We start from the raw sequence: 230686 nt of genomic DNA on the forward strand, positions 1-230686 counted from the left end.
TGGGTTGTTCTGACAGCCGCAGTTGTTGGCCTGGCGATCGCAGCCTACGGCGCAATCGAAACCGGCGCAGGCAGCATGACAGCCAACACATCCACCTTCCTTGGCGCACAGGTTATCGGTGAAGTTGGCGCGCCAGCCGCCCCATAAGCTCTAGCGGGTAGGTTAGCTTCTGCTCACACCAGATCAGGGGGGCTGCGTTCTGCATAGAATGCAGCCCCCTTTTCCGTTGCACAGGTTGCGCACAGCCGTAACAGAAATTGAGAGTTTACCGATGATCAACCGCATCAAGACGTTCGGCAAAGACGAAGGCGGTGCAGTAACCGTGGATTGGGTCGTGCTGACCGCAGCTGTTGTCGGCCTGGCAATTGCTTCGTTCGCATCAATCCAGCAAGGCAGCCGGAGTGTTGGAAACAACGTCGGTGATTATCTCACACAGACCCCTGTAGAAGATTTAATGAACTCAGGTGGGTAAGGTGCCGCACTCTGCGGTGCCTTCGGTTTTTGCGGATTAAGACGCAAAATCACCATAATCTACTGGCACATAGCCAGATCAAGAAACGCGTCCGGCATTGCCGGACCATGAGATTAAGAGGAACACAACATGCGTATGATTTTTGGACTCGTGTTACTGATCGGAATCGCTTTGGCCGGCGGCGCAGTGTATCTCGCGAAAGGCCAGATCGGCCAATATAAGACCGCAATTGCACGCGCAGAGGCCGCAAAAGCACAAATCGTTCCGACGCAGCCTGTTTTTGTTGTGACCCGCGCCTTGAAATACGGTGAAAAACTTTCAAAAGAAGATGTACGCGCCGTCGACTTCCCTGTGGCCGCCACACCCGAAGGCTACTTCGCCGACCTAGCCACCATCTTCCCCGAAAATACCGACGCACAACGGGTTGTTCTGCGTCCGATCGAAAAAGACGAGGTCCTGCTTGCCGTCAAGGTAACAAAGCCCGGCGAGGATGCCGGTCTTACCTCCCGCCTTGAAAAAGGCATGCGTGCTTTTGCGATCAAGGTTGATGTGTCCTCCGGTGTGTCCGGCTTCCTGCGTCCCGGTGACCGTGTCGATATCTACTGGACCGGAAGTGTCGGCAATGGCGGCATGGCCCGTATCGAAGTGACGAAACTGATCGAGTCGAGCATCCCGCTGATCGCGGTTGACCAACGTTCGGGCGAGCTTGAGGGCGCACAGATTGCGCGGACCGTCACCGTTGCCGTTGACCCCACGCAGGTCGCAGCCTTGGCTCAGGCGCAGTCTACAGGACGCCTTGCCCTGTCACTGGTGGGTGTCGGTGATGACGTGACGGTTGCCAGCAACATCGAGGTGAACCAACAGGATCTTCTGGGCATCGAGGCCGCAGTTCAGGCGCCCGAAGTCGCTCAGGAACGGGTATGTACCATCCGCACACGCCGTGGTGCCGAAGTTGTAAGCATCCCGATCCCCTGCACAAATTGACAGAAAAACAGTTATTTTACGGTTATTTTTTCAGAATTAGTTGCGCCGCCCTCCTACAGGGGCGGCGTTGCGCATTTGACGCTGTTGCTATTTATCCACAGCAAGATTGCAACCGAACGCATTGATTCTTGCAATAAAAACAGAATTGCACCAAGGTCATTGAAACGACGGGCACTAAGACCCTACCTTGAGGCGTGATCAAAAAGGCAGGTCACATGAAAATTGACAGATTTCTTAAAGCAGCCCTTCTAGGGTTGTCACTGAGCGCATCCACCCTCCTGATGACCGCCCCCACGGCAGTCATGGCGGATAATCTGCGCATTGTGAAAAGCGGCACCAGTTCCAAACTGAACGTCCCCCTCAACCGTGCGATTGTAGTCGAAAGCGACACACCCTTCGCCGAGCTGAGCATTGCCAACCCTGGAATTGCGGATCTCTCCTCCCTATCGGACCGGACCATTTACGTTCTTGGTAAATCGCCAGGCACGACGACACTCACGCTGTTTGATGCGGCGGGACGTTTAATCACGAACGTTGATGTAGTTGTGACGCCGGACCTGTCGGAGTTCAAAGAACGGCTACGCCAGATCCTTCCGGGCGAAAAAATCGAAGTGCGCTCTGCCAATGACGGCATTGTTCTGTCAGGTGTTGTGACATCTATCCAGAAACTCGACCGCGCACTTGAGCTGGCCGAGCGTTACGCGCCAGAGCGTGTTTCAAACCTCATGAGCGTGGGCGGCATCCAGCAGGTTATGCTGAAGGTCCGTTTCGCCGAAATGCAGCGTTCCGTCTCAAAATCCCTCAGTTCTTCGCTTTCGTTAAGTGGCGGCATCGGCGGCGATATTGGCGTGCGCGGTGGTACAGGTACTTTGACAACAAATGCCGGCAGCACCGGTGCTATCGCAGGCACCCTGCCCGCGACAAACACAAACAACGGCGCCATTTTATTCGGCTTTAACGCGGGATCGACCCAGGTGGGTATCCTGCTCGAAGCGCTCGAGCAAAAAGGGGTTGTGCGTTTCCTTGCGGAACCAAATCTTGTGGCGCTATCGGGACAGGAAGCAAAGTTCCTGGCGGGCGGCGAGTACCCCATTCCAGTGGCACAGGATCGTGGCACAACATCCATTGAATTCAAACCATTCGGCGTCGAGTTGTCCTTTATTCCACGGGTTGTTGATAAAGATCTGATCAACCTCGAGCTGAAAGCGGCCGTATCCGCGATTGATCCGTCCAATGGCATCACACTTGACGGTGGCTTCTCCATCGCCGCCTTCTCGCGGCGAGAAACCTCAACTACGGTCGAAATGCGCGATGGCGAGAGCTTTGCAATCGCGGGTCTGTTGCAGGACGATTTCAGCGACAGCTCCTCACAGCTGCCATGGATCGGTGATGTACCGGTTCTGGGTGCCCTCTTCCGCTCAGCAAATTATCAGCGGAGCCAGACAGAGCTGGTCATTATTATCAGCGCGCATCTTGTCACACCGACCCGCGGTGAAGCGCTTGCTCTGCCGACCGACCGGATCAAGCCACCGACAGAGCAGGACCTGTTCTTGTTTGGCCGAACTGCCGCTGGCACACGCACTCCGCAAAAGGGTGCAGCCGGAGAAGTTGCCAAGCAGGACTTTACCGGATCATATGGTTATGTACTGGATTAATACGATGAACCGCATGTCCCATCGCAAGCTTCTTACCGGCAGCCTCTTGTCAGCCGCAATCGGCCTAACAGCCTGTTCCAGTCAAGATCAGGTATACACACAATTCTATTCCGAAGCGGGATCGCTGGTGGATGCCGGAGATTTCGGGAATGCCACCCTCAACAACCGCCTCGTTATGACCGGCGAGCGGCAGTATACCTTTGACTTGGCACAGCGGTTCGCCACAGAGATCGATAGTACGGTGAATTTCGAGTTCAACTCGGCGCAGCTAGACGGCCAGGCACAAGCGATTTTGCGCCAGCAGGCCGGATGGATCCGTCAGTTCCCTGAAATCCGCTTTCGCGTCTATGGCCATACCGATGCAGTGGGCTCTAACCGGTCAAACAAGGGCCTCGGATTGCGCCGTGCAAATGCGGTCGTGAGTTATCTCGCAACTTTGGGCATCAGTACCAGCCGTCTCGAAGCGGTCGTATCTTTCGGTGAAACACAACCTCTCGTCGTGACGCAGGGCCGCGAGCGTCGTAACCGCCGTACCGTGACAGAAGTGAGCGGATTTGTAGATCGCCATCCAACCGTAATGGACGGCAAATACGCCCAGATCATATACCGCGACTATGTTGCGAGTGCCGTTGCACCAACAACACTGTCCACAACCGAAGTCGGTTCACTGGCAACAAACTAAGTTATTGATAAATTTGATGGATGGCGCTCTTTTAGGGCGCCTTTTGTCTTTCTGGAGACCCGTTCCGCCACGGGTCAATCCTCCCTGATCACTGTGATCGTTTCAAGATACCCAACAATCGCAGCTTTTCGGCCCCAATCTCGCCCAACTTGGCTGCGATACCTCTATCAACGAGAAAACTCTGTCCGGAAAAACACCGGCGGAGGGCAGATCCAATCCGGTAGCGGTGCATTTGCACCAAATCCGCGGATCGTGATGCCCTTTGATAGAAGGAACGAAGGCAATGAGCAGCGTAATGCCACAACCCGATCAGGACGCGATCCTTGCATGCACGGTTTGTCGTGATGTGCAGAATTTTGATCTATTGATCGAGGATATGGAAGCCACGATGGGAGAGGCCTGGGGAGATCTGGGCTTTGCCGAAGCCCTTTCCTTCTTCGGTCAGCCCGAGGCAAAAGGCATGGAGTTTATCGCTTTGGCGATAGATGAGGAGGATGAAGACAATTTACCTCTCATGGGCGAAATAATTGCCCAGGCCAAAGCCCGCAACATCAGGGTGATCCTGATTGCTGAGGATGTAACCCCCGCCGCCCTTCATTCGCTGCTGCGACAGGGTGCTGATGAATTCGTACCCTATCCCCTTCCCGAAGGTGAACTTGCGCAGGCGATCGAGCGACTTCGCACCCCTGCGGCCGCTGCTGTGACAGCAGACAACGGAGCCAAACTAAGGGCTGGTGCACAAAAAGACGGAGCGATCATTGTGGTTCACGGTCTGGCAGGTGGCACAGGCTCTACAACGCTGGCTGTTAACCTCGCATATGAACTGGCAAACATCGGCAAAACCGCCAATCCTTCGGTTTGCCTGATTGATCTGGACCTCCAGTATGGCTCGGTTTCGACCTTCCTTGATCTGCCGCGTCGCGAGATTGTATATGAGATGCTCTCGGACACCGAGGCAATGGACGAGCAAATCTTTGGTCAGGCACTGCTGAAATACGAAGATAAACTTCAGGTTCTGACTGCGCCCTCAGATATGTTGCCCCTCGATCTGGTGACATCCGAAGATATCGGCCGCGTCCTCGATATTGCGCGTAACCAGTTTGACTATGTTGTTATCGACATGCCTTCGACGCTCGTTCAATGGTCCGAAACAGTCCTGACCTCTGCGCATATCTACTTTGCGATGCTCGAGCTCGACATGCGGTCCGCCCAGAACACGCTGCGCTTCAAACGGGCTTTGCAGTCCGAGGAACTGCCGGTGGAAAAACTGCGTTATGTTCTGAACCGTGCACCCAAATTTACCGATATCAACGCAAAGAGCCGTGTAAAGCGCATGGCCGAAAGCCTCGACATCAGCATCGACCTGCAACTTCCCGATGGGGGAAAGCCGATTACGCAGGCGAATGATCACGGGATGCCCCTGGCCTCCTCCGCCCCTAAAAGCCCGCTTCGCAAGGAAATCTCTAAGCTTGCAGCGTCGATCCACAATCTGCGAGCCAGCGAATCCGCTGCGGCATAGGTCCTGAACAGAAAGCACAACGCGATGTTCTCAAAATATAAAAAATCCGATGCTGGCCCTGCAAAGCAGGCAAGTGTAACCAAAATCGAAGCCGCAAAGCCAAAAGAAGAAGTAGCCACAGCGTCCATGCGCCGCGCGTCCCAGCCCGCTGCTGCTATTCCGGTCGATAAAGAGGTTAAGCGAAAGCAGCGCATGGGCGAGATCAAGCTCGATCTGCACCGTGTTCTACTCGACAATCTCAATCTTGCCGCACTCGAGCATGCGACAGAGGCGGACCTGCGCGCGGAGATTAATGCGATTTCGAACGAACATCTGAACGACAAATCCATCGTTCTGGGCCGTGAAGACCGCATGACACTCAACTCGGAGCTTTATGACGAAGTTACGGGCCTTGGCCCTCTAGAGACATTGCTCAAAGACGAGACCGTGAACGATATTTTGGTAAATGGCCCGCAACAGATTTTTGTCGAACGCGCAGGTAAACTTGAGCTGACGGACGTCACTTTCAAGGATGAACGTCACCTGCTGCGCATCATCGACAAGATCGTAAGTGCAGTTGGCCGTCGCGTTGACGAAAGTAACCCTTATGTCGATGCGCGTCTCAAGGACGGTTCGCGCTTTAACGCGATGGTCCCGCCCGTTGCGGTCGACGGCAGCTTGGTTTCCATCCGTAAGTTTAAAAAAGATAAGCTTGGCATTGACGATCTGGTACAATTCGGCGCTTTCACCGAGGAAATGGCTGCATATCTACAAGCAGCTGTTGCGACACGCCTCAACATTATCGTGTCGGGCGGTACCGGTTCAGGTAAGACAACTACGCTCAACGCGCTTAGCTCCTTTATCGACAACGCAGAGCGCATCCTGACAATCGAGGATACAGCCGAACTGCAGCTGCAACAGACACATGTTGGCCGGATGGAAAGTCGCCCGCCAAACGTCGAGGGCAAAGGCGAGGTATCCCCTCGCGACTGTCTGAAAAACGCCCTGCGCATGCGGCCCGACCGCATCATCGTGGGTGAAACCCGTGGCGAAGAAGTCATCGACATGCTTCAGGCCATGAACACCGGACATGACGGCTCCATGACCACGATCCACGCAAACTCCGCTCGGGACGGTGTATCGCGTCTGGAAAATATGATCGCCATGGCCGGCATCGAAATGCCTCTGAAAGCGGTGCGTAGCCAGATTTCATCGGCTGTAAACCTGATTGTTCAGGCCTCCCGCTTGCAGGACGGCTCGCGCCGCATGACCTCCATCACGGAGATCACGGGCATGGAAGGTGACGTCATCTCGATGCAAGAAATCTTCCGCTACCAGCGTGTCGGCCTGACCCCGGATAACAAGATCATCGGCCACTTCACCGCGACCGGCGTGCGTAGCCATTACGCGGAGCGCTTCCGCATGTGGGGCTACGATCTGCCGTCTTCCATCTACGAACCAATCGCGGCGCAATAATCACCGCCTCCCGAACGCCAATCTAAAATGACGCCCGCCTTAGGGCAAAAGGACCAAGATAATGAGTGCAGAACCAATCATTTACGGACTGATCTTCATCGGCGTGCTGGTGTTCGTAGAGGGCCTGTATCTGGTGGCCTTCGGAAAATCTATTTCGTTGAACTCCCGCGTGAACCGCCGCCTCGAGATGCTCGAAAAGGGCGACCGCCGCGAAGAGGTCCTTGAAAAGCTGCGCAAGGAAATGCAGCAGCACATGAAATCCAAAGGCATTCCCCTCTATTCTTTGTTGTCCGAAAAGGCCCAGAAGGCCGCGATTGCCTTTACACCGCAGCAATTGCTTATGGTGATGGCCGGCCTGTCGGTTGCGGTCTTTCTCGGCCTGACCATTGGCACCGACACTGAAACGCCCGTCCGGCTTGTTTTGTCTGGAGGCATGGGGATCGGCGCCGTCTTTTTGTGGATCTCGATGAAGGCAAACAAGCGTATGAGCATGATCGAGGAGCAACTGCCGGACGCGGTCGAGCTTATGGTCCGCTCGCTACGGGTAGGCCACCCGTTCACCAATGCCATTTCGATTGTGGCAAAGGAAATCCAGGATCCTCTCGCCTCGGAATTCGGGGTAATCTCGGATGAGGCAGCTTACGGTCGTGATATTGGCGAAGCGCTCAAGGATATGGCTGAGCGGCTTGATATGCAGGATCTGCGCTTTCTCGCCGTTGCCGTGACAATCCAGCAGCAATCGGGCGGTAACCTCGCTGAAATCCTTGCCGGTCTGGCAAAGGTCATCCGTGCCCGCTTCCGTCTGTTCCGCCGCGTGCAGGCCATCACAGCCGAAGCGAAATGGTCGGGCAAGTTCCTATCGGGCTTTCCCATTATGGCGCTTATCGTAATCAACATCGGCGATCCGCAGTATTACGACGAAGTGAAAGAAACACCCTACTTCATTCCGGCCTGTTTCTTTGTCGGCATCTTCCTCGGGGTGAACCTCCTTGTGATGCGCGTGCTCACAAATATCAAAGTTTAGGGGGCAGTTATGCTCAGCAATATCAACACCTCAATCAGCGACGTAATGGGCCCATTCGGTCTAATCATCATCCTCGGCGCACTCGGGATTATCCTTGTTTTGATCACTGTTGTCATGATGGTGAACCAGCCCGAAGATCCCCTCGACAAGCTCAAGCGTGACCGCACTGCACCCCGCAAGGGAGACGGCCAGATTGCGACCCTCCGGCAGAAGGAAGGCAACGCCCAACTCCAGAAATACGCAACCTTTCTTGAGCCGAAAGACGAAGGCGAACTGAGCCAGAAACAGCTTGAGCTGCGTCAAGCCGGCTATCAGTCACGCGATGCAGTACGAATGTTCTATTTCGCCCAGATGTCCCTCGGCCTGATTGGTCTGTTCATCGGAGTTGTCTACACCAACCTCATCGTCGAAGTCGAAATGACGACACAAAAGACAGTCATGTGGACATTAGGCCCCGGCGCGATCGGCTATTGGCTACCCAAATATTGGATCACCCGCCGCGTGGCCGCCCGCAAGGAGCAAATCGAGCAAGGCTTTCCCGATGCACTAGATATGATGCTGGTCTGCGTCGAGGCAGGTCAGTCACTGGACCAGTGTATCGTGCGGGTGGGCAACGAACTCAAAGCATCCTATGCCGCCCTAGCCGATGAATTCGAGGTAGTTGCACAGGAAATGAAGGCCGGTAAGGATAAGGTAAACGTACTTAATGACATGGGAACGCGCTGCGGAGTGCAAGACATCTCCTCGTTTGTGACAGTGCTGGTGCAGTCTGCCGCTTTCGGTACCTCCATCGCAGATGCCTTGCGTGTCTATGCTGCCGAAATGCGTGACAAACGCGTTATGAAAGCCGAAGAAGCGGCAAACAAGTTGCCAACCAAGATGACACTTGCCACTATGATGTTCACAGTGCCGCCCCTTCTGATCATCCTTGTCGGACCATCTGTGATGGGCATCACGAAAATGAGTGAAATGGGTGGACCCGGACAATAATGAGATCACGGTTACGGCGTATTGCCTGCCTCTCCCCGCTGCTTATAGCTTTAGCCGCCTGTTCTCAGGGCGGCTTTGGCGCGTCTGTATTCGGATCTAAAGCGCCTGAGCGCCTCGATGCGCCCGGCGTCGATTTGCGCGCGGACGGGGCCGACAATCTCGAAACCGGTCACCGTTTGGTTGCCTCGGGCGAATACGAACTCGCGATACGGTCATTCAACAGGGCCGCCATCGATCGCGGCACCGTCGACGCCGAAATCCTGTCCGGTCTGGGAACTGCAAATCTGGGTCTGGGTCGCTTGGGACAGGCCGAACAATTATTGCGCCGCGCTGTTGAGCGGGATGCAACAAGTCCGGAGATCTGGAACAACCTGGGCGTTGTGCTCATGGAACGTGGCAAAAATGCCGATGCAACCCAGATATTTCGCAAGGCTTTTGCCCTCGACAATGGCGAAAGTGTCTCAATTCGTGACAATCTTCGTTTAGCGCTCGAAAAATCAAAAAATTCTGGTACGTCTTATGTTAACGTCGAGGAATACAAACTGGTGCGCCGTGGATCATCCGATTACGTGATCCGCTCGGGGCTGTGACCTAAAAATAGGCACGGCATACAACCCACCCTGGGGCACCTCGTGAGGCACGAGAGCAGTAGAGGACGCAAATATGCGCCACAATTCCGTTTTGATCGCCCTTTTTATGGGCGCTACATTGTTATCCGCCTGCTCTGAAAAGAGCGGCGAAGAAACCGTCGAGCGGGCATTTCAGGATGTGAACGTCATCGATGACGCCAATCTGAACGATGTCATGCTGACAGTGGGAGATCCCAACGAGGCGGTTACATATTTCCAGCGCATCGTGAAGGAGCAGCCCGATAACATCGAGTTCCATCGCGGCCTTTCGCAATCTCTGATCCGCGGCAAACGCTTTGACGAGGGCGCCGTTGCATGGCAGCGCACCGTCGAGTTGAAAGGCGCGAACGACGATGACCGCGTCGAACTGGCCGATGCGTTGATCCGCTCCGGCGACTGGGCCCGCGCCGAAAAGACCCTTACGGCCATTCCTCCTACGCACGAGACATTCAAACGCTACCGTCTTGAGGCAATTATTGCCGACAGCAAGCAACAATGGACAAAGGCAGATAGTTTCTACGAGATCGCAGTGGGCCTCACAACCGAGCCCGCGCCGGTTCTCAACAACTGGGGTTACTCGAAGCTTACACGCGGTGACTATAAAGATGCCGAGCGACTGTTCACAGGTGCGGTAACGCAGGATCCTGCACTCTATACAGCCAAAAATAACCTCGTTCTGGCCCGTGGCGCCCAGCGCAACTACAATCTGCCCGTCGTCCCCATGGACCAGACAGAGCGCGCACAACTTTTGCATACCATGGCACTTTCCGCGATCAAACAGGGCGATGTCGAGACTGGAAAAGGTCTGTTGCGCGAAGCCATCGAGACCCATCCACAGCACTTCGAGGCGGCATCGCGCTCTCTCGCAGCACTCGAAGCCTGATAGAATGACGATTACGACCTACGCAGCCGCGTGGTTCCTGCCATTTGTTGTGCCCGTCTGTCTGTATGTGATGTACACTGATCTTTCGCGCATGAAGATTACAAATACTGCCAACCTGACACTGGCAGGAATTTTTGTTTTGATCGGTCTGATCGCCCTCCCCTTTGAGGAATACCTTTGGCGTTTGGCAGGCCTGGTTATTGTCCTTTTTGTCGGCATTGTGCTGAATGCCGCAGGCGTCATGGGCGCAGGCGACAGCAAATTCATCGCAGCCGCCGCGCCGTTTGTCGCTCCTGCTGATCTGGCCCAACTTACGTTTGTATTTGTTGCGGCCCTTCTCGCAGCCGTCGTCACCCACAAATTGGTAAAATTGACTCGCCTGCGCGCGTTGGCTCCCCATTGGACCAGCTGGGAACAGGGCAAGAAATTTCCGATGGGTTTGGCGCTCGGGCCAACGTTGATGATCTATCTTGCTCTCGGTTTCCTTTATGGTGCCTGAAAAGGGCCATCTTTCCCCCCTAAGGGTCGTAAAACACCCGACATGAGTACAGGGACATTTAAATGAACGCCCCCACATCCGCCGTCATGGCACCGCCACCACCCAAAACACTGGCTGACATGCGTCTGCCCATTGTGATGATGCGCGACATACTGATCAAAACGATCTTCCGCAAAAACCTTGATCTGGTCAGCGATTTGTCCAAGGCTGTATCGCTTCCCATTCCTGTCGTACAAGAGCTCGTCGATATGTGCCGCACCCAGCGCCTGATCGAAGCGACAGGCACACTCAACGCTCAGAACGGCAATGAGATGGGGTACCAGCTCACGGATGCAGGCAAGGCGCGCGCTCTCGATGCGCTTGCACAGTCTGAATATTTTGGCCCCATGCCTGTCCCTCTCGAAGTGTACAAGGAACAGGTCAAGCGCCAGTCGGTGCGAAATATGCAGATCACCCGCGCTCAGCTATCCAATGCAATGGGTCATCTCATTATCCCGGACGAGCTGTTGGGAAATCTCGGGCCCGCCGTCTCCGCGGGTCGGTCAATTTTGATGTACGGGCCACCGGGCAATGGTAAATCCTCGATTTCCAACGGCATCCGCGATGCGCTCGGTGATCACGTGTATGTTCCGCGCGCGATTGAATACGCGTCTCAGGTCATCACTGTGTTTGATCCGATCGTCCATAACGAGGTCGAAGAGGCGGGCCAAGACCCAACATCGTTGCGCCGCATCACCCGTTTTGACGCGCGCTATGTCTGCTGCGAACGGCCTTCGGTGATTACTGGCGGGGAGCTAACCCTCGATATGCTCGATCTGGTGTATAACCCCACAGCCAAAACATATCAGGCCCCGCTTCAGCTTAAATCGACCGGCGGTATTTTTATCGTCGACGACCTTGGTCGCCAGAAAGAACCCCCGCAGAGCATCGTCAACCGCTGGATCGTTCCGTTGGAAGAAAGCAAGGATATCCTCGCCCTGCAATCGGGCGAGAAATTCGAGGTCCCCTTCGACACGCTGGTAATCTTCTCGACCAACTTTCACCCGAACGAAATTTTCGACACCGCCGCCTTGCGCCGGATCTTCTTCAAAATCAAAATCGATGGTCCCAATCAGGCCAACTTCCTCAAGATCTTTGCCATGATGGCCAAAAAGCGTAAAATGCCACTGGATGAGGCAACCCTGATCCATCTGCTGAAAAACAAATATCCAACCATCGACAACATCTATGCCAACTATCAACCGATTTTTCTTATCGACCAGATCATCGCGATTTGCGACTTCGAAGGCATTCCCTACCAGATGTCCCCCGAGTTGATGGACCGCGCATGGGCAAACATGTTCGTCAAAGACGAACATATTGTGAGGTAGCGCAATGCGCTCACGCACAGGGATCGCGGGCTGTGGTCGTATGGGAGCGCCAATGCTGGCCGCCCTACGTGCCGCTGGCGTACCCGCACGCGGCTATGACGTGGTGCCGATGGACAGCCCGCACATCACCGATGACATTGCGGTCTTCTCCGAAGAGCTCGACACCCTTGTGATTGTCGTGCGCGACATCGAGCAAACCGAGGCGGTGCTCTTTGGAGAACAAAATTTTGCGGCTATTCCCAGCCTCATCCGCATCATAATCTGCTCTACCCTGTCACCGAAATACGTGATCGGCTTGCGCGATCGCATCCCCTCCTACATCGCTCTCATTGATGCCCCCATGTCCGGTGCCCAAATCGCGGCACAGGAGGCACGGCTGAGCTTTATGCTTGGCGGCGAGCAGTCTGATATCGACACAGCCATGCCGCTTTTTCATGCGATGGGTAAACACTTTCACCGGATGGGTGATTTCGGCTCCGGCATGCAAGCAAAAGTCCTGAACAACCTGCTGGCTGCATCCAACACCGCTATGACGCGCCTCGTGCTCGACTGGGCCGATAATGCCGGCCTCGACATCAGCGCACTTCTGGACCTCATTCATACGTCATCGGGCCAAAACTGGTTCGCTTCCTGCTTTAACAGCATCGAATTTTCCCGCGATGGTTATGCGGAAGGGAATACCATCGCCATACTGGTCAAAGATATCGAAAGCGCGCTGGATGCATCCCCAGAGGGCGCAGATACAGTACTTCCAGAACTGATCCAGCGCCAGATCCTGGCCCTTAAACCCCGCACACCGAAAACCTAGGCTCAAGTTCACAGCCTAGATTTTGCCAACAGTCATAATCCGGACAGTAGATTCCGCAAGGTCCGCACGTTCCTCATGGCACACCCGTTTCAAAGCGCTATCTTAAAGCGATGAACACGTTGCCCAAAACTTTTAAAGACTGGTTCAAAACCAAAGGCTGGTCCATTCACCCGCACCAGCAGGCGATGCTGGACCGTGCAGATGCGCCCGCCCTTTTGCTTATTGCCCCGACAGGGGGCGGCAAAACACTGTCGGGCTTTCTGCCCACGCTCATTGATCTCGCGCAAACCCCACACAAAGGTATGCACACGCTCTATATCTCCCCGCTCAAGGCGCTTGCGGCAGATATAAAACGTAACCTGACCACTCCTGTGCAGGAAATGAACCTTGATATCCGCATCGAGGAGCGCACGGGCGACACCACAGCGACCCTGCGCAAACGCCAGCGCGCTGATCCGCCCCACATCTTTCTTACCACACCCGAAAGCCTTGCCCTGTTGGTAAGCTATGAGGATGCGCCACGCATGTTTGCCGGTCTCAAGCGGGTGGTGATTGACGAAATCCACGCGCTGGCCGAAAGCAAGCGAGGCGACCAGATGATGCTGGCGCTTGCCCGTCTACAGACCATCTGCCCCGATCTCAAACGTGTAGGCCTTTCAGCCACGGTCGAGGATCCCGGCGCCATCGCGCATCTCATGGCGCGTCACCCCGACCCTTGCGAAATACTCAATGCTGATCCCGGCCCTTCGCCGGACATCAAAATGCTGCTCACACAAGAAGCCCCCCCTTGGTCGGGCGGCGGTGCGGCCTATGCTATTCCGGCAGTGCTTGAGCAGGTAAAAGCCCACAACACCACGCTCATTTTCCACAACACACGGGCACAGGCAGAGATCTTCTTTCACAAGCTATGGCTTGCCAACGACGAAAGTTTACCCATCGGTATCCACCATGGCTCTCTTGACCGCGAGCAGCGGCAGAGGGTCGAGGCAGCAATGGTTAGGGGCGATCTGCGAGCGATTGTATGCACCGGAAGCCTTGATCTGGGTATCGACTGGGGCGATGTGGATCTGGTTATCCAGATTGGCGCGCCCAAGGGTGTCAAACGTCTGGTCCAGCGCATCGGCCGCGCCAACCACCGCTATAACGCACCATCAAAGGCGTTGCTCGTCCCTGCCAACCGCTTTGAAGTTGTCGAGTGCGTTGCTGCCCTTGAGGCCGTATTGGAAGGTGAACTGGACGGTGATCCGCGCGGTGCTGGCCCTCGCGATGTGCTGTGCCAACATATCCTGATTACCGCCTGCGCTGGTCCGTTCAACGAGAATGACCTCTTCGCCGAGGTAAAGTCGGCCGGGGCCTATACCACTCTTACGCGTGCTGGGTTTGATGCCTGTCTCGATTTCTGCGCCACCGGCGGCTATGCACTGCGGGCCTATGATCGTTGGCAAAGACTGGTCCGGCGTCCCGACGGTCTATGGCAATTGCGTGACCCGCGCGCCACGCGCGCAATCCGCATGAATATCGGCACCATTCAGGACACTGACACTCTCAAAGTCAGAATGCGGCGTAATCGCGGTGGCAAACCGTTAGGCGAGATCGAAGAAGGCTTTGCCGCGACCCTGACCCCCGGCGATACATTTCTGATCGGCGGGCAGATCGTAAAATACGAGGGCCTGCGCGAATTGGTCGTCGAAGTCTCACGCGACAGTTCCAAAAAGCCGAAAGTAGCCACCTTCATGGGGACAAAATTCGCGACCTCTACCCAGCTCTCTGCACGCGTGCAGCGCATGTTCACCCAAGACAGCTGGCCTGAACTGCCCGATCATACCGCTCAATGGCTCGATCTTCAGCGCACGCGCAGCCAGTTGCCGCAACCGGGCCGCCTGCTGATCGAATCCTTCCCACATGATGGCCGTGCCCAAACGGTGATTTATGGCTTTGCAGGTCGCAACGCCCAGCAAACACTGGGTCTTTTGCTCACCAACCGGATGGAGGAGTTGGGCCTCGGCCCTCTTGGATTTGTGGCCAACGATTACGCGACCCTGATCTGGAGCATTGACCCTGTCACCCAGGCTGACACCCTGCTTGATGCCCACGCCTTGCATAACGGGATGGAGACGTGGCTGGAGGGAAATGCGGTCATGAAGCGGACATTTCGCGCCTCGGCCACAATCGCAGGCCTGATAGAGCGCAATTCGCCGCAATCGCGCAAATCAGGGCGGCAGGCGACGTTCAGCTCGGATATCCTTTACGACACGCTCACGAAATATGATCCCGACCATCTGATGCTCGAAATCACCCGCGAAGAAGCAATGCGTGGACTGGTGGACTTTGGCCGGATCGAAGAAATGCTGGCGCGTACCCGTGGGCGTATTGATCATCTGACACTGCCGCGCGTTACGCCCCTTTCTGCGCCGATGTTCATGGAAATGGGGCGCGTGCCAGTAAAGGGCGACGCTGAGGAGCGCCTGTTGGCCGAAGAGGCGAAGCGGCTCATGGAAAGCTCCGGTCTGGCCCAAATCACACCAGCCCCCTCGAACAAGCCGCGGTGGCGTGTGGGCTATTAGGCCCCCTTGCAGCGCACCCTATAATCTTACAGTTTGCGCGCATGACCGGATATAATTTCAATTTCTCGGGCGCGGATCTGACTGCACTTGGTTCTGGGGCGCTCTGGTGGCCCGCGCAAGAACTGCTGGTGGTCTCTGACCTGCACTTCGGTAAATCGGAGCGTATCGCGCGGCGCGGTGGCACAAGTCTGCCCCCTTATGAAACACGCGATACTCTCACCCGCCTTGCCGCCGATCTCGCCTTGTATGACGCTCGCACGGTCATATGTCTCGGCGACAGCTTTGATGATCTTGCCGCCTCGCAGGCGCTGCCCGAAGCCGAGCGCCGTTGGATTTTCCAACTGCAGGCCGGTCGCCAGTGGATCTGGATTGAGGGCAACCATGACCCTGGTCCGGTTGAATTTGGCGGTGCGCATCTGGCTGAATTAACACTTGCGCCGGTGACCTTCCGCCACATCGCACAGTCGGGTGCCGCGGGCGAGGTTTCTGGCCATTATCACCCCAAGGCATCGCTGTCCCTGCGAGGAAGGACGATTACGCGCGCCGCATTCCTCATTGACAGGGATCGCGTTATACTGCCCGCTTATGGCACTTATACGGGCGGTTTGCCCACCCGTACGGCTGTACTGGGTAATCTAATGGGCACAGACGCGATTGCTGTGCTCACTGGCCCAACCCCGACCGCCGTACCCATGCCGAGGTAGCAAATGGACCACACAATAACAGACCGAATTCATACCAGTTTCGCCGCGCAGAGCATGATGGTAACGCTTGGCGCAGAGCTTTTGGAGGTCGAAGCAGGTCTCGTGCGGATCACCGCGCCAATCCTGCCGCACACACAGCAGCAACAAGGGTTCGGGCATGCGGGCCTGACATTTTCCATCGGAGACAGTGCGGCGGGTTATGCTGCGCTGACACTTATACCGTTGGACATGGAGGTCGTCACCGCAGAGATCAAAATCAACCTTCTTGCGCCCGCACGCGGCGACCGTCTCATCGCAACAGGCCGCGTGATTAAAGGAGGCAAACGCCTGAGTGTGGTGACTGCAGAAGTTCATGCAGAGGAAAACGGCAGCCAGACCCTTATTGCCATCTTGCAAGGTACGATGGTGCCTGTCCCGCGCTAACCCCTGATAAAAAGTTTCGTGGCCTACCCTACATTCCGGCACGTTCACCCGCCACGCTGGAGGGTGAACGCAAATCTATCAGGCGGTAAGGCCTTCCGGCTCATCCAGACCATTTGCGCGGCAACACGCCGTCACCGTATTGGCAAGCAGGCAGGCAATCGTCATTGGCCCGACACCGCCCGGCACAGGCGTAATCGCCCCTGCCACATCCGCACAACTCTCGTAATCTACATCGCCGACTAATCTGGTCTTGCCCTCACCCTTTTCCGGCGCATCCAGACGGTTAATGCCGACGTCAATCACGGTCGCACCTGGCTTGATCCAATCGCCCGGCACCATTTCAGGGCGGCCAACAGCCGCAACCACAATATCCGCACGGAGGACAACATCCGCCAGATCCTTGGTCCGGCTGTGGGCGATTGTCACCGTAGCGCTGTCATTCAACAAAAGTTGCGCCATCGGTTTACCCACAATATTCGAGCGCCCAATCACAACTGCATTCATCCCCGACAGAGAACCGTGATAGTCCCGCAACATCATCAAACAGCCAAGCGGCGTACAAGGCACCATGCTTTTCTGCCCTGTCCCCAACAAGCCAACATTCGAGATGTGAAACCCGTCAACATCTTTTGCCGGCGAAATCGCGTTGATAATCAGATCTTCATCGAGATGCTTGGGCAGTGGCAGCTGGCACAAAATACCGTGGATTTCGGGATCATTGTTGAGCTGCTCAATTACGGCCAACAGGTCAGCCTGCGATGTGTTCGCATCCAGTCTATGCTCGACCGACTTCATCCCGACCTCAAGAGTCATCTTCCCCTTAGAGCGGACATAAACCTCGCTTGCAGGGTCCTCTCCGACCAGAACGACAGCCAAACCGGGCGTAATCCCGTGATCCGCCTTTAAACGCGCCACATGCACGCCAACCTGTGCGCGCACCCGTGCTGCAAATTCCTTACCGTCAATAATCGCCGCTGTCATCTACCCGAACCTTTCCCAATTTTTCCGCTAACCCATAACACCAAAGTCAAAACGGGACACAAGGTTTCCCCGTGTCCCGTCTTCGGCTTCGGTAAAAAAACGGTTAGAACAACCCTTCAACATCACCATCTGCGTTCAGCCTAATATTCTCGGCAGAGGGCACGCGTGGCAAGCCCGGCATGGTCATGATTTCTCCACAGATCGCGACGACAAATCCGGCCCCCGCAGACAGACGCACTTCACGCACAGGGATCGTGAATCCTGTTGGCGCGCCGCGCATTTCTGGATCTGTCGTAAAGCTGTATTGCGTTTTCGCCATACAGACCGGCAGATTTCCATATCCCTGCTCTTCCCAATCAGCGAGTTGCTTGAGGATCTTGTTGTCCATCACGGCCGCATCAGCGCGGTAGATTTTGGTCGCAATCGTATTTATCTTGTCCGACAGGCTCATTTCATCGGGATAGATCGGCGCGAAATTGGCCTCGCCTTTCTCAATAATATCAACCACTTTGGTGGCAAGATCTGCAGACCCTTCGGATCCCAGTTCCCAGTGACGCGACAGAACAGCCTCTGATCCTTGGGTCGCAACATAGTCTTTTACAGCCTGAACTTCGGCGTCCGTGTCGGTGACAAAATGGTTTATGGCCACAACCACAGGTACACCGAATGATTTCAGGTTTTCGATATGACGGCCAAGGTTGGCACAGCCGCTGTTGACGGCTGCAACATCCTCGCGGCCCAGATCGGCTTTGGCTACGCCACCGTTCATTTTCATTGCGCGCACCGTAGCCACAAGCACGACAGCAGAGGGGGCAATACCCGCTTTGCGGCACTTGATGTTAAGGAACTTCTCAGCCCCCAAATCTGCACCAAAGCCGGCTTCGGTCACCACATAATCCGCCAGTTTGAGCGCTGTTGTCGTTGCGATCACCGAGTTACAGCCATGCGCAATGTTCGCAAACGGGCCACCGTGCACGAATGCAGGGTTATTCTCGAGGGTCTGCACGATATTGGGCTGCATCGCATCCTTCAGCAGAACAGTCATCGCGCCATCCGCCTTGATGTCACGGCAGAACACGGGTGTGCGGTCGCGGCGGTAGGCCACGATCATCTGGCCCAGACGCTCCTGCAAATCGTCAAGGTCTTTGGCAAGGCACAGGATCGCCATCACTTCGGAGGCAACCGTGATGTCAAAACCGGCCTCGCGCGGGAAGCCGTTGGACACACCGCCCAGCGACGCGGTGATCTGGCGCAGGGCGCGGTCGTTCATATCCAGCGCACGGCGCCACACAACGCGGCGTGTGTCGATATCAAGCTCGTTGCCCCAATAGATGTGGTTATCAATCATCGCCGACAGCAGATTATGCGCCGAGGTAATCGCGTGGAAGTCGCCTGTGAAGTGAAGGTTCATTTCTTCCATTGGTACAATCTGGGAGTAACCGCCACCAGCGGCCCCGCCCTTCATACCAAAGTTCGGACCAAGGGAGGCCTCACGGATACAAACAACTGCATTCTTGCCGATGCGGTTCAGACCGTCACCCAGACCAACAGTCGTTGTCGTCTTGCCCTCGCCCGCAGGAGTCGGATTGATCGCGGTCACAAGGATCAGCTTACCGTCCTCGCGATCCTGAACCGAGTTGATGAACGATTGGCTTACCTTCGCTTTGTCATGGCCGTAGGGCAGCAGGTCATCACTGGAAATGCCCAGCTTTGCGCCGATCTCCTGAATCGGTTTCTTTTTCGCTTCGCGTGCGATTTGAATGTCGGTTTTGAAAGCCATGGTATCCCCCAATGAGTTGCCGCCTGAACACGTTCTAATGGATGCATACAAGGGTGTGCCAGCATGCCGCGTCTGGATTACGACATATCCAATGCGCGTTGCGGCGCGAAGAGCTGTCAGCGTTTCGTTTGGGAAACAGGCAAGTCTCCGGGCCGCGGATCAGTCTGGTGAGAGTGGGCACTACTCCCGCCACAGTTCGCTTGCGCAAAGTCGGACGACTTGAAAACATCCCTCCGGCGTGTCGCACTCACTGCCTTATTGGGCTTGCGCCTCGTCACGCCGAGGTCAGTCCGCGCTCGGAGGTTTTGAAAGAAAGATCAAGGATTTCCAATCAATACTCTCGTAGTGTTACCGGTGAACCCGCACACCTCTTGGTCAATAGGAGGTGAGCGGTCAGCAGAGCGCGAAATTGTGCAAGGTCGCTACGGCGAGAGCAAGCAAACGGTCAGAGCATGCCGGGTGCCCATGGCCGCTGGTCAGGAATGTGCAATCGCATCCGCTCCCCCAATACCAATTCACCTTCCCGCTCAACCCACGCCGTAACCCCGCGCCGGTCCTTTCCAGCGCCTTTGAACGCAGTCCCACGTCCCGGCATATCCTCCTCGATACCGCGTGCAGGTAGGGCGCAGGGTCGGTTTTCCATATCGATCACGATCGTGGCCCCTGACGCCGCTTGCAGGCGCGATGACGGGGGGAGATGGGTTAAATCAGCGATCCCCTCGATGACCAACGTCGCCCCCAAATAGCTGGGGTCGAGGCGATCAACCCCCATTTTTGCAGCAATCGCACCAATTTCTTCTACGCTCATGACACAAAGCTGGCGGGTATTCCTGATCTGGGTTCCTTTAGGATATTGCGACACAACTCGGCTGCACGAAGGCCGTGTGAGTCCCCCATGATCCTCCCCCTCTGGGCCTTCAAAACCGAGCGTCAGTACATCGCGCGATTGTGCCATCAATCCCGCTGCGCGGTCAGGCACCACGCCCAGCCATGTGATGGTGCCATAGTGTTCAGTCGGGATAAGTGCCGGCATAAAGGTTCTCCTGTTCCGAGTGATCGTGCAATCACCAAAGGCAAAAGAAAAGGCCCCGCAAACCGCGGGGCCTAAGTTCTTTTATACGACTGGCTCACATAAGTGATCAGGTCGAGGGTTCAGGCTCCATCCCACCAGAAGGAGGTGTCTTTTTACCCTTGGCTTTCGGGATCGCCGTGATGCTTGGCGCTGACCCTGAGTCCGGTTTGTCGTCATCTTCAGGCTCGGTGGGCAGGTTACCCGCCATCACCCGCTTTATTTCATCGCCCGTCAGGGTCTCGTATTCCAGCAAGCCCTGCGCCAAACGCTCGAACTCATCCGCATGATCTTCGATGAGCTTATAAGCCCGGGAATAACCGGTATCGATGATCGCCTTCACTTCGGATTCGATCAACTCCTTGGTAGCGGCAGAAACACTAAAGCCTCCCGCACCGCCATTGGCCTGATACCCTGCCGCTGCTTCCTGATAGTCGATGTTTCCAACCTTGTCGGACATACCGTAACGCATCACCATCGCACGGGCCAACGCGCTGGCCTGCATGATGTCGCCCACCGGGCCGGAAGACACGGATTCAGCGCCGTACTTGAAGATTTCAGCAGCTTTGCCCGCCATAGTCATGGCAATGCGCTCTTCGGCTTCGTCCTTGAACATCTGTAGCTTGTCCATCTCTGGCAGGCTCATCACCATGCCCAATGCACCACCACGCGGAATGATCGTTGCCTTGTACACAGGATCACATTTTGGGAGCTTGATGCCCACAATCGCGTGTCCTGCCTCGTGGTAGGCCGTCTTTTCCTTCTGATCCTGCGTAAGGACCATAGACCGGCGCTCGGCACCCATCATGATCTTATCCTTGGCGGACTCAAAATCCATCATCGCGACAAAGCGTCTCCCAACGCGGGCTGCTGTCAGCGCGGCCTCGTTTACAAGGTTCGCCAGATCGGCACCCGAAAATCCGGGGGTACCGCGTGCAATGATCCGCAAGTCCACATCGGGGCCCAGCGGTGTCTTGCGTGCGTGGACACCAAGAATTTTCTCGCGGCCTTTAATATCGGGATTGCCTACAGTCACCTGACGGTCAAAACGGCCAGGACGCAGCAATGCAGGGTCCAGAACGTCCTTACGGTTGGTCGCCGCGATGATGATAACACCTTCGTTGGCCTCAAAACCGTCCATCTCCACCAGCAACTGGTTGAGAGTTTGCTCACGCTCGTCATTACCGCCGCCGTAGCCCGCGCCGCGGGAACGGCCCACCGCGTCGATTTCATCGATAAACACAATGCAAGGCGCATTCTTTTTCGCTTGCTCGAACATATCACGGACACGGCTTGCACCGACACCAACAAACATTTCGACAAAGTCGGAGCCCGATATCGTGAAGAAAGGAACGCCCGCTTCGCCCGCAATAGCACGTGCAAGCAATGTCTTACCCGTACCTGGAGGTCCCTCAAGCAGCGCGCCTTTAGGTATTTTGCCACCCAAGCGACTAAATTTTTGCGGATTGCGAAGGAACTCTACGATCTCTTCAAGTTCTTCTTTGGCCTCGTCAATGCCTGCAACGTCGTCAAACGTCACGCGACCATGCTTTTCGGTCAGCATCTTGGCTTTTGACTTACCAAAGCCCATTGCGCCACCTTTGCCGCCGCCCTGCATGCGGTTCATAAAGTAGATCCACACACCAATCAGCAAAAGTATCGGAAGCAGCGAGACGAGGAATGTCTGCAAACCGCTTTCCTGCTGGCTTTCGGCGCGGAACGGTACGTTATTGTCTGTCAACAACTTGGTTACCTCGGCGTCGATTGGTTTGATTGTGACATAATCACCGTCTGTCTGGCGGAAGCGAACCTGCTCACCGTCGAGGGTCACATTGCTCACGCTGCCGCTCTCGACAGAAGTTACAAAATCAGAATAGCTGATCTCGCGGTTTTGCATGCCACCACTGTTCCCGCCACCGTTGAACAGATTGAACAGCGAAAATACGAGAACGAGCAGCACTGCCCAGAATGCCAGATTGCGAAAGTTGCCCAAGGAAATACTCCTGAATTCGGTCCTGCGCGGGGATACTCCTCGCGCCACTACCCTAAGATAGAGACTGGCGCGGTTTGTTCAATGCGAAAGCAGAAATGAGGCGAAATCTGCGACGATCTGCGCGGTCCAATCGCTATTGTATCCAGCAAGCGGGGCCGCAACGAGGGTTTCATCCCGCCAGATGGCGGGAGACGACATAAGGGTGGGTCGGGGGAGACCTGTTTTACGCCAATCCGGCAGAATGCTGACAGATTCGCCCAATGCCCGAACTTCCAAATCAGGCGCATGTGGCCCAACAAGTCGCCAGCGATTGTCCCACACTGCATCCGTGGGGCCGCGCAAATCCTTTACCGCGTTATATTCCCGCGTGATCCTGAATCGCCCTTTGCGCCGCATCACAAGACACCCAAAAACAGTTTTACGCTGTTGGTCCAGCATCTCGTTCGCCAACACTCCTGACCTCATTTTTCGCGGCGGATATGGGGCCGAGCTGATCCACTGCAACGCCCCCATAAGCATCCGCCGCTCAATATCCGCAGGGATTGGCGGTGTGATTACTTCGGCAAAAACAAGGTCACCCCCCTCTTGGCACACATGGGTTTCTGCCTCGCGTCGGGTATAGTGAGACAATGCCTTTTGCGCCTGCCTCAAGGCATGGGCAGAATGGTTGATGCTGTCTGCCGTGATGCCCAGATCGGCCAGGTCCGGCAAAATTTGCCTTGCTTTTGTCCGACGGTATCGCGGGTCATCATTGCTCGGATCTTCGACCCAAGCGACCCCCTGCCGGTGCAGGTAGCGGCGCAGATCCGCGCGGCTTTGCTGCCAAAGAGGGCGCAACCAGCTTACGCCGTTGCGCGTGAACAGGCTCTCCATCTGCGCCAGCCCGTCGACGCCCGCAGCACGGCCCAGCCGGATCAAAAAATTCTCGGCGCTATCATCAATAGTATGGCCCAGAACGATGCCACCAATCCCGCGCTCCTTGGCCCAGTCGGCCATCAACGCATAACGTCCGTCCCGCGCGGCCGCAGGCAGGTTGCCGCTCCCCTCTGGGGCATCCCAATCCAGCACGTCATGCTCTATGTCAAGGTTTCTACATAAGCGCGCAACGCCATCCGCCTCTGAACGGCTCTCGGGGCGCAGGCCATGATCCACAGTCACCGCCACCACAGGATGCCCTGTCTGAACGCACCAGCGCGCAACAAGGTGCAGGAGTGCAACGCTATCGCCGCCGCCCGAGACAGCAACGCCGATACGTTCGGGAAGCAAAGTTTGGAAGGCAGTATCAACAGCCCGCAAAAGCACGGCATCCTTACCCTGCTGCATCAGCCATTCGTGGTTTAGCTGCATCCCAGCTTGGCACGCTCTGCCTCCGCGAGCCCCGCAGCTGCACTGCCGGGGAACCGTGTTGGAACTTCGCCCAGCGTGACGCAAGCCTCGGAGCTTTGCCCAAGCGTACCGAGTGCCGCACCAAGTTTAAACAGGGCATCCGGTGCAACCGTACCCGTAGGTGCCGCCCCGAAACTCGCTAAATATGCGCGGGCCGCCTCACGGGTGTCGCCCATGCCCTGCAGCGCGTCTCCGCGCAGCAAGTCCACTTCGGCGGCTATTGGAGAGCCCGGGTAGGTCTGATTAAAGGTCTCAAGCTGTTCTGCGGCGGTGCGAAAGTCACCGGATGCGAGCGCCTCCTGCGCCCGCTTGAAGTCATCCTGTTCACCTACGGCGAGTTGGCTTGAATTGGTAGGCGGCGCGACAGCGGGCGGCGGCGCTGTTGCCTGATCATTACCACCGAGAGTGGATGTCTCTCCCAGCGTGGTAATGTCGCCGCCTTCAAGTTCGACAAGGCGGAACTCTAGATCGGCAATCCGCCGCGTTCCATCATCGACGATCCGGTTGATGCGGAATTCAAGCTCTTCAGCTTTGGATGTCACGCGGCTCAGCTCGCTTTCCATCGCATTCACGCGTTCCAGAACAGAGGCGGGTAATTGCACCCCGCCTGCTGTGCCCGTTGTCGACATCTCGCGCTTGAGCTTGGTCATCTCCACGCTCAGCGTCGACAGTTCCTGCCTGATGTCAGCAAGGGTCTGCGCGTCCTGTGCGCTGGCCCCCATAGGAACCGCACCAAGTACAATCGCGAAAATAAAAGCAAAGCGCATGATGCAGCTCCTTACAAACGGGCGTTAACTCAGCTGTTTTGACCACCGGCAAGGACGGTCACAGCACGACGGTTCTTGGCATAGCATGCCTCGCTGGAACAAATCTCGATCGGGCGCTCTTTACCGTAGCTGACAACGCGCAGACGTGAGGAAGGTACGCCGCGTGACACAAGATATTCCTGCGCTGCGTTGGCACGGCGCGCGCCCAATGCAAGGTTGTATTCGCGTGTGCCCTGCTCGTCCGCGTGACCTTCGATCACGGCCTGATAATCACTGTTTGTGGTCAGCCACTGCGCTTGCCCGTCCAAGGTTGCGCGACCTGTCGCCGTCAGCGTTGACTGGTCAACTTCGAATAAAACACGGTCACCGACTGTCTGGTTGAAATATGCGGTCGAGGACGGATCATTTGCACCACCTGCACCGAAACCACCACCCAGAGGTTGGCCCGCATTCGGGTTGACCGGACCGCCGCTATCACCGCCAAAACGGTTCGGGTTTGTACATGCCGACAGCGCTATAACTGCGACCAGAAGGCTCATTGGTAGGAATTTCATCAGTCTCGACCTCATATCGGGTGTTTCGTGTTGTCCTGTCCCTACCACAGCGGCAGGGACAGGGGAAAGGGTTACTGCTGGAGCGGGGACCAGCTGGGGTCGGAGCCGCCTTCAGGGGTATTTACCTGTCTCAGGACACGTCCGGTGATATCGACGGAATAAAGCGTGGACACGCCGCCCTCACCCTGCGTCTCACGGGTGAACATGATGACGCGGCCATTTGGCGCCCATGTGGGGCCTTCGTCCAGAAACGATGCAGTGAGCAACCGCTCCTCCGAGCCGTCGGTTCGCATCACACCAATGTGGAAACGACCTGCGTTCTGTTTGGTAAAGGCCACCAGATCGCCACGGGGCGACCAGACGGGCGTGCCGTAGCGGCCATCACCAAACGAAATCCGACGCGCCTCACCGCCACCCGCGGACATGATGTACAACTGGGGCGAGCCGGAGCGGTCGCTCTCGAATACGATCTGGCTGCCATCAGGGCTGTAGCTGGGGGCGGTTTCGATCGAGGGCGTGTTGGTCAGACGTACCGACTGGCCCGAGTTGATGTCCATTGTATGGATGTCGGTGTTGCCGCCCTGCGAAATCGAGAAGACAACCGTATTGCCCGAAGGCGAGAAGCGCGGCGCGAAACTCATCGTTCCCTCACCGCCTTGCAACACGCGCTGCTGCACAGACCCGATATCGAGGACATAGATCCGTGGAAAGCCTGTCTCGTAACTTGTGTAGAGCACGCGGTCACCGGAGGGCGAGAAACGCGGCGCTAGCACGATCGAACTACTATCGGTCAGGTAGCGGACATTGGCGCCATCATAATCCATAATCGCAAGACGCTTTTTGCGGTCGTCCTTTGGACCAGTCTCGGAGACATAGACCACGCGGCTGTCGAAATAACCGCCTTCGCCAGTGATCTGGCTATAGACCTGATCGGCCACTTTGTGCGCCATGCGGCGCCAGCCGTCCGTGGTGCCCGAAAACTGCATACCGTCGCCAATGCTGGTGCCAGAAACAACATCGAAAACCCTGAATTTCACATTGACCGAATTACCCGAAACCGAGACTGCACCCGTGATCAGCGCCTGTGCGTTGATCGCCTTCCAGTCTGGGAAAGAGACAGGCGCATTAAAATCGCTGTATTGCGCAATGAATGCAGAGCTGGGGATTTCGCGGAACACACCAGTGCCCTGCAAATCTTCAGCAACCACCCGCGCCAGATCAGCGGCCAGTTGCCCTGCCTCGCCGGTCTCGGCCTGAAAATTCGGCACTGCAAAGGGGAGCGGCTGGATAATACCCTCCTCGATGGTGATGCGCAGCGGTCCTTGCTGGGCCTGCACCGCAGATGCGATCCCGAGGGCACAAACCAGCGCCATACAGATATTCAAGTACTTCATTAGAAACTCGTCCTTTCAGGGTCGAACACCAGTGCAATATTCCGCCATTGCTCGTATTTCTCAAGGGGAAGCGTAAAGCTGCCCTCACCACAGCGCAAAACCGCCCGCCTCACATTCATACTCATCTGACCCGCATCCGCTCTGGATTGAAGGTCATCTCGATTTCTTGCCACTGGCCGTATTTTTCAGCAGGCAGGGGATAGCCGTCTTTTTGGCAGAGCAGGATTGCGCGCCGTGCTGCGCCAAAGGCCGCATTTGCTGTTGATGAATCGCCCCCTTCGCTTGCGATCATGCGCAGCGATGTCGGGATAACCTTACCATCAGACGTCATATTCATCGCCACGGTGACCGTGGTCTGCGCCCAACGTGCACCGGGGTCCACGTTCCAGCAGGCCTGCACAGCAATCCGCAACGCATCCTTTTCGCCGGATGACATCGGCGGCCCAGTGGGAACGGTCGCAGTCGCCGAACTCAGTGCCGCCTCAAGTGCAGCTTGTACTGCCGCATCATCGACCTGCGCTGCCTGCTCGGTCGGGGCAGGTACGGGAACAGGGGTCGCTGCGGGCGTTTCGACAGGGCGCGGCGCGGAGGGGCGGCGTGCTGGCGGGCGCACAGAGGCATTGGGCGAATTGGCTGGCGGCAGTGCCGCCTCTGTTACGATGCGGTCGCTCGCTTCGGGCTCTTGCGCCTCCTCGCGCGGCGGCTCGACAGTCTCGCCCGTTTCTTCGGGAATTACTGCTTCCTGTGGCTCTGGCTCCTGAACCGCCTCCGGCTCCGGTGCGGGTGCAGGTGTCGGGGCAACCGTCTGGGCAGGACGTACCACAGGGCGCGGCGACACAGGTGCATCGGGTACATTTACTTCGGCGGGTGGCTCGGGAGATTCCGGGGCCGCTTCGGAGATTTCCGGTGCGATGTCCTCCACAGGCTCCTCGGCAGGCTCAGCAATTTCGGTCGGGGGTGGCGGTGCTACAGGTTCGGGGGTTGCCACGTCGATTTCGGGGGCTTCCTCGGTTACTTCGGGGGCTGCGGGCGTTTCTTCAAGGGCCTCGACAACAGGTTCACGCGCAGCATCCACAAGCGCTTGAAACTCCTCGCCAGACACCATGGCTGCCTCAAGAAATTCGACCGGATCGGGGCGCGAGGTAAACAGACCGCCAAACAGAATAAAGGTGATGACGCTTGCATGCCCCACCCCCGATATCACATTTCCTGTTTTGCGTGCGCCCCACATCGGCTCAGTTACCAGTGCCGTCCAGCGTAGGACCGCCGATGTCAGTCACCAGACCGATGTTGGAAAAGCCACCTGCATTCAGCGCGCCCATGATTTCCATGACGGCACTATAGGGCACGGCACCGTCTGCGCGAAGGAACACACGATCGCCCTCTCGCTCTGCCGCGACAGCGCGAAGCTTGGGGATCAGCTCTTCACGCGCTGTTTCGGTTGTCATAATCTGCACGGTGCCATCAACCGTGATCGTGACCGACAATGGCTCTTCTTGTTCACCCGGAAGAGCCTGTGCCGCAGTCTTTGGCAATTCGACAGGCACACCCACTGTCAGCAGCGGTGCCGCCACCATAAAGATAATCAGCAATACCATCATTACGTCCACAAAGGGCGTGACGTTGATTTCGGACATAGCACGCCCGCCGCCGCGCCGCTTACGGCGCCCGCTCCCGCCACCACTTTTCTGAATCACACCGCCCGCCATGGATCAAGTATCCAGCTGGCGGCTGAGGATTGTCGCGAATTCATCCGCAAAGGCATCGTAGTCACCGAGGATCGCGTCACTATCGGCACTTAGCTTATTATAGTAAATTACGGCGGGGATCGCAGCAACCAGCCCCAGCCCGGTGGCAAGCAGCGCCTCAGCAATACCAGGTGCAACCACTGCCAGACTTGTGTTTTGTTGCTCTGCAATCTCGATAAATGCGTTCATGATCCCGAAAACCGTCCCGAAAAGACCAATAAAAGGGGTCGTGGATCCGGTTGTCGCCAATACCTGCAAACCCTTTTGCAAAGTGAGTGCCTCTTTGGAGATTGCCACATTCATTGCGCGGTCGATCCGCGCCGTCGCACCCGGGATCAGGCCGCCATCATCGCGGTGCGAGCGTCGCCATTCGGTCATGCCTGCGACAAATATCTTCTGGGAGGCGCCAACAGGCTCAGGGCCGATCTGGTCATAGAGTGTATCCAGCGGCTCGCCCGACCAGAACGCTCGGTCAAACTCCTCCAGATCGCGCCTGACCGCGCGAAACTGGATAATCTTCTGTACGATAATTGACCACGTCCAAAAGCTCGCCATGACCAGCGAGATCATCACCAGCTTTACTGTGATCGTCGCTTGGGCAAACATGCCCCACACGGTAATGCTCTCGCCTACTGCGGCGGCCGCTATAAATGCTGTCTGCATGTGTTTGCTCTACTCTACTGCCTCGGACGGGCCTGTTCTCAGGCTCCATTTGGCGAAATTCTAGCCCAGCACAAGGCAAAAAGCGAGGGCCAAGCGCATCAGTGCCAAATCACCTTTGCAGCAGGCGACATTCCGCTGGCAAGCGCACGGGTTTTCCACCCGAACCGATACACACAATTAAAACATTAGCGGTAAAAATTAGAGTTCCCCCCCGCCATACCTGCTGCGCCATGACCATCTTCGCCGCACTCAGGCTCTCAAGCGTGGTACGCACTTCCAGCACATCATCAAACCGCGCGGGGCTGATGTACTCTGCCTCGACGCGGCGCACAGCAAACACCACCCCCGCCGCTTTCATGGCCAGTTGGTCAATACCGACTTCGCGGACCCAATCGCTCCGCGCGCGCTCGATATAGCGCAGGTAATTGGCATAATATACAATTCCGGCCATGTCGGTGTCTTCGTAATAGACACGGATTTCCTTGAGGTGGGTCGTTGGATCGCTCGGCATCATTGCAAGTCCCCCGCCCCTTTTTGCATCCGCGCATACAGACGCAGGGCATGACTGCTGTCCATAGCGGCCACAGGCAAAACCGGATCATATGCCGCACGGATCAACCCCGCTATATCAGGCCTTAGTATCGTCTTATCCCCTGCCACCGCGAGGGGGGACCGTTCCTTGAACGCAGTATCGGACCATAACAAATAGGATTGCACGATCTGGCTCAGCGCCAGTGTCTCCGCAGGCACCGCACTCAGATGTTGATCCATGCACAAAAATACAAAACACGCTTTGATCGCGCCATGCTCGTCAAAACGGAAAAACCGGTATTGGTTGGCTTCTACGCCTACAAGTTTTTGCACCAGCGGCCCCAGATCCGGAACAAGCCGGTCCATCCCCGGCACATCAAGCAGCTCTGCCCAGTCGGAAAAGAAGAAAACCATAAGGTTGGAGCCAAGCTCCATATCAGTCTCGGCCATCTTGTGTCCGGCCAGTGCCGTCACCGCCTCAAGTGCGCCTTTCACCACCTGCAATGTGGCCTCTTCCACACCAAACACCACAGGCGCTATCGGCCGCCCCCAGCGCGCAAACATGAAACTTTCGTCGGCCCGCGTGAACAGTGCCTCGATATCCGCTGGTTCCATTTTCATTTTCGCCTCTAAACTCACTTCACTTCTATCCAAACAGGTCCACGTCCCGTTTAGGCGGCTCCATCCCCAGATGCACCCAAGCTTTCTGCGCCAGCATCCGCCCTCGCGGGGTCCGCTGGATTAATCCCTGTTGCAACAAAAACGGTTCAATCACCTCTTCGAGGGCATCACGGGATTCAGACAGCGCCGCAGAAAGCGTCTCGATCCCGACAGGACCGCCCTGATAGTTCTCGGCGATCAGCCGGAGATACCGCCGGTCAGCTCCATCCAGCCCCAGATGATCCACCCCCAGCCGCGTCAGCGCCATATCCGCCAGCGCACGGGTTACACGCCCGTCCCCCTCGACCACAGCAAAATCTACAACACGGCGCAGCAACCTTCCCGCAATCCGCGGCGTGCCGCGCGCGCGTTTCGCGATCTCCCGCGCGCCGCCCTCGTCCGCAGGCGCGCCCAGCTTGCGCGCATTGCGGTCCACGATTATGAACAATTCGTCCTCCGTATAGAACTCCAAACGCGTGGGGATTCCGAACCGATCCCTCAGCGGGGTCGTGAGCAGCCCCATCCGCGTTGTTGCCCCCACCAGCGTAAAGGGCTGCAATTCGATACGAACCGTCCGCGCCGCAGGCCCTTCACCGATAACAAGATCCAGCTCGAAATCTTCTAGCGCCGGATACAGCACCTCCTCCACCGCAGGATTAAGCCTGTGTATCTCGTCGATAAACAAAACGTCCCGCGCTTCCAAATTGGTGAGAATCGCCGCCAGATCACCCGCCTTGGCGAGCACAGGACCTGACGTCATGCGAAACCCGACCCCAAGCTCCCGCGCCATAATCTGCGCCAGCGTTGTCTTGCCCAATCCCGGCGGACCGTGAAACAATGTATGGTCCATGGCCTCTTCGCGCTGTTTGGCCGACTGTATGAATACTTTTAGGTTTGACCGCGCTTCCGCTTGTCCCACAAATTCATCAAGCATTTGCGGACGCAAGGCGCGGTCGAAATCTTCCGGCATACCCTCGGGCCGTACAATCGGGTCACTGTCAATCATGCCACGCCCCCAAGCGAAGAGCCCCCGACGGGGAGCGGAATCCAAACACTCCAGCGGAGCGATGAGCGTACATTACTCTTTTGGCGCCAGAAGTTTCAACGCCGCACGGATCAACACCGTTGTTTCCGCATCTGGCATCTCTCCTGCGGCGCGCGCGACAGCCCCCGCAGCATCACCCGGCGAATAGCCCAGATTGGACAACGCCGACAGAGCTTCGGACTGGGCAGAGGCATTTGGCGCCACGACTGCTTTTTTACGCGGGGTCGGCGCCTCGATCACTTCGGCCTCCGCATCACCCAGTGCTTGCGCCACGGTGCCGCCCATTGCCATCATAGCGGGGGCTTTGTCCTTGAGATCCATCACAACCCGCTGTGCCAGCTTCGGGCCGACCCCTTTGGCAGCCTTGACCGCGTTCCAATCGCCCAACGCAATCGCCCGCCCCACACCGTCAGGACCGAGCGCACCCAGAATAGCAAGCGATGCTTTTGCACCTACCCCCTGCACCGAGATCAGCAACTTGTGCCATTCCTTTTCTGCAAGCGTGGTGAACCCAAAAAGCTGCAAGTTGGTCTCCTGCACCAGCATATCGGTGAAAACGGCCGCCATCTCCCCCACCGGCGGCAATGACGAAAGCGTCCGCTCGGAGCAAAACACAAGGTACCCGACGCCGCGCACATCCAACAGCACATGATCCACAGCGCGGTAATCAACGCGCCCCGTCAGCTTGCCGATCATGCGCTTGCCCTCGCGACAGCAGCGGCGTATTTTGACGCCCCACCATGGTGGGCATGGGTAATCGCAATTGCCAGCGCATCAGCCGCATCCGGTCCTTCGAACTGAACACCGGGCAATTGCATCCGCACCATGTGCGCCACCTGCCCCTTATCAGCGTGACCCACACCAACAACGGTCTTTTTCACATTGTTCGGGGCGTATTCGCCCACTTCTAGCCCCATCTGCGCAGGCACCAGCAAGGCAATCCCTCGCGCCTGCCCCAGCTTGAGGGTCGCAACACCGTCTTTGTTAACAAATGTATGTTCTACTGCGGCAGTATGTGGCCGGTAGGTCGAAAAAACCCGCGTGAGTTGCGCATGCAGGCTGAGCAAACGCTCGGCCAGCGGCACACCCGTGGCTGAGTGGCAAATCCCGTTTGCCACATGGCTGAGCCTGCTGCCATCGACGTCAATCACGCCCCAACCCATATTTCGCAAGCCCGGATCAATGCCGATTACCCGTATCATATGCCCGATACCCTCAAGTTTGTTGCTTTTTGGGTGCAGTAGCACGAAAGCAGAACATTGCCTAACACTTATCGCACCAAGGTCGCCATTGACCCACATCAGGTCGCAACCAAGCCACCCGACGCTGCAACGCAGCATAAACAGGCGACATCCCGCCCAAAGCGCCAAGATTTCTGCCCTATTTTTGCCATAATTAACCAACTGTTAGCTATAATTTCTGCCATGCAGAAAACGCATATCAGCAGTGCGCTGGCGACGCCTTGCAGGATCTTCTCATTGTGCCTAATTGATCAGCATATCGTTGAAGAAATCAACATAACCCTTCAGAAAAGGACGGCTCCAATGGCTGCTTTTGACACTACCCGCACCACCTATGGCGTTGCATCATTTGCATCACGCACCTGCGCTTTTGTTGCCGATCTGGCCATGCAGGTTCAGGCATGGAACGACGCACGCGTTACCAGAAATGCACTGTCTAATCTGACAGACCGCGAACTGGCCGATATCGGTCTTGTACGTGGCGAGATTGACAGCATTGCAAACAGCAACATGATCCGCTGATCGCCTTTCGAGGCGCATCAACCAAAAGACATAAAAGGCCGCGTCAGGGTTTCCCTACGCGGCCTTAATATTTGCGCGGAACAAATTTGCGCAAATGCCCTTCATGACCGCCCCTCCCCCCGGAGGGCCTGCCATGAAGGTAATGATATCAGCGGAACAATGGCCCGATCTGATCTGCAAGGAACTGTGTCACAGGGTCGATCCCCAGAACACGCGCGCCCATCGCCTCAACGACAGTTCCATTTTCGAGAAGTGCCAGACGTTCGCTGTAGGATTCAGGTCCGTTGGCCGACAACATCAGCGCTTTGAAACAGAAAAAACCGAGAACCATAAGGAGCGCGCCCTTGAGCGGAAAATGCCGACCGCGCCGCTTTGCCTTCACCACCACCACACCGTTATTATCGATGCGGGTTACAAAGGCATTTTTACCGCGGCGCGCAGATTTCTTTGCGTGACTATTAACGCGGCTGTTAAAATCTTGTTTCGTGTAAACCATAGCAGTGGTCTCTCTCAGCAACAGCCCCCACCGTTGTTGAATAAATTTTTAGCCAATGATTGTGGCAAAAGTTGGGCAAATAAGGCGCATTGGCCTCAAATGGGGTTTAACTTAGGTCATTTTCCGGAGTGTTATCGTCGTCCAGTCACCAATACTCTCTCGATGATGAAGATTGATGCCAGACTGTGCATAAACGCCAATCACCTCATCCGCCTGCTCGTTCAAAATACCGGACAGAATCGCATAAGCGCCCTTCTGCATTACCCCCGCCATATCAGGCGCGAGTGCGATCAGCGGTCCTTTGAGAATATTGGCGAACACCAGATCGAAGGGCGCAGCCGCTGCCAGTGCTGGATGATCGAATCCTGCCGCTTCGACACAGTCGACCCGACCCTCCAGACCGTTTGCCACCACATTTGCCCGCGCGACATCCACCGCAACTTCGTCAATATCAGACGCCAGCACAGGATCCGCCCAGATCCGCGCAGCACCCATCGCCAGCACTGCTGTTCCACATCCGATATCGACAACGCGCTGGCCCACAAACCCGTCCAGCGCCAGACGGTCCAGCGCCTTGAGGCATCCCAAGGTTGTCCCGTGGTGCCCGGTCCCAAACGCCATCGCAGCCTCGATCAACAGGGGCTGACAATCATCTGGGACTTTATCGGCATCATGCGACCCATAGACAAAAAACCGTCCTGCCTCGACAGGGGCCAACTCACGCCGCACATGGGCGACCCAATCGGTTTCCGGCAGTTCCGAGACGTTAAAACTCTTCGCGCCGAATGCCGCTGCCAGAACGGCCAACGCGGTCATGTCCGGCGCCTCCTCGAAATAGCCCCCGACCTCCCACAGGCCCGATCCGTCTTCCATTTCAAAAACACCAACACCTGTAGGCTCCGGCGTTAGGTCCTCCATCGCCTCGCCCAAGGCATAGGCAGGCGCGCGCCCCGTGAGTGTCGTGAGTGCGGTGAATGTCGGCATCTATCGGCTCCTGTGTCAGTCTGTTTTCCGGTACGGTGCGGGCGCTGCGGGGTCAAGCGCTGCCGCGCCAGCCGCCGCTTGCCCCTTTGGAAAGGTTGACCCCAATCGGGCAAAGCAGCCAGACAAACGAGCCCCCCCCCCCATGCACAGGCGTCTAACACGCGACACGCCGTCAGAGAATGCAAACCGGCGCGCAGTGTGCCACTTACTCCGCTGCCCTGAGCCGGCGCGCCACAAAGACTGTCTCGTTTCCGGCCTCGGGATGGCGCGGGATCATCGTGGCCAGCCCGAATGAAACCGCAGCCATTCCCGCAGCCAGCAAAAACACTGCCGCAGGCGACGCAAGCCATAGAAGCCCCAAGGTTACCGGCAAAAACACAGCTGCAATATGATTGATCGTAAACGCGACCGCCGCTGTAGGCGCCATATCTCCCGGCGCGCCGATCTTCTGGAAATAGGTCTTGAGCGCAAGCGACAGACCGAAAAACATGTGATCCAGCACGTAAAGGACGGCCGCGACCTCGAACCCCAGATCAAACCAGTAAACCGCCCCATAAGACAGGAAGACGCACACCAGCCCCGTATACTCGAACATCAGTGCGTTTCTCTCGCCGAACCGACCCACGATTCTGCCCAGCATGGGTGCGATCACCATATTGATCACAAGATTGACCAGATATAGCCCTGCAACCTCGTGCACCGCGAAGCCGAATTTTTCAACCATCATGAAACCGGCAAAAACCATGAATATCTGCCGCCGTGCACCGGACATGAATTGCAATGCATAATAAAGCCAGTAGCGGCGGCGCAGAACCAGCTTTTTGATCTGCGGATGCGGGCTCTCGTATTGCGGGTAGGCAAGCAGCGCAAACACTGCCACTGCCATGGTGATGCCGCCGCCGATCATGAACACACTATTATAAGTAAGGCCCAAGGGCTCCCATAAAACCATAATCACGAAATACACACAAAAGGTAGCCGCCGAGCCGGTCGCCATGAGCCATCCCAAAATTTGTGGCGCTTTGTCCTTGGGTAGCCATTGCAACTGCAGCGACTGATTCACCGTCTCGTAATAGTGAAATCCGACAGAACTCAGGAACGTCAGTATCATAATACCCGTGAGTTGTGGATACCACGCCGTGATTGCCGTCGCTGCCCCCAGTAAAATGAGCGAGACAAGCCCAAGAACCTGCTCGCGCACGATGATGATGACAAAAATCACCAAAAACGACAGAAATCCGGGTATCTCGCGGATTGTATGCAAAAGCCCGATATCGGCCCCGTCAAAATCGGCCACTTCCTTCACAAAATTGTTCAAAAGCGCGTACCATGTGAAAAATGCGATCGGCATTGCCAGCGCCATCACAAAAAGCAACGCGATAGGCCGCCTCCACAGAGGCTGGTTGCGACCATCATCCAAGGTAAGAAATTCAATCATAAAAAATCCATACGCCCGCACCATGCCAAAGGCTACGGTAATTTGCGCACACGCACTTCGGTCGCGGACATCATTCGGCGCAACCGTGATTTTGGTGCCCGATGGCGTGCAGGTCATGCCCGCTCACCTTTTTCACAGCAAGCTTACGATCCTGACTGCGCATTGCGCGCAGCTATCAATAGAAACTTTGAGGATCGATATCGACGGCGAGCCTCAGATCCCCCTTTAGCTTGATCTGACTGATCCAGATACTCAAAGCGCGCTGCAACGCCACATTCTTGCTGGCCTTGACCAACAGCCGTACGCGGTGCCGCCCCCGCACCCGTGCAATTGGCGCAGGCGCAGGCCCGTAAACCTGTGCACCAACATCCCGCAAGGCTTTGTCGTTACGCGCCAGCTGGTTGCCTGCATCAAACACAGCTGCCACATCCGGCCCGCTCAGGATGATTCCCGCCAAACGGCCGTAAGGCGGCATACCCGCCTGCTCCCGCTCTTTGGCCTCTGCCTTCCAGAATCCCTCCTCGTCACCCGCGAGAATAGAGCGGATCACCGGATGATCAGGCTGATAGGTTTGCAAAAGCGCTGTACCCGGTGCCTCTGCGCGCCCCGCACGTCCCGCAACTTGCCGCATTAACTGGAATGTCCGCTCTGCTGCACGCAGATCACTACCCGTAAGACCCAGATCCGCATCAATGACCCCCACCAGCGTTAGCTTGGGAAAGTTGTGCCCCTTCGCAACCAGTTGCGTGCCGATAATAATATCTGCTGACCCTTGGGCAATTCCCGCGATCTCTTCTTTGAGGGCGCGCGCGGAGCCGTACATATCCGAACTGAGTGTGGCAATCCGTGCGTCGGGCCAAAGCGCATGCGCCTCCTCGCCCAACCGCTCCACACCCGGACCGATGGGCGCCATTTTATCTTCGGCCTCACAGCTGGGACAAGCCGTGGGCATCGGCTTGCTCTCGCCGCATTGATGGCAAATCAGCCGCTTGAGAAACCGGTGCTCGACCATGCGCGCGTCACAGTCATCGCAACCGATCTGGTGCCCGCACGCACGGCACAGCGTAACGGGGGCATAGCCACGGCGATTGATAAACAGCATCGCCTGCTCGCCCCGCTCCAGCCGCGCATCGACCTCTTTTTTGAGAGAGGGCGAAACCCAGCGATCCGATGGAAGGCCCTCGGATCGCATGTCGATGGTCCCCATCGTGGGCATTACCGCAGGGCCAAAGCGTGAAGTAAGCTCGAGCTTGGTGTATTTGCCCGCCTGCGCATTTGCCCAACTCTCGAGGCTGGGCGTGGCCGAGGCCAGCACGACGTGCGCTCCGCAAATTGACGCCCGCAGCACCGCCATATCGCGGGCGTTATACAAAACGCCTTCTTCTTGCTTGTAGGAGGTATCATGCTCTTCGTCGACGACGATCAGCCCTAGATTCTGGAACGGCAGGAACAAGGCGGAGCGCGCGCCGATTACCAATTGCGCATTCCCCTCGCCCACCATACGCCAGATGCGCCGCCGCTCGGTCATGGTCGCACCCGAGTGCCATTCAGCAGGCTTTGCCCCGAAGCGTGCCTCGACGCGGGTATAAAACTCTGCCGTCAACGCGATCTCAGGCAGGAGCACCAGCGCTTGACGCCCCGCACGCAGCGCCGCTGCAACCGCCTCGAGGTAAACTTCTGTTTTGCCCGATCCCGTCACTCCGCGCAGCAAGGTCGTGCCATAGTCGCCAGAGGTAACTCCGACGGCCAGAACTGCAGCGGCTGCCGCCTGATCCTCCGTGAGCGCCTTACTCGGTAATTCGGGGTCAAGCCGCACAAACGGCATGTAGCGCGGGCTTTCTTCCTCGCGCACGACCCCTTGCTTGACCAAGCCCTTGATCACAGACGAGGTTACCGCCGCCATCTCACCCAACTCCCGCAGGGTGAATGCCAGATCACCGTATTCCGCCAGCGTCTCCAATACCTTGGTTCGGGCCGCAGTCACACGGTCAGGCTCTCCCTCGCCGCGCCGGTAGATCTTTTGCATCGACGGCGGATCACCAAGGCCTGGCGCACGGGTCGTCAGGCGCAGCATCGCACTGAGCGGCGTCAGCGTGTAGGCGGCGGATTTCTCAAGGAATGAAAACATTTCTTCTCGCATGGGCACCGCGTCGAGCACGCGGATGATGGCGCGTACTTTGCTGTAGTCATAATCACCCTTTCCGGCACCCCAGACCACCCCGATGACCTTGCGGGGGCCCAACGGAACCTCGACATAAGCGCCCCGAAAACACCCACCCTCGGGGGCGCGGTAATCCAGCGCGCGATCAAGCGGTTGTGTTGTCAGCACTGATACCAGCGTGCCGGCCTCAAAGAACATTTGTTCGGACAAACGGAGTTTCCTTGCAGCTTTGGGTGGGTTGAGGGCTATCACCATCGCAGATCATGCGCTAAAGCAAAGGCCAGATAACCACCACCGCAGAATTGCCGACCGCGTGGCCCGGCAGATAGGATACAGACATGAAGTTTTTTGTAGATACCGCCGAAATTAAAGACATCGCAGAACTGAACGATCTGGGTATGGTCGACGGGGTCACAACCAACCCCTCGCTGATCCTGAAATCGGGACGCGACATTATAGAAGTCACAAAAGAAATCTGTAGCATCGTTTCCGGCCCCGTTTCTGCCGAAGTGGTCGCCATGGAAGCCGATGCAATGATCGCCGAAGGACGCAAACTGGCCGAGATTGCCGAGAATATCGCCGTAAAACTGCCCCTGACATGGGACGGCCTGAAAGCGTGCAAAGTGCTGTCGGACGAAGGCAAGATGGTCAATGTAACCCTGTGCTTCTCCGCCAATCAGGCATTGCTGGCAGCAAAAGCAGGGGCCACGTTCATCTCGCCGTTTATCGGGCGTCTGGACGACATCGACCTCGACGGTATGGACCTGATCGAAGACATTCGCACAATCTATGATAATTACGGGTTCGAAACGCAAATCCTCGCGGCCTCGATCCGCACGGTGGGCCATGTGCGTGAATGTGCGCTGGTAGGTGCCGATGTGATGACAGCACCACCGGAAGTGATCCGCAAACTGGCCACCCATCCCCTCACCGACAAAGGGCTGGAACAGTTTATGAAGGATTGGGCAAAAACGGGTCAAAAAATCCTCTAGGCAGAAGATAGCGGGGGGGGGTTGATATGCTTCTCCCCGCCCCTTGGCAAATTTACTACGTTTCAGCGTATTAACCTTAAAAAGAGCAGAAAAATAAATTCTGCCATGCTATTGAGAGTGGCAAACAGGATGAGAGCAGCATGAGTAGCAGCCCAAGAATAGAAGATGCAGTCCGCGAGACGATTATTTCACAGCCGGACGTGATTTTGGATGACAGTGATGTCATGCAGGCGCTGATTGCGGCTAATGAAAAGGCGATGGGCGGCAATATCGTCGATCTGCGCGGAATCGCGATGGAGCGGCTGGAGACGCGGCTGGACCGCCTTGAAGACACCCACCGCAGCGTGATCGCCGCCGCCTATGAAAACCTCGCAGGGACCAACCAGATCCACCGCGCCATACTGCGGATGCTTGACCCGCACGAATTTGAAGCCTTCCTGCGCAATCTGGGCGGTGAAGTCGCCGAGATTTTGCGGGTGGATACTGTCAAACTGGTTTTGGAATCCGTGCAAAATGACAATGACCCTGCAGTGCAGCGCCTCGGCGATGTCCTGAGCGTGGCAGAGCCCGGCTTTATCGACCGTTTCCTGACGCAAGAGCGCGGTGGCACGGTGCGTCAGGTGACATTGCGCTCCGTCCAGAATGCGTCAGAACAGATCTATGGTCCCAACGCCGAATGGATCCGCTCCGAGGCTTGTCTCAAACTTGATTTCGGCGCGGGGCGCCTTCCCGGAATGTTGGTCATGGGGGCAGAAGACCCGCATATGTTCGGACCGCAGCAAGGCACCGATTTACTAGGCTTCTTCACCGGTGTGTTCGAGCGGTCGATGCGCCGCTGGCTGTCTTGAGCACGCCGCACGATACACTTGCCATATCTCCCGCAGCGCGGGACGCCCTTCAAACATGGCTTGATCAACAGCGCGCCCTGAAAGGTGCCGCCGAAAACACCGTGACTGCCTATCGCGGGGATGTGACCGAGTTTTTGGCATTTATGAGCGTGCATCACGGCGGCACCGAAGGGCTCGGCGCACTTGCTAAGATAACAGTGAGCGATATGCGGGCATGGATGGCGCGCACGCGATCAGAAGATGTAGGACCGCGCAGCCTCGCGCGCAAACTCTCCGCCGTTAAAGCGTTCTACCGCTGGCTGGCCGAGCGTGAAGGATTTGAGCCAACCGCTGTTCTGTCGACACGCTCGCCCAAGTTCACTAAAAAGCTGCCCCGACCCCTTGCCGTTGATGCCGCCCGCGAGCTGATCGACTGCGTCGAGATGCAGGCACGACAGCCTTGGGTGGCGCTGCGCGATGTTGCTGTCCTTACCCTTTTGTGGGGCTGTGGCCTTCGAATATCGGAGGCCCTTGGCCTGACGGGGGCTGATGCTCCGCTTCCACAGGTTTTGCGCATCACCGGCAAGGGCGGCAAGGAGCGTGTCGTGCCCGTTCTGCCCGCTGCACGCGATGCTGTTGAAGCCTATCTGGGTGCCTGCCCTTTCGCGGCGCAGTCTAACGGCCCGCTGTTTCGTGGCGTACGTGGCGGTGCGCTATCTCCGGGTGCAATTCAGAAGGTGATGGCATCTGCGCGGATGCAGCTCGGACTGCCCGCCAGTGCGACCCCCCATGCCATGCGCCACAGTTTCGCAACCCACCTTCTGGACGCAGGCGGCGATTTACGTGCCATTCAGGAATTGCTTGGCCATGCATCGCTCTCGACGACGCAGGCCTATACCGCCGTAGACACCCTGCGCCTGATGGAAGTCTACAACCGCGCGCACCCGCGTGCGTGACCGTTTTTTATTTGCACCCAAGTCCGTGATTTGCGAGACAAGCCTATGACACTCAGACAAAAAGCCCTCGCCGTTCATTTGCTCACCGGGACCGGTGCCGTATTCGCCATGCTCGCGATGCTGGCCGCAGTCAGATCCGAGTATGATCTGATGTTTCTGTGGCTGGTTGTGGCGTTTTTTGTTGATGGCATCGACGGACCATTGGCGCGTAGATATGATGTGAAAACGAACGCGCCTGAGTTTGATGGCGTACTGCTGGATCTCATCATCGACTATCTCACCTATGTGTTCATCCCCGCTTTTGCCCTGTTTCAATCGGGCCGCATGGACGGGTGGAGCGGATGGCTGATGCTGATCATCGTAACCTTCGCAAGTGCCATGTATTTTGCAGATACACGTATGAAGACCAAAGATAATTCGTTCTCCGGCTTTCCCGGTTGCTGGAACATGCTGGTGCTGGTGATCTTTGCCCTCAACATTCCGTGGTACATCAGCCTTGTGCTGGTGACATTCCTTGCAATCACAATGTTTGTACCGCTGAAATTTGTACATCCCGTGCGCACGGACCGTTGGCGCAACGTGACCTTGCCAATGGCGCTTGCATGGACCTTTTTTGCAGGTTGGGCCGCGTTGGTTAATTTTCACCCCGAAAGCTGGGCGGCGTGGGGGTTGGTTGTGACTTCAATCTATCTGCTGTTCGCGGGCATTGCGCAGCAAATTCTCTATGATGGCCGCAACCTCTAGCGAAGGCTAGATCAGGAAACCACCAGCACCCTCATGACGCAGCAGCGCGACCTTTGTCTCGACGCCGCCTGCCCCAGAGAAACCCGTCAGCCCTTTTGCCCCCATCACGCGATGGCACGGTATAATGATCGGAACAGGATTACCGCCGCAGGCCTGCCCCACCGCCTGCGCAGGAACGCCGAGGCGTTTGCCAATGTCACCATAAGTGCAGGTTTCGCCAAAGGGGATTTCGGACATCGCCGCACAAACAGCCCGCTGGAAATCCGTGCCAGCAATCCGGAGCGGCAGATCAAATTTTTGCAGCGCCCCTGCTGCATAGGCCAGTAATTGGCGGCGCCCCTCCTCCAGCAGATCAGTCATGTCATTGTCAGCATTACGCCCCCACCTGAGTGCAGTAATATAGCTGTCCTCCTCGACAAGGATCAGATCACCGAATGTGCTGGGGATGGTGCATGTTTTCATGCTGTTATAATGGGCGCTAAGTCTTGCACACTCAATCCGGATGATGCGGAACAGAAACGAGGGGCGGACAAAGCCCGCCCCCTTTTATCATTCAGATTGCCGCATCACAGCGGCCACACACCGCTTCATGGCTGTGCGTACCCACATCGGGCAGCACTTTCCAACAGCGTGCACATTTCTCGCCCTCTGCCTTGGCAAAGGTAACGCCAACACCGGCAATGTCCGCATTTTTGAACGCACCCTCGGGTGCATCGCCCTGCACGATCATGATCTGGCTGGTGATGCACAGATCTGCAAAGGTGTCGGGATCAGTAATCACAGCTGCAAGTTCTGTACTGAGATATACGGTGGGCGCCGCTTCGAGGGAGGAGCCGATGACTTTGGCCGTCCGCTGTTCCTCCAGCGCTCCCGTTACCACACGCCGCACCGCACGCACGGTTTCGGCGCGTTTGGCCAGCACATCATCACGCCAGTCAGCGGGCGTTTCGGGGAAATCCTCCAGATGAACCGAAGTCTCAGCGCCATGCCGCTCGAGCCATACTTCTTCCATTGTGAACGGCAAAATCGGTGCCAGCCACGTTGTTAGGCGGGCATAGAGATGATCAAGCACGGTAAGCGCGGCCAAACGGCGCGTCGTGTCGCCATCGCAATAGAGCGCGTCCTTGCGGATATCAAAGTAAAAAGACGACAGATCAAGCGTCGCAAAGTCGAAGATCGCCCGGAACACACCCTGAAAATCAAACCGTGCGTAGCCCTCACGCACAACCCCGTCGAGCACCGCCAGCTTGTGCAGCATTAACTGCTCCAGCTCCGGCATGTCGTCGCGGGTCACCGCGCGGGACGGGTCGAAATCAGGCAGCGACCCCAGCATATAGCGCATCGTGTTGCGCAAACGGCGATAGCTGTCGGCAGTGCCTTTGAGGATTTCATCCCCGATCCGCTGGTCGTTGGTATAGTCGGTCTGCGCAACCCAAAGGCGCAGAATATCGGCACCATATTGGTCGATGATCTTTTGCGGAACGATGGTGTTACCGATGGATTTGGACATCTTCATGCCTTTGGCATCCAGCGTAAAGCCGTGCGTGACCACGTTGCGATAAGGCGCACGGCCCGTTGTTCCAACCGATTGCAACAGCGACGAATGGAACCAGCCGCGATGCTGGTCGGTCCCTTCCATATAGACATCCGCGATGCCATCGTCAGAGCCGTCCTCACGGTCACGGAGGGTAAATGCATGGGTCGAGCCACTGTCAAACCAGACATCAAGAATATCCATGACCTGATTATAATCATCAGGGTTCACGATACCGCCAAGGAAGCGCTCCTTCGCGCCCTCCTCATACCATGCGTCTGCGCCCTCGGTCTCGAAGGCCTCGACGATTCGGGCGTTCACATCGACATTGCGCAGAAGGAAATCGGGATCAGTTGGCAGCTTACCCTTGAGTGTGAAGCACGTCAGTGGCACACCCCATGCGCGCTGGCGCGACAGCACCCAGTCGGGTCGTGCCTCCATCATCGCATGCAAGCGGTTGCGGCCTGATTTCGGCGTCCAGTTCACATTGTCGATCTCGGTCAGGGCGCGCTCGCGGATGGTTTTGCCGAACATGTCCTGCCCGTCGCCTACGGGACGGTCGATGGCTGCAAACCACTGCGGTGTATTGCGGTAGATCACGGGTGCTTTTGAGCGCCAACTGTGGGGATAGCTGTGCTTGATCTTGCCACGCGCCAGCAGGCCACCGACCTCCACAAGCTTGTCGATCACGGCGGCGTTTGCATTGCCCTCCTTGCCGTTGGGCTTGAGGATCGCCTTGCCGCCAAAGAACGGCAGATCATCGCGGTAGCGACCGTCAGGCATCACATTATAGGTGATAACCTGCTCCAGCATCCCCAGTTCACGGTAGAGGTCATATTCCTCAAGGCCGTGGGAAGGCGCGCAATGTACAAAGCCTGTGCCTTCGGTGTCGGTCACGAAGTCCGCCGCGCGGAAATCACGCAGGTCGTCCCATTCACCGTTACCACCCTCGGCACCGGCGAGCGGATGTTTGAGGCTGATGGCTTCCAGTTCTTCATTGGTCACATCACGAACACGGGTCCAGTTGCCCTCCTCCAGTCGCGCACGGCCCAGAACGTCCGCCGCCAGATTGTCGGCCAGCAGGTAGCGATCACCGACAGACGCCCAGCATTCGTCAGGCGTCTCGCTGATCTCATAAAGACCGTAGGAGATACCAGCGCCGTAAACGACAGCCTTGTTAGACGGCATCGTCCACGGTGTTGTTGTCCAGATCACAACCTGCGCGTTCTCCAGATCACCGCCCCCCACAACACGGAATTTCACCCAGACGGTAAAGCTTTCCTTGTCGTGGTACTCGACCTCCGCCTCGGCCAGTGCTGTCTGCTCTACGGGTGACCACATCACAGGCTTGGAGCCCTGATAGAGCGTGCCGGTCATAAGGAATTTCATGAATTCCTCCGCGATCACCCGCTCGGCGTGGAAATCCATTGTGAGGTACGGTTTTTCCCAGTTGCCAGTAATGCCAAGGCGCTTGAATTCCTCGCGCTGGATATCGACCCAGCCCGAGGCAAACTCGCGGCATTCGGCGCGGAATTCATTGATCGGCACCTGATCCTTGTCGCGACCCTTTTGGCGGTACTGCTCTTCGATCTTCCACTCGATCGGCAAACCGTGGCAATCCCAGCCGGGGATATAGCGGGCATCACGGCCCATCATCTGGTGGGAGCGCACGATCATATCCTTGATCGTCTTGTTCAGCGCATGGCCGATGTGCAAGTGTCCGTTCGCATAGGGTGGCCCATCATGCAGCGTGAATTGCTTGCGGCCGCCATCCTTTGCCTTTTCGCGCAGGCGGTCATAAATGCCCAGCTCCTCCCAGCGGGCGAGCCATTCGGGCTCGCGCTTGGGCAGGCCTGCACGCATCGGAAAATCGGTGCGAGGCAAGTTCAGTGTGGGTTTGTAATCAAGTTTTTCAGGTGTATCGGCGCACATGCGGAGCGTCCTTTTCAGATCGTCAAATTCTGGGAATATGGGGTCGGTGCGAGGGGCTCGAACACCTTTGCCCGGCAGCTCAGATGAGGCTGAGCGCCGGGGATGTAATTCGTCTTATGATCAGATGTGCTGTCATGTTGGAAAGGCTTATAGGCCCCCGCCCCCAAGGGGGCAAGCGCGTCTTGGTCTTATGCAGGCGGCAAGGGCGGCGGGTTGGTATACTCCGTCCGGTCACGATCCTTCGCCCAGCGGTTGAGCCACGCGAGCGCAGCCAGCGCCAAACCCAGCACCAAAAGCGAGAACACTCGCGTCAAACCGTCAAGATCGGTCACATCGATCAGGAAAACCTTTGCCACCGCCAGCCCGATCACCATCAGTCCCGCCTTGCGGATCACGCCCGAACGACGGGCGAGCGACTGATAGAACAGCACCGCACCAGCCATCAACAAAACGATGGTGTAGGTATATTGCTCCGGCTGGGAGATGCCATTTCCGAGGAACATAGCCGCGCCGCCCTGCCAGAAATGGCGGATCACAGCAAAGAACCAAAGCGCCAGCGTGGCACCTCCCACCGCAGCTATCGCTACGCGCAACTGCCCGTTAATGCGCGTCAGCCGCCATGCGCCCGCCATCAAGATCATGGCGGGTAGCAAATAGGCAGCGCCAAGGGTGTTCAACAGCTCCGGCCCAAAGACATTGTTTGCCATTCTCTGCGCCAACAACGGGTTGGCTACCGTCAGCGCACCGGTCAAGGCGCCCCCGCCAATCACAGAAAATCCCGCCGCCAACGCCCAGCGCGCTCTGTCCAGCAGTCCCAGCGTGCGTCCTTCGGTCCGCTGGACCTGCGCCAGCGCAAGCCCGAGCCAGACCGCAGCATTGAGGCCAAAACTCCAATGTGTGTCGTCGTAGGCATCGCCGACAGCGCTCCTGATCCAACGAAAAATTAAAATGCTGAGCGTCAAGCCAGCCGTAGACCACAGTGCAGAATCGAGCATGACTTTGGCATTGGCACGCGGCAAGGCGCGGATCAGCCACAGGGACGCGCCAAACGCCGCCAACGTGCCCACATAACCCAGCAGGACGTCCCCGATCGGAGCATCGTGCGCATAGCCAAGCCCCGGATCGACCACCAAACGGTAGCCCAGAGTCACAACGCCCGCAGCAATAAACCATGTCAGCGCCGGCAGGTTCCACGCGCGGTCGAGCGCTGCCGCCGCCACCACCGTCACAGCAAGTGCAACGGTCAGCGCGACCGAACTCAGGACGATCACAAAGGCAAATGCCATACAGGCCAGCGCCGACATGATGGCGAAACTCACGCGCAGACGGTCCTGACCGTCCTTACGCGCAAACCGTTCTGCGAAAAATGCCATAAGTGCAGCCAGTCCAGCAGCATGCAGCGCCCAGGGATAGCTGCCAATGACCGCTGCGGGCTGCCATGCCATTTCGAGCAAGATCGCCATCGCAGGTGCAAAGACTGCCGCAAATGCCGCCCAGATCGCAGCGAACGGGCCACCGCGCAGACTGCGCCAAAGGGCAGCCAAGGAGATCATTACCCCGAGGCCAACCAGTATTGTAACGACCCATGGAAACGCTGCATCCACGTTGTGGGTGTAGGTGTTTGTGAAGGTCATAAAGGTGACGCGGCGGTTCTCACCTTGCGCAAAGACCGACAGCAACAAAGTCAGCGGCGGTAGCAGTGCCGCATCCTGTAGTGCAGGCGCGCGATTAGACCATGAAATCAGCAGCACCCCAAGAAACGCCAACAATGCAACGCTCACCCAGATTTCAGGTGCCCCGGGTTTCCAACTGATAAGAAGAATCACACAACTTGCCGCGACAGACCCGAAGGCAAGCGAGGTTGGGAAAGCAGGCCACTGCACGCCGCGATCTCTTGCCCCGAATGTCATGCGCCCCAGCAGACCCAAAAGCACGGGCGGGCCCGCGTGATCGGGTGAAAAGCTGCGTGCGGGGATCAGAATGGCCAACAATGGCAGCGCCGCAAAATACAGTTGCCCTGTCCATGCAACGCTGCCGCCGCCGCCCAGCAAAACCGCAAACCCCATCAAATAGGCAAGCGCCAGCGTCAGCGCCGAAATCCAGCCCCACCGCCGCACAGTATCGACCCCAAGACCCAGCATGGCCACAACTGCAAAATAGCCGAACAACGGACTCGCGTCCTGACTCGAGCTGCCCAGAACCACGGGCGCGCCATATGCACCGATCACTCCGACCGCAACCAGCAGCGGCCCGTGCATCCAGCCCAGAACAACCGCGATCAGTGCTACAACCGCCATACCCGTCATCGCAGCACCGCCACCGATCAGATCATAGAGCATGCGCGCCGACAGAATCGCGCCGAAAAGCGTAACAATTCCCGCGCCGGAAAACACCGCCGGTAAATAGGCTGTCGCCGACTGTACTGTATCGCCGAACCGGCGGCGGATGAACTCTCCCAAGCCGATAAGTGCCATGCCGAATGCGAGCGCGGCAGCCACGCGGGCACGCGGCGGCAACAGGCCGTTCTCCATCCCGTATTGCACCAGAAATATCCCCGCCAGCGCAAGAGACGCGGCCGAAACAGCGTAGAACCAGTTCTCCTGCAACCATGGCCCGAGATCGGCCAGCGCTTTTGCCACCGGCGAGGGCGCGCGCGGCGCAGCATGAACAACCGGGGCCTCAACCTCTCGCGCAATTTCGGGAGGTCCGGTCCGCGCAGGCAAAGGTGGCACTCCAGGGCTTGTCGTCTCGACCGGTACGGGGTCTGCTTCCGGCAGTGGCACCGCCGTTGTAGTACCGCCGCGATCTTTGCGCAGTTGCTCAATCACATCACGCAAGACATTGATTTCAGCCTCGGCCATGGAAACCCTGCCGCGAAGGCCTGATTGCCCGATGACCAGCGCAATAACTGTTACCGGAATGGCGAGCAGGATAATCGCCGCAATTACTAAAAGACCGTCCATGGCGCTAACTCCGTATCGCAAACCCGAATTAAGGGGAACCTATCCTCACAGGCGGGCAGCTGACAGTAAGGAAAACCTTAACGCACGGTGTCCGAGCTGCCGGATTTGCCGAACAGTCCACCAAGGCTGGCGCTGATGATGCTGCGCACCTTGGGGCGGCGTCCGGAAGTGAATGGTAGCGGGCGACAAACCTCGATCGCAGCGACGCCCACACGCGCTGTAAGCGCACCATTGACCAGCCCCTCACCAAAGCGGCGGCTGAGCTTGCCCAGCAACGAGCCACCCAAAATAGGCTCCAGCATGTCATCGCCCACGGCTACCGCGCCTGTAGCCACCAGATGCGACAGCACCGCACGGGTAAGCCGCCAGCTGCCGAAAAAGCCCGACCGGCCGCCATAGATTTCCGCAATCCGCCGTATCATCCGAAGGTTGGAGGTGAGAGCAGCCGCAACATCGGCCAATGCCAGCGGGACAAGCGCGGTAACAGTTGCTACCTGCCGTGCCGCCGCCTCGACCTCGCGCTGTGCTGCCAGATCGAGGGGGGCAAGCACTTCACGCTCTGCGAGCCCCAACAGACCCGCGGCATCAAACTGGTCACCGCGCAGCTCCGCCAAACGCTCGCGACCCCACCTTGTGTCCTCACGCCCTTTGTAAAGGCTCACCAGACTGTCAGTAACATCACGCGCGGCAGCCAGATCATCATCGGCCAATGACCGGGTGGCGGAATGGCGCAATCCGTCAAGACGCCCCAAGCGACCAAACGCCGCCAACTCGCGCAGCGCCACCAGCGCTAGCACCAGCAAAAAAGCCCCCATCAGAACGCTCATCACCATTCCGACCAAGGGATAGCGTGCGGTCAGATCAGTAACAAAGCTCCACGCTGCCAGTGACACAAATGCGCCAACCAGAACCGCCGCCAACCCCCAAAACAGCCGCATCAGCCGCGAGGGTTTGCGCGCTGCAAGCCGCGCCGCGATCTGCATGGCCTGACCCTGAGGCGCGCCCTGAACCGCCAGATCATTTACCGGGGGTGCTTGGGAAACAGATGGGCGCGGGCCCGCATCTTTCTCCAAATCAAAAAGAACAGGACCTTTTGCCATCAGACTTCCTCCCGATACCACTCGAAGCGGATGTCGGGCAAATGCGCGTCATTGTCTGCGCCATCCGTGCGGGCGACCTCGATAAATCCGGCCTTACCGTAGAACCGCGTCGCACGGTCATTTGCCTGATAGCTCCATAATCCCAGCTTTTTAGCATTGCGCTGGGCATCCAGCATCAAGGTCCGGGCAACGCCTGTGCCCTGCAGATTTGGGCGCAGCGCCAACGCGTGGATTTCGGTGCCCTTGCGGGCAATAAAACCGGCAATCTCGTCATCCACAATCGCCATGCGCACCCAATTGGCCTCGATCATAATACCAATAAGTTTGATCTCTTCGGCGGATGTATAAAGGTCCGGCAACCACTCAAGTGTTGAATTGGCCGCTGCCAGAATATCGGCCAGCTTGCCCGCGTCCAGCGCGCGCGCAGGGCGTATCATTACGGGGGTCATAGCCGGTCTCCGATCAAAAACTCTGCCGCACGATCAATGCGGATGTGCGGCGGACCGTCTCCGGGCCGTAAATCCAGCGGCGCAGGCGCAAAACGCATGATCTGGTAATCCGCGTCAAGCCATTTTTCCGCCCCTGCCCGCGCAGGACTCAGCAAATGGGCAGGATCATCGGGCAGCGCACCCGGATAAAATGCCGCCTGCTTGCCTGTATCCAGAAGAGTGCCACGCACAACGTCCAAGGCAGCCCCCTCATGCATCATCGTGTCCTCGGTCGTGGCGCGCAGCGATGCGATGGCCAGTGCTTGGGTCTTTGCGCCGGCGAAACGCGCACGCTCGCGCGCATCACGGGTGAGCGCCTCCATTATGGCAGTCAACTGTGCGTGCTGACTGTGGTGCAAATGGTCGGCCTTGGTCGCGGCAAATAGGATCTTCTCGACCCGCTTGCCGCCCAGCAGTCCACCCAAAAAACTGTTTTTCCCAGGGCGGAATGCGCCCAAAGTCTCGCTCATGGCGGCGCGCAGATCCTCGACCGCTGGAGGGCCAGCGTTAATCGCGCCCAAGGCATCGACCAGTACTACCTGACGGTCGATGCGGGCAAAATGATCGCGGAAAAACGGTTTCACCACTTCGCGTTTATACGCCTCAAACCGACGCGCCATTTCGCGACGCAGGGATTTGCGCGCATCGCCACCGCCTGCAGGCAGCGGCGCAAAGGTGAGCACGGGTGAGCCCGCAAGATCGCCAGGTAGCAGGAAGCGCCCTGGTGTGCAGTCCGAAAAACCGTCGCTGCGCGCCTGCTGAAGATAGGCGGCAAAGCTCTGCGCAAGGGCTTTTGCCACCGGCTCTGCCAATTCAGCCTGCGGGTCAGTGCCTTGCACCATTGCCAGGTAGGCCGCCGCCTGGGTCCGAGGCGCAATGCGCGTCAGTGTTTGCGCGCTCCATGTATCATAGTCGACATCAAGAAGGCCCAGATCCAGCAGCCATTCACCGGGGTAATCAACAATATCCAGATGGATCGTACGTGGTCCTTGCAGGCCTGACAGCAGTCCCTTAGGGCGCACCCGCAAGCTCAAGCGCAGCTCAGAGACGGCGCGGGTGCTGTCAGGCCAACTGGGGGTTTTGGCAGTCAGAGCGGCCAGATGCGCCTCGTACTCGAAGCGCGGGATAGTATCATCGGGCTGCGGCTGCAAAAACGCCGCTTCGATCCTGCCCTCGCCCGCCGCAACAAGGCCCGGCATACGGCCACGATCCATGAGATTGGCCACAAGCGAAGTTATGAACACCGTCTTGCCCGACCGCGCAAGACCCGTGACCCCAAGCCGGATCACCGGTTCAAAAAAGGCTTCTGTAACTGTATCTTGTACAGCTTCGACCTGCCGCCAGATGCCGTCAGCGATTTGAGATAGTACCACGTGCGCCTCTGCCCTCTTTATTCACATCTACATAGGACCAAACCACGGGGATTGCCACAGGCTGGCCTCCGCGATAAAGCCCCTTTTATGCCCAGATATGCCCTTCAAGTTGAATATGACGGTGAACCGTTCCATGGCTGGCAACGCCAGAACGATTATCCTTCGGTAGCTGGCGCGATCGAGGATGCGCTGGCCAAGCTGGAAAAAGGGCCGCACAAGATCGCTGCAGCAGGGCGCACCGATAAAGGTGTGCATGCGCTGGGGCAGATTGCCCATTGCGACATGCTGCGCGACTGGACCCCGTTCCGTCTGTCTGAGGCGCTCAATTATCATCTCAAGCCGCATCCCGTGGCGATAGTGAATTGTGCCCGTGTGGGGGATGACTTTCATGCAAGGTTCGGTGCGCTGGAACGCCGTTATCTGTTCCGGATCCTACCGCGCCGCGCGCCGCTGACGCATCTGCGCGGCTTCGTTTGGCAAATCAAACAGCAGCTTGATATCGAAGCTATGCAGAGCGCTGCCAACGTTCTGGTGGGGAGGCATGATTTCACCACATTCCGCTCTACAATCTGCCAATCCGCCAGTCCGGTCAAAACCGTTGACAGGCTCGCGATTGCTCAGGTCGAGACAGATTATGGCACCGAGGTTCATTTTGACGTGCGCGCCCGCTCGTTTCTGCACAATCAGGTGCGCAGCTTTGTCGGCACGCTGGAGCGGGTCGGCTGTGGCTCCATGACCCCTGCTGATGTGCAAACAGCCCTTGATGCCCGCGACCGTGCGGCCTGTGGGCCAGTATGTCCGCCGCACGGCCTTTATCTGGCGCAGGTCACCTACCCAGAGCCGTTGTTCGATTAATCATTATCGTTGCTGACACCCGCACCAGCGCCTGACTGGCGCGATGCATCACTCTCGGCGACAAGCAGGGCGGCGGCAAATGCGCTCCAGCGTATATAGGTATCGTGTGACAAACTAATGCGCATGATGTTGCGACGAAGGGCAGGTTTGCCAACCTCCATGGTCAGGGTGCCATCCGCGTCAAGGCGCGCGCTACAGGGCATACTCTCGACATAGCTACGGGCCAATGAGGTGTCACCGCCCTCCATAATGCCACGTGCAATCCCTTTCACAGCCTGCTCTGCAATCTGCGCAATGCCCAAGGGGTAAGATAGGATTGGCCCATTGGGCAAAGCAGCGAGAGCTTCATCGAGGTCATCAACTGCTCTGCCCGTGACCAGATGCAGCACAGCAGCGCTGCCGAATTGGGCGGCCTGAGCAGGAGGCGCGCCACCACCACGGGCCGCTTTTGCCGCCAACACCATCACCTCGTTGGCGGAATGTGTCATGCGGCAAAAACCGGCAACCACCAGTCATCCGCGTCCTGCTCCAAATCCTCCGCCAAAGGTGCGCCCTGACACAGGGTGATGCGGGTCCAACGGTCGCATTTGGGGTCAAATTTTGACGCACCAAAAAACGACAGCTTGCAGCGCAGCATATCAATGGGCAGGCAGGTCTGTGCGATGAGATTATCGCGGATCTCGCCATAGGGGTAATGCGCGCTCAGCGTCACCCGCTGGACCGCCAGCGCATGATCGGGATGGCGGTTAAGATAGGTCGAAACCGGCTCGGCTTTCGAGGGCAGATCATCATATGCGGCCTTGACGCGCCGCCCGATATCCAAGGGAGTTTCCAGCGCAGCCCCCTCCTCCTCGAAACGCAGGCCCAAGCGTGGCTCCATCTTGGCCTGTGAGACGTACCAGAATTGGGTGCAGTTTTGGGGCGCGGCGTAATCTACCCCCAACGCCCAGTCGTAAAGGGCCTCTATCGCTGCCCGAAGGGTGTCTGTATCCCCCAGCGGCGGCGCAAACCCGCCAAAGGGATCAGCCATACATTCTGCCAAACCGTCGACCAGTTCGCCGAATGGCTCGATCAACAGCGCGGCCATCAACTCCTGCACATCTTCACTCAAGACCGCAACGTCCCGCATCACAGCATCCAACGGGCGCAGCCCACGCAATCGCTCCGGCAAGAGCAGCGCGGCGGCATGAGTCCAGTCACGGCGCAGCCTATCGATTCGCGACTGGTGCGCTGGATCAGGAACCTGCCATTGATACAGGTGCGCGCCTGCCCGCCGAGCCAGCGCCCCGATGCGGTGGATTTGCCTGGGCGTCAGCCCCTCGATGGCACGCACCCGCGCGAGCGCCGTCTCGCGCGCCAGCATCCAGTTATTCAAAAGGACAGGATGGTTCACCAGAAATGGCGCCATCCCGAGACCGGTAGAATTACCGATGCCCAAATACCGCCTCGTTGCACGATCAAGAGTGCTGCGCCCCGCATGCTCGGCCAACGCATGCGTAAAGTGCCGGATAAGCCAGACCGTAAGCATTTCGGCAGCGAAGGGCCCCTCAAGACCGGGACGCGTGTCATAGGCGGCACGGTCTGCAATGCCGAACTTTCCGTTGCCATACACAGCGGTCGTACGCATCAGGTATCCAACGCTGCGGATCATCGCCAAATCAGGCTGCCTCCCCGCGCGCAATTCCTCGACCACATGGGCAAACAGACGCACGGATTTATTGGCGCGGCTCAGGATCAGGTCACGCGGGCCAAAACGCCCCGCTTCTTGCAAGGGTGCATTGGTTTTGATGCGCGCGATGTCATCTGCGGCGGGCAGGCCGTCGAACAAGACATATGCCGTGTCCCATGCGGTAGCGATCACGCGGTCTGTACGCAGTTCTGCCGGCAGATCGGTAGAAATTGCCACCAGCGAATAGGTATACCCGCCCAACATCACACTGAACACAGCATGGCCAAAACCATCCGCACACATCACCCATTCGCGCTGGACAACGCAGGCGTTCTCCTGTGCTAACCTTCGCATCAGGCTGCGCAGGAACGACAGCCTTGTGGGAAACATCGCACCCATCCGTGACAGGCGCATCACCTGCGAAGGCGGCCGCAACGGCATCTGCGGTGGCGTTTCAAATATGTCTTTCATTTTTGGGGGCCAAAACTACTCTCGTAGAACCTGAGCCAGTTGCCCCCCATGATCCCGTCGATATCATCCGCCGAAAGGCTGGTTCCCTCAAGGCCAAGGCGGATATTGCCAAAGTCGCGGTTGTCACTGAACCAGTCGGGCATCTCGGGAAATCCTGAATCGCTGGCCGTGCCCTCACCGTAATCGATCACTTTTGACCAGCGACCCACCCGCATCCACTCCACTATGCTGTCGGGTTGATCCTGACACAGGTCGGTGCCGATGCCGAGATTTCGCGCGCCGTAGCGCCGCGAGGCTTTCTCGATCATCTGGCAAAAACTCGCGAGCGTGCAGGCAGGGCCAGCGGCCAGATGGTGCGGATAAACCGAAAAACCCAGCATCCCGCCGCTTTCGGTCAGCGCAGTCAGAACCGCGTCGGATTTGTTACGCAAAGCGTTGTGCCACCACGCGGGGTTTGCATGGGTTATGGCGATGGGGCGGGTCGAATGGGCGATAGCATCCTTTGTAGAGCGCTCTCCGGAGTGGGACATGTCCACAACTATCCCGACACGGTTCATCTCGGTGACGACTTGCCGCCCCATACGGGTAAGACCTGCATCATAATCCTCGTAACAGCCCGTCGCCAGCAAAGACTGGTTGTTATAGGTCAGCTGCATAAAGCGGATGCCAAGCTGATGGCAGATCTCCACAAGACCAATATCATCCTCGATCGGGCTGGGGTTCTGGAAGCCGAAAAAAATGGCGGTGCGTCCAGTTTTCTGGGCATCGCGGACACAGGCTGCTGTGGTGCCTTTGAAAATCAGATCAGGATGCATCTCGAACCAGCGGTTCCATTGCTCGAGGTTCAGGACCATCTCGCGGAAATTTTCGTGGTAAGCGATGGTCACATGTACCGCATCCACGCCACCATTGCGCATCTGCTCAAATATACGGGGTGAGAATTTTGCGTATTGGAGGTTGTCGATCAGAGGTGTTTTCATACCATCATTGATGGCGCACGACCCTGTACCGGTCCAGTAAAAACATCCACGAAGGGCATAAACCAGACAAACAAGGAAAGGCCCGATATCAGCAAACCGGACCTTTCCAAACTCGTTACAGCGATGAAACCATCAAACTCGTTAATCAGTGCAATGCATTATCAACACTCAACACGCTGATCCTGCATTTCACCGACAGTCACGAAGACCGCGCGCCAGAAGTTTCACCAAAAGGTTTCTTTTTTCGTAAAAAAATCTGCCCGCTAGAGCGCGACCATCGGCGCTGCCGCCAATACGGCTCCAGTCGGAGCACCGGTCGGCGATCCGCCAGTAGGTTCGTCCGAAATGGCGAGTGTGATCTCTGCAACACGTGCGCGAAGCGCCTCGGGTAAAACAACTCGTGCCCTCTCGGTCACAGGCAGGACGCCCAACGACACAGGCGCGGCATCAGGGACAATAGCCCAGAGTTCGAACACGCGCCCCGTCGCCTCTTCACCAGCGACCCGGCCAATCGAAATATCACCCCGCGCCGGATCAAATACCGCCAATACCTGAAGCGGAACCTCCTGCCCCGACAACTGGCTCGCATAGATCGTCTGATCGGCCTGCGGAACTTCGGGGCCTAGCTGCTGAATGCCCATGTATGCGACCAACGCAATCGCGGCAAAGCTTAGCCCTTTCCAGACCCAAAGTCGTTCTGACAGGGGCACTGGTGGACCAGCGAACATCTGCTTGAGCAGTTTCTTTTTGACCCGTCTGGGCGGCGCTACCGGATCAATACTGTCGGTCATCGCGACCAGCCGTTCCTGCCAACCCATTACCAATGCGGCAAAGGCAGGATCAACAGCTAACCGCGTAGTCGCATAGGCCAGCTCTTCACCTTCCAGCAGCTTCAATACCAGTTCGGCGGCTAAAAGGTCATCGCCATGAGGTGCCAATTCGTCAATCATGTCTACCCTATCACTCACGGCTCATGCACTCCCGCAGGGAGATCAGGCCACGGCGCAGCCACGTGCGCATAGTGTTGAGGGGCACATTAAATGCATCCGCCAAATCGGAATAGCTTTGACCGTCAAGATATGCACCGCGCACGGCGGCGCCGCGATCCTCTGCCAGTTCATCGAGGCAACCGACAAGGCGACGCGCCTCACCTGCCGCGATGGCGTTTTGTTCAGGTGTAGCTCCGGGCGCGGACAACTCGAGGCCCGGAGTGTCCACGTCAATGTGACCTTTGCGTGTGGCGCGAAGACGGTCGATGGCAGTGTTGCGGACGATGGTGATTAGCCACGTCATCGGGCTCAGTCCATTCGACTGATACCGTGATGCGTTATTCCAAATCTTTACAAAACTGTCTTGCATTGCGTCCTCTGCCGCGGCCCGATTGTTCAACACACGCAAGGCGACGCCAAATAGTTTCGCAGAAGTCGCATCATAGAGCGCAGAAAAGGCAGCACGATCGCTGAGCGCGACGCGACCGATCAAATTTTCAATGTCTTGCCGGTCCATAAAACGACCCAAATTACCACACCTTGCTACAATGGTGCATGCGCGCATAAAGTCAAATGGACAAGCCTCATCATTAAGGAATAAATCCCCGTGAGCATACCCGTGATCGAGTATTTTTACTCTGCGCATTCCGCCTATGCCTACCTTGGCGCGCCGACCCTCTACAAAATTGCCGCACACGCGAATGCGCGGGTCGTTCACCGCCCCTTTGACTTTTTGCCGGTTATACAAGCCTCCGGCGCGATGGGTTTCAAAGAACGTAGTGCGGCGCATATCGCTTATTTCTTCGGCCGCGAGCTCAAACGCTGGGGGCAATGGCGCGCGTTACCGATCATGGAGGCGCGGCCAACGTTTCACGATAACCCTCTGGCCCTCGCAAGCGGAGCGATCCTTGCCGCGCGCGATCCCGACAGGTTGAGCCTTGCTATTTTGCAGGCGCACTGGCGCGACGATGCAGATATTGCCGACCCGCAGATATTGCGCGCGATTGCAGCAGACTGTGACGAAGACGCCACCGCCGTTCTGGAGACCGCTGGCGCACCGCAGATTCAAATGCAATTTCGCGAAAATACCGCCGAGGCGGTTGCCCGCGGCATCTTTGGCTCGCCCACCTATTTTGTCGGGGGGGATATGTTTTACGGCCAGGATCGGCTCGAGATGGTCGAGCGTGCGCTTGCGACACCTTTCGCCCCATAAATCCGGCGATCACCTGAACGATAAAACGATCTGGGCAAGACGCTTGCGCCGTGGTTAACCTGAAGAAAATCCGATTTGGCGAAAGATCCGAAATGCAAACCCCTTCCCGCTCCAGCTATGATGTCGTTATCGTGGGAGGCGCCATATACGGCTCCTCGGTGGCTTGGTGGCTTACACAGATGGCAGGGTTCGACGGCACCGTTTTGGTGATAGAGCGCGACCCGACCTATCAGTTCGCCTCCACATCCCACACCAACAGCTGCATCCGCCAGCAATTCAGCAACGCAGCAAACATCCAAGTGAGCCAGTTCGGTGCACAGTTCATTCATAATTTCCGCGAATTCATGGGCGGCAATCCGGAGGTTCCACACCTCACGCTGCAAAGCTTCGGGTATATGTACCTCGCCGATACGCCAGAGTTTGCCGCAACCCTCAAAGAGGCGCAGGCGGTGCAGCAATCGCTGGGCGCCGCGACAAAGCATATGAGCCGCGATGAGATCGCCGCTGATTATCCGTTCTACCAGCTTGACGATATCATAGGCGGTAATCACAACCTCGTGGATGAGGGGTATTTTGATGGCGGTACGATGTTCGACTGGTTCAAACGGTCTGCCAAAGCGAACGGCGTTGAATACGTAACTGCCTGCGTCACCGCGATGACCCGCGCAGCCGACACTGTACAAAGCGTGACGCTGGCTGATGGCACAGTCATCGGCTGCGGCACGGTCGTAAATGCTTCCGGTCCCCGTGCCGCTGCTACTGCTGCGATGGCGGGGTTAAGCATTCCCGTGGTTCCGCGCAAACGCTACACTTTTGTCTTTAACGCGGCACAGCCCTTAGACCGCGACCTCCCCCTCACGATTGATCCATCAGGTGTGCACATGCGCTCGGAGGGCAAATACTATCTCGCAGGCTGCCCGCCCGACGTGGACAGCGATGTGGCCTATGACGATTTTGCCTTTGACCACAGCCTGTGGGAAAGCAAGGTCTGGCCTGCGATCGCCACGCGTATTCCCCAATTCGAGGCGATCAAGGTGATCAACGAATGGGTTGGCCATTACGCCTATAATACGCTCGACCAGAACGCACTGCTGGGCCGCGCGCGAGACTGCCCGAACTTCATCTTTGTAAACGGATTTTCAGGCCACGGCTTGCAACAATCACCAGCCATCGGGCGCGGCATCGCCGAGTTGATTGCCTATGGCGAATACCGCAGTCTCGATCTGGATGCGTTTGACGTAAACCGCGCCGCGCAAGGCCAGCGCTTTTTGGAAAAAGCCGTTATATAAACCGAACTGGAGCTTGCTATGTCCGTCACCGTCCGCCCGCTGGAAGCACAGGACAGACCCGAGTGGGAAGCCCTGTTCACAGGCTATGCAGAATTCTATGGTGTACCCCAAACCCCGCAAATGCGCGCACAGGTCTGGGGCTGGCTCAACGATCCTGAACATGGCTCAAACTGTTTTGTCGCCGTGCAAGCGGGCAAGCTGATCGGCCTGACGCATTACCGCCCCTTCGTGTCGACCCTGCGCGCCGCCACAAACGGATTTCTTGACGATCTGTTCGTGGATCCAGCCTACCGCGGGAGCAATGCCGCTACTGCATTGATCGACGCAGTGAGCGCGAAGGGCCGCGAAAACGGCTGGCTCACGGTCCGCTGGATCACCGCCGACGACAACTACCGTGCGCGCAGTCTTTATGACCGTGTGGCCACCCGCACAGGCTGGATCACCTACGATATCAAGCTGTGACTTTGAACTTTTCCTGAAAGGCCCTCTTAATGCCCAAAAAACTCTCCAAAATTGTCCTTACCGGTGCCGCTGGCCGCCTCGGCTCCTATTTACGCGAACCGCTGAGCAAACTTTGCGATGTCCTCGTTTCGACCGATATCAAAGAACAGCCCGGAGCGCTTTATCCGGGCGAAGAGTATATTCAGGCAGACCTCGCCAGTTTCGACGCAATGAATGCGGTAATCGAGGGCGCAGAGATGGTCGTGCATATGGGGGCATTTGTGGACGAAGGCCCGTTCGAGCAGTTACTCGGCCCCAATTTCGTAGGCTCCTATAATGTCTGGGAGGCAGCATCGCGCCACGGAGTGCGGCGAGTCGTCTACGGCTCTTCCATTCACGCGGTCGGCATGTACCCGAAGAATGAATTTATCGGCACAGACGTGGCACACCGCCCCGATACGTTCTACGGCCTTGCGAAATGCTTTACTGAAGATCTGGGGCGGATGTACTGGGAAAAGCGCGGACTGGAGAGTGTTCATATGCGCATTCTGTCCTGTGCACAGGTCAACAATGCACGCGCCCTTGGATCATGGCTCAGTTATGATGACCTGATCCAGTTGGTTACCCGCTGTATTGAAACGCCGGTGACGGGCTTTGCTATAATCTATGGCGTGAGCAATAATGACCGCGCCCCTGTGGACAATGCCAAAGCCGCGTTCATCGGATATCGCCCCAAGGATAACGCAGAACAATTCGCTGCAGAAGTATTGGCCAACGAGCCGCCTATCGATCCGCAGGACCCGAACCATATGTGCCATGGCGGCCCCTTTGCGGGTGTCGAACTGGGCAATTCAGGATTGGCTGGCATGAACGTGGTGGACGACACCAAAAAGAGCTGACGTGCTCGCGGCCCTCTGTGATCAGGGGGCCTCACACTTCCAGATACCGCCGCATCATATCTGCCACCGGCAGCTTTGTGCCCAAGCGCGCACCCAACAAAAACATCCCCCCGAATTTGCGCTGCAAGTACAAGACATCCATAGGCACCACAGGCGGGATAAACCCGTCGCGGGCAAGCGCCTCACCGCCGCGCTGCATCTCGCGGGTGAGCGTTTTGTCAGTGAAATCGAACAGCGGCGCACCCAGCGCTTCAAACGCTGTGCACATAAGTTGCAGACATTTCGCCCTATGCCGTTCTGGCATCGAATTCGTTATAAATCCGATACTTACGGCAACTTCCTCAAGTTTATTATACTCACCATCAAGGCCTGACTTTAGGAACGCCCTATAATCATTTGAAAGTGAAGAACTTAATGGCCTTGTCGCACCGAAATCCAACAAGACAATATCACCTGTTGCGGGGTTATACTGATAGTTTGCAAAATTAGGATCACTTTGCATCAGTTTGAATTGGAACAACTCTTTCAACGTTAAATCGACCAGGCGCCGCATGATAAGCTCACGGGTTGTCTTATCTTCAGTTTCGGCCGCTTCGATCGGTTTTCCGGTGACAAAACTCATGGCGAGAATGCTCTTGGTGCTCCAGTCCTCGCAAACCTCTGGCAGCACAAAACCGTCCGTGCCCACCAGCAGATCCCGAAACTGCATCAAGCACCTCGCTTCGCGCAGATAGTCGGTTTCCTCATGCAGCTGAAGGGCCGCCTCTGCCAGGTAGGGATCAATAGCGAACCCCTTTGGCAACATGCCCGACATCCGGATCAATGCGCCAACATTGGCCACGTCACTGTCGATGCTGCGAGCCACGCCAGGATATTGCACCTTAATCGCCATATCGCGCCCGTCGTGTGTTTGGGCGCGATGCACCTGTCCAATCGAGGCCGCCGCGATGGGCCGTACATCAAAGCGCGCAAAATCGCGGAGCCATCCCTCGTGCCACTGCCCGCCCAGCACTTTTTTGAGCTGGGCGGGCGGCATAAAATGGGCGTCATCCCGCAGCCGCGCCATGATGCCAGACAGCTCTGGCGGAAGCACATCGCCGGTGTCCATCGAGACCAATTGCCCGATCTTCATCGCAGCACCGCGCATTTTTGCCAACTGATCAGCGATGCGGGTGACATTCGCTGGGGTAAGCAGCAGATCGCGCCACTCGGGCCGCTGCCCGCGCCCCAGTTGCGCCATACTGCCCAACGCCATGTTCCCTGCTACTCCAGCGGTCATGGTCCCCAGACGCGTCAAACGCCCCAAACGGCTGCTGGGCACTGCCAGCCCCTTGTCGCGCGCCCCGCTCATTTATACTGCTCGCGGCGGGTACCGAACTCATGCACCCGTTTGCGCCATGTGCGGTAACTTCCCGCCTTCAGTTCACGCCGCATCAGCGCCTTCACTTCTTTTTCCGATAGACCATATTCCAGCTTGATCGTGGCAAAAGGCATGTGATCGCTCAGCGCCATTTCGATCACCGCGCTTATGTCGGCGGTGCCAAGGCTGTGCTGTTTGTCTTGTCCGCTCATTTGTAAAACCGGATGCCGGACACAGCGATATCTGCCTGCATTTCCGACCCGATTGCCAACACGCCGATGCGCCGGAGCCTTGCCGGATCGAGTACCGCATCTGTCTTCCGCGCCTCAAACACGTCCCATGGCAGTTGGACGGTTTCCCAGTCACCGGTGGTGGTAAATTCAGCGCGGAAGGATTGCCACGGACGTGCCAACTGGTCGGTGCGCAGACGGATCTCATAGCTTGCACGATTACCGCGCAGATCAATCTCAATCCCGCGCCATCCGGACGCATCCATCACCGCACCACCATCCAGATCGAACGCCATCTGGATGAACCCGCCGTTATTATCCAATGACACTTCGCCTGTCAGTCGCGCTGCTTCGCGCCCTGAGACTGTGCCCCGCGATACTTCTCCGGTCGACACACCGCCCATCACCCTATCAGCCACGTATTCCCAATCGGGATTTAATTCCATAGTGCCGTCTCCTGCCGTCAGTGGCGTTGCGAGGATCACCAGTACCATCATGGCCCGTCTTATTCCGTACATTCCGCACTCCGCATCGTTCAGTTGTATAACTAGCAGCGCAGACCGCCCTGACCAGTTTCACCGCGACAAATGGACCGCACGCGCGCCCCTAGTGGCGGCCGCTGTGCTGTGGGATAAAGGCATTATGTCTAATCCGGGGGCCGATCATGTTGCTACGCGTCACAGATCTGAAAAAATCATACGCCGGTGCGGATGGGCCTGTGCCGGTGCTGCGCGGCATCGACATGCAGGTAGAAGCAGGCCAGACGGTTGCCCTCACCGGCGAGAGCGGATCAGGCAAAAGCACGCTGCTGCATTTGATCGGGGGGCTCGACACTGCGGACGAAGGCAAAATTATACTTGAAGGACGCGAAATCAGCCGAATGAACGATGCAGGCCGCGCGGCCGTTCGTCGGAGCAGTGTTGGCATTATCTTCCAGCAGTTCAATCTCATTCCCTCACTTGATGTGGCTGCAAATATCGCATTCCAGGCACGTCTGGCCGGAAGCTACAATACCAGCGAAGCGAATGCCCTCGCCGCCTCTTTGGGACTAACAGAGCATCTACGCAAATATCCAGAACAGCTGTCTGGTGGCCAACAACAACGCGTGGCCATCGCCCGCGCTCTGGCCGCCAAACCAAAGCTGATCCTTGCGGACGAACCTACGGGCAATCTCGATGAGGCAACGGCGGGCGAAGTTATGGCCCAGATGCTGGCGCTGGTGTCCCAAACCGGCGCGGCGCTTGTCATGGTCACCCATTCACCCCGTCTTGCCACGCAGATGGAGCGACAACTTCACCTGAGCAAGGGGATGCTGGCGTGACGCGCACCGCCCTCTCTACGCTTTGGTCGCACTGGCGGCGCAATCCCCTACAGCTGTTTACACTGATTGCAGGTCTGGCGCTTGCTACCGCCCTGTGGTCGGGCGTGCAGGCGGTCAATGCCGAGGCGCGCGCGAGCTATGACGCCGCAGCAGCCACCCTCGGCGAGGGGCAATACGACCAGCTGCTGCCATCAGCGGGTGAGGACATCACAGAAGACACATTTATCGCATTACGCCGTGCCGGATGGCTGGTCGGACCGGTGATTGAAGGGCAAGTCGGCTCTAGCGACGCGCAGGTGCGTCTGGTGGGGATTGACCCGCTCACGGCGCCCGGCGGTCTTGGACCTGTTGCGGGGGGTAGCGTCGGGTTGCCGGAGTTTCTTGAAGAACGGCCCGTCTTTGCCAATGCTGCCACAGCAGCCAAGCTCGACGGATTTATCGACGCACCGATCGTGATCGAACCTACGATTGCGCCGGACACTGCCATCACGGATGTGTTTGTGGCCCAACGCCTGCTGGACGCGAAAGGGCGGTTTACCCGTCTCATCATCGCGCCCGAGCAGCCCATCGGCCGCCCGCCGCTTGAACAGATAGCACCGGGGCTCACCCGTCGCCCCGCCCAAGGCGGCAGTGACGTTGGACGCCTGACAGACAGCTTCCACCTCAATCTGAGCGCCTTTGGATTGCTAAGCTTTGCAGTGGGAATATTCATCGTTCACGGGGCGATCGGGCTCGCATTCGAGCAGCGCCGCGCCATGGTGCGCACCTTGCGCGCCCTTGGCATGCCCCTGCGCCGTCTCATCCTGCTCATGGCGGCAGAGTTGTCGGTGCTGGCGCTTGTCGGCGGCGGTTTGGGGGTCTGTATGGGATATCTGGTGGCCGCGACCCTACTGCCGGATGTCGCGGCGACCATAAAGGGCCTGTATGGCGCGCAAGTTTCGGGCACTTTACAGCTGCGCCCATCATGGTGGCTATCGGGGTTGGCTATATCGGTACTGGGCACAGCCATTGCCGCCACGGGCGCACTGGCCTCTGTGGCACGGATGCCGCTGCTGGCCAGTGCGCGACCGCATGCATGGGCCACCGCACGGAGTGGGATGCACCTTGTACAGATGGGCACCAGTATCGGGTTGCTGGCAGCGGCAGGTGTTCTGGCGCTTACGGCGGAAGGGCTGGTGATGGGGTTCGGGCTACTGGCTTGTCTTCTCATTGGCGCGGCTCTTGCCCTGCCTCTGGTGCTTGACGCTTCACTGCGATTGGCGCTTGCGCTTTCCCGCGGTGTTACGGCGCAATGGTTTTGGGCGGATACACGCCAGCAGCTTTCGGGGCTCAGCCTTGCGCTTATGGCGCTTCTCCTCGCGATGGCGGCAAATGTGGGCGTATCGACAATGGTGTCGAGTTTCCGCCTCACCTTCACCGGATTTCTGGACCAGCGCCTCGCCTCCGAACTTTATGTCAGCGCCGAAAGTCCCGCGCAGGCTGTGGCGTTGGAAGCATTTGCTGCCACGCGCACCTCCGAAATTCTGCCACTGTTGTCGGTAGAGGCCACTTTGGCACAATTGCCAGCAGAGCTTTATGGCGCGCGCATCGGCGCAACCTACCGTGAGAATTGGGGGCTGCTAGCACAGGCGCAAAACGTCTGGGACCGTGTCGCCGCGGGCGAGGCAGTTCTGGTAAACGAGCAGATGGCGCGGCGTGCTGATATCTGGGTAGGTGATGCACTGTTGGTGGCATCGGATCTCAGCCTGCCCATTGCGGGTGTTTTTGGCGATTATGGAAACCCCATCGGGCAGGCGATCATCGCAGAGCCGCTCTTCAACACCTTGCATCCAGAAGTGCGCGCTTTGCGGTTCGGCATGCGCACCAGTGATGCAACCGGACTGCGCCGCGCCCTCACGACCGAGTTCGGCCTGCCAGAGCAGGCGATCACAGACCAAGCCCAGATCAAGGCATTCTCGCTGGCGGTGTTCGAGCGGACATTTACCGTGACAGCGGCACTCAACGTGCTGACCCTCACCGTCGCGGGGTTCGCCATTTTTATGAGTTTGCTCACATTGGCGGGTATGCGGGTGCCACAACTGGCGCCTGCGTGGGCGTTAGGGATGACACGCCGGCAGCTCGGCCAGCTTGAGTTGGTGCGTGCTGTCGTGCTGGCGGTGTTGACAGCTGCCTGTGCGCTGCCGCTGGGGCTGGCGCTGGCTTGGGTCTTGCTTGCTGTGGTTAACGTAGAGGCTTTCGGCTGGCGCTTGCCGATGTATGTGTTCCCGCGCGACTACGCGGTTCTGGGGCTGTTCGCGTTGGGTGCAGCAGTTCTTGCGGCGGCATGGCCTGCCCGCAAACTTGCGCGCACTCCGCCGGCGGATTTATTGAAAGTTTTTGCAAATGAGCGTTAGAAATATGTGTGTGAAATCGTTCCTGCTCACGCTGCTCGTCGGTTTTGGCACGCCGATGGAAGCCACTGCACAGGGTTTTGGCGGTCTAGGGACGCAGGCCGAAGGCTTTGCTATTCCTGCCCCCGATCCCCTATTCGACTTTCCTGCCGATCACGGTTCCCACCCCGACTACCGTATCGAGTGGTGGTATCTCACAGCGAATATGACCGGCGCGGATGGCACCGCTTACGGATTGCAATGGACGCTCTTCCGCTCTGCGCTTGGGCCATACGTTACCTCCGGCTGGGACAGTCCGCAAATCTGGCTGGGACACGCGGCAGTCACGACACCCACAGCGCATTACACCTCCGAGCGGTTTGCCCGTGGCGGCACAGGTCAGGCGGGCGTGATCCCTGCCCCGTTCGAGGCATGGATCGACGATTGGCATATGCGCGGCGCCACATTCGACACCTTGGATCTTCGTGCCAGCGGACCGCAATTCAGCTATGATGTGGCCCTTAACGCAAAGGGACCGGTGGTTTTTCATGGTGACGCAGGGTATTCGGTCAAGTCCGCACAGGGTCAGGCCAGCTATTACTACTCCCAACCATTTTTTGACCTGGCAGGGACGCTCACCTTGCCACAAGGCGAGGTAAGCGTAACCGGTACCGCATGGATGGACCGCGAATGGTCCTCGCAGCCTCTTGCCTCGGACCAGACCGGATGGGACTGGTTTTCGCTCTCTTTTGTGGACGGCGACAAGCTCATGGGATTCAGACTGCGCCAATCCGACGGCACTTATTTCACCTCCGGAACATGGATAACAGCGCAGGGGCAAACGACTCCCCTACAAAACGGTGCCTTTAACGCAGAGCCTCTGGACATTACCGAAGTTAAAGGGCGCGAGGTGCCAACACGCTGGCAGGTGCGCGTACCACAGTACGACCTCGACGTCACTGTCGCCGCAGCAAACCCGCAGGCGTGGATGGATATGGCAATTCCCTACTGGGAGGGGCCGGTCACCGTAAACGGAAGCCGCAGCGGCACAGGGTATCTGGAAATGACCGGCTACGACTGATCCGCAAACTGCCCAACCCGCACCATCGCAAAACCGGCCTTAACCAAGTATCCGGTGCCAGAAACTAATCGAGCTCAAGCACCCTGCGCGCCACACGAAAACACTCAAGTGCTTGTGGCACACCGCAATAAATCCCGATCACATGGATGATGGCGCGGATTTCATCGGCGCTGACCCCATTGTTGATCGCACCACGACAGTGCAGCTCCCACTCGGTCATCTTGCCCAGCGCGCCGATCATTGACAGGTTCATCATGCTACGCGTTTTCGCGTCGATCACATCGTCGCCCCAGCCAAACCCCCAGCACCAAGCGGTCATTGCTTCCTGAAAAGGACGGGTAAAGTCATCCGCTGCCGCAAGGTTCTTGTCGACATACTCAGCCCCCAATGTGGACCTACGCTGCTCAAGCCCCTTTAGAAACAAATCCTCGTCAAAACTGCTCATTCCGGTTCCTTTCTCTCAGGTTAAAGCCATTTGAACAAAGCGGGGTGCGATCCTTTGGATCACACCCCTTTGTCCGTACTGGCCGCTTTTGCGCAAATTACTCCGCTGCAACACAATCCGCATAATACTGGATCAGGCCGTTCTCGTCTTCTTCCTGAACCAATCCGTGAATATCCGTCTCGAAACCAGGGCACTCGCGCGCGAAGGCACGATTGAATTTTAGGTATTCTACGATTTTGCGGTTGAAAACCTCACCGGGGATCAGCAGCGGAATGCCGGGGGGATAAGGCGTTACAAGGCTTGTCGTGATGCGCCCTTCTAACGCGTCGATCGGCACACGTTGGGTCGTGCGCGCCGCGATGCACGAAAAGGCAGCCGTAGGCGTCATTAACGGCGTGTGATCGCTCAGATACATCTCGGTGGACAGGATCGCGACATCGTATTTCGCATAGAGCGAGTGCACATGCTGGCACATATCGCGCAAGCCCATCTTCTCATAGCGCGGATGCTTGGCACAGAATTCCGGCATAGAGCGCCACATCGGCTGGTTCTTGTCGTAGTCATCCTTGAACTGCTGCAGCTCGGTCAAGAGCGAGTTCCAGCGCCCTTTGGTAATGCCGATCGTGAACATCACGAAAAAGCTGTAAAGCCCGGTTTTCTCAACAACAACACCGTGTTCGGCCAAATATTTTGTCACGATTGAAGCAGGGATACCGGTGCTGTCGAACCGTCCGTCGAGGTTGAGACCCGGCGTGATGATTGTCGCCTTGATCGGGTCGAGCATGTTGAACCCACGCTCCATATCACCGAAGCCGTGCCACGATTCCTCCCCGTCAGAGCGTTGAACACCCTCCGCATCCGTGCGCTTGAGCACCCAGTTTTGCGGGTTGTCTACGCCGTCCTCGTCCAGTTCGTCCGGTCCCCAAACCTTGAACCACCAGTCGTCGGATCCGTATTCCTCATCTACTTTACGCATGGCGCGGCGGAAATCGAGGGATTCGAGCAGGCTCTCCTCGACCAGTGCGCGTCCACCGGGTGGTTCCATCATCGCGGCAGCCACATCGCAACTGGCGATAATGCTATACTGCGGCGAGGTGGAGGTGTGCATGAGGTACGCCTCATTGAATAGATGCCGGTCAAGCTTTGTGTCTTTGCTGTCTTGGACCAGCACATGGCTTGCCTGTGAAATCCCGGCCAGCAGCTTATGGATAGACTGGGTTGCGTAGGTTACCGAATGGCTAGGTCGCTCACGTTTTTTGCCCATGGCGTGAAAATTGCCATAAAATGGATGGAAGGCAGCATGCGGCAGCCATGCCTCATCGAAATGCAGGTTGTCGATATAGCCGTCCAGCATGTCTTTGATTGTTTCAGTGTTATACAGCACGCCGTCATACGTCGATTGCGTCAGCGTGATGATACGCGGCTTTACTGTGTCGGCGTCGATATGCGCGAGCAACGGATTTGCGCGGATCTTTTCCTTGATCGCCTCGATCTCGAACTCGGACTTCTGGATCGGGCCGATGATGCCATAGTGGTTGCGTGTAGGCTTCATAAATACAGGAATGGCGCCGGTCATGATAATACTGTGAAGGATTGATTTGTGGCAGTTGCGGTCGACTACAACCACATCACCGGGGGCTACGGTATGGTGCCAGACCATCTTGTTCGAGGTCGAGGTGCCGTTGGTCACAAAAAAGCAGTGGTCCGCATTGAAAATACGTGCCGCATTACGCTCGGATGCGCCGATTGCACCGTTATGGTCCAACAGCTGGCCCAGTTCTTCGACCGAGTTGCAGACATCGGCGCGCAGCATATTTTCGCCGTAAAACTGGTGATACATCTGGCCAATGGGCGACTTAAGAAACGCGACCCCGCCCGAGTGACCAGGGCAATGCCACGAGTAAGATCCGTCCTCGGCATAGTCCAACAACGCCTTGAAAAAAGGCGGCTTTATTCCATCAAGGTATTTCTTGGCATCACGGATGATATGGCGTGCCACGAACTCAGGCGTGTCCTCGAACATATGGATGAAACCATGCAGCTCACGCAGGATGTCGTTGGGCAGGTGGCGCGATGTCTTTGTCTCGCCGTAAATATAGATCGGCACATCGGCGTTTTTCCAGCGCACTTCTTCGATAAAGTTCCGCAGGTTCAGAACCGCAGGATCAAGGTCGGGACCGGGCGTGAACTCCTCGTCGTCGATGGACAACACGAAGGCACTTGCACGTGATTGCTGTTGGGCAAATTGCGACAGATCTCCGTAGGTCGTCGCACCCAGCACCTCGAACCCCTCCCCCTCGATCGCCTCGGCAATGGCGCGGATGCCAGTACCGGAGGAGTTGTCGGACCGGAAGTCCTCGTCAATAATTACAATAGGGAAACGAAATTTCATCAAGTGCTCCTGCACGATTAAACGCGGCAGCTCAGGATAGAGGCCGACGGATACCGTGTCGGAGGGGCGCTGCCTTTGTCTCGTTGTTATCCCTGCACAGTCTGTCGTTCAAGGCACATGTTCCAGCACCCTGTGGGTTGGTCGGTGTTTGTCGCGCACTTCCCGCTCGTCGCGCGATGTGAAAAAACAGCACGTCGCACACCAGCGATGAGCGAGGATCAGAAAGCCGGCACAAGCCCGCCGATTTCCAGAATAGACCGCAAAACCTCCCGCGTCCCCTCGCCGTGCCGCAAAGCGCAAAACACAAATGGCCGCCCGCCGCGCATTTTTTCGCAATCACGCCGCATCACGTCAAGCGAGGCACCAACGTGAGGTGCCAGATCGGTTTTGTTGATGACCAGAACATCGGATTTCGTGAGGGCAGGCCCACCTTTTCGGGGGATATCCTCGCCTGCGGCCACATCAATCACATAGATGGTAACATCGGCCAGTTCGGGACTGAAGGTCGCTGACAGGTTGTCGCCGCCGCTCTCAATCAGGATAATATCCAGATCGGCATGGCGGCTGCGCATCTGGGCAATCGCAGCCAGATTAATCGAGGCATCCTCGCGTATCGCAGTGTGCGGGCAGCCCCCTGTTTCAACACCGATAATGCGATCTTGCGGAAGTATTTGCATCCGCATCAGCGCTTCGGCATCTTCCTGTGTATAGATATCGTTGGTTATCACTCCGATGGAATAATCGGGCTGCAAAGCACGGGCCAGACAAGCGGTGAGAGTTGTTTTACCCGCACCCACAGGACCGCCAATGCCAATGCGCAAAGGACCGTTAAGCTGGCTCATGATCGGAATATCCTTGGCTGTAACGTTTCATGGTGCATCGCGACAATGTCCGACAAAAATGCGGTCCCCGCCAGATCGTCGAGAGTGCTGCTGCGGGTCGCATTTGCAATCTCGCTGCACAATGGTGTGAGTGCAGCCAAAACGCCCTGCCCCTCGGTCTGTCCCAGAGGTACAGCGCGCACCGCAGCAGAAACCAGATTGGCGGCGAAAGACTGAAGATAAAGCACGGCGGTGAAATCAATATCGATGCCCATGCGCGCCGCGGCCTGTCCCACGGCGACAGGATAACAGAGCGGTTCCTCCTCGCCCGAGGCGAGGGCCGCGCCCCCCCAGATTGCAGCGGTCGTGCGATTAAAGGCATCCCCCTGCAGGCAGGTCTCTAACACCCTTTCCGCAGAGGCAGACACAGCCAAGGCCGCATGGTTGACGCGCTCGATTTTGCCACCGGCGGCGTAAGCGGCACGCAACAAAATGCAATCGTTGCGCCCGCTGCCATGGGCCAGAACATCCGCCAACCAATCGCCAAGCTTTGGCGCATTGGCGATTGCGCCGCTCTGGATCGCCGCCTCAAGGCCATGCGAATAGGCAAAAGAGCCCACCGGAAATGCGGGAGACAACCATTGCGCCAGCATCAGCACATCGCGTTCAGTGCTCATGGGCCGTCGCAACATGCTCATGACTATGGGTCCGACCATGCCCGTATGCCCCGCCTTCAGGGGTAAACGCAGCGGTCAGCGGCTCGACCACAGCACCCAGATGCTCAAGCATATGACCAATCACAGGGTCAGCCTGTATCAACAGATGGTCGGCATTGATCTGGCAGGGCGTATGGCGGTTGCCGACGTGCCACGCCAACCGCACAAGATCCGGACCGGAAATCTTATAAAGCGCCTCGACGCGCGCGGTGATCTGGACAAGCGCACCCGTCTCAAGTTCCAGTGCGTCCCCGTCATCAAGTGAGGCTGTCTGCGCCAGATCGACCACAAATGCCTCGCCCTCGACTGTCTCCAGACGTTTACGGCGCAGAAATCTGTCGCTGTAATCAAGCGCGCACAGGGTTGCAGGGCCACTCCACTGCCCCTTTCGGTGCAGGATTTGGGCGATGGGGAGTTTCGTCATATCAACCTCTTAGAACATGAAATATCGTTGAGCCATCGGCAGCACTTCGGCCGGCTGGCAGGTGAGTAGAACACCGTCGGCACGCACCTCGTATGTCTCTGGATGGACCTCGATCTGCGGCAGTGCGTTATTCAGGATCATGTCTGCCTTACCAATGGTTCGTGTATTTCTGACGGCCACGGTTTGCTTGCTCAGACCCAGAGTGGCGGCGATGCCCGCATCCTGCGCAGCACCCGACACAAAGCTGACCGAGCTGTGGCGCAGTGCAGTGCCGAACGCGCCAAACATCGGGCGACTATAGACAGGCTGGGGCGTGGGAATCGAGGCATTGGGATCGCCCATCTGCGCGACGACAATCGTCCCGCCCATCAACACCATTTCCGGCTTTACTCCAAAGAACGCAGGGTTCCACAACACCAGATCTGCGCGTTTGCCGATGGCGATATCGCCCAGAACGTGGCTCACACCCTGTGCGATGGCGGGGTTGATTGTGTACTTGGCGATATAGCGGCGCACGCGCATATTGTCGTTGTCGCCTGTCTCTTCGGGCAGGCGGCCGCGCTGTTTGCGCATCTTGTCAGCGGTCTGCCATGTGCGGATCAGCACCTCACCCACGCGGCCCATCGCCTGTGAATCGCTTGCGATAATTGAAAATGCGCCGATGTCGTGCAGGATATCCTCTGCCGCGATCGTCTCGCGCCGGATCCGGCTCTCGGCAAACGCGATGTCTTCGGGAATGGACTTATCTAGGTGATGACAGACCATAAGCATGTCGAGATGCTCTTCGAGTGTGTTGACAGTAAATGGCCGTGTCGGGTTCGTTGATGATGGCAGCACATTGGCATCGCCGCAGATTTTGATAATGTCCGGCGCATGCCCGCCTCCTGCCCCTTCGGTGTGAAAGGCGTGGATCGTGCGGCCCTTCATTGCTGCGACCGTATGCTCGACGAATCCGCTTTCGTTGAGGGTGTCGGTATGGATCATCACCTGAACATCCATATCGTCAGCCACTGACAGGCAGCAGTCGATTGCGGCGGGCGTGGTGCCCCAATCCTCGTGAAGCTTGAGCGCGCAGGCACCGCCCTTGACCATCTCGACCAGCGCCTCAGGCTGGCTGGCGTTACCTTTGCCCGAAAGGCCGATGTTCATGGGAATACCGTCAAATGCCTGCAACATCCGCCCGATGTGCCAGGGTCCCGGTGTGCAGGTGGTGGCCAGCGTGCCATGCGCAGGACCGGTTCCACCGCCAAAACAGGTCGTAACGCCCGAATGCAAGCTGTCCTCCATCTGCTGCGGACAGATGAAATGGATGTGGCTGTCCATTCCGCCTGCGGTAAGTATCCGTCCCTCGCCCGCAATAACTTCGGTGCCCGGCCCGACGATGATCGTGACCCCAGATTGCGTATCGGGATTACCCGCTTTGCCGATCGCATGGATCAGCCCGTCCTTGAGGGCGACATCCGCTTTATATATCCCCGAATGATCCACAATAAGCGCGTTGGTGATAACGGTATCGACCGCCCCGCCGGCACGGGTCACCTGGGATTGTCCCATACCATCGCGGATCGTCTTGCCCCCACCGAATTTCACTTCTTCGCCGTAGGTGGTGAGATCACGCTCCACCTCGATGATGAGGTCGGTGTCTGCAAGACGCAAACGATCGCCGGTGGTGGGACCATACATCGCTGCATACTGGGCGCGGGGGATTTGAACAGGCATGGACGCTCCTTCAGGACTGAGAGAATTTCGGGCCGCGTTTCGCGAGGCGTTCGGAGTTGGCGCGTGTTTTACGGCGCACCGGTTTGATCGCGGCAGCAACAACCTGATCGGGGGATTTCCCCGCCATGACAGACCGGTTTGCGGCCACTAGGCTTTGTGCAGCTGCTTGTACTTTTTCGCTCACCATCCGGTCATTTTCGGATTTGGTCACTGACCATATGCCCGCCATTCCCCAAAGGCGCATGGCAATAACCGCATTCGCTTCTGCCGCCATCAGGCCAAGCTGGATAGCATTGCGAAAGAAATCGGGCTGCTTCTTGGTCGTTGGCATTACAAATCCCCCATCACGGCGCCGTTAAAACCGAACACCCGCCGCGCCCCGCCAATCGGAATAAGCTGGACCTCACGCCGCTGGCCAGGCTCGAAACGAACCGCAGTGCCGGACGCGATATCAAGGCGCAGCCCATGGGCAGCAGCACGGTCAAACGCGAGAGCTGGGTTCGTCTCGGCAAAATGGTAGTGACTGCCGACCTGAACGGGACGGTCGCCGGTATTGGCGACCATGAGCGTAATCGCCTCCACCCCAGCATTGAGGGTCAGCGTACCGGCGGCAGGAAAGAGTTCTCCGGGGATCATCGCGTGTTCCTATCTTATCGGGTTATGGACGGTGACCAGTTTGGTGCCATCGGGAAAGGTCGCCTCGACCTGTACTTCGTGGATCATCTCCGCGATCCCCTCCATACACTGGTCGCGGGTTACAACGTGGCCGCCAGCCTGCATCATATCCGCGACCGAGCGGCCATCACGTGCCCCCTCGACCACAGCATCGGTGATGAGTGCGATTGCTTCGGGGTGGTTGAGTTTTACCCCTCGCGCCAGCCGTTTGCGCGCGACTTCGGCGGCCATGGCGATCAGTAGTTTGTCTTTTTCACGAGGGGTCAGTTGCATGGCTCAAAGTCTCCAGGAGATCGGTAAACTGTTTTTGGACAGGTGCTGCAAAACGGGGATCAGGCTGCGGCGCAACTCAAAACTATCACTGGCGAGCAAGCGGATCACCAACAAATCCGGCGTCAGTACACTTGCCCCTGCGGTAAGGGGCAGCAGGGCGCGCACGGCCTTCAATTGCATCTGCGCATCAGGGGCCACCATGATGACACTGGCCATCGCCCCTGCGCCATTTGCAATCGCTGGACGGGCCAGATGGGCGGCGGCGTCACCGTTCAGGTCCATGCCGTCAATATAGACCGGACGGCCCGCGCGGGTGATCCGGATTCGATCGCGAAACATCACATCGCGCAGCACCTCCGGCATGGCCGCACGCCCGAACACCACCGGTTCTACCATCAAGAGCTGCGCCTGTGCAGAAAGTTCAATTTGCAGGCGGCGGTCCAGCGCACAGCGGTCAAACAGTATCAACTCTTGGGGGAGCCACATCAGGCTTGCGCCATCCTCCACCGATAGAGTGGCGGTAACACGGCCAATCTCGCCGCTTTGAGCGCGGTAGGCGCGCTCGGCCGCTTGGGTGGTCATGGTCAGGGCAGCGCCAGACTGTACCTCGACCTGAAGCGAAAAGCAGTCACCGCCCGTGACTCCCCCTGCCGTATTTACAACAATCGCCTCGGCATGAGGGCTATAGGTCTGCGGAAAAACCAGTTTAAGCGAGCCTGACTGTCGCAGATCCCTAAGACGGGTCGTGCCGCTATCATCACCGTAAACACACAGCTTTCCACTTCCCAGCGCACGCGGCTGGGCCATACCTGTTTCGGGTAGCTCTATCTGGCGCGACTGGTTGATGAAAAGCCCCGAGCGTTAAGGTGGCAGGCAAAATTTTCGCCCCGTCATGCGACGAAAATGCATGTTTTGACGCCCGAACATCCACCAAAATCGTGCAGATGTTCAAATATAGGGCGCGATCACAAGTAAAAGCCCAATCTTTCAGCATCCCTGTAAGTTCCAAACCATGACAGCGCAGGTGCAGAGCGTTCTCCTGCTTTGTGTCGGCCATTCCGACGGCGAATCGCAATTGGGAAGGTCCAACATCGTGCGTCCGCGTTGGTGAGAAACCTAAGGCCTGAGAGGTCAGGCTTGGACCGCATGGGTGGCCGCTACCTCCCGACCGCCAGCTTCGAAGATCGCCTGTTTACCACGTTCGGTCATGTCACTGACAAACAAAAACTGGTCGCGCAGGTCGAACGGATACGCCTTGAGCTGGTAGTGACTGCCGTGAGGCGTCTGTTCGAGCATGACGAGGGGGAATTTCTTCCAGTCGAGGTAGGCACTGCTCAATGCAACGTCCTGCAAGGCAGACCTTATCACTGTGGCATCGTGATCCGGCATAAGGTAAAAATGCGCGACGCACATCAGTGTACGCGCACCGTCGTTTGCGGTTGAAATATTCTCGGTCCAGATATGCGCATGCGGCACCGTTATGATGTTGTCGTCAGCCGTCAAAATACGAAGACTGCGAAGGCCTACGGACTGTACCTCGCCGTAATCGCCCTTGATCTCGACCCAGTCGCCGGGGCGGTACGGTTTTTCGACAATAGCGACCACACCCGCCACCAGACTGCTCACATAGTCCTTGAAGGCAAAGCCGATTGCGACACTCGCCGCTCCTGCGATCACCAGAAAATTCTGGAACGTCACATTAAAAATAATCGGAATGATCCAGACAATGGCCATAACCATCAACAAAAGGCGTGCAATCGGAACAGCCCCCAGCATCAGGAGGCGCATCTGCTGGGGGCCGCGTTCTGCCAGATAGGGTGCCGCTTTGCGTACCGTCAGGATTGCCAGCCACGTTCCAACAATGACGAAAATGATTTCTGAAAAGCTGATATCCTGAAAATCGTTGATCAGTTTTACGGCCTTTTCGGCGCCGGTATCTTGTTCCATCGTTATAGCCTGTCCATCGAATAGCCCGCATTCGCAAGTTCGCGCCTGATTGTGGGATAGGCCGCTGGAAGGCAGGACAGCAACCCGTTTTCGAGTTTTACGAAACCCGCGCGCATCAGTGTCTCGACAAGATTGATCTGACTGCCGAAAGGAACTGTCAGGCTCAAATGCTCAACCGAGAGCGCACCGTGGATCAGCAAGGAATGAAAGATGAGAAGCGCGTTCTGGCGCTGGGCGGTCGGCATCACAAAATCCTCAAGTTCCGCGATCCAGATCATATCGTCATCGTCATCTTCAACTTTAGCGCCAGCTTCGGTTTCTGTCGTGTCCGCCTCACGGGTTTCACGCAGGCTGTGCCGCCAAAGGCTCCACGCGACCCAGGGAATACCAAGACTGCGCGCTGCAAGCTTTTGAAAGAAATCGCTTTTGATAGCGCCATCTTCGTCTGTGGCGAAGACGTTCTTCCCACTTTCGGAGATGCGAAAGGCTTTAACTTCAGAGTTTGGGCGGTGTGCCAAACCGGAAAACCAGTGGTGCAACCGCTCTTTATCGAAGGCTTGAAACGTTACCCCGCCCGGCAGTTGTAAGTCTGCGTCGATGGTGGCGGACAGGTAAGTCCACGCCCAACTGTTACATCCTATCACGCAACGCCTCTTGGTTGCTGAAATCGCTGCAAGCAAAAGCCGCACAGTTCTGAGACCTTTCCGATGCCTTAGAAACCAGCGTTCGAGATTGGGGATAACAAGTATCCCTTCTCCGCCCAGATCCGGCATCGCCGGTCCCGTCTCTCCGAGTACTTCATCACGTGTCGGCGCATTCAAACAGGTTATACCCTGACTCTCAGCCCAAGTTTTCACAATCCCAATGTCATCGCAGGGGGGCATGACGATAAGTTGCACCTTGGATCCGGCACGCCCCGCAGCGATCCATGCGTTCATCGTCAGATCCAACTCATCGAGTAGTTTTCCATAGGCTGGCGGAGCGGCTATGCGGTTTAATCGTTCAAGTGGAATACCTTCAAGCCGGTCAGCAGCCACCGCAGGTTCATCACCAGAATTCGACCGGAAGACTTCATTCTTGAAGCGGTTGATTGCCAGCCGCAGGCGATCCTCGGTTGGAAGTTTTGGCCATTCATAACCACCAAGTGGCACAAATGGCTTGTCTTGGCTCTTGTCTGTCAAACTCATCGTATCCCGTCTATGTTGAACATGGTCAACAACCTACCTCTGCCTTTCAAATCGGATCGGTCGCACACTGCGGCAATCCCCTTTGCAAGGCAGCATCCGCAATTTGGCCACCCGATGTCAACGGGCGGCCATAGGGTACCGACACCGGATCGTCAGGCTACTTTTTGTGTATTCAGGCGTCCTGACGGAAAGTACGTGCTGATCGCACGACCGTTTCCGGCGGCATAATCATGCGCCACGGCATTCCAGTCGACCAACGCCGCCTGTGACCAGTCTACCAGACCAGGTCCAGCTTCTGTTCTGCTGTGGGCGTCCTCTGCCACAGAGCGCTGCGAATAATCCACAATACGCTGACCTTCGGCAAAATCATTGAGTCCATGATCCCAGCGTTGGCCATTTAAAGTTAGGCCCAGAGTAAGCTTTTTGGGGTTATATTCAGCTGTGAATAACGTACCAAAGCCCTGCGCATGCCTGTCTTGGAGCAGCGGGGATTTAAGAAACTGCCGGTTCAGCTTTCGAGGTTTTACACGCAGTTTCTCCAGATGCGCGCGGCGCTGGAATGTCCGTGTGAACGCGGGGCGTTCAGCGACAGTTTTGCCACTCTGATGATTGGTCGCAACCGCGATTGGCATTTGCGTCATCCCACCACCCGGTGCCAACTCGACGCTGGCTGTCCGGCCAGACGCATCCGCAAGAACCAGATTGTACGCCATGTGGGAAGGCACCCGTTTTAACGCAACCAGAGCTTCATCAACGGTACCGCAGGTTTCCAGAACGTAGCGCAGGATTGTGGTTACGCCAAAGCCCTCCCCGCTCTCGGACCGGCCACCGTAAGCCAGCGCAATGCTCAACCCGGCGTCGTTAATACCGTCGGATAGGCCCCACAGAAACTCGACCATTCCCATAACGGTCCGCCCCGACCATTTCGTCCGCAGCAGCAACCCCTCGTTCAGCTGGGGTGATAGATCGTAATTGCGCACCAGACGAACGTCCTTTTTGCTGGCAACCGCAGCAAGGGAACACCCCCCAAGATAGGTAGGTGGGCACCATGTCGATAAAAATCGTGCTGCGCGGTCGGACCCGCCTGCAACGATAACCAACCTGTCATAGGTGGCAACAAGCTCGGGCATGTAGCGCTTGAGTGCCTCCCTGCACTGGTCCCGCGATGGTCCCTGATCCCCGCCGCGCGCAATGAACCATGCCTCATAGGCGGGCCATGACCTGTTCCATCGCGCCGCCCATTTAGGACCGGGTGTTTCTTCGTTTACGGCATCGAAAGTGAGTGAAAGTTGTGTCATTCTAGATTTCCTTATCGGCAGTGTTATAGAAAAAACGGATCATTTCAGCGCTGGCATCGGGGCCCTGCGCATCGGTGTAGGAGGCGTTCGAATTTCCGCCTGACCATGCGTGGCCCTGTCCATCAACGGTCCAGTGCTCGACAATGGTCCGCCCTTGCAGGTCGCTGGAAGTGGTGCAGGTAAACGTGCGTCCCGATGCTTCACCGCTTACAGTAGTCTCGATGCTCTGTGGTCCAGCGTTGTTGACGGCACGCATGGCAATTGCCGCACCGTTTGACGGGTGCACGGTCGCATCTGCTGTCCCGTGAAACACGATTGTCGGGACAGCGTTGTCGCCCCGAGGGCTGACAGGCGTGTCGAGGGCGTTGCCCGCCATGGCAGAAAACGCTGAAGCCACGTCTTTCGCGGCCCCTGCAGGCAAGCCTGAGTGCGCGCCAACACCCGCAAAAATATCGCTGTAAGTTTCCCCCAGAATAACTGCCATCGCCGCACCGGCTGAAAGACCCGCGACAAACGTCCTGTCGCGATGCACATTATGTTCCTTGCAAACCTTTGCAGCGATCCCCGCGAGGATTGCAGGCTCGCCCCTACCGCGCCGCTGGTCGCCTCTGCTGAACCAGTTCCAACACGACTGCGCATTATCCCCGCGTGATTGTGCCGGATAAACCACCACAAACCGGTGCTTTTCCGCCAATATGTTCATGCCTGTGCCTTCCGCAAAACCTTCGGGGGTCTGCGTGCAGCCGTGAAGCATCATAATCAGACCCGTGATCCCCTCAGACGCAGAAGCGGGAACATACGTCAGGTATGATCTGCTTCCTGCGGCACAACTGAACGTACTTCGGTTGAAGTCCGACCCGCTGACAGCTTGGGACGTGGACGCACCTGCCAGATCCGATAGTCCGCGAAGTTTTTCGATCATGCTGTCGAGGGATGGCATACTGTGCATCTGCGGTGCTTCCGGTTGGCCGGATCGGGGCGCAAGGCCATGCTGTGCAAGTGTACGTTGGACAAGATCGTGGGCAGCCGACAGGCGTGCGCCATCGGTCGCCGGGCGCAGCGCGCCGACGTCAAAAAATTTCATGTGGTTTTCCTTTTAAGAGTGGGCAGATCTACTTGATGCGGTCTGCTAGTGCCTTTTTAAGATCGGTGCCGGCTTGCAATGCACCCAGCACGGTAATGGAGGCGATGGTCTGAAGCGCCAATTCCGCAGTAATTTCGGGGGCGAACCGCGCAAGGCCGACAACCTTGATATGCAAAACCTCACCGGCTTCTCGCACCGCTTCGAGATCCGCAACGGAGTAATCCCGCAGCCCCAATTCCATCGTGTGGCGTTCGAGCGTTTTACTGACAACCTCACCTTGGCTTTCAAGCTGGTTGCGAATTGCCGTGCGAATGAAATCGCTGCGGTTGGAATAAAAACCCTCCTGCACCAGCAGGTCGATACGACCAAGATCAACAAAGCCGAGGTTGATCGTGATTTTCTCGTTTTCGGGCTGCTTGTCGCGTAACTGCCTTACGTTGCTCATATCAATTCTCCATCTGTATGGATGGTATATGGCTGTTACTCCCTACAACACAATGCCTGGATTAAATTTACTTTGAAGTCAGGGTTCGCCATTGTGTCCGACAGCATCACGCGCGCAAGCATCCGGCACATGAGGCGAGCATCAGGTCCACCGGCCAATACAATGATTTTGCTGTTTTTTATCTGAAATCTTTGATGATGCTCGTAAAAAAGTGAACGCCATTCATTATTTATCCACGCGGCAAAGCCAATCTGCTCCACCGCGTGGTTTCATATGATCAAGCCGCTAGACTCGATTCAGTGGCGGTCGGATCATACAGTTTGGTAGGGCTGGTGTCCCTTTATATCGTAACGGTCCAGCATCATTACCTTATGCCAAGCCGCGATAAAGTCGGTGACAAAGCGCGCATGACCATCAGATGAGGAATAGACCTCAGCGATGGCACGCAGTTGCGCGTTGGAACCAAAAACAAGGTCATTTCGCGTCGCGGTAAAGCGAACATTGCCTGTTGCACGGTCGTTCAAAGTAAACGACAGCCCATTTTCGTCATACTTTTTCCACTCGAGTTCCACATCGACGAGGTTCACGAAGAAATCGTTACTGAGGACGCCGACACGGTCCGTGAAAACACCATCCCGCGAACCATCATGGTTGAGGTTAAGCACCCGCAAACCGCCCGTCAAAGCGACCCACTCAGGGGCAGACAAATTCATAAGATGGGCCTTGTCGAGGAACATCTGCTCGGGCGCGACACCATGCGCAATGGAGCTGTAATCAGGATCGACAAAGTTTCTGAATCCGTCGATCACAGGCTTTAGCCATTCAAAGCTTTCTTCGTCGGTAGCTTCCTGCTTGGCGTCCACACGGCCGGGCGTGAACGGGACAGGCGCATCAATTCCCGCATCCTTCGCCGCTTTCTCTACGGCAACACATCCACCCAGAACAATGAGATCAGCCAGACTGACATCGCCTGAGAATTCTGTTTTGATCCCGCGCAGTGCCGCGATGACAGGCACGCAGCGTGCATTGATATGCCAGTCTTTTTGCGGTGCCAGCGCGAGACGCGCACCGTCTGCCCCACCTCGCTTATCGCTGTCACGGTACGTCACCGCCGCAGAAAACGCTGTATAGGCAAGATCAGAAACAGATATTCCGGTCGCCAGAATTGCAGCTTTTAGATCCGCAATTTGCGCATCGCCAATGACCTGCTCACTGCGCGGTGGTAGCGGATCCTGCCACAGCAGATCATCCGACACAGTAACTTCGGGCCCGAGGTAACGGTCGGTCGGCCCCATATCGCGGTGGGTGAGCTTGTACCAAGCCTTGGAGAACGCCAGCGTGAAGAGGTCGAAATCCTCAAGAAACCTCTCGCAAACCTTGCGGTACTCAGGATCGACCTTCAACGCGATGTCACTGGTCATCATCATCAAGTCGTTCATTTGGCCCGCTATATGCGCATCAGGGGTTTTTGGCGCATCGGGGTCTACCGGAGTCCACTGCAGCGCACCTGCAGGGCTACGCTTCTGCGTCCATTCAAATTTGAACAAGTTTTCGAGGTAGTCATTATCCCACGCTGTCGGATCAGGTGTCCAACTGCCTTCGATCCCGTTGGTCATTGTATCAGCGCCGTTTCCTGTACCGCGCGGATTGTGCCACCCCAAACCCATGGCTTCCATAGGCGCAATTTCAGGAGGCATACCGATTTGATCCGCCGGCGTCATACCATGGCTTTTGCCAAACGCATGGCCGCCCGCAATGAGAGCAACGGTTTCTTCGTCGTTCATTGCCATACGCGTAAAGGTAATGCGGATGTCATTCGCTGAAAGCTGTGGATCACCCTCGCCATTGGGCCCTTCCGGATCAACATAGATAAGCGCCTGATTGGATGCCGCCAGCGGATTCTCCAGATCATAATCTGCATCCCCCGGCTTACCGCGCCAGCGCTTTTCGCGGTTTACCATCGCCGATGGATCCCGCGCCGTTTCAGGGTCCCATACTTCGGGTCCCCAATAGGTCGCGTTGTCAGCTTCCCACGCGTCGAGGCGACCCCCGCCAAAGCCGTAGGTGGGCAGCCCCATGATTTCGAGCGCGCAATTGCCTGTCAAAACCATGAGATCACCCCACGACAAGGCAGCACCGTATTTTTGCTTGATCGGTTGAAGCAAGCGGCGTGATTTATCCGTATTGCCGTTGTCCCACCAACTACTGATCGGCGCGAAGCGCTGCATCGCCGTACCCGCCCCGCCACGTCCGTCAGCGATGCGGTACGTTCCCGCAGCGTGCCACGCCATACGGACCATCTGCGGTCCGTAATTGTTATAATCCGAAGGCCACCACTCCTTTGAGGTGGTCAGAAAAGTTTTAATGTCATTTTTCAGTGCGTCGAAATCAAGTTCGGAAAAAGCCTTTGCGTAATCGAAATTAGCGCCAAGGGGATTTGCAGACTGTCCGTTATGATGCAAAATTTCAACGCGCAGGCGGTCGGGGTACCAGTTTTCAAGAGTCGGCGGCGCACCTGTCGCGCCACCAATACGGTCCCCGCCAAAGGGGCATTTGCCTGTCATTTCGGTCGTTTCGGTATCAGTATTGTCTGTCATTTCAAAGTCTCCACCGTGTTTGTTTCCATTCTTTAAACAAGGTGTACCAAGGCATATCGAAGTCAACGTATGCTATCCGGATGAGCGGCTTTCCGACGGGCTAAGTTTTGACGCTTCTTTTGTGACTGTAAGGCGATCAAGCACTAAAAGCCCCGTTCGAGAAGTGGCATACGCCGCCGCAACTCCCCCCAGAACGTTTCCGAGGATCGCGGCAATCAGAATACCCCAGTAACCGAATAACATCACACCGATCCATGCGCCCGGTAGGTAGATCGCAAATATCCGACCAAGGCTGAGAGACATTGACCAGACGGCCTTATCCCGCGCATTCATAGCCGCATTTGCGACCACAACCATCCCGTATCCGAACATCGAAAGTCCGACGAGCCGCAGATAATCAGCCGCGTATTCCTGATCACTTTCACCCGATGCAAGTAGCGCGGCGATGGGCGTCGCGAGCAAAAACAAAATAACTGCGACAACGGCACCGTATCCAAGACAAAAACCGAATGCGCCCTTCGTTGCCGAACGCGCGCGGTCATACTTTTCAGCGCCCCAATTCTGTCCAACGACCGGACCAATGCCCGATGACAGCGCCATAAGCGGGACGAGCAATATCGACTGGACGCGACCCGCTGCACCAAAACCTGCAACGGCATCATCCCCTATTGTGGCAACCGCTGCTGTGACCAGCGCCATACCGGCGGGATTGATTGCGTTTGACAGGGACGCGGGTATCCCAACTTTGAGGATCTTTCGCGCACTTGCCACTGCTCCTTTGAGCGGATTGCCACACACCCCCAGCAGACCCCGACGCCACGCGATCCAAAGCGCGACTACAACAGCAACTACACGCCCGATCAGCGTCGACATGGCTGCACCGGCCGTGGACATCTCAGGAATAGGCCCCCAGCCGAAAATGAATATCGGGTTCAGGGCAATCCCAAAGAACGCGGCAAGGATCATAATCCCTGCCGAGGTTGCCCCGTCGCCGTGAGCGCGGAACACGGAATTAACGATCATCATTGTCACAAGGAATGGAAACGAGGCGGACCAGAGCGGCATGTAGGCAGCTACTTCTTCCGCGACCTCGCCCGATGCCCCCAAAGCAGCGAACATTGCAGGGAATGCGATCCAGATCACCAGACCTAAAACTACAGATAAACCGACAGCCAGACCAATTGCATGCAACCCCAACCGCTGCGTTTCATCTTCGCTTGCTCCTGCTCCGATGGACTGGGACAACGTGGCATTTGCACCGGCACTCAGCCCGATCGACAAGGACGTAATTGCAGTGATGACAGGATAAATAAATCCAACGGCAGCCAAAGCGGCGGCGCTGACCTGACCCAAGAAATATGCGTCAGCCAGACCGACTGCGATTACCGAAAAAATCCCGAGGCTCATCGGAGCTGACATCACAGTCAGAGCCTTCCAGATAGGTCCGGTTGTTAAATCGCGTTTTTTTGCTTCGGCCATGCGTAGAGTCCAATCTGGTCTGCTCAGGGCGTAGCAGAACGTTTTCTATGGCGACCGATCATTATCACCCCGGTCATCGTCAGGATGAAAACAGATAGCGCCGCAGGATGCTTTGACAAAACTATCAGGCGCATCATGTCACTTGAAAGCAGGACCTCGGCGCAAGCGCGGTCATTTTTTAAGAACTCTAAAGGACACGCAATGAGCTTCTCTTTGAACGCTAAACACGAAAGTCTGCAAGACTACCTTGATCATCACGCGCCCCACCAGCCCGAATTCCATCAGGCCGTAATTGAGGTCATGGAAGATATCAAACCCGTTATAGATCAACACGCTATCTATAAGGAGGCGAATGTGTTCGAGCGACTGGTAGAGCCGGAACGGCAAATCACATTCCAGATTCCGTGGCAAACCGACAAGGGAGCGATCGAGGTGAACCGCGGGTACCGCGTCCAGTTCAATGGTGCGATTGGCCCCTATAAAGGCGGGCTCCGTTTTCACCCGTCAGTTAACACGTCTGTCCTCAAATTCCTCGGGTTCGAGCAAACATTCAAGAATGCATTGACCGGATTGCCGATGGGCGGCGCCAAGGGTGGCGCTGATTTTGACCCACGCGGACGCTCGGAGCAGGAGATTATGCGATTTTGTGCAGCATTTATGCAAGAGTTGTACCGCCACATCGGGCCGCACACAGACGTACCCGCAGGCGATATCAACGTTGGTGCCCGTGAAATCGGATACCTGTTCGGCGCGTACCGCCGTATCACCAACCAGTTTCAGGGCGTTCTGACCGGCAAAGGTCTGACATTCGGCGGCAGTGAAATGCGAACCGAAGCAACAGGCTACGGCGTAATTTACTTCCTGTCGCAGATGATTGAACAACATGACGATGCTATCGACGGCAAATCTCTCATAATCTCCGGCGCGGGCAACGTGGCAACTTATGCCGCGCAAAAAGCGCTAGATCTTGGAGCGAGCGTGATCAGCCTGTCGGATAGCTCAGGCTTCATCCACGACCCCGAAGGGTTGACTGCGGAAAAAATCGCGTGGGTACGCGAGCACAAAGCCAAATCTGGAGGTTCGCTTGAGCCTTATGCAAAAGAGTTTGGTGCTAGGTGGCACCCGGGGAAGAAACCATGGGGATTGGAGGCAGATGTGGCCATTCCTTGTGCCACACAAAATGAGCTTCTGGGGAATGATGCGGAATCCCTGATTAAAAACGGAATCAAGACAGTGGTCGAAGGTGCCAATATGCCCTGCACAGCAGAGGCAAAGAAAGCATTCAAAGACGCGGGAGTGTTATTTGCCCCCGGTAAGGCCGCCAATGCAGGAGGTGTTGCGGTATCAGGATTGGAGATCAGTCAAAACCGTCAGAACCGGCCCATCAGCGCCGAAAAAGTGGACGAGGCATTGCATCAAATCATGAGAGACATTCACGCCGCGTGCGTCGATGAGGGGACCCGTGACGGGAAGATAGATTACTCCAAAGGCGCCAATATCGCAGGGTTTCGCAAAGTCGCGGACGCAATGGTCGCACAGGGCATAGGATAACCCATCAGCCGCCCTGCCTACAGAGTAATCAAGGTTGAAAGGCAGCCCACATAGAGCCTCAAAACCCATTTGCGAAATGCGCTGCGGTGGACAGCAGCGAGCGCACTTACAGCGTTCATGATGAGCAGACCGTCGATATCATCAGGTCGCCGAAAGCTCATCGAAGAGTTGATCCTTGAGCGGCATTATTAAGGTGAGGCTTTTATAGTCAAAGTTTACGGGCGGCTCGCAAGGCATGTAGGGTATGGTCGGATTTGGTGCCCCAAGCGTGATTACAGTCGTTGCACACGGCACACTGGGCCGAGCCCCAATGTGGTAATCACCAGCAAAGATGTGTTGAACCGCCAGCACAAGGAAAGCCATCGGATCATGAACGTATTCGAGATGTACCGCCCTGTCACAAAATGTTCTTGAGCCGTCACCCGTCCCGACAAATTCCGGTAATCCTACACAAGGCGATTAAACCGGCTGCCGCCAGAAATCGTCGTGTATGCCGAGTAGAATTGCCCAAATCCAGTACAGGGAGAAAGGATTGTTCCGTCCGCAAAAGGCTACTGAATATCTAAGCGCTGTTCAGGGTCCCAATGATATCGTGCTGGTACGAGTGGTTTGGAGGTCATGATGCCGATTTGGGCGTAGTCTCATCTTTAATCGTATGAAAGGTCACAACCTCGGACGCACGTTTCATCCACACTCGGATAATCGCCATTCTCATAGCAACCGATGCGCGCAAGATCAGTCAGGTAACGGATGCCGATAGCGCAAAATCTCCAGAACGGATAAACTTAAATTGAATTTTAAGACACCAGATCAGGGCTTTATGCACCGCATCAGGTAAGGAGCGCGTGGACGATGATAATGCGAGGCATACGTTCACGATCGAAGATGGCAAAGACCAATTTCTCGATACATGGCCCCGATCTTGGTAAATGTGCGGGATCGTATACATACCGATCTCGCACATAAATTATGCTTCCGGCAGCTCAGACAGGATTTTGTCCAGCGTTGCAGGGTAGTCGCGGACTCGCACACCTGTCGCGTTGAAAATAGCGTTGGTTATTGCCGCTCCAGCGCCGGAAATTCCTAGTTCACCAACACCTTTGGCCTGGATCGGATTGGCCCAGCTGTCGCGTTCTTCCAGAAACTCGACTTCGAGTTGGGGCACATCGAGATTTACCGGAATGTGGTACTCGGCCAAATTGTGGTTAACGATATGACCGTCACGGTGGTCGTGCACCATCTCTTCGGTGAGAGCTGCCCCGATGCCGAAGATCATCCCGCCATAGCACTGCGACCGCGCAGTCTGTTCGTTCAGAATGCGGCCGGCGGAAAACACGCCCAGCATGCGCCGGACACGCGTTTCCCCTGTGACGGCGTTCACTCCCACTTCCGCAAAATGCGCGCCAAAACCTGCATGCTCGACGGCACCGCTCATGTCGCCCGGCTCAATGTGGCCGACAGCGATCAAATCGACTGAAAGCGTCTCAGACAAAGGTCTCTGAACGTTTCCTGCCGTCACAACACCATCTTTTAATGTAATGTCGGCAGCATCGGTGCCCACCAGCTTTGCAATATCGCCGCGCAGGCTCTGGCAGGCTAAAAACACAGCGGACCCTACAGAACTTGCACCCCACGACCCACCGGAACCGGCGGCCTCAGGGTAATCGGTATCGCCCAACTTCACGGTAACGCTTGAAAGCGGTAATCCCAACATTTCCGCAGCGATCTGACCGAAAATGGTGTAAGATCCCGTTCCGATATCGGTCATGTCGGTCTCAATGGTGACCGAAGCATCAGCATGCAGTATGACCCGCGCTTTCGCTTCGGACAGAATGTTGCCACGGGCGGCAGATGAAACGCCCATACCAATCAACCATTCGCCATCACGCACCTGCCCTGGAACCGCAGACCGCGCGGACCAGCCAAATTTTTCCGCGCCTTGCGTCAGACACTCTGCAAACCTGCGCGACGAAAACTCCTTGTCGCTTTCGGGGTGTTTTTCCGGAATATTTTGAACGCGCAAAGCAACAGGATCAATTCCCGCCTTGTGAGCCAGTTCGTCCATCGCGTTTTCAAGCGCAAGCATCCCGACCGCCTCGCCCGGTGCGCGCATAGAACCCGCACAAGTCCGATGTATCCGCGCAATGCGGTGCGCGTAGGACCGGTTCTTCCCAGCGTAAAGGAAGTGGGTTGCCAGAGCGACGGGCTCGCTGAACTCTTCGCCAGGCAGGTTTGATACGGTAGCATCGTGGCCTATCGCGGTCAGGTTACCATCAGAATCTGCGGCCAGCCTCAGGCGCTGTTGCGTCGAACTTCGCCGCATCGTCGTCTCGAAAACCTGTGGCCGGGTCATTACGACACGAACCGGCCTGCCCAGCTCTTTCGCCGCGATGGCCGCTGCAACGGCTTCGGGTGCAATACCCAATTTTGACCCGAAGCCGCCGCCGACATAAGGCGCAACGATGCGAACATGTTTCGCCGCGATGCCCAGCGCATCTGCCAACTCATTGCGGTTATATTTCAACATCTGATAGGAGCCGTGCAGTGTCAGCTCATCACCCTCCCACTGCGCAATAGAGGCATGTGGCTCCATCGCTGCACTGTTTTGGGAAGGTGTTGTGTAATTTACATCCACACTGAACGCCGCCTGCGCCATTGCTGTACTTACGTCGCCCTGCTCTGTCTGCTTTTCATCCGGCACATCGAACTGTGCATTCTCGTCGGTTGGGTCAGTCACCGCATCATCGGCGTCATATTCGACAGTAATGTGTTGTGCGGCATGGCGAGCCTGCTCAAAGCTCTCGGCAACAACAAGCGCTATCGGCTGACCGAAGTAGCTGACAGCTGATGCCCCTTGGATGGGCGCTTCGTTGGCTGTTCCCTGCGCGGGATTTCGCAACAGGCGCTCGTCTGTGATAACCGACACCACGCCGGACATCGCCAGCGCTGCAGCTTTGTCTACCGACTTCACGCTGCCCTTGGCTATGGTCGCACGCACGAACACACCAACGGCCTCGGTACCGTCACCAATCTCGGCGGCGTATTTCGCCTGTCCGGTAACCTTTGCCGGTCCATCAACGCGTGGCGCGCCGGTGCCGATGACGCCCTGCGCCATATCGGATAAAACATCGTCGGACTGGCGGTCCATTTTGTGATGCACGGTCATTGGTTTGCCTCCGTAGCGGCCTTTAGCACGGCTTTTAGTGTGCGTCGTGTTAGTGGAATTTTAAAATCGTTTGCGCCGTATCCGGTAGCATTCGCCAGTAATATGTCAGCAGCTTCATCGAATAGCTCAGGTGATGGCACCTGTCCTTTTAGCGCGCCCTCGACAGATGGGTTGCGCCATGGCTTTGGCGCAAGACCGCCAAAGGCCAGTGCTATATCTTCGATTTCGTTGTCGTTCATCTTCACGACAGCTGCGACAGACACCAGTGCGAAAGCATAGGAAGAACGATCCCTTACCTTGCGATAAATATGCCTTCCTCCCTTAGGCTTGGGCAATGTAACCGCCGTGATCAAATCCCCTGCTGCAAGGACTGTTTCGATTTCGGGCGTGCTACCCGGCAAGCAGTATAAATCACCCAACGCGATGGTACGCAGATCACCATCTGACGCTTGCACCTCAACCGAGGCGTCGAGTGCCATCATAGCGACCGCCATGTCGGACGGATGGGTGGCAATACAATGATCGCTGGTTCCGAGCACGGCAAGAATGCGATTGAAACCGTCCCGCGCCTGACACCCAGTTCCGGGAGCGCGCTTGTTACAAGGCATTGCAGTGTCGTAGAAGTAGGCGCAACGCGTCCGTTGGAGTAAGTTACCTCCCGTGGTAGCCTTATTTCTCAACTGTCCTGACGCACCGGCAAGCAAGGCGCGCGCGAGAACCTCGTAATCACGTCTGACAATTTCGTTCGCGGCGAGTGCGCTGTTCGTGACAAGCGCCCCGATCCGCAGCCCGCCATGTTCATCAACAGATATATCGTGAAGATCCAACCGGTTGATATCAACCAATGTGTCGGGCGACATCACCTCAAGTTTCATCAGATCAATCAAGTTGGTGCCACCCGCGATGATCGTTGCACCGTCTACAGCAGCAGCCTTTGTTGCGTCCGCAACAGATCCGGCACGTTCATACTCAAATGATTTCATTGACCCCTCTCCTCTGCGGCTTCACGGATAGCGTTTACGATTCCTGTGTACGCCGAGCACCGGCACAAATTTCCACTCATCCGCTCCGAGATTTCTTCATCAGATAGGTCGGATACCCCCGCCAAAGATGCAGACACATTAGACGGCCATCCGGCTTTGACCTCCTCCAACATCGCGGTCGCTGAACATATCTGGCCCGCCGTACAGTAGCCGCATTGAAAACCGTCGTTTTTGACGAATGACCGCTGCAACGGGGACATATCATCAGGGGTGCCCAAACCTTCGATCGTGGTAATTTCATCGCCGTCATGCATGCAAGCAAGCGTGAGGCAGGAGTTGATGCGTTGCCCGTTCACCAAGATCGTACAGGCGCCACACTGACCATGGTCGCAGCCTTTTTTGGTGCCTGTTAAATTCAGATTATGACGTAACAGATCCAGTAGAGTGGTCCGGTTATCAACATCGACGTGATGATCTTTGCCGTTGATCGAAAGGGATGTGCTGCGCGTCATGGCGACCTCTTTTGTTTGGTTCAACCCGGATTTTTTTCAAATCTTGAACTTTGAATATCTGGGTGACCAACAAATGGATCGTGCGAAGGTTCCTGATTAATGTTTCACCGCGTGTCCGGTCAAATGCTGGTTCAGCGCGCACTGACGAATGACGGGACTATCAGAGAACACAAAGCATTCAGGCGCCCACCTCGTTAGGTGCGCACACTTCCTGACCTCCTTCTCCTTTGGTGCGGCATTAGCCACGCCTGCCGGAAATTCATTGCTGCTAAGGAAAAGTGCAAAGCTCGCTGCGCTTTGCTGCTCAGCCGGGAGTATTGTTCAAAGCCGCCCCTGATCCGACCTCCCTGACTGCCTCAAATTGGGAGAGGAATACTTTGCCTGTCAGATGTGCAAGGAAGTGTCCGCGCTTCAAACGGTCCATTACCGGACCTTTGACTTCAGATAAATGGAGTTGAACGTTCATTTCCCCCAACCGCTCATTGATGGCCTCTAACGACTCCAGCGCACTCAGATCGATTTCATTAATTGCGGAACATTGGAGGATAACGTGACGGATATTTTTATCTCCGGCGACACGGTTGTGAATCTTGTCCTCAAGATAGCGGGCATTTGCAAAGTAGAGGCTCTCGTCGATCCGAAGGGTAACAATGCTCGGGTCTGTGATCACATCGTGACGCAAGATATTGCGGAAATGCTCCGTTCCAGGAACCTGACCGACTTCGGCAATATGCGGCTTTGACGATTTATAAAGATGCAGCAGCACAGACAGAGCCACCCCGGTTGAGACCCCCACCTCGACGCCCAGTGCAAGGGTGACCAGAATAGTAGCCAGAACAGCCAAAAAATCGGCCTTGGAATAAGTCCAGCTGCGCTTCAGGATCGAGAAATCAACGAGGCTGAGCACCGCGACGATGATCGTTGCAGCCAATGTCGCTATGGGCAGGAAGAATATCAGCGGAGTGAGCGCGAGGGCCGCGATTGCCAATCCTATTGCGGTAAACGCGCCCGCTGCGGGTGTGTCGGCGCCTGCGTCAAAGTTGACGACCGACCGCGAGAAGCCGCCCGTCACCGGAAAACCACCAGTCAACGACGCGCCGATGTTGGCAGCGCCAAGGCCGATCAACTCCTGATCCGGATCGATCCGTTGGCGTTTTTTGGCGGCAAGGGTTTGCGCCACCGAAATGGATTCCACAAAGCCAATGATCGAAATAAGAAAGGCAGGTAAAAGAAGTTGCCCTAAAAGATCAGGCGAAAACGAAGGGAGTGTCAGCGGTGGCAAGCTTTGCGGTACTACGCCCACGATTTTGACGCCCTTATCGGCCAGATCCAGCCCCCAAACAAAAAGAGTAGTCGCGACGACAACAAACACAGGGCCGGTTTTTACCAGAACGTCTGTTGCGGAAGACGGAACACCAAAACTTTGAAGCAAAGGTTTTAAGCCCTTGCGCACCCAAAACAAAAAAACAGTGGCGAGAATGCCGATACTGGCGGTGATCCAGTTGATCTCGGACAGATGCGCCACGAGCGAGATGATCAGCTCAAAAAGGTTATGCCCCTGCGCATTGATGCCGAGGATATGTTTCAGCTGGCTGGCAGCGATAATGATGCCCGATGCCGTGATGAACCCTGCGATGACCGGATGCGACAGAAAGTTCGCGATAAAACCTAATCGAAACAGCCCCATGACCAAGAGTATGACGCCGGATAATCCGGCCAGCGACAAGGCTGCAACCGCGTATCCCATGGTGCCTTGCTCAACGATATTACTCAGCGCCGCGGCAGTCATCAAGGATACGACCGCCACAGGACCAACAGCCAGTGCGCGGCTGGTCCCGAAAACAGCGTAGAGCATGATCGGCACAATGGAAGCATAAAGCCCGGCCTCCGGCGGCAGCCCAGCGAGAAGCGCATAGGCCAGAGATTGCGGTATCAGCATAACCGTCACAATTAACGCGGCAACTAAATCATTGGACAATGCGGTGCTGGTGTACCCGCGCCCCCATTTCAGAATAGGCAGATAACGCGCTAGTTCGGGATCCATATTACTCTCGGCTCTGTGAAACTCCTGTGCGCTCAACACACAGGATCAATTCCGTTCTATTCGACCGCGATTTTTTCTGGTTTCGCCAACCATTCTCGTCCTTTGAGCATGCCTTTCCAATAAACAGGTGGCAGGATCTTTTCCTTCAGGAACCACGCCGCGCGGGTCGCCTTCGTGCCGTCGATGACCACCTTGGGAAAGCTTGGCAATAACACCCCGCCATAGCCGAATTCGGCCAAGACAATCTTGCCACGCTCCACAGTTAACGGGCATGATCCATAGCCGTTATATTGCGCCACAGGGTTTCCTCCACGCATGTCGGCTATGATATTCTCCGCGACAACAGGCGCTTGAATACGTGCCGCTGCCATCGTCTTGGCATTTGGAGCGTTCATTACATCTCCCAGTGACCAGATGTTATCATAGGTTTTGTGACGCAAAGTGGCCTGATCCACATCAATCCATCCTGCGGCATCCGCAAGGGCGGACACACGAATAAAATCTGGTGCGGTTTGGGGTGGACAGACATGCATCATGTCAAATTCCATCTCTACGCGCTCCACCGGAGTATCGGGTTTGGAAACATCAAACCACGCCTTTTGAGCCGCGCCATCGATTGCAATCAGATTGTGAAAGAAGTTTAGGCTAGCGTCATATTTCTTTACGTATTCCATCAACGCCGGGACATAATCCTTAACCCCGAAGAGCACCCCACCTGCAGTGTTAAACTCGATATCTATGTTATCGAGAACGCCGCGCCTGTGCCACGCATCACCTGACAGATACATCGCCTTTTGTGGTGCTCCTGCGCATTTTATCGGCATAGGGGGCTGCGTAAAGATCGCACGCCCTTGCTTCATTCTCTCTACAAGCTGCCATGTATAGGGCGCCAGATCATAGCGGTAATTGGACGTGACCCCATTTTGGCCAAGCGTTTCAACCAACCCCTCCACACTGTCCCAGTCAAGCTTGATACCCGGACACACAATCAGGCGGCCATATTTTACGACACGGCACCCCTCAAGAATGATGGCATTATTCTCGGGCTCGAACGCTGCAACCGCTGCCTTGATCCAATGAACATCTTTCGGGATCAGCGACCCCATCGTACGCGATGTTTCCTCGGCGGCAAATATACCGCCGCCCACCATTGTCCAGCCGGGCTGATAGTAATGAATATCCGCTGGATCAATAATCGCAATTTCAAGGCCGGGTTTGCGCGACTTTAGACTGGCCGCAGCGGCGATCCCGCCTGCCCCTGCGCCGACAATAACAACCTCATAGCTGGCGCCGCCCGTATCGGTCGGGGTCATGCCGCCATTGACGATCCGGCGGACAATACCGCCCATATCATATCCGGCGGCCTTGGTCGCAGAGAGTATATCCGCGAGGCTCCGCTTTCCCGATTGCTCCAACGACCAGAGCGTGGCCGAGCGGGTGCCCGTGCGGCAATAAGCAAGAACAGGACCAGGCAATTTGGCTAATGCGGCATCAAATACTGCTATATCGGCATCCGCTAATTTACCTGAAACAATCGGCACATAGAGTGCGTCAATGCCGAGCTTTCCGGCTGCCTTCTCTATTTGTGCAAAGGTCGGCTGATCCGGTCCTTCACCGTCAGGCCGGTTGCAGACGATTGCGCGAAAACCTGCATCTTTGATGGCTTGCATATCGGCCGGCATGATCTGGTCGCTGACGGACAATTCACCGGTAAGCTGTTTCATTCGCATGATACGTTTCTTCCTGTTCAAAATCCATTGATCGGCGTTTTCAGCATGGGCCTGCCGTCTTTATCGGTTGGCATGTGTCCGGCCCGCATATTCACCTGTAGCGATGGAATGATGAGTTTCGGAACACTAAGTTGGGCATCACGTTCGGTTCGGAATTTAATGAAATCTTCGCGGGTTTTGCCGCCGCCAACATGAATATTGTCGGATTTTTGGGCTGCTACCGTGGTTTCCCACTGGATCGCACGGCCGTTGGGGCCATAATCGTGGCACATGAAAAGGCGCATCTCGTCGGGCAGTGACAGAACCTTCATGATGCTGTCAAAAAGCTCGCCTGCATCACCACCGGGGAAGTCCGCGCGCGCTGACCCGCCATCCGGCATAAACAGGGTATCACCCGCAAACGCAGCATTTCCGACAACGTGTACCATGCACGCCGGTGTGTGGCCGGGCGTGTACATGGCGAAGGCCTGCATACCGCCGATCATATAGGTATCGCCGTCTTTGAACAATGCGTCGAACTGGGACCCGTCGCGCTGGAATTCGGTCCCTTCGTTGAACACTTTGCCGAAGGTTTCCTGAACCACCATGATTTTTTCGCCGACACCGATTTTGCCGCCCAGCTTGTCCTGAATATAGGGCGCTGCACTGAGGTGATCGGCGTGAACGTGGGTTTCGATGATCCAGTCAACGACCAGTCCACGCTCCTGGATTTCCGCAATCAATTTATCTGCTGCGACGTAGGTGATCCGTCCTGCGGCGTAATCAATGTCCATGACGCTATCGATCACAGCACAGTGGTCGCTGTCTGGGTCCTTCACGATATAGGTAATCGTGTTTGTTGCCTCGTCGAAGTGGGCTGAAACGTCCGCTTTTACCGACATGTCTACCGGATAAGTCATTTGATTTCTCCTTCGGATTAAGCTTGGGCAGGTGCCCGATCTGAAATCATCGCCTGCATTTTTTTTGCCGCAAAAATCCCTGCAACCAATGCCGCAACAAAGATGAAAACTTCTGTGCGTCCCGTACCCAGCGCGGGCAGCGCGCCACCAGGGCAGAACCCCGCAATACCCCAACCGATGCCGAAAACCGCCGACCCACCGATCAACGATAGATCAAGATCACGGCGTGTAGGCACCTCAAAACTGCTCTGCAAAAGGGGTGATGGACGTTTGAGAACAATGCGGTAACCAATGAAGGTGACCAGCAAGGCACCCCCCATCACAAACGCAAGGCTTGGATCCCACATGCCCGCAATGTCGAAGAAATTGATGACCTTTGCGGGATTTGCCATGCCCGAAATAGAAATACCGGTGCCAAAAATAAGGCCGATGAAATACGAGAGGATGATACGCATCTGTCAGGCTCCCAAAACGTGGCGGATCACATAAACCGTGATCGCAGTAGTAACCATGAAAGTGAGGGTTGCGACGATCGAGCGTGGCGACAGGCGCGCCATCCCGCAAACACCGTGACCCGATGTACAGCCCGAACCAAATGTAACACCTATCCCCACAATAAAACCGCCAACCACAAGCATTGTCGCAGAAGTCGGCACCTGCACCGCAGGCATTTGCCCTGTCAGCAACGCCACTAAAGGCGGCCCCGAAATCATGCCCGCCAGCACCGCGGCACGCCATGACCAGTCCGGCAGATTTACGGGGTGGAACACGCCAGCAAGAATTCCTGTCGCTCCCATGACACGGCCCATCGTCGCCATCAAAAGTACGGCTGCAAGGCCGATCAGGGCCCCGCCAACAAGCGACTGAACCGGTGTGAAAACCGTCTCTATCATCAAACTTTGCACGTTCTTATGCCAAAGATGCGGTACAGCGGGCAGAACTTCATGGCTGAAGTGCCTATCATGATCAGACCAGCGATGACCGAGACAATCGTAGCTGCCACAGATTCAAACAATGCAAGCCCGCTCATGAACGGTAGGGCCAGCAGGACGATGCCTAGGACCAGGCGAAATGCGCGATCAACAGTGCCAAGGTTCGTAATCATTTTGCGTCTCCTTCTAAAGATACATTCACGATAGCTCTTTGGCAGGCAGTATCTTGGTGACTTTGTCACCAAACATCCAAAATTTCTTATGCGTGATGGTCTGCGAGCTGTTCGAGCTGCACACGATCAAGCAGGCTAACACTTCCGCGTGCTTGCTCGATCCATCCGCGGCGTTGAAATTCCTGAAGTTGCCGCGATATCACCTCGCGGGCTGTTCCAAGTTCGACCGAGAGTTTCTGGTGCGTCGTGATCACCTTGTCCATATTGTTCGACAGCTTGATCAACCTGTCCGCAAGACGCACATCAAGGCGCTGGAAGGCGACTTCGTCGATTATCAAAAACAGGTCCGTGATCCTTTTTGAAAACGCTGCAAAAACAAAATCCCGAAAGGGCTTGGATTGGGCGACCAGATCATCAAAAACATCGCGTGGGATGGCAGCGGCCTCGACGGCTGTTTCAGTAACGCCTTCGGCGGAATAATCCTCATACGCAAGCAAACAGGCCGTCGTGAGCACACAGCTTTGGCCAGCCTCGATCCGGTAAAGGACTATCTCGTGGCCCGTCTCTGACACCTGTTGAACGCGTACGGTGCCGTCCAGAAGAAACAACATGTTTTCGGGGGAGTTGCCCGGTCCAAAGATCGTTGTGTTTTCCGGAACCTTCACGATTTCGCTTCGCGTCAACAGAAGGTTCTTTGTCGACTGGTCAAGCCGCGACAATCCCGCAAACCTGTCAAGCCATTGTAAATCATGGTTCATTGGCCAGAATTCCCAAATCTTGGCACCTCAAGGGGCGCGATGCGATCCAATAGCCGACCACGGTTTGCAGTAATATCAGCGACTGTGAGATCATCGAGGACTGCCAGAAATGCAGCTGTGGCTTCGTGCAACTTCCGCGACAAAATACATATACCGATCAGTGGGCAGGTATTTTTTTCGGGGTTGAAACACTCGACAAGCTCCAGCGGGCCTTCGGTAATCCGCACCACTTCACCGATGACAATTTCATCCGCTGCACGGGCAAGCCTGAAGCCCCCGTTACGGCCCCGCACTGTTTCCAGGTACCCGGCCTTGCCCAACTCGTGGACAATCTTCGTGACATGGGGCCGCGACAAATTATGGATTTTCGCCACATCATCAATCCGGACGAGGTCTGGCGATTTGAGCGCAGCAAGCTGCAAAGAACGCATCGCGTAGTTTGTGTAGCTTGTGAGCTTCATGGGTGAATCCTTTGCCTTAGCAAAAGGTACATTCAAAATATTTCTTTTGCAAATGCCGCTGGTTAAGCTGCCAGCGTAAAGCACCTATTTCGGGTCTAGGATAAACGGAAACAAGCCGGGAACCAGCGATGCTGTCTTGGACGTTAGAACAGGCACTATCACCGGCCCGATATTGTTCACCGTTGGAACGTTACGAACGGGGCAATTTTCTAAACCGTTCCGCAAATTTCACACCGATAAGTTCATCCACATGGGCTCGGAATGCCCGAAGGGTCGATTAGGTTTCCGCACGCGGGGTCAGTACTACCTATCTGTCGACCGACCCCTTCTCAGCCGAGAGCAAAATCGATCAAGGATGTGAACTCCCCCCAGACTACAAAGTCTGTCTTCAGCATTTGCGCCGATCCTAACCGGAAGATTGCCAATGCTTTAAGACACGATCCATTCGAACAGGAACGAAACAGCAGGATTGAAACTCATGCGAGCTAGAGGTCAAAGAGCTGGCCCGTCTGTTCCGAAAGGCCGTTGGCAGATCGCTTTTTTATCCGCTGTTCAGCTACGGTCGCATAGGAATGATGCTCGACCGCAATCTGAACTCCGCGCTGTTCGCAGGTGACGCGGTACCATTCTAATTTTGGGATATACCCTTTTAGCGCCAGCATGGATTATGCGGAAAACAGAAGTTTGGTTGCCGCGCCTAATCCGAACTTACGCTTGGGATCCGGACGCAGGCACATTTTTTATTATCAGCATCGTTATTGTCCTGATGCGCAGTGCGATAATCGCTAAACCGCGAATATTTTTTGGCTGCCCCATGCAGGCGAGAACGAAATCCCCTCCCAAGCGGAGGTGAGCATGTTCGTCTTGTGTTTCATCGGCATCGGGTTCAGTTTCTATCCCGATGTTAAGCCAAACGGTCCCCCATCAGAAAAGCCGCCCCTCCTAACAAACGCCTGTGGTTTCTTCTGGCACAAACACTCGTTCTGGCCTCCATAGTCCTTGACAATAATACTCACGCCCTCTGGTTTCTTAGCGCATCACCAATCTGAAGAGGAACATCACCCAAATGCCTTTTCGGTCCCTCGATGGTAATTAGCTTAGCGATTGAGATGCATCCCGGCATCGACCAACAACAGCTCACCCGTCACATGCCGTGATGCGTCAGACAGGAAAAAAAGAGCTGCATCCGCAATATCATCCGGTCCTGATGCAACACCCAATGCGCATTTAGCCTCGACAGCCTGAACCGTCTGCTCGAACGCGTCTTCATCCATCGCATCTTTGAACCAGCGCGTAGCGATAAAACCAGGGCAGATGGCGTTGACGCGAATGGCCGGAGCGAGGGCGCGCGCCAGCGATAGGGTCATTGTGTTCAATGCACCTTTGGTCGCCGCATAAGCAACGGAAGACCCGATCCCCTTGATGCCCGCGATGGAGGATGTGTTCAGGACGGTGCTGGCACGTTTTGTCGTTTCATGCGCCGCCACAAGAAGTGACTTGGTGGCTTGCAGCATCAAATAAGGGCCGACCACATTGACTTCGTACGTGTCCATGAAATCAGCCTTTGATAGGGCGTCCAGATCGGAGTGATCGCGCGCATGGCGGGTAATTCCGGCGTTGTTGACTAAAATATCCAGACGCCCCCTTCGCGCTGCCGCTTCTGCCAATGCCTTGCAGCCCTCAGGATCAGCAACATTCGCCTTCACGACTTCGACTTGGGATCCGGCATCCCTGCACAGATCGGCAGCTTCTTCTGCTTCTTTAGACGAACGCGAGTAGTTGATGATTACATCTGCACCACGCTCTGCGAGTTTTACTGCGATCGAGCGGCCAAGGCCTGTGGCCGAACCGGTGACCAAGGCAATACGTCCATCGAGATCGGCCATTGCACATTCCTTCTTATAGTTGCGCCATCAATTATTACTCATGATCCGTCAGCGCACCCATCTGTGCTAAAGGCACGTTCGCTTTGACTGCTGCTTGGGATAGTTGCGCCATTGTTCCCGCATCAAGGGGGATTCCGTTGGCACGTCGTGTTTGTGCGGTTTTTCGTTCAGGATCACCGGGGAATTGAACCGCGTCCACACCGGGTGCCGGTGGGGATGATTTGACCCACTGTGCATAGCGGTCCATGTCGACACCGAAGGCTTCAGCCATACCAAAAACATCAGGGTCGATCAGAATTGCCAACATATTGTTTGTGATGCTGGCGGGAATTTCGCGCTCCGGGAGGTAAGCCCCTCCTCCGCTGAACGATCCGCCCAGAATATCCCCCAGAAGCGCCAGCCCGAAGCCCTTGTGCTGGCCAAACGTTGTCAGGGACCCGCCCCTGTCATCGAACATTACGGATGGGTCATTGGTTGGATTGCCTTTGGCATCGATCAACGCGCCGTCCGGCACCTCATTACCGCTCAGGTTCGCCACCCTCGCCTTCCCCATCGCAATTGTACTGGTGGCCATGTCCAACAAGAACATAGGGGTCTTTTCAGTCGCTGGAATTGCTGTGCAGTAGGGGTTTGTCACGAACCGCGCATCACTACCGCCAAAGGGGGCAACAATAGGCCGCGGGGATTGCACATTTGCGTAAAGGATACAGATAAATCCTGCCTCCGCCGCCATTGCACCCCAATCTCCCAAACGCCCCAGATGAAAGCTGTTGCGCAGCGAGAGAACGGCAAAGTGATTGCTTTTTGCCCGCTCGATTGCATGGTTCATGGCCTGTTCGGCGACAATGTGGCCAAAGCCATACTGACCGTCCACCAGCAGAAATGGCCCCTTATCCTCGACAATTTTCGCGTCAGCATCCGGATGCAATTGCTGTGCCAGTATCCCGTCAACATAGGCGGGAATCATCCCCACGCCGTGGCTGTCGTGGCCGGTAAGGTTGGCATCAACGAGGCGTTTGGCAACTTTTTCGGCTTTCGCCACATTCCCGCTGGCCGCAGCGAGAATGGATTCAGCGATCTTGGTCAAGTCGTCGGCAGATATGTTCATTCAGGTTATACTCCGTTCAACCATCCGCGGGCCGGCCCACTCCCGGATGGTGGACTCGCGCTTTCATGGCGCCATTTCAGTACCCAGACCTGGGGGCCGTCAAGGTGCGTTTGCAAATAACGTGTTTTTGCAAAGTTAGACGCCGCCGATGAACAGATCATGGAAGCCAGCATGGGAGAAGGCGCGTCCAATGCGCCTTTTCCCCCTGAAAAAGGTCTTTTCATCATGCAAGCAGCCTGCCTGACCTCCCCGCTACCACAAACGACGAGGCAGGACCGAATTGGTGTATTTACACAGGAATAACGATTTTCTGATCGTGCTCGGGCGCCTCGAGCGGAAGATGATTTTCCTCCAGTACAAGGATATTTTCCGCACCAATGATATCACTTTTCGTCTTATAGCCGATGACATTCTCAACGGGCATATCCAAATGGCGTGCCAGCAGCATCGTCTCTTCTGACGAAAAATTTGTCAGGCCGCGCGCAATTTCCTCGCCAAGTTCGTTATAAACATGCAGCACATCGCCCTTCATGAAATCCCCCTGCAGCGAGATAATGTCCATCCGGCTGATGCCGCGCTTCTTTTTGACAACTTCTTCGGCAATTTCGTTTGATACGACAAGCGTACCACTGACTTGCAAGCGGTTGCTAAGCCAGACTTTCAGCGGCGACGCTGTCTCGCCCCGCACAAGACAGCGGGTGAACCGCCGCTCTTTATTGAGTACGGAAGATACGGGGCGTTCAATGATGCCCTCGGCGATGATCGTCTCGACGCCAGCATTCTGCGCCATGTTTGCCGCATGCATCTTGGTAAGCATGCCCCCGCTCCCCAATGCACTGATACCGGTCGTTGATTCCAGATGCTCGCTGACGTCTTCGATTTCATGAATGAAAACTGCGTCCGGATCTGACGGGTCGCGGTCATAAAGACCCTCGACACTGGTCAGAATGATCAGTTCGTCCGCCTCTACCATTTGCGCCACTTTGGCTGACAAACGGTCATTGTCACCCACACGAAGGTCACGTGTGGCGATTGAGTCGTTCTCGTTGATGATTGGCATGATGTCGTTTTCGAACAATCTCAGCATGGTGTTTTTAATGTTCAGAAAACGGCGGCGCTCTTCCATATCTTCGACGGTCACCAGCATCTGCGCCACCTCCAGATCGTACTCTGATGCGACCTGCCGGTAGGCGTTCATCAGCAGCGGCTGACCACATGCAGCGGCGGCCTGTTTGTCCAGAACACCCGCGTCTTCGGGCCGTTTTCCGACCATATTCAACCCCAGCGCAACCGAGCCGGACGAGGTCAAAATGATGTTATGGCCCTCACGTTGAAGCTGTGCGAGATCGCTCAGAAGACCGTTCATAAAAGCGTAGCGCAGGGTAAGGTTATCACTATTGGCAAGCAGGCTTGATCCGATTTTTACGACGATTTTTTTCTTCGTAGACATGTAATATCTCCGGTATATAATTGTTTTAAGAGGATAAATACTAACTGTTTGCGTCCTTGGATGCAGCCATATAGCAAGACCTCGTTCAGGTGTTAGCGCCACGTATAGCACGACCCCGGTGTGGGAATGCAAACAGGTTGCTGCAGTGCAGCGCGATTTATGCGGATTTGCTCCGTTTAGCGCGGATAGAAATTCACCGGTTGAACCAGCGCTTTGTTGAAAGGGTGCAGCACAAGTTGTGTAGAGGTTCGCCGAAGATAAAGGAGACCGAAATTGAAGATACTTTTGATCGGATGCGGCAAGATGGGCGGCGCGATGTTGCGCCAGTGGATCAACCACGACGGCAACGCATTTACAGTCGCCGATCCCGCGGCCACAGACCTGCCGGAAGGCATAACTCATGTCACAAAAGCGACATCCTTGCCGTCTGCAGAATTTGACGTCATCGTTATCGCTATCAAGCCGCAGATGATCGCTGACCTGCTTCCCGATTACATTCCTGCGTTGAAACCGGGCGGCTGCTTCGTCTCGATCGCTGCAGGTTGCAGCATTGAGACATTAATCGGTATTGTAGGGAAGGCCGCGATTATCCGCGTCATGCCCAATTTGGCTGCAATGGTTGGATTGGGGGTATCAGGGCTCTATGCGAATCCGGCGTGCACAAAACAACAGGTCTCAGACGTTACTGCCTTTATAGCCCAGACAGGCCGCTGCGTCCCCCTTGGCAGCGAGGACGAAATTGACCGGCTCACCGCTGTGAGTGGAAGCGGGCCGGGATATGTGTTCGAGATTATGCGCAGCTATGTCGAAGCCGCCAAGCGCTTGGGTTTTGACGAGGAAACATCCCGCGCGCTTGTCTTCGATACGATAACGGGCACGGTTGAAACCGCCCGCCAGTCTGATGCGTCCCTCGAGGATCTTCGGAACTCGGTCACGAGCAAAAACGGCACGACGCAGGCCGGACTGGACGAGTTGCGACGTGACGGCAAATTGGACGCGCTTCTGAATGACACCGTGCAGGCCGCATACCGACGCGCCGCAGAATTAAAATAAATCCTGCGCTTTAGGCGCACCAGACAGGAGAGCCGATATGAATGATATGAGCAACGACACGAATAATATGGACGTAACAGCAATAGTAGCTGACCTTGGCCGCAGGGCAAAAGCTGCCGCGCAAAAGCTTGCCATGGCTACTGCGCAGCAGCGCAATCAAGCGTTGAAAGAGGCGGCAAAAGAACTGCGCCTCCGCACGCGCGAAATTCTGGCTGCAAACGCAATCGATCTGAGCAGCGTTAGCGGCAGGGATGACGCATTTATTGATCGCCTTACGCTGACAGAAAACCGCGTAGCTGCCATGGCGGATGCCGTCGATGCCATAGCAGATCAATCCGATCCCTTAGGGCGCATGCTTGCGAGTTTTGACCGGCCAAACGGCCTGAAAATCGACCGGGTAAGTGTCCCGATAGGTGTTATTGCGATGATTTACGAATCGCGGCCAAATGTCGGCTCGGATGCGGGTGCGCTTTGCATAAAATCAGGTAACACTGTAATCCTGCGCGGCGGTTCTGAAAGCCTGCATTCCTCGCGTGAGATCGTTGCGTGTCTGGCCGCAGGACTGAAGGCGGCAGGTTTGCCCGAAGACGCCGTACAGCTTGTAGACACCAAAGACCGCGAGGCGGTTAAGCTCCTTTTACAAAGTACGGATACTGTCGATCTGGCAATTCCCCGAGGCGGACGGGGGCTGGTCTCGCTGGTACAAAAAGAGGCCCGCGTGCCGACATTGCTGCATCTGGATGGCAACAACCATAGCTACATCCATGAAAGCGCAGATTTTGAGAAAGCCGTGGGGATTGTCCAGAACGCAAAAATGCGCAGGACGGGGATCTGCGGAGCAACGGAATGTGTCGTCATCGACAGGGCAGTTGCAGCCAAAGTACTGCCACTTCTGGAAGACGCTCTGGGGGATTGTGAACTGCGCGGCGATGCAGAGGCACAAGATATTCTAGCGGGGATCACCCCTGCCACCGAGGAAGACTGGGACACGGAATATCTGAGCAACATTATCTCTGTGAAGATCGTCGCAGACCTGAGCGAGGCCATCGCATTTGTGCAGGACCATTCATCAGGGCACACAGACGCGATTATCTCCGAGGATAAGGCGGCTGCAAAACAATTCATGAGTGCCATCGATTCAGCTGTCGTAATGCACAACGCTTCGACCCAGTTTTCGGATGGTGGCGAGTTCGGCATGGGAGCTGAAATTGGTATTGCGACAGGAAAGATGCACGCACGCGGACCCGTCGGAGCAGAGCAACTGACAAGCTTTAAATATCTTGTATTTGGGGATGGTCAGCAACGACCATAGACGCTGAGTTTACGCAACATGCCATGTCTCCGCTGGAGCGGCCTTTTCGTACAGTCAGATGAGAACGCAGTTTAAAAGTCGGGGCAGCAACCCTCGCCCCGACCGCCCTGACTTGCGCCGCGATGCTCTTGCCTCTCACGAAGAGAAGTTTTTCATTCGCGGGAATACTTACCTTTTTGGCTATGCCCAACGTGTGTCATCGAAAACAGCATGAGCTCGTCTTTGAATTAATCGCGGCAGATTTCTTTTTGCCGTCGCCTCAACAGTAAATTCATATAGTTCCTCACAGCAGGCCAGATCACTTAACACCAAAAAGAGGCCCCGATCAGTGGAACAGTTCCGGTTAAACCCCCAGCGATATCCAGACGTTTTCGTTGCCGAGGAATGTTCGCCCGAGCGTGCCAACCTGCATCACAGGTTCCGCGAAACTCGGTCCGCAAAAATCTGTGAGATGCCCCCCTTGAAAAGCGATCAGAGCGACCCCCATTTCAATCTACTGGCACAGGGTGCGCGTATCACATGCCCCCCTTGGCCTGCTATTACAGGACATCCAACATCGTGGATTATCTCCAACTTATTCTTGGCTTCGCCCTGCTGGTTGCAGGTGGCGAGGCATTGGTGCGCGGCGCAGTATCGGTCGCCTCAAAATTCGGGGTCTCCCCCCTCCTTATTGGCCTGACACTCGTCGGCTTCGGCACATCAACGCCGGAACTGGTTACAAGTTTGCAGGCGGCGTGGTCCGGCTTTCCCGGCATCGCTGTCGGTAATGTCGTCGGCTCCAACATCGCAAACGTCCTGCTTATCCTTGGCGCCGCTGCCTTGATCGCGCCGATAGCGATTGATCCTGTTGCATTCCGCCGCGATGGTACTGCCCTTGCGATCGCGACCGTGCTGGCCGTTGGCGTAATACTCTTCGGCGTTTTGGATCGCTGGTTGGGTGCCGTTCTGCTGGGTGCGTTGATCGTCTATATCGGGATCGCCTACCGGACCGATGTCGCCTCGCCCGTGCAGGACGAGACACCTGACACTCTCGCAAAGTCCGCCTCAGTGTGGCCTGCCCTCGGTCTAGCCTTCGGGGGGATCGCAATCACCGTGCTGGGCGCGCGCCTGACAGTTGATGCAGCGGTATCGCTCGCACTGGTGTGGGGGATGAGCGAGACAGTCGTCGGACTGACAGTTGTGGCAGTAGGCACGTCCCTGCCGGAACTGGTCACTTCTGTTATGGCCGCACTTCGACGCGAATCCGGATTGGCATTCGGCAACGTTATCGGATCGAATATCTATAATATCCTCGGGATCATGGGCGTTACCGCACTTGTACAACCCATTCCGATACCCCCCCAAATCGCCCAGTTCGACGTGTGGGTCATGGCCGCTACAACGGTTGTGCTGATCCTTGCGGTGATTGCATGGCGCCGGATCGGTCGGGCCACTGGGTTTGCTTTCGTCGCCGCCTATGCTGCCTACACTGGATGGCTGATAGCCGGAATATAAGCGCCACGTCTTCAACTTTTTTCAAAATCACACTCAAGGAATGGCATATGCCCGAAGTGCGAAACACGATTATTGCGTTAGCACTTTCGGGCATTGTGCTGTTTGCCTGCGCCTTTGCCGGTATCGCGCAAACAGAAGACAGCTCTGCAAACATCAAGGTAATGGGTAGCTGTGAGGACTGCCTGATCGACGGACAGGATTTCTCAGACCGTAAGCTGACGGGTCTTAAACTCTCCTCAGCCCAAATCACCGATACACGCTTTGACCGCGCTGCGCTGAATATCGCGATTTTTGACGGAGCCACCCTAAGCCGCGTGAGCTTTGACGGCGCAGATCTGAAGGGCGTCAGTTTTGTTGGGACTCGCTTTGAGGATGTGACCTTCGAGGGCGCAGATCTGAGTGGTGCCGTGTTCGAGGGTGCAATTCTGATGCGCACGTCCCTTGATGGCGCACGTTTATGTAACACTCAGGTGCCTGATGACATTATGGATAAATCCGATTGTGAATAACGATGCTTTCGCCTGAGCTCCCCGCATCATCCGGTCGTGTGGATATCAAGTTTTCGAATGTTCTGCGCCTGTTATTGACCGATCAAAGAGAGCGAATTTCGCTGAATGACATCATTCGTCTTCTGGGTGACCGTAGCTTTGTGCCGCTGCTCATTATCTTTGCGCTTCCAAACCTGTTTTTCTTCATTCCGGGCGGTTCAGTGATCACGGGCCCTCCCCTTATCTTCATCTCGGGCCAGCTTGTACTAGGACGGCCCTCGGTCTGGTTGCCAGATATAATCGGGCTGCGCTCTGTCGATCATGCAGCTTTTGCGCGGATCGTCACGCGGGCGATACCATGGGTGGAATGGATGGAGCGACTGGCCCGCCCCCGCTACTGGATGCTACCGCCAAAAGCTGCCGATCTGACAATCGGGATCGCTGCTCTGGTTATGTCGGTCTTTATGTTTCTGCCGATACCCTTCGGGAATACCCTGCCTGCGCTCTCGGTTATCTTGCTGGCGCTAAGCCTGAGCGAGCGGGACGGCCTATGGCTGTTGGCAGGTTTTGCAACCAGCCTCGCTTCCTTTGCGGTAGTCGCCGCCGTGTTTGCAGCTGGTGCTTTTGCAATGCTGAGCTTTTTTTAATGGGTTAACCGCGTTTGCCGATCAGCAACTTGTCGATCCGGCGCCCATCAAGGTCGACTACCTCGATGCGCCAGTTGTCTACCTCAATGGTTTCACCCTCTTGCGGTAGCCTCCCGAAAAGCTCCAGCACAAAGCCCGCAGCGGTGTCATAATCGCGGCCCGCTCCTGGCTCTAGCGACAAAAGCTCGGCCAATTCGTCTACAGGCATCCACCCAGCTACAAGAAAAGACCCATCCGCCCGCGTTACGAACTTCGGGTCCTCTTCTGTCTCGTCAGGAAACTCTCCTGTGATAGCTTGCAATACGTCCATTGGCGTGATCACGCCCTGCAGGTGGCCGTATTCATCATAGACCAACAGCATATGAGCGGGGGCCGTCCGCAACAGATCAATCACCTCGGTGGCGGGAAGACCTTCACGCACCACAGGCGCCTCGCGCAACAAACCGCGCAATTCAAAATCCTGTCCAGCGAGTGCAGGAGCGAGAATATCGCGGGTCAGCAGAATACCGATAACGTTATCCTTTTCTCCCTCCCAGACAGGTAGGCGGGATCGGCTCGTATTGTGCAACACAGACATGAGCTCCGCGCTGCCGCAGGTCACGTCGATCATTTCCAGATCAAGCCGCGGCGTCATAAGGCCGCGTGCCGTACGGTCCGCCACCCGCATAACACCAGCGATCATACGGCCCTCGGCAGGCTTCATAGCACCAGTGCTTTCGGCCTCGGCGATGATCATGCGCACCTCCTCGTCGCTGACTCTGGCAACCTTGTTGGACGACTGGCCCAGAAGATACATCACGGCCTGTCCCGATCGGGCAAGAACCCAGATGAGCGGCGAGGCGACTTGCGCAACCATGCTCATCATAGGAGCAACCCGCGCTGCGACGGCTTCGGGCGCTTTCAGCGCGATCTGCTTTGGCACCAACTCCCCCACGATCAGCGATAGATAGGTGATCAAAACTACCACTGTGCCAACGCCAAGCGGAAGTGCGATATCCGCCGACATGCCCTGCGCAATCAGTTCTCCGGACAGGCGCGCACCCAGCGTCGCACCCGACACAGCCCCGTTCAGAACGCCCACCAGCGTGATGCCGATTTGAACGCTGGATAAAAACCGGTTCGGATTGGCTGCCAGCGTTAATGCTGTTGCAGCACCCTTGCTGCCCTTGTTCACCAAAAGCTTAAGGCGGGCTGGGCGTGCAGTAACAATGGCGAGCTCGGACATCGCAAACAGACCGTTGAGCAATGTGAGCAAAATGACGATAAAAATTTCGAAATACATGATATTTTGTACTTATTCCGGTAGATCGGCCCTTTTGATAACGGGCGAATTGAAAAAATTAATAGATCAGCTGCGAAAGATGCGAAAAGCGCTCACGAGAGCATCCCAAACATCCACAAATCGCGCATAGAAGTGTTCATGCGCAGTGTACCCAATGGTTCCTGCCCCGATGAGCTCATCCTCAACTGCGTCTACAAACTGCAACAGCCGCCTGCGATGAATGCCAAGACGCGCCTGTAGCGGGTCGGCAAGAACGCCTGAAAAAGCGCTGATAACAGAGCCCACAAACAGCAGTGCGGCAACAACAACCGCCACCAGCCACGGCGAGGCGCTGGCCGAGAACACCCCATACCACATCGCCCCCGCTGATTTGCCCAGCGGGAAATTAGCCACCGCAGTTTCCAGCGCAAGAGCATTGGCCAACGCCGGCGCCATCGAGATCATCCCCGGCGTAACCGAATGGAAAACCAGCCCGCCGATGACCAAAGCGATCAGCGCATTTGTAATATCTGCGACCGCCGATCTAACGCTTGTGTATTCCGTGATAGCATCCGCAACTCTAGCCGCCGATGTCCTGACAGATGCGACATCAGCCTTTGCGCGAAACCCGCCCCGAAATTGTGGTGCGGCAAGAATAATCTGGGACAACTCCACACTATCGCGGGCTCCGTTTTGTGGCAGCATAATGCCCAACAGATCCGATACAACCGCGGCTTCGACTTGCGCCGCAACAGCAGTGCGCAGCAAAATGCGCCGTCCCCGAAGCCAGCCTGCAAAGGCATTCAACCCCAACCCTGCGCACAAAGCGGCCAATATGCGGATCAAAACCAGAACCGGAGACAAAACAACGTTCATTGGCGCTCGCAAGATATCAAGCCCCATCGCATGTCTGTGAAGTGCGAGCGCTCCGCGCAAACGGAAATGCTGGGCGATGAAACCGTCAATGCGAGCGCGCACCACCGTGAAATACTCTCGCTCTCCCTTGGCACCATTTTCATGGAGCCGTGATTTTGCATCAGGCAAAATGATCACAGTGCGTCACCGTATCCTTTCTCGTTGTTCACAGGATTTCACGCAAAACGCGGAATAAACTTCACTGCATCACCACCATTAAATCACTACGAAATGTGCATTTTTCAAGCTACGCACAAATATAACTCAGATGCGGACAGCGAAATCACACTGATTATTCTCACGCACATCTTGCGGAGTTCAGGCCCCAACCATATCTGACAAATTCAAGGCATGCTATCCGCCGTCAGGAGTTGTCCGGTTGGACTGCGTCAGCACTTTCCTAGCCCTCGAATTGCAGGGTTCCAGCCAATCCTCCGCCTCTTTGAGTCCGGTCCGGGATTTGCACGAATGACTGGTATGCCGTCCGCGATGACAGTTAGCGTTTCTGAAGTGCGCCGTAACGTGGTTCGTTTGCTCACCCTGTTGAGCTTTGCATTGGCACTGCTGGTTGCGCAGGGGCCTTATGGCCTGAAGCAAGCACAAAACACCGATGCTATAGCGCACGAGTTGTCGAGCATGGCATCGGTCAGGGCATCTGCATATGACCGTGTTGCGAGTGACAGGAAACCAAGCCCGCTTTTCGCTGACGATGACACACCAAATTTCATCGCAGGCCTAACAGCGGACCTTCAACACCCTGTCTCTGGCACTACACAGGCCATGCGCGCCTGTGACACTTCAAAATCATCTTTGCTGTCGAATATCTTGCCCCCCGTTCGGGGGCCGCCTGCGGTCTGACCCTAAACAGTCAAACCCTTATTTTCAGGCTATCAAGGATATCCACTATGCGTCGACCAAAATGGGTCATCGCGACCTATGCCGCATTGCTTCTTCTCGCAGTTGCGGCCGCTGTCCCGAACTTCCTACCAGCGCAGATGCGCAACACACTGCCGCCTTGGGTCTCGCGCGAGGTTGTATCGCTCGGCCTTGACCTTCGGGGCGGTGCGCATCTGTTACTTGCCGTAAACCAAGAAGATCTTTCTGCTTCACGGATGCAGGACATGCGCGAAACGATCGTGGCCGAGATGAGGCAACTCGGTCTGGATCCTGCGACGTTGCGCAGCAACGGTACTGCATTGACGGTACCTCACAGCGACACGCTCAAGGCTGCATTGCAATCGGCACTAACCCGCGACGTACAGCCGGGACAGGCGCCCGACTTCACAGTTGAGACATCACAAGGCACACTGCGTCTGAAATTGAGCAACTCAGCGCTCGACCGCGCATCGACAGACGCGGCAGACCGTAGCATCGAGGTCATTCGCAACCGCGTAGATCAGGCCGGCGTTTCAGAGCCGGTCATCAGCCGTGTTGGCACAGATCGTATTCTGGTCCAGATGCCCGGTGTCGAGAACCCTGCGCAACTGCGCGCACTTTTAGGATCGACCGCAAAAATGAGCTTCCACATGGTCGCTTCCGCCGCCGGTCCGGGCATCTCGATGCTACCTCTGAGTGACGGATCCGGCACGATTGCAGTTCAGGATGCCATTGCTCTGTCAGGTGACCTATTGGAGCATGCAGCAGCCGCATTTGAACAGGACACAGGACGCCCCATGGTCACCTTCGGTTTTGACCGGCAAGGGGCTGCCGCCTTCGCAGGGATAACGGCGGATAATATAGGTCGGCAATTCGCCGTTGTTCTGGACGGCAAGGTTCTCACGGCGCCTGTTATCCAGCAGGCAATCCCTGGTGGACAAGGCCAGATCACCGGCAATTTCAGCGTGGAGGAGGCGCAAACGCTGGGTGTCTTGCTAACTTCTGGCGCGCTACCCGCTTCATTCGATGTGGTCGAGGAGCGCAGCGTGGGGGCCTCCCTTGGCAGCGATTCTATCCGCTCAGGGCTGGTGACGGGTGCCGCGGGACTTGCCCTTGTGGTGATAATGATGGTCGGTCTTTATGGCGCCTGGGGGCTGCTCGCTACCGGTTTTCTCGCGCTCAACGTGATGCTGACACTCACTGCAATGGGGATGTTGGGTGCCACGCTGACACTGCCCGGTATCGCCGGCATAATCTTGTGCCTCGGGATCGCAGTTGACAGCAACATCCTGATATTCAGCCGTATACGAGAGCAGACCAGAGCGGGCGCCACCGCGATAAAAGCGCTGACAAAAGGTTATGGCCAAGCTTGGGCGACGATCCTTGATGCCAATATCACGACACTATTGGCGATGGTCCTGCTGTTTTTGTTCGGCGCAGGACCAATACGCGGTTTTGCGATCACGATGAGTCTGGGGATTATGATTTCCATGTTCACAGCCGTAGTCCTCATGCGCTTTGTGATGGAGGCAATCGTACGGCATCGCAGGCCAGCACGGCTCGAAATTGCACCGGTGTTCGGCACAGTGCGCGCCCCTGCTGCCTTTTCGTTCATGCGGCGTGGCGGCCTTGCGCTGGCCGCCTCGGCGGGTCTGTCTGTTGGCGCGCTGGCCGTGCTCGTTTATCCGGGCCCTACCCTCGGCATTGATTTCACCGGTGGAGTTCAGATGCTGCTCCGATCTGATGCACCTGTGCCGCTGTCTGAATTACGCACAGCTCTCGCTGCACAAGTCACTGGTGATGCCAGCCTACAAGCGTTCGAAGACGCACGCGAGGCGTTGATACGTTTACAGGGTGAGGCCAGCCAAGCGACTGTAGCAGCCGTAGAGCAAGCCGTAGCCAGAGTTGCACCAAATGCCAGCTTTGCCCAAATCGATCTGGTTGGCCCGACAGTCAGCGGCGAACTCGCGATGACTGGCGTGCTCGCACTCGGCCTCGCTGTGCTTGGTATGTTGTTTTACATTTGGGTCCGGTTCGAATGGCATTTTGCAGTCAGCGCTATCGCAGTGCTGTTTCTTGATGTGACAAAGACACTTGGTGTAATTGCCCTGACCGGATGGGAGGTAAACCTGACGACAATTGTCGCCCTGCTGACGCTCATCGGGTATTCGGTAAACGACAAGGTCGTCGTTTACGACCGGATTCGCGAAACCCTTGCTCAGGGGGGCACCAGACCTCTGGCCGAAGTGATCGATAGCAGTCTCAATCAGGTTCTTGCCCGATGTCTGTTCACCTCCGGCACGACACTGCTCGCAATTATTCCAATGGCGGTTTGGGGTGGCCCCGCAGTGTCAGGATTTGCCTGGCCGCTAATCGCGGGTGTGATCATTGCGACAGCGTCATCTTTGTTTATCGCCGGGCCCGTTTTGCACTTTCTCTCGCGAACCAATGGCATCGCGATAACACCTGCCCTGTCACCTGCGGATTAATGGTTAGCCACTTCTAAACAACGCCCCAAGGCACAGGCGGCCGTGGGGCGTTATAAAAGTATATCTGCAAAGCTGTTTTTGCCTCAACAACTGGCTTTCTAAAGCGGTGCTAGAAACTGCCAAAATCGAAAGATATGTTTAAAGATTTTGGATAATCTAATCTCACGCCAATGATAAAGAAGAGAGATATTAGAAATATGGACGACAAGCACCGAAGGGTTTTGAACCCAAATCATTGACCCCGTGAACGTATTCGGCGAAAACCTTTTCCACCCTAAAGACAACGTAAACCCGAACATTGGGCCGCGCCCGAACCACGTTCCGGAAGAAAACCACTACCGAAACGACTGCCACGCAAATGCGAGATTTTAGGCTGCAATCAACCGGCTACCCTTGGCTTTAATAACTTCGAATTTCACGGCCTGAATAACTGCCAAAGATCGTTGCAATTATGAGCAAAGTTGGCAAAAGCATTCACGAATGCGTGAGCAATTTATGCCGACTTGGCATTTTATTCAGCCAAATTCTCAACATTCATCATGACGTGCGATGCAACAATCGCACCCAATTTTCGCATCAAAACAATTAACTTCAAGGGAATTGTGGCGGAGCCGAAGTCCGCCCATCATTACCTACAATCTAATGTTAATTATGTATAAATATTATAATTTAGAGAAAGGTACCACATAAAATACCTCAGCGCATCTGACCCGCGCACCAAACTCCCTCCAGCTTCGCGCGAAGCCCTTGGCGTGAAATCTTTGACCCCAATCGGCCATCTTGTCCACGGTCCTTCTCTGCAAGAGTTCAATCGGTGTCAGATGCTCATTTCCAAGTGAACGCCGCCCAGCCTCGTCCGACGTCGCCGTGAGAGTTGAATAATTCTAGGCGGGGTCCATGCTAAGACCAAACCTGAAGACATAATCTGAAGCGGCACAGTTTGGAAGTGAGTGGAGCCAACCCCAGCCAGCTCTCAATCAAAAGGGCTGTAGGGGTGGGTTTGGCGGCGTCGAGTAGTCGCGCAACCCGTGATAACGAACCACGCCAAAGGAAGTATCGACCTTGCACCGAGACACTAGGGACGGATTGCGGACATTCGCTGCGATTTGCACCGAGGTCTGCTGTGCGGGACAATCCGGCCTTTTGCCCATGCAGCGAATGCTCACGCAGCATTTCTCGCGCTCGCAGCGCGAGGCTCACTGCTATGCGGCAGAATTCCCCAGACCGGACCTTTGGTCACGTCAGAGCGGAGGGAATTCAAACTGATTGTTAACTGCTGTAATCTAACTGCTTTCCATTCCTGCCTGTCCCACTACTATAATGTGAACAATGACTTAGCGAAATCCGATCAACAGTCGAGGCAGTTTATCATGACGAGATCCACCAAACAGCTTGCCATTGTCACAGGCGCATCTTCAGGCGTGGGGCTTTATAGCACTCAGGCTTTGATCGCGAAGGGCTGGCAGGTGATTATGGCCTGCCGCAATATGGAAAAAGCGTTTCAAGCTGCGCATGATCTAGGCTTACCAACGGACGCGTATCAGATCATGCACCTGGATTTGGGGTCCTTGAGCAGCGTTCGGGCCTTTCATGCTGCGTTCCGTGCGCAAAATCGTGCATTGGATACGCTCATTTCCAATGCAGCGACGTATTTACCCCAGCTGAAACAGCCTGCGCGCTCACCCGAAGGGTTTGAGATTAGCGTTGCGACCAACTATTTGGGTCACTTCTTGTTGGCAAACCTGATGCTGGAAGATTTGCAAAAGTCACACTTACCACGGTTGGTAACTCTCGGCACGGTCACCGCCAACTCGGAAGAATTCGGTGGCAAGATACCAATACCTGCTCCGGCGGATCTGGGTGAGTTCCAAGGGCTAAAAGATGGATTTCAAGCACCCGTTTCGATGATTGACGGCAAGCCGTTCAAACCCGGCAAAGCCTACAAGGACAGCAAGTTATGCTGCATGATGATGAGCCGGGAACTTCATGCGCGCTATCATGAAGATACGGGCATTGTGTTCAGCACACTTTACCCTGGCTGCGTGGCCGAAACACCATTGTTCCGCAACGCACCTGCCTTGTTCCAAAAGGTTTTTCCATGGTTTCAGAAGAACATCACCAAGGGTTACGTGTCTCAACCGCTGTCAGGTGCGCGTGTCGCACAGGTTGTGGCAGACCCTGAATTTACGCGATCAGGGGTGCATTGGAGTTGGGGCAACAGGCAAAAAGTCGGGCAAGTGGCATTTGCGCAAAGTATGTCGGACAAAGCCACGGACGCTGCACGCTCAAAGGAGTTATGGGATCTCAGTGCGGGTTTGGTATGTTTGTGAAAGTATGCGGCAATGATCTGGCACAGGCAGGCTTTTGCCGCGCATCGCAAATTTATGACGGGATCAGGTTGTCGGCGTGTTCATGCTCGGCTTGAACGACTGTTGTCCGTTGACCGTCACTGGTGTGTTCATTGCGGATTTTTGCGAAGAAAAATGACATCGCAGCCGCACCCAGAATAAAGCAGCAGAGAATTGATAGCATCTCGCGAGTTGAACCGGCTACCGGATTGTTCAAGGTCGATTGAACTTGCTGCTCTAGCCAGAGTGTGCCTTCGGGCACCGGGATAAGAACAAGTGTAACAGCGGTCGCCAGAGCGACCAACAGTCCGAAATTGAAAATCAGTTTCAGATATTTTTCGCCCCGCCCCTTATGGCGATACGAGAACGTCATTATTGCAGGACCAATGAGGGCCAAAAGTAGGAATGCAAATTGTGCCATGACGTTCTCCCGATGTGTTCAATCAGAGAACCATTTCCAGCCCAATGTGTCAACTTAAGTTTACACATTTGTTTGACTTACGTTCAACCTCCATACATTACATGGTGACCTTGCATGCTATACCTATGACAAACATATGAAAATAGGAAGAAAGGAGATCTTGATTTGACGGTGAAAAATTACTTAAGTGATTTTGAGAGGTGTAAGTAAAAATTGACATGTTGACATAAAAAATGATCTTTCTTCTGGATGCAGAGAGAAAACACATGACAAGATTACCGTGAGCTCAAACAAAAAACGTTCCAAAATTTTGATCTTAACTGTGGTCTTGCAGGTCGTTGTGATCTTGGTATTTCTCTTTAGGAATTGGACCTTATTTTAGGTTCTGACTATACGATCAGAGGCCCGTCGCCGGAGCCTTGCAAAATTGAACTGAAGACAAGAGATTTAGCCGTTAATCAGGAGACTCGCCGTGACTTACCATGACCAACTTCGATACACGTTCCGGTTAGGTTCGGCTGTTTTATTGGGCAGTTCCATACTTTTCGTGGCCATGTATGGCGCGAACGAGGTTGGTTACTTGATCCTTGGCAACATTCTTTTTGCAGTGGCGCTTGTCATGTTGGTCGTCGCGGTACTTACTCTGGTGGCTGGCCTTGTTGGCCGCAGTGCGCACCGCTGGGTCTGGTTTAATGTTATTACGCGATCGTCCAGATTAATCTTTGGACGCACAGCATCCCAACGAATGCTTGACAGCCCTGCCAGTCCGATCTTGCGATTGTGGCTTCATATCGACCCGCACGGCAAAGATAAGGATTGCCTCATCTCACCGAGGGTCGTCAAAAACCCGGCCACGTCCTCAACAAAATAGGCAATTTTGGAGAGTTTATCCAATGCTGCTTAGGTCAACTTTCTTGAAGGATGCTCAAGACTGGACGAAAGTGTGTGGCTATTGAAAGTTGTGACTTCGTGGGATGAGACCGCCACAACTGATCAGGAGAAAGCTTGTGGGAAAGCCAGCAGCTGTTCGCCAATCCATCTTAACCTATCCGATTATACTGGCGGTCCATTCTTTTTCACATCTTCAGCGAGCGTTTCAAACATGTGCCTGATGTCTACCTCTGTCGTGTTATCAAGTATGCCAGCCGAAATTTCTTTTTCAGTCCAAATCAATGACGTTGCTGGGTCATGAAGCATTGCCCAATCTGCGAAAATTCGGTTCGTAACATTTGCAGAAACAAGAGTTTTCATGTCGAGGTGGCGATCATCGCGTTTAATACGCTCAAATGCAGCCTGCACCTTGGTTTCGGGACCTTCAATCAGTTGAAAATAAATGTCGTGGCGGCAAATGAGCGCTCCTGAAATTCCGTCTCGGCTATTGTTACGCCGCGATTCCAGCAGGATTCCATTCAGTGTGGGGATATCGTAACCAAAAGGCTGAGAGACGTAAATAATTTGGACAAGTTCTGTCATGATGTATGCGTCCTAAAGGGCAAGATGAGCGGTGTTCGCTAAGGAAATCAACACAGTTTTCAAATTAGTCCTGTACCCTCAATGATCAAGTTGCCACATTGGAATATGGACAACGGGACAGTGCATTTTATCGCAGCATGCGGCGCACTTCTAGGGGGCGACGTTCGGCGAAGTGATGTTTGGTGACTGCACCAAAATGTGCAGATATCGCCAAATAGAATACCGCTGGCAGCACCAGATTATGCAAAAAGGCTGCGGCGGCTGCCAACTGCGCATCTGGCGTAAACAGGCTGTTGAGCGAACAACCAAAAACGTCCAGCGCGTCACCGCTCCAGACTGTAAGAAAAACACCGGAAATCGGAAATCTTAGCATCAGCCCATAAAATCTCAAATGCTTGGCCTTGGCCAGCTTGCGCAATCTTGGGTCGAGGCCCTCCCGCATCGGTGGGGCTGGGCTTTGGACGAGCCATTTCGTCCCCACGGCAGCATCACGTTATGCTAAGGCCGATCATTCTTGTTTTGATGGAGCGGCAAATTGCAAGTGGCTGGACAATATGTCTAAAGCGGTCATTTGATCGTGTGCCGTTACGATGCGGACTAACCGGCCTGATGCACCTGCAGCTATTGCTGACGCAGCATTTTTTCGCAGTCGTGGCAATTTTCATGCGGCGATGCAGCCTGCGTCGTGGAAGCGGCCGTTCAAGGCTACAATCTCGATGGATTTCAGACCGCCCTTTCGCCGCGTCATGTTCGAGCTCAAGCGCGCTGTAGGCCAGCGAAATCAGATAATCGCCTGTCGATGGTCACCCTGCGGTGTTGAACTTGCAGCCCGGATCAACTTAATCAGGCATGCGATAAAAGATCGCTAATCAAAATGGGCTTTGCAAAATGTGCTGCGCAATCGCATCGCCACTGACCCAAGCGGCTTCAACCCTTGGGCCAATACACCAATCACCCCCTGCATAAAGCGTCTGGGCGTGATGCAAGAACGGTTGACCAAGTGGCGCAGTCACGCGGGCATAGCGCCAGCGATGCGCACTCGCATAGATCACCGCGTCGGTTGCTACATTCAGCTCGTCACACAGAAGCGGAAGCATTCTGGCGGTGATTGCTGGCGCATCGTCCTCCAAATGCTGCTCGCTGAACGAGGGGCTGGCTTGTGCCACCCACGCGGTTGCGTGACCCTGTGGCCGATCCGGTTTGCTGCCGTCGTGGGCAATCCACGAAAGCGGCCCCACATCATCGCGACGACTGGCAAAAGTCGCAGGCGCGTTAATTACCGCCATTAAGGTCTGGCAGGGGGCGAAACGGACATCGGCTGTTTGTGTCACAAACGGGTGATCCTGACCCAACAGACCTGCAAGCTGCGGTGCAGGGACGGTAATGACGACCTTGTCGAAATGGTGCGCTTGGTCGCCGATCTGCACGGTCCAACCGCCAGAGCCGGCACGAACCGCAGTGACCTGCGCCAATTGCTGGATATCCAATTCTGCCGACATGGCACGTGGCAACCCCGACATTCCGGGCACGCCAACGATCCGTGACCGGTTTGATCCGTCATCCCAATTTGCCGCCGCACCGTTATACTGCAGGTCCTCCAATATCGCAGCAAACCGACCATCACGGGCTGTGACGTACTGCGCCCCATGATCGAACTGCATCTGATCAACACGCTTAGTCGCCATGCGCCCGCCAATGCCACGGCCCTTGTCAAAAATGACTGGTGATAGACCTGCCTTGGATAGTTTGCATGCGCAGGCCAGCCCGGCCATGCCTGCACCAATGATGCCGATGCGCGGTAAGGCATTTATCGGCCTTGTGATCAATTGATGATACCCATGACAATGACCATTGCGATAGAGTAAAGCGCGATTCCGCCTCCAATCAGGAACAAGGGCCAGTTTTTGGTTACAGTTGCCGTCGCTATCGACTTCATCTGATATATCAGATCAGGCCAAGTATAAGACACAAAATCCCCTTGCGTGAACATGGCCTTGATGCGCCCATCACTATCTACAACCGGCAGACGCCGAAACCGTTCGTTTGACATGATCCGGAGCCAATCCAGCAAATCATCCGTCTCCTGCGCCACCCGAGGGTCTTTAGTCATGATGGCGGACAGTGGTGTGGTTTTGGGATCAAGCTCTTTGCCAACGACTTTGTTCATCACGTCACGCTCCGTCACCACCCCGATGACTTTGTTATCGGGGTCGACAACAATCACAGAACCGTAATTCTTTTCTGCCATCCCAGTAACGGCATCAAAGACGGTTGTGTCCGGTGACTGTGTCAAAGGTTTCTGTTTTGACTTATATTCTGGTCGGTCCATCAAGCGGTTTCCGGGACGTTTGGCTTCTCCTGGCATTGTGATAATCCTGATTAAATTTATTCCACCTTGAAGTAGCGTGTTACTGCCTCAAAGCCAGCGAAAGGCACGGTTAGATCAGATTTGAAAACGGCGGTCTGAGGCACCCTGTTTGCAAACGGTGGCCCTGACAGCTGCCACGGCGAGGCGCAGCGAAATTGCCTTACGTCTTCGATCTGTTGGACAAATGCTGTTTGAAGAAATTGCCGCTGAGAAAACAAACTACGATTGGTCCTCAAAAGCTGGCCTAGTCGAGGTTGTCGTGTCTCCACATTACGAATGGGCTTAGATATGAAGATACTACTCAGCTACATAGCGAAGCCAGGAACTATACTCATTCTAACACTTCGTCTCTTCCTGGAGGTTTAGATGTTCGGTCAACAGGCTGAAACCCCAGCGCGTTTTCTTTAAGGATACAGCCGCGTCCTTTTCCTCATGGAAGTAAAGCTATTGTCGATCTTTTAACTTGCGCTGAAAGCGATCAATCAAGATCATGTGTGGAACAGTGAGGGCCGCCAGTCCTATAAAAACAATCTGCAGAACGGATTTTTTCAAATCATCCGCTCCAAGCTTCTGCATTATGGCAAAGCCGATAAAGCTGGCCAAGATCGTAACTATGGAAAGACCCACCGCGACCCTCGTCGCTTGACGTTTATGTTCTATGAAAGTGATTGCGTCGGTAAAGTGACGGACAGAATGCAGGGTACAAAAGTAAACAATAAAGTAGACTAAAGGCGCAAGGCACGCCGCAGCGATCCAAAGAACCCCCTGTTCAACTGCAGCTCTTGTCCTGAGTGAGGGTTGGTAGGCTATGAGTGCAACGGAAAACGCGAGGGCTCCCGCGCCGGAAAGGGCGAGCAGTGTTGCCGCAAAGTTTGCAGTAGGTTCAGGTGCCAGATATGCAAAAATAGAAGCGACCTCCTCACGATGAAACAGTGCTGGTGCGCCAACTGTTGCAATGCCGCCAGTCCAGCGTAAAGTGCCCGAAGTATCCTCCCAGTCACCTGAAAAATGAACACCAGAGTAGATCAAAAATGCAAATAGTGCTGGACCCGGAAATACAATCCAGATGCAGATGAGTAAAACCGCAAGTCCGATGTATAAAAGTACAAAACGCGCATGCCCGCGCCAGCCGTTCAAAGGCCAAAGCGATTTTGCGATTGGTAAATCAAACGCGCCATGCGGCAAACCCAATATGGCTACGGAGGGAACCAGCATGAGCAGCTGTGTAGTCAGATCTGGCTGAAAAACAAAGCTTGCTCCGACTATTATCAGCACAGAGCATGCAAAGACCCAAGTTTGCCATAGCGGTGTGCCTGTCATTTTGGAAAGGCCGCTGCTTGTAAAAATGGCAAAGGCGGCAGAGAAGCCATCACCGACACCCGATCCGCAGTCTTGGTGGAGCCTGACAGAAACCTTTCCAATCGGTCCTTCGGCGCGTTGCGAAACAGAGTGTCAAAAAGGGCTGGGCCGCGTTCTGGTTTCGAGGTTAGCACCTGCAAAAATACGCGATCCATAAATCGGGTCATTGGACCATCCAGATCAACATTTGGAAGTTTGCCGTTGATCAGTGCTGCAGCCACTCGATCCGCTTGCATCTGATTGCGTGAGAATGCGTATCCAGTTGAAGGTCTGGCAGCCCCTCCACCCAGGCCCATGCGTATTATCCCTTCGGGTGCAGCCTCGGCAAAGCCTACTTCCATCGGGAGCGCGCCAGCCTCAGTACGAATGGTCTCAGTTTTACCCGGATTAAGAGCATCAATCTCTGTATCCAGCCAATCGGTAAAGACAGCATGCCCCGGATTTACTGGTGCAAATGATGTAACTTCGACCAGTGCCTGATCCACAGCGAACGGCAGAATGTATACGAAATCAACACCTTTACTGCGTGCGCGGCGAAAGTGCATAAGTTGAACAGTATCAGGCTCGAATACTGGCCGTTCAGTTTTAATTTCGCGACCCAAAAAGAATTGTCCGTAAGTCGGTTTACGGCGCGGCGGGCGTGTGTCGACAATGGTTGTAGCCGTCAGGGCACCAGCATCTGTTTCAATCTGCCATTCTCGCCCATTTCGGGCAATATCATGTGCAGCGACACCAAGCGAGAGTGATGACTTTTTGCTTTTATCGATCATCTCACACGCACGGCGATAAAAAGCACCGGATGTGACCGTTTGATAGCGCATGTGTGACGACGTTCGCAGGGTTTGCCCGCGCTGGTCTTGCACAGTCCAAGATGTCCATTCTTTGCGCACACAATCATCGAATGGATCTGGCCGGGTACGCCAGAAGCTCCAAGCTCTGTCGTCCACGTATTCGGTGCGCGGTTCAATCACACGAACAGTTAAGTTGCTCTGCGCCAGCCGGACGGCGAGGCTCAGCCCTGCACAGCCACCGCCGAGGATCGCTACATCAACATCAGGCGCTGGCATGATCGGACCTATTTTCCCATTTACGTTTCTGGATCAGCTCACCCAGAATGGCGCGAACGGCAAGACCTGCCTTACGTTCCTTGGGGACAATGGCACGGCCCTCAAGGGGCTGATACTCTCTGCGGCGCAACTCTGATCCAATGCCTTCGTACATTGCGGCGGCCGATGCTACAGCAAGTCGCAACCGCAGAGGAAGTGCCGCTAAGGCAGAGCGACCCGATATGTATAACTCATCCGCCTCACCCAGCAGAGCAGCCATAGCAGCTTCGGCTGCTTCCACTGCTTCTGGCACACCAGCGGCGATGTCTCGAGGGTCGTAGGGACAGTGCGTAAAGGGCAAGTACCGGCGTCCCATTCGCGCATCTTCTGCGACATCACGACAAATATTTGTCAACTGCATGGCTTTGCCAAGATTGGCCGCTTTTGCGTGATGAACCTCATCAATATTGAAAATTGCGCAAACCATGATGCCAACTGTGCCTGCAACACCCATGCAGTAGGCGTCTAGCGTAGGACCGTCAGCGATGCACACAGCGCCAGTATCGGCCGCAGCACTTGATACCAGCTCGGCGAAAGCAGCCAGTCCAAGTGGCCGACCATGAAACAGATTGTGTGCTTCTATCCCGAGCCGACCTTTTGGGTATTGTGAAGTCAAATCATCATGTAGCTTTTGCAATTGACCTTGACCGACGGCCCCACCAATTTCATCCGCAATGTCGTCAACGGTGCGACATAAAACATAAAGTCGTGCGATGAGAAGCCTGCCGCGTCGCGGCAACAAGCGGGCCGCTGGTGCAAAACTGCGAGCGTGATAGGCCATGATATCTTCAGGATTCATGTGACATTCTCCGCAATGGGCACAAGGTTTTCCAAGACCTTTGCCGATGAGACGACGCCCGGCAGACCAGCACCCGGATGCGTTCCCGCTCCGACGAAATACAGATCGCGCACGCCCTCACCACGGTTGTGGAACCTGAACCACGCTGATTGCGTAAAGAAAGGTGACAGGGAGAAACCAGCACCATCTACGGAAAGATAGTCATTGCTGAAATCTTCCGGTGTCATAGCAAATTCTGCCGTGATGTGGTCGCTCAGGCCGGGCAGCATCGTGTCTTCCAATGCCGCAACAATGCGGTCGCGCAGCTTGGGCCCTTCAACCTCCCAATCTTGCCCACCAGTCAGGTTGGGGACAGGGCACAGGACGTAAAAACTGTCGCATCCGTCTGGCGCAAAGCTTGGATCCGTCGCCGTGGGTCGATGTACATAAAGTGAAAAATCATCAGCAAGTTTCTTATTATCGAATATATCGCGCAGAAGACTTTTGTAGCGCTCACCAAACCAAACAGTGTGATGGGCTACATCTGGCCAAGTTTTGGTCGCACCAAAGTACATCACAAACAAGCCCATTGAGAGCTTCGATTTTTTTGACCGCATCTTTGCAACTTTAGAGATTTGAGTCTGCGGCAGCATGTGTCGATACACATGGACAGGATCCATATTGGAGACGACAACGTCTGCGTCGATTTCTGTCCCGCTCTCCAATATGACGCCTGATGCACGTCCATCCTCGACCTTGATTTGCGCGATGGTGGTATTCAAGGATACGGTGATACCTTCCTCTTTCATGAGCCGGTCAAATGCATCGACAAGCGCACCAGTACCCCCCACGGCAAACCAAACACCATGTTCGCGTTCAAGATGGTTGATCATGCCATAAATGGCCGTGGTCGAGAATGGATTGCCACCCAGCAAAAGGGGTTGGATCGAGAATGCTCGGCGCAATTTGTCGTGCTTCATATGCCGGGAGACCATGGACCACACACTTTCAAACGAGCGGAGCCGCAAGAGATGTGGGATTTGCTTGATCATAAAGACAGGTGAATGAAACGGCACATCCGACAGTCTGCTAAAACCAATATCGTAAATTTTCTTAGACCATGAGGCCATGCGACGGTACCCTGCCACGTCATCCGGTGAAATGCGCTTGATCTCGGCTTCAGTGGCTTCATCTGTGGGCCCGTAGTCGAATGTATCGCCGTCGTGGTATTGGAAACGGTACCAAGGATCGGGCTCCACCAACTTTACGTAGTCTGCCATCTTTTTGCCGAACAGTTCGAACAACTCTTCGAACAAATGCGGTGCAGTCAGAACCGTCGGCCCAGCATCATGACGAAAACCATCCTTTTCAAAAACCTGACCGCGACCTCCCAAGCGAGGGCATCGATCAATAAGATGAACATCATATCCTTTGGCCCGCAGACGCAGAGCTGCGGCAATACCGCCAAAACCCGCACCGGCAACAATAGCTGATTGAGTGGCTGAGAAGTTGGTATCACGTGGCATGGTCAATATCCTTTAGTTTGGATTCAAGGAGGTTTGCGAGCGTCACCAAAGACGCTCCTGCATTACTTGGAAGGGCGTTTGCGTGTTTGCGTGCGGTCAGCAGTGCCGCATAAGCTCGATCACAGGCGATATTTTTTGCGAATACAGGAGCATTTCCAACTGCTTCAAGGGATAGGCAGATGTTTGTGCTGCCGTTTGCCAAGTCACTGTCGCGGTCTTCAATGTCATCGAGCGTTTGGTATGCGACTGCCAATGCGTTTCCTGCTCGAATGGCTGTGTCCTGCCCCTCAACTTTTGCTGCTATCAGCGCGAGGCAGATCGGCAAGGCGATTAGGGGGCCGGATTTAAGGGCAGCTATCGTTGCCCATCGTTCGGGTGTCGGACAGTCGGTACGGCAATCCTGTGTTTGCCCGTCAATTGTGACAGTCACTGCATGATGCACCGCACCAAGGGCTGCCGCAGGATTGGGATGATTTGCAATTGCTACATAGGCAGCGGAGATCAGCAAATCACCAGTCGAAATTGCAACGTCTTTGCCGTAGCGTGACCACACAGCGGGTGTATCGCGTCGAACCTCATCACCGTCTTGAAGATCGTCATGAATCAAAGATGCGTTGTGCAAAAGCTCTGGCGCCAAAGCGCACGCCATAGCCACTTTTGGTGACAGTTTCAGTGCTGTGGCCGCTCCCAGTCCAAGTTGTGCGCGAACCCGCGCACCACCAGCCGAAAAGTGATACCGTGCTGCCTCCGCCACCTGCGGTGGGGACGACATCAGCAATCGGTCAATTTCAGCGTCCACATCGCTTAACAGAACAACTGTATGTTCATTATTATCAAACATTTGACACATCCAAACGGGTCATAAAAGTGACCGCCCCCACGTAAATGGGGACGGCCTTGATCATTTATTCTGCAGGTACTGTCGACGCGTTCCGGTCTGCTACATCTTCGCTTTTGCGCATTGCAATGAGGAAGATAAGCACACCAAAACCAGCTTTCGCGATGATGTCGGCTATGGTGTAGCCGACTTCGACGATGACTGTCGCAGTTGCACCTTCAAGTCCGACTGCGCCTGCAAAGTAGACGACAGGATAGAAGCACCAGCTGCCGACCGTAACGTTGCGGGCAAGACGTACGAGACCACGTGCGTTCTCTGGCTGGTTTTCGATCGCTTTGCCCAAGCCAGAGTACAGTTGATATACGATCCACAAGAACGGTATCATCGACAACAGGCCAAAGATCCAGCGCATGCTACCGGAATCTGAGACCTCACCTGGGTACCCCAAGGCAACCATGAGAAGTGCCGCAAGACCAAGACTGGTTGCGCGCGATACTGTCTCGGATCTGGTAAGGCTCATCACAAGGATCAACTCGACCAACAAAAGTGGCACTGTCAAAAGCCAATCAACGTAGCGGTAAGCCGCATTAAAGACTTTTTCAGTGGGAACGTATGTTCCGTCAGCCAATGTGTACGCGTCGCTCCAGCTCTGACCGATGCGGAAGTAATGGTAGGCTGCGATGAACGTCACCAAGCCTGTAACGATAAGTGCGGTTTTGTATTGTGGTTTCACCTGGCCGATACCCAGCCAGAAGAAGAGCGTTGCAGCTGCGAGCGTCGCAAAGCCGAACGAAAATGCGTTATAGATCAAGTCGTATTGACCTATCGACAAAGTTTCCATGTTTTTTCTCCTGTTAACAACAAGGATAAAAGGAGCGTTTCAACGTCAGTATTCAATGGCATACAGCCGGAATAAAATGTCGCACCCATCTGTTCAAAAAGCTAAATTTAGGCATAAAGCGCCAAAAACAAGTTATGAACTTCAAGTTTAAAACGGTAGATGCGTCAGATACGCACGTGTGACAGACACAACATGAGCCTTGACTTAAAACAAGCAGTTGAAACCGAAACTATCAGTTGGGCGGAAGATACATCGTATCACGTTCCAAAGCTTGGAGGGTTTGTTGTCCTTAGGGTATGAGAGTGATCTCCCTCCAAACGAACACAAAGTGCGGTCTCCTCAAAATTGAGATTTTCAGGAGTTTCTGATTAAGAGAGTAAAGCTTTGCAGCCTCGACGAGCATCGAACAGAATAGAATAATGCAAGTTAAAGCGATCCCCGGGAACATGCTCTACAACAGTTCATACGACAAGATAGCAAAGATGCCTCTAAGAAGGGATTGCGCGGATCTCTGCTAATTTGTGAAAATCAGACTGCCAATGTTGCCAAAATCTGAGGTGAATTTGCATCCCTGTGGATTGCTGAGACTGGTTAGGTAGATGAACACAGTTATCATTATGCTATTGGCCAAAAAATAACGAGTTTTTCGTGGTTTTGGCGTGTTTTATCTATTCGCCATAGTCCTTATGCTCAACCTATCAGGTTAGCAGGTGAGTTAAGAAGGCCATGTAATTGAACCACAGAGATGTTCAATAGAAGACGAGCCCCATCAGTCCTTTAAGACAGGCTGCGCGCCAACGACCGACAGCTTTCCGGTGCCTTGTCTTTTGATGGACGGTTGCACTTCGCGGTTCGGCGTCACGTTCTCATTATGCGGGAGCATCAGTTCCATGACAGCCCTGATTTCCGCTATTGCCTTTGTAGCTTCTTCGTTGATGTGTTCAGGCCTACCTTTTGTTTTCTGTGAATGGGTAAAAAAACGGACAAGTTTTTCCCCCAAATCTTTGTCAGAAGCGATTAGAATCGCTTCTAAGCCTCCGATTCTGAACCTGAGCTGGTCCAGTTCCTTTTTCATTTCCACGTTTCATTTCCTTGTGAGTAGTGAGGGAAGCTCGGCGTTTCTGGTCGAGCAGTTATCATACAGATATGGGTGCTGATGAAATCCATATTTCATCAAGTGTCAAAAATTGTTAAGTCTGGCAATCGAGCTTGAGCGTCAGCCGAACTGTAATGGTATTTTTCCGGTAGACTGGTGTCTGTTCATTGATCTTCTGGCCAACTATGAATTGGTCTATTCGCTCAAATATAGACTTACAAATGGGGCCTAACCTTCATTGCGCAACTGCGTCTTTCGGTCACGGTCAGAAGTAATAGCCTCTGGCCACAATTCTTCTCTGTGGGCCACAAGCTTCATTTTCGGTTCACAACGCAACCGCAGCATCATTGTTCCGTTCCTTGGAAATTAGTCACTTTTGGGGGCTGGGATTTGTCCCTCACTGAATCAACGACGGCTCAATCCCAATCGGCAAGCTGACGTCGAAATCGATGGTTAGTGCCATCAAACGCATATAACTTAATCCGCCTACTTGCGATGCTACACGTTACATAGTTGTTACCCAGAAATCAGGCCGTGGTATAGAGCACGTCATTAACTACGCTCCAAAAATTCATTAAAATCGAGTGGAAAGCTGATCGTTTTTGCAGTCACAGGCCCTGGATTGGTCTTGCTGCGCCTTGCATGAATGGCCGGTTTCCCCGCCGCGCGGCAGCACCGATGATTTGGCACTTGCAGCATTTTCTATGCGGCGAGCGCGCGCAGCAGGTAAATCGAATTCACAGTGTGGGCTCGTTCCTGCCGTTCGCGGCGGTAGCACACCGCAAAATACTTTAGGGCTTCCTTGAACGTCCGCTTGCTTTTCGCAGTCCATTCGAATTTGCAAGTGCAGCGAAGGTCCGATTTCCGCCCTTCAGTGCCGACCGGCACGAACGGCCCATTGCGGACTTTGACCACCCCCACAGAATGCTGCGGTGCGGCCCTTCGAAGCGGCCATTGGTGCAGATTGCAGCATTTTGTTGACTCAAACGTCGGTCAGCGGACAATCCAGCCTTTTGCTGGCGCAGCGAATGCGAGTGCAGAAAACGCTCGCACACTCAGCACAAGAATTTCTGCAGCGCATCTAATCCTCCCCGACCAGCCGTTCGATCACGTCAGAATGAGTCGTATCCAAACTGAACAGTTGCTGCGGGCAGTTTAGATTATCCAGACACAGACGAAGCGGACACGTGAGGGATGAGCTGATGCAAGTGAATAAAGCTCCAATACGTGTTTGCGGCTACAGCAATAGACTTTCTGCGACACAGAAATTTCTCCTTCTCGAGCAATGACTCTTGTTAGATTTAGCCAATATTCGCATTTTCGCTGCGATCGTCCTGAATCTTCGCCACGCGGGATAAAGTTACGTTTGCGATCTACGCCCTGTCTGGCGCAACTTAGGCCGTGTGCTTAACCAGATTACCGACAAAAAAGCGAGTATGTTGGGTTGCCCACCGGAATTGCTGTTTTCCGAAGCATAGTCTTTGGGAACACGCGGTTTTATCCTAAGATAGGCAATGGCCGCTGAAGACAGCCATTGCCCAAAGTCTGCGTATTCAGGCGTCAGGCAACCTCGGTCTCGACCTCGATATTGCCCTTAGTCGCATTGGAATAAGGACAGATATGATGTCCGCGTTCTGCGATCTTTTCAGCAACCGCTGCTTCAACGCCGGGCATGTTGACGACCAGCTTTACCTTCAGGCCAAAACCACCGTCGCTGCGTGGACCGATCCCGACATGCGCGTTCACTGTGGCATCGTCGGGCACATCGCCCAGCTTTTCGCTCTGCGCCGCAAACCGCATCGCACCAAGATAACACGCGGCATAGCCAAGCGCGAAAAGCTCTTCCGGGTTGTGACCTTCCCCTGACCCACCCAGTTCTTTGGGCGGTGTCATGGTCAGCTTCAGCTTACCCGATTCCAGCGCGGCGGTGCCGTCGCGGCCTCCGCCTGTGGCATGGGCTTCGGTCCAGTATTTGATATCGGCAGACATGGCGTTTTCCTTGTGCACGAGTTAATTGTGTACGCTGTATATTGACGATCAGTATCGAATGTCAATTGCTTGCAATTAAATCGCACACCATGTAAATAATTTGCATGGCACTCACACCATCCGACATGATCTGTTTCGCGCTCTATTCAGCGGCCCATGCAATGCAGCAGGCCTATCGCCCGTTGCTGGACACGCTCGACATTACCTATCCGCAATATCTTGTGCTGAGTGTTCTCTGGACGGCAAAGACACCGATGACCGTCAGCGGCATTGGCGGCGCGATTCATCTGGATTCCAGCACGATTACACCACTGCTCAAGCGCCTTGAGGTTGGGGGGTTGGTCGTGCGCAATCGCGATATGCAAGATGAGCGTAAGGTGCACGTAAGTCTCACCGATGCGGGCCAAGAAATGGAAGCGCGTACCGCGCATATTTCTGCCTGCATATTTGAAAAAACGGGGCTGACTACTGCCGCTTTGGAACGTTTACATACCGAGGTGTCAGAACTTGGTGAAAGACTGCGCGCCTCTTCAGAACTCGAATCGCGGCCCGGCAAACGCAGGATTGCATCACAGAAAGCGACGACATGACGAGAGAAGAATTTGAGGATACCGCCCGCCGGGAAGGCTATGATGACCCAAAGCTGGTTCGCTTCGATCCCTCGTCGCGCAGCGAGACGCACAGTCATGACAAAGTTTCGTTTGTCTATGTTGTCGAGGGTGAGTTTATTCTGAACACGGATGGTGGTGCACCCCGGCACGGCCCGGGTGAAACCTGCATCCTCCCAAAGAACGTGAACCACGCCGAAGAAGCTGGCCCCGACGGGGCAACCATCCTGGTCGCACGGAAATGAAAAAGCTTACGCGCCTTTGTCGAAAGTTCTGACCCATTCGGGACGAACTTAGTCACATTGCGTCACAGGCGAAGCATCGACCCGACTGTGCTTTGGAGGATCAATCTTCCAATTCCCTCACGAACCGACACCAAACCTCTGTCTGTAGGATTGCGGAACCATTCCGGTAAGCCGCAAAAAGACTTTTCTGAACGCCGCGGGATCACGGTATCCGACCTGCCACGAGATCTGGTCCACCGGACGTTGGGTTGTCTCAAGCATCTCCCGTGCTTTCGCTACCCGAACCTGCTGGACGTACTGCGTTGGTCGCAGACCTGTGCATTTTGTGAATTTGCGCAGAAAAGTCCGCTCACCAAGCTTGGCCACTGTGGCAAGGTCCCGCACGCTTTGCTGGTCTGCGGCATGCGCGTGGACATGATGTTGCACCCGCACGATTGCTTCATCCCCGTGATCGAACCGCGGATTGAACGTGTGGTAGGGCAATTGCTGGCGGCCGGGCGGATCAATCAATAGAAACTTCGCGGTGGCCAGCATCGCACTTGGTCCCATCAGCCTATCCACAAGCGTGAGCCCAAGGTCCGTCCATGCCAAAATCCCTCCGGCGGTCAAGATGTCGCCGTCGTCCAGCACCATGTCCTGCGCCGCGGCGTCAATTTTGGGGAACCGTCGCGAAAGCAGATCCGCAAAGGCCCAATGTGTCGTAACCCTGCGTCCATCAATAAGGCCGCTTTCGGCCAGCACGAATGCGCCTGCACACACCGAACAGATTTTGCTGCCCTCGGCATGGCGATCCGTCAGCCATTCTGCCTCGGCTGGCATCTGGAGCATATCTTCCGGCATGACGATGCTCGGGGGCGCAATGATATAGCTCAGATCATGGGGCTGTTCTGCGTAACTGTCCCAAAGACACACCAACCTATTCGCAGCGCCCTGCCGCACATCTGGCGGACTGCCCCAATGCGAAACACGGATACAGGGTCGGCGCTCAGTACAGTTTTTTTGTTGGGGCCAGTCACCAGCGATGCGGAACAGATCGGTCAGGCCGTAAATGGCAGCAAGCTGACAATTTGGGTAAATCAGCAGCCCAATTTCAGCAACGATATTGGAGGACGCGTCCATTTGTCAGTTTTGCATTCCTGAATGTCATAAATGCCAATACTGCTTTTGCCGCACCAGCCTACGTATGTCTATCTCGAATCGACAGATACTCCGAACCAAAGGATGGATCAAAAATGAACAACACACCCCCCGAGGACCGATCATGGCTCGATCGCCGAAAGCTGATGCTTTCCGGAGCCGCAGCCGCGGCAGCGCTCACGCTGCCCATGCCTGGCTTTGCCCAAACCCAATCCGACCCCTGCAAGAAGGCGACCCCTCCATGAGCAACTTTACAACCAGTGACGGCACCAAGATTTATTTCAAAGACTGGGGATCGAAAGACGCGCAACCCATCGTATTCCACCATGGCTGGCCACTCAGCGCGGATGACTGGGACAACCAGATGTTGTTTTTCCTCTCGAAAGGCTACCGGGTCATCGCGTTCGATCGCCGCGGCCATGGCCGCTCGGACCAGACCGATACTGGCAACGACATGGACACTTACGCCGCTGACGCGAATGAACTCGCCGCGCTTCTCGACTTGCAGAATGGCATCCACATCGGTCATTCGACCGGCGGCGGCGAAGTTGCGCGCTATGTCGCGCGGGCGCAATCCGGGCGGGTCGCAAAAGCCGTGCTTCTTGCCGCCGTGACACCGCTGATGCTCAAGACCGAAAACAACCCAGATGGCGTTCCAATGGAGGTTTTCGATGGGTTCCGTGCGTCCTTGGCGGCCAACCGGGCGCAATTCTATCTCGATGTCCCGTCGGGCCCCTTCTACGGCTTCAACCGCGACGGTGCCGACGTGAGCGAGGGCCTGATCCGGAATTGGTGGCGTCAGGGAATGATGGGGGGTGCCAAGCCGCATTACGACTGCATCGCGGCATTCTCGGAAACCGACTTCACCGAAGACCTAAAGTCGATCACAGTTCCGACGCTGGTGATGCACGGCGAAGACGACCAGCTCGTTCCGATCGACCTGACTGCGCGTAAGACCATCGACCTGCTGCAAAACGGCACGCTGAAAACCTACCCCAGCATGCCACACGGTCTGTTTTCAACCAACCCCGAAGAGATCAACGCTGATCTTCTGGCGTTCATCGAGGGCTGAACCTGCCCTGACACGGTCGGGCGGCGGGCGTCGCCCGACCATCTCATTTGCCGCAATACCTGATGAGCAAGATGGATTGGCGTATGAGGCACGTTGAGATGCACAGGCGGCCAGCGGGACAAAATTTTGATTTTGACAATGGCGCAGGACCTCATTTTGCGGCAGGCACTTTTCTGGCTCGCGCCCGCAGCGTATTCATACCTCCCTTCCCTTGATCCGATTCCGGCCTGGTCGCACACTGTCTTTAGCGCTTGCAGCGCATGTCTCAAATGTCAGCGGCGGGTGTTCGCTCCCGGCGAATTAACAGCTTCAGATTTGCTGTAGGCTGCGTGAATGTCCGGATTCACCGCCGTGCGGCAACACCACAGGTGGCGCACTTGCGGCAATTTTCGCGCTGCGAGCGCGCGCAGCGAAGTTTTTGGCACTTCTGCTGTGGGCTCTTTGCTGCCATTCGCCGCAATAGTCATCAAAGTCCGCTATGGCCCGTTTGTGTCGATCGGCATAAGGGGCGGAGTACTGACATTCGCTGCGAACCGCACCGAAGTCTGCTATGCGGGACAAAGCGGCCTGTTGCCTCTGCGGGTGTTTCTGACGTAGCATTTCCTCACAACTGCAGGACTTTTTTGCTGCGATGCAGCTTGCGTCATCAAAGCGGCCATTCAATGCTCTTGATCACAAAGAAGTTCAAACCGAGATTTAGCCGCATCATGTTCGAAGTCATACGTTGCAGGTTTTGTGCTCGTTCGCTGCGCTTGCACCAATTTTGGGTTTGCGGCCCAAGATCGGTGTTCGTAGTGAGGACCGAATGCTCCTCTGAATTTTACAAAGCCACCTTTCGTGACTTATGTGATTTCTTTAGCTCTCTGTTTGCAGAGAGGGATTTGACTGACAATAATGGATTCGTCTAAGTGCAGAAAACCAAAATCAGGCATTTGTCTCATCTAGACTTGAATGAACTGAAGCACTTGATCGACCGCCCCAAAAAGCAAAGCTGTCTCGCGACGAACCGCAGGCCGGGACATTTAGAGAACTGGCAATATGAACGCCCGTTTTGACTTTGAGAGAAAATTTCGAGCGCTGGATCTTTAAAGATCCAATCAGCAGCGGCATAGGAATATTAATACCAAGTTTGGGTCTCTCACTTCGCAGAATGTAGTATCTCCAGAAGTTCATGTTGTAAAAGAACGAAAGGATTTCCGCTCATGGATGATGTTTTAGACGCGGCTTCAGCAACTTTAGGATAGTCAGCCACGGATAACCCTAGCCCTTCCAAGCCGCGAAGACCCATTTTCTGGGACCAGCTCCGCAGCGCAGTAATGCCCTCCCCTTTTTCGCCCTGTGCGAAATAGGCATCAATTTGATGCAAGACCCAATGTAAGCGACCAGCTACTTCCGTATGTTCCTCTGCTTTGCGTAGGTGCGATTCAAGGACAGCAGGAAGCAGTAAACCGCAGATTGCGCCATGGGGAGCATTGGTTTCCCCACCAATCACGCCTGCGAAACCATGTACGGCCCCAAGCCCTGCATTCGCTAAGGCCAAGCCACCACATGTGCTGACCCAAGCCATTCTGTCCCACGCTTCGGGCGTGTCGTTTTCCACCACATCTCTCAGCGCGCTGAGGCCTGTTGAAATGGCTGCATGGCACAAGGCGTCAGTCATCGGATTGGCTTTGATCGACAGATACGGCTCAATCACCTGAGTGACCGCGTCGAGTCCAGCTGCAAGGGCCACCTGTTTCGGCGCACCCTGCATAAGTGAGGCGTCAACGATGGCAATGTTGGGCACCATCCGTGGGTCACGCAGACTGACTTTTATACCCCAATCAGGCACCAAGATGACCGCGTTTTTCGTGACTTCAGCGCCGGTCCCTGCCGTTGTTGGCAGGGCGATCATCGGCAAGGGTGGGTGATCTAAGGGGCGACCGTCCCCAACGACTTCCAGATAGCTCATTGGGTCGCCTTTGCAACAGATCAACGCTGCCAGCGCTTTGGCAAAATCGAGAACGGAACCGCCGCCAAGCCCGATAACAATATCTGGAGAGACCCCATTCAACTGGCGCAGCGCGCGTTCGATATCGGGCAAGCTTGGCTCATTCGCACAACTGATTGTCTCAATCGTCAGACCCGCCGAGTGACACGCATCTATTAACCACTGCGCGCGCGCTACACTTGCGCCATGCACCAGCAGAACAGAGGTGCCGAAGGTTGCGGCCAATGCTGCTGTCTTTTGGCTTTGACCTCGCCCAAAGTGGATCGCTTGCGGGCTGAAAAAGGAAAACATCGCTTAAACGCTCATAGTGGCACGGACGGCTCTGCCCCATGCCTCGTATTTTTCGACGCGCAGGTTGTCGTCCATTTCAGGTGTAAATTGTGTTTCACATGCCCATATCTTGGCAAAGGCTGCTTGGTCGGGGTAAACGCCCGCGTGCATTCCCGCCAGCCACGCGACCCCAAGGGCTGTGGTTTCTTGGCTCGATGGTCTGTCGACAGGCGCTGAAATAATGTCCGACAAAAACTGCATCGCCCAATCGTTGGCAGACATGCCGCCATCGACTCGCAATGTGGCTTGCACGCCGGGTGCCTGCCAGTCTGTCGCCATCGCTTGCAGCAAATCCCGTGTCTGGTAGCCAATACACTCAAGCGCAGCTTTTGCCAGTTCAGCAGGGCCCGTTGCGCGGGTCAGGCCGAAGGCGGCTCCTCGACAATCAGGGTTCCAGTAAGGGGCACCCAGACCAACAAAAGCCGGAACGAGGATCACGTTTTGCTGGGAATCCGCTTGTTCGGCCAAGGCTTGCGTCTCAGACGCGTCCTGAATAATCTGCATCCCGTCCCGCAGCCATTGTACGACCGCGCCGGCAACAAAAATAGAGCCCTCAAGCGCATAGGTTGGTTTGCCATCGAGTTGATAGGCGATTGTGGTGAGTAAACGGTTCTTTGACATGACAGGCGTATCGCCAGTGTTCATCAGCGCAAAGCAGCCCGTGCCATAGGTCGATTTTATCATACCGGGTTCAAAACAGGCCTGCCCAATGGTTGCGGCCTGCTGATCCCCCGCAACACCATTGATGGGAATTTCGCTACCAAACAAGTCCGACTGGGTGTTACCAAAATCGGCGGCGCAGTCTTTGACCTGTGGCAACATATGCATGGGAATATCAAGGAGTTCGCAGATCGTACTGCTCCACCGACCTTTGCGAATATCATAAAGCATTGTGCGGGCTGCGTTGGTGGCATCCGTAGCGTGGATCTTCCCACCGGTCAGTTTCCAAATGAGAAAGGCATCAACTGTGCCAAACAGCAACTCGCCGTTTTGAGCACGGGCCCGCGCGCCGTCTACATGGTCCAAAATCCATTTCAGCTTGGTGCTTGAGAAATAAGGATCGAGCAAAAGCCCCGTACGCTGCGTGATCATCTCCTCGTGACCGGCATCGCGCAGGGCTGCACAAGTGTCAGCCGTGCGGCGGTCCTGCCAGACAATCGCGTTATGCAGCATCTCGCCGGTTTTCTTGTCCCAGACGATGACGGTTTCGCGCTGATTGGTAATGCCGATTGCGGCAATTTTCGAAGGCGATATAGCGGCAGACCGAATTGCTTCCCGACAGGTGGACAGCGTCGTATCCCACAAATCTTGGGGATTGTGCTCAACCCAGCCGGATTGTGGGAAATGCTGCGGGAATTCTTCCTGCGCACTGGCACATGCAGTCATCGTCGCGTCGAACAATATCGCTCGGGTTGAAGTCGTGCCTTGGTCAATTGCTAGGACATAAGTCATGATTGGTCGCCGGTTGTTTGAGGATAAAACAGCGGCCCCTTATGGAGGGCCGCTGATCTTGGGTGTGGGCATTAAACCGTTTGTACCGGGGCTAACCATTTGGCCCCGGAGCAAGGATTTACTGCCAGGATTTGATCAGCTCGTCATAAGAGATCGTTACCGGTGCTTCGTCTTCATTGTCCAGTTTAGCTTTGGGCGAACCAGGCTGAGACAACCAGTACTCAGGATCTTTCTCTTCGTTCATGACTGGACCAAGGTCGCCCTGAACACCGGAACGCTCCAAACGGATCAGAACTTTTTCCTGATCTGCGCAAAGCGCGTCGAGTGCTTCCTGAGGTGTCTTGGCACCGGACATTGCGTCGCCGATGTTCTGCCACCACAGCTGAGCCAGCTTTGGATAGTCAGGAACGTTGGTGCCGGTTGGCGACCATTGAACCCGTGCTGGTGAGCGGTAGAATTCGATCAAACCACCCAGTTTTGGCGCACGCTCGGTAAAGCTTTCGTGCTGGATCGTAGATTCACGAATGAATGTCAGACCAACATGGCTTTTCTTCACGTCGACAGTCTTGGAAGTCACGAACTGCGCATAGAGCCACGCAGCCTGAGCACGATCCACTGGCGTGGATTCCATCAGCGTCCATGAACCGGCATCTTGGTAGCCGATCTTGGTGCCTTCAGTCCAATATGCACCATGTGGCGAAGGTGCCATGCGCCATTTCGGCGTGCCATCTTCGTTCATCACGGGCAAATCAGGCTCTACAGACGCGGCGGTAAAGGCCGTGTACCAGAACATCTGCTGTGCAACGTTACCCTGCGCAGGAATTGGGCCTGCCTCAGAGAAGGTCATACCAGCAGCAGCCGGAGGAGAGTATTTTTCCAACCATTCGATCGCTTTGGTTACAGCATAGACTGCTGCTGGACCGTTTGTGGCACCGCCACGCGCGACACAAGAGCCAACGGGTTGCGATTTTTCGTTGACGCGGATGCCCCATTCGTCAACTGGCAGGCCGTTCGGCTCACCAACGTCGCCAGCTCCAGCCATGGAAAGCCACGCATCAGTATAGCGCCAACCCAAAGATGGGTCTTTCTTGCCGTAGTCCATGTTGCCAAAGACTTCGCCCTCTACACCAAGGCGTGAAAGGTCACGACCGGTAAAGAATTCAGCGATGTCCTCATACGCAGACCAGTTGACCGGAACGCCCAGATCGTAGCCATATTTGGCTTTGAAGTCCGCTTTGTTCTGTTCGTCGTTGAACCAATCGTACCGAAACCAGTAAAGGTTCGCGAACTGTTGGTCTGGCAATTGATAGACCTTGCCATCCGGACCCGTGGTAAATGACAGACCGATGAAGTCGGCCAAATCAAGGTTCGGGTTGGTCACCGCAGCGCCTTCACCAGCCATCCAGTCGGTCAGGTTCCGCGCCTGCTTGTAGCGCCAGTGCGTGCCGATCAGATCAGAGTCATTGATATAGGCGTCATAGATGTTTTCGCCCGACTGCATTTGGGTTTGCAACTTTTCAACAACGTCGCCTTCACCAATCAGGTCATGTGTAACCTTGATGCCGGTTATGGCCTCGAAGGCAGGTGCCAGAACGGTGGACTCGTATGTGTGAGTACCGATCGTCTCGGACACGACGTTGATCGACATACCAGCGTAAGGGGCTGCAGCGTCGACAAAAAACTGCAGTTCAGCTTCTTGATCAGCACGAGACAGCGTCGAAAGTTCCCCGATTTCGCTATCAAGGAATGCCTTGGCGGCATCCATATCAGCGAAGGCAGGTGCGGCAAGCATGCAAGCAGCAAGGCCTATCGCAGTGGTTCCTTTAAGTCGCAAGTTCATTATTGTTCCTCCCTAGATTTGAACATTGAAGGTGGTCCGGTTCTTGCTTGCCGGGTCACCCAATTCGATTAGACCCAGCGGAAGACCGCCAAGGCATAAAAGAAGCAGACGATCAGCGCACCCCATTGCGGCGCACTGAGTAGTCCAAGCCAAGCCAAATTAATAAAGGCCGAGCCCAGCAACGTGATGAACAATCTGTCACCACGGGTCGTTTCGATCCGAAGAATGCCGTTGCGCGGGACCTCCGGATATTTGATCGCAAGCACTGTAAAAGTGACCAGCGTTATTGCGATGATGCCGAAGAAAGCGGCGGTCGGCCAAGTCCATGCCATCCAGTCCATATTTGTTTCTCCTCTCTTAGACGCGTCCTAGGGCAAAGCCCTTGGCGATGTAGTTACGGACAAAATAGATCACCAAAGCCCCCGGAAGGATTGTGAGAACCCCCGCTGCTGCCAACACCCCCCAGTCGATGCCAGCGGCACCCACTGTCCGGGTCATTGTGGCGGCTATCGGTTTTGCGTTTACCGATGTGAGCGTACGGCTGAGCAGCAATTCAACCCAGCTGAACATGAACAGAAAGAATGCAGTGACACCGATGCCAGAGGCTACCAGCGGTGTGAAAATGCGGATGAAGAAGCGCGGGAAGGAATAGCCGTCGATATAGGCTGTCTCGTCGATTTCCTTGGGCACGCCACGCATGAAACCCTCAAGGATCCAGACTGCCAACGGCACGTTGAACAGGCAATGCGCCAAGGCGACAGCGATATGCGTGTCGAACAATCCTACCGAGCTGTAGAGCTGGAAAAAAGGCAGCGCGAAAACCGCAGGCGGTGCCATCCGATTGGTCAATAGCCAGAAGAATAGGTGCTTGTCGCCCATGAAAGTATAGCGGCTGAAGGCATAGGCCGCCGGCAGTGCGACCAGCAATGAGATGACCATGTTCATGACCACATAGGTCATCGAATTGAGATAGCCGGTGTACCATGACGCGTCCGTTAGGATTGTCAGGTAGTTGTCAAACGTCAGATCACGGGGCCACAAGGTAAAGCTGTTGAGAATCTCGGAATTGGTCTTGAGGCTCATCATCACCAGCCAGTAGATTGGCAACAGCAAGAACAGCAGGTAGAGGCCCATAACAATGGCATTGCCCCTGATCGTGGGCAGGCCAAAACTGCGTTTGGCCGGGGTGATTGTGAAGTCAGACATCAGTGGCCATCCCTTTTATCGAGGTTCGTCATCACCGTGTAGAACACGTAAGACACCAGCAGGATCACAAGATAATACATGATCGAGAACGCCGCCGCCGGACCAAGGTCAAACTGCCCGAGTGCCATCTTGACCAGATCAATCGACAGGAAGGTCGTTGAGTTACCCGGTCCTCCACCCGTCACCACAAAGGGTTCTGTGTAGATCATGAAGCTGTCCATAAAGCGCAGCAGGATAGCGATCATCAGCACGCCCATGATCTTGGGCAGCTCGATAAAGCGGAACACTTTCCAGCGACTGGCCTGATCGATCTTGGCTGCTTGGTAATAGGCGTCCGGAATGGATTGCAGACCGGCATAGGCTAAAAGGGCGACCAACGACGTCCAGTGCCAAACGTCCATGACAATAACCGTGATCCAAGCAGCGTAGAAGTCTTGGGTGTAGTTATAATCGATCCCCAAGGCGGCCAGCGTATACCCAAGAAGGCCAATATCAACGCGGCCGAAAATCTGCCAAATTGTGCCAACCACATTCCATGGAATGAGCAATGGTAGCGACATCAGGACCAGACAAAGCGAGGCCCAAAAGCCCTTCTTTGGCATGTTCAACGCGACGAAAATGCCGAGCGGGATTTCTATGGCGAGAATGATTGCAGAAAAAGTAATTTGGCGGCCCAGAGCATTCCACATGCGCTCGGATTCCAGCATCTCCTTGAACCATTCAAGGCCTGCCCAAAAGAATTGGTTTTTCCCAAAGGTGTCCTGCACCGAGTAGTTGACCACGGTCATCAGTGGGATCACCGCAGAAAATGCCACCAGCAGGAGTACCGGCAGAATGAGGAACCAAGCTTTTTGATTAACTGTTTTGTTCATGTCAGGCCACCTTCGGCGCGACGCGCCAGCTATCGGAATAGACGTTGATACCTGCCGGATCAAAGACCACACGGTTCATGTCGGGCGAAATTTCAGCACCTTCGGCAGCAAGGATGTTGATCTCGGTGCCGTGGAAGTCGGCGCGCACGATTTTATGGCGGCCCACGTCTTCGACTCGCTTGATCGTCACAGGCAGACCTTCGTCGCCCCCACTCAGTGATGTGAACTCAGGCCGCACTCCCAATTCTACTTTGCCAGACAGCGCACCAAAGCTTTTGCCCAGCGAAATCTGCGTGCCCTCAAGTACAGCCTTCTCACCGTCCACTTGCGCTGTAAGCACGTTCATACCCGGCGAGCCGATGAAGTAGCCGACGAATGTGTGCTCTGGTTGTTCAAAAAGCTGTTGCGGTGTCCCCATCTGGACAACGCGGCCATCAAACATCACCACGACCTTGTCCGCAAAAGTCAGCGCTTCGGTCTGGTCGTGGGTCACGTAGATCATCGTGTGCCCAAACTCATGGTGCAGGGACTTCAATTGCGTGCGCAATTCCCATTTCATATGGGGGTCGATCACCGTCAGCGGCTCGTCAAACAACAACGCATTGACGTCTTCGCGCACCATGCCACGGCCCAGCGAAATCTTTTGTTTGGCATCCGCCGTCAGGCCACGCGCCTTATGGTCAAGCGTCGCTTCCATCCCAATCATCGCTGCGATCTGCTGGACGCGATCTTTGATATAAGTCGAATCGGCACCCCGATTGCGCAGCGGAAAGGCCAGATTGTCGCGCACCGTCATTGTGTCATAGACCACGGGGAACTGGAAAACCTGCGCGATGTTCCGCTCTGTCGTTGGGGACATCGTCACGTCACGGTCATTGAACAGGATGCGCCCCTGAGAAGGGTGCAGCAGGCCTGAAATAATATTGAGCAATGTGGATTTACCACAACCAGAGGCACCTAGCAGCGCATATGCTTCGCCATCGACCCAGTCGTGGTTAAGTTGTTTAAGCGCAAAGTCATCTTCGCTCGTTGGATTTGGCAAATAGGAATGTGCCAGATTTTCGAGAGTGATTTTTGCCATTGTTGTTATCCCTCAGGCTGCAACCGCATAGGGGGCAGGTGCCACCGATGTGCCGTCTTGCGCAAAGATGTAGACGTGTTTTGGATCGAGGTAGACATTCAGAGATGCGCCGATTTCCAAGGCTTTTACGCCGTGCACAAGGCCAACCCAGTTTTCGCCGTGGTGGTCCAGATGGATGAATGTCTCAGACCCGGTGATCTCGGTCACGTTCAACTTTCCCGTGAATTCGAGCGCACCCGGAGCCTGTTGTTCCAACTCAAGATGGTTGGGACGAAATCCTGCGATGTAGCTGCCATCTTTCAACTCTTCGAAAGCGCCGGATGCCGGTGCAGATTGTTCGTCGCCGAACAGCAAGCGGTCACCGGATTTTTGGATATCTAAAAAGTTCATTGGCGGATCGGAAAACACCCGCGCTGTTATGGCGTTGACAGGCTGGCGGTAAACCGTCGGCGTCTTGCCAAATTGGGTAATTTTGCCTTCCCACATCGCCGCAGTATAACCGCCCAGCAGCAGCGCCTCTTCTGGCTCGGTCGTGGCATATACAAAGATCGACCCCGCTTCTTCGAAAATCTTTGGGATCTCGGCGCGCAATTCTTCGCGCAGTTTATAGTCAAGGTTGGCGAGGGGTTCGTCCAACAACACGAGGCCCGCATCTTTGACCAGCGCACGGGCAAGCGCACAACGCTGCTGTTGCCCGCCCGACAGTTCAAGCGGCTTGCGATCTAAGAAGCGCGATAATTTCATTAGGTCAGCCGCCTTCTTCACGGCTTCATCAATTTGGCTTTTGGATTGGCCCAACAGCCGCATCGGGCTGGCGATATTCTCGTACACGGTCATTGACGGGTAGTTGATGAACTGCTGATACACCATCGCAACGCCTCGGTCCTGCACCCGCATCCCCGTCACATCCTTGCCACCCCAGATGACCCTGCCTGTTGTGGGCACATCAAGCCCCGCCATGACGCGCATCAAGGATGTCTTTCCCGACAATGTTGGGCCAAGCAAAACATTCATCGTCCCTGATGACAGCTCCAGATCTGTTGGGTAGATGTGTGTTTGGCCATTGATGACCGTAGACACACCCTCAAGAACAAGTGACATTTCTCTCTCCCTTTCGCATTTCACACTGGGTGGTGCTTGGGCAGATTGGCGGCAGAACTCACCATCCAACTGTCTAAAGCATCGATTTCCTTTGACGCCATTCTGAGCCCCAACTTCGAGCGGCGCCATATGATATCTTCGGCGGTGTTGGCGAATTCGCGCTCAACCAGCCAGTTTACTTCGCGTTCCGTCAGATTCGAACCGAAATTTCGGCCCAGATCACCTTCTGTTTTTGCGTCGCCCAACAGATCGAAGGCTTCTGTACCATAGGCCTTGAGCAAACGATTAACCCAGCGTTCTGTCAGAAACGGGTATTTTGCCTTCAATTCTGCCGTGAGAGGGCCGACACCATCAACCGGAAAATCCCCACCGGGCAGGGCGACCCCTGCGGTCCATTGCGGGCCAGTCTGAGCAAAGAATGGCGCAATTTTTTCCAGCGCGCTTTCCGCGAGTTTACGGTAGGTCGTAATCTTGCCACCAAAGACACTCAGAACAGGTGCGCCTGCAGATTGATCCAGCTTCAGAACATAATCGCGCGTCGCAGCCGTCGCAGAGGTGGCCCCATCATTGTAGAGCGGGCGCACGCCGGAATAGGTATGAACGATATCATCGCGCGTGACCGGTTTCTTCAAGTACTTCGAGGCAAACCCTAACAGGTAGTCTTGTTCTTCTGGGGTGCAGACTGGCTTTTCGTGCACATCCTCATGGTCCGCATCGGTGGTGCCAATCAAGGTGAAATCGGTCTCGTAAGGAATTGTGAATATGATCCGCCCGTCTTCGCCCTGAAAGAAATAGCATTTGTCGTGATCATATAATTTGCGGGTTATAATATGGCTGCCGCGCACCAGCCGGACGCCTTCGGTGGAATTGATCCGCATCGTGTTGCGAATGACGTCTTCAACCCAAGGGCCGCCAGCGTTCACGATCATACGTGCCGTCACAATGCGACGCTCACCGCCCTGCGCCTCAAGAGTAATCTGCCACATTCCACTAACTTGCGCGGCCGAGATGACCTTGGTGCGTACATTGATAAAGGCTCCGCGGGCTTGTGCATCTCGGGCGTTCAGAACCACCAGCCGACTGTCTTCAATCCAGCAATCAGAGTATTCATAGGCCTTCTCGAGCCGGTCCTGCAGCGGCGCACCCTCTGGCGTCCCCTTCAAATTCAACGATGTTGTGCCCTTCAGAATCTTCCGGCCGCCCAGATTATCATACATAAAAAGGCCGAATCGGATAAGCCATGCGGGCCTGCGCCCTTTCAACCAAGGCACCAAGACATTCAGGACTTTTGAGGTTGGCGTGTCGCTCTCGAACCGCATGTCTTTGTGGTAGGGCAGCACGAAACGCATCGGCCAAGAAATATGTGGCATCGCCCTCAAAAGGGTCTCGCGCTCGATCAGTGCTTCTCGGACGAGGCGTATTTCCCAATACTCAAGATACCGCAGACCGCCATGAAATAACTTGGTTGAGGCGGAGGATGTCGCGGAGGCAAGATCGTTCATTTCAGCCAGCTCAACGCTCAGCCCTCGGCCAACCGCGTCACGGGCGATGCCGCATCCATTGATGCCGCCACCTATGACGAACAAGTCAACGATATCCTGATTTTCATGCTGACCCAATGAAGCCTCCCTGCATTCATTCTATGCCGCAGCCTCCCAGCTCACGCCATTGCGTCAGTCAACACCACAATACAAAATGTAGCAATAACGAATGTTCGTTTTTGTTCGTTATCACGTATTCCATTGAAACTAAGGCAACTTTATCTTCGAATGCGCACGGATTCCTAATTCTTCGAACGTTTAGGCAATCCGCAGCCTTGACGAGTCGTCAGGTCTATTGGCTGATAGAGAGCACAAGCGCCCCGCTTTTGTGTGGTTGGACCGGCGCTGCAGTGGAGTAGGTGATGGCGTCAAATTTTAGACAGAAAGAAATCCTTGATCTTGCCCGCAAAGAGGGGAAAGTCACAGTGGACGCCCTCGCGGATCTCTACGATGTCACTGTTCAGACAATCAGGCGTGATCTCTCCGATCTTGCAGAAAGTGGGCGGCTTGAAAGAGTGCATGGAGGTGCGGTTGTGCCTTCTGGCGTTGTGAACATCCTGTATGAAGAGCGCCGTCGCCTGAACGATGTGGGCAAAAAGGCGATTGCTGTCGAATGCGCGCGCACTATTCCTGATGGGGCATCAGTTTTTATGAACATCGGCACAACTACCGAAGCAGTCGCGCATGAGTTGCTGGATCATGAAAATCTGCTGGTTGTCACAAACAATCTCAATATCGCAAATATTTTGGCGATCAATCACAGCTGCGAAATCATCCTGGCGGGTGGTGTTCTGCGTCGCGCAGATGGCGGCATCGTGGGCGGTTTGACAGTCGAAATGGTCAAGCAGTTCAAGTTTGACTATTCGGTTCTGGGCTGCTCGGCCATTGATGCCGACGGAGACCTGCTGGATTTCGACGGGCAAGAAGTGATGGTCAGCAAAATCGCAATTCAGCGATCTCGCAAAGTTATGATTGTGGCCGATCATCTCAAGCTTACACGCAAGGCGCCCCTTACAATCTGCTCGTTGAGCGAAGTTGATGTGCTGCTTACAGACGGCAGGCTATCCGCAGAGCTGATAGCAAATTGTAACAGCTGGGGTTGTCAACTTGTGACCGTATGAGCATGTCTTTGGCTTTTTCTGGCGTAGCACCCTGATGAAGGACCGGACTGAAATTGGCTGGTTGTTCGTGGCACCTGCCGCTCTGATCTTGTCGCTCGTCGGGCTGGTCCCCCTGATCACAGTAGTGAACTATTCCTTTTTTGAGATTTTCATTCTGGACGCACGATTTTGGGTTGGAACTGAATGGTACGCTGACATAATCGGGTCCGGGCGTTTCTGGGCCAGTTTTGGCCGCAGCACGTTGTTTTCCGCAAGTGCCCTCACCCTCCAGATCCCCCTTGGCATCGCGATTGCGCTTTGTATTCCAAAACGCAAAATCTGGGTCGGCATCACACTCGCCCTTGTTGCTTTGCCCTTGCTGGTCCCTTGGAACATGATCCCGTCACTGTGGCTCAGCCTGCTTAATTCAGAGAGCGGCATATTAGGTCGCATACTACCAAATCTGGGCTGGCCGTCTGACTGGAAACTTTCAACACGGCACACTTGGGCCGTGATCATTGTCATGGATGTCTGGCATTGGACCAGCCTTGTTGTGCTTCTGTGCTACAGCGCTTTGACAACAGTTCCAGCTGCTTACTATCAAGCGGCGGCAATTGACGGGGCCAGCCCGTGGCAGGTGTTTCGCCACATCCAGCTACCAAAATTGCATCATGTTCTGCTTATGGCGATCCTGCTTCGGTTTATGGACTCCTTCATGATCTACACCGAAGCCTTTCCAATCAACGCAGGCGGCCCTGACGGCGCTACGACATTTCTTGCCGTGGATTTGGGCGAAGAGATAAAGGCCTTCAACTATGGTCCCTCCGCTGCGCGATCCGTGATCTATTTCATGATCGTTTTGACAGTGGCGTGGATGTTCAGCAAAGCCCAGGGCAAGCTGGATCGCGGGGAGCAGTCGTGATTTTTGTCTATCGATACCTGCCTGCCCTGAAAGGCATGGTCTTGCTGGCCTTCATCCTCTTTGCCTGCCTGCCACTGGTCCAAATGACGATCATCAGCTTCATCGTTACGCTGCCAAAACCGAATGCCGGACTGGGCAGTCTCACCCTCAGCAATTACGCAATGATCTGGAAAGACCCCAATCTGCGTCACGCTTTTGTCAATTCGATTGCCTATGTGCTGATCAACATCTGCATCACTGTTCCCATAGCGATACCTGCAGCCTATGCATTCGCGCGAATGTCTTTTTCAGGCGACAAGCACCTTTTTCTGGCTTTCATCGCCTTCCGGATCACGCCGCCCGTGGTTCTGACCTTGCCAATCTTCCAGCTGTTTTCGGCGCTTGGGATCGTGAATTCCGTCTTTGGGATCGCATTGGCGCATTGCCTGTTCAATCTGCCGATCTCCATCTGGATTTTACAGGGGTTCATTTCGGCTGTCCCCAAAGAAATTGACGAAACCGCCTTTCTAGACGGTTATTCCCGCCCTCGTTTTATCTGGAAATTCCTGTTGCCGCAAATTGCTCCGGGTATCGCTGTGACCGCGTTCTTTTGCTTTATGTTCTCTTGGGTTGAAGTTGTTTTTGCACGCATTCTGACAACCACCAACGGCAAACCGATCAGTATGGCGATCAATTCACTTTTCGGATTTCATACTGACATCGGCCTGGTAATGGCCGTTACAACGGCATCAATGATACCGGGGGCCGTTTTACTCTTTGCGATGCGGAATCATTTGTCGCTGGGTTTCAGGGTTGGCCGCGTTTGAAAACTAACAATTTGCAATTTTAAGCGGATTAGCCGTTTTGTGTATCTAGAGACCTTGGCTGACTTTGATCAGGTGTGCAAAGTCGTATCGTGTGCGCTGACCATCAGAAAAACAAAACAAGGGTTTTCGACCGGGGAGTTGTGACTGCTTACGGTGGAGCGGGCAGCAAAAAGTCCGCAGTCTGTAAATTCGCGACGGTAGATTTGCTGCAAACTACCTGAATGACCGCTTTCACATCTGCGATGCAGTAGCAATTTCGTGGCAGCGCGAAAGGTTTTCGAGCTGCGAGTGCACGCAGCAAGATTTTGTCACGTCTGGTATGGGCTCGAACCAGACCTTAGCTGCGCAAATCACCAACGTCCGGTTCGGGCCGGAAGCGGTAACCTTCACGAAAGGCGGGAAGCAAACGTTCACCGTTGAACTTTAAGAGACTTGATAGATCATCGAAGCAGGTCAAGGTGTTTACGGGCGAGTGCCCTCAATGACCCATAGTAGAATGACGCTTTAACAGATCTCACCTCACACAGCGCATCGGGTGGCATCGCATGCCGCAGGCCTTCGTCAGCGATAGAGCAACACCGGTATCCCGGCGGTCCGGATCATCGCGGTGGTGGTCGATCCGATTACCAAGCTGCGGATCCGGCTGTGGCCATAGGCGCCCATCACCAGTAGATTAAAGCCTTCGGTGGTGACCAGTTCCTTCAGCACATCCTCGGGCTCTCCGCTGGCCGTCAGGGCGGTGGCGGCGACATCGGCGCGCTGCAGCCTGGCCACGGCCTGTTCCGCTATCGCCTGCGCCTTTACAGCGTCCTGCCCAACGCAGAGCACGGTCAGCGGCAGATCCGCGAACACAGGGCTGCCCGCCATCCGGTCAATCGCCACCTTGGCGCTGGCGCTGGCATCATAGGCCACGAGCACCTTGGATATCGGCTTGAAGGCGCGGGAGGCGACAAAGACCGGCACCTTCGACGCCCGGATGATCCGTTCCAGGTTCGACCCGAGGTGACCGTCCGCATATCCATGCGCCTCACCGCGCTTTCCAATAGTGATGGCTCGCACGCCGGTTTCCACAGCTTGCACCGCCTCCAGCAGATCGCCCTTGCGCAGGTGCAGCTTCACCCCAGCGACACCGTCCTGTTCCAGGATCGCCTTGGCATCCTCCAGGATCGCGTGGCCCTTCGCCTGTGCCAGCTTGGCGCGCTGTTCGTCCAGCGTCGCCAGCTCGGTCAGCAGCGCGGTGCGCGCGCCGAGGGCAAGGTTGCCCGACAGGTCAGTCGTGGCTGCGCCCTCGCGGCGGCCAAGGACATGCATCGCATCGACACTGGCTCCCAGCTTCTGTGCGATCCACGCGGTGTGATGGCAGACGCTGTGCGAATAGTCCGACCCATCCAGCAGTGCGAGTATCTTGTTGTCCATCTCGGTCTCCTCCATCAGTGACTCATCAACTTGTCCATCGCGCCAGGCTTGTCATGAATGGCAAGCTTGTCGACGATGGTGCGCGACGCCTCGTTCATGCCGATCAGTTCAACCTCCGCCCCCTCGCGGCGGAACTTCAGAATCGCCATATCCAGCGCCTGGACCGAACTTATATCCCAGATCTGCGCCCGGCTCACATCGATCACGACCTTGTCCGGGGCCTCTCGGAAATCGAACGCGTTGATGAAATCCTCGGCCGATCCGTAGAACAGCTGGCCTTCCATCACGTAGGTCCGGGTGCGGCCATCGTCGGACAGGCTGGTGGTGATGCGGAACAGCTGCGCGATCTTGGCGGCAAAGAAGATGCCCGACAGCAGCACGCCCACGAGCACCCCGATGGCGAGGTTGTGGGTATAGACCACGGTTAACACGGTCGCCAGCATCACGGCGGTGGAGGAGCGCGGATGCACCCGCATTGCCTTGATCGACGACCACGAGAATGTGCCGATCGACACCATGATCATTATCGACACCAGCGCGGGCATCGGGATGCGCCCCACAAGATCGCCCAGCCCCACGACGAAGATTAGCAGCACCACCCCTGCGGTAAAGCAGGACAACCGCCCGCGCCCGCCCGATTTGACGTTGATAATCGACTGGCCGATCATCGCACAGCCCGCCATGCCGCCGATGAAGCCGGTGGCGGTATTGGCGATGCCTTGACCGATGCATTCCTGATCGCGGCTCGATTTGGTGTCGGTCAGGTCATCGATGATGTTCTGCGTCATCAGGCTTTCCAGCAGGCCGACGACGGCGACGGCTATCGCATAGGGCAGGATGATCAGGAAGCTCTCGAGATTCAGCGGGATCTGCGGGATCAGGAACACCGGCAGCGTATCGGGCATCGCCCCCATGTCGCCCACAGTGCGCACCCCATCCCAGCCCATCAGCGTGACCAGCAGGGTCAGCACAATGATCGTGACCAGCGGCGAGGGCACGGCGATGGTCACGCGCGGCAGCAGGTAGATGATCGCCAACCCCAGCGCCACCAGCGCGTAGGTCAGGTAGGTCACGCCTGGGTTGCCTAGGTCCAGCTCCGGCAGTTGCGCCATGAAGATCAGGATCGCCAGTGCGTTCAGGAACCCGGTCATCACCGATTTCGATACGTAGCGCATGAAGCGCCCCAGCTTCAGGAACCCCACGCCGATCTGGATCAGGCCCGCCAGCACCGTTGCCGCCAGCAGATATTCAAGGCCATGATCGCGCACCAGCGTGATCATGAGCACGGCGGTGGCGGCGGTCGCGGCGGAGATCATCCCGGGCCGCCCGCCGACGAAGGCGATCAGCACCGCGATGGAGAACGATGCATAAAGCCCCACTTTGGGGTCCACGCCCGCGATGATGGAAAAGGCGATGGCCTCAGGGATAAGGGCCAGCGCCACGACGACGCCCGCAAGCAGGTCGCCACGGATGTTGCCAAACCATTGCTGGCGGTAGTCGGAAAGAGAAATCATGTGTCTATAATACCCAAAGCGCGCAAGGTCCTGTGGCGGAACGGTGCGTTGCTGCGATGTGACTGGTGTCAACAGGGTTGTCCGGCGGATCGGCGGCCGGAAGAGCCACCCGGAGTTTCACCGGGTCCGTGCGATAATGTCGCCTTCTGCACAGAATACGCGGCGGAAATCAACCTTTCCGTCCCGCCACTGATTTCGCAGACGCCTATTACCTGAGTTTGCCCACAAAATATTAGCCTGCTCTTCTTACAATAGCTGCACTATCGACCAAAATCTTCATCGGCGGATGTGCGACGAGATCTTCCACAACGCGCGTCCTGCCCGTCCGCCGTGGATGGCTGGAAGGTCCGCTTTGAGCTGATGCTGTTGAAAAACTCTGTGCTTGATCGGAGCACAGGCTTCTGATTCCATTGGATTATGGGGATCTGGAGGGTTTGTGATGCTTGGAACGCAGAAGTTTCATGCCCGGCTGTTCTATGAGTTCGATCTCGAGACGCATATCCCTGCCGATCATCTTCTGCGAGGCATCGACCGCTTTCTGGCTCTGAATGACTTGCACGAAGAGATGCGCTGTTTCTACAGCCATACCGGCCGCCCTTCGATCGATCCCGAACTCATGATCCGAATGCTGGTCGTGGGCTATGTCATGGGGCTGCGGTCTGAACGTCGCCTGTGCCAAGAAGTGCATCTCAACCTCGCCTATCGCTGGTTCTGCCGCCTCGGGCTCGAGGATAAGGTGCCGGGTCATTCCAACTTCTCAAAGCTCAGGCATGGCAAGTTCCGCGACAGCGATGTCTTTCGCCTCATCTTCGAGCGCGTGGTGGCCCAGTGCATCACCCATGGAATGGTCGGCGGCCAAGGCTTCGCGGTCGATGCCAGCCTGATCCGTCGGCCGTCAGGGCATTGCGCAGCAATGTCCCGAGAGGAAGCGCCGATGTCCAGAAGCAAAGCTCCAGTCGTCAGGATAAATGGGATGCGGTTGCCATCGATCCAACCGATGCCCCGAGGGCAGTGCGTGAATATCTCGACACTCTCGGCGAAGAGGCTTTCGTCGCTGCAACGCCCGTAAAACCCAAGTTCGCGGCCCATGCCGATCCTGCCAGCCAGTGGACTGCCGCACGTAAGGGGCCTGCTTTCTTTGCCTATTCAGGCAATTACCTGATTGATACCGATCATGCGATCATCATGGATGTCGAAGCGACCCGATCGGTCAGGCAGGCCAAGGTAGGCTCTACTCTCACGATGCTTGACCGCACCGCGGAACGCTTCGGCCTGCGCCCCGAATGGCTGGTCGCAGACACGACTTACGGGTCCGAGGAAAGCCTGGTCGAGCTCGTCTGGAAACGGCAGATCCTGCCCTTCACCCCGGTCATCGATAAAGGCGAACGCACCGACGGGACCTTGTCGCGTTCAGACTTACCTGGGATGATGATAATGACCGATTTATTTGTCCGGAGGGGAAGGATCTGCGGCACACGCTGCGGAATTATTCCGATCTGGACCGCATCTCGACCGAGATGAAGCCACGCAAGTATCGCGCGACAAAGGCGGACTGTCAGGCTTGCCCCCTGAAGGCGCAGCTGCCCTAACAGCGACACCCGCAGCCTTCAGCGCGGGAAATACGAAGTGGTGCGCGGTTTTGCTCGCAGTTGCACGGCTTCCGCATTCAACGAGATCGCCCAGAAACGGCGCAAGAAGGTCGAGATGCTCTTCGCGCATCTGAAGCGTATCCTGGGCCTCAACCGTTTGAGGCTTATGGGGCCTTTTGGCGTAAAAGACGAGTTTAGACTCGCCGCCACCGCCCAAAACCTTCGAAAACTGGCTAAGCTCTGCCCCGCTACGATCCCATCAGCACCAATCTGCTGAGAAAACCGATATGGTGGCTATGCAAAGCGGCGAGCTTTCATTGGAAAAGCACGAAGTGTGAAAACCAACTCGAAATCGCCATCGAGTTGGTTTTCAACAGCATCGGCCGGAAGCGGCAGATGTCACGAATGGCGGTGAGCAGCGGCTCCTCAATCGTATAGTCAACGGCAGCTTTTCACATGAGGCTACCTATGCAAACTCCTGTTGGGTGACCCGCACTTCCCAGACATCGGCTTCCACTGGGTATGCGGCGCTACAGCGTAATCATTGTACTTCTTGAACATCAAATTCTCTCGCAGAAGCTTTGGTAGCTCTGCGTAGATAGCACCTTCTCTCCGTTCACCTTACTTGTCATCGCCTGCGTTTACTCTGCAGGCGCGGCCAAGGTCGCGAAGCCGACATCGCCAAGTGCGACGTCGCGCCCGCGTTGTCGGTGCCACAATACACCGTTCACGATGCGTAGCCTATTAACCGCATATTCATTAATCTCGCCTGCAACACTTCCAAGAACCAGAACCGCCGCGTCGGTGTCTGCGCTGGGTTGCTCTATCCGGTAAAACGATGGATCGGCGAAAGCGCTGATTGTGTGCAATACGCTAAGTACCTCGTCATGATCGGTGATCCGTTCATCCCGGAAGAAGCACACACCCTCAAAGGCGGCAAGACCGATCGCTGCGGTCGCACCAGCTACTGCAATACCTGGCACTGCAGCGACGCTGGAGGCTGCGTTACTGGCAACACCACCAATCTGGCCGATGGTGCCTGCGGCAGCGTTGGATCCGAGAAGTGACGCACCAGTGACGGTGTTCGTAAACGTGAACACCCCGCCTGCTTTTGCCGCGAGGGTACTTGCCGCATTTTGCGCACCGGCTGCCATTGAACCGACAAATCCGCCCCGTAGTACCTCGCTTGGTCGGTGTTTGCAAAAACCTCCACTCGAAGCTGGGCCGCCGCCGAACGCTGCAACCGTAGCGAGCATAATCATATATCGCATTGATTTCGTACCTTCGTTCCTATTTTCCGAAAAACCTTGAGTCGCTCTCCCACCAGAGTGGGACATTCAACACGAACTTTGACGTCGTCAACAAATCTCAAGCCAAGGCAGGGCTTCACCGCTAGGACTTTACTGGTTAGTTGGGGAGAACATCACTCCGATCAACACTGTGTTCGAAATGCTATCCAATAAGCTACCATACCATCTGCCGGGAGGTGACATTCATCTTCCGTGAGGCGTGGGCTTGAGGACTTCTATCGCCCTCCTGACAACATTAGTGTGGAGAAGTTGCGCAACCCAGCTTCGGTAAGGGTGCTAAAAAGGAGCGTTTGTTAAACCCTCCTAATTTACAGAAAGTTCTAAATAAGCACCTAATCAGTGGCAGTGTACTCGTCCATTATTGCTATTATCTGCATGGCAACATTGCCCTGGTGGAGAAGATTTACGACAGCCACCGCCATGAGCGTCAGCAATCGTCACAAAAAAGGAGAGCGCCGCAGCTGTTGCCGTGATCAGAGCGAAAAATTTCATGGGAACCTCCTGAATATAGAAAAGTCTTAGCAACAAACTAACGGTGCTCCTACTCTAAAGATTGGCTGTCGATCCTTCGAGTTCGAAGATATGTTACAGTTTGATTTTTTAGCCAGCAAGCGCATTGGCAACATGGCACTTGACGCCATCAACAAATCTAAAGCCATGGCAGTGCTTCAACTCTGGGATTTTGCTGGTTAGCTTGGTCAACGGATCAAACGGATGGTAGCTTAGATGCGGCGCTTGCGTCACGCACGTGCACCCCAAGCTTGAACAACCATCTCCCCTGCCCGGCCCAGTGCCAGTCCGCTCAGAAATGATAGCCCTATCCCCCCGTTTCCACTCTAATCAGTCTTACCTGATCCGCTGTCAGATATCCCGTCGCAGTCTCGCCTTCATCCGCCTGCCATTCAGCAACAGCGCGCCGGGTCTCGGAACTAAATATTCCGTCCGTGGGCAATGATTTATAGCCAAGCCGCACCAGTCGGCGCTGCAAATCTACTCTCTCTGCGCGCGTAAGCTCGAGAAGACTTTCCTCCAGCGCTGGACCAGACGCGCTATCATCCGGCGCTGCGGCAGCGGTTCTCGCTTGGCTCGCGATCAACTTCACCTGAGACGCAGTAACGTAGCCAGTCTGCGCCCCTTGGTGCGCTCGCTGCCATGCAGAAATTGCAGAACGCGTGCGACTACCCCAGAGCCCATCAGCCACACCCGCATCGTAACCGATAACTGTCAGTTGGCTTTGGATCGCAATCCGTTGGGCACGGGTAAGGCGAAGCGCTGCCTCAGTCTGAGCCGCCGTCAAACCGCCTGACAACGTATTTTCTGTGGGTGGCGTCACCGCAATGCCCCGTGATAACAGCCGCAGTTGCTCTTCCGTGACGTAGCCTGTGACTTTGTCACCCCTGTCTCGCTGCCAGCTGGAAATGGCGCTGCGAGTGTTGCGCCCCCAGACGCCGTCTGCGCCGTAAGTCGAATGCCCGAGTCGCGTCAGCTCCCGCTGAATAGACACGCGCTGTGCAACGGTAATGCCCAGCCTGGCCTCGACTTGAGGCGCTGTTAAATCAACCGAGGCCAAATTCTCAGCGGGTGGTGTCACCGCAGTGTCCCTTGCCAACAGCCGCAATTGCTTTCCTGTGACGTAGCCTGTGACTTTGTCACCCCTGTCTCGCTGCCAGCTGGAAATGGCGCTGCGAGTGTTACGACCCCAGACGCCGTCTGCACCGTAGGTTCTATAGCCTAGCCGCGTCAATTCTCGCTGCACAGACACGCGCTGCGCAACGGTAATGCCCAGCTTAGCCTCAGCCTGATTTGCTGATGCAGGAGAACCCTCGACCGGCGTACCCAGCCGCGCAAGGGCATTTTCGGCATTGGCACGATACTGACCGTTCTTAAACTTCGCCAGATACTCGCGGTATGCTGGGACGGTATCGGCGTTCTGCGCCGCGACATACGCGTTCCGGTCGACCTCTTGATTTATCAACGACTGTGCAATGCCTTCGATGACGTCGCCAAGGTCCTGTCCCAGAACGGGCGTGCTGAGGCCAAAGCTTGCCATCAAAATAAGAGGGAGTGTGAAGGTCCGCATTAGGCTTCCTTTTATGAAAAAGGGAAGCGTGTGGCGGCACCGATTGTGCCGTTAACCCAACCTTCCCCTATTTGCATAGCGCTCGGTGAACAATTGAGTGATTTTGCCTACTCATCAAGCGCTTTATGCCTTGGCAGAAGATGGAAGAGTGAAACCGCTCAAAGGGGTGTTGTCAGACGTGTGCGCGCCAGTCTCAATTCTCAGACAACCTCAATGTGCGAGGCGAGCTTGAAGAAACGCTGAAGACCCAAGCCATGGGAATACTTCAAGGCGGGTACTTTGCTGGTTAGTTAGGGCAAACACCGCATCTTCGTTTCGACGCGGCTTCTGCGGTGGTACCCGGTCAGCTGTCGCCACATTGCGCGACCCAGATACTTTGAGGATCGGACTGCTTCGTTGCGTGCTCGCGCTCCCCGTGTGTCCACTGCCCGTCAGTGCATGCCTGCATGCACGAGAGGGAGGCTTCCACATCTTAGCGTTCTTGCGTGGCGGGATGACGGCATGTGCATTACGCGTCGCAATCACACCATGGCATTTGCGCATGTCGTAGGCACCATCCGCTGTGACACTCCCGAGGTCATGATCCGCAGGGATCTGGTTGAGCAGGTCAGGCAACATGGGTGCATCGCCGATGCCGCTGTTTGTGACCTTGATGGCGCAGATCTCAAGCGTTTCCTCATCAATCCCAATGTGGATCTTGCACCATAGGCGTCGTTTTTGGCCACCATGCTTACGGGCATTCCATTCCCCTTCGCCCTCAGCTTTCATACCTGTGCTATCGATTAGAAGGTGCAACTGCCCTGCGGAGCCTTTCTACGGAATGGCAAAAGACAGCGTTCTCTAACGGCGGCATAGGGTGCTGAAGTCTGGCATGAGAACGCCAGTGGAATACTGCACCACGTAGCGGCTGGAGTATCCGGCTGAAGATAGGCTGATAGGTCTGTCCTGCTAGGCTCTTCGTTTTGACGGGGGACGCGGTTGTAGTGCACAGCAAAGACCGCCTCGCCAGAGACTTACACGATCTAGGGTCAGGACCCATTAACTGATTGAGCCTGTCGCGTTGTTATGATTCACGACCCCTAGTTGTAGGGGGACATGATGAGCAATTTGTATTGGCTGACTGAGGCGCAGATGCAGCGTCTCAGGCCTCTCTTTCCGAAGAGCCGGGGCCGAGCGCGTGTGGATGATCGCCGTGTTTTGAGCGGCATTATCTTCCTTAATCGTAACGGGTTAAGGTGGTGTGATGCACCTGCCGAGTACGGCCCTCCAAAGACGCTGTATAATCGCTGGAAGCGTTGGAGTGATATGGGTGTGTTTGCTCGGATCATGATGGGGCTGGCTGAGCAGGCTCCCGACAACAAGACCATCTCGATTGATGCCACCTACCTCAAAGCACATCGTACGGCGTCCAGCCTGCGGTTGAAAAAGGGGGGCGTGGACGCCTGATCGGTTTGACCAAGGGCGGCATGAATACAAAGCTTCATGCTATTCCAGACACCAGCGGTCGCCCGATCCGCCTCTTTATCACGGCAGGGCAAGTCAGCGATTACACCGGGGCTGCCGCCTTAATGAACGGCTTGCCAGAGGCTGAATGGCTCCTCGCTGACAGAGGATACGACGCTGACTGGTTCCGAGAAACCCTTGTAGACAAGGGCACAAAGCCCTGCACTCCTGGCCGCAAGTCGCGCAAGAAGACCATCAAGTATGACAAACGCCGCTACAAAAGGCGCAACCGTATCGAGAGGATGTTCGGCAGGCTCAAAGATTGGCGACGCGTAGCTACACGCTACGACAGATCCCCAACCGTCTTTCTCTCCGCAATAGCTCTCGCAGCAACCGTTATCTTTTGGTTATGAGTCCTGACCCTACAGTCCATCATTGAAACTCTAAACAAAAAGGGGGGCGCGATCTGTTTCCTGACGGAAAATCTGAAATTTTCAACAAATTCGGATGCCGCCTTTGCCAATCTCCAACTGCAAATTATGGGGGCTTTTGCTGAGTTTGAGCGCAACATTATACGTAAACGTGAGGCTGAGGGCATAGCGAAGGCAAAGGAAAAAGGGCTCTACAAGGACCGCCCCAAAACGGTTGACGATCAACGGATCAGGGACATGAAGCACGCTGGGTTCGGAGCGTCTGCCATCGCACAGGAGTTAGGTATAGGCCGATCAACCGTCTATAAGTCTTTTCAATCGAATTGATGAACCTCGCTTGAACGCGATCCCAAGATTGAAATAGCTCGATCCTATACTGTCGTTTTGCTGATAAGCTGCACTGCGCTACCTATCGTCGCTTAATACTTTGAGCATGGCGTCGAATGCCTTGGCTTTATCCGCTTCAGACATGTTTCGGGGATCGATCGTTTTTTTGCTTCCTATGTTTTCCAGCACTTCAAAACGCTTATTATCTGACATCGTTCCGTAATGTTGTTCAGTAGTATGTTCGCTATCGTGCCCCATGTTCAGCGACCATGCTTTGCGTTCTTCCTGAGTGAGCGCACGGATGTCGCGTTCGGCGCCGATGGTGTGCTTTGCAGCATGCGGCGTGTATTTGATGTCGCTCTTTCGGCAAGCAATATCAAAGGCGGCAGTAACTGCGTGGGCCGTTGCCATCACTGGCACCGAAACTGCGGCACGGCCAGCGACCACAATACGATGCTTTAAGTACTTGGCGTCAGGAAACAACGCGTCGTCTTCCCTAAATCCCAAACCCTGCAGTGTCTCAACCCAAGTCAAAACAGCCACTTCAAACGCGACTGGTATTTTAAACCACATGATACTGAGGCTCTTGCCTCCTTTTGCGCGAACCACGCTAGCATCCTGCAAAATCATCCTTTGCTCGATATCTAGGTGCTTGATCTGAAGAGATACGAGTGTGTCAGCGCGCAATGCGCCAAGAAACGGTAAGGCAAAAAGAGCTCGGGCACGTTGGTCGAGCAAAGACCTTGACGGCATTGCGTCCAAAAGCTCCTCGGCCTCCGGAAGGCTTGGAAACTGTTTCTGCTTCACCTGAGCAGACCGCGCGATAACGGCCCTAGGAAGCTTGAGGTAACCGGCAAAATCTTTTGGTAAACGCCGGTATCCGTCTTGGCACAGTAGCCAATCGAAGAACATGACCAAATGCGAGACCGTGTGTTTGATCGAAGAGGCTGACATGCTGTCCGTCGAATCCAAGTTTGCACGTCGCTTCAGATCTTCCCGCACGGAGGCAAAATCGTCTGTGGTAAGCTTAGCGAAGAGCTTACCTTCCAAAAAACTCTCAAAATATCGGATTGCAGCAAGATGACGAACAACTGTTTTCTCGCTATAGCGGCCGGCATATATTTGCCACCTATGAATGATCCGGTCATTCCCGATATGGAAAATCTGGTTATCTTTGATCTCGTTTGTCCAAATACTACCACGTTCTGAGGTCTTCTCTTCGTGTAGGCAGCCCGTGGGGGTATTTGGATTGCGACAATCTTCAATTTTGTCTCGATCAGCCTCACCTGATATCTTTTGAAGCTTTGTGGAACAGAAAGGGCATCGCGATGAATACATATGTTTGCCGTTTCCAGCATAGACATCCTTTACCGTTTCAATCGCAGGAAATACGTCGGACCGACATCCGCGGCACTGGAATTGACCCGGTTGCAGTTTGCGATCTTTACGCCCTCGTCGCCGGTTGTGAAACTCTATCACTACCGCTCCTTGAAACAGGTATGGCGTCTGACTGCCGGACGACTTCAGGCCCTCTCCAACCCAATTTGATACGGTATTTGCGGTGACCACATACTTTGCTGTCAATTGCTCAACAGAATACACACGATCTTTTTTCAACCTCACGTTCTTATAAGACTTACTCATGGGCGCCTGCTTTTGGACTCCTTGCAGATATAGCCTGCGCTCTCAATTCAAAGCGCACCAAGTCACTCAGCTTCCAGCGTGAGACGCCAGGGCTGAGCTTCACGCGTCTTGGGAAATCTAGATATGTATTATGCCAACGCCAAACAGTCGCCTTTGAAATATTATAGCGCGCAGCGACCTGATGGTCTGACAAGTACTGCACGGTACAATAAGTGCACGGTGCACAAGGCTCAGTTGAAGCAGCTTGTGTAGGCTTTGTATCTGAAGCCAGCTGCTCAAATAGCCCTATCTGAAGTGAGCTTGATTTCGCTGACACTATTATATCCTCCCGCTACCAGGCAGGGCACAATCGTGTGTGCATTGAGCGTAGGCTCCAATCAAAATATGGCGGCGCATTTGGGGGGAGCGACAAGTGAACATCAGACCGCCTCACCCGCACTAGGATCTGTTCGGTTAGCATTTGCCCAGGCATTGAGATCGCGCCCGTGATAGACAACTTTTCTCCCAAGCTTGTAGTAAGCGGGGCCCATGCACCTATGTCGCCATTGAGCGAGCTTTTCCCTATTTCCAATGAAATTGAGTTCTGGATCACCCAGCACGTACGTCCGGTCGTCCTCGAAGATTTTGGGCATTGGTCACTTTCCTTTCGTTACACTCAGTTGCAACGAAGGAATGCGGCTTATTCGATACCGAAAGGCAGTCCCCGATTTGCAAATCGGGGACCCCAAAGCTTTGATTTATAGGGAAAATAAAATTGAGCATTTTGGTTCACGTAGGGCTTCGATGTCCCTTTGGGAAAATTTTCGCACAAACTGCACCGAAAACGCTCAGCCAAGTGTAGTACGTTATTCCTTTGAGAAGGGTTATCCTCGCAATAACTGATCGCCATCCCAAGATGGACGACGCCACGATAACTAAGCCAAATTTTGCGTAGAATATCTTTGTCCTTGGCACCGGTAACTTGGAATTCCCTTGCATCATCGCTGACTTGCTCCAGAATTCCTCCCCTAGTGTGGAGACCCTCGAACTTTCCATCTTGGATCGAAAGCCAAATCACCATGCCAATATGTTCTGCAACATTTAGCTTCCGCTCGTTTTTGGCTTCATATCGCTTCCCAATTTGAGATAGCTGAACAGCCGCTTCATGTCGCTCAGGTGAAGTCGCGGCAACCCACTGAACCAGCGCTGCGTTTTTCGGATCTTGGGTCCATGCCGTGCCAAACTTGGTATTCAGTGTTTCTAATCGGCTTGCCTCAATATCTAATTTGATACTCTTGATCGCCTTCTGCCGTTCACCGTCACTGGGCTCACTCAATGCAATACGCAAAAAAGCGATTGAAAGAAGCTCTGGCTGGTTGATAGGTATCTCGATCATTTAGTCCCCTTCAAGCTATCTATCATGGCCAGCGACAAAATTTGTCCAGCGAAGCATCAATTCACGTCGCTTGGCCAGTAAATCAGACCGAGCGTAGGCCCTCTCGACATCAGACCCGACCTGATGTGCCAAGCTCATTTCAGCCACCTCACGTGGTGCATTTGCTTCCTCAGAAGCCCAATCACGGAAAGTGGACCGAAAGCCATGCACAGTTACGCTATCGATGTTCATACGTCGCAGCAGCATTAACATTGACATGTTGGAAAGTGGTTTGTGACGTTTCTGTCCCTCAAACACATATTTTGAGGCCATCTCTCTGAGCGGTTCCACAATTTTAATCATTTCATCTGAGAGCGGAACGCGGTGCTCTACACCGCCTTTCATACGAACGGCAGGTACCGTCCACAGCTGCGCGTCAAAATCGATCTCAGCCCAAATGACGTCTAGAACTTCCGAAGTGCGAGCTGCCGTCAAGATCGTGAATTGCAAAGCCCTTGCAGCCACAGCGTTGCGCCTGCTCAGCTCTTTATAGAATGCGGGCAGGTCTCGCCAATTCATAGCATCATGGTGCGCAGGCTTAGCCTTCACTTTAGGCAGCACCTGCGCGTCCTTAATCGCAGTCACGGGATTTTCGCCGGATCGCAGTCCTTTCGAGCGGGCTACGTCTAGAACCGTCTTGATGCGCTGCGCCAATCGTTTGGCAGTTTCGTGCTTATCTGTCCATATCGGAGCGAGGCACATCATCACCTCTGGTTGGCCTATGCTGTCAATTGGCATGCGTCCGACCTTTGGAAAAGCGTAATCGCGCAGCGTATTAATCCACTGCTGCCCATGCTTGGCGTTCTTCCAAGTTGGCATACGCTCTTTATGAACCTGCTGCGCAACCTCTTCAAAAGTTGGGATCTCTCGCTGAGTGTTGAACCGTGGGTTCAGACCTTGCTTGGCCATACGGCGATATTCGAGAGCTCTTTCCCGTGCTTGATTAATTGTAATTATATCAGCGCCGCCTAAACCAAAGTCAGTCCGCAACGGCGCGCCTTTCTTATTTTTCTGTCCTTTTACAACGACACGAACAATCCAGCGTCGCGCACCAGATGGGTCGACTACCAGATAGAGACCATTTCCATCTCCATGCCGACCAGCGCCCAAGTTTTCGACCAACTTTTTGGTCAGTTTTCCAGATAGAGCCATTCCAAAATACCACACTTCATACCACTCAGTGAAAGAATATGGAGACAATCAAAGGAAATTCAAGGCAATCAGAAGCCGCACTTAAAGTCATGAATACAAAAGAAAAAGGCCTCCCAAAGAGACCCATTCATACTCAGAAAAAGTGTGTGGTGGCGGAGACGAAGACTTCCCAACATACTAGCCAACATATTATAAAATATAGACGAAATATATTTCTGTAAAGTCTACCCCACTAAAAAACCACATTTTTTGAATTGATGCAAAAGTTGGACAACCATATTGATTGAGCGGCTACATATCTGACAGACAGACAGACACCCTCCCCCCTAAAGGGGGAGGTATAGGTGTCTGTCTGTCCGTCAGATAAAAGTTATCGGATAGGAAAAAAATTGTAAAATTAATTTCCGGAAAAAATAAAGAGGCTCATATTGATATTACCGGACCACAATGGTGTGAATCCGGATAATAAAATAGGAAAATCTATTATGCCAGCCAAACCTTCTTTCATATCAGAATTTGAAATAATTGGAGTCGAAGCACAACACGCGCCAAGTTACGCACCCGACCTCGACCCAAAGTATGCAGTCAAAGGCCTACTAAACATTGGGGAGGTATCGGTGCTCTATGGTGCACCCGGCCTCGGAAAGACAGCAATAACAGCCGCTACTTGCGCACACGTCGCAACAGGAAAAGACTTTGCTGATTGCCTCACACAGAAAAGTTGCGTTATTTATTTTGCAGCCGAGGATGGTCCCGGAGTGCATAAACGTGCTTATCCATATCTTTCTACCCCTGCATTCAGCGGGGCGCCGTTTTATGTTGTTCCGGCGGGGTTCGATTTGACAAACTCTACAACCGTCAGCAAAGTTATTAACTTTGTTAAGACAGTAATGGCGGCCCACGAACTCGACCAAGCCCTAATCGTTTTCGACACACTCAATCGAATGCTAGGTGTTTGCGATGAGAATTCGTCCACAGTAATTGGCTCAGTTCTAGCCAGTGCGGGCCGTATCGCAGCCGAAACTAATGCCGCAGTTTTGATGATACACCATACCGGGAAAGGCAACTCCTCTACCCCCCGTGGTTCATCTGCCATCGAAGGAAATGCGGATAATCTTTACTATCTCGCACGTTCAAAAGAGGATGACAAATTAGTATTTTGGAAACCTCAAAAAACAAAGTCAGCGGCTGAGGCGAAGGCGCTGGCGTTCCGTATTGGGAGCCACCCCGTCGGGCGGGACAAGGATGGTGTCGAAGTTTCGTTCCCAAAGGCTGTTCCACAGGGCGCGACAGGCTTTACGAAAACCGAATCTGCCAATGATAACAGAAAACCGAAAGTCGATACCAACAGCCGTATCGAGGAAGTCAGTCAAATCCTTATTGAAGAGAGAAGAGTTAACCCTACGAGAACGTTGAAATCTCCTGAAATTGCGGAACGCACAGGAACTGCGTTTAGAGATGTCAAGGACAACAGGGACAGTCTCTTAAAAGCCGTAAAGAGAGCCCTGCATACGCTAGTTGCCGATGGTAAAGTTGAGAAGAAAGATGACTCATTTCGCCTTATCAAAACGCTAATTATCGACCACGACGACCTACGAGCATAGAGCGACCAGCACTTCCGTCTTCCTCATTTTTTGGGGGAGACGGCAATCCCCTGCTGCTAGGGTTCCCTTTTCTCTTTGCGAGGAGCCGCTGCGTTTCGTTCTCGAAGAAATCAAGACAAGTGTTAGCAAGAGCAATCTGCTCACTACGGTTCAAGTTTTGAATTTCCATATCAAATAGCCGAGTTACCCTGCAATGCCTCACGGTGTTCATCAGCCAGTTCTCTAATAGTCTTTCTATTCTTTGGTTCATAGTTTTTCTTCCCTAATTAAGATTTGAAGGCGCACAACGGACAAAATAGTAATTTTGCCCCAACAAACAAAGAAACATATGGCATTATTCTCTTTTCGACACTCTGTTAAAACCTTTTCCAAGAAGGTGGTGAAGCAATCTCGCGAAGCAGCGAAAGGGCAAACGCTTGCTCATATTCGTTATATTTCGCGTAACAGTGCATCACGAACGATTTTATCGGCGCGTCTTCCCGCGACCGAAGTGACTGATGTGGCAAGTATAGTAGAAGATGCTGCCGAAAGGAGCAGTGGGCGTGTTTGTGAGCGCTTCACAATCGCGCTTCCTTTCGAGGCAACCCTTGAACAGAGAGAGAAACTTTTACTTTCCTTTGCCGAGAAGATTACCAAGGGAAAGGCAGGCTTTCTTGCCTCAATTCACGATAAGAATGGAAACGACATTTCCAACCCGCACGCTCACCTAATCTGCTTTGACGCCTTCACCAAGAAGGGAGGGCGAGGCAGGCCAACAAGCGTAATGGGTATGGCTCGGAAATATGCAGTGGAGACGGCTGCGGAAGAGTGGGCGCGAATACATAACACTCTGATGGCTAGTTGGGGCTATGGTTCTGAAAGTATGATTGACCACCGTTCATACGCGGAACAAGGCATCGAACAAATCCCAACAATACACGAAGGCGCTGGCGCTAGGATAATGGAGCGCGCAGGCAAGCCAAAGGCTGCAAAGCCACAGTGGCAGCACATTGACCAAGGCCGCAGCCGCGCAGAAGCAAATCAACTGATTAAGGAAATCAACCATTCGAAGGATAAACTAAATGGACGATGGGCCGATAGACTGGGAAAAGACGATGATGCAGACACAAATGGCAGCAAAGGCCGCCTCCCGTGGCTCCGAGAGGGTAGTGATAGCCCTAGCGGAGGCGATAGAACACCAACGCTACAACAACGCAGAACTACAAAAAATACGCCTAGCAATCCCCAACATTTTGGAGGGGTTGCAGGACCTCAAAACAGCACAACAAGAACTTTTATACCATACCAAGCAACAAGCGGTGGAATGCAGCCAAAACCCGCAAAAGCCCAAAACCAACCTGCCCTTGGTGGTCGTAGGACTAGGCCTCGTCGTATGCGTCGCACTTTTCGCGAGTTGGTGATGTATCGGGATACACTCAATGCTCGTATTTTGAGAATATCTGCGCCGATGCAACTTCTCGAAATTGCGGAAGCATTGACCGATAGCGAAGATACAAGGGAACTGGGCAACCGTCCCGATTTCACTCGCTAAACACTTTAACTATCTGGTTTTTTGACGATAGAACTGGATTGCTTTCCTTCCGCGCGAAAGGTTACTGTTTGCACAACCAATAGGGGAACAAGCAGTGGCCAACCTGAACGACCTAATCTCCCGCTTTGGCATAGAAGCAAAGCGCCGCCTTTCATCTGTCGTATCTGGTAGCCCCGAAGAACAGTTGCGCGGACCGCTTGAAGTCTTGTTCCCCGGCTTGGCCGAACTTTGCGGCTTGGCGGCAACTGATATTTTTCTTGTCCCCGAGACGCCAATGCCTGATTTGGCCATTCGCCCCGACTACGCTGTAATGCGCCGTCGCGGAGCAGGTTCAGAACTTATTGGCTTTGTTGAAATCAAAAGACCCGGTAAGGGGGCAGACCCACGACGCTTCACTGACCCACACGATAAGAAGCAATGGGAGAAACTAAAAGCCCTGCCCAACCTTATCTATACAGATGGCAACGAATTTTCTGTGTGGCACGACGGCGAACTCCGAGAGTCACCGAGTGGGTCCGGCATTGTTCGCCTCAACGGCGATATCCAAACCGCAGGCGGCACCCTTGCCGGAACATCTGACCTGACAGCCATATTCAGCGACTTTCTCACTTGGACCCCAACAGCACCACGCGACGCCAAGCAACTTGCAAAGATATCCGCAAGACTTTGCCGACTGCTGCGAGATGAAACACTTGAACGCCTCGAAGCGGCTGACTCCGAGGTTGCTGGCCTGCGTGATGATTGGCGGCAAGTATTGTTCCCCGAGGCAGACGATAAGCAGTTTGCTGATGGCTATGCCCAAGCGGTCGTTTTCGGCCTTCTTATGGCCCGAGCGAGGGGCATCTCGCTTGCTGATGGCATAGACACCGCTGCGAGAGCACTACGCGGCACAGACAGCCTAATTGGCACCGCCCTTGGCTTCCTTACCGCCAACCCTGACACCTTGGCGACTTCACTGCGTTCGCTAACCCGTGTTCTTGATGCGGTTGATTGGGCTGTAATTTCCCGAGGCGATGAAGACGCTTGGCTATATTTCTACGAATACTTCCTCGAAATCTACGACAAGACCCTGCGCAAACAGACAGGCTCCTACTATACCCCTCCCCAAGTAGTGCGGGCTATGGTGCGGCTAACGGATGATATTTTGCGCGACCCAACGCGCTTCAATCTGACAGGTGGGCTTCGTGCCGACGAAGTTGTGGTTATTGACCCCGCCGTTGGCACCGGAACATACCTGCTGGGCATTCTCCGGCACATTGCCGGACAAGTGGAGTCTGACCTTGGCGCAGGTGCAATTCCGGGCGTAATGGAGGCGATAGCCCAGAGGCTTATCGGCTTCGAACTTCAATTCGGCCCCTTTGTGGTGGCTCAACTTCGCCTCCTTGGCGAATTGGTAGAACTGACTGGCTCGACTGACATTCAGCCGCGCCTCTATGTCACTGATACATTGAGCGACCCAGAGGAAGCCCGCGCCCGTCTGCCGTCGCTCTTTGCACCACTAACGGCCAGTTATGAGGAGGCCAACCGCATCAAGGGCGAAGCCCCCATCACTGTTGTCATCGGAAACCCGCCCTACAAAGAGAAGGCAAGAGGGCGCGGTGGCTGGGTTGAAGACGGGCGTGACGGTGAAGTTGGCCCGATGAATGATTGGAAAACGCCACCTGAGTGGGGCGCAGGAGCACACCTCAAACATCTGAAGAATCTTTATGTATATTTTTGGCGTTGGGCGACTTGGAAAGTGTTTGGGGAACCAACTGCCGAAGGCGAAACCCCGAGAACAGACCGCAAGGGCGTTGTTTGCTTCATCACTGTTGCGGGGTTTCTAAACGGCCCGGGCTTCCAAAAAATGCGGGCGGACCTTCGTAGAGATGCAGATGAAATCTGGGTGATAGAAGCAACACCCGAAGGCCATCAACCGCCGGTAAATAGCCGCATTTTCCAAGGCGTTCAGCAGCCTGTCTGTATAGTGATAGCCGCGCGAAACACTGACGAAGGCTCATTAGAATCCGCAGTCGTTCGGCACCGAAGATTACCTCACGCAATAGCCGCGCAAAAATATGCTGCCTTGAATGCCATCAATCTTGATGACCGAGAATGGGAAATCTGCCCCGCCCTATCCCGTGCCCCGTTTCTTCCCGCCGCACAAGGCGTGTGGGGAGCAGGTGCACCTTTGGAGGATATGTTCCTCTGGGACGGCTCTGGTGTAATGCCGGGAAGAACTTGGGTTGTCTCCCCTGATAGAGAATCCCTAACTGAACGCTGGCAGACCTTGAAGGGCCTCAATAATGCGGACAACCAAGCCGCAGCATTCCATCCCCACCTACGAAACAACCTGCCGGGGGATAAACATATCGACAAAGAGATACGCTCCGGTTTGACGGGTCACGAATTTAGACCACAATCTGTGAGGGTTGATACTGGCAACGTCGTAACGCCTATTCGATATGCAAGGCGTTCATTCGACCGGCAGTGGCTAATCCCTGATAGCCGCCTGATTAATCAAGCGAACCCAACGCTTTGGAATATACAAAGTCCCAATCAGGTGTTTTTAACCTCTCTTTCTCGATCTTCGCCAAGCAATGGGCCAGCAATAACAATATCCGAACTAATTCCCGACTTGGACCATTTTAAAGGAAGTTTTGGCGGTAGAGTTTTTCCTCTTTGGGCAGAAAACACCTCGACGCAACCAAACGTCCGCCCTGCGCTACTTGCTGCGATTACGACTGCTCTCGGGAACTCAATTAACGCCTTGGACCTCTTCTCATACATAGCAGCCATAGCAGCTAACCCTGCTTATACAGCCCGCTTTCAAGCCGACTTGGTGCAGCCCGGCCTACGCATTCCAATGACGGCACAGGCGACGCTATTTCAAGAGGCCGTAAACATCGGGAAGCAGGTCATCTGGCTCCATACTTATGGCGAGCGCTTCGCAGACCCAACCGATGGGCGGCCTGCTAGCGCGCCTCGCGCACCGTCTGGACCAACAATCCCAAGAGGCGGCGCAATCCCCGCAGATGCTGCGCGTTTCCCCCAAGAGATGCGATACGACGAAACCGAACAGCGTCTCTATGTCGGCGAAGGTTTTATTGACAACATAAGCCCCGAGGTCTGGGCCTATGAAGTATCAGGTAAGAATATCCTTACCCAGTGGTTTAGTTATCGCCGTCTTGACCGCAGTCGCCCGGTTATTGGCGACCGTCGCCCACCATCGCCGTTGGACCAAATCCAACCGGAACGTTGGCCCGCATCCTATACCGAAGACCTGATTAATCTACTCCACGTCCTAACACTGCTAACACGACTGGAAGGCCAGCAAGCCGACCTTTTGGAGCGTATCTGTTCTGGGCCACTCATAGACGCCGAAATACTCCGAGCCGATGGCGTATTTGATGACGACAGCGCAGCGACAACACGCGCAGGAGATGACCGCCAAGACCTCTTCGCCTTCTAATAGCGGATAACTCAAACCCTTACCTATAAGGAATCCGGCTCCCCACCTGCAAACACTCGTTCAAACTCTGCATCGCCAATGCGCATCCTCATAACTGCTTCTCGGCGGTCGTCGTCTGTCGCATCATTGCTGAAAAGTTCAATACGCCCTTCGACCCAAAGCGCCCAGTCTTCCATTAAGATTTCCCGTTGGTAAAAATGTTCCGTCCGCTTGTAAGCCCGGACAGTTGAACTGCCGACTAGGTGCGCCAGTGCAGTCTCCGCGATGTCGTCCCTTGCGTCCACTATTTCAGCAGCCCAGGTGCGAAAGGCGGCGCGCATTCCGTGCACCGTAACGCCGGGATAGTGCGATTGAAGCAACTTGCGCATCGTAGCATCGGATATTGGTTTCTGGGGATTCATTGGCGAAGGAAAAACTAAATTAACTGCTTTGGAGCGTCTTTCGCTCAACGCCCGAAGAATGTCGCGGGCTTGTTCAGGTAGCGGGACCTTGAACTCCTCCCGGCCTTTCATATTCGTCTCTGGTATCGTCCAAACTGAAAGGTATTCGTCAAACTGGTCCCAAGTCGCTTTCCTCACAGAGCCGGACCGCAGCGCAGTAAGAATGGTGAAGCGCAATGCCATTGCGCCTATCGATTCACTTTTCGATAGAGTAGCCCATAATTTTGGAACTTCGTGATAACCCAGTGCTGTAAAGTTCTTTGGCCTATCTCGTTGGTCCCGCATAAGTCCTGACAAACCATTTGCTGGGTTCCCGGATGTTCGAAATCCAGAACCACAAGCGTGGTCAAAGACCGTCGAAATCCGCTGAAGAACCCTTCGGGCTGTTTCTGCCTTTTCGGTCCAAATTGGGTTAAGTATATATTCAATATCGTCTTGGCGTATTTCCTCGACTGACATTTTGCCAATTTTTGGGAACGCGTATGTTTCGAGGGTCCGAATCCACTGTGCGATATGCTTGCCATTATTTACCCTGTCCCCGAACTTTCGCTCGTGGACGCGGCGGGCCATCGTTTCGAAGGTCATATCTTTGCCAACGCCAGCACGAGTATGCGCTTTCGGACTGCCACCCAACGCCGCAACTCTGCGCAACTCAATCGCAGTAGAGCGAGCCTCTGCAAGAGTAACCACATTAGCAGACCCAAGACCATAATCACGCCTACGCCCGGCTACGGTGATACGCAAAAGCCATCTTCGCGCCCCCGATTTATCCACTTGGAGGTATAAACCGCCGCCGTCAGTATGACGCCCCGGAGGTGCTACCCTTACAAAGGTCGCTTTAAGCCGTTTCTCGAAGTGCGGACCACGTATTTTGCCGCTTGTTTTCTCATCAAAGTTAGAGCCGTTCATATCTTTACCCCACAATTTACCCCACAAATAATGCAGGGTGATTATGGCTATATGTTGTGTCTTCTGTGAAAAAACCGTGCAAATCTTGCGGTTTAGATCCCCAGCACCCCAGCAAGGAAGGGATTTTGGCGGAGACGAAGGGATTCGAACCCTCGATACCTTGCGGTATGCGCCCTTAGCAGGGGCGTGCCTTCGACCACTCGGCCACGTCTCCGTTGACCCGTTTAGCGGCGAGGTCTGGGGAGGGCAAGGGGCATTTTGATAGGAAATGGAAGTGCAGTCCATGCGGACGTGCAAGAGGGTCACATGGACTGGAATTGCTTGGAAAAAGTCCCGAGGCCCCCAGCGCTTGTCAGAGGCCGCAGACAAAACTCACGCTAACGCGCACACAGTGGTAAAACAGTGCGCCCTCGTTTCAAAATTTGTTAACGGAAACGCTGAAGCACAATTTTGTGCCAGATTCTTCATAGAACGCGTTTTGTCGTGGCCAACGGAAGGCCGGAGACGCCTGCTCTTTAAATCAAATGCGCGCGGCAGTCTTCGAGCTTGCGAGGACTACCGGCTGCCTAGAATAGAAAAATCGTAAGTTTCTTTAACTCAAACGCTACTGGATCAGTTATTGAACAAGAAGTGCAAAACGTCACCATCCTTGACCGTATACGCCTTGCCTTCGGCCCGCATTTTTCCGGCTTCCTTTGCGGGGCCTTCCCCGCCCAGCGACACGAAATCGTCGTAGGCAATAGTCTCGGCTCGGATGAAGCCTTTTTCAAAGTCACCATGAATGACACCAGCAGCTTTCGGCGCCGAGGTCCCTTGCTTGATCGTCCATGCGCGGGCTTCCTGCGGACCAACAGTAAAATAGGTTTCCAAGTGGAGGAGCTCATAGCCCGCGCGGATGAGGCGGTCGAGGCCAGCTTCTTCAAGCTTCATATCATCCAGAAACATCTGCGCATCCTCAGCGTCGAGTTGGCTGATTTCTTCTTCGATTTGCGCAGAAATTATGACGGCTGAATTGCCTTGTGCTTCGGCCATCGCTGTAACAGCTTCAGAATAGGCGTTGCCGTTGGCGGCGTCAGACACGCCCACGTTGCAAACATAAAGGACAGGTTTTGTTGTCAGCAATTGAAGCAAACGCCATGCTTTTGCATCATCGGCATCTACGGATACGGTTCGGGCCGGATTCCCCTGCTCGATGGCGGCTTGTGCCATCGCCAGCAGCCGATCTTGCTGGGCGGCATCCTTATCGTTGCCTTTAATCTTGCGCGCGAGGCCTGCGCGGCGTTTCTCGATGGATTCCAGATCCGCAAGCATCAGCTCGGTATCAATGGTTTCCGCATCTGCAACAGGATCTACGCGATCCTCGACATGGGTAATGTCATCGTCCTCGAAACACCGCAGGACGTGGGCAATGGCATCCGTCTCACGGATGTTGGCAAGGAACTGGTTCCCAAGTCCTTCACCTTTTGACGCGCCTTTTACGAGACCAGCAATATCAACAAACGTCATGCGTGTCGGAATGATCGATTTCGACTTGGCAATCGCCGCGAGCTTGTCGAGACGCGCATCGGGCACCGCGACCTCGCCTACGTTGGGCTCAATCGTACAAAACGGGAAGTTAGCAGCCTGTGCTGCAGCGGTGCGGGTGAGCGCGTTGAAAAGCGTCGATTTACCCACATTTGGCAGACCGACGATACCCATTTTGAAACCCATGACGAAGTCCTCTTTTGCGTTTGGGACGTGTTATGGCTTCCCGCGTGCAGACGCAAGCATGGCATCAGCAGCGTTGCGTCAAGTCGCGCGTTCACGCGAGCTGAAAATAAGCAGCCAGGCAAGCAGAATGAACATCGGATGAGTTAGACCCCCGCTGAATATCAGAGCGGGAACCCAGATCACAAATACAAGTATACCCAGTATTGGGCGCCCGGTGAGGAATATCGACAAGGGCGGAAGCAGGATGGCGAGTAAATAATTCATATCCACAAACGGGTATGGGGACCTGAAAGTTCCACGGCTGCATTGATTTCCCCTCTGGAATTAGGCATTCCACATCTAACACATAACACAAAGGCCGTTCCATGACCCGCATTGATGCAAAATTCGCTGACCTGAAAGCCAAAGGGAAAAAGGCGTTTGTGTCTTATGTCATGGCGGGCGATCCTGATTTTGATCGCTCTTTGGAAATCGTACGCGGCTTACCCGGTGCAGGCGTCGATATCATTGAGCTGGGCCTCCCGTTCACCGATCCGATGGCCGATGGGGCAACGATCCAGTTGGCCGGGCAACGCGCGCTCGTTGGTGGTATGACATTGCTGCGCACACTCGAGCTGGCGCGTGAGTTTCGCAAGGATGACGATACAACTCCGATTGTAATGATGGGCTATTACAACCCGATTTATTCGATGGGTGTAGACAAGTTTATTGTAGCGGCAAAAGAGGCTGGCATTGACGGGCTTATCGTTGTTGATCTGCCCCCCGAGGAGGACAGCGAGCTGTGCCTGCCTGCAAATGCTGCCGGTCTGAATTTTATCCGGCTGGCTACGCCCACAACAGATGACAAGCGCCTCAAGCGCGTTGCGCAAAACACGTCAGGATTTGTCTACTATGTCTCGATTACCGGAATTACCGGCGCGGCAGAGGCAGACGCTGGCGATGTGTCTCCTGCCGTGGCGCGTATCCGTGAGGCGACTGGTCTGCCCGTGGTTGTAGGCTTTGGCGTGAACACACCCGAAAAGGCGCGCACCATTGCCCAAGTCGCAGACGGCGTGGTCGTGGGCTCTGCAATCGTGAGCCAGATCGCGGCAGGCAAAAGCACCGCAGAGGTGCTGGCGTTTGTGAAGGCGCTTACAGATGGCGCACATTCGGCCTGACACATTAGAAATGGTTTATTGATCTGAAGAGGCCTGATTGGTAAGCAAACATGACCAATCAGCGAGGGAGGCCCGCCATGCCAGTCATCACCAACATCAACGATCTCAAACGCATCCACCGCCGTCGGGTGCCAAAGATGTTTTATGACTATGCCGAAAGCGGCAGCTGGACAGAACAGACCTTCCGCGAGAATACCTCGGATTTCGACCAGATACGCCTGCGCCAGCGGGTTGCGGTCGACATGTCGGGGCGCAGCACCGCGGCGAAAATGATCGGGCAGGATGTCGCGATGCCTGTGGCGCTGGCCCCTGTAGGACTAACCGGCATGCAACATGCCGATGGCGAGATAAAAGCAGCACGGGCGGCCGAAGCCTTTGGCGTGCCCTATACGCTTTCGACGATGTCGATCAACTCAATCGAGGATGTTGCAGGCGCTACGAACAAGCCATTCTGGTTTCAGCTTTATACCATGCGCGACACCGATTACGTCAGCCGACTTATCGAGCGGGCGCGCGCAGCAAAATGCTCGGCTTTGGTGATTACACTGGATTTGCAAATATTGGGACAGCGGCACAAGGATATCAAAAACGGCCTTACCGCCCCGCCAAAACTGACACCCAAAACTATTGCAAATCTTGCGACCAAATGGCGCTGGGGCATCGAGATGCTGCAAACCAAAAATCGCACATTTGGTAACATCGTAGGTCATGTTTCAAATATTTCGGATTCAGCTAATCTAAGTGCATGGACAGCCGAGCAGTTCGACCCATCTCTCGACTGGGGAAAGATCGCTGCCATAAAAGAGCAATGGGGCGGCAAGGTGATTCTCAAGGGGATCCTGGACGCGGAAGATGCCAAAATGGCCATGGCGGTGGGCGCAGATGCGATTATCGTCAGCAACCATGGCGGCCGCCAGCTTGACGGTGCGCTCAGTTCGATCCGCGCGCTCCCGTCTATTCTCGATGCGGTAGGTGATCAGGTGGAAGTGCATCTCGATAGTGGCATCCGCTCGGGTCAGGACGTTCTCAAAGCTATGGCGATGGGGGCAAAAGGTACCTACATCGGGCGGGCCTATATCTATGGTTTGGGCGCGATGGGTCAGGCTGGTGTCACCCGCGCGCTTGAGGTCATCCACAAAGAGCTCGACACCACAATGGCGCTGTGCGGCGAAACTAAAGTTACCAATTTGGGCCGCCAAAACCTGCTGGTTCCCAAGAACTTCGAGGGCGACTGGCAAAGCTGATGCTGGTCTGCTCGGAGCAAAATCTGGTCGTTTTCTCTGTTCCAAAAACCGGATCGACAGCGATGGAGGTTGCTCTGAAGCCTTGGGCGGATATCGCGTTTTATAAGCAGCGCAAGCACACTCCTGTTCGCCGCTACCAACGCAAGATCGCACCTTTCCTTCGGGAGGCCTATCAGTTGGAGCCTGAAACAATGGCCGTGATCCGTGCTCCGCTTGAGCATCTGCGCAGCTGGTACCGCTACCGCGCAGTCAGCCTGACGGTCGATTTCGACGGGTTCGTCGGAGCAGTCATGTCGGACAGCCCGCCGGAGTGGGCGCGTATCGGGTCTCAGCTCAACTTCCTGACAGACCGGCGCGGCAATTTGGGAATTACACATCTGTTTGCCTATGAAGCACAGCAGGTCCTGCGTCGTTGGCTGGACCTGCGTATGCAGGCCGAAGTAGCATTCAAGGTACAGAATATTTCGCCAGCAGTCCCGACTCCGATAAGCCCTACTTTGGAACAGCAATTCATCACGCGTTACGCCGAAGAGATTGCGTTACACGCGCGGGTTACCGAAACCGGCGGTTATATGGTCAGTAGCGCCTGAAGCAGCCTGATGTTCAGGTGGTCGAATATCACTTCCCCTGCGCCTGATTCCCGTCTATATGCGCAACTTCATGCGGGGCGACAGCCTTGGAGGCGTCCCGCCCTAACCTATTGGAGAATTATTATGGCCGGAAAGATCCCAGATCTTGAAGCTCAAGAACGGACGGGGACAGGCAAGGGCGCCGCTCGTCAGGCACGTCGTGCCGGTTTGGTACCAGGTATTATTTTCGGTGGCGATAAAGAGCCGCTGCCGATAACTATCGAATTCAACAAACTGCTGACCATGCTGCGCAAAGGCCGCTTTAAAGCGACATTGTTCAACATGAAAGTCGAAGGCCATGATGACGTCCGCGTAATCTGCCGTGACGTTCAGCGCCATGTTGTAAAAGACCTGCCGACGCACATCGACTTTATGCGCCTCAAGCAGACAACGATGATTGATCTGTTCATCGGTGTTGAAGTGACCGGCGAAGACGATTGCCCCGGCCTGCGCAAAGGCGGCACCCTCAACCTCGTACGTCCGGAGATTGAAGTGACCGTAAAAGCGTCGAACATCCCTGACAGCATTGTTATCGACATTTCCGCTATGGAAGTCGGTGATAACCTGACAATTTCCGACGTGAAACTGCCAGACGGCTGTAAGCCGGTAATCGACCGCGACTTTGTAATCGCACAGGTCTCCGCACCATCCGCGTTGCTTGCAGCAGATGATGCAGACGATGTTGATGCAGACGAAGTACCGACATCGGAAATGGGCCCGCCAGACGGCGAATAATCCGCTGACGAGACTTTTCTATAGTTGAAAAAGTGATACGGGGCTGCCTTTCGGGTGGCCCTTTTTCTTTGCATCCTTTGGTCTGGGCACAGCTGCATCCCGCCAACCCGCACCACCCAAGCACGTGCCGCTCCCGCTCTGCGCTTTATTGCGGGCAGCGTACACTAGGCGGGAGGTGTCGCTGGACGCTGGCCCGCCCCCTCCATATGATGCGCTGAACTAAGGGAGATAGGCATGAAACTCATCGTAGGGTTGGGCAATCCGGGCGCAAAATATGCGCGCAACCGACATAACATCGGTTTCATGGCCGTCGAGCAGATCGCGGCGGATCATGACTTTGCCCCTTGGAAGGGTAAATTTCAGGGCAGCCTGGCCGAGGGCCGCTTTGGCAGTACACGCGCCGTCCTGCTGCGTCCCGAGACATTCATGAACAAATCCGGTGATAGCCTTGTTGCAGCCATGCGGTTTTACAAGATCGAGCCCCAGGACGTGATCGTGTTCCACGATGAGCTGGATCTTGCGCCCGGCAAGGTGAAGTTCAAGATGGGTGGCGGGCATGCAGGGCACAACGGCTTGCGTTCCATCCACAGCCACCTTGGAGCGGACTATGGCCGCGTGCGCCTTGGTATCGGGCACCCCGGTCACAAGGACCGCGTCGCAGGATACGTACTGAGTGATTTTGCAAAATCCGAGGCGGACTGGCTAGATGATGTGTTGCGCGGAATTAGTGACGGTGCGGCACATCTGGCCGCAGGGGACCCCGCGAAGTTCATGAATGCGGTGGCCCTGCGGGTGGCGCCGCCGCGCCCTTCCACAGGAACAAGGCCACCTGTGAAAGCCGCGCCAGCGCCTCCTCCAAAGCTACAGCAGGCACAAAAAAGCGAACAAGAACCCGAACAGCACGACAACCGGACCGCTCTGCAAAAGCTGATCGGTCGGTTCAAATGATGCTGATTAACGCATTCCGCCATCAGGCCGCATCCTGTGCAGCACTCGGCAGCCCCTTTATGGAACGCCTGTTGACCCTGCTGGCAGAAAAATGGCCAATGGACAGTAAAATCGCAAAGAGGTTTGCAAAATTTGGCGGCGATATCGGTCCCGCCGGCCACTCCCTGCCCCTGCGCATCGCAAGCGGTCTCCATGCGCTGGTGCTCACACGCCGCGCGCCCGAACTCGTCGCGGTCTATCCTCCACAAACGCCAACGGATGCGGAGCTGTCCGAGGCTGTGTTGAATTCGATCGACCTACATGCCGACTTTTTGGTCGACTGGGTCGAAAGTCCACCGCAGACCAACGAAGTGCGCCGCTCTGCCGCGCTGATTGCCGGCGCGCGCGTAGCTGTATCGCATTTCGATCTGCCTGTTCATTTGAGCGAACTAGGGGCAAGTGGTGGACTTAATTTAATGTGGGATCACTATGCGCTGGAGCTTGGCGGAAAAAGGTTCGGCCCGTCCATGCCGGTGCTTTCTCTTTCGCCTGAATGGATCGGCCCTACACCACTTGAAGCTACTCCGCGCATCGCTGCGCGGGCCGGTGTAGATTTGAACCCTCTTGATCCGCGCCGTGCCGACCACCTGCTGCGGCTCACCGCGTATCTGTGGCCGGACCAGCCCGAACGGCTGTCGCTGACCCGTTCTGCTGCCTCGGTGATGACGGCCCAGATCGACAAAGGGGACGCTGTCGAGTGGCTGCGCAACAGACTTTCATCTGCGCCGCAAGGGCGCCTTCATCTGGTCCAGCATTCGGTTGCGTGGCAATATTTTCCTGCGCAGGCGCGCGCTACGGGTACCGCCATGCTAGAAGAAGCAGGCACCAGAGCCACAAGAGACCGACCTCTGGCCTGGCTCGCAATGGAGAGTGACGGCGACACCACGAGCGCAAGCGGCGCTGCAGTGACCCTGCGCCTATGGCCCGGTAACATCACGATGGTGTTAGGACGGGCGGATTTCCATGGCCGCTGGATCAAGTGGGCACACGACGGCGTCTCCTGACCAAATTGCGTTACCGCGCGGCATTAGCAAGACCTTTTGCTGGCTTGCGCGCCGCGTGCATGGTTGAGTACGAAAAACTGCAAAAGGAGCCTTGGGCATGCGCGTATTCGGTAAATGGGTTCTCCGCATTTTTGTGGTGTTCGTCCTCGCAGTGGTGGTGGTCGGACTATGGCAGCGGGAAAAAATTACCCGGCTTCTTGCCGTAAATTCGCTCTTCTCTGAAGAGAAAATTGTAAACAATTTTTCCCATATGGACGCTGCTTTTCTGACAACGCCGGTAGGGCGCGGCAACGGTGCAACAGCCGAGCTTGTTTATGGTGCTGATGCCACCCTGCCCGTCGATGTAGCCCCGTGGATCGTGGCACGCGACGTGACCGCCCTCGTAGTTCTGAAAGACGGCGAGATTGTCCACGAGAGCTACTACAAAGGCACCGCACCCGAGGATCTACGCATCTCGTGGTCGGTCGCAAAAAGCTATCTTTCGGCACTTGTGGGTGTGTTGCTTGCGGAAGGAACCATCGCGTCAATAGATGATCCCGTGGTGAAATATGCGCCGGCCCTTGAAGGCGGCGCATATGACGGGGCGAGCATCCGCAATGTTCTGAACATGGCCAGTGGCGTTACCTTCAATGAAGATTACCTTGATCAAAGTTCCGATATTAACCGCATGGGCCGGGTGCTGGCCCTTGGTGGAAGCATGGATAACTTCGCGGCGAGCTTGGCCGAGACCTTTGGTCCGGCAGGTGCGCAATGGCAGTATGTGTCGATTGATACCCATGTCTTGTCGATGGTGGTGCGCGGCGCTGCCAAGCAGCCGATAGCTGAGCTTTTGAGCGAAAAAATCATTATTCCGATGGGGCTTGAGCGCGAACCCTACTACCTGACAGATGGATACGGCACAGCCTTTGTACTGGGCGGGTTGAACCTGACCACGCGAGACTATGCGCGCATGGGGCAGATGTTTCTGCAATATGGTCAATATAACGGCACTCAAATTGTCCCGCAGGATTGGGTTGTAGCCTCAACAACGCCCTCCGCACCGACAGCGGCGGGCGAGATTGGATATGGCTATCAGTGGTGGATCCCGCAGGGCGCAGTTGAGGGGGAATTCATGGCGCGGGGCATTTATGGCCAATATGTTTACATAAATCGCGCACGCGGCGTTGTGATTGCAACCAATGCCGCAGATCGGAACTTTCGCGCGCAGGGCGTATCGGAGCAAAACATATCGATCTTCCGAGAGATCGCCAATAACATCTGAGGAGAAGCTGATGGAACCAGACGAAAGCATCAATGTCGAAGGCGGCACTTTAGCTCTGTGCGGCACAGATCCCGTGACCGGATTTTACCGTGACGGATATTGTAATACCTGTGCTGCAGATCAAGGCAGCCATACGGTTTGCGCAGTCATGACGGCAGAGTTTCTGGCCTTTTCCAAATATGTTGGCAATGATTTGTCGACGCCTCAGCCCGCTTACGGGTTCAAAGGGCTAAACCCGGGAGATCCGTGGTGCCTGTGCGCAGGGCGCTTTATGCAGGCCGCCGAGGAAGGCTGTGGCCCGCGTGTCCATCTTGCTGCTACGCATATGCGGGCGCTGGAGGTGGTGCCCCTCGATGTGCTGCGCCGCCACTCTATCACGGGCGAAACATGACAAGGGCTGCACTCCTCGTTGCACTGGCTGCAACGCTCCTAGCTGGCTCGGGCATGGCGCAGCAAATCCGGCCCCAAGAGCAGACACGTCTGGACCGGTTCGAACGACTGGCGGGCACTGCGCTGCTCGGAGCTATGGCGCAGGGAGAGGCGGCAGATGTTGCCGCCCTGACGGCAGCATTGGGTGGCGTCCCGCAGGTGGCTTTTGATCCCGCATTACAGGGGGAGTGGAATTGCAGAACCATGAAATTGGGCGGGCTGACGGCCCTCACAGTCTATAGCAATTTCAAATGCCGCATGGCACTTGATCTAACAGGCGTTATTTTCGAAAAGCTGTCTGGCTCGCAGCGCACCTCAGGCAGAATAGAGATGCGCGACGGGCGCGCAGTTTATCTGGGCGTCGGTTATGTAGCGTCCGAGACCCCGCAAACATACGGTGATCTGGCCCCAGATTTCGAAGGCAACGGGGCAATCACACCCGATGTCGCTGTTTTCGAGCGGGTGTCACCAAACCGTGCACGGCTGCTGTTTCCCGCGCCTGTCAATGAGAGTGACTTCGATATTCTCGAGCTGACCCGTTAGGGGCCAGCCCGGCGTTTCAATTTCCGGAATTAGAGATCAGGCAAATTCGCCCATTTCGAAATCCAGAGCACGGGCGACAGTGAAGATGTCTTTGTCGCCACGACCGCACATGTTCATCACCAGCAGATGATCCTTGGGCAACGTGGGTGCAATTTTGATAACATGGGCAAGGGCATGCGACGGCTCTAGTGCCGGAATGATCCCTTCCAATTCACAGCATTTCTGAAACGCTGCCAACGCCTCTACATCGGTGATCGAGACATACTTGGCGCGGCCAATGTCGTGCAACCATGCATGCTCGGGCCCGATGCCCGGATAGTCGAGACCGGCCGAGATCGAGAACCCTTCAAGGATCTGGCCATCATCGTCTTGCAACAGATAGGTGCGGTTGCCATGCAGAACGCCGGGCCTGCCGCCGGTGAGAGAGGCACAATGCTCCATCTTGGCATTCACACCCTTACCACCCGCTTCGACGCCGATGATGTTCACTTCTTTGTCGTCAAGGAATGGATAAAAAAGGCCCATCGCGTTGGAGCCACCGCCAATTGCAGCAATCAGAGTATCAGGCAGACGGCCTTCGGCCTTCTCCATCTGTGTGCGTACTTCCTTGCCGATGATAGACTGAAAATCGCGAACCATTGCCGGATACGGGTGCGGCCCGGCTACGGTACCGATACAATAGAATGTATCACGCACGTTGGTAACCCAATCGCGCAACGCGTCGTTCATCGCATCTTTGAGCGTGCCACGGCCTGATGTAACGGGAATGATCTCTGCACCCAAAAGGCGCATGCGGAACACGTTTGGCGCCTGACGCTCGACATCATGGGCGCCCATATAAACAACGCACTTCAACCCGAACTTTGCGCAGACAGTTGCAGTGGCCACTCCGTGCTGACCCGCCCCCGTCTCTGCGATGATCCGCTTTTTGCCCATGCGGCGAGCAAGGATGATCTGGCCCAGCACATTGTTGATCTTGTGAGCACCAGTATGGTTCAACTCGTCGCGCTTCATATAGATTTTAGCACCGCCAAGTTCTTCTGTCATACGCGAGGCGTAGTAAAGCGGGCTGGGGCGGCCTACGTAATGCTCCCAAAGATCGTCCATCTCGGCCCAAAAAGTCGGATCGGTCTTTGCAATATCATACTGGTCCTGAAGTTCGAGGATCAGCGGCATCAACGTCTCGGAGACGAAGCGCCCGCCATATTGACCAAAGCGGCCGTTCTCGTCCGGGCCATTCATAAAACTGTTGAAGAGATCTTCTGCCATGGGTCCATCTGCCTTTCGGATAATATGTTATGCCCAGCAGTACCGCCCGCTCACCCAATGGTAAAGAAGCCAAAGACGCGCATCGGATGCAAACCTATCAGGCTTCGAGCGCTGCTTTAACCAAAGCATGGATAAGGGCAGCATCCTTGACGCCCGATGTGCTCTCCACACCGGAAGACACGTCTAGCTGACGTGCGCCCGTGCGCGCGATTGCCTCAGCCACATTGTTCGGCGTGAGACCACCGGCTAACATCCACGGGCAGCGCCATACGCGGCCTTGCAAAAGTGTCCAGTCAAAGGCCAGACCATTGCCACCCGGCAAGTCCGCACCCTTAGGCGGCTTTGCGTCCACCAAAATCTGGTCAGCAACGCCTGAATAGGCGTCAAGTTGGGCCAAGTCGCCCCGCTCCCCCACACCAATTGCCTTCATCACCGGCAAGCCATAGCGTGCCTTCACCTCGGCCACCCGCGCCACCGTTTCGGATCCGTGAAGCTGAAGCATATCGAGTGGCACAGCGGCAACGAGAGCGTCGAGCATCGCATTATCCGCGTTAACCGTAAGCGCAACTTTACACAGGCCCGCAGGCACGTGAGACGCAAGAACCGCTGCCTCGCTAACGTCTAAATGACGTGGTGACTTGGGAAAAAATACGAACCCCACATAGCGCGCACCTGCCTCTGCCGCGGCAACGACATCCGCAGACGCGCGTAGTCCACAAATTTTTACGGCAACATCAGCGGGCATCAGACCTAACTGGCTTGATCAAGAAGGGTCAAAACTTCGTCTTTGCCTTCATTTTTTTCGGCACGCAACTTAGCCAATTCGCGCTGGAGGCGGCGCATTTCGCGTGCTTGTTTTGCTGCTTCCGCCCGCTCGCCATATTCACGAACCCACTCCCAAACAAATCCGACCATCAGACCTGCAAGGATGCTGCCGAGGATAACCACGAATAGCGGAAGCTCGATGGATGGATTTACCGCAAACAGGCCCGACACCTCGACAGGCAACACCTGAAGGGTCACGATGCCGCGGTTTGCGAGAGCAACAGAAATGAGGGCCACTGCGAAGGTGGCGATACAGAGGTAGCGGACGTAGCGCATTAACTTTTCCCGTTTAGCCGGTCACGAAGAAGTTTGCCGGTCTTAAAGAACGGTACATGTTTCTCTTCGACATGAACAGTCTCACCTGTCCGAGGATTGCGCCCCACACGGGCATCGCGCTTCTTCACAGAGAAGGCGCCAAAGCCGCGCAGCTCGACCCGATCGCCTTTGGACATCGCCGCTGTGATCTCATCGAATATAGTATTCACGATCCGTTCGACATCCCGCTGGTACAAATGTGGGTTATCGTCCGCGATCTTTTGGATCAATTCTGATCGGATCATCTCAATCTCCCTCGCGTGATTTTGCGTCATTATGTCGCCACTATAGGAACATTACCCAGCTGCGAAAAGTGACTGTAACGCCTAAATTACGCATTTTACTGCATCAAAAAGGCGAAAGACGAGAAAAGCTTACAACCACAGGGAGAGATTGGCGATATTTCAACAGAATCGCCCGAAAGCCAATATTTCCTATGAGCCTGATTCGCACAAAAAACCCCGCGCATTTCTGCGCGGGGTTCAATATCCTAGCAAAGCCGGAGCCTTAGGATTTTAGTCGTTGGATGGCTTGAGTGCCGCACCAAGGATATCGCCCAAGGACGCACCGGAGTCCGAGGAACCGTACTGCTCGACGGCCTCTTTCTCTTCTGCAATCTCACGTGCTTTGATCGAGACGCCAAGGCGGTGTGCTTTTGCGTCGACATTGGTGATACGCACATCAACCTTGTCGCCAACCGAGAAACGCTCTGGGCGCTGCTCTGCACGGTCACGCGACAGATCGGAGCGACGGATGAAGGCTTTCATGCCCTCATATTCGACTTCGATCCCACCGTCTTCGATGGAGGTCACAGCCACAGTCACAACGGAACCGCGCTTCACGCCGCCCACTGCTTCCGCGAACTTGTCGCCGCCGATGCCTTTGATGGAGAGCGAAATGCGCTCCTTCTCGACGTCGACTTCGGAGACAACGGCCTGAACCATGTCGCCTTTGCGGTAGTCCTGAATGGCCTCTTCGCCACGCTGGTCCCACGAGAGATCAGACAGGTGAACCATGCCGTCGATGTCGCCCGGCAGACCAACAAACAGACCGAATTCGGTGATGTTTTTGACTTCGCCTTCAACTTCGGTACCTTCAGGGTGTGTTTCTGCAAACACTTCCCATGGGTTGCGCATGGTCTGCTTGAGACCAAGGGAAACGCGACGCTTGGCGCCATCGATTTCCAGAACCATGACTTCGACTTCCTGAGACGTAGACACGATCTTGCCGGGGTGTACGTTCTTCTTGGTCCAAGACATCTCAGACACGTGAACGAGGCCTTCAACACCTGGCTCCAGCTCAACAAAGGCGCCGTAATCGGTGATATTGGTCACGCGGCCTGTGTGGCTCGACTCAAGTGGGTATTTCGCAGCAACGAGATCCCATGGATCTTCTTGCAGCTGCTTCATACCGAGGGAGATACGGTGTGTATCTTTGTTGATCTTGATGACCTGAACTTTGATCGTCTCGCCGATGGCAAGGATCTCGGAAGGGTGGTTCACACGGCGCCATGCCATGTCTGTCACGTGCAACAAGCCATCTACGCCACCAAGGTCCACAAACGCACCGTATTCGGTGATGTTCTTGACCACGCCGTCAACTTCCTGACCTTCGGTGAGGTTGCCAATAACTTCGGCACGCTGTTCGGCACGGGATTCTTCGAGGATCGCACGACGCGAGACAACGATGTTACCACGGCGACGGTCCATTTTGAGAACCTGGAACGGCTGCTTGAGACCCATGAGTGGGCCTGCGTCGCGCACGGGACGCACATCGACCTGAGAGCCGGGCAGGAACGCAACAGCGCCGCCCAGATCAACAGTAAAGCCACCTTTGACACGACCAAAGATCGCACCTTCAACACGCTCTTCGGAAGCGTAGGCCTTCTCGAGACGATCCCATGCTTCCTCACGGCGCGCCATCTCGCGGGAGATAACAGCTTCGCCACGGGAGTTTTCGACCTGACGAAGGAATACTTCGACTTCATCGCCAACTTCAACTTTGGGTTGCTCGCCTGGTTCGGCAAATTCTTTAAGCTCGACGCGGCCTTCCATCTTGTAGCCTACGTCGATAATGGCTTGGCCCGCTTCAATCGCGATAACCTTACCTTTGACAACAGAACCCTCTTCGGGCGTGTCCATTTCGAAGCTTTCGTTCAAAAGTGCTTCAAACTCGTCCATCGTATTTGCCATGTGGCGTATAGTATCCTTTGGTATGTTGTGTCTGGCCGCGCGGTTGTCTCCGCCGGTCTGGGGTGAAAATTGGACCTCGGGGTTTATGGAACCGGCTGAAATAAACAAAGAGGGCCGGAAGACTCCGACCCTGCCCAATTTATTTCGTCCGGTGCGTGTATCCGCCCCTTAGACAATCGCGCGTATAGGCTAATTGCCCATAAGGCGCAAGAGGGTCCCGCCCCACCTGCGCCCCCATGGCTTAGATCAGCTGATAGCTGTGCGGCACATAGCGGTATCCACCTTCGCCACGTGTCTCGATGAAGCCCATACCGGGGAACGGCATATGGTAGCCTACGAGAGGGAAGCGATCGGCGCTTGCCATATCCATTATTTTTTTGCGGGTTGCCGCTGCAGCAGCTTTATCCATGTCGAATTTGACCTCCCACTCGGGATAAGCCACGGACCAAACATAATGGTTTGCTACATCTGCCATTAAAAGCAACTGCTTGCCACCGCTCTCGAGCATATAGGCAAGGTGACCGGGCGTGTGGCCGAAACTTTCAACCGAAGTAATGCCGCTACGCACATCGTTGCCGGCATCAAGGAAGGTAAACTTTTCCGCCAGCGGGCGCACTTTTGCCTCGAAACCTTCGTTGTCTTGCGTGGCCCATGCGTCAAACTCGACCTGCCCTGTTACGTAGGCAGCGTTTGCAAATGTCTCGGTCCCGGCATCGTCGGTTAGACCGCCGATGTGATCACCATGCATGTGTGTAATGACCACATGGGTGATGTCGGTAGATTTATATCCCGCCGCTTCGAGGGCTTTCGTCGTACCCGCAGCATTCAGACCTGTGTCGAAAAGGATAATATCGCTACCTGTATTCACGACCGTCGGCGTAAAGAAAAACTGGGCCGCGTCAGTGCCGATGAAGTTAGCGGCGCTGACTTCGCTAAATGTATCATGATCCACATTCAGGCCAAAAATCTCGTGCGGGTTTTCAACACTGCGGCTACCGACCAGCAGTGTGGTTACACGAAAGTCACCGAGCGTAAAATCACGGTGCGTCGGCATGGATGTCGCAGTATGATCCGCAGCAGACAGCAACGAGGGAGCAGCAGCGAGCGGGAGGGCAGCGCCCGAAAGAAGCGTTTGGCGGCGGGTAAGTTTCATCTAATTTACCTTTCTTAAAGATGTGAAAGGAAAGTTAGCGTCCCGAAACGGCACGACAACCCACAACTCCGTGAGATGTCGCGCCGCTTGGTTTATCAAGCTTCTGTCGGACCACCCGCGTCTTTCCAGCCCGGAAATCCGCCAATGTTGGTGACATTTTCATATCCCATATCTTTCAGCGTTTTACCGGCCAGAGCCGCCTGCCCGCCCGCGCCACAGACCAGATAAATCTCGGCGTCTTTCTGGAACGTAGCATCATACAACGCCTCCACCGCAGGATCAGCGCGGAATTCTATCATGCCGCGAGGTACGCGGTGCGCACCCTTGATGGTTCCGCTTTTTGCAATATCGGCGCTATCGCGCACATCAATGAATACACCCTTACCCGTTGCATGTTTGGCAATCGCATCTTTTGCGTCCATTTTCGGCACATCTTCGTTTGCGGAATCCAAATAGTCTTTGGCGGTTTTCATAGTTTTCTCCTTGTGAAGTTCACTTAGAAATAAATTGGAGCCTATTCGCCAAATCACAAGTGGCACCCCCAGACAAAAGTGCCTTGTCCATTTTGCACAAAGCCCCGAACGACTTGGGGTAGGCAGCATACAGATCGCGGCTGCCGGCGACCCCTACCCGGCCAGAGTGAGGCTGACCTTAGCCCAACTCGGTATTCACTTATTCAATCGCTGTTCTGATCAGTTCAGGCCTCCAGCACACTTGTGGTAAACTCGTAAAGTTATCTGAAAAAATGACCCTTTGGGTGAATGCATCCAACCCTAACCGAAACAGGGTCAGGCCGTACCTCGAACAGCATTCACAGCAGCAACTGCTGCGGCAACTGCCTGCTCGATACTCAGACGCGACGTGTCGATGATGGTGGCATCATCGGCAGGCCTGAGCGGAGCATGAGCGCGCTCCATGTCGCGGGCATCACGGGCCTTAACATCCGCAAGAACTTGCTCGATACTATCAGTGATGCCGCGCCCCGACAACTCGGAGAACCGGCGCTGTGCGCGCACCTCGGCACTCGCAGTCACAAACAGTTTCACGTGCGCTTCAGGGCAAATGACCGTGCCGATGTCGCGCCCGTCCAGCACGGCACCGCCTGCCCGCGCGGCAAATCCCCGCTGGAAGTCAAGCAACGCGGCACGCACTTGCGGGATGACGGCAACCTGACTTGCTGCCTGCGCCACAGCTGGCGTGCGCAAGGAATCATTTTCCAAATCATCGGCTACAAGCATCTGCGCTGCTTGTGCGGCATCCATGCCTGCCAAAACCTTGGCCCCCACCGCACGGTACAACAGCCCAGTATCCAAATGGGAAAAGCCGAAATGCGCTGCAACCGCCTTCGACACCGTGCCCTTGCCGGCCGCTGCGGGCCCGTCGATTGCAACCGTAAAACCGTCAGACATCGCGGCTGACCTGCGCCCCGAGTGCCGTCATAAGTGGCTCGAATATCGGGAAGGACGTGGCGATAGGTCCGCCGTCATCAACGCGCACGGGCGCATTCGCAGCCATGCCCATTATCAAAAACGACATGGCGATCCGGTGATCGAGCTGGCTGGCACAAAGCCCGCCGCCCGCCACCTTACCATGGCCCGCGCCGGTAACCGTCCACCAGTCCTCGCCCTCGTCAACCACGATACCATTGGCGCGCAGACCCTTTGCCATGGCATCAATCCGGTCGCTCTCCTTAACCCGCAACTCGCGCACACCGCGCATCACCGTCTGACCGCTTGCAAATGCGGCAATCACACTCAAAACGGGATACTCGTCTATCATACTGGCCGCACGCGCGGGCGGGACCTCGATCCCGATCAAATCGGGAGAGAATCGCGCACGCAGGTCTGCCACAGGCTCGCCCCCCTCCACACGCTCGTTCTCATAGGTGAGGTCCGCGCCCATCTCCCGCAAGGTGGTAAACAAACCCGCCCGCGTTGGGTTCAGTCCGATTCCTGGTACCAGCACATCCGAGCCCGGTACGATCAACGCCGCACACACGGGAAATGCGGCCGAGGACGGATCACGCGGCACCTCGATATGCTGTGCGACCAGTTCCGGCTGACCCGTCAGCGTGATCTCGCGGCCCTCCTCTGTCTCGACAACAGACACTTCTGCACCAAAGCCCTGCAACATCCGCTCCGTGTGGTCGCGTGTTGCTTCCTTTTCAATCACCACGGTCTGGCCCGGTGCATTCAGCCCTGCCAACAACACCGCCGATTTCACCTGCGCAGAAGGTACCGGCACCACATAGCGAACGGGCACAGGGGTGCGCGCGCCCACCAGCGTCATCGGCAACCGCCCCTTTGAGCGGCCGACCGTCTGACAGCCAAAGAGTGCCAGTGGATCAGTGACCCGCGCCATTGGGCGACCGTTCAAACTCGCATCGCCCGAAAAAGTAGCTGTGATAGGCTGGGTCGCCATCGCTCCCATGATAAGGCGCACACCAGTGCCGGAATTCCCGCAATCAATCACACCATCCGGCTCGGCAAATCCGCCGACACCCACACCGCGCACCGACCATTTGCCCTCTCCATGGTCGGTAACCTGCGCCCCGAACGCGCGCATCGCTTTTGCGGTGTCAAGCACGTCCTGACCCTCCAGCAATCCGGTAATTGTAGTCTCTCCCACGCACATAGCACCCAATATGAGCGAGCGGTGCGAGATCGATTTGTCACCGGGCACATCGGCCACGCCCCGCAGCGGCCCACAGGCGGTCGACGTCATTGGAATTGGATCACCGTGGCCAGACATGCGCATATCCTTGCTTGAAAACTCTACGAGCGTTCTAGACCAGCACGCATACGCCGTCCATGCAATGCCCGGTTTTCACTGTTCTAAAAATTCCTCGGGACGCGAGGGGTCGGCCACGTGTTCAGCAGTGGTCAAACCCGCCGGAACGTAAGGTAATGCGGAACCCGCCCCTCGCGCAGCGCCTTTTGTTCATAGCGCGTCGAGATCCAGTCGCTCCATGGTTTGCGCCAATCCGATGGACCCTCGGCCAGCCATTCAAAACCGTAGCGCGGAACTTCTTCCAAAGTCTGGCGCACATAATCCTCGATATCAGTCGCCACCCGAAAAATTGCACCAGGTTTCAAGACGCTATGCAGTGGCACCAGATGCTCCTCGGTCACAAAACGGCGGCGGTGGTGGCGGGTTTTTGGCCATGGATCGGGGTAGAGCAGGAAAGCACGCGAAATGCTGCGTTCAGGCAGCACATCAAACATATCTCGCACATCCCCGGGGTGTACTTTGACATTATCCACACCCGCCTTGCGGATTTTGCCCAAAAGCATGGCAACGCCGTTCACGTATGGCTCCGCGCCGATGATACCGGTGTCGGGATTTGTCGCGGCCTGATGAACCATGTGCTCGCCACCGCCAAAGCCGATTTCAAGCCAGACAGGTTTGCCACCGAACATCGCATCGGTATCCAGCATCTTGCGCTCGGGATTGTCTTCCCAGCTTACGGCGCCTGGCGACAGGGAAGACAGGTCCTCCTCCAGATATTCCTTCTGGGCCTGCTTGAGGTTGTGGCCCTTTAGGCGGCCATAAAAATTGCGGCGGGGTCTGACTGGCGTTTTCATGCCCGCGATGTAGCGAGGTTGGCGGGGCGCTGCAATGGTGCACGAAGTTACAGATCATTAACAGGTTACAGCGTAAAACAAATGCAACCACGACCGCTAGGAGACCCCGATGAGCCAGCATACCCGAATACTTACAAGCGCCCATCAAAAGGCGGCAACTGCTCCAGAGTTTGCAAGCATCCTGATTGTCGATGATCAGGAGTTTGACCGCACCCGCCTCAAAAAGCTTTGTCGTGGATTTGATTTCAACACCCATGTCGCAGAGGCGGACGGCATCGAGTCCCTGCGCGACAAACTCCGCAAAGACCGATTTGACCTTATTCTTCTCGATTACCACCTGAGTGACGGTACCGGATTGGAGGGGGTCGAGATCATTCGCGCCGACAAAGTGAATTGTGACGCCGCCACAGTCATGATCACAGGAACAGAACATCACGAAATTGCAATTAAGGCGTTGAAGCTGGGTTTCAGCGACTACCTCACAAAAGACGAGATTACAGCAGAAAGCTTGGGTCGCGCCGCCATAAGCGCGCTGCAAAAGTCACAATTGGCGAGGGCACTTTCAGCCCAGAACCAGCTTGGCACCCTGACAAACGAAACAGTTCAAAGTTTTTCACGCGGGTGTGCGCAGGATATCAAACCTATCGTTAGCCGCATCATGCGGCAGATGCGCGGGCTGCGCGGGTTCGAAGAAATTGATGTGAAGGACGCAGTCACCCAAATTGAACAGGTGGAAGCCTCTCTGCGCAGGCTCTGGGCCTTTTTGGACGATCTGGATCTTTTGGGTGGCCCTGCAAGCGCGCATGGACCTACGGTTCCCGCCATGCGGGGGAGTGACATACCTGCAACAGCAAGTATTAACGCGAGAGTTCCCTCCGTCAGACCCCAAAAACCTGCGCATCCAGTGCGAAAGTCACCCTCGATTTTCCGGCGTAGGCCTGACTAAAGGCCTACGCCGGAATATTATTGATCAAACAGCCGATCTAAGCTTTGCCGCCAGATCGGTATTTTCCCAACTAAAGCCACCATCCGCGTCGGGCGCACGGCCAAAGTGGCCATAAGCGGCAGTGCGCTGGTAGATTGGCTTGTTAAGCTGCAAATGCTCGCGAATCCCGCGGGGGGTCAGGTCCATCGCTTGAGAAATTGCACGCTCTATCGCTTCCGGATCAACTTCACCGGTGCCGAAGGTGTCACAATAGATCGACAACGGCTTACTCACCCCGATCGCATAGCTAAGCTGGATCGTGCATTTGGACGCCAGCCCTGCCGCGACCACGTTTTTTGCCAGATAGCGCGCAGCATAGGCCGCAGACCGGTCTACTTTTGTCGGGTCTTTACCCGAAAACGCACCGCCGCCATGAGGTGCCGCGCCACCGTAAGTGTCCACGATAATCTTGCGTCCCGTCAGGCCCGCATCTCCGTCTGGACCGCCGATGACAAAAGTGCCCGTGGGGTTCACCCACCACTCGGTGTCAGCCGAGATCCATCCTTCGGGCAACACTTCGCGGATATAAGGCTCGACAATATCGCGGATGTCGGCACTGGTCTGGGTCTCCAGCGCATGCTGCGTGCTTAGCACAATGGAGGTCACGCCGACCGGCTTGCCGTCGACATAGCGAACAGAAAGCTGTGATTTAGCGTCAGGCCGCAGTGTAGGCTCGGTCCCGTCTTTGCGTACCTCGGCAAGCCTACGCAGGATTGCATGCGCATAATGTACTGGTGCCGGCATCAACTGCTCGGTCTCGTCGGTAGCATACCCGAACATTATGCCCTGATCGCCAGCGCCTTCATCCTTGTCCGTGCGGGCATTCACACCTTGGGCGATGTGGGCGGACTGCTCGTGCAGTAGGTTGGTGATCTCTACCGTCTCGTGGTGAAACTTGTCCTGCTCGTAACCGATGTCCTTGATACAGGCACGGGCAATATCTTCGATTTTACCCATATAGCTGTGCAATTTGGCCTTGTCAGAAAGACCCACCTCACCGCCGATGACAACGCGGTTGGTGGTGGCGAAGGTTTCTGCGGCCACCCGCGCTTCGGGCTCTTCTGCGATGAATGCGTCCAGAACAGCATCGCTAATCCGGTCGCAGACTTTATCGGGGTGGCCTTCGGAAACGGATTCCGATGTGAAAACATATGACTTACGGGACATGAACGTGCTCCAATATAAAACTTGCGCCACGTCAGGAAGCCGTTGTGGTGCGTTCAGACCGGAGTAATCCGCTCTACCTAAGGGGTCAATCGCTATTGCGCCAGCGCTCGCAACCTGCCCCGAAAGCGCAACACCCCCGCAATGGCCAGCAACAACACCAAAGCAGCCCAATCTCCCGTCCTGCTATAGAAAGTCGGCATCCGCGCTTGGGGCAGGGCCGCGTCAATATACCCCGCCTGCCCTAAACCAAGACTATTGGTGAGGCGGCCATAAGGATCGATCATCGCGGAAATGCCGGTATTGGCAGCGCGCGCAACAGGCAGCCCCTGTTCGATTGCGCGCATGCGGGCCTGCGCGAGATGCTGTTGAGGACCGGCATGCGTACCGAACCACGCATCGTTGGTGGCGTGTATGATGAAATCAGGCCGCGCAGGTGCCGCGTTTACATCATGGGCAAAAACCGCCTCATAACAGATAAGCGGAAGGAAGCGCCCCAGCGGACCAAGGTCCATCAAAGCTGCACCCGGTCCCGAACTGAAGCCCGCACCGTGCTGCGGGGCAAGACCGTAGATTCCGAAACGCGCCAAAAAGTCGCCCAGAGGCATGTACTCCCCAAAGGGTACCAGATGGTGTTTATCATAAAGCTGGGTCACCTGTCCGCCACCACCGAGCAGGACCAGCGTGTTAAAGTACCGCTCGCCCTCGGTACGTTGCACGCCGAGCAAAACAGGCTTTCCGGCGGCCGCTGCGCTGATTTCCGCGAGGATTGGCTGTGCGTGGGTCAGGTTCCAGGGGATCGCCGTTTCCGGCCAAACCACGGCATCGGGCGCGCCTAGTGCAGGATCAGGTTCAGCGGCCGTAAACGCAAGCTGTCGTGCGTAGAAAATGCCGATTTTGTCCGGATCCCACTTCTCGGCCTGCGGCGCATTGGGTTGCACCAGCCGAAGCACGGTTCCTGTGAGCAGAGCGTCCGACCTCATCACCGGCACCATCAGGAGGCTGCTTATGCCGACAGCAACAAGAACGCTCCAGTATCCCCAGCGCTGCGCACTGCGCGCGATGACTACGGCAAGCGTGACCAGCACGATGTTCATACCGTGTGGCCCGAAGACCGAAAGGCCCTGCCCAAGGATGCTGTTGACGGTAGCCTGTGCAGGTGCGCCCCATGGAAAGCCGGTAAAAATGTAGGCGCGCAAAAACTCAATCGCAGGAAGGGTGACGATTAGCCAATCAATACCGCGGCCCAGCCGCCGCGCCGCCCAGAACGCCGCAGTCCAGAAAAGCGCCCCCCCGGCAGCCATCAGCACTACCGCGAATGGCGCCATCCAGCCATGCCGCGCCGCGTCCACCAGGAATGGAGAGACGATCCAGTGCAAGCAAACCGCAAAATAGCCAAAGCCAAAGGCGAACCCGAAGGCAGCCCCCTCGCGGGAATTCGAGATTTTGGCCCACAGAAAAAATGCAGCAGCCATCGCCACCAACATAACCGCTGGAAAATCGAAAGGGGCCTGTCCCAATGCCGCCACAGCACCCAACCCCGCAGGGGTTAAAAACCGCAACAGGCGTGAGCTCATAATGCCGGCGAACCGTTCATTCGCACGCGGAGGCGTTTGATGCGGCGCGGATCGGCATCCATAATCTCGAATTCGGGGCCATCGGGGTGCACGACAACTTCGCCGCGTGCAGGTACCCGGCCTGACAGCATCACCACCAGACCGCCGAGCGTGTCGATCTCTTCCTCATCCACGTCTGCATGATCAGTGAGCGATTGGCCGACCTCGTTCTCGAATTCGGAAAGTGGCGTTTTTGCAAGCGCGAGGTATTGGCCCGGCTTCTCTTCGGACCAGTAGACACCCTCATCGACATCATGCTCGTCTTCAATCTGCCCGATGACCTGTTCGATCAGATCCTCGATGGTCACCAGACCGTCAACGCCACCATATTCATCAATGACCAATGCCATATGCCGCCGCTCGGCCTGCATCTTTGTGAGCAACACACCGATAGTCATCGAAGGGGGCACAAACACCAGCGGCCGGGCCATTTCGGCCAGATTGAAATTCTTGGGCTTGCCGTTGAACCCGAACTGGAGCGCCAGATCCTTGAGGTGAGCCAAGCCCACGGGCGTATCGAGCGTTCCGTCATAGACCGGCAACCGCGTCATACCGCTTTCTTTGAATACTGCCACCAACTCGTCCAGCGTTGAGCTGATGCTAACAGCGATGATATCAGCCTTTGGTATCATCACATCGTCCACACGCATACGGCGCAGGTTGCCCATACCCGTGGTCCCACGCTCACCGCTCAACGCAGAGGGCACCGTATCACTTTGCCCGTCAGACGGGCTGAGCGCGCCAATTACGCGGCTGAAAAATCCGCCTCTGGACGCTTCTGCCTCTTCGGGCAGGGTATTATCTTCGGGGAGGGGGTGATCCTGCGCGCTTTGCGCAGCAGTAGATGGTCCGTCAGTATCGCCCATTGGGTCCTGTCTTTTAAGTAGCGGCGGCCCTTAGTTCGGGGCGCCTGTGATCGTGATGTCGGCAGTATATGGGTCATCCAAACCCAAATTACCAAGAATTTCGACTTCGATCCGCTCCATAAGCGCGGCGTCGCCGTCGGTGATGTGATCATACCCTAGCAAATGTAGGGTGCCATGCACAATGAGGTGGGTCAGGTGATCCGCAACAGGTTTCGATGCTTCCATCGCCTCGCGGGTACAGGTCTCAAAACTCAGGGCGATATCGCCCAGTTCCAGCATACCGTCAAAACCCTTTTCGGGAAGAGGCGGCACCCCCCCTTCGGCGGGCGGCGCAAGGCGTTGTGCAGGCCAACTCAACACGTTTGTCGCGACGGGTTTTCCCCTGAATTCTGCGTTGAGAACCGCAATACGCGCATCATCACATGCCATAACAGTAACCTCGCAATCGTCCGGCTCAAGTTGCATGTGATGCAAGGTCGCAACCACGGCGCGCTGCGCCAAAGGCACGATCAGTTTTTCGTCCCATCCCCCGCACTCGACCAGAATATCGAGTGTATTCACGTCTCACGCCGTAAAGCGCGCTCCGCCTCGGCCTCATAAGCCTCGATGATCGCAGCGACCAGCGGGTGGCGCACGACGTCTTTGGAGGTGAAATAATTAAAGCTGATTTTAGGAATATGCGCGAGCAAGCGCTCCGCATCCGCCAAACCCGAAGCCTGCCCGCGGGGCAAATCAATCTGGGTTCGGTCACCGGTTATCACCATGCGCGACCCCTTGCCCAGACGGGTCAGGAACATCTTCATCTGCATAGCTGTCGCGTTCTGCGCCTCGTCGAGCACTACAAAAGCGTTACTCAGCGTGCGCCCGCGCATAAAGGCCAATGGTGCGATCTCGATAGTCTTTTCCTCACGCAATTTTGCCAACTGTTTTCCGGGAAGGAAATCGTTGAGCGCGTCATACAGCGGCTGCATGTAAGGATCGATCTTTTCGTCCTGCGTACCTGGCAGAAAGCCCAAGCGCTCTCCGGCTTCGACTGCCGGGCGGCTGAGGATGATTTTGTCGACCTTTCCGGTGAGGAACATCGATACGCCGACAGCAACAGCCAAATAGGTTTTCCCCGTTCCCGCCGGCCCGATACCAAACGCCATCTCATGCTCGAACAGAGATTGGACATAATCTTTCTGTGCCTGCGTGCGCGGCTCTACCCGCTTTTTACGGGTCTGGATCTCGATGCCTTTGGAGATCGGCATTTCGATCTGGTCGCCAGACCGCACGCCCGTACCCTCGGCGGAGTTGCCCATCCGCAGGATCATTTCCACATCTGCAGGCTCAACACCGCGCCCGCCCTCGAGGCGTGCATATAGCGATTGTAGCACGACCGCTGCGCGCTCGGTCGCCACTGGCTCCCCGATCAGCGTCAGGAAGTTGCCCCGCCGCACAATCTGGATTTCCAACGCTTTTTCAACCAGTGCAAGATGCTGGTCATAGGGACCGCACAAATCGATCAGCAAACGATTGTCGGGAAAATCAAGCACTGGACCCGGAGGGCCGGTCTCGGCAGCGGGCAGATCGGATATGGGCAAGGGCGATGTCCTTTCAATCAACATGAAACAACAGATAGGGCGGAACTGCGCGCTCTGCCAGTGCGGCAAAACAAAAAGGGCCGAAGCGCAATACACTCCGGCCCCAAATTATAAGGTGTCAAGCGGGACAAGATCAGATCGGATCGCCGATGAGGCTTGTTGCGCCCTTTTTGAAATCGCCTGCGGTATAGGTCGGCGGCGCCACACCAGAACATACAGGCTTGCCGTATTTGTCGAGACGCGCAGAGAGGTAGCCCTCTACGCCGTCGTCGATAATCCAGTGGTCACACCCGTTGGGATCGACCCAGATACCTGCCTGAAGTTGGCTCAGGTGCTTGCTGTCAATACCACGGTCGATGGTTTTATCGGGACCCAGCTCGCGGAAGGCAGCATCCTCGCAGGCGGAAACCAGAACAACCAAACCAACAAGCGCAGTGATTTTAAGAGTTTTCATGTGCTTGTTCCTCAGCGAATACAAATGATTTCGACGCGGCGGTTTTTCGCCATGCCTTGAGCTGTGCCATTTGAGGCAACGGGCTGACGTTCGCCGTAGCCGCGTACATCCGACAAGCCAACGCCGGCAGATTTCGCAACCTGTGCCACAGCGTTGGCGCGGCGAAGCGACAGGCTCATGTTGTACTCATCCGACGCCCGGCTGTCTGTGTGACCGACGATGATATAGCTGATCGCGCCCGTTTTGACGAAAAAGTCACGAAGATGCGATGCAGCCCCTCTGGAGAGACGCGCGCTGTCGGTTGCAAAAAACTGGTCACTCTGCATCACGCCGCAGACATTACCGCGATGGCAGACCGGAATGCCCTGGCGATTTGTGTGCGGAGACATAAATCCTTCAGCACCATCATCCATCACCCAATGCTCGCAGCCATCGGGATCAACCCAGATTGTCGGAATATACTGGCCGTTATCACGACCCGACTGACTCTTGGTCTGGGCGCTGACAGCGGCACCCTGCAAGGCCAGCGTGGCAACCAAAGCGGCACCTGCGGCCATGCGCATTACGTTAAAAAGTGTGTTAGCCACAGCTCTTTTCCTCCTAAATTCCCCCGAGGTGACCTGATCAAACTACGGCAGCAGCTCGGGACATCCCCACATCCCTTAATCGTAAGCTAAAACAACAGTGTGAGGGAAGTGCAATGTAGGTGTTCGGGGGCCAAGCATGGAGAAAAGTGTCAAATTGAAGCCATTATGTTAACAACATAGACAATCTGGCAATTAATCTGACGCGCTAAAATAGCTAGAAGGGCAATCGCCTATCCTCCAACCACTCCACAATGCGCGGTTGAGTACTCGGCACAGGCCCTCAAAAGATTCGGCCGCGTTCACCTTAATAAGGCGCAAGCTGCAACCTTCGCTCAACATATAGTATATTGGAGACACTTAACGGGCCTATCTGGCCCTTGCCCCCACAGCGACCTCGCTTACAACTCGACTGCCGTAAGGGAATTGGTCATGGCCCGGGTACACCGAACGCGCACAACATCGCCGATCTGTGCCGTGGCATTGTCAATATGGACCGAGTGGAGATATTCTGACTTACCCAGCATTTGGCCCGCGTTGCGGCCTGCCTTTTCCACCAATACAGACAAATCACGCCCAACCATGCCCTCTTGAATGGCATATTGCTGCCGCGAAATCAGCGCTTGTAACCGCTGGAGCCGCTCGTCAGCCTGCGCGGGATCAACTTGAGGGCGTTCGGCAGCGGGTGTGCCCGGGCGCGTGGAATATTTGAAGCTATAGGCGTAACCGTAGTTTACCTCCTCGACCAGATCCATGGTCGCCTGAAAATCGGCCTCTGTCTCCTCCGGAAAGCCCACTATGAAATCGCCAGACATCATAATATCGGGCCGTACACTGCGGATACGCTCGATCAGGCGCAGATAGCTTTCAGCCGTGTGGCTGCGGTTCATGCGCTTGAGGATGCGATCAGAGCCGGACTGAACCGGCAGGTGCAGATAAGGCATCAACTGGGGCGTATCGGCATGGGCAGCAATCAGGTCATCATCCATGTCGTTGGGGTGGGAAGTGGTGTAGCGGATACGCTCAAGTCCGTCGACCTTACCCAAGGCGCGAATAAGCTGCGCGAGTGTCATGCCCCCGTGATAGGCGTTAACGTTCTGACCCAAAAGCGTGACTTCGCGCACGCCGCGCTCGACAAGTTCCTGTGCCTCGCGAATGACTTTATCTGCGGGACGGGAAACTTCGGCGCCGCGGGTATAGGGGACTACGCAAAACGCACAGAATTTGTCACACCCCTCCTGCACAGTCAAAAATGCAGCCGGTGCGCGCTTCATCTTGGTGCGGCCCTTGAGATGCTCAAATTTGTCTTCTTCAGGGAAATCAGTGTCGAGCGCGCTCAACCCTTGGCGCACCCGCGCCTCCATTTGTGGGAGGCGGTGATAGGATTGCGGCCCCACCACAAGATCAACAGCAGGCTGGCGACGCATGATCTCGGCGCCTTCGGCTTGGGCCACGCATCCTGTCACACCGATTTTAAGATTTGGATTCAGCTCTTTAAGCGGTTTGAGGCGACCCAGCTCCGAATAGACCTTCTCAGCGGCCTTCTCACGGATATGGCAGGTATTGAGAAGGATCATATCCGCCTCCTCGGCCTTATCAGTGCTCACATATCCCTCAAGGCTCTCTGCCATCCGCTCACTGTCATAGACGTTCATCTGACAGCCGTAAGTTTTGATAAAAAGCTTCTTTGGCATGTCTGGTTTTGTCTGGTTTTTTGTCTCGGACATGGGGCGCGGCCTGACGGTTAGGAGAAGGATATGGATACAGCGCGGCCTAACAGCGGACGCGGCATCTTGCAATGCACGCCGATTTAACCGATTCTATGGCAAAACCCAATTATGATGACCGGGACACCAAAGTCAGCATGCGCTATTCCTCCCTCGCCCAGTTTGTGACCGCCCAACGCGATGCCCTCGCGCTGGGCCCAATCGCGATTGTGCTGGTCGAGGATGAAGTGGAAGTTGACACCACCCTGCGCCACCATTTGCAGCTGGGGTTCAAACATGTGCTGGCACTTATGCCCGCGATATTCGACCTGCCCCGCGATTTGCAGGAAACCGTGCACCGCATAGATTTTGACATGAGCGGAGATGGTGCAACCGAAATGGCCGTGAATACAATCATTGCTGCCGCACCTAAACAATGGATTTTCTACTGCTATAACGCCGAATATCTTTTTTACCCATTCTGCGAAACGCGTGCGATCACAGAGATGCTCGCCTTTCATACCGAAGAGCGGCGCTCGTCCATGCTCACTTATATCATCGATCTTTATGCCGACGATCTGGACCAGTGCCCGAATGCAGTCTCGCTCGACAACGCCCACCTCGATCGCTCCGGCTATTACGCGTTAGCACGTCACGACGCTGCAAACGAAGGGCACCCAAAGGAGCGGCAGCTGGATTTCTATGGGGGCCTGCGCTGGCGCTATGAGGAGCACGTTCCCGCCGCCCGACGTAAAATTGACCGTATCGCAATTTTTCGCGCGACAGCTGGCCTTAAATTGCGCGATGACCACACCTTTTCGAATGAGGAATTCAACACCTATGCCTGCAAATGGCACCATAATCTGACCGCGACAATTTGCTCTTTCCGCACAGCAAAGGCGCTGAAATCAAATCCGGGCAGCCGGTATGAGATCAATACGTTCAAATGGCACAATTCGGCCCCGTTCGAGTGGCACTCGCGCCAGTTGCTGGATCTGGGATTGATGGAGCCTGGTCAGTGGTTCTAGAAGATCTGCCTCCGGATTGGCGAGCGCGGATAAGTGCGCAAGGCAGTTTGAACAATCCCACGCAGTTTACGCAGCGCTGGCTGGCACCTGTCGCGTATTGCTGACCCCGATCGCCGGATCTTCGACCATTGCACACAATTGTGTATCAACACGCCGAGCCCACGGCAGAGCGGCTATTGCTGCCAAGCCAATTGTCCGCCCCGCTACTTGCGACTGCGGGAGCGGCAACCGGTCAGCTGCACTTCGCAGGACGTCAAACTTAACTTCATCGTGCCGTCGACCTTCCAAGCGCGGCCAAATTTTGGCCGCTGCACAAAAAGGACGTGCAGCGCGGCGCGACAGCCACTAGAGGAGGGATATGGATGAGCCCCAAAATTTCGAGATTTTTCTGGTCACCGTTCCCGGCATGGAAGAAGCCCTGTGCGCCGAGGCGCTGGAGCGCGGTTTTGCCGGTGCCTTGGCTGTGGCAGGCGGTGTCACTTTTCAGGGCAACTGGCACGATGTCTGGCGCGCCAATCTTTGCCTGCGCGGTGCCACACGCGTGCTGGCGCGCATAGGCGGGTTTTTGGCGTTCCATCTGGCCCAACTCGACAAGCGCTGCCGCAAATTTCCGTTTGGCGATCTGCTGCGCAAGGATGTTCCCCTGCGCGTCCAGGTCACTACAAAAGCGTCCAAGATTTATCATGCAGGTGCCGCGACCCAGCGGATCGAGACCGCACTCAAAGACACCCATGGCCTGACCCTCGACCCCGAGGCAACGCTCGTGCTCAAAGTGCGGATCGACGACAATAACGTACTCTTCAGCTTGGACACCTCCGGCGAGAGCCTACACAAGCGTGGCCACAAGGAAGCGGTCGGCAAAGCGCCTATGCGTGAAACGCTTGCCTATCTGATGCTGCGGCAGGCGGGATATACTGGGACAGAGCCCGTGGTCGATCCCATGTGCGGGTCCGGCACGTTTGTGATCGAAGCCGCAGAAATTGCAGCAGGGCTTTTACCCGGTCGCTCGCGCAGTTTTGCGTTTCAGGACCTTGCCAACTATGACGAAGCCGCGTTCACGGCGATGAAGGATGTCCCTCTTACTGTGCCGACCGCGCAATTCTACGGCTCGGACCGTGATGCAGGTGCAATCCGTATGGCCACCGCGAATGCGGAACGTGCAGGTGTTGCGGGATACACACATTTCGCCAATTACGCCGCAGGGGAACTGATGCCCCCCGAAGGGCCCAAGGGCCTGGTGATTGTCAACCCGCCATACGGGGCGCGCATCGGCAACAAAAAACTGCTCTATCCGCTTTACGGTACATTGGGCCAAACCATGCTGACACGGTTCAAGGGTTGGCGCGTCGCCCTCGTCACTTCGGAGCCGTCTTTGGCGAAGGCCACCGCGCTTCCGTGGAAGCCGCTAGGCCCTGCCATCGCGCATGGTGGCATGAAAGTCTGGCTTTGGCAGACCCCCCCCCTCAGATAGGAGAGTAGAATGACACATATTTCCGTAGCGGATCTGACGCTGGGCAATGACCTGCCTTTTACCCTGATTGGGGGCATGAATGTTCTCGAGAGCCGCGATCTGGCCATGCAAGTAGCCGAGGCCTATGTCGAGATCACGACCAAACTGGGCATTCCCTATGTGTTCAAGGCATCGTTTGACAAAGCCAACCGCTCCTCGATCCACAGCTACCGTGGACCGGGCATAGATGAAGGCCTCAAGATCTTTGAGGAGATCAAAGAAACTTTCGGCGTACCTGTCATCACCGATATCCACACCGAAGCACAATGCGCGCCCGTGGCGCAGGTCTGTGACATTCTTCAAGTGCCCGCATTCCTCGCCCGCCAGACCGATCTGATCGCTGCCGTGGCGGCGACAGGTGCTGTAATCAACGTCAAAAAACCCCAGTTCATCAGCCCGCCACAGATGCAGAACATTGTCGAAAAGCTGCGTGAATGCGGCAATGACCAGATCATGCTGTGCGAGCGCGGATCATGCTTTGGCTATGACAATCTGGTGGTCGATATGTTGGGCCTGCGCACGATGCGCGAAATTTCGGATGACGCACCGATCATTTTTGATGTCACCCATGCACTGCAGATGCGTGCGCCGGGTGGTGCGGCCTCGGGTGGGCGCCGCGCGCAAGTAGCCGAGTTGGGCCGCGCTGGTCTGGCCGTCGGCCTTGCAGGGCTTTTCCTCGAGGCGCATCCTGATCCTGACAAGGCGCTATGTGACGGCCCGAGTGCGCTGCCGCTGGACAAGCTGGAGGCGTTTTTGACGCAAATGAAAGCTGTGGATGACGTCGTAAAATCACTGCCACCGCTGGATATCGTTTAAGCAAAGCGCCCCCTGCCTACCGATACGGCGGGCAGGGTAGAGAGCGCTTAGAGGTTTTCTGCCTGCGGCATCCCAAGCACGTGATAGCCGCCGTCGACATGAATAATCTCGCCTGTCGTGCAAGCACCTGCATCAGACGCAAGGTAGACCGCCGTGCCGCCAACCGCTTCGAGCGTCGCATTCTCCCGCATCGGCGCGTTCATACCAGTATGCTTGTAAGTCTTGCGCGCCCCGCCAATGGCCGCCCCTGCCAGTGTCTTCATCGGACCGGGCGAGATTGCGTTCACGCGGATGCCCTCTGGCCCCAGATCATTCGCCAGATAGCGGGTGGCACTTTCCAAAGCGGCCTTGGCCACGCCCATAACGTTGTAGTTCGGCACGACTTTATTGGAGCCTTGATAGGTGAGCGTGAGCAGCGTACCACCGTTTTCGACCATCAGCGGGTGGGCGCGGCGCGCCACCTCGATGAAGCTGTAGGCCGAAATATCCATTGAGTGTTTGAAATTGGCACGAGACGTATTCAGGAACCGGCCCGTCAGCTCGGACTTATCCGAAAACGCAATGGCGTGGACCACAAAATCAATCGTCGCCCAGCGCGCCCCAAGTTCGGAAAACGCGGTGTCGAGTGACGCATCATCGGTCACATCCACGTCCACCATAAAGTCGGACCCGACACTCTCGGCCAGTGGCTTGAGCCGTGAGCCGAACGCCTCGCCCTGATAGGTAAAGGCCAGCTCAGCCCCCGCCTCGGCCATCGCTTTCGCTATGCCCCACGCGATAGAGCGCTCGTTTGCGACGCCCATAATCAGTCCGCGCTTACCGCTCAGCATTCCACTCATATACCTGATCCTTAACCGTTATATTTTGAAAGGATCATGGATCCGTTCGTGCCGCCAAAGCCGAACGAGTTGGTCATCACAGAATCCAGCCCCGCATTATCCACGCGTTTCGTAGCGATTTCCGCAGGGTCGAGCCGCTCGTCCAGTGTGTGAACGTTTATCGACGGCGCAATGAAATCATCTTCGAGCATTAGAAGACAGAATATCGCCTCCAGAGCGCCTGCAGCACCTTGGGCGTGGCCAGTCATGGATTTCGTAGAGCTGACCGGCGGTGTCGACCCTTTTCCAAACACACGGCGCACCGCCTCGATCTCACCGACATCGCCAACCGGCGTGGATGTACCATGCGCGTTAATATAGCTGACTTTGCGGTCCTCTGGCAGCGTACTGAGCGCAAGGCGCATGGCGCGCTCTCCGCCCTCGCCACTCGGTGCGACCATGTCATGGCCGTCAGATGTGGCTGCGTATCCGGTCACTTCGGCGTAAATCTTCGCGCCGCGTGCCAGCGCATGATCCAGATCCTCCAGAACCACCATACCGCCACCGCCAGAGATCACAAAACCGTCACGGTCCTGATCAAACGCACGGCTCGCCAGCTCTGGTGTATCGTTATATTTACTGCTCATCGCCCCCATAGCATCAAACAGGCATGATAGCGTCCAATCCAGCTCCTCACCGCCGCCCGCAAACATAACATCCTGCTTCCCCATCATAATCTGCTCTGCCGCATTGCCGATGCAATGCAGCGAGGTCGAGCAGGCGGAGGTAATGGAATAGTTAATGCCCTTGATTTTGTACGCGGTCGATAGGTTCGCACTCACTGTGGAACTCATGCATTTGGGCACAGCAAATGGCCCGATCCGCTTTGTCGCACCCGAGCTTTTTACGACTTCATGGGCCGTAAGTATTGCAGATGTAGAAGGGCCGCCGGAGCCTGCAACCAGACCTGTGCGCGGGTTCGAAATTACTTCTTCGGATAGTCCCGCATCCTCGATCGCCTGCCCCATCGCAAGGTAGGCATAGGCCGCACCCGGCCCCATAAAACGGAAAGTCCGCTTGTCTATATGGTCGACCGGATCAATCTTGAGGGTCCCCGCGATACGGCTGCGAAACCCGTGCTCGACCATCTCTGGCGCAGCAGTGATACCGCTGGTACCGGCCTTGAGCGATGCTTTGACCTCGGTGGCATTATTTCCGATGGAGGATATGATCCCCAAACCTGTGACGACGACGCGGCGCATGTGCAGCTCCCTTTATTGACTTGGGTTCAGGTGTATTTGAGCACACGCATGGGGGCAAGGGATGAAGCCAATACCGCCGCGATACCGGAAACACTCAGATTTTTTGAGCGGGCAAAGCACGACCAAGCACCAGAAGGCCGATGATCGCCACCAGCGGTGACAGCAGGAGTGATATTAACACCCACCCTACTGCACTACGGTCGCGTGCTTTGGCCATTTTCATTGGCAGGACAATAAAGACAAAGACACCAAGCGCAAAAATCAGCAATCCGGCAATGATCTCGAGCATTGATGCGCCCCTCCCCCCTTCTCGCTCAGCTTTCGCTCAGCGCGACTTTCATATCGGTGACCTGATAAATCACCTCACCGTCGGCCTCGACCGTACCGCTGGCCACACCCATGGTAAGACGGCGGGTCTGGATCGCCTTCGTGAAGTCAATTTTGTAGGTCAGCATTTTGCGATCAGGACGTACCATACCTGTCAGCTTTACCTCGCCCACGCCCAGCGCATAACCGCGCCCCTTCCAGCCGCGCCAGCCCAGATTAAAGCCGGTCAATTGCCATAATCCGTCCAGCCCCAGACAGCCCGGCATGATCGGGTTGCCCGGAAAATGGCAATCGAAGAACCAAAGATCAGGTGTGATATCGAATTCGGCTACGATATGGCCTTTGCCATGGGCGCCGCCATCGGCCGAAACATCCGTGATACGGTCCATCATCAGCATCGGCGGCGCAGGGAGTTGGGCATTGCCAACCCCGAACAACTCACCGCGAGCGCATTTCAGGAGGTCTTCTTTGTCAAAACGGGTGGGGAAATCGGACATGGTATACTCTCCTGCGGTAATTCTGATCTGTTTTCACCTAACACCGTGGCCCTGCGCGCTGCAAGAGGGCGGCAAGCGCCAAGTTAAATCCGGTTTTTAAACAACAATACCCATATATTTCGCCAACAGACATTACACCGCACACTGTGTCGCAGCATTTCCAATTGAAACCCCGCACCATCCCGCCTTATATTGAGAGCAATTCTCAAAGAGGTCGAACATGTCGCAGACACAGCTCGAAACCGGAACCAAATGGCTTGCTACGGCAGGTCTGCGCCCGACGCGCCAGCGCTTGACGCTGGCAACGTTGCTGGTGGGGGACGGCAATCATCGCCATGTCACAGCAGAAAGCCTGTTTGAAGCGGCAAAAGATGGCGGCGACAGCGTGTCACTGGCAACAGTCTATAACACTCTGCGCGCTTTTTGTGATGCCGGCCTTTTGCAAGAGGTCACAGTGGACGGTTCGCGTAGTTATTTCGACACGAATACACGCGACCACCCCCATTTCTTCTGGGAAGACGAGGCACGGCTGACCGATGCCCCTTCCGACCAGTTGGTTATTGCGCGGCTGCCCGACGCTCCGGAAGGGGCCGAAATCGCGTCGGTCGATGTAGTTATCCGCCTGCGCAAAAAAGCCTGATGCCCCACAACTTGGTGTCTAAAGACGATATCGACACCTACCAGCGCGATGGCATCGTCATCGTTCGCGGCCTATTCGCGGATCACGTTGACACTTTACGTGCAGGCATTGCACGCAACATGGAAACTCCGGGCCCATACGCGTCGAACAACGACAAAGCTGGCGAGCGAGGGCGTTTTTTCGACGACTATTGCAACTGGGAGCGCATCCCCGAATTCCGTGATGTGATCATGTCCTCCGCAGCTGCCGAAGTAGCTGCGGATCTGATGTGTTCCGAGGCGGTCCAATTGTTTCATGATCATGTTTTGGTCAAAGAGCCCGGTACGACGATGGCCACCCCGTGGCATCAGGACGGTCCCTATTACTTTGTTGATGGTCGACAAAACGTTAGCTTCTGGTCGCCTCTCGATCCGGTAACAGACGCAACTCTGCGTTGTGTTGCAGGATCACATCTGTGGGAAAAGCCCGTATTGCCGACCAAATGGGCCAAGAACGAACCATTCTTTGATCCCGCACCTTACATGCCCGTCCCTGACCCCGATGCGGAGACCATGGACATCCGTGAATGGGAAATGGAACCCGGCGATGCGGTAGCATTCAACTTTGGCGTATTACACGGTGCGCGCGGGAACAGCGCCGCTGCACGCCGCCGCGCCTTCTCGCTGCGACTGCTGGGCGACGATGCGCGCTATACCCAGCGCTCCGGCCCGACATCCCCGCCGTTTCCGGACCATGGTATGGTACAGGGCCAGCGTTTGCGCGAAGACTGGTTTCCGACACTCTACACCCGCCCTGAATGACAAAACGCCGCCTGCGGGACGCAAGCGGCGTTTCCAAACAGTCTACCCTACGCAGCTTCAGCTTGCGGGGTCGATCTTTACCAACTCGATATCGAATTGTAGGTCTTTGCCCGCCAGCGGGTGGTTTGCGTCCAGCGTAACAGTCACCTCGTCCACCTCGACCACAGTCACAGGCATCGCCTGACCGTCAGGTGTCTGCATCTGGAGCTGGATACCAACATCAAGCGGAATATCCGCAGGAATACCTTCACGGGGTACGGCCTGACGCATCTCGGGATTTGCCTGACCGTAGGCATCGTCGGCACCGATCTTGACGATCTTCTTTTCGCCGACGGTCATACCGGGGATCGCCACATCGAGGCCGGGGATGATCTGGCCCGATCCCACCTCGAACGCCAAAGGCTCGCGGCCCTCGGAGCTGTCGAATGTGGTGCCATCCAGCAATGTGCCGGTGTAGTGCAAATGTACGGTGTCGCCAGCCTTAACTTCGGCCATAAGTAATCTCCAATTTAATCAGGGAATGGTTAGGGAGGCCGCGTATCTGCGCAGGTGCTCCGAAAGATGGGCGCACACTGTCAAGCCACGTCCCGAACTGCAACCCCCATTTCACCCTTTTCGACATGCCCGCCTCATGGCACTGTACCTGTGATTAACCCCCAAACCGAGCGGAGCCTCCATGCCCATCACCACCTGTATTTTTGACGCCTACGGCACATTATTCGACGTGGCCGCAGCGGCACGGCAGGCCGCCTCCGAGGCGGAATTTAGCGCAATCAAGAATGATTGGCCGCAACTGGCCGAACACTGGCGTCAGAAACAGTTGAGCTACAGCTGGCTGCGCGCGGTTACGGGTGAGCACTGTGATTTTTGGCAGGTTACACAAGAAGGCCTCGACTGGGCGCTGGAGAAGACCGGGCACGATGGCGATGGTGCGTTGCGCGAACGTCTGCTGCAGCTTTATTGGGAGTTGGGCGCCTATGCCGAGGTCCCCGAAATGCTGCAAACGCTCAAGGAGGCGGGGCTGAACACTGCTATTCTTTCCAACGGATCCCCCGCCATGCTCCGCGGTGCAGTGGACAGTGCGGGCATCGACGGTGTCCTCGACGCGCTTTTGTCGGTGCAAAGTGTCGGCATCTTCAAACCAGATGCGCGGGTCTATGATCTGGTAGGCGCTGAGTTCGGCTGCGCTAAAGAGGAAGTTTTGTTCGTCTCGTCCAACGGGTGGGACGCAGCTGCCGCAACCGGCTATGGCTTTACCACCGCTTGGGTAAACCGCGCAGGCGAGCCGATGGACCGCCTTCCTTGGAAGCCTGTACATACCCTTAATGATCTTACCGGCATTCCAGCATTGGCGGGCATCTGATGGCACGATTTACCACTTCTGACGGGCTAAAGCTTTACTACACCGACGAGGGCAAAGGCTTGCCGATCCTCTGCCTCGCAGGCCTCACCCGCACAACGGCCGATTTCGACTATGTCACACCACATCTCGCAGGGTGCCGTCTGATCAAAATGGATTACCGCGGGCGCGGGCAATCGGATTTCGATCCTGACTGGAAGAATTACACCCTGCCCGTCGAATGCCGTGATGTGACAGAATTGCTCGACCATATCGGGCTGGAAAAAGTAGCAATCCTTGGCACCTCGCGCGGAGGTCTCAATGCGATGGGTCTGGCGATGGGGGCAAATCAACGCCTTCTAGGCGTGGCACTCAATGATGTGGGGCCGGTGATCGAGGCTGCGGGCATAGAGACCATCAAAGATTATATCGGGCGCAATCCTGCCGCCAAAACCCACGTAGAGGCAGCCGCCGCAATGGCCCGTGCCTTTCCCGAGTTCAAGAATGTCCCCGACAGCCGCTGGCTTGAGGAAGCCCGCAAGCATTACACCGAGGGACCGGACGGCTTGCAAATCACCTATGACAAGCATCTGCGAGAGGCTGTATTGGCAGCGGGCGAGCAGATGATGCCGGACCTTTGGCCCTTCTTCGAAGCGTTGGCGGGGCTACCACTCGCCCTGATCTGGGGTCGAAACTCCAATTTGCTGAGCGCCGACACTGTTATGGAAATGCAAATCCGTCGCCCCGACATGCATTTGGCCACCGTGCCGGACCGCGGCCACATCCCGTTCCTTGATGAACCCACAGCCGTGGCCACTCTGCGCCGCTGGATAGGAGATATGCAGTGAACATCGACATGATCCGCGCCGCAGCTGTCCGCATTCAAGGCCACGCCATTCGCACACCGCTGCTGACCTCAAACTTTCTCAACGAGATTGCCGGCCGCCGTGTCTGGGTGAAACCCGAATGCCTGCAACACACAGGTAGCTTCAAATTCCGCGGCGCCTATTCTGCATTGAGCGCCCTTGATCCTGCGACGCGCTCCAAAGGGGTGATCGCTTTCTCCTCGGGCAATCATGCGCAAGGTGTAGCGCACGCGGCAGCGCTGCATGGCACCTCTGCGGTGATTATCATGCCGGCGGATTCACCACAGCTCAAGATTGTCAATACGCGCGCGTATGGTGCCGAGGTCGTTCTCTATGACCGTGACACCCAATCGCGTGAAGAAATCGGTGACCGCCTGAGCGCCGAGCGGGATCTGACACTGATCAAACCATTCGACGAGCCCGAGGTCATCGCGGGCCAAGGCACCTGCGGTCTTGAAATCGCGCAGGATGCCAATGCACTGGGCATCACAAATGCCGATGTCATTGTCTGTTGTGGTGGTGGCGGCCTGACATCCGGCATTGCACTGGCGTTGGCCGCTGACGCCCCTACCCTTCGTGTGCGACCAGCCGAGCCCGAGGGGTTTGACGACGTTGCCCGCTCGCTGGCAGCAGGCGAGATTTTGAGCAACGAAAAGACTTCCGACAATATCTGTGACGCGATCATCACCAAGCAGCCCGGCGATCTGACATTCCCGATCCTCAAACGCCTGTGCGGCACAGGCCTTGTGATTTCCGAGGACGAGGCCCTTGATGCGATGGCGCAGGCGTTTTTGCGGCTCAAGCTGGTGGTCGAGCCGGGCGGCGCTGCAGCTCTTGCCGCAGCGCTGTATCGGCGGGATGAGGTTGAGGGAGACGATGTGATTGTGACCCTGTCGGGCGGCAACGTCGATCCTGCCATGTTTGCGCGTGCGCTGGCGCGTTTATGACGGGTTTTACGATTGCCAGTTTCAATGCCAAAAACCTGATTGGTCCGGACAGCGAATATTATCGCTTCCAGTCTTACACGCAGGAGGAGTACGCGTGGAAGCGTGACTGGCTTGCGGATCAGATGGTCACGCTTGACGCTGATATCGTCGGCTTTCAGGAGGTGTTCGACGAAACGGCGTTAGGCGATGTGGTTACGCTGGCAGATACATACGGTGCAGCGCAGAACGGGTTTTCCCTCCCCGATGGCACCAAAAGTTACCGTAAACGTGCCATATTCGACAAACTTGCCTTTGGCAGCTACCGCGAGGCAGAAATTGCCTTTGCGCCCAACATGAACGATGGAGAAGCGGGCAACCGCCGCCCCGGTGTTGCGATCCTGTCGCGCTTTGGCTTTGTGGGTGAGCCGGAGATCATTCAGGATCTGGGCCAACCTCTCGATATCCCCTTCTCCGATCGCGACGAAGACGCCGGCTTTTTCCGCATATCGCGGCTGAGCCGCCCGATCCTAAAGGTGCGCGTCCCTGTCGGTGACCATGTGATTACCGTCTTCAACTGCCATCTGAAATCAAAATTGGGGGAGTTCGTACGACCCGATGATGGCGGCACTGCTTCCGAGATCGACCTGACGGCTTATGACCCCGTCGGCCGCGCCCTCGGCTCTGCCCGCGCCGCAATGCGCCGGATGGCCGAGGCATGGGTGCTGCGCGGCGCTATCGTGCAGGAACTGGCGCTTGGCAATCCGGTCATGGTATTGGGCGACTTCAACGACACGGCAAGCGCTGTCAGCTCCGAGATCATCTCGGGCGAGCACCCCTTTAAAAACTACCAGTGGATGCTGCGCCATGACGCGACACATCGCGGCGACAGGTACTCCGAGGCGGAAGCCGCGCAGATCACCGAAGATATCGAGGCCGTGCGCCTGCATGCTGCCGAGAAGCTGTTTGTGCGCAAATCCCTTCGCGATATGGTCTTTACTGCCGCCTTCGGGGGCGTCTATGAGAGCATCGACCAGATTTACATGTCGCGCCACTTTTTGCCTGAATACACAGGCAGTATCGGCGAAATGACATATTTCAGCGTCCTCAATGACCACCTGACGGACGGCAGTCACCCCGAGGCACCCTATAACAAACTTGCCTCCGACCACGGCCAGATCATGGCGCATATGACTTTGAAGGGAGACCTCGAATGAAGCTTTTTGATGCAGGTGACGTTCGGATACACTACCGCGTGGATGGCCCTGCAGATGGCGCGCCTGTAGTATTTGCAAACTCTCTCGGTACGGATATGCGCCTGTGGGACCCTATCCTGCCTCTACTGCCCGAAGGGCTGCGCGTTATCCGCTGGGACAAGCGCGGGCATGGCCTGTCGACTGTGCCTGACGGTCCCTATTCCATGGGTGCGCTGATCAGCGATTGCGAGAAACTGCTGGACCATCTTGATGTCAAAGAATGCGTTTTTGTAGGCCTCAGCATCGGTGGAATGATTGCTCAAGGGCTTGCGGTCAAACGGCTCGATCTGATCCGCGCGATGGTGTTGAGCAATACTGCCGCAAAGATCGGCAACCCCGCCTTGTGGGACGAGCGCATCGCGGCGGTGAAAAGTGGCGGCATCGAAAGCCTTGCCGATGCCGTAATGGAGCGGTGGTTCTCTGATGCGTTTCGCAAAACGCCCGAGCTGGAGCTGTGGCGGAACATGTTGGTGCAACAGGCCGACGACGGTTATGCCGGATGCTCGGCGGCGATTTCAGGAACAGATTTCTATACGCCAACCAGTGGCTTACGGCTGCCCACGCTGGGCATCGCAGGCTCTGAAGATGGCTCGACCCCGCCTGATCTGGTGCGCGAAACCGTTGACCTGATCCCCGGCTCGCAGTTTCACCTGATCCGCCGTGCGGGGCATTTGCCCTGCGTCGAGCAACCTGAAGAATTTGCCAGCGTCCTCACCGCATTTCTCAAAGGCGTGGGCCATGTCTGAACGCTATGCCGAAGGCATGAGAACACGCCGCCGCGTGCTGGGTGACGCGCACGTCGATCGCGCCGAAGCGACCAAGACGGCACAAGACGAGGCCTTCCAGACGCTCATCACCGAAGGTGCATGGGGTACGGTATGGTCCTCGGACGCGATTGCACTGCGGGAACGCTCGATGCTGACGCTGGCGCTTTTGGCGGCAATGGGCAATTTCGAGGAAATCCCGATGCACATTCGCGCATGTGCGCGAACTGGCGCTAGCCGCAGTGATGTGATGGAAGCCTTCCAGCACGTCGCTATTTATTGCGGTGTGCCAAAGGCAAACCATGCGATCAAACTGGCCAAGGCGACATGGGCAGAAATTGCCGAAGAGACTACGGCACAAACAGAGAAAGACAGCTGATGGCCGCTTCCGTTTTCGACAGCCCGCTCTATGCACAATTATTCCCGACCGGCGACGCGGGGCGGTTGTTTTCGGACACTGCCGCGATCCGCGCCATGCTGCTTGTCGAAGGGGCGCTGGCCAATGCCCAAGGCGCGCAGGGCATCATCCCCGATTTGAGCGCAAAGGCAATCCAGCGCGCGACACTTGAAATCCAGATCGACCCCGGCGCGATTGCAAAAGCCACCGGCGAGAACGGCGTGAGCGTTCCAGGCCTCGTCGCCGCCTTTCGCGCCGAGATGAACGCCCCCGAGCATGCGCAATTCGTACATTGGGGTGCAACCTCGCAGGACATTATCGACACCGGCCTGATGCTACGCCTGCGTCAGTTGTTATTGCTTGCCGAGGCGGATTTGCGCAGCATTATTCATTCGCTCGCAGAACAGGCATCACAACATGCAGCCACGCCCATGGCCGCGCGCACCTACGGCCAACATGCCACCCCCACCAGTTGGGGCGCGGTTCTAGCCGATTGGGGGCATGGTTTGTGCGATCTTGTCGAGGCTCTTCCCGCGCTCCGGTCATCATCACTGCTTGTCTCTCTATCGGGCGCTGCAGGAACATCCTCGGCGCTGGGCCCAAATGCTGCTGCAACGCGGGCAGCATTGGCACAGGGGCTAGGGCTCAACGATCCTGCCCGCAGCTGGCACGTGGATCGTGGGCCGATCCTACGCATTGCGGACTGGCTGGTGCAGGTGACATCGGTACTGGCGCGTATGGGAGGCACATTGATCGCATTGACCGGCAGCGAAATCAGCGAGGTCAAGCTTGGCGCGGCGGGCGCGTCCTCCACCATGCCGCAAAAGCAAAACCCCGTTGCTCCCTCGGCATTACAAGCGCTAGGTCACCAAACCACCGGACTGCGTGGCGCTCTTGGTCCTGCCACACAACATCTTCACCAACGCGACGGTGCGGCGTGGTTTGCCGAATGGATGGTGCTGCCACAGATCGCACTCGGAACTGCCAGCGCACTGCAACACGCAAAAGCCGTGAGCGGCACTATGACGCCTGATACCGTACGAATGCGCGCCACCTTGGACAGCGGTCTGGGCCTTATCCACGCAGAGGAACTCAGCTTTGCGCTGGCGCAGAAGATGCCACGCCCACAAGCACAAGCAGAAACAAAGACACTGTGCCGGCAAGTGCAGGACACGGGCGCAGAGCTAGAAACACTCGCCCGCACCGCGCACCCCGACCTGCCCCCTGATCTGTTCGATCCGGCCCGCTCATTGGGTTTAGCCCCCCAAGAGGCACAGGATTTTGTGGCGCGGGCAAAGGCGCTTTAGCATTTCGCGCTTGCCGATCATATTCATCATGCTCACCCTGATGATTGATGCCATGGGTATTGGTCTGATTGTGCCTGTCATGCCCGATCTCATTCAGGAAGTGGGCGGTGGCACGCTGGCGGAGGCGGCGATCTGGGGCGGTATCCTGTCCACGACATTTGCAGTGATGCAATTTCTGTTCGGGCCATTGATGGGCGGCCTCTCCGACCGGTTCGGCCGTCGTCCTGTCCTGCTCACCGCGCTGGTGGTGATGGCCCTCGATTATGTCCTGATGGCGCTGGCTGGCGCACTTTGGGTGCTGCTGCTGGGCCGCGTTATTGGCGGAATTACGGCGGCCACACAATCCACCGCGACCGCCTATATCGCCGATATTTCTGCCCCGCACGAGCGGGCAGCACGCTTCGGACTGGTGGGGGCATCTTTCGGCGCAGGTTTTGTCCTCGGGCCGTTGCTGGGCGGGCTGCTGGCAGAATACGGCACACGCGCGCCGTTCTGGGTTGCTGCAGCGCTGGCGGCGGGTAATGCGCTTCTGGGGTGGATTGTGCTCAAAGAGACGGTGACGGACGCGACGCGGCGCAGCTTCAATTGGCGGCGTGCCAATCCGCTGGGCGCGTTGCGCTCACTGGGGCGGTTGCCGGGGGTGACGCCGCTCCTAGTGGTGTATTTCATCTACTACGTTGGATTTGCGGTCTATCCCGCCGTGTGGTCATATTTTGGCAAAGAACGCTTTGACTGGAGCCCCGCAACCATCGGCTTGTCGCTGGCCCTGTTCGGCGTTGCAATGGCCCTGATCCAGGGCGGCCTTATCCGCCCGATCCTGCGAACGCTGGGCGAACGCGGCACAGTGGTGGCAGGGCATTTGTTCAGCATCGTGAGCCTGATCGCCATTGCGGTTATTACATCCAGCACATGGGTACTCCTTCTTACGCCAATTGCGGCCTTTGGCGGAATTATTCCGCCCGCCCTCCAAGGGATCATGTCAGCGCGCGTTGCCGATGATGCACAAGGGGAGCTGCAAGGTGCGCTGACCTCTGCCTCGGCACTGGCGATGATGCTTTCACCGCTGGTCATGACCTACACCTTCGCGCAATTCACGGATGCGCAAGCGCCCGTTTATTTGCCGGGGGCGCCTTTCTTACTGGCCGCAGGTCTGAGCATTCTGGGGTTGTTTGCCCTGCTGGTCGGAACCCGCCGCAGCACCTGAAACTTTGGAGCGGAAGATTGGTACACAGGGGTTGTTCCTTTGGACGATCTGCGCAACGCTGCGCTCAAACCCGTATTAGGAACATAGCATGAAAACGATAAAAGCCGCCGTATGCCATGAGTTTGGCACCCCCCTTCGCATAGAGGACATCTCCCTGCGCGCTCCACAGTCAGGCGAGGTCGAAGTGACCCTTGATGCAGTGGCAATCTGTCACTCCGACATCTCGTTCGCCGAAGGCGCCTGGGGGGGGGCGCTGCCTGCGGTGTACGGCCACGAAGCGGCTGGCATTATCGCAGCGGTTGGCGACAACGTGAACGGCATTGCTGTGGGCGACAGTGTGGTGGTGACGCTGATCCGCTCTTGCGGGACCTGCCCGTCGTGTGCAGGCGGCGCGCCGACACTGTGTAGCACACCCTACGACGGCGATCATGGCCCGATCAAAACCGCAGATGGCGGCAAGTTGCATCAGGCGATGGCCTGCGGCGCGTTTGCCGAGTCCGTTGTTGTGGATCAACGGCAGGTCGTAAAAATAAGTGAGGATATTCCAAAGGAATGTGCAGCCTTGATCGCATGCGGCGTAATCACCGGCGTAGGCGCCGTGGTTAATGCGGCGGGCCTGCGGGCGGGTCAGGATGTGGTCGTGATCGGCGCGGGCGGTGTCGGCCTGAACGCCATTCAGGGCGCGCGGATTGCCGGAGCGCGCCGCATCGTAGCCGTCGATATGTCGGAGGAGAAGTTGGCCGTCGCCCGTGAATTTGGCGCAACGGACGGGGTCCTCGCTTCGGGAACGAAACCATGGAACGCCGCTAAGTCCGCAATGGGGCGCGGCGCCGATGCGGTGATCGTAACTGTGGGTGCAATACCCGCCTATGAGACAGCGCCAAAGTATCTCGCATACGGCGGCAAGGTCGTCATGGTAGGTATGCCCCATTCAGGCGCCACCGCAACCTACGAGCCAGTGATGCTGGCCGCAGTGGGTCAGGGCATGGTCGGGTCGAAAATGGGCGATGTGGTCATCCAGCGCGACATTCCGTGGATGGTAGACCTTTATACCCAAGGGCGACTGAAGCTGGACGAGCTTATTTCCGGCCGCTGGGAACTGGGGCAAATCAACGAGGCCATCGCAGATACCAAGACCGGATCCGCACGGCGCAACGTAATCCTGTTCAACCGTTAGACGCCGGACTTCTGTCTTGGAGGCCGGACGCAGTGCCTGCATCCAAAGGGAAAAATAGTGAACCCCTTGCAAAACCCGGAATATGAAGCGGAGTAATACGATGCGCTTAAAAGATGTTGATGTGATTGTCACAGCCCCCCCTGCCCCCGGTTGGGGCGGGCGGTACTGGATATTGGTGAAGGTGACGACGGCCTGCGGGATTGTGGGTTGGGGGGAATGTTATGCCTCCTCAGTAGGACCTGTAGCAATGACCGCCGTGGTCGAGGATGTTTTTACGCGCCATATGGCGGGGGAAAACCCGGAAAATGTCGAGATGATGTTCCGGCGCGCTTACTCAACAGGCTTCACACAGCGGCCAGACCTCACTGTCATGGGCGCGTTTTCCGGACTTGAGATCGCATGCTGGGATATTTTGGGAAAGGCCCGCGAGCGACCCGTTTATGCGCTGCTCGGTGGTATCATGAATGAACGTGTGCGGGCCTATACTTATCTCTATCCGCTTCCCCACCATGACTTGGGCGCATTCTGGTCCTCACCTGAAATGGCGGCTGAAAGTGCGTTGGACGCTGTGAACCGAGGCTACACAGCGGTAAAATTCGACCCTGCAGGCCCCTACACGCGTCGCGGCGGACATATGCCCGCGATGAGCGATATTTCCCAATCCGTAGCCTTCTGCAAAGCGATTCGCGAAGCTGTCGGCGACCGCGCGGACCTGCTGTTTGGCACCCATGGTCAATTCACAACGGCAGGGGCGATCCGGCTGGGTCAGGCACTCGAGCCGTATAGCCCGCTATGGTACGAAGAGCCTATTCCACCGGATAATGTAGCCGAAATGGCAAAGGTCGCAGGCGCAGTCCGCATCCCGATTGCTACCGGAGAGCGACTGACCACCAAAGCGGAATTCGCGCCTGTGCTGCGCAGCGGCGCAGCGACGATTTTGCAGCCTGCCTTGGGCCGCGCGGGTGGCATCTGGGAAATGAAAAAGGTGGCTGCGATGGCGGAGGTCTATAACGCGCAAATGGCGCCGCATCTATACGCCGGTCCCGTTGAATGGGCGGCGAATATCCACTTCGCAGTGAGCATCCCCAACCTGCTGATGGCAGAGACAATCGAGACACCATTCCATGACCGCCTGATCAAGGGCAGTATTCGGGTCGAGGGTGGTTTTGTGACTGCGCCGACCGCGCCCGGTCTGGGAATCGACGTCGACGAAGAATTTGCACGCGCGCATCCCTACACCGGCGATGGCCTGCATCTGGAAATGCGCGAAGAGCCTTGTGATTATGTGAGCGGCAATAATTTCGAAGGCGGCGCGCCTGCGCCTCGTGACTAGAACCAGCACAAAAAAGCCCGCGCAAATCCTGCGCGGGCTTTTTTAATGTTACTGATTTAGAAGCGGATCAATAGAACGCCTGCAACCCAGTGATGGCACGGCCGAGGATCAGCGCGTGTACATCATGCGTGCCCTCATATGTGTTCACCGTCTCGAGGTTCATCATGTGGCGCATGACCTGAAAATCACCGGAAATACCGTTACCGCCGTGCATGTCACGGGAGTGACGCGCAATTTCCAGCGCTTTGCCGCAGTTGTTGCGCTTGACGATGGAAATCATCTCAGGTGCTGCGTTGGCATTATCCATCAGACGGCCAACTTGCAGCGATGCCTGCGTGCCAAGGCTGATTTCGGTCATCATATCGGCCAGTTTTTTCTGAAACAGCTGGGTTTGGGCCAGCGGCTTGTTGAACTGGTGACGGTCCAGACCGTATTGGCGCGCAGCATGCATGCAGAATTCGGCAGCCCCCATAACACCCCAGGAAATACCGTAACGCGCACGGTTCAAACAGCCGAACGGACCTTTCAGGCCTTGGACGTTTGGCAGCAATGCGTCATCGCCCACTTCCACGTTATCCATGACGATCTCGCCAGTGATTGATGCGCGCAGGCTAAGCTTGTTGCCGATCTTTGGAGCGCTCAAGCCCTTCATGCCCTTTTCAAGGATGAAGCCGCGGATCTTACCGCCATGCTCTTCGGACTTGGCCCAGACCACAAATACATCCGCGATAGGTGCGTTGGAGATCCACATTTTCGAGCCGGTCAGCTTATAGCCGTTGGCAGTCTTTACAGCACGGGTTTTCATGCCCGCAGGATCGGAGCCCGCATCAGGCTCTGTCAGACCGAAGCAGCCAATGTATTCACCGCTCGACAGTTTTGGCAGGTACTTCATACGTTGCGCCTCGGAGCCGTAGGCGTAGATCGGGTACATGACCAAGGATGACTGCACGGACATCATCGAGCGATAACCGCTGTCCACACGCTCGACCTCGCGCGCAACCAGACCGTAGGAGACATACGAGCCGCCCAAGCCGCCGTATTCCTCAGGGACCGTAATACCCAGCAGTCCCATATCGCCCATCTCACGGAAGATGCCTGCATCGGTTTCTTCGTTCGCAAAGGCGTTGATGACGCGCGGCTGAAGCTTTTCAGTCGCATAGGCGCGCGCGCTTTCCATGATCATCCGCTCGTCTTCAGACAGCTGTTCATTCAGACGAAGTGGATCGGACCATTCAAACTGGCCCAGATCGGGAGCGTCTTTTGCTTTTAAAATAGGTGTTTGCGTGTTCATGGCATATCCTTCCAGACAGAAATTCAGGGTGCTTGGCCATAATATTGCATATTTTCGTGCAAACATCTAACAATGCTTGATCCTCAACATATGAGTTTTTGTAATATATGATCGCTCCACGCCGGTACCTCCCCTCCGTCTCTGCCCTTCTGGCGTTCGAGGCTTGTGCACGCCTTGGCAGCGCCACTCAGGCCGCGACGGAACTGTCGTTGACGCAATCAGCCATCAGCCGCCAGATCAAGGCGCTGGAGGGGCAACTCGGGGTGCAGCTGATGGCGAGGCAGGGGCGCCGCCTTAGCTGTACGCAGGCAGGTTTGGAATATGTCCGCGAGGTACGGGAGGTGCTGGGGCGGCTGGCACAGGCATCGGTCAATGCAGCAACGCAGGCACAATCGGGTGTGCTGACACTGGCGATTCTGCCCGCCTTCGGGATGCACTGGCTTGCGCCACGTCTGTCAAATTTTGCCGAAACCCACCGAGAAGTGACGGTGAACCTGTCCACGCGATTGCATCCTTTTGCGTTGGGGCCCAGCCCGTTTGACGCTGCGATCCACTTTGGCCACGAAGATTGGCCCGGCGTGCATTACATGCCCCTGATGCCGGAAATTGTGGTTCCCGTCTGTGCACCCGGTCTCGCAGGCGCACCATTCGAGGCCCCTGCAAGCCTTCTGTCTCACCCGCTGCTGCACCTCGAAACCCGGCCCCGCGCATGGGCGCGCTGGCTCAAAGCGGTGGGCCATCCCTGCGAACCGCCCCATGGCATGATGTTTGACCAGTTCGCCACGATGGCACAGGCGGCGGTGCACGGCCTTGGCATTGCCCTGTTGCCGACGTTTGTGGCTGATCCCTACCTCAAGGACGGGCAACTGGTCCTGGCCTCCGACAAAACGACAGAGAGCATCGGCAGCTATTATCTTGTCTGGCCCGTGGACCGCCCCGCCCCGCCGCCGTTGACTGCCTTTTGCGACTGGCTGGGGACGCAAACGCAAAGCAATTGAGGCAGAAAACTGACCCGTTTGCGCACGAACGACTACGGCCTGTGCTGTTGCAATTATGGTTAAGGAAATGGGCGTATCGCCCAAAATCTGCCACATTCAATATCTATAGCAACGGAATAAGACGGCGGGGGCCGACATCAAGGAGCATGACAATGCTAAGCAAGTTTTTCCTGCGCGCCGCTACAACTGCGGCAGCGCTGACCTGTATCGCAGGATCCGCCTCAGCTGAAACATACCGCATTATCATGCTGGATTATACATTTTTCCCCGAAATCAGCTTTGTTCAACCCGGCGACGTTGTCATCTTCGACAATGCTTCGGGCCAGTCTCGCGACATCAAAGCAGACGACGAAAGCTGGGAAGTGCGCGACATCGGCGCAGGCACTGAGAAAAGCCTGACAATCGTTGAAGGCATGCCAAACAAATTCATCAGCGTTGTTCCAAGTGCTGGAGACCCCGCAGCAGATGAAAACGGCAATATACAGGTTGTGGGCACACTCAACTTCAGCGTCCAGAACTAGTTCAGCGCGTTACGCACCGACCGGCAAGTAGCGGCAATCGGCCTGTGCATCTGTCTAAGGTGCATCCGGCTCGTCAAACCGCTCCAAAAGCGGCTCGATCAACTCTGGTCCTTCGGCCCGGTTTGAATTCACTAAGCGACTTACACGATGCCACGTCAAAACATCATCTGCCGCCGCCCGCATCAGCGGTGCGGCGCCTTTACCGTTCTCGCCTAGCCACAGCGCCCAATCGCAAGGCTCGATTATGACGGGCATGCGGTGGTGGATATTCTGCATCGGGATATTGGCCCCCACAGTAAGGGCAGCAGCAGTGCGTAATTCATCGCCTCCCGCACCCTCGCCCGCAGGATCACGCCACCCTTGCCAAAGCCCGGCCAGAGCCAGTGGTGCACCATCACGGCGGGTGATGTACCATGGGTCACGCCCGCCCACGGCATCCTTTGTCCATTCAAAAAAGCCGCTGGCCACAATCAGTACACGGCGCGCGTGAACTGCCGTTCGAAAGGCGGGCTTTTCAAGCACTGTCTCGCTGCGGGCGTTGATCAACAACGGGCCGTCGGCGGGCGTTTTGTACCAGTGCGGGATCAGACCCCAGCGCATCGTCTGCATCCGGCGCGGCTGGTCCGGTCCGCCTGTGATCACTGCAATATCATCAGTCGGACAGATATTGAAATCCGGCCCTTCGGGCAGGCTGTTGGCAGGTTGCGCCTCAAATACATGTGCCATCGCCTGCGGTGGAAGGGTCAGCGCCATACGTCCGCACATTTGATTTGTCCTGTTTCACGGTAAGGGCCAATGCTCCAATCTTAGCTGCGCAGGCCCAACATCACCATGCCATACGACATAAAAAAAAGGCGCGCCCGTTGTCGGGGCGCGCCTTTGAGCGGTAGTAGTAGACAGAATTACTTGGCCGTGATGCGGCCGTCTGTGTAGGGTTTGTAGGGTGCGTTCGCGGCGAGATACTGCGCCGTTACATCGGCCAGATCGGGACCGAAATCATAGGCGTTTTCAGCCATTTTGAACATCGCGAACCCGTCTCCGCCATTGCGCACATAATCGTTGGAAACAACGCCATAGACCTTTTCGAGGTCAATAGGCGCACCGGCAATCATCACATCGGACACGCGGCTGCCGACAGCTGCGGTCACATCGAAGGCATAGCTCATGCCCGCAACCTGCAAGAATCGGCCTGCGCCCTCCTCCAGTTGGCTTACGCTGTTCTCTAGCGCTTCGACCAGTACGGCACCCGAAACCTGGAAGGTCGACAGGGTGTTCTGGAACGGCAGTACTGTCAGCACGTCGCCCATGGTGACCTGACCGCTGTTGATGGAGGCACGGATGCCACCACTGTTCTGGATCGCCACGTCGATACCCTGATCGGCAACACGCGCCAGCATCGCATCGGCAATCAGGTTCCCCATCGAGCATTCCTGCGAGCGGCACACGGCACGGTCCCCGCCAATCACCTCTGCCGTATCGGCAACAACCTTGTTGCGAATCTCGTCCAGCGGCTTTGCCATCTCGGCGATGCGCGCGACCGTGTCATCGTCTTCCACAACAGATGCGTCGATAAGCACTGGCTCACCCGTGGCTTCGGTAAGGTTGCCCTCGTCGTCAAAGGTGACGTTCAGCTCCCCCAGATATTTGCCGTATGCGTAGGCCTGAACGATTGCTGTTGTGCCAACCATCGTTGGATACGGGCCTTCCGCGTTTTCGTCGGTATTACTCAGGAATGTGTTGGAGTGGCCGCCCACGATCACATCCACACCTGTCGTTTCCGCTGCAACCTTTTGGTCTATGGCATAGCTTGAATGGCTCAGAACAATAATCTTGTTCACGCCCTCAGCGGTCATCTTGTCGACCTCGCCCTGCACGGCCGCAACCGGGTCGGAGAACGTGACATTGTCACCGGGGCTGGCCAGCTCGTGGGTATCTTCCGGCGTCAGACCGATAAGGCCGATTTTCTCTCCACCACGCTCGATCACGATCGATTTGGCAAGACGGTTGGCCAGCAGCGGCTCTGCGCTGACATCCGCATTCGACATCAGGATCGGGAAACTTGCCGCTGTCAGGAAAGAGGCAAGCACTTCTGGACCATCGTCAAATTCATGATTGCCTACAGTCATCCCGTCATAGCCGAGCTTGTTCATCATCTCCGCAGCCATCTGGCCCTTGTAATATGAATAGAACAGCGTGCCCTGAAACTGGTCACCACCATCTACAAGAATGGAGTTGTTACTGCGCGCACGGGCGTCCTTGATCGCCGTGACCAGACGGGCAGTCCCGCCAAAACATTCGCCAGCCGTGTTATCCTCGGCACCGCACGGTCCGTCATACTTGCTGATCGGCTCGAAGCGCGCATGGAAGTCATTCGTGTGAAGAATGGTCAGCGAATATTCTGCACTCGCCATGCCCGCTGTCAGACCCGTGCTCAGGCCAAGTGCAGCAGCATTCATAAGGAATCGTTTCATGTTGTTCTCCGGTTGGAAATATCTGCCCGCATCGTGGCGCGCAGTACCTTGCCTGTCAAAGAGGATATGCGAGGGGATGCTACGTCACTTACCGCTTTGACTGGTATTCGGGCACTGCTTGGGGCCTTGACCGCCGTCCTTCACATCGGCATCACACACACTATGCTTATATTCAAAATACTCCGCACCGACGAATGGAACACCCTGCGCAAGGAGGGCGAGACAACCGGCGCGCCCATCGACGTAGCAGATGGCTATATCCATATATCCACTGCCCAACAGGTCAGCGAAACCGTGGCAAAGCATTTCGCAGGCGAGGACGGTCTTTTTCTTGTCGCCCTCGAGACTGACGCGCTGGGTCAGGCGCTCGAATGGGAAGTGTCGCGCGGCGATGCGCTGTTTCCCCACCTCTACCGCAAGCTGACGATGCCCGATGTGGTCTGGGCCCAGCCTCTGCCCCTGGTGGACGGCGTACACCAGTTTCCCGCAGGTCTGGCAGAGGCTTCGGAATGACAGACTATCCCGATACCTCGCGCGCTCAGTTCGAGGTGTTCAAGTCATTGCCCCGCGACACACCGGTAAATATGCTAAATCTGGTGCAGTTTCACAGTACGGCCAAATATCCTGCCGGGCATGAGTTGGCCGCAAAAGCGCTGACAGGCGCGCAGGCCTATGCAAATTACGGCGCGGCAAGTGGCCCTATACTGGCCCGTGTGGGCGGTACAGTGATCTGGCGCGGCGGTTTCGAGATGACACTGATCGGCGCGCCTGACGAGGCTTGGGATGCCATGTTCATTGTTCACTTTCCGGCCGCATCCGCCTTCCTCGCGATGGTCACTGACCCGCAATACCAACTTGCCGTTGTGCACCGTCAGGCGGCGGTCAAAACATCGCGCCTTATCCGCACGACGCCCCAACCTGCATCGGATATCTTCGGATGAATGCCCTGATCGAAGCGATGGGTCTGAGCGTGCTGCGCCAATTTGACCCCGAAGCAGCACACGGTCTTGCCATTCGCGCCCTGCGCGCCGGTTTGACGCCAAAGCCTGGACCGGTGCGCAGCGACCGCCTTGCCATGACGCTGGCAGGAATGACGTTGCCTAATCCAGTGGGACTGGCGGCAGGGTTTGACAAAAACGCCACCGCGATTGCGCCACTAAGTGCTGCAGGCTTCGGGTTTATCGAAGTGGGCGCCGCCACGCCTCTGCCACAGTCGGGAAATGACAAGCCGCGCCTGTTCCGCCTGACCGAGGACCGCGCCGCGATTAACCGGTTCGGCTTTAACAATGACGGGATGGACGCGATTTGTGCGCGGATCAAAGCAGCCAAACGCACGATCCCTGTGGGTCTCAACCTCGGAGCCAACAAAACCAGCACCGACCGCGCCGCCGATTTCGCTCGCGTGATGGAGGCGGCACGCGATCACGTTGATTTCGCCACCGTCAATGTCTCGTCGCCCAACACCGAGAAACTGCGTGACCTACAAGGTAAGGCGGCCCTTGCAGGCTTGCTCGAGGGGGTGATGGCCGTTCGTGGAAACAAGCCCGTCATGCTCAAAATCGCACCTGACCTAACCGAAAGCGAAATTGAAGATGTGGCGCAGGTGGCGCAGGATGCAGGCGTTGCCGCGATTATTGCCACCAATACAACGCTATCGCGCGAGGGGCTGAAATCAGCGCATAAAGTCGAGACAGGGGGCCTGTCGGGCGCGCCCTTGTTCGAGAAATCGACGCGCGTGCTGGCGCGCCTGTCCACACTGACCGATGTACCCCTGATCGGAGTCGGCGGCATAAGCAATGCCGATCAGGCCTATGCCAAGATCTGCGCGGGCGCTTGTGCTGTCCAGCTTTATACAGCGCTGGTATACGGCGGTCTTTCTATGGTCGGCACCATTGCGCGGGGCATAGATGCCAATCTTAAACGTGACGGATTTGCAAACGTGGCCGAGGCAGTTGGCAGCAAACGCAGCGACTGGTTTTGACCCACAGCTAGTCCGCTGCTGCCCGCTCGAGTGCGGGGTAGCGCCACCCGAGGGAAATCCCCCGCGCTACAAACGATATGAGCATCGAAAGCCAAAGACCGTGGTTCCCGATCAGCGGCACCAGAGCCAATACGCAAACGGTATAAACGCCAAACGATAACGCCATCATATTGCGCATGTCGCGACTGCGCGTCGCCCCTACAAATATTCCGTCAAGAATAAAGGCCGCACAACCGATCAGCGGCAGGCCCACCAGATAGGGCAGATAGATCCGCGCCTGTTCGCGTACGCCCTCTGCTGTAGTCATCGTGTCCACGATCCAGCCCCCGAACAGCGCAAACCCCAGCGCCATCAATGCCGCCGCAGTCATTCCCCACCCTGCCGCAAGCAGGGCCGCCCGCCGCAGGCGCACAGGGTCCCGCGCCCCGAACGCCCTTCCCACCAGTGCCTCGGCGGAGAATGCAAAACCGTCGAGGGCGTAACTTGCGATCATCAGAAATTGGAGCAGCACCTGATTGGCCGCCAGCGTAACATCGCCCTGCCCCGCTCCCATGAACATAAAGCTCACGAATATCGCCTCCAGCAACAGCGAGCGGATAAGGATATCAGTATTGACCCCCATCATTCGGGTCCAGCGTGGCCCGTCAAATACCACCGCCCATGCGCGCCATGCGACGCCTGCGAATACACCGCGGCAAAACCACAGACCCAGAGCCAGACCACTCCACTCTGCAATGGCTGTGGCGAAGGCCACGCCCTGCACGCCCCAGCCCAGCCCCATCACAAACCAGATGTCGAGAACGATATTGAGACCATTCATCCACAGTTGAAGGGCCAGCACCGCCCGCGTCCGTTCCTGCGCGATCAACCAGCCTGTTATACCGTAAAGTGCGATTGCCGCAGGGGCGGACCAGACCCGCACAGCCATATAGGCCCGCGCCAGCCCCTCAACCTCGGCACTGGCGGGGGAAAGCCGGAAAGAAGCCCAGAATATCGCGCCCTGAAACGCGATAATCACGACACCCGCACCTAGTCCGATCATCAGCGCACGGGTCAGCAGGGCCGCCACTTCGCCTGCATCACCCTGCCCTTCGGCCTGCGCAGTCAGGCCAACTGTGCCCATACGCAAAAATCCGAACACCCAGTAGACCGCCGAGAGAATGATCGCACCGATCCCAACCGCCCCAATCGGCGCTGCCAGTCCCATTTGCCCGACAACGCCTGTATCCACAGCACCGAGTATCGGCACGGTCGCATTGGACAGCACAATTGGCAGCGCCAAATGCAGCACACGTTTATGCGTAAGTTGCGCGCTCTCAGTCACGCGGTGCAGGCATCACGAAATGCCCCATCGCCTGTGCATATAGCTTTTCGCGGTTGTCCTGCCATGCCCCCACCTGCACAGAAGCATAGCGCCGCCCTGCCCGCGTGATGCGCGCGCGCGCATAGGCGTCGCGCGGCAGGCCCGTACGCAGATAATCAACGGTGAAATCCACAGTCTTGGGCAGTCGTGGCAAATCCTGCGGTGCCACCCCTTCAAGGCTCAGTTTACCCGCCTCCAGATCATCCCAAAGATAGGTCCAGTTCAGGGTCATCACTGCCGTAATCTCCAGAAACGCAGCCGTGGCACCACCGTGCAGCGCGGGCAACAGCGGGTTGCCGATCAGATCGTGCTTGAACGGCATGATCGCGGTCAACTCGTCGCCGCGTCGCTCGAACTCAATCCCGAGAAAGCGGATGTAGGGTACAGCACCGGCGAGCGCATGTAATGCGGCATCGCGGCGTTGCTTAATAACCTGAACAGGTTCGGGACGCTTGCGAATGGTCATTTTCGGGCCTCCACAGTGAACGCACCTGTCGCTGTCGCGACGGGGTTTTCCGAATCCGCATCCAGTGCAACAGCACGCACAAATGCAACCGAACGGGTAATGTGATAGCAGGTCGCAACGGCGGTAATCGTCTGTCCCGGCGTGGCAGCGCGCATATAATCAATGCGCAAATCAATCGTCGCTGTGCCGCCGGCATTTCGGGGATGGCACATCACTGCCGCTCCGCAACAGGTGTCCATCAATGCGGACACCGCCCCACCGTGAATGACGCCGGTAACAGGATCACCAATGAGCTCTTCTTTATAAGGCATGCAGATCGTAGCAACACCTTCCCCCATTTCCTTGGGCTCCATCCCCAGCATGACGGAATGTGGCAAAGCCTGTATAAACTGGCGTGCAAGCAATGTCTTATCGACCATGAGCCCTCCTTGCAGGGACGTTTGGCACCCCGCGACTTGTCCCCTTACAGCCCAAGGCCGGACAAAGGGCAATAGGAACCGTTGCACATCGGAGCGCAGGCTTTTAGCCTGTAGTCCGGAGGAGCACCCTGACATGCGCGACGAAACCCGCCTGACCTTCAAAGAAATGTGCGCCAAGTTCGACGTAACGCCGCGTACGCTGCGCTATTACGAGTACATCGAGCTTTTGTCGCCCGATCGTGAAGGACGTACACGTTTCTATGGTGCCCGCGAGCGGGCACGCATGGAGCTGATTCTACGCGGCCGCAGTTTCGGCTTTGCACTAGAGGATATCCGCCAATGGCTGCTGATCTACGAAAAAGACGGTACAAAAGCACAGATGCGTGCATGGGTGGAAATGGCCAACGGACAGCTGGAAGAATTGGCCCAGCAGCTTAGCCAACTCGAACAGGCACATTCCGAGCTGACGCGCCTGCGTGACGAGACGCTGGAGGCGTTGGGCGAGAAGGCCTGACAGCGATTTCAGCACGCCATTCCTGCTTTCCTAATTCCCGCATACCGATAGCGCACCCCGCCAGACAATGCTGGCCATCACTCCTGTACGGCGCCATTACATATTGCTTCCGCTTAACTTCGCTGGCCCGGCAGGAATTGACGTTAAGTCATCCTAGGTAAGCCTAGTAAGTGACGTAACGTATAACTACGTAACCCATCACGAAGATTGTATACCGCTGCCAACGCGGCATGCCGATGCAGTCGAAGCAGAATTGCGAGATGGATATGACCACCGATACCTTAACGATCAGAGAGATGTGCGACGCCTTCGACGTAACACCGCGTACCTTGCGGTTCTACGAGGCAAAGGAGTTGCTTTTCCCCGAAAGGGTCGGCCAGAAGCGCCTCTTTACCAAGCGTGACCGCGCGCGCCTCAAGCTTATCCTGCGCGGCAAACGCTTCGGCTTCTCGCTTGAGGACATCCGCCAGTTGCTTGACCTTTACTATAAAGGTGATGGCCAGCTGAGCCAGCTCGAGCAGACCTACGAGCTTGCAGGTCAGCGCCTCGCAGACCTCGAAAAACAGCGCACGGACCTTGATGAAGCGATTACCGATCTGCGCGATCAGTTGAAATGGGTCGAAAAAGTTATCTCGGCGCAGCGCGCAACACGTCAAGCGAGCTGAGCCCCTCACATTGAGCAGGCGTGTAAAGCAAAGCGCGTCTTTCTATCAGAAATTTCATTTGTTTCAGGGAGAAACCAGATGCCCACATACACAGCCCCGACCAAAGACATGCAATTTATCCTGCACGACGTTCTGAAAATCTCGCAGGCAAAAACACCCGGCTACGCAGACCTCGAGCCCGACTTTACCGGCGCCATACTCGAAGAAGCGAGCAAGCTGACCTCGGAAGTCCTGGCACCACTGAACGCCTCCGGTGATAAAGAAGGATGCCGCTTGGAGAACGGTGTCGTCTATACCCCAAAAGGCTTCAAAGAAGCCTTCGAAAAGGTCAAAGAAGGCGGCTGGCCCGGTTTGGATATGCCAGAGCAGTACGGTGGCCAGAACATGCCCGCCGTCATCGGCTCGGCTGTAGGCGAGATGTTCAGCTCCGCCAATATGGCCTTCACAATGTATCAGGGTCTGACCCACGGCGCCGCCTCAGCGATCCTCGCCCACGGCACAGATGCACAAAAAGATTTGTTCCTGCCCAAAATGGTCAGCTGCGAATGGACCGGCACAATGAACCTGACGGAACCACACTGTGGCACCGATCTGGGACTGATGCGCACCAAAGCAGCCCCACAGGCCGACGGATCATATAAAATCACCGGCCAGAAGATATTTATCTCGTCGGGCGAGCATGACATGGCCGACAACATTATCCATCTGGTGCTGGCAAAAATCGAAGGCGGGCCCGAAGGCATCAAAGGTGTATCGTTGTTTATTGTTCCAAAAGTGAACGTGAACGAAGATGGTACTCTGGGCGCGCGCAATGGCGCATCGGTTGGATCCATCGAGGACAAGATGGGCATTCATGGCAACTCCACCTGCGTAATGAACTATGACGAGGCGACAGGATACCTGCTTGGCGAAGAGCACAAGGGCATGCGCGCCATGTTCACCATGATGAACGAGGCCCGTCTTGGTGTCGGCATGCAGGGCGTGGCACAGGCTCAGGTCGCCTACGAGAATGCATTAGCTTATGCGCATGACCGCCTTCAGGGCCGTGCCGTTACAGGGGTTGAGGCACCAGATAAGCCTGCCGATCCGCTGATCGTTCACCCCGACATCCGCCGCTCGCTGATGGATCAAAAAAGCTTTACCGAAGCCGCCCGTGCCTTCATCCTTTGGGGTGCCACAATGATCGACGCGGCCCACCGCTCCGAAGACAAGGACGCGGATGGTCTCGTGTCCCTGCTCACCCCGGTGATCAAAGGGTTCCTGACGGACGTAGGCTATGACATGACCGTCAAGGCCCAGCAGGTATACGGCGGTCACGGCTACATTGAGGAATGGGGCATGTCCCAGTTCACCCGAGATGCCCGTATCGCCATGATCTATGAAGGTGCAAATGGCGTTCAGGCCCTTGATCTGGTTGGTCGCAAACTGGCACAGGACGGCGGCAAACACGTCATGGCCTTCTTTGATCTGGTCAAGTCCTTCTGCAAAGACAACGCAGGTCAGGACGCGGCGTTTGACAAGGACTTCATCGAGCCGCTGAAAGCTGCATCAAAGGATCTGCAAGCCGCAGGTATGTTCTTCATGCAAAACGGCATGAAGAATCCGAACCACGCACTCGCAGGGTCCAACGATTTCATGCATATGTTTGGCCATGTCTGCCTTGGTCTGATGTGGGGCATGATGGGCAAGGCGGCGAATGACGCGCTGGCGGCGGGCACCACCGATGCCACATTCTATGAGACAAAGCTGGCAACCGGTCGCTACTATATGGCACGCCAACTGCCTGCTACGGCCCTGCATCTGACGCGCATCCAATCGGGTGCCGACACAGTTATGGCCTTGGACGCGGCAAACTTCTAAGCTGGCCAAAATTTCTTGAAAAGGTCGGCGGGGGGCTTTCCTCCCGCTTGCCACAACCGGAGAGACATGTGCCGAAACGCTTTCGACTGACCCGCCGCTTTCCCGTCGCCATGACGGAAGACGGTTATCGCCGCCTCAAGAAGTTCAGTGCGGAGGCAGGATTGGACGAAGGCGAAGCGTTATCGTTCCTCTTTGAAAATTTCTCCTCGGTAATGAATGAGGAAAACCTGACGGCGCGCCTGCGGCTGTTCAATTCGGAAATCGACGATCGCAAGCGATGAAGTAACCTTGGGAGGGGTACATGAGGGATTTTGCACCGACAACATCCAGCTGGATGACCGACGAGCACAGAATGCTTGCCGAGATGACCGCCGGTTTCATCAATACTGAATGGGCTCCCCGTTTCACCAAATGGCGAGAGCAGTCGGAGATGGACCGCTCCACATGGAACGAGGCCGCCGCACTGGGTCTGCTGTGTCCCTCAATCCCCGAAGAATACGGTGGCGCAGGCGGTGACTTCGGGCACGAAGCCGCCATTCTGATCGAAGCCGCCCGCGCCAATCTGGCCAGCTGGGGCGCAGGAATCCATTCTGGCATCGTGGCACATTATATACTGGCCTACGGCACCGAAGAACAAAAGCACCGCTGGCTGCCCAAGATGATATCGGGCGAGATGGTAGGGGCGCTGGCCATGACCGAGCCTTCTACCGGATCAGACGTGCAGGCGATCAAGACAAAAGCGATCAAAGACGGCAATGCCTACCGGCTGTCGGGGCAAAAGACCTTCATCACCAATGGCCAGCACGCCGGTCTGATCATCGTCGCGGCAAAAACCGATCCGTCACTCGGCTCTAAGGGCGTGAGCCTTGTGGTGGTTGAGACCGAAGGCGCTAATGGCTTCGAGCGTGGGCGCAACCTCGCCAAAATCGGTAAGCACGCTTCTGACACCTCAGAGCTCTTTTTTGACAACGTCGAAATTCCGCCCGAAAATATACTGGGTGGCGAGGAGGGCAAAGGCTTCTACCAGATGATGAAACAGCTGCCCCAAGAGCGGCTGATCATAGCCTGTGAGGCAGTCGGCGCGATGGAGGGCGCGGTAGCCCGCACCATCGAGTATTGCCAGACGCGCGAGGCCTTCGGCGGTCCGCTTACCCAGTTTCAGAATACCCGCTTCAAACTTGCTGAATGCAAAACCAAAACTACGGTGGCTCGCGCATTCCTTGATCAGTGCATCACCGAGCATTTGCGTGGCGAGCTGACAGTAGACCGCGCAGCAATGGCGAAATACTGGCTCACCGACACGCAGGGAGAAGTACTTGATGAGTGCCTGCAACTGCATGGGGGCTACGGATTTATGCAAGAATATGCGATTGGCGAGATGTGGACCGATGCCCGCGTACAGCGCATTTACGGTGGCACCAACGAGATCATGAAGGAGCTGATTTCCCGAAATCTCTAGCAACTGGCCGACACTACAATTCGCAATTTTGAGTTTACTGGGAAAAATGATAAAATGTGAGAACCTTGAAGCAGCCAGATTCAAAGAACGCCAGCGTTCTTCAATTCTCCCTCTGAACTCAAGCGGACTTTCCCGCTGCCGACATTAAAAACAGGAAGCATACTAATGACCATTAAACTCTACTGCTTTGGCGAAAGCGGCAATGCATACAAAGCGGCGCTTGCGCTTGAACTGTCGGGGCTCGCTTGGGAGCCGGTCAAGGTCGATTTCTTTGGTGGGCAGACGAGGACACCCGACTACCGTACGCAGATAAATAACCTTGGCGAAGTGCCTGTGATGGTGGACGGCGATGTAAGGCTGACGCAATCGGGTGTCATTCAGGATTACATCTCGGAGAAGTCCGGCAAATTCGGCGGCAAGGATGCGCAAGAGCGACGGGAGGTTCTGCGTTGGGTGCTGTGGGACAACCACAAGTTAAGCTCAATGGCGGGCATGACACGCTTCTTGATGAATTTCCTGCCGGCCGACAAACAGCCAAAGGAAGTAATTGCCTTTAATCAGAGCCGTCTCACGGCGGCTTATGAATTGCTCAATAGCCATCTTGAGGGGCGCAAGTGGATCGTGGGGGACACGCTCACCAACGCCGACCTGAGCTGCTGTGGTTATCTCTATTATCCCGAGCCATTTGGTTTTGACCGTAGCGCCTACCCCAATATCGATGCGTGGCTGAATCGCATCTCGAACACGGCGGGATGGAAAGCACCGTATGACCTCATGCCCGGCTCCCCTGCGGACCGCACATAATCCATGCTAAGCCAACCTGCTCTCACGGCCATCGGCGCCTACCAGCGGTATCTCTCACCGCGAAAAGGCTATGGCTGCGCCTACAGGCTGGCCAATGATAGCGCGGGATGTTCAGGTTTTGCCAATCAGGCAATTACAGATTTTGGCATTCTGAGTTCGGTCCCCCCTATCTTGAAGCGCTTTGCCGATTGCGAGCAGGCAGCCATGGCGCTTCAGAACCGCTCCGAAGACGAGGGACCGTCTAACAACAAGAAAAAATCCCGCTGGCACGATCATGGCGACTATTGCGGCAGTTGCTACTGCCAGCGCGCCAAATCCTTCAGCGCGGAAACATCACCGGATTGCTCACCTGATTGCAGACCTGACTGCTGCAGCCTGTGACCAAAGACATAACAAAAGGACATCTATTATGACCGAAGCCTATATTTATGACGCCCTGCGCACCCCGCGCGGCAAAGGCCGCGCCGACGGTGCACTGCACGAGTTGACCTCACTGCGTCTGTCGGCCCTCACCCTCAATGCCCTCAAGGAGCGTAACAACCTCGAAGGCCACGCCGTAGAGGACGTAATCTGGGGCAATGTTACCCAAGTGATGGAGCAAGGTGGCTGCCTTGCGCGCTCTGCCGTACTTGCCTCCGATCTTGATGAGCGTATCCCAGGCCTCGCGATCAACCGCTTCTGTGCGAGCGGCATGGAAGCCGTGAACCTTGCGGCCAATCAGGTCCGTGGTGGCGCGGGTATGGCCTATATCGCCGGCGGGGTCGAAATGATGGGCCGCGTGCCGATGGGCAGTGACGGCGCGGCTATTGCCGCCGATCCCAGCATCGCAATGGACCAGTATTTTGTACCGCAGGGCATTTCCGCCGATATCATCGCGACCGAATACGGTTTTACCCGCGATGATGCCGACGCGCTTGCCATCGCCTCGCAGCAGCGTGCTAAAAAAGCATGGGACGAAGGACGTTTCGACAAATCAGTCATCACAATCCGCGACCAGAACGGCCTCGAAATCCTAAGCCGTGACGAGTACATGCGCCCACAGACAGACATGCAAAGCCTCGGCGCGCTCACTCCTGCGTTCCAAGCCATGGGTGAAGTCATGCCCGGCTTCGACAAGGTTGCATTGCTCAAGTACCCGCACCTGGAAAAAATCAACCATATCCACCACGCGGGCAACTCATCCGGTATCGTTGACGGCGCCGCCGCGATCCTGATCGGTAACAAAGAATTCGGCGAGAAATATGGCCTCAAGCCACGTGCGCGCATTCGTGCGACTGCAAAAATCGGCACCGATCCGACAATCATGCTGACTGGACCCGTGCCGGTAACAGAAAAAATCCTTGCTGATAACGGGATGAACATCAAAGACATCGACATGTTCGAGGTCAATGAAGCGTTTGCTTCAGTTGTCCTGCGCTTTATGCAGGCGTTTGATGTGGACCATGACAAGGTCAACGTAAACGGCGGCTCGATTGCGATGGGTCACCCGCTGGGGGCAACCGGCGCGATGATTATCGGCACGCTTCTGGACGAACTGGAGCGCGCGGACAAAGAAGTTGGACTTGCCACTCTTTGTATTGCGTCAGGCATGGGTGCCGCGACTATCATCGAGCGGGTGTAGCAAAGTGGGTGGGGAAGAGAGAGAAGACGCGCAGGAGATATGCGAACGCATTCTCAAAGTCACCGGTGAAGCTATGCTGGCCAATGATTTTGACACGTTCGCTGCGTACTTCGAAATTCCCCACTTCATCTCCACGTCGGACAACAAGGCCTCAATCGAGACAATCGAAGAGTTTCGAGACCTTTTTGACCGCACCCATGAGGATTTCCGGGTCAAGCGGATAACGGATCTGATCCGGATTTGTGACGTCAGCGAATATCGCAGTCCGACGCAAATAGGCTCAACGCACACAACTCATATGATGTGCGGTGCACAGCGGGTTCATGGGCCGTTCCCGTGCTTCTCGACATTAGAACATATTAACGGCGAGTGGAAAATCACCTCAAGCCAATACGCCGTAGACAAAAAACTGGGGGTTGGTGCCGCGCTAAATGCGCAAAGCGCCATCACACA

The 230686-nt window shown here is 55.8% G+C and carries 221 protein-coding genes, 1 tRNA gene, 2 pseudogenes, 1 riboswitch and 1 other annotated feature (2 of these 226 only partly in view); of the genes and pseudogenes, 92 read left to right on the forward strand and 132 right to left on the reverse strand.

Going from position 1 to position 230686, the window contains the following annotated elements:
• The 17 genes from C8N30_RS02960 to C8N30_RS03040 all read left to right on the forward strand — a co-directional run.
• On the forward strand, positions 1-147 hold the 3' portion of the coding sequence (locus tag C8N30_RS02960) for a Flp family type IVb pilin (RefSeq protein ID WP_025063006.1). It extends 57 nt beyond the left edge of the window; only the last 147 of its 204 coding nucleotides appear in the window; its start codon lies off the left edge, out of view; the stop codon is at positions 145-147.
• Between the two features lie 124 nt (positions 148-271).
• Entirely contained in the window at positions 272-472 is a 201-nt protein-coding gene (locus C8N30_RS02965) for a hypothetical protein (protein WP_025063007.1), read from the forward strand.
• A gap of 129 nt (positions 473-601) precedes the next feature.
• Complete coding sequence (gene cpaB, locus C8N30_RS02970; RefSeq protein ID WP_025063008.1) at positions 602-1456, forward strand: Flp pilus assembly protein CpaB; 855 nt, start codon at positions 602-604, stop codon at positions 1454-1456.
• Positions 1457-1671: 215 nt separating this feature from the next.
• A complete protein-coding gene (locus tag C8N30_RS02975; protein ID WP_025063009.1) occupies positions 1672-3111 on the forward strand; it encodes a type II and III secretion system protein family protein in 1440 nt (479 codons plus the stop codon).
• On the forward strand, positions 3098-3793 hold the full coding sequence (locus tag C8N30_RS02980) for an OmpA family protein (RefSeq protein WP_025063010.1): 696 nt from the start codon (positions 3098-3100) through the stop codon (positions 3791-3793). The genes C8N30_RS02975 and C8N30_RS02980 overlap by 14 nt, the downstream gene beginning before the upstream one ends.
• A gap of 283 nt (positions 3794-4076) precedes the next feature.
• Positions 4077-5312, forward strand: coding sequence for an AAA family ATPase (locus C8N30_RS02985; RefSeq protein WP_025063011.1), 1236 nt, complete (start codon positions 4077-4079; stop codon positions 5310-5312).
• Between the two features lie 24 nt (positions 5313-5336).
• Complete coding sequence (locus C8N30_RS02990) at positions 5337-6767, forward strand: CpaF family protein (protein ID WP_025063012.1); 1431 nt, start codon at positions 5337-5339, stop codon at positions 6765-6767.
• Between the two features lie 61 nt (positions 6768-6828).
• Complete coding sequence (locus C8N30_RS02995; RefSeq protein ID WP_037967959.1) at positions 6829-7791, forward strand: type II secretion system F family protein; 963 nt, start codon at positions 6829-6831, stop codon at positions 7789-7791.
• Positions 7792-7800: 9 nt separating this feature from the next.
• Positions 7801-8781 carry a type II secretion system F family protein gene (locus tag C8N30_RS03000; RefSeq protein ID WP_025063014.1) on the forward strand — a complete coding sequence of 327 codons (981 nt, stop codon included), beginning with the start codon at positions 7801-7803 and terminating at the stop codon, positions 8779-8781.
• Positions 8781-9371, forward strand: coding sequence for a tetratricopeptide repeat protein (locus C8N30_RS03005; protein ID WP_025063015.1), 591 nt, complete (start codon positions 8781-8783; stop codon positions 9369-9371). The genes C8N30_RS03000 and C8N30_RS03005 overlap by 1 nt, the downstream gene beginning before the upstream one ends.
• Before the next feature lie 73 nt (positions 9372-9444).
• Positions 9445-10293 carry a tetratricopeptide repeat protein gene (locus tag C8N30_RS03010; RefSeq protein WP_025063016.1) on the forward strand — a complete coding sequence of 283 codons (849 nt, stop codon included), beginning with the start codon at positions 9445-9447 and terminating at the stop codon, positions 10291-10293.
• Between the two features lie 4 nt (positions 10294-10297).
• Positions 10298-10792: a prepilin peptidase gene (locus tag C8N30_RS03015; RefSeq protein WP_025063017.1), complete on the forward strand. Its 495-nt coding sequence runs from the start codon at positions 10298-10300 to the stop codon at positions 10790-10792.
• 62 nt (positions 10793-10854) lie between these two features.
• Positions 10855-12162 (forward strand): P-loop NTPase family protein, encoded by a 1308-nt coding sequence (locus C8N30_RS03020; protein ID WP_025063018.1) that lies wholly within the window; start codon positions 10855-10857, stop codon positions 12160-12162.
• A 4-nt stretch (positions 12163-12166) separates the two neighbouring features.
• Positions 12167-12970, forward strand: coding sequence for an NAD(P)-dependent oxidoreductase (locus C8N30_RS03025; protein WP_025063019.1), 804 nt, complete (start codon positions 12167-12169; stop codon positions 12968-12970).
• A 110-nt stretch (positions 12971-13080) separates the two neighbouring features.
• The gene (locus tag C8N30_RS03030) at positions 13081-15534 is read left to right on the forward strand and encodes a ligase-associated DNA damage response DEXH box helicase (protein WP_025063020.1); all 2454 of its coding nucleotides are present in this window, start codon (positions 13081-13083) and stop codon (positions 15532-15534) included.
• 41 nt (positions 15535-15575) lie between these two features.
• Positions 15576-16238, forward strand: coding sequence for a ligase-associated DNA damage response endonuclease PdeM (gene pdeM / locus C8N30_RS03035; protein WP_025063021.1), 663 nt, complete (start codon positions 15576-15578; stop codon positions 16236-16238).
• A gap of 3 nt (positions 16239-16241) precedes the next feature.
• Complete coding sequence (locus C8N30_RS03040; protein WP_025063022.1) at positions 16242-16661, forward strand: PaaI family thioesterase; 420 nt, start codon at positions 16242-16244, stop codon at positions 16659-16661.
• Between the two features lie 78 nt (positions 16662-16739).
• Here the strand turns inward: C8N30_RS03040 and folD are convergent, their stop codons facing one another.
• From folD to ruvC, 16 genes are all read right to left on the reverse strand, one after another.
• Positions 16740-17642: a bifunctional methylenetetrahydrofolate dehydrogenase/methenyltetrahydrofolate cyclohydrolase FolD gene (gene folD, locus C8N30_RS03045; protein WP_025063023.1), complete on the reverse strand. Its 903-nt coding sequence runs from the start codon at positions 17640-17642 to the stop codon at positions 16740-16742.
• A gap of 103 nt (positions 17643-17745) precedes the next feature.
• Positions 17746-19422: a formate--tetrahydrofolate ligase gene (locus tag C8N30_RS03050; RefSeq protein ID WP_025063024.1), complete on the reverse strand. Its 1677-nt coding sequence runs from the start codon at positions 19420-19422 to the stop codon at positions 17746-17748.
• A 445-nt stretch (positions 19423-19867) separates the two neighbouring features.
• Positions 19868-20455 carry an MOSC domain-containing protein gene (locus tag C8N30_RS03055; RefSeq protein ID WP_025063025.1) on the reverse strand — a complete coding sequence of 196 codons (588 nt, stop codon included), beginning with the start codon at positions 20453-20455 and terminating at the stop codon, positions 19868-19870.
• 106 nt (positions 20456-20561) lie between these two features.
• On the reverse strand, positions 20562-22484 hold the full coding sequence (ftsH, locus tag C8N30_RS03060) for an ATP-dependent zinc metalloprotease FtsH (protein ID WP_025063026.1): 1923 nt from the start codon (positions 22482-22484) through the stop codon (positions 20562-20564).
• A gap of 78 nt (positions 22485-22562) precedes the next feature.
• Positions 22563-23831: a tRNA lysidine(34) synthetase TilS gene (tilS, locus tag C8N30_RS03065; RefSeq protein ID WP_025063027.1), complete on the reverse strand. Its 1269-nt coding sequence runs from the start codon at positions 23829-23831 to the stop codon at positions 22563-22565.
• Positions 23822-24637 (reverse strand): tol-pal system protein YbgF, encoded by an 816-nt coding sequence (gene ybgF / locus C8N30_RS03070; protein ID WP_025063028.1) that lies wholly within the window; start codon positions 24635-24637, stop codon positions 23822-23824. The genes tilS and ybgF overlap by 10 nt, the downstream gene beginning before the upstream one ends.
• Positions 24638-24666: 29 nt before the next feature.
• Positions 24667-25191 carry a peptidoglycan-associated lipoprotein Pal gene (gene pal / locus C8N30_RS03075; protein WP_120222836.1) on the reverse strand — a complete coding sequence of 175 codons (525 nt, stop codon included), beginning with the start codon at positions 25189-25191 and terminating at the stop codon, positions 24667-24669.
• A gap of 71 nt (positions 25192-25262) precedes the next feature.
• Positions 25263-26585, reverse strand: a complete 1323-nt coding sequence (gene tolB, locus C8N30_RS03080) for a Tol-Pal system beta propeller repeat protein TolB (RefSeq protein WP_051567206.1) — start codon at positions 26583-26585, stop codon at positions 25263-25265.
• Positions 26586-26706: 121 nt separating this feature from the next.
• Entirely contained in the window at positions 26707-27777 is a 1071-nt protein-coding gene (locus C8N30_RS03085; protein ID WP_232222830.1) for an energy transducer TonB, read from the reverse strand.
• 43 nt (positions 27778-27820) lie between these two features.
• A complete protein-coding gene (gene tolR, locus C8N30_RS03090) occupies positions 27821-28294 on the reverse strand; it encodes a protein TolR (RefSeq protein WP_025063032.1) in 474 nt (157 codons plus the stop codon).
• A 3-nt stretch (positions 28295-28297) separates the two neighbouring features.
• Positions 28298-28996: a protein TolQ gene (gene tolQ / locus C8N30_RS03095; protein WP_025063033.1), complete on the reverse strand. Its 699-nt coding sequence runs from the start codon at positions 28994-28996 to the stop codon at positions 28298-28300.
• Positions 28997-29105: 109 nt separating this feature from the next.
• Positions 29106-29510, reverse strand: a complete 405-nt coding sequence (gene ybgC, locus C8N30_RS03100) for a tol-pal system-associated acyl-CoA thioesterase (RefSeq protein ID WP_025063034.1) — start codon at positions 29508-29510, stop codon at positions 29106-29108.
• A complete protein-coding gene (locus C8N30_RS03105; RefSeq protein ID WP_025063035.1) occupies positions 29507-30142 on the reverse strand; it encodes a hypothetical protein in 636 nt (211 codons plus the stop codon). Before C8N30_RS03105 ends, ybgC begins: the two co-directional genes overlap by 4 nt.
• A gap of 31 nt (positions 30143-30173) precedes the next feature.
• Positions 30174-31193 carry a Holliday junction branch migration DNA helicase RuvB gene (ruvB, locus tag C8N30_RS03110; RefSeq protein WP_025063036.1) on the reverse strand — a complete coding sequence of 340 codons (1020 nt, stop codon included), beginning with the start codon at positions 31191-31193 and terminating at the stop codon, positions 30174-30176.
• 72 nt (positions 31194-31265) lie between these two features.
• Entirely contained in the window at positions 31266-31928 is a 663-nt protein-coding gene (ruvA, locus tag C8N30_RS03115) for a Holliday junction branch migration protein RuvA (protein WP_025063037.1), read from the reverse strand.
• A complete protein-coding gene (gene ruvC / locus C8N30_RS03120) occupies positions 31925-32431 on the reverse strand; it encodes a crossover junction endodeoxyribonuclease RuvC (protein ID WP_025063038.1) in 507 nt (168 codons plus the stop codon). The genes ruvA and ruvC overlap by 4 nt, the downstream gene beginning before the upstream one ends.
• Positions 32432-32776: 345 nt before the next feature.
• On the opposite strand from ruvC, the gene C8N30_RS03125 reads away from it, so the two are divergent.
• Positions 32777-32995, forward strand: a complete 219-nt coding sequence (locus tag C8N30_RS03125; protein WP_025063039.1) for a DUF1127 domain-containing protein — start codon at positions 32777-32779, stop codon at positions 32993-32995.
• Positions 32996-33143: 148 nt separating this feature from the next.
• Here C8N30_RS03125 and C8N30_RS03130 read toward each other — a convergent pair whose 3' ends face one another.
• From C8N30_RS03130 to C8N30_RS03145, 4 genes are all read right to left on the reverse strand, one after another.
• The gene (locus C8N30_RS03130; RefSeq protein ID WP_025063040.1) at positions 33144-33491 is read right to left on the reverse strand and encodes a hypothetical protein; all 348 of its coding nucleotides are present in this window, start codon (positions 33489-33491) and stop codon (positions 33144-33146) included.
• 111 nt (positions 33492-33602) lie between these two features.
• On the reverse strand, positions 33603-34475 hold the full coding sequence (locus C8N30_RS03135) for a 50S ribosomal protein L11 methyltransferase (RefSeq protein WP_025063041.1): 873 nt from the start codon (positions 34473-34475) through the stop codon (positions 33603-33605).
• A gap of 205 nt (positions 34476-34680) precedes the next feature.
• Positions 34681-35913 carry an MFS transporter gene (locus C8N30_RS03140; protein WP_025063042.1) on the reverse strand — a complete coding sequence of 411 codons (1233 nt, stop codon included), beginning with the start codon at positions 35911-35913 and terminating at the stop codon, positions 34681-34683.
• A gap of 175 nt (positions 35914-36088) precedes the next feature.
• On the reverse strand, positions 36089-38272 hold the full coding sequence (locus C8N30_RS03145) for a primosomal protein N' (RefSeq protein WP_037967961.1): 2184 nt from the start codon (positions 38270-38272) through the stop codon (positions 36089-36091).
• 140 nt (positions 38273-38412) lie between these two features.
• Between C8N30_RS03145 and fsa the strand changes: the two genes are divergently transcribed.
• The 4 genes from fsa to C8N30_RS03165 all read left to right on the forward strand — a co-directional run bounded on the left by fsa (position 38413) and on the right by C8N30_RS03165 (position 41593).
• Entirely contained in the window at positions 38413-39066 is a 654-nt protein-coding gene (gene fsa, locus C8N30_RS03150) for a fructose-6-phosphate aldolase (RefSeq protein ID WP_025063044.1), read from the forward strand.
• 140 nt (positions 39067-39206) lie between these two features.
• Positions 39207-39914, forward strand: a complete 708-nt coding sequence (locus C8N30_RS03155; RefSeq protein WP_025063045.1) for a DUF484 family protein — start codon at positions 39207-39209, stop codon at positions 39912-39914.
• Complete coding sequence (locus C8N30_RS03160; RefSeq protein ID WP_025063046.1) at positions 39911-40849, forward strand: tyrosine recombinase XerC; 939 nt, start codon at positions 39911-39913, stop codon at positions 40847-40849. Before C8N30_RS03155 ends, C8N30_RS03160 begins: the two co-directional genes overlap by 4 nt.
• 45 nt (positions 40850-40894) lie before the next feature.
• Positions 40895-41593 carry a CDP-alcohol phosphatidyltransferase family protein gene (locus C8N30_RS03165; RefSeq protein ID WP_025063047.1) on the forward strand — a complete coding sequence of 233 codons (699 nt, stop codon included), beginning with the start codon at positions 40895-40897 and terminating at the stop codon, positions 41591-41593.
• A gap of 6 nt (positions 41594-41599) precedes the next feature.
• Here C8N30_RS03165 and C8N30_RS03170 read toward each other — a convergent pair whose 3' ends face one another.
• The 6 genes from C8N30_RS03170 to C8N30_RS03195 all read right to left on the reverse strand — a co-directional run bounded on the left by C8N30_RS03170 (position 41600) and on the right by C8N30_RS03195 (position 50983).
• The gene (locus C8N30_RS03170) at positions 41600-42055 is read right to left on the reverse strand and encodes a methylated-DNA--[protein]-cysteine S-methyltransferase (protein ID WP_025063048.1); all 456 of its coding nucleotides are present in this window, start codon (positions 42053-42055) and stop codon (positions 41600-41602) included.
• Between the two features lie 91 nt (positions 42056-42146).
• Entirely contained in the window at positions 42147-45059 is a 2913-nt protein-coding gene (gene ileS / locus C8N30_RS03175) for an isoleucine--tRNA ligase (RefSeq protein ID WP_025063049.1), read from the reverse strand.
• A 188-nt stretch (positions 45060-45247) separates the two neighbouring features.
• Positions 45248-48022, reverse strand: a complete 2775-nt coding sequence (locus C8N30_RS03180) for a DUF2339 domain-containing protein (RefSeq protein WP_025063050.1) — start codon at positions 48020-48022, stop codon at positions 45248-45250.
• A 77-nt stretch (positions 48023-48099) separates the two neighbouring features.
• Positions 48100-49122, reverse strand: coding sequence for a YcjF family protein (locus tag C8N30_RS03185; RefSeq protein ID WP_025063051.1), 1023 nt, complete (start codon positions 49120-49122; stop codon positions 48100-48102).
• Positions 49122-49571, reverse strand: coding sequence for a GNAT family N-acetyltransferase (locus C8N30_RS03190; protein ID WP_025063052.1), 450 nt, complete (start codon positions 49569-49571; stop codon positions 49122-49124). The genes C8N30_RS03185 and C8N30_RS03190 overlap by 1 nt, the downstream gene beginning before the upstream one ends.
• On the reverse strand, positions 49568-50983 hold the full coding sequence (locus C8N30_RS03195) for a YcjX family GTP-binding protein (RefSeq protein ID WP_025063053.1): 1416 nt from the start codon (positions 50981-50983) through the stop codon (positions 49568-49570). The genes C8N30_RS03190 and C8N30_RS03195 overlap by 4 nt, the downstream gene beginning before the upstream one ends.
• Before the next feature lie 87 nt (positions 50984-51070).
• Between C8N30_RS03195 and truA the strand changes: the two genes are divergently transcribed.
• Positions 51071-51838: a tRNA pseudouridine(38-40) synthase TruA gene (truA, locus tag C8N30_RS03200; RefSeq protein WP_025063054.1), complete on the forward strand. Its 768-nt coding sequence runs from the start codon at positions 51071-51073 to the stop codon at positions 51836-51838.
• Here the strand turns inward: truA and C8N30_RS03205 are convergent.
• The 5 genes from C8N30_RS03205 to C8N30_RS03225 form a co-directional block, all read right to left on the reverse strand.
• Entirely contained in the window at positions 51835-52326 is a 492-nt protein-coding gene (locus C8N30_RS03205; RefSeq protein WP_025063055.1) for a hypothetical protein, read from the reverse strand. The genes truA and C8N30_RS03205 overlap by 4 nt on opposite strands.
• A complete protein-coding gene (locus C8N30_RS03210; RefSeq protein ID WP_025063056.1) occupies positions 52323-53978 on the reverse strand; it encodes a hypothetical protein in 1656 nt (551 codons plus the stop codon). The genes C8N30_RS03205 and C8N30_RS03210 overlap by 4 nt, the downstream gene beginning before the upstream one ends.
• On the reverse strand, positions 53975-54958 hold the full coding sequence (locus C8N30_RS03215) for a membrane dipeptidase (RefSeq protein WP_025063057.1): 984 nt from the start codon (positions 54956-54958) through the stop codon (positions 53975-53977). The genes C8N30_RS03210 and C8N30_RS03215 overlap by 4 nt, the downstream gene beginning before the upstream one ends.
• 263 nt (positions 54959-55221) lie before the next feature.
• Positions 55222-55926 carry an anti-sigma factor gene (locus C8N30_RS03220; RefSeq protein WP_232222831.1) on the reverse strand — a complete coding sequence of 235 codons (705 nt, stop codon included), beginning with the start codon at positions 55924-55926 and terminating at the stop codon, positions 55222-55224.
• The gene (locus tag C8N30_RS03225; RefSeq protein WP_025063059.1) at positions 55919-56464 is read right to left on the reverse strand and encodes a sigma-70 family RNA polymerase sigma factor; all 546 of its coding nucleotides are present in this window, start codon (positions 56462-56464) and stop codon (positions 55919-55921) included. Before C8N30_RS03225 ends, C8N30_RS03220 begins: the two co-directional genes overlap by 8 nt.
• Before the next feature lie 90 nt (positions 56465-56554).
• On the opposite strand from C8N30_RS03225, the gene C8N30_RS03230 reads away from it, so the two are divergent.
• The 4 genes from C8N30_RS03230 (at position 56555) to C8N30_RS03245 (ending at position 59789) form a co-directional block, all read left to right on the forward strand.
• On the forward strand, positions 56555-57160 hold the full coding sequence (locus C8N30_RS03230; RefSeq protein ID WP_051567208.1) for a 2-hydroxychromene-2-carboxylate isomerase: 606 nt from the start codon (positions 56555-56557) through the stop codon (positions 57158-57160).
• Positions 57161-57252: 92 nt separating this feature from the next.
• Entirely contained in the window at positions 57253-58449 is a 1197-nt protein-coding gene (locus C8N30_RS03235) for an NAD(P)/FAD-dependent oxidoreductase (protein WP_025063061.1), read from the forward strand.
• An 18-nt stretch (positions 58450-58467) separates the two neighbouring features.
• A complete protein-coding gene (locus C8N30_RS03240; protein WP_025063062.1) occupies positions 58468-58911 on the forward strand; it encodes a GNAT family N-acetyltransferase in 444 nt (147 codons plus the stop codon).
• A gap of 29 nt (positions 58912-58940) precedes the next feature.
• Positions 58941-59789, forward strand: a complete 849-nt coding sequence (locus tag C8N30_RS03245; protein ID WP_025063063.1) for an NAD-dependent epimerase/dehydratase family protein — start codon at positions 58941-58943, stop codon at positions 59787-59789.
• Positions 59790-59820: 31 nt separating this feature from the next.
• Here the strand turns inward: C8N30_RS03245 and C8N30_RS03250 are convergent, their stop codons facing one another.
• The 3 genes from C8N30_RS03250 to C8N30_RS03260 are packed head-to-tail and all read right to left on the reverse strand — an operon-like array spanning position 59821 to position 61897.
• Positions 59821-61140 carry an ABC1 kinase family protein gene (locus C8N30_RS03250; RefSeq protein WP_025063064.1) on the reverse strand — a complete coding sequence of 440 codons (1320 nt, stop codon included), beginning with the start codon at positions 61138-61140 and terminating at the stop codon, positions 59821-59823.
• Complete coding sequence (locus C8N30_RS03255) at positions 61137-61361, reverse strand: TIGR03643 family protein (protein ID WP_025063065.1); 225 nt, start codon at positions 61359-61361, stop codon at positions 61137-61139. Before C8N30_RS03255 ends, C8N30_RS03250 begins: the two co-directional genes overlap by 4 nt.
• Positions 61358-61897, reverse strand: coding sequence for a CIA30 family protein (locus C8N30_RS03260; protein ID WP_322787433.1), 540 nt, complete (start codon positions 61895-61897; stop codon positions 61358-61360). Before C8N30_RS03260 ends, C8N30_RS03255 begins: the two co-directional genes overlap by 4 nt.
• A 146-nt stretch (positions 61898-62043) precedes the next feature.
• Between C8N30_RS03260 and C8N30_RS03265 the strand changes: the two genes are divergently transcribed.
• Genes C8N30_RS03265 through C8N30_RS03275 form a run of 3 tightly spaced genes read left to right on the forward strand, consistent with a single transcriptional unit; the run spans position 62044 to position 66150 of the window.
• The gene (locus tag C8N30_RS03265; protein WP_025063067.1) at positions 62044-62700 is read left to right on the forward strand and encodes an ABC transporter ATP-binding protein; all 657 of its coding nucleotides are present in this window, start codon (positions 62044-62046) and stop codon (positions 62698-62700) included.
• Complete coding sequence (locus C8N30_RS03270; protein WP_025063068.1) at positions 62697-65093, forward strand: ABC transporter permease; 2397 nt, start codon at positions 62697-62699, stop codon at positions 65091-65093. The genes C8N30_RS03265 and C8N30_RS03270 overlap by 4 nt, the downstream gene beginning before the upstream one ends.
• A 4-nt stretch (positions 65094-65097) precedes the next feature.
• The gene (locus C8N30_RS03275) at positions 65098-66150 is read left to right on the forward strand and encodes a lipocalin-like domain-containing protein (protein ID WP_025063069.1); all 1053 of its coding nucleotides are present in this window, start codon (positions 65098-65100) and stop codon (positions 66148-66150) included.
• 64 nt (positions 66151-66214) lie between these two features.
• Here C8N30_RS03275 and C8N30_RS03280 read toward each other — a convergent pair whose 3' ends face one another.
• The 17 genes from C8N30_RS03280 to C8N30_RS03360 all read right to left on the reverse strand — a co-directional run bounded on the left by C8N30_RS03280 (position 66215) and on the right by C8N30_RS03360 (position 83652).
• Complete coding sequence (locus tag C8N30_RS03280) at positions 66215-66595, reverse strand: carboxymuconolactone decarboxylase family protein (protein WP_025063070.1); 381 nt, start codon at positions 66593-66595, stop codon at positions 66215-66217.
• 97 nt (positions 66596-66692) lie between these two features.
• Complete coding sequence (locus tag C8N30_RS03285) at positions 66693-68987, reverse strand: arginine/lysine/ornithine decarboxylase (RefSeq protein ID WP_025063071.1); 2295 nt, start codon at positions 68985-68987, stop codon at positions 66693-66695.
• Between the two features lie 218 nt (positions 68988-69205).
• Positions 69206-69829 carry an urease accessory protein UreG gene (ureG, locus tag C8N30_RS03290; protein ID WP_025063072.1) on the reverse strand — a complete coding sequence of 208 codons (624 nt, stop codon included), beginning with the start codon at positions 69827-69829 and terminating at the stop codon, positions 69206-69208.
• Positions 69826-70485 carry an urease accessory protein UreF gene (locus C8N30_RS03295; protein ID WP_025063073.1) on the reverse strand — a complete coding sequence of 220 codons (660 nt, stop codon included), beginning with the start codon at positions 70483-70485 and terminating at the stop codon, positions 69826-69828. Before C8N30_RS03295 ends, ureG begins: the two co-directional genes overlap by 4 nt.
• Positions 70475-70948, reverse strand: a complete 474-nt coding sequence (locus C8N30_RS03300) for an urease accessory protein UreE (protein WP_025063074.1) — start codon at positions 70946-70948, stop codon at positions 70475-70477. Before C8N30_RS03300 ends, C8N30_RS03295 begins: the two co-directional genes overlap by 11 nt.
• A 9-nt stretch (positions 70949-70957) precedes the next feature.
• Positions 70958-72667 carry an urease subunit alpha gene (gene ureC, locus C8N30_RS03305; protein ID WP_025063075.1) on the reverse strand — a complete coding sequence of 570 codons (1710 nt, stop codon included), beginning with the start codon at positions 72665-72667 and terminating at the stop codon, positions 70958-70960.
• Between the two features lie 10 nt (positions 72668-72677).
• On the reverse strand, positions 72678-72998 hold the full coding sequence (locus C8N30_RS03310; protein ID WP_025063076.1) for a hypothetical protein: 321 nt from the start codon (positions 72996-72998) through the stop codon (positions 72678-72680).
• Positions 72998-73303 (reverse strand): urease subunit beta, encoded by a 306-nt coding sequence (locus C8N30_RS03315; RefSeq protein ID WP_025063077.1) that lies wholly within the window; start codon positions 73301-73303, stop codon positions 72998-73000. Before C8N30_RS03315 ends, C8N30_RS03310 begins: the two co-directional genes overlap by 1 nt.
• A gap of 9 nt (positions 73304-73312) precedes the next feature.
• Positions 73313-73615 (reverse strand): urease subunit gamma, encoded by a 303-nt coding sequence (locus C8N30_RS03320; RefSeq protein WP_025063078.1) that lies wholly within the window; start codon positions 73613-73615, stop codon positions 73313-73315.
• A 3-nt stretch (positions 73616-73618) separates the two neighbouring features.
• A complete protein-coding gene (locus C8N30_RS03325; RefSeq protein ID WP_025063079.1) occupies positions 73619-74422 on the reverse strand; it encodes an urease accessory protein UreD in 804 nt (267 codons plus the stop codon).
• Positions 74423-74746: 324 nt separating this feature from the next.
• On the reverse strand, positions 74747-75562 hold the full coding sequence (locus tag C8N30_RS03330) for a mechanosensitive ion channel family protein (protein WP_025063080.1): 816 nt from the start codon (positions 75560-75562) through the stop codon (positions 74747-74749).
• A gap of 2 nt (positions 75563-75564) precedes the next feature.
• Positions 75565-76749 carry a hypothetical protein gene (locus C8N30_RS03335; RefSeq protein ID WP_025063081.1) on the reverse strand — a complete coding sequence of 395 codons (1185 nt, stop codon included), beginning with the start codon at positions 76747-76749 and terminating at the stop codon, positions 75565-75567.
• A 152-nt stretch (positions 76750-76901) separates the two neighbouring features.
• A complete protein-coding gene (locus C8N30_RS03340) occupies positions 76902-78047 on the reverse strand; it encodes a C45 family autoproteolytic acyltransferase/hydolase (protein WP_025063082.1) in 1146 nt (381 codons plus the stop codon).
• Position 78048: 1 nt separating this feature from the next.
• Positions 78049-79131, reverse strand: a complete 1083-nt coding sequence (locus tag C8N30_RS03345; protein WP_025063083.1) for an extracellular catalytic domain type 1 short-chain-length polyhydroxyalkanoate depolymerase — start codon at positions 79129-79131, stop codon at positions 78049-78051.
• A 28-nt stretch (positions 79132-79159) separates the two neighbouring features.
• Positions 79160-79576, reverse strand: a complete 417-nt coding sequence (locus tag C8N30_RS03350) for a CopG family transcriptional regulator (RefSeq protein WP_025063084.1) — start codon at positions 79574-79576, stop codon at positions 79160-79162.
• 311 nt (positions 79577-79887) lie between these two features.
• Complete coding sequence (gene katG, locus C8N30_RS03355; RefSeq protein ID WP_025063086.1) at positions 79888-82173, reverse strand: catalase/peroxidase HPI; 2286 nt, start codon at positions 82171-82173, stop codon at positions 79888-79890.
• Positions 82174-82245: 72 nt separating this feature from the next.
• On the reverse strand, positions 82246-83652 hold the full coding sequence (locus C8N30_RS03360) for an MATE family efflux transporter (protein ID WP_025063087.1): 1407 nt from the start codon (positions 83650-83652) through the stop codon (positions 82246-82248).
• 201 nt (positions 83653-83853) lie between these two features.
• On the opposite strand from C8N30_RS03360, the gene gdhA reads away from it, so the two are divergent.
• Positions 83854-85203 (forward strand): NADP-specific glutamate dehydrogenase, encoded by a 1350-nt coding sequence (gene gdhA / locus C8N30_RS03365; protein WP_037967966.1) that lies wholly within the window; start codon positions 83854-83856, stop codon positions 85201-85203.
• A 17-nt stretch (positions 85204-85220) separates the two neighbouring features.
• Here gdhA and C8N30_RS19250 read toward each other — a convergent pair whose 3' ends face one another.
• The 15 genes from C8N30_RS19250 to proB form a co-directional block, all read right to left on the reverse strand.
• Complete coding sequence (locus C8N30_RS19250) at positions 85221-85364, reverse strand: hypothetical protein (protein ID WP_156949581.1); 144 nt, start codon at positions 85362-85364, stop codon at positions 85221-85223.
• Between the two features lie 806 nt (positions 85365-86170).
• Complete coding sequence (locus tag C8N30_RS03375) at positions 86171-88369, reverse strand: xanthine dehydrogenase family protein molybdopterin-binding subunit (RefSeq protein ID WP_025063089.1); 2199 nt, start codon at positions 88367-88369, stop codon at positions 86171-86173.
• Positions 88366-89352 (reverse strand): FAD binding domain-containing protein, encoded by a 987-nt coding sequence (locus C8N30_RS03380; protein ID WP_025063090.1) that lies wholly within the window; start codon positions 89350-89352, stop codon positions 88366-88368. The genes C8N30_RS03375 and C8N30_RS03380 overlap by 4 nt, the downstream gene beginning before the upstream one ends.
• A complete protein-coding gene (locus C8N30_RS03385; protein WP_025063091.1) occupies positions 89349-89864 on the reverse strand; it encodes a 2Fe-2S iron-sulfur cluster-binding protein in 516 nt (171 codons plus the stop codon). The genes C8N30_RS03380 and C8N30_RS03385 overlap by 4 nt, the downstream gene beginning before the upstream one ends.
• Positions 89865-90168: 304 nt before the next feature.
• Positions 90169-91908 carry a SulP family inorganic anion transporter gene (locus tag C8N30_RS03390; protein ID WP_025063092.1) on the reverse strand — a complete coding sequence of 580 codons (1740 nt, stop codon included), beginning with the start codon at positions 91906-91908 and terminating at the stop codon, positions 90169-90171.
• A 56-nt stretch (positions 91909-91964) separates the two neighbouring features.
• Positions 91965-93638: a bifunctional protein tyrosine phosphatase family protein/NAD(P)/FAD-dependent oxidoreductase gene (locus tag C8N30_RS03395; protein ID WP_025063093.1), complete on the reverse strand. Its 1674-nt coding sequence runs from the start codon at positions 93636-93638 to the stop codon at positions 91965-91967.
• Positions 93639-93655: 17 nt separating this feature from the next.
• Positions 93656-94537: an MBL fold metallo-hydrolase gene (locus C8N30_RS03400; protein ID WP_037967968.1), complete on the reverse strand. Its 882-nt coding sequence runs from the start codon at positions 94535-94537 to the stop codon at positions 93656-93658.
• Positions 94538-94554: 17 nt separating this feature from the next.
• Positions 94555-94992, reverse strand: a complete 438-nt coding sequence (locus tag C8N30_RS03405; RefSeq protein ID WP_025063095.1) for a DUF6691 family protein — start codon at positions 94990-94992, stop codon at positions 94555-94557.
• Positions 94993-94995: 3 nt separating this feature from the next.
• Positions 94996-95430, reverse strand: coding sequence for a YeeE/YedE family protein (locus C8N30_RS03410; protein WP_025063096.1), 435 nt, complete (start codon positions 95428-95430; stop codon positions 94996-94998).
• The gene (locus C8N30_RS03415) at positions 95430-95642 is read right to left on the reverse strand and encodes a YgaP family membrane protein (RefSeq protein ID WP_025063097.1); all 213 of its coding nucleotides are present in this window, start codon (positions 95640-95642) and stop codon (positions 95430-95432) included. The genes C8N30_RS03410 and C8N30_RS03415 overlap by 1 nt, the downstream gene beginning before the upstream one ends.
• Positions 95643-95728: 86 nt before the next feature.
• On the reverse strand, positions 95729-96400 hold the full coding sequence (locus tag C8N30_RS03420) for a Crp/Fnr family transcriptional regulator (protein WP_025063098.1): 672 nt from the start codon (positions 96398-96400) through the stop codon (positions 95729-95731).
• Positions 96397-96861 (reverse strand): RrF2 family transcriptional regulator, encoded by a 465-nt coding sequence (locus C8N30_RS03425; protein ID WP_025063099.1) that lies wholly within the window; start codon positions 96859-96861, stop codon positions 96397-96399. The genes C8N30_RS03420 and C8N30_RS03425 overlap by 4 nt, the downstream gene beginning before the upstream one ends.
• A 1097-nt stretch (positions 96862-97958) precedes the next feature.
• Positions 97959-98747 carry an SDR family NAD(P)-dependent oxidoreductase gene (locus tag C8N30_RS03430; RefSeq protein ID WP_025063100.1) on the reverse strand — a complete coding sequence of 263 codons (789 nt, stop codon included), beginning with the start codon at positions 98745-98747 and terminating at the stop codon, positions 97959-97961.
• A 34-nt stretch (positions 98748-98781) separates the two neighbouring features.
• The gene (locus C8N30_RS03435) at positions 98782-99855 is read right to left on the reverse strand and encodes a malate/lactate/ureidoglycolate dehydrogenase (RefSeq protein WP_025063101.1); all 1074 of its coding nucleotides are present in this window, start codon (positions 99853-99855) and stop codon (positions 98782-98784) included.
• Between the two features lie 289 nt (positions 99856-100144).
• Entirely contained in the window at positions 100145-101305 is a 1161-nt protein-coding gene (gene proB, locus C8N30_RS03440) for a glutamate 5-kinase (protein ID WP_025063102.1), read from the reverse strand.
• Between the two features lie 273 nt (positions 101306-101578).
• Between proB and C8N30_RS03445 the strand changes: the two genes are divergently transcribed.
• From C8N30_RS03445 to C8N30_RS03465, 5 genes are all read left to right on the forward strand, one after another.
• Positions 101579-102358: a pyrroline-5-carboxylate reductase family protein gene (locus tag C8N30_RS03445; RefSeq protein ID WP_025063103.1), complete on the forward strand. Its 780-nt coding sequence runs from the start codon at positions 101579-101581 to the stop codon at positions 102356-102358.
• 37 nt (positions 102359-102395) lie between these two features.
• Positions 102396-103670 (forward strand): glutamate-5-semialdehyde dehydrogenase, encoded by a 1275-nt coding sequence (locus C8N30_RS03450; RefSeq protein WP_025063104.1) that lies wholly within the window; start codon positions 102396-102398, stop codon positions 103668-103670.
• A gap of 519 nt (positions 103671-104189) precedes the next feature.
• Positions 104190-105164 (forward strand): calcium/sodium antiporter, encoded by a 975-nt coding sequence (locus C8N30_RS03455; protein WP_170151156.1) that lies wholly within the window; start codon positions 104190-104192, stop codon positions 105162-105164.
• 47 nt (positions 105165-105211) lie between these two features.
• Positions 105212-105673 carry a pentapeptide repeat-containing protein gene (locus C8N30_RS03460; RefSeq protein WP_025063106.1) on the forward strand — a complete coding sequence of 154 codons (462 nt, stop codon included), beginning with the start codon at positions 105212-105214 and terminating at the stop codon, positions 105671-105673.
• Positions 105674-105675: 2 nt separating this feature from the next.
• The gene (locus tag C8N30_RS03465; RefSeq protein ID WP_025063107.1) at positions 105676-106299 is read left to right on the forward strand and encodes an exopolysaccharide biosynthesis protein; all 624 of its coding nucleotides are present in this window, start codon (positions 105676-105678) and stop codon (positions 106297-106299) included.
• A 4-nt stretch (positions 106300-106303) separates the two neighbouring features.
• On the opposite strand, the gene C8N30_RS03470 is transcribed toward C8N30_RS03465, so the two are convergent.
• Positions 106304-107581 (reverse strand): hemolysin family protein, encoded by a 1278-nt coding sequence (locus C8N30_RS03470; protein WP_025063108.1) that lies wholly within the window; start codon positions 107579-107581, stop codon positions 106304-106306.
• Between the two features lie 66 nt (positions 107582-107647).
• On the reverse strand, positions 107648-108613 hold the full coding sequence (locus C8N30_RS03475) for a DUF6635 family protein (RefSeq protein WP_025063109.1): 966 nt from the start codon (positions 108611-108613) through the stop codon (positions 107648-107650).
• Positions 108614-108943: 330 nt separating this feature from the next.
• Between C8N30_RS03475 and C8N30_RS03480 the strand changes: the two genes are divergently transcribed.
• The 3 genes from C8N30_RS03480 to C8N30_RS03490 all read left to right on the forward strand — a co-directional run bounded on the left by C8N30_RS03480 (position 108944) and on the right by C8N30_RS03490 (position 114170).
• Positions 108944-109333: a hypothetical protein gene (locus tag C8N30_RS03480; RefSeq protein WP_025063110.1), complete on the forward strand. Its 390-nt coding sequence runs from the start codon at positions 108944-108946 to the stop codon at positions 109331-109333.
• A 47-nt stretch (positions 109334-109380) separates the two neighbouring features.
• A complete protein-coding gene (gene secD, locus C8N30_RS03485) occupies positions 109381-111840 on the forward strand; it encodes a protein translocase subunit SecD (RefSeq protein WP_025063111.1) in 2460 nt (819 codons plus the stop codon).
• 1232 nt (positions 111841-113072) lie between these two features.
• The gene (locus tag C8N30_RS03490; RefSeq protein WP_232222832.1) at positions 113073-114170 is read left to right on the forward strand and encodes a protochlorophyllide reductase; all 1098 of its coding nucleotides are present in this window, start codon (positions 113073-113075) and stop codon (positions 114168-114170) included.
• A gap of 52 nt (positions 114171-114222) precedes the next feature.
• Here C8N30_RS03490 and C8N30_RS03495 read toward each other — a convergent pair whose 3' ends face one another.
• The 13 genes from C8N30_RS03495 to C8N30_RS03570 form a co-directional block, all read right to left on the reverse strand.
• Positions 114223-114609 (reverse strand): hypothetical protein, encoded by a 387-nt coding sequence (locus C8N30_RS03495; RefSeq protein WP_025063113.1) that lies wholly within the window; start codon positions 114607-114609, stop codon positions 114223-114225.
• Between the two features lie 1053 nt (positions 114610-115662).
• Positions 115663-116082 (reverse strand): BLUF domain-containing protein, encoded by a 420-nt coding sequence (locus C8N30_RS03505; RefSeq protein ID WP_025063115.1) that lies wholly within the window; start codon positions 116080-116082, stop codon positions 115663-115665.
• 127 nt (positions 116083-116209) lie between these two features.
• Positions 116210-116563, reverse strand: a complete 354-nt coding sequence (locus tag C8N30_RS03510; RefSeq protein ID WP_147419675.1) for a cytochrome b — start codon at positions 116561-116563, stop codon at positions 116210-116212.
• A 388-nt stretch (positions 116564-116951) separates the two neighbouring features.
• Positions 116952-117908, reverse strand: coding sequence for an NAD(P)/FAD-dependent oxidoreductase (locus C8N30_RS03520; RefSeq protein ID WP_025063118.1), 957 nt, complete (start codon positions 117906-117908; stop codon positions 116952-116954).
• Complete coding sequence (locus tag C8N30_RS03525) at positions 117905-118447, reverse strand: CBS domain-containing protein (protein WP_025063119.1); 543 nt, start codon at positions 118445-118447, stop codon at positions 117905-117907. The genes C8N30_RS03520 and C8N30_RS03525 overlap by 4 nt, the downstream gene beginning before the upstream one ends.
• Positions 118448-118894: 447 nt before the next feature.
• A complete protein-coding gene (locus C8N30_RS03535) occupies positions 118895-119770 on the reverse strand; it encodes a Brp/Blh family beta-carotene 15,15'-dioxygenase (protein WP_025063120.1) in 876 nt (291 codons plus the stop codon).
• Complete coding sequence (locus C8N30_RS03540; RefSeq protein ID WP_025063121.1) at positions 119767-120876, reverse strand: lycopene cyclase family protein; 1110 nt, start codon at positions 120874-120876, stop codon at positions 119767-119769. The genes C8N30_RS03535 and C8N30_RS03540 overlap by 4 nt, the downstream gene beginning before the upstream one ends.
• Positions 120863-121714 (reverse strand): phytoene/squalene synthase family protein, encoded by an 852-nt coding sequence (locus C8N30_RS03545; RefSeq protein WP_025063122.1) that lies wholly within the window; start codon positions 121712-121714, stop codon positions 120863-120865. Before C8N30_RS03545 ends, C8N30_RS03540 begins: the two co-directional genes overlap by 14 nt.
• Positions 121711-123219 (reverse strand): phytoene desaturase family protein, encoded by a 1509-nt coding sequence (gene crtI / locus C8N30_RS03550; RefSeq protein ID WP_025063123.1) that lies wholly within the window; start codon positions 123217-123219, stop codon positions 121711-121713. The genes C8N30_RS03545 and crtI overlap by 4 nt, the downstream gene beginning before the upstream one ends.
• Positions 123209-124060: a polyprenyl synthetase family protein gene (locus C8N30_RS03555; RefSeq protein WP_025063124.1), complete on the reverse strand. Its 852-nt coding sequence runs from the start codon at positions 124058-124060 to the stop codon at positions 123209-123211. The genes crtI and C8N30_RS03555 overlap by 11 nt, the downstream gene beginning before the upstream one ends.
• A gap of 64 nt (positions 124061-124124) precedes the next feature.
• Positions 124125-124898, reverse strand: a complete 774-nt coding sequence (locus tag C8N30_RS03560; RefSeq protein WP_025063125.1) for a bacteriorhodopsin-like — start codon at positions 124896-124898, stop codon at positions 124125-124127.
• 769 nt (positions 124899-125667) lie between these two features.
• Complete coding sequence (locus C8N30_RS03565; protein ID WP_025063126.1) at positions 125668-125979, reverse strand: hypothetical protein; 312 nt, start codon at positions 125977-125979, stop codon at positions 125668-125670.
• Between the two features lie 1575 nt (positions 125980-127554).
• Positions 127555-127983, reverse strand: coding sequence for an organic hydroperoxide resistance protein (locus C8N30_RS03570; RefSeq protein WP_025063127.1), 429 nt, complete (start codon positions 127981-127983; stop codon positions 127555-127557).
• A gap of 104 nt (positions 127984-128087) precedes the next feature.
• On the opposite strand from C8N30_RS03570, the gene C8N30_RS03575 reads away from it, so the two are divergent.
• Both C8N30_RS03575 and C8N30_RS03580 read left to right on the forward strand, forming a co-directional pair.
• Positions 128088-128573, forward strand: a complete 486-nt coding sequence (locus tag C8N30_RS03575) for a MarR family winged helix-turn-helix transcriptional regulator (protein WP_025063128.1) — start codon at positions 128088-128090, stop codon at positions 128571-128573.
• Complete coding sequence (locus C8N30_RS03580; RefSeq protein WP_025063129.1) at positions 128570-128836, forward strand: cupin domain-containing protein; 267 nt, start codon at positions 128570-128572, stop codon at positions 128834-128836. Before C8N30_RS03575 ends, C8N30_RS03580 begins: the two co-directional genes overlap by 4 nt.
• 117 nt (positions 128837-128953) lie before the next feature.
• Here the strand turns inward: C8N30_RS03580 and C8N30_RS03585 are convergent, their stop codons facing one another.
• Complete coding sequence (locus C8N30_RS03585) at positions 128954-129955, reverse strand: GlxA family transcriptional regulator (RefSeq protein ID WP_025063130.1); 1002 nt, start codon at positions 129953-129955, stop codon at positions 128954-128956.
• A 113-nt stretch (positions 129956-130068) separates the two neighbouring features.
• Between C8N30_RS03585 and C8N30_RS19255 the strand changes: the two genes are divergently transcribed.
• From C8N30_RS19255 to C8N30_RS03595, 3 genes are all read left to right on the forward strand, one after another.
• Positions 130069-130218 (forward strand): hypothetical protein, encoded by a 150-nt coding sequence (locus C8N30_RS19255; RefSeq protein ID WP_156949583.1) that lies wholly within the window; start codon positions 130069-130071, stop codon positions 130216-130218.
• Entirely contained in the window at positions 130215-131045 is an 831-nt protein-coding gene (locus C8N30_RS03590; protein ID WP_025063131.1) for an alpha/beta fold hydrolase, read from the forward strand. The genes C8N30_RS19255 and C8N30_RS03590 overlap by 4 nt, the downstream gene beginning before the upstream one ends.
• A gap of 333 nt (positions 131046-131378) precedes the next feature.
• Positions 131379-131642, forward strand: coding sequence for a hypothetical protein (locus C8N30_RS03595; RefSeq protein ID WP_025063132.1), 264 nt, complete (start codon positions 131379-131381; stop codon positions 131640-131642).
• A 541-nt stretch (positions 131643-132183) separates the two neighbouring features.
• On the opposite strand, the gene C8N30_RS03600 is transcribed toward C8N30_RS03595, so the two are convergent.
• From C8N30_RS03600 to glpD, 9 genes are all read right to left on the reverse strand, one after another.
• Positions 132184-133326 carry an iron-containing alcohol dehydrogenase gene (locus C8N30_RS03600; protein WP_025063133.1) on the reverse strand — a complete coding sequence of 381 codons (1143 nt, stop codon included), beginning with the start codon at positions 133324-133326 and terminating at the stop codon, positions 132184-132186.
• 3 nt (positions 133327-133329) lie between these two features.
• Positions 133330-134817 carry a glycerol kinase GlpK gene (gene glpK / locus C8N30_RS03605; RefSeq protein WP_025063134.1) on the reverse strand — a complete coding sequence of 496 codons (1488 nt, stop codon included), beginning with the start codon at positions 134815-134817 and terminating at the stop codon, positions 133330-133332.
• Positions 134818-134935: 118 nt separating this feature from the next.
• Positions 134936-136657: an ABC transporter substrate-binding protein gene (locus C8N30_RS03610; RefSeq protein WP_025063135.1), complete on the reverse strand. Its 1722-nt coding sequence runs from the start codon at positions 136655-136657 to the stop codon at positions 134936-134938.
• A 68-nt stretch (positions 136658-136725) separates the two neighbouring features.
• Positions 136726-136998: a DUF2160 domain-containing protein gene (locus C8N30_RS03615; RefSeq protein ID WP_025063136.1), complete on the reverse strand. Its 273-nt coding sequence runs from the start codon at positions 136996-136998 to the stop codon at positions 136726-136728.
• Between the two features lie 16 nt (positions 136999-137014).
• Entirely contained in the window at positions 137015-137863 is an 849-nt protein-coding gene (locus C8N30_RS03620) for a carbohydrate ABC transporter permease (protein WP_025063137.1), read from the reverse strand.
• Positions 137863-138735, reverse strand: coding sequence for a carbohydrate ABC transporter permease (locus C8N30_RS03625; protein ID WP_025063138.1), 873 nt, complete (start codon positions 138733-138735; stop codon positions 137863-137865). The genes C8N30_RS03620 and C8N30_RS03625 overlap by 1 nt, the downstream gene beginning before the upstream one ends.
• A gap of 1 nt (position 138736) precedes the next feature.
• On the reverse strand, positions 138737-139816 hold the full coding sequence (locus tag C8N30_RS03630) for an ABC transporter ATP-binding protein (RefSeq protein ID WP_025063139.1): 1080 nt from the start codon (positions 139814-139816) through the stop codon (positions 138737-138739).
• Between the two features lie 12 nt (positions 139817-139828).
• Positions 139829-140917 (reverse strand): ABC transporter ATP-binding protein, encoded by a 1089-nt coding sequence (locus tag C8N30_RS03635; protein WP_025063140.1) that lies wholly within the window; start codon positions 140915-140917, stop codon positions 139829-139831.
• A gap of 20 nt (positions 140918-140937) precedes the next feature.
• Entirely contained in the window at positions 140938-142536 is a 1599-nt protein-coding gene (gene glpD, locus C8N30_RS03640) for a glycerol-3-phosphate dehydrogenase (RefSeq protein ID WP_025063141.1), read from the reverse strand.
• Between the two features lie 284 nt (positions 142537-142820).
• Here glpD and C8N30_RS03645 point away from each other — a divergent pair, with 284 nt between their 5' ends.
• The 3 genes from C8N30_RS03645 to C8N30_RS03655 are packed head-to-tail and all read left to right on the forward strand — an operon-like array spanning position 142821 to position 145286.
• Positions 142821-143579 carry a DeoR/GlpR family DNA-binding transcription regulator gene (locus C8N30_RS03645; protein WP_025063142.1) on the forward strand — a complete coding sequence of 253 codons (759 nt, stop codon included), beginning with the start codon at positions 142821-142823 and terminating at the stop codon, positions 143577-143579.
• 34 nt (positions 143580-143613) lie between these two features.
• Positions 143614-144480 (forward strand): carbohydrate ABC transporter permease, encoded by an 867-nt coding sequence (locus tag C8N30_RS03650; protein ID WP_025063143.1) that lies wholly within the window; start codon positions 143614-143616, stop codon positions 144478-144480.
• Between the two features lie 35 nt (positions 144481-144515).
• Positions 144516-145286 carry a carbohydrate ABC transporter permease gene (locus tag C8N30_RS03655; RefSeq protein ID WP_051567295.1) on the forward strand — a complete coding sequence of 257 codons (771 nt, stop codon included), beginning with the start codon at positions 144516-144518 and terminating at the stop codon, positions 145284-145286.
• Positions 145287-145847: 561 nt separating this feature from the next.
• Here the strand turns inward: C8N30_RS03655 and C8N30_RS03660 are convergent.
• Positions 145848-146702, reverse strand: coding sequence for a universal stress protein (locus C8N30_RS03660; RefSeq protein WP_025063145.1), 855 nt, complete (start codon positions 146700-146702; stop codon positions 145848-145850).
• Positions 146703-146716: 14 nt separating this feature from the next.
• Positions 146717-148216 (reverse strand): SulP family inorganic anion transporter, encoded by a 1500-nt coding sequence (locus C8N30_RS03665; protein WP_025063146.1) that lies wholly within the window; start codon positions 148214-148216, stop codon positions 146717-146719.
• 75 nt (positions 148217-148291) lie between these two features.
• Positions 148292-148347, reverse strand: a sequence feature (sul1 is cis-regulatory element that is thought to sense ions involved in sulfur or methionine metabolism; They are found in Alphaproteobacteria).
• A 308-nt stretch (positions 148348-148655) separates the two neighbouring features.
• Here C8N30_RS03665 and C8N30_RS03670 point away from each other — a divergent pair.
• Positions 148656-150082 (forward strand): annotated as a pseudogene (locus C8N30_RS03670) (IS1182 family transposase).
• A gap of 364 nt (positions 150083-150446) precedes the next feature.
• Here C8N30_RS03670 and C8N30_RS03675 read toward each other — a convergent pair.
• From C8N30_RS03675 to C8N30_RS03685, 3 genes and pseudogenes are all read right to left on the reverse strand, one after another.
• Complete coding sequence (locus C8N30_RS03675) at positions 150447-151076, reverse strand: hypothetical protein (protein WP_025063147.1); 630 nt, start codon at positions 151074-151076, stop codon at positions 150447-150449.
• A gap of 856 nt (positions 151077-151932) precedes the next feature.
• Positions 151933-153195 carry a peptidoglycan-binding domain-containing protein gene (locus tag C8N30_RS03680; RefSeq protein ID WP_025063148.1) on the reverse strand — a complete coding sequence of 421 codons (1263 nt, stop codon included), beginning with the start codon at positions 153193-153195 and terminating at the stop codon, positions 151933-151935.
• A gap of 296 nt (positions 153196-153491) precedes the next feature.
• A pseudogene (locus C8N30_RS03685) lies at positions 153492-154068 on the reverse strand (IS5 family transposase); the annotation flags it as partial.
• 225 nt (positions 154069-154293) lie between these two features.
• Between C8N30_RS03685 and C8N30_RS03690 the strand changes: the two are divergent.
• A protein-coding gene (locus C8N30_RS03690; RefSeq protein WP_120222838.1) for an IS5 family transposase occupies positions 154294-155051 on the forward strand; the annotation gives its coding sequence in 2 pieces (ribosomal slippage) (positions 154294-154630 and positions 154630-155051; 759 coding nt in all).
• Between the two features lie 60 nt (positions 155052-155111).
• Positions 155112-155396, forward strand: a complete 285-nt coding sequence (locus C8N30_RS03695) for a recombinase family protein (protein WP_232222877.1) — start codon at positions 155112-155114, stop codon at positions 155394-155396.
• 78 nt (positions 155397-155474) lie between these two features.
• Here the strand turns inward: C8N30_RS03695 and C8N30_RS03700 are convergent, their stop codons facing one another.
• The 3 genes from C8N30_RS03700 to C8N30_RS03720 form a co-directional block, all read right to left on the reverse strand.
• Complete coding sequence (locus C8N30_RS03700; RefSeq protein ID WP_025063152.1) at positions 155475-157040, reverse strand: tyrosine-type recombinase/integrase; 1566 nt, start codon at positions 157038-157040, stop codon at positions 155475-155477.
• Between the two features lie 679 nt (positions 157041-157719).
• Positions 157720-158415, reverse strand: coding sequence for a hypothetical protein (locus C8N30_RS03715; protein ID WP_025063154.1), 696 nt, complete (start codon positions 158413-158415; stop codon positions 157720-157722).
• Between the two features lie 15 nt (positions 158416-158430).
• Entirely contained in the window at positions 158431-159606 is a 1176-nt protein-coding gene (locus C8N30_RS03720; protein WP_025063155.1) for a tyrosine-type recombinase/integrase, read from the reverse strand.
• A gap of 485 nt (positions 159607-160091) precedes the next feature.
• Here C8N30_RS03720 and C8N30_RS03725 point away from each other — a divergent pair, with 485 nt between their 5' ends.
• The 3 genes from C8N30_RS03725 (at position 160092) to C8N30_RS03735 (ending at position 166192) form a co-directional block, all read left to right on the forward strand.
• Entirely contained in the window at positions 160092-161210 is a 1119-nt protein-coding gene (locus tag C8N30_RS03725; RefSeq protein WP_025063156.1) for an AAA family ATPase, read from the forward strand.
• 328 nt (positions 161211-161538) lie between these two features.
• The gene (locus C8N30_RS03730) at positions 161539-162741 is read left to right on the forward strand and encodes a MobA/MobL family protein (protein ID WP_084273607.1); all 1203 of its coding nucleotides are present in this window, start codon (positions 161539-161541) and stop codon (positions 162739-162741) included.
• A 94-nt stretch (positions 162742-162835) separates the two neighbouring features.
• Positions 162836-166192 (forward strand): type ISP restriction/modification enzyme, encoded by a 3357-nt coding sequence (locus C8N30_RS03735; protein WP_025063158.1) that lies wholly within the window; start codon positions 162836-162838, stop codon positions 166190-166192.
• Positions 166193-166215: 23 nt separating this feature from the next.
• Here C8N30_RS03735 and C8N30_RS03740 read toward each other — a convergent pair whose 3' ends face one another.
• The 4 genes from C8N30_RS03740 to C8N30_RS19555 all read right to left on the reverse strand — a co-directional run bounded on the left by C8N30_RS03740 (position 166216) and on the right by C8N30_RS19555 (position 169515).
• Positions 166216-167541: a tyrosine-type recombinase/integrase gene (locus tag C8N30_RS03740; protein WP_025063159.1), complete on the reverse strand. Its 1326-nt coding sequence runs from the start codon at positions 167539-167541 to the stop codon at positions 166216-166218.
• A gap of 126 nt (positions 167542-167667) precedes the next feature.
• Positions 167668-167755 (reverse strand) — tRNA-Ser (locus tag C8N30_RS03745).
• Positions 167756-168153: 398 nt separating this feature from the next.
• Positions 168154-169251: a redox-regulated ATPase YchF gene (ychF, locus tag C8N30_RS03750; RefSeq protein ID WP_025063160.1), complete on the reverse strand. Its 1098-nt coding sequence runs from the start codon at positions 169249-169251 to the stop codon at positions 168154-168156.
• Positions 169252-169329: 78 nt separating this feature from the next.
• Positions 169330-169515, reverse strand: a complete 186-nt coding sequence (locus tag C8N30_RS19555) for a hypothetical protein (protein ID WP_025063161.1) — start codon at positions 169513-169515, stop codon at positions 169330-169332.
• Positions 169516-169616: 101 nt separating this feature from the next.
• Here C8N30_RS19555 and trpA point away from each other — a divergent pair, with 101 nt between their 5' ends.
• The 9 genes from trpA to C8N30_RS03800 all read left to right on the forward strand — a co-directional run bounded on the left by trpA (position 169617) and on the right by C8N30_RS03800 (position 177240).
• Positions 169617-170408, forward strand: a complete 792-nt coding sequence (gene trpA / locus C8N30_RS03760) for a tryptophan synthase subunit alpha (protein ID WP_025063162.1) — start codon at positions 169617-169619, stop codon at positions 170406-170408.
• A gap of 77 nt (positions 170409-170485) precedes the next feature.
• Complete coding sequence (locus tag C8N30_RS03765; protein ID WP_025063163.1) at positions 170486-171652, forward strand: alpha-hydroxy acid oxidase; 1167 nt, start codon at positions 170486-170488, stop codon at positions 171650-171652.
• Positions 171652-172242, forward strand: a complete 591-nt coding sequence (locus tag C8N30_RS03770; RefSeq protein ID WP_025063164.1) for a hypothetical protein — start codon at positions 171652-171654, stop codon at positions 172240-172242. The genes C8N30_RS03765 and C8N30_RS03770 overlap by 1 nt, the downstream gene beginning before the upstream one ends.
• Positions 172243-172365: 123 nt before the next feature.
• Entirely contained in the window at positions 172366-173016 is a 651-nt protein-coding gene (locus C8N30_RS03775; protein ID WP_025063165.1) for a 50S ribosomal protein L25/general stress protein Ctc, read from the forward strand.
• Between the two features lie 234 nt (positions 173017-173250).
• A complete protein-coding gene (gene pth / locus C8N30_RS03780; RefSeq protein ID WP_025063166.1) occupies positions 173251-173964 on the forward strand; it encodes an aminoacyl-tRNA hydrolase in 714 nt (237 codons plus the stop codon).
• Entirely contained in the window at positions 173961-175007 is a 1047-nt protein-coding gene (locus tag C8N30_RS03785; protein ID WP_025063167.1) for a DUF2332 domain-containing protein, read from the forward strand. Before pth ends, C8N30_RS03785 begins: the two co-directional genes overlap by 4 nt.
• A 97-nt stretch (positions 175008-175104) precedes the next feature.
• On the forward strand, positions 175105-176268 hold the full coding sequence (locus C8N30_RS03790; RefSeq protein ID WP_025063168.1) for a serine hydrolase domain-containing protein: 1164 nt from the start codon (positions 175105-175107) through the stop codon (positions 176266-176268).
• 10 nt (positions 176269-176278) lie between these two features.
• Positions 176279-176659: a DUF2237 family protein gene (locus C8N30_RS03795; protein ID WP_025063169.1), complete on the forward strand. Its 381-nt coding sequence runs from the start codon at positions 176279-176281 to the stop codon at positions 176657-176659.
• Positions 176656-177240 carry a DUF4893 domain-containing protein gene (locus C8N30_RS03800; protein ID WP_025063170.1) on the forward strand — a complete coding sequence of 195 codons (585 nt, stop codon included), beginning with the start codon at positions 176656-176658 and terminating at the stop codon, positions 177238-177240. Before C8N30_RS03795 ends, C8N30_RS03800 begins: the two co-directional genes overlap by 4 nt.
• Before the next feature lie 36 nt (positions 177241-177276).
• On the opposite strand, the gene trpB is transcribed toward C8N30_RS03800, so the two are convergent.
• The 10 genes from trpB to trmB form a co-directional block, all read right to left on the reverse strand.
• Positions 177277-178509 carry a tryptophan synthase subunit beta gene (gene trpB / locus C8N30_RS03805; protein WP_025063171.1) on the reverse strand — a complete coding sequence of 411 codons (1233 nt, stop codon included), beginning with the start codon at positions 178507-178509 and terminating at the stop codon, positions 177277-177279.
• Between the two features lie 97 nt (positions 178510-178606).
• The gene (locus C8N30_RS03810; RefSeq protein ID WP_025063172.1) at positions 178607-179254 is read right to left on the reverse strand and encodes a phosphoribosylanthranilate isomerase; all 648 of its coding nucleotides are present in this window, start codon (positions 179252-179254) and stop codon (positions 178607-178609) included.
• A gap of 5 nt (positions 179255-179259) precedes the next feature.
• Complete coding sequence (locus tag C8N30_RS03815; protein WP_025063173.1) at positions 179260-179610, reverse strand: lipopolysaccharide assembly protein LapA domain-containing protein; 351 nt, start codon at positions 179608-179610, stop codon at positions 179260-179262.
• Positions 179610-179894, reverse strand: a complete 285-nt coding sequence (gene ihfB, locus C8N30_RS03820) for an integration host factor subunit beta (RefSeq protein ID WP_025063174.1) — start codon at positions 179892-179894, stop codon at positions 179610-179612. Before ihfB ends, C8N30_RS03815 begins: the two co-directional genes overlap by 1 nt.
• A gap of 270 nt (positions 179895-180164) precedes the next feature.
• Positions 180165-181841 carry a 30S ribosomal protein S1 gene (gene rpsA, locus C8N30_RS03825; RefSeq protein ID WP_025063175.1) on the reverse strand — a complete coding sequence of 559 codons (1677 nt, stop codon included), beginning with the start codon at positions 181839-181841 and terminating at the stop codon, positions 180165-180167.
• 241 nt (positions 181842-182082) lie between these two features.
• A complete protein-coding gene (locus C8N30_RS03830; RefSeq protein WP_025063176.1) occupies positions 182083-182994 on the reverse strand; it encodes an MBL fold metallo-hydrolase in 912 nt (303 codons plus the stop codon).
• A 95-nt stretch (positions 182995-183089) separates the two neighbouring features.
• The gene (locus tag C8N30_RS03835; protein ID WP_025063177.1) at positions 183090-183467 is read right to left on the reverse strand and encodes a rhodanese-like domain-containing protein; all 378 of its coding nucleotides are present in this window, start codon (positions 183465-183467) and stop codon (positions 183090-183092) included.
• 315 nt (positions 183468-183782) lie between these two features.
• Positions 183783-184403: a (d)CMP kinase gene (locus tag C8N30_RS03840; protein WP_025063178.1), complete on the reverse strand. Its 621-nt coding sequence runs from the start codon at positions 184401-184403 to the stop codon at positions 183783-183785.
• The gene (gene aroA, locus C8N30_RS03845) at positions 184396-185745 is read right to left on the reverse strand and encodes a 3-phosphoshikimate 1-carboxyvinyltransferase (protein WP_025063179.1); all 1350 of its coding nucleotides are present in this window, start codon (positions 185743-185745) and stop codon (positions 184396-184398) included. Before aroA ends, C8N30_RS03840 begins: the two co-directional genes overlap by 8 nt.
• A gap of 131 nt (positions 185746-185876) precedes the next feature.
• The gene (trmB, locus tag C8N30_RS03850; protein ID WP_025063180.1) at positions 185877-186578 is read right to left on the reverse strand and encodes a tRNA (guanine(46)-N(7))-methyltransferase TrmB; all 702 of its coding nucleotides are present in this window, start codon (positions 186576-186578) and stop codon (positions 185877-185879) included.
• Positions 186579-186687: 109 nt separating this feature from the next.
• Here trmB and C8N30_RS03855 point away from each other — a divergent pair, with 109 nt between their 5' ends.
• Complete coding sequence (locus tag C8N30_RS03855) at positions 186688-187524, forward strand: response regulator (protein WP_025063181.1); 837 nt, start codon at positions 186688-186690, stop codon at positions 187522-187524.
• A 24-nt stretch (positions 187525-187548) separates the two neighbouring features.
• Here C8N30_RS03855 and metK read toward each other — a convergent pair whose 3' ends face one another.
• The 8 genes from metK to miaB form a co-directional block, all read right to left on the reverse strand.
• Positions 187549-188730, reverse strand: coding sequence for a methionine adenosyltransferase (metK, locus tag C8N30_RS03860; protein ID WP_025063182.1), 1182 nt, complete (start codon positions 188728-188730; stop codon positions 187549-187551).
• A gap of 5 nt (positions 188731-188735) precedes the next feature.
• Positions 188736-188784: riboswitch (SAM-SAH riboswitch) on the reverse strand.
• Positions 188785-188822: 38 nt separating this feature from the next.
• Positions 188823-190304, reverse strand: a complete 1482-nt coding sequence (lnt, locus tag C8N30_RS03865; protein WP_037967981.1) for an apolipoprotein N-acyltransferase — start codon at positions 190302-190304, stop codon at positions 188823-188825.
• Positions 190301-191209, reverse strand: coding sequence for a hemolysin family protein (locus tag C8N30_RS03870; protein ID WP_025063184.1), 909 nt, complete (start codon positions 191207-191209; stop codon positions 190301-190303). Before C8N30_RS03870 ends, lnt begins: the two co-directional genes overlap by 4 nt.
• Positions 191210-191239: 30 nt before the next feature.
• Positions 191240-191770, reverse strand: a complete 531-nt coding sequence (gene ybeY / locus C8N30_RS03875) for an rRNA maturation RNase YbeY (protein WP_025063185.1) — start codon at positions 191768-191770, stop codon at positions 191240-191242.
• On the reverse strand, positions 191767-192792 hold the full coding sequence (locus C8N30_RS03880; protein ID WP_025063186.1) for a PhoH family protein: 1026 nt from the start codon (positions 192790-192792) through the stop codon (positions 191767-191769). Before C8N30_RS03880 ends, ybeY begins: the two co-directional genes overlap by 4 nt.
• Before the next feature lie 133 nt (positions 192793-192925).
• Entirely contained in the window at positions 192926-193246 is a 321-nt protein-coding gene (locus C8N30_RS03885; RefSeq protein WP_025063187.1) for a hypothetical protein, read from the reverse strand.
• 11 nt (positions 193247-193257) lie between these two features.
• Positions 193258-193833, reverse strand: a complete 576-nt coding sequence (locus tag C8N30_RS03890; RefSeq protein ID WP_025063188.1) for an OmpA family protein — start codon at positions 193831-193833, stop codon at positions 193258-193260.
• Between the two features lie 398 nt (positions 193834-194231).
• The gene (gene miaB, locus C8N30_RS03895; RefSeq protein WP_025063189.1) at positions 194232-195557 is read right to left on the reverse strand and encodes a tRNA (N6-isopentenyl adenosine(37)-C2)-methylthiotransferase MiaB; all 1326 of its coding nucleotides are present in this window, start codon (positions 195555-195557) and stop codon (positions 194232-194234) included.
• 137 nt (positions 195558-195694) lie between these two features.
• Here miaB and C8N30_RS03900 point away from each other — a divergent pair, with 137 nt between their 5' ends.
• From C8N30_RS03900 to kdsA, 3 genes are all read left to right on the forward strand, one after another.
• Positions 195695-196564, forward strand: coding sequence for a hypothetical protein (locus C8N30_RS03900; RefSeq protein WP_025063190.1), 870 nt, complete (start codon positions 195695-195697; stop codon positions 196562-196564).
• 358 nt (positions 196565-196922) lie between these two features.
• Positions 196923-198035: a THUMP domain-containing class I SAM-dependent RNA methyltransferase gene (locus C8N30_RS03905; protein ID WP_025063191.1), complete on the forward strand. Its 1113-nt coding sequence runs from the start codon at positions 196923-196925 to the stop codon at positions 198033-198035.
• A 9-nt stretch (positions 198036-198044) separates the two neighbouring features.
• A complete protein-coding gene (gene kdsA / locus C8N30_RS03910; RefSeq protein ID WP_025063192.1) occupies positions 198045-198890 on the forward strand; it encodes a 3-deoxy-8-phosphooctulonate synthase in 846 nt (281 codons plus the stop codon).
• Positions 198891-198937: 47 nt separating this feature from the next.
• Here kdsA and C8N30_RS03915 read toward each other — a convergent pair whose 3' ends face one another.
• From C8N30_RS03915 to fabA, 4 genes are all read right to left on the reverse strand, one after another.
• Entirely contained in the window at positions 198938-199729 is a 792-nt protein-coding gene (locus C8N30_RS03915) for an enoyl-ACP reductase FabI (protein ID WP_025063193.1), read from the reverse strand.
• An 11-nt stretch (positions 199730-199740) separates the two neighbouring features.
• Positions 199741-200970 carry a beta-ketoacyl-ACP synthase I gene (gene fabB, locus C8N30_RS03920; RefSeq protein ID WP_025063194.1) on the reverse strand — a complete coding sequence of 410 codons (1230 nt, stop codon included), beginning with the start codon at positions 200968-200970 and terminating at the stop codon, positions 199741-199743.
• A 94-nt stretch (positions 200971-201064) separates the two neighbouring features.
• The gene (locus C8N30_RS03925) at positions 201065-201259 is read right to left on the reverse strand and encodes a hypothetical protein (protein ID WP_025063195.1); all 195 of its coding nucleotides are present in this window, start codon (positions 201257-201259) and stop codon (positions 201065-201067) included.
• Positions 201260-201284: 25 nt separating this feature from the next.
• Positions 201285-201794: a bifunctional 3-hydroxydecanoyl-ACP dehydratase/trans-2-decenoyl-ACP isomerase gene (gene fabA, locus C8N30_RS03930; RefSeq protein ID WP_025063196.1), complete on the reverse strand. Its 510-nt coding sequence runs from the start codon at positions 201792-201794 to the stop codon at positions 201285-201287.
• A 220-nt stretch (positions 201795-202014) separates the two neighbouring features.
• Here fabA and irrA point away from each other — a divergent pair, with 220 nt between their 5' ends.
• Both irrA and C8N30_RS03940 read left to right on the forward strand, forming a co-directional pair.
• Positions 202015-202434, forward strand: a complete 420-nt coding sequence (irrA, locus tag C8N30_RS03935; protein ID WP_025063197.1) for an iron response transcriptional regulator IrrA — start codon at positions 202015-202017, stop codon at positions 202432-202434.
• On the forward strand, positions 202434-203234 hold the full coding sequence (locus tag C8N30_RS03940) for a phytanoyl-CoA dioxygenase family protein (RefSeq protein ID WP_025063198.1): 801 nt from the start codon (positions 202434-202436) through the stop codon (positions 203232-203234). Before irrA ends, C8N30_RS03940 begins: the two co-directional genes overlap by 1 nt.
• Before the next feature lie 57 nt (positions 203235-203291).
• Here C8N30_RS03940 and C8N30_RS03945 read toward each other — a convergent pair whose 3' ends face one another.
• The gene (locus C8N30_RS03945) at positions 203292-203729 is read right to left on the reverse strand and encodes an FKBP-type peptidyl-prolyl cis-trans isomerase (RefSeq protein WP_025063199.1); all 438 of its coding nucleotides are present in this window, start codon (positions 203727-203729) and stop codon (positions 203292-203294) included.
• Positions 203730-203910: 181 nt separating this feature from the next.
• On the opposite strand from C8N30_RS03945, the gene C8N30_RS03950 reads away from it, so the two are divergent.
• The 10 genes from C8N30_RS03950 to C8N30_RS03995 all read left to right on the forward strand — a co-directional run bounded on the left by C8N30_RS03950 (position 203911) and on the right by C8N30_RS03995 (position 213800).
• Entirely contained in the window at positions 203911-204597 is a 687-nt protein-coding gene (locus C8N30_RS03950) for a haloacid dehalogenase type II (RefSeq protein WP_025063200.1), read from the forward strand.
• Entirely contained in the window at positions 204597-205421 is an 825-nt protein-coding gene (locus C8N30_RS03955) for an alpha/beta fold hydrolase (protein WP_025063201.1), read from the forward strand. Before C8N30_RS03950 ends, C8N30_RS03955 begins: the two co-directional genes overlap by 1 nt.
• On the forward strand, positions 205418-206386 hold the full coding sequence (locus C8N30_RS03960) for a threonine ammonia-lyase (protein ID WP_025063202.1): 969 nt from the start codon (positions 205418-205420) through the stop codon (positions 206384-206386). The genes C8N30_RS03955 and C8N30_RS03960 overlap by 4 nt, the downstream gene beginning before the upstream one ends.
• Entirely contained in the window at positions 206383-207579 is a 1197-nt protein-coding gene (locus tag C8N30_RS03965) for an endonuclease/exonuclease/phosphatase family protein (RefSeq protein WP_025063203.1), read from the forward strand. Before C8N30_RS03960 ends, C8N30_RS03965 begins: the two co-directional genes overlap by 4 nt.
• Positions 207576-208364 carry a 3-oxoadipate enol-lactonase gene (gene pcaD / locus C8N30_RS03970; protein WP_025063204.1) on the forward strand — a complete coding sequence of 263 codons (789 nt, stop codon included), beginning with the start codon at positions 207576-207578 and terminating at the stop codon, positions 208362-208364. The genes C8N30_RS03965 and pcaD overlap by 4 nt, the downstream gene beginning before the upstream one ends.
• On the forward strand, positions 208357-208761 hold the full coding sequence (gene pcaC / locus C8N30_RS03975) for a 4-carboxymuconolactone decarboxylase (RefSeq protein ID WP_025063205.1): 405 nt from the start codon (positions 208357-208359) through the stop codon (positions 208759-208761). Before pcaD ends, pcaC begins: the two co-directional genes overlap by 8 nt.
• Positions 208761-210086: a lyase family protein gene (locus tag C8N30_RS03980; protein WP_025063206.1), complete on the forward strand. Its 1326-nt coding sequence runs from the start codon at positions 208761-208763 to the stop codon at positions 210084-210086. Before pcaC ends, C8N30_RS03980 begins: the two co-directional genes overlap by 1 nt.
• Positions 210087-210114: 28 nt before the next feature.
• Positions 210115-211290 (forward strand): TCR/Tet family MFS transporter, encoded by a 1176-nt coding sequence (locus C8N30_RS03985; RefSeq protein ID WP_037968489.1) that lies wholly within the window; start codon positions 210115-210117, stop codon positions 211288-211290.
• An 88-nt stretch (positions 211291-211378) separates the two neighbouring features.
• Positions 211379-212467: a Zn-dependent alcohol dehydrogenase gene (locus tag C8N30_RS03990; protein WP_025063208.1), complete on the forward strand. Its 1089-nt coding sequence runs from the start codon at positions 211379-211381 to the stop codon at positions 212465-212467.
• 100 nt (positions 212468-212567) lie between these two features.
• Complete coding sequence (locus C8N30_RS03995; RefSeq protein ID WP_025063209.1) at positions 212568-213800, forward strand: mandelate racemase/muconate lactonizing enzyme family protein; 1233 nt, start codon at positions 212568-212570, stop codon at positions 213798-213800.
• Between the two features lie 67 nt (positions 213801-213867).
• Here C8N30_RS03995 and C8N30_RS04000 read toward each other — a convergent pair whose 3' ends face one another.
• Complete coding sequence (locus C8N30_RS04000) at positions 213868-215091, reverse strand: acyl-CoA dehydrogenase (RefSeq protein ID WP_025063210.1); 1224 nt, start codon at positions 215089-215091, stop codon at positions 213868-213870.
• A 107-nt stretch (positions 215092-215198) separates the two neighbouring features.
• On the opposite strand from C8N30_RS04000, the gene C8N30_RS04005 reads away from it, so the two are divergent.
• Complete coding sequence (locus C8N30_RS04005; RefSeq protein WP_025063211.1) at positions 215199-216089, forward strand: LysR substrate-binding domain-containing protein; 891 nt, start codon at positions 215199-215201, stop codon at positions 216087-216089.
• Between the two features lie 152 nt (positions 216090-216241).
• Entirely contained in the window at positions 216242-216610 is a 369-nt protein-coding gene (locus C8N30_RS04010; protein WP_025063212.1) for a hypothetical protein, read from the forward strand.
• A gap of 54 nt (positions 216611-216664) precedes the next feature.
• Here C8N30_RS04010 and C8N30_RS04015 read toward each other — a convergent pair whose 3' ends face one another.
• Together C8N30_RS04015 and C8N30_RS04020 are read right to left on the reverse strand one after the other, a co-directional pair.
• The gene (locus C8N30_RS04015; RefSeq protein WP_025063213.1) at positions 216665-217375 is read right to left on the reverse strand and encodes an SOS response-associated peptidase; all 711 of its coding nucleotides are present in this window, start codon (positions 217373-217375) and stop codon (positions 216665-216667) included.
• Positions 217376-217512: 137 nt separating this feature from the next.
• Positions 217513-219081, reverse strand: a complete 1569-nt coding sequence (locus tag C8N30_RS04020; RefSeq protein ID WP_025063214.1) for a bifunctional metallophosphatase/5'-nucleotidase — start codon at positions 219079-219081, stop codon at positions 217513-217515.
• 162 nt (positions 219082-219243) lie between these two features.
• Between C8N30_RS04020 and C8N30_RS04025 the strand changes: the two genes are divergently transcribed.
• Genes C8N30_RS04025 through C8N30_RS04035 form a run of 3 tightly spaced genes read left to right on the forward strand, consistent with a single transcriptional unit; the run spans position 219244 to position 221062 of the window.
• Positions 219244-219594, forward strand: coding sequence for a DUF952 domain-containing protein (locus tag C8N30_RS04025; protein WP_025063215.1), 351 nt, complete (start codon positions 219244-219246; stop codon positions 219592-219594).
• Positions 219591-220022 (forward strand): DUF1330 domain-containing protein, encoded by a 432-nt coding sequence (locus tag C8N30_RS04030; protein ID WP_025063216.1) that lies wholly within the window; start codon positions 219591-219593, stop codon positions 220020-220022. The genes C8N30_RS04025 and C8N30_RS04030 overlap by 4 nt, the downstream gene beginning before the upstream one ends.
• Positions 220019-221062, forward strand: coding sequence for a quinone-dependent dihydroorotate dehydrogenase (locus tag C8N30_RS04035; protein WP_025063217.1), 1044 nt, complete (start codon positions 220019-220021; stop codon positions 221060-221062). Before C8N30_RS04030 ends, C8N30_RS04035 begins: the two co-directional genes overlap by 4 nt.
• A 7-nt stretch (positions 221063-221069) precedes the next feature.
• On the opposite strand, the gene C8N30_RS04040 is transcribed toward C8N30_RS04035, so the two are convergent.
• From C8N30_RS04040 to C8N30_RS04050, 3 genes are read right to left on the reverse strand one after another with little or no spacing between them, the layout of a single operon-like run.
• A complete protein-coding gene (locus C8N30_RS04040) occupies positions 221070-222386 on the reverse strand; it encodes an MATE family efflux transporter (protein ID WP_025063218.1) in 1317 nt (438 codons plus the stop codon).
• Positions 222379-222891 carry a PaaI family thioesterase gene (locus C8N30_RS04045; protein WP_025063219.1) on the reverse strand — a complete coding sequence of 171 codons (513 nt, stop codon included), beginning with the start codon at positions 222889-222891 and terminating at the stop codon, positions 222379-222381. The genes C8N30_RS04040 and C8N30_RS04045 overlap by 8 nt, the downstream gene beginning before the upstream one ends.
• Positions 222888-223310: a PaaI family thioesterase gene (locus C8N30_RS04050; RefSeq protein ID WP_025063220.1), complete on the reverse strand. Its 423-nt coding sequence runs from the start codon at positions 223308-223310 to the stop codon at positions 222888-222890. Before C8N30_RS04050 ends, C8N30_RS04045 begins: the two co-directional genes overlap by 4 nt.
• 133 nt (positions 223311-223443) lie before the next feature.
• On the opposite strand from C8N30_RS04050, the gene C8N30_RS04055 reads away from it, so the two are divergent.
• The 9 genes from C8N30_RS04055 to C8N30_RS04095 form a co-directional block, all read left to right on the forward strand.
• Positions 223444-223824, forward strand: coding sequence for a MerR family transcriptional regulator (locus C8N30_RS04055; RefSeq protein WP_025063221.1), 381 nt, complete (start codon positions 223444-223446; stop codon positions 223822-223824).
• Between the two features lie 266 nt (positions 223825-224090).
• Positions 224091-224489 carry a MerR family transcriptional regulator gene (locus C8N30_RS04060; protein WP_025063222.1) on the forward strand — a complete coding sequence of 133 codons (399 nt, stop codon included), beginning with the start codon at positions 224091-224093 and terminating at the stop codon, positions 224487-224489.
• 78 nt (positions 224490-224567) lie between these two features.
• On the forward strand, positions 224568-226349 hold the full coding sequence (locus C8N30_RS04065) for an acyl-CoA dehydrogenase C-terminal domain-containing protein (protein WP_025063223.1): 1782 nt from the start codon (positions 224568-224570) through the stop codon (positions 226347-226349).
• Positions 226350-226417: 68 nt separating this feature from the next.
• The gene (locus C8N30_RS04070; protein ID WP_025063224.1) at positions 226418-226630 is read left to right on the forward strand and encodes a hypothetical protein; all 213 of its coding nucleotides are present in this window, start codon (positions 226418-226420) and stop codon (positions 226628-226630) included.
• 20 nt (positions 226631-226650) lie between these two features.
• On the forward strand, positions 226651-227808 hold the full coding sequence (locus C8N30_RS04075; protein WP_025063225.1) for an acyl-CoA dehydrogenase family protein: 1158 nt from the start codon (positions 226651-226653) through the stop codon (positions 227806-227808).
• 165 nt (positions 227809-227973) lie between these two features.
• Positions 227974-228612 (forward strand): glutathione S-transferase family protein, encoded by a 639-nt coding sequence (locus C8N30_RS04080; RefSeq protein WP_025063226.1) that lies wholly within the window; start codon positions 227974-227976, stop codon positions 228610-228612.
• A 3-nt stretch (positions 228613-228615) separates the two neighbouring features.
• Positions 228616-228993: a membrane protein insertion efficiency factor YidD gene (gene yidD, locus C8N30_RS04085; protein ID WP_051567214.1), complete on the forward strand. Its 378-nt coding sequence runs from the start codon at positions 228616-228618 to the stop codon at positions 228991-228993.
• 28 nt (positions 228994-229021) lie between these two features.
• Positions 229022-230233, forward strand: coding sequence for an acetyl-CoA C-acetyltransferase (locus C8N30_RS04090; RefSeq protein WP_025063227.1), 1212 nt, complete (start codon positions 229022-229024; stop codon positions 230231-230233).
• 4 nt (positions 230234-230237) lie between these two features.
• Positions 230238-230686, forward strand: the 5' portion of a protein-coding gene (locus C8N30_RS04095; protein WP_025063228.1) for a hypothetical protein. Its footprint extends 34 nt past the window's final position; the window shows 449 of its 483 coding nt (coding positions 1-449); the start codon lies at positions 230238-230240; the stop codon falls past the right edge of the window.

This window comes from Sulfitobacter guttiformis (assembly GCF_003610455.1).
Classification (GTDB): domain Bacteria; phylum Pseudomonadota; class Alphaproteobacteria; order Rhodobacterales; family Rhodobacteraceae; genus Sulfitobacter; species Sulfitobacter guttiformis.

Coding starts and splice junctions, on each gene's coding strand:
- C8N30_RS03595 (WP_025063132.1), top strand. CDS start 131,379: ATGTCCGGATTCACCGCCGTGCGGCAACACCACAGGTGGCGCACTTGC.
- C8N30_RS03470 (WP_025063108.1), bottom strand. CDS start 107,581: ATGTATTTCGAAATTTTTATCGTCATTTTGCTCACATTGCTCAACGGT.
- kdsA (WP_025063192.1), top strand. CDS start 198,045: ATGACACATATTTCCGTAGCGGATCTGACGCTGGGCAATGACCTGCCT.
- rpsA (WP_025063175.1), bottom strand. CDS start 181,841: ATGGCAAATACGATGGACGAGTTTGAAGCACTTTTGAACGAAAGCTTC.
- trmB (WP_025063180.1), bottom strand. CDS start 186,578: ATGAAAACGCCAGTCAGACCCCGCCGCAATTTTTATGGCCGCCTAAAG.
- C8N30_RS03335 (WP_025063081.1), bottom strand. CDS start 76,749: ATGAGTTTGACAGACAAGAGCCAAGACAAGCCATTTGTGCCACTTGGT.
- C8N30_RS03590 (WP_025063131.1), top strand. CDS start 130,215: ATGAGCAACTTTACAACCAGTGACGGCACCAAGATTTATTTCAAAGAC.
- C8N30_RS03405 (WP_025063095.1), bottom strand. CDS start 94,992: ATGCGTATCATCCTCTCGTATTTCATCGGCCTTATTTTTGGCACCGGT.
- C8N30_RS03385 (WP_025063091.1), bottom strand. CDS start 89,864: ATGACGCGCAGCACATCCCTTTCGATCAACGGCAAAGATCATCACGTC.
- C8N30_RS03980 (WP_025063206.1), top strand. CDS start 208,761: ATGGCCGCTTCCGTTTTCGACAGCCCGCTCTATGCACAATTATTCCCG.
- C8N30_RS03260 (WP_322787433.1), bottom strand. CDS start 61,897: ATGTACGGAATAAGACGGGCCATGATGGTACTGGTGATCCTCGCAACG.
- C8N30_RS03940 (WP_025063198.1), top strand. CDS start 202,434: ATGCCCCACAACTTGGTGTCTAAAGACGATATCGACACCTACCAGCGC.
- C8N30_RS03560 (WP_025063125.1), bottom strand. CDS start 124,898: ATGGAAACTTTGTCGATAGGTCAATACGACTTGATCTATAACGCATTT.
- crtI (WP_025063123.1), bottom strand. CDS start 123,219: ATGCCACGTGATACCAACTTCTCAGCCACTCAATCAGCTATTGTTGCC.
- C8N30_RS03955 (WP_025063201.1), top strand. CDS start 204,597: ATGGCACGATTTACCACTTCTGACGGGCTAAAGCTTTACTACACCGAC.
- pdeM (WP_025063021.1), top strand. CDS start 15,576: ATGACCGGATATAATTTCAATTTCTCGGGCGCGGATCTGACTGCACTT.
- C8N30_RS03835 (WP_025063177.1), bottom strand. CDS start 183,467: ATGAAAACCGCCAAAGACTATTTGGATTCCGCAAACGAAGATGTGCCG.
- C8N30_RS03725 (WP_025063156.1), top strand. CDS start 160,092: ATGCCAGCCAAACCTTCTTTCATATCAGAATTTGAAATAATTGGAGTC.
- C8N30_RS03620 (WP_025063137.1), bottom strand. CDS start 137,863: ATGTCTGACTTCACAATCACCCCGGCCAAACGCAGTTTTGGCCTGCCC.
- ruvA (WP_025063037.1), bottom strand. CDS start 31,928: ATGATCGGCAAGCTGACGGGGCGCGTTGATTACCGCGCTGTGGATCAT.
- C8N30_RS03315 (WP_025063077.1), bottom strand. CDS start 73,303: ATGATCCCCGGAGAACTCTTTCCTGCCGCCGGTACGCTGACCCTCAAT.
- C8N30_RS03145 (WP_037967961.1), bottom strand. CDS start 38,272: ATGTTCTTTGAGGCCGGCACGCTGGTATCAGTGCTGACAACACAACCG.
- lnt (WP_037967981.1), bottom strand. CDS start 190,304: ATGAGCTCACGCCTGTTGCGGTTTTTAACCCCTGCGGGGTTGGGTGCT.
- C8N30_RS03435 (WP_025063101.1), bottom strand. CDS start 99,855: ATGAACATATCTGCCGACGACTTGACCAAGATCGCTGAATCCATTCTC.
- C8N30_RS03265 (WP_025063067.1), top strand. CDS start 62,044: ATGTTGCTACGCGTCACAGATCTGAAAAAATCATACGCCGGTGCGGAT.
- C8N30_RS03885 (WP_025063187.1), bottom strand. CDS start 193,246: ATGAAAACTCTTAAAATCACTGCGCTTGTTGGTTTGGTTGTTCTGGTT.
- metK (WP_025063182.1), bottom strand. CDS start 188,730: ATGTCCCGTAAGTCATATGTTTTCACATCGGAATCCGTTTCCGAAGGC.
- C8N30_RS03660 (WP_025063145.1), bottom strand. CDS start 146,702: ATGGACAACAAGATACTCGCACTGCTGGATGGGTCGGACTATTCGCAC.
- C8N30_RS03615 (WP_025063136.1), bottom strand. CDS start 136,998: ATGGACTGGATGGCATGGACTTGGCCGACCGCCGCTTTCTTCGGCATC.
- C8N30_RS03130 (WP_025063040.1), bottom strand. CDS start 33,491: ATGGTTTACACGAAACAAGATTTTAACAGCCGCGTTAATAGTCACGCA.
- C8N30_RS03190 (WP_025063052.1), bottom strand. CDS start 49,571: ATGACCCCCGTAATGATACGCCCTGCGCGCGCGCTGGACGCGGGCAAG.
- C8N30_RS03330 (WP_025063080.1), bottom strand. CDS start 75,562: ATGGAACAAGATACCGGCGCCGAAAAGGCCGTAAAACTGATCAACGAT.
- C8N30_RS03650 (WP_025063143.1), top strand. CDS start 143,614: ATGAAGGACCGGACTGAAATTGGCTGGTTGTTCGTGGCACCTGCCGCT.
- C8N30_RS03255 (WP_025063065.1), bottom strand. CDS start 61,361: ATGAGCGGACAAGACAAACAGCACAGCCTTGGCACCGCCGACATAAGC.
- C8N30_RS03810 (WP_025063172.1), bottom strand. CDS start 179,254: ATGCCCGCTGATGTTGCCGTAAAAATTTGTGGACTACGCGCGTCTGCG.
- C8N30_RS03410 (WP_025063096.1), bottom strand. CDS start 95,430: ATGATAGAGACGGTTTTCACACCGGTTCAGTCGCTTGTTGGCGGGGCC.
- C8N30_RS04010 (WP_025063212.1), top strand. CDS start 216,242: ATGCTAAGCAAGTTTTTCCTGCGCGCCGCTACAACTGCGGCAGCGCTG.
- C8N30_RS04045 (WP_025063219.1), bottom strand. CDS start 222,891: ATGACCATTCGCAAGCGTCCCGAACCTGTTCAGGTTATTAAGCAACGC.
- trpA (WP_025063162.1), top strand. CDS start 169,617: ATGACCCGCATTGATGCAAAATTCGCTGACCTGAAAGCCAAAGGGAAA.
- C8N30_RS03185 (WP_025063051.1), bottom strand. CDS start 49,122: ATGGCAAAAGGTCCTGTTCTTTTTGATTTGGAGAAAGATGCGGGCCCG.
- katG (WP_025063086.1), bottom strand. CDS start 82,173: ATGACAGACAATACTGATACCGAAACGACCGAAATGACAGGCAAATGC.
- C8N30_RS04020 (WP_025063214.1), bottom strand. CDS start 219,081: ATGAAACGATTCCTTATGAATGCTGCTGCACTTGGCCTGAGCACGGGT.
- C8N30_RS03340 (WP_025063082.1), bottom strand. CDS start 78,047: ATGACACAACTTTCACTCACTTTCGATGCCGTAAACGAAGAAACACCC.
- C8N30_RS04075 (WP_025063225.1), top strand. CDS start 226,651: ATGAGGGATTTTGCACCGACAACATCCAGCTGGATGACCGACGAGCAC.
- miaB (WP_025063189.1), bottom strand. CDS start 195,557: ATGTCCGAGACAAAAAACCAGACAAAACCAGACATGCCAAAGAAGCTT.
- C8N30_RS03635 (WP_025063140.1), bottom strand. CDS start 140,917: ATGTCACTTGTTCTTGAGGGTGTGTCTACGGTCATCAATGGCCAAACA.
- C8N30_RS03450 (WP_025063104.1), top strand. CDS start 102,396: ATGAATGATATGAGCAACGACACGAATAATATGGACGTAACAGCAATA.
- C8N30_RS03945 (WP_025063199.1), bottom strand. CDS start 203,729: ATGGCCGAAGTTAAGGCTGGCGACACCGTACATTTGCACTACACCGGC.
- C8N30_RS03600 (WP_025063133.1), bottom strand. CDS start 133,326: ATGTTTTCCTTTTTCAGCCCGCAAGCGATCCACTTTGGGCGAGGTCAA.
- C8N30_RS03535 (WP_025063120.1), bottom strand. CDS start 119,770: ATGACAGGCACACCGCTATGGCAAACTTGGGTCTTTGCATGCTCTGTG.
- C8N30_RS19555 (WP_025063161.1), bottom strand. CDS start 169,515: ATGAATTATTTACTCGCCATCCTGCTTCCGCCCTTGTCGATATTCCTC.
- C8N30_RS03295 (WP_025063073.1), bottom strand. CDS start 70,485: ATGAGCACTGAACGCGATGTGCTGATGCTGGCGCAATGGTTGTCTCCC.
- C8N30_RS03215 (WP_025063057.1), bottom strand. CDS start 54,958: ATGAAAACACCTCTGATCGACAACCTCCAATACGCAAAATTCTCACCC.
- C8N30_RS04025 (WP_025063215.1), top strand. CDS start 219,244: ATGCTTATATTCAAAATACTCCGCACCGACGAATGGAACACCCTGCGC.
- C8N30_RS04080 (WP_025063226.1), top strand. CDS start 227,974: ATGACCATTAAACTCTACTGCTTTGGCGAAAGCGGCAATGCATACAAA.
- trpB (WP_025063171.1), bottom strand. CDS start 178,509: ATGGCAGAAGATCTCTTCAACAGTTTTATGAATGGCCCGGACGAGAAC.
- C8N30_RS03140 (WP_025063042.1), bottom strand. CDS start 35,913: ATGATTGAATTTCTTACCTTGGATGATGGTCGCAACCAGCCTCTGTGG.
- C8N30_RS03715 (WP_025063154.1), bottom strand. CDS start 158,415: ATGATCGAGATACCTATCAACCAGCCAGAGCTTCTTTCAATCGCTTTT.
- C8N30_RS03580 (WP_025063129.1), top strand. CDS start 128,570: ATGACGAGAGAAGAATTTGAGGATACCGCCCGCCGGGAAGGCTATGAT.
- C8N30_RS03235 (WP_025063061.1), top strand. CDS start 57,253: ATGCAAACCCCTTCCCGCTCCAGCTATGATGTCGTTATCGTGGGAGGC.
- pcaC (WP_025063205.1), top strand. CDS start 208,357: ATGTCTGAACGCTATGCCGAAGGCATGAGAACACGCCGCCGCGTGCTG.
- C8N30_RS03360 (WP_025063087.1), bottom strand. CDS start 83,652: ATGGCCGAAGCAAAAAAACGCGATTTAACAACCGGACCTATCTGGAAG.
- C8N30_RS03415 (WP_025063097.1), bottom strand. CDS start 95,642: ATGATTACGAACCTTGGCACTGTTGATCGCGCATTTCGCCTGGTCCTA.
- aroA (WP_025063179.1), bottom strand. CDS start 185,745: ATGTCTGGCCACGGTGATCCAATTCCAATGACGTCGACCGCCTGTGGG.
- C8N30_RS03165 (WP_025063047.1), top strand. CDS start 40,895: ATGACACTCAGACAAAAAGCCCTCGCCGTTCATTTGCTCACCGGGACC.
- C8N30_RS03765 (WP_025063163.1), top strand. CDS start 170,486: ATGCCAGTCATCACCAACATCAACGATCTCAAACGCATCCACCGCCGT.
- truA (WP_025063054.1), top strand. CDS start 51,071: ATGCCCAGATATGCCCTTCAAGTTGAATATGACGGTGAACCGTTCCAT.
- C8N30_RS03525 (WP_025063119.1), bottom strand. CDS start 118,447: ATGCCAGGAGAAGCCAAACGTCCCGGAAACCGCTTGATGGACCGACCA.
- C8N30_RS02990 (WP_025063012.1), top strand. CDS start 5,337: ATGTTCTCAAAATATAAAAAATCCGATGCTGGCCCTGCAAAGCAGGCA.
- C8N30_RS04055 (WP_025063221.1), top strand. CDS start 223,444: ATGCGCGACGAAACCCGCCTGACCTTCAAAGAAATGTGCGCCAAGTTC.
- fabB (WP_025063194.1), bottom strand. CDS start 200,970: ATGCGCCGCGTCGTCGTCACAGGTTTGGGGATCATATCCTCCATCGGA.
- tolB (WP_051567206.1), bottom strand. CDS start 26,585: ATGAAGTACTTGAATATCTGTATGGCGCTGGTTTGTGCCCTCGGGATC.
- C8N30_RS03585 (WP_025063130.1), bottom strand. CDS start 129,955: ATGGACGCGTCCTCCAATATCGTTGCTGAAATTGGGCTGCTGATTTAC.
- C8N30_RS03770 (WP_025063164.1), top strand. CDS start 171,652: ATGCTGGTCTGCTCGGAGCAAAATCTGGTCGTTTTCTCTGTTCCAAAA.
- tolR (WP_025063032.1), bottom strand. CDS start 28,294: ATGGCGGGCGGTGTGATTCAGAAAAGTGGTGGCGGGAGCGGGCGCCGT.
- C8N30_RS03320 (WP_025063078.1), bottom strand. CDS start 73,615: ATGCAACTGACCCCTCGTGAAAAAGACAAACTACTGATCGCCATGGCC.
- C8N30_RS03020 (WP_025063018.1), top strand. CDS start 10,855: ATGAACGCCCCCACATCCGCCGTCATGGCACCGCCACCACCCAAAACA.
- C8N30_RS03275 (WP_025063069.1), top strand. CDS start 65,098: ATGTGTGTGAAATCGTTCCTGCTCACGCTGCTCGTCGGTTTTGGCACG.
- C8N30_RS03350 (WP_025063084.1), bottom strand. CDS start 79,576: ATGAGCAACGTAAGGCAGTTACGCGACAAGCAGCCCGAAAACGAGAAA.
- C8N30_RS03000 (WP_025063014.1), top strand. CDS start 7,801: ATGCTCAGCAATATCAACACCTCAATCAGCGACGTAATGGGCCCATTC.
- C8N30_RS04015 (WP_025063213.1), bottom strand. CDS start 217,375: ATGTGCGGACGTATGGCGCTGACCCTTCCACCGCAGGCGATGGCACAT.
- C8N30_RS03795 (WP_025063169.1), top strand. CDS start 176,279: ATGGAACCAGACGAAAGCATCAATGTCGAAGGCGGCACTTTAGCTCTG.
- C8N30_RS03300 (WP_025063074.1), bottom strand. CDS start 70,948: ATGACGAAACTCCCCATCGCCCAAATCCTGCACCGAAAGGGGCAGTGG.
- ihfB (WP_025063174.1), bottom strand. CDS start 179,894: ATGATCCGATCAGAATTGATCCAAAAGATCGCGGACGATAACCCACAT.
- C8N30_RS03800 (WP_025063170.1), top strand. CDS start 176,656: ATGACAAGGGCTGCACTCCTCGTTGCACTGGCTGCAACGCTCCTAGCT.
- C8N30_RS04090 (WP_025063227.1), top strand. CDS start 229,022: ATGACCGAAGCCTATATTTATGACGCCCTGCGCACCCCGCGCGGCAAA.
- pal (WP_120222836.1), bottom strand. CDS start 25,191: ATGAAATTCCTACCAATGAGCCTTCTGGTCGCAGTTATAGCGCTGTCG.
- C8N30_RS03425 (WP_025063099.1), bottom strand. CDS start 96,861: ATGAAGCTCACAAGCTACACAAACTACGCGATGCGTTCTTTGCAGCTT.
- C8N30_RS03545 (WP_025063122.1), bottom strand. CDS start 121,714: ATGAATCCTGAAGATATCATGGCCTATCACGCTCGCAGTTTTGCACCA.
- gdhA (WP_037967966.1), top strand. CDS start 83,854: ATGAGCTTCTCTTTGAACGCTAAACACGAAAGTCTGCAAGACTACCTT.
- C8N30_RS19250 (WP_156949581.1), bottom strand. CDS start 85,364: ATGAGCTTTCGGCGACCTGATGATATCGACGGTCTGCTCATCATGAAC.
- C8N30_RS03740 (WP_025063159.1), bottom strand. CDS start 167,541: ATGAACGGCTCTAACTTTGATGAGAAAACAAGCGGCAAAATACGTGGT.
- C8N30_RS03225 (WP_025063059.1), bottom strand. CDS start 56,464: ATGGACCGGCAAGACATTGAAAATTTGATCGGTCGCGTCGCGCTCAGC.
- C8N30_RS03015 (WP_025063017.1), top strand. CDS start 10,298: ATGACGATTACGACCTACGCAGCCGCGTGGTTCCTGCCATTTGTTGTG.
- C8N30_RS03285 (WP_025063071.1), bottom strand. CDS start 68,987: ATGAAATTTCGTTTCCCTATTGTAATTATTGACGAGGACTTCCGGTCC.
- C8N30_RS03785 (WP_025063167.1), top strand. CDS start 173,961: ATGATGCTGATTAACGCATTCCGCCATCAGGCCGCATCCTGTGCAGCA.
- pth (WP_025063166.1), top strand. CDS start 173,251: ATGAAACTCATCGTAGGGTTGGGCAATCCGGGCGCAAAATATGCGCGC.
- C8N30_RS03840 (WP_025063178.1), bottom strand. CDS start 184,403: ATGTCTGACGGTTTTACGGTTGCAATCGACGGGCCCGCAGCGGCCGGC.
- C8N30_RS02980 (WP_025063010.1), top strand. CDS start 3,098: ATGTACTGGATTAATACGATGAACCGCATGTCCCATCGCAAGCTTCTT.
- C8N30_RS03965 (WP_025063203.1), top strand. CDS start 206,383: ATGACGGGTTTTACGATTGCCAGTTTCAATGCCAAAAACCTGATTGGT.
- C8N30_RS03390 (WP_025063092.1), bottom strand. CDS start 91,908: ATGGATCCCGAACTAGCGCGTTATCTGCCTATTCTGAAATGGGGGCGC.
- C8N30_RS03995 (WP_025063209.1), top strand. CDS start 212,568: ATGCGCTTAAAAGATGTTGATGTGATTGTCACAGCCCCCCCTGCCCCC.
- C8N30_RS03105 (WP_025063035.1), bottom strand. CDS start 30,142: ATGGAACCAGCGGATATCGAGGCACTGTTCACGCGGGCCGACGAAAGT.
- C8N30_RS03135 (WP_025063041.1), bottom strand. CDS start 34,475: ATGCCGACATTCACCGCACTCACGACACTCACGGGGCGCGCGCCTGCC.
- C8N30_RS03720 (WP_025063155.1), bottom strand. CDS start 159,606: ATGGCTCTATCTGGAAAACTGACCAAAAAGTTGGTCGAAAACTTGGGC.
- C8N30_RS03775 (WP_025063165.1), top strand. CDS start 172,366: ATGGCCGGAAAGATCCCAGATCTTGAAGCTCAAGAACGGACGGGGACA.
- C8N30_RS19255 (WP_156949583.1), top strand. CDS start 130,069: ATGAACAACACACCCCCCGAGGACCGATCATGGCTCGATCGCCGAAAG.
- C8N30_RS03170 (WP_025063048.1), bottom strand. CDS start 42,055: ATGAAAACATGCACCATCCCCAGCACATTCGGTGATCTGATCCTTGTC.
- ureC (WP_025063075.1), bottom strand. CDS start 72,667: ATGCCTGTTCAAATCCCCCGCGCCCAGTATGCAGCGATGTATGGTCCC.
- C8N30_RS04035 (WP_025063217.1), top strand. CDS start 220,019: ATGAATGCCCTGATCGAAGCGATGGGTCTGAGCGTGCTGCGCCAATTT.
- C8N30_RS03655 (WP_051567295.1), top strand. CDS start 144,516: ATGGTCTTGCTGGCCTTCATCCTCTTTGCCTGCCTGCCACTGGTCCAA.
- C8N30_RS03155 (WP_025063045.1), top strand. CDS start 39,207: ATGAGTAGCAGCCCAAGAATAGAAGATGCAGTCCGCGAGACGATTATT.
- C8N30_RS03555 (WP_025063124.1), bottom strand. CDS start 124,060: ATGTTTGATAATAATGAACATACAGTTGTTCTGTTAAGCGATGTGGAC.
- C8N30_RS02975 (WP_025063009.1), top strand. CDS start 1,672: ATGAAAATTGACAGATTTCTTAAAGCAGCCCTTCTAGGGTTGTCACTG.
- C8N30_RS03375 (WP_025063089.1), bottom strand. CDS start 88,369: ATGACCGTGCATCACAAAATGGACCGCCAGTCCGACGATGTTTTATCC.
- C8N30_RS03465 (WP_025063107.1), top strand. CDS start 105,676: ATGCTTTCGCCTGAGCTCCCCGCATCATCCGGTCGTGTGGATATCAAG.
- C8N30_RS03570 (WP_025063127.1), bottom strand. CDS start 127,983: ATGTCTGCCGATATCAAATACTGGACCGAAGCCCATGCCACAGGCGGA.
- folD (WP_025063023.1), bottom strand. CDS start 17,642: ATGACAGCGGCGATTATTGACGGTAAGGAATTTGCAGCACGGGTGCGC.
- C8N30_RS03245 (WP_025063063.1), top strand. CDS start 58,941: ATGCCCAAAAAACTCTCCAAAATTGTCCTTACCGGTGCCGCTGGCCGC.
- C8N30_RS03240 (WP_025063062.1), top strand. CDS start 58,468: ATGTCCGTCACCGTCCGCCCGCTGGAAGCACAGGACAGACCCGAGTGG.
- C8N30_RS03815 (WP_025063173.1), bottom strand. CDS start 179,610: ATGCGCTACGTCCGCTACCTCTGTATCGCCACCTTCGCAGTGGCCCTC.
- C8N30_RS03625 (WP_025063138.1), bottom strand. CDS start 138,735: ATGAACAAAACAGTTAATCAAAAAGCTTGGTTCCTCATTCTGCCGGTA.
- C8N30_RS03680 (WP_025063148.1), bottom strand. CDS start 153,195: ATGCGGACCTTCACACTCCCTCTTATTTTGATGGCAAGCTTTGGCCTC.
- ybgC (WP_025063034.1), bottom strand. CDS start 29,510: ATGATGCCGAGCGATCCAACGACCCACCTCAAGGAAATCCGTGTCTAT.
- C8N30_RS03900 (WP_025063190.1), top strand. CDS start 195,695: ATGCGCTATTCCTCCCTCGCCCAGTTTGTGACCGCCCAACGCGATGCC.
- C8N30_RS03460 (WP_025063106.1), top strand. CDS start 105,212: ATGCCCGAAGTGCGAAACACGATTATTGCGTTAGCACTTTCGGGCATT.
- secD (WP_025063111.1), top strand. CDS start 109,381: ATGCGTCGACCAAAATGGGTCATCGCGACCTATGCCGCATTGCTTCTT.
- C8N30_RS03950 (WP_025063200.1), top strand. CDS start 203,911: ATGCCCATCACCACCTGTATTTTTGACGCCTACGGCACATTATTCGAC.
- C8N30_RS03990 (WP_025063208.1), top strand. CDS start 211,379: ATGAAAACGATAAAAGCCGCCGTATGCCATGAGTTTGGCACCCCCCTT.
- C8N30_RS03540 (WP_025063121.1), bottom strand. CDS start 120,876: ATGCCAGCGCCTGATGTTGATGTAGCGATCCTCGGCGGTGGCTGTGCA.
- C8N30_RS03005 (WP_025063015.1), top strand. CDS start 8,781: ATGAGATCACGGTTACGGCGTATTGCCTGCCTCTCCCCGCTGCTTATA.
- C8N30_RS03495 (WP_025063113.1), bottom strand. CDS start 114,609: ATGGCACAATTTGCATTCCTACTTTTGGCCCTCATTGGTCCTGCAATA.
- C8N30_RS03915 (WP_025063193.1), bottom strand. CDS start 199,729: ATGAGTGGAATGCTGAGCGGTAAGCGCGGACTGATTATGGGCGTCGCA.
- C8N30_RS03310 (WP_025063076.1), bottom strand. CDS start 72,998: ATGCCAACGACCAAGAAGCAGCCCGATTTCTTTCGCAATGCTATCCAG.
- C8N30_RS04000 (WP_025063210.1), bottom strand. CDS start 215,091: ATGAACACGCAAACACCTATTTTAAAAGCAAAAGACGCTCCCGATCTG.
- C8N30_RS03645 (WP_025063142.1), top strand. CDS start 142,821: ATGGCGTCAAATTTTAGACAGAAAGAAATCCTTGATCTTGCCCGCAAA.
- C8N30_RS03400 (WP_037967968.1), bottom strand. CDS start 94,537: ATGACTTATCCGGTAGACATGTCGGTAAAAGCGGACGTTTCAGCCCAC.
- C8N30_RS03280 (WP_025063070.1), bottom strand. CDS start 66,595: ATGAGCAGTTTTGACGAGGATTTGTTTCTAAAGGGGCTTGAGCAGCGT.
- pcaD (WP_025063204.1), top strand. CDS start 207,576: ATGAAGCTTTTTGATGCAGGTGACGTTCGGATACACTACCGCGTGGAT.
- C8N30_RS03030 (WP_025063020.1), top strand. CDS start 13,081: ATGAACACGTTGCCCAAAACTTTTAAAGACTGGTTCAAAACCAAAGGC.
- C8N30_RS03730 (WP_084273607.1), top strand. CDS start 161,539: ATGGCATTATTCTCTTTTCGACACTCTGTTAAAACCTTTTCCAAGAAG.
- C8N30_RS03420 (WP_025063098.1), bottom strand. CDS start 96,400: ATGAACCATGATTTACAATGGCTTGACAGGTTTGCGGGATTGTCGCGG.
- ruvB (WP_025063036.1), bottom strand. CDS start 31,193: ATGATTGACAGTGACCCGATTGTACGGCCCGAGGGTATGCCGGAAGAT.
- C8N30_RS03325 (WP_025063079.1), bottom strand. CDS start 74,422: ATGGCCCAGCCGCGTGCGCTGGGAAGTGGAAAGCTGTGTGTTTACGGT.
- fabA (WP_025063196.1), bottom strand. CDS start 201,794: ATGTCCGATTTCCCCACCCGTTTTGACAAAGAAGACCTCCTGAAATGC.
- C8N30_RS03125 (WP_025063039.1), top strand. CDS start 32,777: ATGGCTGCTTTTGACACTACCCGCACCACCTATGGCGTTGCATCATTT.
- C8N30_RS03380 (WP_025063090.1), bottom strand. CDS start 89,352: ATGAAATCATTTGAGTATGAACGTGCCGGATCTGTTGCGGACGCAACA.
- irrA (WP_025063197.1), top strand. CDS start 202,015: ATGTCGCAGACACAGCTCGAAACCGGAACCAAATGGCTTGCTACGGCA.
- glpK (WP_025063134.1), bottom strand. CDS start 134,817: ATGACTTATGTCCTAGCAATTGACCAAGGCACGACTTCAACCCGAGCG.
- C8N30_RS03455 (WP_170151156.1), top strand. CDS start 104,190: ATGCCCCCCTTGGCCTGCTATTACAGGACATCCAACATCGTGGATTAT.
- tolQ (WP_025063033.1), bottom strand. CDS start 28,996: ATGCAGACAGCATTTATAGCGGCCGCCGCAGTAGGCGAGAGCATTACC.
- C8N30_RS03830 (WP_025063176.1), bottom strand. CDS start 182,994: ATGAAACTTACCCGCCGCCAAACGCTTCTTTCGGGCGCTGCCCTCCCG.
- C8N30_RS03205 (WP_025063055.1), bottom strand. CDS start 52,326: ATGACACATTCCGCCAACGAGGTGATGGTGTTGGCGGCAAAAGCGGCC.
- C8N30_RS03855 (WP_025063181.1), top strand. CDS start 186,688: ATGAGCCAGCATACCCGAATACTTACAAGCGCCCATCAAAAGGCGGCA.
- C8N30_RS04030 (WP_025063216.1), top strand. CDS start 219,591: ATGACAGACTATCCCGATACCTCGCGCGCTCAGTTCGAGGTGTTCAAG.
- C8N30_RS03985 (WP_037968489.1), top strand. CDS start 210,115: ATGCTCACCCTGATGATTGATGCCATGGGTATTGGTCTGATTGTGCCT.
- ybgF (WP_025063028.1), bottom strand. CDS start 24,637: ATGCGCTTTGCTTTTATTTTCGCGATTGTACTTGGTGCGGTTCCTATG.
- proB (WP_025063102.1), bottom strand. CDS start 101,305: ATGTCTACGAAGAAAAAAATCGTCGTAAAAATCGGATCAAGCCTGCTT.
- C8N30_RS03790 (WP_025063168.1), top strand. CDS start 175,105: ATGCGCGTATTCGGTAAATGGGTTCTCCGCATTTTTGTGGTGTTCGTC.
- C8N30_RS02965 (WP_025063007.1), top strand. CDS start 272: ATGATCAACCGCATCAAGACGTTCGGCAAAGACGAAGGCGGTGCAGTA.
- C8N30_RS03665 (WP_025063146.1), bottom strand. CDS start 148,216: ATGATTTCTCTTTCCGACTACCGCCAGCAATGGTTTGGCAACATCCGT.
- ychF (WP_025063160.1), bottom strand. CDS start 169,251: ATGGGTTTCAAAATGGGTATCGTCGGTCTGCCAAATGTGGGTAAATCG.
- ileS (WP_025063049.1), bottom strand. CDS start 45,059: ATGTGCGCCGATACACCTGAAAAACTTGATTACAAACCCACACTGAAC.
- fsa (WP_025063044.1), top strand. CDS start 38,413: ATGAAGTTTTTTGTAGATACCGCCGAAATTAAAGACATCGCAGAACTG.
- C8N30_RS03250 (WP_025063064.1), bottom strand. CDS start 61,140: ATGAGCGGGGCGCGCGACAAGGGGCTGGCAGTGCCCAGCAGCCGTTTG.
- C8N30_RS03050 (WP_025063024.1), bottom strand. CDS start 19,422: ATGGCTTTCAAAACCGACATTCAAATCGCACGCGAAGCGAAAAAGAAA.
- C8N30_RS03025 (WP_025063019.1), top strand. CDS start 12,167: ATGCGCTCACGCACAGGGATCGCGGGCTGTGGTCGTATGGGAGCGCCA.
- C8N30_RS04065 (WP_025063223.1), top strand. CDS start 224,568: ATGCCCACATACACAGCCCCGACCAAAGACATGCAATTTATCCTGCAC.
- C8N30_RS03925 (WP_025063195.1), bottom strand. CDS start 201,259: ATGCTCGAGATCATTGCCGGATTGCTGATTTTTGCGCTTGGTGTCTTT.
- C8N30_RS03505 (WP_025063115.1), bottom strand. CDS start 116,082: ATGACAGAACTTGTCCAAATTATTTACGTCTCTCAGCCTTTTGGTTAC.
- C8N30_RS03870 (WP_025063184.1), bottom strand. CDS start 191,209: ATGGGCGATACTGACGGACCATCTACTGCTGCGCAAAGCGCGCAGGAT.
- yidD (WP_051567214.1), top strand. CDS start 228,616: ATGCTAAGCCAACCTGCTCTCACGGCCATCGGCGCCTACCAGCGGTAT.
- C8N30_RS04060 (WP_025063222.1), top strand. CDS start 224,091: ATGACCACCGATACCTTAACGATCAGAGAGATGTGCGACGCCTTCGAC.
- ureG (WP_025063072.1), bottom strand. CDS start 69,829: ATGAGCCAGCTTAACGGTCCTTTGCGCATTGGCATTGGCGGTCCTGTG.
- C8N30_RS03480 (WP_025063110.1), top strand. CDS start 108,944: ATGACTGGTATGCCGTCCGCGATGACAGTTAGCGTTTCTGAAGTGCGC.
- C8N30_RS03010 (WP_025063016.1), top strand. CDS start 9,445: ATGCGCCACAATTCCGTTTTGATCGCCCTTTTTATGGGCGCTACATTG.
- C8N30_RS03055 (WP_025063025.1), bottom strand. CDS start 20,455: ATGCCGGCACTTATCCCGACTGAACACTATGGCACCATCACATGGCTG.
- C8N30_RS04050 (WP_025063220.1), bottom strand. CDS start 223,310: ATGGTCGATAAGACATTGCTTGCACGCCAGTTTATACAGGCTTTGCCA.
- C8N30_RS03210 (WP_025063056.1), bottom strand. CDS start 53,978: ATGAAAGACATATTTGAAACGCCACCGCAGATGCCGTTGCGGCCGCCT.
- C8N30_RS03180 (WP_025063050.1), bottom strand. CDS start 48,022: ATGGACGGTCTTTTAGTAATTGCGGCGATTATCCTGCTCGCCATTCCG.
- C8N30_RS02995 (WP_037967959.1), top strand. CDS start 6,829: ATGAGTGCAGAACCAATCATTTACGGACTGATCTTCATCGGCGTGCTG.
- C8N30_RS03905 (WP_025063191.1), top strand. CDS start 196,923: ATGGATGAGCCCCAAAATTTCGAGATTTTTCTGGTCACCGTTCCCGGC.
- C8N30_RS03610 (WP_025063135.1), bottom strand. CDS start 136,657: ATGAACTTGCGACTTAAAGGAACCACTGCGATAGGCCTTGCTGCTTGC.
- C8N30_RS03675 (WP_025063147.1), bottom strand. CDS start 151,076: ATGCGATATATGATTATGCTCGCTACGGTTGCAGCGTTCGGCGGCGGC.
- C8N30_RS03345 (WP_025063083.1), bottom strand. CDS start 79,131: ATGAAATTTTTTGACGTCGGCGCGCTGCGCCCGGCGACCGATGGCGCA.
- C8N30_RS03700 (WP_025063152.1), bottom strand. CDS start 157,040: ATGAGTAAGTCTTATAAGAACGTGAGGTTGAAAAAAGATCGTGTGTAT.
- C8N30_RS03430 (WP_025063100.1), bottom strand. CDS start 98,747: ATGGCCGATCTCGATGGACGTATTGCCTTGGTCACCGGTTCGGCCACA.
- C8N30_RS02985 (WP_025063011.1), top strand. CDS start 4,077: ATGAGCAGCGTAATGCCACAACCCGATCAGGACGCGATCCTTGCATGC.
- cpaB (WP_025063008.1), top strand. CDS start 602: ATGCGTATGATTTTTGGACTCGTGTTACTGATCGGAATCGCTTTGGCC.
- C8N30_RS04005 (WP_025063211.1), top strand. CDS start 215,199: ATGATCGCTCCACGCCGGTACCTCCCCTCCGTCTCTGCCCTTCTGGCG.
- tilS (WP_025063027.1), bottom strand. CDS start 23,831: ATGCAGCTAAACCACGAATGGCTGATGCAGCAGGGTAAGGATGCCGTG.
- C8N30_RS03395 (WP_025063093.1), bottom strand. CDS start 93,638: ATGCGAATGAAACAGCTTACCGGTGAATTGTCCGTCAGCGACCAGATC.
- C8N30_RS03575 (WP_025063128.1), top strand. CDS start 128,088: ATGGCACTCACACCATCCGACATGATCTGTTTCGCGCTCTATTCAGCG.
- C8N30_RS03630 (WP_025063139.1), bottom strand. CDS start 139,816: ATGGCAAAAATCACTCTCGAAAATCTGGCACATTCCTATTTGCCAAAT.
- C8N30_RS03040 (WP_025063022.1), top strand. CDS start 16,242: ATGGACCACACAATAACAGACCGAATTCATACCAGTTTCGCCGCGCAG.